Source organism: Aeromicrobium sp. EU05-FHT14F07 (genome assembly GCF_058790455.1).
In genome coordinates this window covers 1-214,720 of sequence record NZ_JBYTCR010000004.1, presented here as the reverse complement: position 1 = coordinate 214,720, position 214,720 = coordinate 1, and the positions used below count along the sequence as shown (strand labels likewise).

Genomic DNA, 214,720 nt, shown 5'->3' with positions numbered 1-214,720 from the left:
GGTACCGACAACTCGGGTACCGACAACTCGGGCACGGACAACTCGGGCACGGACAACTCGGGTACCGACAACTCGGGTACCGACAACTCGGGTACCGACAACTCGGGTACCGACAACTCGGGTACCGACAACTCGGGCACGGACAACTCGGGCACGGACAACTCGGGTACCGACAACTCGGGCACGGACAACTCCGGGACCGACAACTCGGGTACCGACAACTCGGGCACGGACAACTCGGGTACCGACAACTCGGGTACCGACAACTCGGGCACGGACAACTCGGGTACCGACAACTCCGGCACGGACAACGCCGGCAGGGACAACTCGGGCTCGGACAACTCCGGGACCGACAACTCCGGCAGGGACAACTCGGGCGCTGACAGCTCCGGTGCCAGCACGTCGGGCAACGACGACTCGGGCGGCACCTCCGGTGCGGACACGTCGGGAGCCGGCCAGACGGCCGGCAAGGACCAGATCGCCGGTGGTGCCAGCGGCATCGGGTTCAGCACCTCGGCGTCCGGCATCAGCAGCGGCGCCGTGGGCGGACCCCACGGTGCCTACCTCCCGAACACGGGTGGGCCGGTCTCCGTGCCCCTGCTGCTCTGGGGCCTGGCGCTGACCGCCCTCGGTGGGGCCACGCTGCTGGCCGGTCGCCGCGGGCGAGGGGCCCAGGCCTAGCCGCCGGGACGAGCTCCCACCGCCAGCCGAGGCGGGTCGGGGTCGGTGCCGCCGTCCGTGAGGACGCCACCGACCCCGACCTGCCTCCGACCCAGGAGTGCAGATGACCAGCGACAGCGACCCTCAGCAGCCCGCCCGACCGCTCCCGCGCGGCGTCCGGGGCGTCCTGGTGGCCGTGGCCGTCGCAGCCGTGGCCCACACGATGGTCGTCGCGCTGTGGATCCTGCCGGACAACCTCGTGTCCGAGCAGGTCTCCGGACGATGGCTCGACGCCTACATCCAGCCGTTCTTCGAGCAGAGCTGGTCGGTCTTCGCGCCGATCCCGAAGCGCGGCACGATCGACCTCGAGGTGCGGGGGCGCGACGGTGACGACTGGGTGTCCCCGTGGGTGTCGCTCACGGCACCGGAACGCGACCAGATCCGCCTCTCCCTCGCGCCCAGCCGCTCCGCGCTGCTCACCCAGACCCTCGCCGGCTCGCTCAACGGCGCCTTCAACGGACTGTCCGAGGACCAGCGCGAGGTCGTCCCGGAGGAGGACACGCAGCGCACCCTGCGCCGGGCGCTCCTCGCCGCGGACGGCGAGCCCGCCGCGGCCCGTCGCTACCTGCGCACCGACGCGGTGCTGAACCAGCTCGCGTCCGTCGCGGCGCAGACCCTGTGGGACGGCCGCGCGACCCAGGTCGAGCTGCGGACGGTCCGACGTCAGGTCGTCGAGTACGGGACGGCCAAGGACGGCCGGCACACCGTCACCTTCCGGCCGGTCCGCTACGGCTGGCGCGACGCGGTGCCGGTCCCGCAGCCGGACCGGGGCGTGCTCCAGGACCACCTGGCGCGGGTCGGGGTGCGCCCATGAGGTCCGTCGGCCAACGGCGCATCGACCAGCGCCGGGACACGTCGAGGGTGGCCGCGGTCGTCGACCGGCTGTGCACCCACCCCTACGGCCTGCACAGCCTCGCGGCCTGCCGGATCATGCTCGGCACGATGTACGTCGGGGTGCTGCTGTCGAACCTCCGCGACCGACGGCTTCTCTGGGGGCCCGGGTCGTCCTGGATGACCCCGCTGCGGGAGGGCTACGGGTTCGACGGCTGGCTCGTCGGCCTGCAGCACCTGCCGGGCGGGTGGTTCGACGTGTACTACCTCCTCGTCCTGGCGGCCGCCGTCTGCTTCACGCTCGGCCGCCTCACCCGGACGGCGGGGGTGGTGCTCCTGCTCGGCTCAATCCAGCTCGTCGAGTCGGCCCCGTTCCTCGGCGACCAGGGCGACAACATCGCGCGGATCGGCCTCTTCTACCTGCTGTGGACGCGCTGCTCGGTCGTCTGGTCGTGGGACGCGCGCCTGCGGTGGGGTGGGATGGACTCGACCCTGCAGTACCTGGTGTGGACGCGTCTCGGGCTCGCGCGGGTGCTCGACCGCGACGCCGCTCGCGCCGTCGGCACGTTCGTCAGTAACGTGGCGCTCGGGCTGCTCATGGCGCAGATCGTGCTCGTGTACGTGACCGCAGGCCTGTACAAGGCGCGCGGCGGGCCGTGGCAGTTCGGCACGGCGCTCTACTACCCGTTGTCGTTGCCGGAGTTCCGGCCGTTCGGGTTCCTCAACGACCTGCTCGTCGCCCAGCCGGTGATCCTCGCGCTCGCGACCTGGTCGGTCGTGCTGCTGCAGGTCCTGTTCCCGCTGACGCTGGCGTGGGCGCCGGCGCGTCGCGTCGCGCTCGTCGGCATCGCGGGCAGCCACATCGGCATCGCCGTGCTGATGGGACTGCCCTGGTTCTCCCTGTCGATGCTCGCGTTCGACACGCTCTTCGTCAGCCAGCGCACGCTGCTGCGGGTGCAGGCGTTCGCGATCGACCGGTGGGACGACCTCGTCATCGCGGTCCAGAGCCGGGTGCGGAGGACGGCATGACCCGCTCAGCGGCCAGGGTCCTGGTGGGCCTGCTCGTCGCCACGCTGGCCCTCGCGGGCTGCTCGGGCTCCGACAGCAGCGGGTCTCGCGACCAGCGGTCCGAGCCGAGTGCCGACTCCCCGACCGGTACGCCGGACCCGACGGCGTCCGCCAGCCCGACGACGGACCCGCAGGTGGGTGCCGCGCTCGAGAGGCTGCGCGCGGCGTCCCGGGAGGCCAAGGCCGCGGGTGCGACGAGCATGACCGGCAGCAGCCGCACCGCGGGGGAGCGCGGGACGGTGGAGGCGACGGGCGACCTGCGCAGCGGCGCCTGGGAGGCGAGTGTCCGGTCCCCGCAGACCCGGCTCGAGGTGCGCAGCCGCTTCAACACCACCTGGGTCCACGCCGACCGGTCCTTCTGGCTGCGCAGCGGGTACACGCCGGCGTCCGCCCGCGCCGGAGCCCGAGGCTGGGTCCTCATGGAGCCCGCCGCCGGGGACCGGCTCCGCGACCAGCTCGACCCCGGCCGGATCCTCGGCCGGGCCGCTGCCCTGCGCCCCACCGACGTCGCCGAGGTCCGCGCCAACGCGGACACGTTCGAGGTGGTCCTCGACGACACCGCCGGTGCCCGCACGACGTTCGTGGTGTCGCGCCGGGGGACACCCGTCCTGCAGTCCGTGCGGCTGAGGGGCGAGGGGGTCCGCGCGGACTTCGACCTCGAGCTCGTCCGGGAGCCGGTCGTGGTCGCGACGCCCCGCCCCGACGAGGTGGTGCGGCCGTGAGCCGCCACCCCGACACGTGGCTGCCGGGCCGGGCCGCCGGCGCCTTCGCGCTCTTCGTCGCCGCGGTCCTCGTCGCCGCGGTCCTGCTGGCAGGGTGCGGCGGTGACAGCGAGCCCGCTCCGAGGCCCACGGCACGAGCGACCTTCAGCATCGCGCTGACCGACTACTGCGGGACGCTCGAGAGCCTGCGCGACGCGAACGCGCACCCACCGCCCCCGCGCGACGTGGCCCGGACCCTCGGCCCGCGGCTCGAGGTGCTCGAGCGCGCGTACGACCACCTGGAACGACTGGAGACGGACCGCACGGACAAGGCGGCCTACCGCGCCGTCGTGCGCGACCTGGGCACCGCTCGTGGCGCCCTCGAGACCACCGACGGCGATCTCTCGAACGAGGGTGTCCTCCTCGCGCTCGCGCAGATGCGCGACACCCTCGCGCGCTCGTTCGCGACCCTCGACCCGACGCTGCGCCGACGCTGCGGCATGACCGCGGAGGAGCTGGCCGGCACGCCGCTCGACCCGCCGACCACCCCGGGGTCCGGCCGCGCATGACACCCCGTGTCGCGTCTCGGATACCGTGGGTCTCTCAACTGCCGCCTCCCACGCGGCCGAGGCGGAAGGTGGTCACGTGCGCGTCGCCCTGTTGTCGTACCGCAGCAAGCAGCACGTGGGTGGCCAGGGCGTCTACGTCGAGCACCTCAGCCGAGGCCTGGTCGAGGCGGGCCACGACGTCGAGGTGATCTCCGGGCAGCCCTATCCCGTGGGCCTCGACCCGCGCGTCCGGCTCACCCGGCTGCCCAGCCTCGGCATCTACGACGAGCCCGACCCGTTCAAGCCGCCCGCGCCCTGGACGCTGCGCAGCGTCCCCGACGTCGTCGAGTGGGTCCTCAGCGTCACCGGCGCGTTCGGCGAGCCGCTCACGTTCACGCTGCGGGCGGACCGTCACCTGCGCGAGCGCGTGGGCGAGTTCGACGTCGTGCACGACAACCAGAGCCTCGGGTGGGGGCTGCTCGCGCTGCGCCGACGCCTGCCGCTCGTCGCCACGATCCACCACCCCATCAGCCGCGACCGGAAGGTCGAGCTCGAGGCCGCCCGCGGCTGGCGGAAGCTGTCCGTCGCCCGCTGGTACTCCTTCGTCGGCATGCAGGCCCGGGTGGCCCGGCGTCTGCCGTTCGTCGTCGGCGTGTCGACGGTGGCCACCGACGACACCGTCACCGACTTCGGCATCGACCCCGAGCGCATCCGCGTCGTCCCGCTCGGCGTCGACACCGACCTCTTCACTCCGGGCGGCGACCGCGTCCCGGGTCGCATCGTCGCCGTCGCCTCCGCCGACAAGCCGCTCAAGGGGGTGGCGCACCTGCTCGACGCCCTGGCGAAGGTCCGGGTCGAGCACCCCGACGTCGAGCTGCAGCTGGTCTCCTCCGTCGAGCCGGGTGGCGCCACCGACCGCCGCATCGACGCGCTGGGCCTGCGCGACTGCGTGACCACGCACAGCGGTCTGGAGGCCGAGCAGATCGCCGACCTCATGCGCTCGGCCGAGGTCATGTGCGTGCCGTCGCTCTACGAGGGCTTCTCGCTGCCGACCGTCGAGGCGCTCGCCAGCGGCACCGCCGTCGTGGCCAGCCGGGCAGGCGCCATCCCCGAGGTCGTCGGCGACGGCGAGGACGGCGACCCGTGCGCCGTGCTCGTGGAGCCGGGTGACCCCGAGGAGCTCGCGTCGGCCATCTCCGCCCTCCTCGACGACCCCGACCGCCGCACCGCCCTCGGTGCCGCCGGCCGGGCCCGCGCCCTCGAGCGCTACAGCTGGACCTCGGTGGCGCGCGCCACCGCTGACGTGTACGACGAGGCGATCCGCAGGTTCGCCGGCAAGGAGCAGTGACGTGCTGACCGTCGACTTCGACCGCCTCCGGGTGGGCGCCCGCACCCGGTTCATCGACGTGGGGGCCGGTGCCGGTCGCCACAGCTACGAGGCGCTGCGCCGGGGTGCCGACGTGACCGCGTTCGACCTCGACGAGGTCGAGCTCAAGGGCGTCGACGAGATGTTCGAGGCGATGCGCCTCGAGGGCCAGGTGCCGGAGTCCGGCCGGGGGACCGTGCAGGCCGGCACCATCCTCGACATGCCGTACGCCGACGGCAGCTTCGACGTCGTGCTCGCCTCGGAGATCCTCGAGCACGTCCCGGAGGACGTGCAGGCGATCAGCGAGCTCGTGCGCATCCTGGCCCCGGGCGGCACGCTGGCCGTCACGGTGCCGCGGCACTGGCCCGAGAAGGTCTGCTGGATGCTCTCGGACGAGTACCACGCCAACGAGGGCGGCCACATCCGCATCTACAAGGCCAGCGAGCTCGACGCCATGCTGCGCGCCGAGGGACTCGTGCACACGCACACGCACCACGCGCACGGCCTGCACGCGCCGTACTGGTGGATCAAGTGCGCGGTCGGCGTCGAGCGCGACCAGCACCCCGCTGTCCGTGCGTACCACCGGCTGCTGGTGTGGGACATGATGAAGGCGCCCCGCACCACGCGCGTGGCCGAGAAGGCGCTCAACCCGCTGCTCGGCAAGAGCGTCGCGCTGTACTACACCAAGCCGCTCGCCTGACGTGACGCTCCCGACCGCCCGCTGGGGGGACCTCCCGCTCGCGGGGGCCGCGCTCGCGCTGCCAGGCGTGCTCGACGCCGGGCAGGTGCAGGCCACCGCCGACACCATCGTGGCCGTGCAGCGGCCCGACGGGTCGATCCCCTGGTTCGAGGGCCACCACCTCGACCCGTGGGACCACCTGCAGGCGGCGATGGGCCTCGCCGTCGCCGGACGCCGCGAGGAGGCGGAGGCGGCCTACGCGTGGAGCCGCGGCGCGCAGCGGCCCGACGGGTCGTTCGCGACCGAGTACGTCGACGGCGTGGTCACGGTGCCGGCCACCGACGCGAACTTCACCGCCTACGTCGCGACCGCGGTCTGGCACCACTGGCGACTCGCCGGCGACGTCGCGTTCGTCGAGGGCATGTGGCCGACGGTGCGCGCGGCGCTCGACGTCGTGCTCGAGCTGCAGGAGCCCGCCGGGCCCGTGCGCTGGTCGCGCGGGGCCGAGGGCGACGTCGCGGACGAGGCGCTCGTGACCGGCAACGCCAGCATCCACCTCAGCCTGCGCTGCGGGGTCGCGCTGGCCCACGTCGTCGGCGAGCACGTGCCGGCGTGGCGCGACGCCGCCGTGCGGCTGCGTCGCGCGCTCGACCACGAGCCGCACCGCTTCGCCGACAAGGCCCGCTTCTCGATGGACTGGTACTACCCGGTGCTCGGCGGGGCGCTGCCCGCGGCCGTCGCGGCGGCTCGCCTGGACGCCCGCTGGGACGACTTCGTCGTGCCCGGCTTCGGTGCCCGGTGCGTCGACGACAGCCCGTGGGTCACCGGCGGCGAGACCTGCGAGCTGGTCCTCGCGCTCGACGCCGTCGGCCGCGACGTCGACGCCCGTCGCATCCTCGGCGAGATTCAGGTGCTGCGCCGCGACGACGCGACCTACTGGACCGGCTACGTCTACCCGGACGAGACGTACTGGCCGGTCGAGCAGACCACCTGGACCGCCGGCACCGTCCTGCTCGCGGTCGACGCGCTCACCCGCACCACGCCCGCGAACGGCCTGTTCCGTGGTGACGGCCTGCCGCTGCTGACCACCGACGAGGAGCGCCCGTGAGCGAGCCCGACCCCGCGCTCGACCTGCCCGGCGATCTGCGCAGCGTCGCCGACGACGTGCGCGGCTTCCTGCCCGACGACGAGGCCGACGCCCTGCGCGAGGCGGCCGGCGCCCACCTGCGGCCCGGTGGCGTGGCCGTCGAGATCGGCAGCTACTGCGGCAAGTCGGCCGTCCACCTCGGGCACGTCGCCCGGTTGCGGGGTGCGCGGCTGGTGACGATCGACCACCACCGCGGCTCCGAGGAGCAGCAGTCCGGGTGGGAGTACCACGACACGTCCCTCGTCGGCGCCGACGGACGGATGGAGACGTTGCCCTTCCTGCGCGAGACGCTGTCGCGCGCCGGGCTCGAGGACGTGGTCGACGTCGTGGTCGCCCGCTCGCCCGACGTCGCGTCGTGGTGGGGTTGCGAGCTCGACCTGGTGTTCGTCGACGGCGGCCACACCGACGAGCACGCCCAGGGCGACTACGACGGCTGGGCCCGCTGGGTGCGTCCGGGTGGCGCGCTGGTGATCCACGACGTCTTCCCCGACCCGGCCGACGGCGGCCAGGCGCCCTACCGCATCTACCTGCGTGCCCTCGACGACGGCTTCACCGAGGTCGGCCACACCGGCTCCCTCCGGGTCCTGCGCCGCTGGGGGGGGGGGGGGGGGGGGGGGGGGGGGGGGGGGGGGGGGGGGGGGGGGGGGGGGGGGGGGGGGGGGGGGGACGCTTCTCCCCCCCCCCCCCCCCCCCCCCCCCCCCCCCCCCCCCCACTCAGGGGGAGAGGGGGCGCTCGAGGAGGGCGTTGAGGCGGTCGATGAGCTGCTGGAAGCGCTGCCGGGCGTCGGCGTCGACGGTCTCGAGGACCCGCGACCTCTCGCGCAGGAGGTGGGCGGCCGGCTGGAAGCGGTCGAAGCGGTGGCCCAGGACCGTCTCGGCCTGGTGGACGATGCGTCGCCGCGGCGGCGTGCGCAGGAACCGCTTCCCGACCAGCCTGCGGTGCGAGACCACCGGACCGCCCGACTCGGCCAGCAGCCTCAGGTACCACTCGGCGTCGAAGAGGTCCTCCAGGTCGGCGTCGAGCGTGCCCGTGAGGTCGGTGAGGGGCACCAGGTGGTCGGCGGAGATCGCCCCGCGGTTCACGAGCTCCTCCACAGCTCCGCGCGACCCGGCCGGACCGTCCATCAGCACCGTCGCCGACGTCGCCGTCGTGCCGAGCAGGGCGAGGGTCGTCGGCAGCCCGGACGCGCCGCCCATGGGCGTCACCGTCCAGCGCGGGTCGAGTGCGCGGCCGCCCTCGGAGCGGAGCAGGTCGCCCATGACGGTGAGGTAGGTGACGTCCGACGGCGACGACACGAGCAGCTGGTGCGGGCTGCTGACGAGCGTGCGGGCCAGGTCGGCGCCCAGTGCGGCGAGCAGCGGCACCGTCGTCTCCGAGCCGGCGCTCCACAGCTCGGAGCTGACCGTGGTGCCACGGTCGCCGACGTTCTCGAGCACCCGGCACCGGGAGAGGCGCCCGGCGTCGACGAGGTAGGGCGAGTGCGTCGAGTAGACCACCTGGTGGTGGGGCTCGAGCTGCTCCTTCAGGTACCGCAGCAGGTCGCCCTGGGCGTTCGCGTGCAGGTTCATGCCCGGCTCGTCCAGCAGCACGACCCTGCGCTCCTGCCCCGCGAACTCCGAGAAGGCGGCGAGGAAGGAGAAGAACCAGAGGAAGCCGCTCGAGCGCTCGGCGACGTTCAGGCTGACGCCGCGACGCTCGTCGCGCACCCTGACGTGCAGCCACGGCTCCGGCGTGGCCAGGCCCACCGTCTCGAGGGCGAGCTCGACGGACAGGTCGCGGTTCTGGCTCCAGTACGCGAGGAGCTGGTCGGTCAGACGGGTCGCGGCGGCGGCGAGGGCGGCCTGGTGCGCGTCGAGGTCGTCCGCGCCGAACGACGCGTCGGCGACGCCGGCGAGCCGCAGCAGGGCCAGCGCGGTGCGCTCAGACGGGTAGAGGTCCGCCGCGTCGAGCTCCTGCAGACGTCGGATCGAGACGCTCCCCGGCAGCACGTTGTGGTCGTCGAAGTACTGGAAGCCCGGCAGCATCGAGGTGAGGTCGGCGAGCGTCGGGGCCGAGACCTCCAGGGGCGTGCCGTCCTCGTCGACCGCCCAGTGCAGCGTGTCGTCGCCGTAGCGGCGGCTCACGTACAGCGGCGTCGTCGGCAGCAGCTCGCCGGTGCGCTCCAGCCGTTGACGGTCCGCGTAGTCGAGCTCGACCTCGAGCGTCACCGGCCGGACGTCGTCGATCCGGTCGCGGTCCGCCCCGAGGTCGCGGCGGGGGTAGTCGCGGCGGGCGGTGAACGCCGCCGGGTGCCCGCTCGGTAGCGGGTTGGCGCGGTAGAGGGCCTGCAGCATGGCCGTCTTGCCCGACTCGTTCTTGCCGACGAGCGTGGTGAGGCCCTCGTCGAGCGCGAGGCGCCCCGAGTCCTGCACGGACATGACCTTGCGGACCCGTGCAGCGACCAGTCGCATGCCTCGAACCTCCCTGGGTGGTGCCGGCAGGAGACAGGCTACTGGTCCGGACGCCGGTGTCCGCGACCTCGACGCAGTCTCCGTAGCCTGGTCCGGTGGACGACGTGACCGCAGGGGTGCTGCTGTTCCTCGCCGCGGCGGCCTTCGTCGCCGGGTGGGTCGACGCGGTGGTCGGCGGGGGCGGGCTGGTGCAGCTGCCCGCGCTGCTCGTCGCGTTCCCGCAGGCGGCGCCGGTGCAGCTGCTCGCGACGAACAAGGTCGGCTCCATCGCCGGCACCACGACGTCGAGCCTGACCTACCTGCGGCGCGTCCGGCTCGACCTGCGCACGGCCGCCCCGCTCGCCGCGGCGGCGTTCGTCGGCTCGCTGCTGGGGGCGGTCGTGGCGTCGTGGATCCCGCGAGCGGCGTTCAACCCGGTGATCCTGGTGGTGCTGGTCGCCGTCGGCCTGTTCACGGTGCTGCGACCGGAGCTGGGCCAGGTGGCCGCGCTGCGCTTCGACGGGCGCCGTCACTACGCGGCCGCGCTCTGCATCGGGGCCGGTGTCGGCTTCTACGACGGGGCGCTCGGGCCGGGGACGGGCTCGTTCTTCGTGTTCGCGCTGGTGGGGGTGCTGGGCTACGGGTTCCTCGAGGCCAGCGGCAAGGCGAAGCTCGCGAACTTCGCGACGAACCTGGCCGCGCTCGCCGTGTTCGTGCCCCAGGGCGTGGTGATGTGGCAGGTGGCCGCGGTGCTCGCGGTGTGCAACGTGGCGGGCGGCTACCTCGGCGCCCGGCTGGCGGTGGCCCGCGGCAGCCGGTTCGTGCGGGCGGTGTTCGTGGTGGTCGTGTGCGCCTTCACGCTGCGGATCGGGTGGGACACCTGGCAGCAGCTCGTCGGCTGAACCCGGCCGCTGGTTCCCATCATCTGATGGGAACCAGCAGCCCACCTCGGGAGTCCCTCGCTCACCCTGGGAGCGGTCCTCAGGGGAGTGAGGGACTTCCAGGGTGAGTGCGACGGATCAGCCCTGGCGAGCCTTGAGGCGCGGGTTCTGCTTGTTGATGACGTAGGTGCGACCGCGACGGCGCACCACCTGCGAGCCGGGCTGGTTCTTCAGCGAGCGCAGCGAGTTGCGGACCTTCATGGTTCCTCCTGGAGTGGTGCTGGTGGATGGGCGTGCGGCAGGTCAGACGCCGTCGACGAGACCGCGGTGCACGGCCTTGACGAGCCGCCGCGGGACGTGGACGGTGCGGCCGTCGACGGTCACCGGCACGAGGTCGGGCCGGGTGGCCTTCCACTGCGACCGGCGGTGGCGGGTGTTGCTGCGTGAGGTCTTGCGCTTGGGGACTGCCATGGTTCCTCCTGGTCAGGCGGCGCGGCGGACGTCGCCGAGCCAGGGTTCGAGGCCGTCCTCGACGACCTCCCAGTACGGGCCGCGCTCGGCCATCTCGGTGTCGGTGAGCAGGCAGTGCTCGAAGGCGGCCTGCACGTCGTCGGGCGTGCTCGCGAGCGGTCCCGACACCAGTCCGTGCACGACGATGCGGGTCAGCGGGGCGCTGGCACCCCAGGGCGACGCCGTGCCGATGCTCAGCTGGCCGCCGGCTCCGTCCCACACGCACACGTCGGCGGGACGGCTGGGCAGCCAGAACGACCCGCGGGACCGGCGGGGTCCGCCGCCGATGCGCTCGATGCTCTCCAGCAGCCGGTCGGGGTGGAACGGGCGGTCCGAGCGCAGGTCGAGCGTCCAGACGTGCTCGGACGCGTACCGCGGCAGCTCGCCCCGGCGGACGACGTCGACCCAGGCCTCGGTCACGGCGTGCAGGTGCGCACCGTCGACGAGCGGACCGGCGTCGAGGGCCGACGGGTCGCCGACGACGGGCACCTGCGGTCGGGCGAGCGCGCGGAGCAGGTCGCGGGCGTCCGGGGAGGACGTCCCGGCGAGGACGACGGCGTCGGCGTACTCGACGATCGCGGCAGCGGTCTCGGCCACGCCGCGGGTGTCGTCCTCGCTGGTGTGCAGGGACCGTTCGTGGAGCAGGTCGTCGCCCAGCAGGTCGGCCAGCACGGTCTCGCCGTCGAGGGCGGCGACGACGGCGGCCACGTGCACGTGGGGCGCGACGTCGGCGTAGGACTCGATGACCCGGCAGGCCTGGAGCGCCTCGGCGGCGACGGGCAGGTGCGCGACGACGGTGCCCCAGCGGCCGCTGGCGGCGAGCCGCTCGAGGGTCGGCACGACGTCCTCGCGCAGCGCGCAGGCGACGCAGGCGTGCTCGAGCTCGTGCACGTGGCGCTCCACGACACCGGTGAGGTCGCTGACGACGCGCGTGAGCCGCTGGTTCTCCACGTCGAGGGTGTGGCGGACGACGACGGCGGAGGGCAGGTCGAACTGCAGGCCGACGGTGACGGCCTCCATGGCCGCGTCGCCGATGCCGGTCACCAGCACGGCGGGGATGCTGCGCTCGAGGATCCGGCGACGACTGCGACGAGGGGCAGGGCTCATCGTCCGGCCTGCCCGTAGCGCCGCCGGAAGCGCTCGACGCGGCCCTCGGTGTCGACGACGCGTCCGCGGCCGGTCCAGAACGGGTGGCTCGCGCTCGAGATCTCGACGTCGACGACCGGTAGCGTGCGTCCGTCGACCTCGACGGTGGGCTGGTCGGCGGGCAGTCGCTCGGGCAGCGTCGAGCGGGTGACGAGCAGGAGGTCGCCGGAGCGGTCGCGGAAGGCGACCTCCTCGTAGCGGGGGTGCTGGTTCTTCTTCACGAGAGATCTCCGGTAGTCTGTTGCGAACGATTGTCATTCTACACAGGAGGTCGCCGTGTCGCGCACCTGCCAGGTCACGGGGGCCACCCCCGGCTTCGGCCACCACGTCTCGCACTCGCACCGTCGCACCAAGCGACGCTTCGACGTCAACGTCCAGAAGAAGCGGTACTGGGTGCCGAGCCTCGGCCGCCACGTCACGCTCACGCTCAGCGCGCGCGGCATCAAGACGGTCGACGTCCGCGGCATCGACGCCGTGGTCGCCGACATCCTCGCCCGAGGGGAGAGGCTCTGATGGCCAAGAGAGGCAACGAGCTGCGCCCGATCGTGAAGCTGCGCTCGACGGCCGGCACGGGCACGACCTACGTCACGCGCAAGAACCGCCGCAACGACCCCGACCGGCTGGTGCTGCGCAAGTACGACCCGAAGATCCGCAAGCACGTCGAGTTCAAGGAGGAGCGCTGATGGCCAAGCGCAGCAAGATCGTCGCCAACGAGCGGCGCAAGGAGACCGTGGAGCGCTACCGCGAGCGGCGTGACGCCCTGCGCGCCGCGTCGCGCGACGCCAGCCTGTCGATGGCCGAGCGGATGGAGGCCTCGCGGGCCCTCGCCCGGCTGCCGCGCGACTCGTCGCCGTCGCGGGTGCGCAACCGCGACCAGGTCGACGGGCGTCCCCGGGGCCACCTGCGGGTCGCGGGACTGTCGCGGATCCGCTTCCGCGAGGGTGCCCACCGCGGCGAGCTGCCCGGCATCACGAAGTCGAGCTGGTAGTCAGCCGTCGACGCCGGGCGGGGACAGCAGACGCGTCTCGACCCGCTCGGCGACGAGGTCGGGCGTGCCGTCGGCCCGGCGCGTCGGCACCCACCGCTCGTCGACCACGACGTCGCGGTCCTCGAGCACCAGGTCGAACGCCGCCCGCACCTGCAGGGCCATCCGCCCGAGTGCCGTGAGCCCCTGGTGCTGGTGCTCGCGGCGGCCGAGGTCGGCCTGCGCCGTGGCGTCGAGACCGTGCTTGCGCACGGCGTGCAGCAGCATCCCGACGTCGACGCCGTAGCCGCTCACGACGGGCAGGTCGACGAACGCGTCGCGCACGAACGCGCACTCGCCGGCGAGCGGCTGGACGAAGCCGCCGAGCTCGGGCGCGCGTCGGGCGATCTCGGGCCGTGCCACGAGCTCGGTCACCCGACCGCCCCCGCCGTCGTGCGTGGGTCGGTCGTAGAAGGCCTTGACCAGCACCAGTGACGGGTCGCGGAGCAGCGGACCGAGGAGCCGGGCCACGAAGGCCGGGTCGAAGCCGGTCACGTCGGCGTCGAGGAACACGCCGACGTCGCCCTGCATCCGCGCGATGCCGGTGCGCATGGCCGCGCCCTTGCCGCCGTCGAACGCGGGGTCGGGGTCGGCCACGGCGACCACCGTGGCCCCGGCGTCACGCGCGACCTGGGCCGTCGCGTCGCCCGAGCGCGAGTCGACCACGAGCACCTCGTCGACGAGGGGGACGAGGTCGCACAGGGCGGTGCGCACGCGCTGCACGATGGCACCGATCGTCGGGGCCTCGTCGCGCGCGGGGAGGACCACCGTGACGCCACGTCCTGCCTTGGCCTCGACGAGGTCGCCGAGCGGGTGTGACGCGTCGAACGTGCGGGTCTCGAACCAGCGTCGTGCCTCAGACAAGGCCGCGCACCGCCCGAGCGGGTGGCCGGTCGCCGACCAGCGTGGCCGTCATCTCGAGGACGCGGCGGGTGGCGACCACGTCGTGGGTACGGAACATCGCGCACCCGGCCGCCGCGGTGAGCGCGGTGGTGGCCAGCGTCCCCTCCAGGCGGTCCTCAGGAGGCAGCCCCAGGGTCTCCCCGATGAAGTCCTTCCGTGACAGCGCCATGAGGACGGGCCATCCGGTGGCCACCAGTGTGTCCGCCCGTCGGGCGAGCTCGAGGCTGTGGAACGTGTTCTTGCCGAAGTCGTGGGTGGGGTCGACGAGCACGCCCTCGCGCGGCACCCCTGCCGCGACCGCCGCCTCCGCAGCGCGCGTGGTGGTCGTGACGACGTCGGCCACGACGTCGTCGTAGCGCACCCGGTGCGGGCGGGTGCGGGGGAGGGCGCCGCCGGTGTGCGAGCAGACGTACCCGAGACCGTGCTCGGCCGCCACGTGCACGACGTCGGGGTCGTGGCCGGCCCACGTGTCGTTCAGCAGGTCCGCCCCGGCCGCCGCCGCTGCCTGCGCCACGTCGGCGCGCCAGGTGTCGATGCTGATGACGACGTCGGGCTCCGCGTCGCGCACCGCCTCGATGAAGGGCACGGTGCGCCGCACCTCCTCCGCGGGGTCGACGTCGGCGCCCGGGCCGGCCTTCACGCCGCCGATGTCGACGACCTCCGCGCCGTCGGCGACGGCGCGACGCACGGCGTCGAGCGCCGACGTGGGGTCGAAGGTGGCCCCACGGTCGTAGAACGAGTCCGGCGTGCGGTTGATGATCGCCATCACGAGGGCCCGGTCCCGGACGACGCGGCGTCCGCGGAAGGTCAGGTCGGCCACGACGTCATGCTCCCAGACAGTCCCACGCGACGCCGCTCGACCAGGTCGCGCCACTCACGACCCGAGAGGGTGTCGCGCGATGGCCTGCTGCACGGCGTCGACCGCCTCCTGCAGGTCGGCGACGTGGGTGCCGCCCTCGACGCTCCAGCCGGGTCCGCCGAGCAGGACGTCGGTGCGGTCGGCCGCGGCGTCGAGCACCGAGGCGAGGGCGTTGCCGTCGAAGTGCACGATGGACGCCCAGAGGAAGACGGCTGCGGGCTCGAGCCGGATCGTCATGCCGGCGATCGCGCTGAACGGGGTGCGCTGGCCGAGCATGTGGCAGCCCACCTCCAGATCGGCGAGCGCGCACTGCAGCGCGAGCAGCGGCAGCACGTGGTGCTCGTCCTCGGCGCAGGCGAGCAGGACGGGGCGGTGGTCCTGCCCCTTGGTGCGACGCGACGCGAGCCGCGCACGCAGCGCGGTGTGCAGCGCGTCGCTCACGAGGTGCTCGCCGTCGACGCCGACGCTGCCGCGGTACCACTCCTCGCCGACGCGACGCATCGACGGCGCGATGTGGTCGGTCCAGGCGCTGATGGTGCCGAGGTCGTCGAGCTTGCGCACGAACAGCGTGCGCAGGCCCTCGGCGTCGTACGCGCGGGTGGCGGCGATGACGGCGTCGGCGAAGGCGTCGGCGCCCTCGGTGCGCTCCATCGGGTCGCCGCTGATGGCCGCGCGGGCCGCGGCCGCCGGGCCGAGACCGCTGTCGACGAGCAAGTGCATCCGCTGCAGACGCTCGACGTCCGCGGCGTCGTAGCGACGGTGTCCGCCGGCGCTGCGCGCGGACGGACCGAGCTCGTAGCGGCGCTCCCACGTGCGCAACGTGGAGGCGGGGACGCCGAGCTTCTCCGCGACCTCGCCCACGGACAGCAGGGTCGCCTGCTGCGCCTGGGTGGTCGGATCGGTGGAAGCCATGCCGCCATCATAGAACTTGTTCACCCACTTGCCAACCTGAACAAGTTGTCGTTAAGGTCTGAACAACAACGACCTCACCGGCACGAGTCCCCCGAGGCAGCTTCCCGAAGGAGTGCACGATGGCAAACCTCAAGAACCTCCCGCTCCCGCTGCAAGAGGTCTACGAGTGGCAGTACCAGGGCGCGTGCCAGGGCCTGGAGTCCGCCCGGTTCTTCTCGCCCGACGCCGAGCGCGGCTCCCGACGTCGTGACCGCGAGTCCGCGGCCAAGGCGATCTGCGCGACCTGCCCCGTCATCCACGAGTGCCGCGAGCACGCGCTGGCCGCCCGCGAGCCCTACGGCGTGTGGGGTGGTCTGACCGAGCACGAGCGCACGGAGATCCTGGCGCAGTCGCAGCGCGACCTCGCCTCCTGAACCAGCGGGCTCAGTCGGGGTCGAGGGCCGTCCGGCCCTCGGCCAGCAGGTCCGCGGCGTGCTTGTCCTCCGTCGGCGCCTGCGGGTCGACGCTCCGGTCGACCTGCTCGTTGAGGTAGCGGAAGAGCTCGGCCGACGCGGCGGCGACCGGCACGGCGAGGAAGGCTCCGGTCACGCCGAAGAGCGTGCCACCGGCGGTGACGGACATGAGGACCACACCGGCGTGCAGGTTCATCGTCTTGCCCTGGAGCCACGGCGACAGCACGTTCCCCTCGAGCTGCTGGACGCCGATGACGATCAGGGCGGCGATGACCGCCGCCTTGAAGTCGTTGGTCACGAGGGTCACGAGCACGGCGAGGATGCCGCTGGCGAAGGCGCCGATGATCGGGATGAACCCACCGAAGAACGTGATGACGGCCAGCGGGATGGCCAGCGGCACGCCGAGGATCGCCAGGCCGATGCCGATGAGGACGGCGTCGATGAACGCGACGAGGCTCTGGGTGCGGATGAAGCCGCCGATCGTGCCCCAGACACGGCCGAGCAGCTCGCTCAGGTGCGCGCCGGCACGGTGGCCGCCGAGCGTCGTGAGCCACGGCAGGAACCGGTGCCCGTCCTTGATGAAGAAGAACGTCAGCATGAGGATGAGCACCAGGTTGAGCACCGCGTTCGTCGCGGCGCTCAGCGTGGAGAAGATGCCCGAGCTGATGGCGGCGGCGCTGTCCTGGAGCCGGTCCTGGACCGCGGCGATCGCCCGCGTGATCTGGCCGTCCGACAGCGAGAGCGGTCCGTCCGTGAGCCAGTTGCGCACCTCCTGCAGGCCGCCGGAGGCCTGCTTGGCGATCGCCGGCGCCTGACCGGCCACCTGCGGCGTGAGGATCGCGATGGTGGCCACGACGACGCCGAGGAACGTGAGCATGACGATCAGCGCGGCGAGGGTGCTGGGCACCTTGTGCCGGCGCAGCCAGCTGACCGGCGGGGAGAGCACCGTCGCGACGAGCAGCGCGATCGACAGCGGGAAGAACACCATCCAGAGGCTGCCGACCACCCAGCCGAGCACGAAGAGGGCCGCCGCCACCACGACGACGCGCAGGCCCCAGCGCTGCATGGTGGCGAAGGCCTCGTCGATGACGACGGCGCGGTCGCGGACGCGGGGGGTGCTCATGGGGCTCAGCCTAGGCGGAGGGCTCCGCCGCGGGCGGCAGCCGCCAGTCGATCGGCGCGGTGCCCAGCGTCTTCAGGTACCCGTTGACCCGGCTGAACGGTCGCGAGCCGAAGAAGCCCCGCGACGCCGACAGCGGGCTGGGGTGGGGGCTCGCGACCACCGGGACGTCGCCGAGCAGCGGCTGCAGGTCCTGCGCCTGGCGTCCCCACAGCACCGCGACGAGCGGGGCGTCGCGGGCGACGAGCGCGCGGATGGCCTGCTCGGTGACCTTCTCCCACCCCATGCCGCGGTGGCTCGCGGGCGCGCCGACGCCGACGGTGAGGACGCGGTTCAGCAGCAGCACGCCCTGGGCGGCCCAGGCGCTCAGGTCGCCGTGGGCCGATCGCGGCACGCCGAGGTCGGCCTCCAGCTCGGTGAAGAGGTTCGCCAGGCTCCGCGGGACCGGCCGCACGTCGGGCTGCACCGAGAACGACAGCCCCATGGGGTGCCCGGGCGTGGGGTAAGGGTCCTGGCCGACGACGAGCACCTTGACGTCGGCGAACGGCTCGCGGAAGGCGCGCAGGATCGCGCTGCCGGCGGGGAGCCACGGGCGGCCCTCGGCCGTCTCGCGGCGGAGCACGTCGCCGAGGCGGTGGATCTCGTCCTCGACCGGGGCGAGTGCGTCGGCCCACCCGGGCCCGACGACGTCGGGGAGCGGTTGCGGCATGTGCCGCATTCCACCAGACGAGCAGCGTCGCCGCCCGCCCCGGGCGTCCTCCGCGTCGCACGGACGACCGCTGACGACCGACGTCGCGGCCGCGACTAGACTGCTCGGCGCAGTGTCAGCCATCGCCGCGTACCGCACGCTGCTGCGGATCGTCGGGCCCGCCTACGTCGCCGTAGCCTTCCTCGGGCGAGTCCCGCTTGCCATGAGCCAGATGGGCACCCTGCTGCTGGTCAGCGCCGCGACCGGACGGTACGCGCTCGGTGGTGCCGCGGCGGGTGCGCTGGCCGTCGCGAACGCCGTGGGTGCCCCGTTCTTCGGCTCGCTCGCCGACCGGGTCGGCCAGCGGCCGGTCGTGCTCGTGCAGTCGTGGGCCGGAGGTGCCGGACTCGCCGCCATCGTGTGGACCACGCAGGCGGGCGCGCCGCCGGCCGCCATCATCGCCGTCGCCGCCCTCGCCGGTCTCGCGACGCCGCAGATCGGACCGCTCGCCCGCGTGCGCTGGCAGCCCATCACGAAGGACGCGCCCGACCAGCGCCGGCTCGTCGACGCCGCGTTCTCCTACGAGGGAGCCGCCGACGAGGTGTCGTTCGTGCTCGGGCCGGCCACCGTGGGGCTCCTCGCCGTCGTCGTCGCGCCGGGCGACGCGCTGCTCGTGGCGGGCGGGGTGCTGGTGGCCTTCGGATCCTGGTTCGCGCTGCACCCGACCGCCGCGCTGACCCGGCCCGAGGCCGGCGTGCCCCGGTCGACGGCACCGGTGCTCACCGGCGTGCTCGGCGTGCTCGCCCTCGCGCAGCTGTGCATCGGCATGGTCTTCGGTGCCACCCAGACGGGCTCGACGGTGCTCGCCACCGCCCAGGGCGAGCCCGGGCAGGCCGGCCTGATCCACGCGACGCTGGGCGTGGGCAGCGCCATCGCCGGCCTCGCGATCGCCGCGCTGCCGGAACGGATCGGCTACCCGACGCGCATGGTCGCCTCGGCGGCGGCCCTGCTCGTCCTCTCGGCGCCGCTGCTCCTCGTGCAGACGATCGGCCAGCTCGTCGCGGTCATCGCCCTGCTCGGCTTCGCCGTGGCGCCCTACATGATCAGCAACTTCGCCATGGCGGGCGCGGTCGTCGTGCCCGAGCGCGTGGGCACGGCCATGACGCTGCTCGCGGGCGCCACCGGCATCGGGTACGCCCTCGGCTCGACGGTGGCCGGTCGGCTCGCCGACGTCGGGGGCCACACCCCGGCGTTCGCCGTGACGGTCGCCGCGACCGGGCTCGCCCTCGTCGTGTCGACCCTGTTCCGGGCTCGTCAGGGTCGCGGTGGGACGCGACCGGACGTCCGCACGGCCTGAGAGGTCCGGTGGCCGCCCCTGTTGGGCCGCCCGAGTCGGTTGTGGCACGGTCGAGGCGTCGAGGAGAGGAGTCGCCGTGACCTGGGCCGTGCTCGGTGGGCTGGTGCTGCTCGCCCTGGCCGACAGCACGAGTGCCGGCACGCTGCTGGTCCCGCTCTGGATGCTGGTCGCCCCGCGCGTGCGCCCCGGACGGGTGCTGCTCTTCCTCGCCACCGTCGCCGCCTTCTACGCGGCGGTCGGGGTCCTGCTGCTGCTCGGCGTCGACGCCGTCCTCGACGCGGTGTCCGGCGCCGGTGACGCCCTCGCGCGGAACCGTCCGCTGGCCGTCGTGCAGCTGGTGGTCGGTGCGGCGCTGTTCTGGTGGAGCTGGCCGCTGGAGCGGCGCGCCAAGGAGCGCGGCGGTCCGAGCCCACGAGCCCTGCGGTGGCGGGCGACGCTGCAGGGCGAGGGGGTGCCGGCACGCACCACGGTCCTCGTCGCACTCGTGGCGACCGTCGTCGAGCTGGCGACGATGCTGCCCTACCTCGCCGCGATGGGCCTGCTCTCGCGGTCCGGCCTCGACCGACCCTGGCAGCTGCTCGTGCTCGTCGGCTACGTCGCCGTGATGGTGCTGCCGGCCCTGGTGCTGCTCGCGCTCCGCCTGGTGGCCGCGCGCCGGGTCGAGCCGTGGCTCGAGCGCCTCGACGCCTGGATGTCGGCTCGCAGCGGCGTCGCGATGAGCTGGGGCGTCGGCGTGGTCGGCTTCCTCGTCGGTGCCGACGCGCTCTCGCGGCTGACGGCCTGAGCCGAGCCCGTCGTCGTCAGCGGCGGCGCGTGGTCGTCTCGGGGTTGTCGCGCGCCGGCCGCGGCGTCTTGTCGTGGGTGTGGCGCACCGTGCGCAGGTCGTCGAGGAAGCGGTTGGCCCACAGCTCGATGTCGTTCTCGACGACCTGCTTGCGCATCGCCTTCATGCGGCGGGTGCGCTCCTTCTCGGGGGCGCGGATCGCCTCGAGCAGCGCTTCCTTGAGGCCGTTGATGTCGTAGGGGTTCACCCGGTAGGCCTGACGCAGCTCCGCGGCCGCACCGGCGAACTCGCTGAGCACCAGCGCGCCGTCGTCGTCGTAGCGGCACGCCACGTACTCCTTGGCGACCAGGTTCATGCCGTCGCGCAGCGGCGTGACGACCATGACGTCGGCCGCCCGGTACAGCGCCGCCATCTCCTCGCGCGGGTAGGAGGCGTGCAGGTAGGTGATGGGCTGGGCGCCGATGCGCCCGACGTCGCCGTTGATCCGACCGACGAGGCGGTCGATGTCGTCGCGCAGCAGCCGGTACTGCTCCACGCGCTCGCGCGACGGCGTGGCCACCTGCACGAACACGGCGTCCTCGACGTCGACCGCGCCCTCGGTGACGAGCTCGCCGAACGCGCGGAGCCGCTGCCTGAGGCCCTTGGTGTAGTCGAGCCGGTCGATGCCGAGCAGGACGCACCGCGGGTTGCCGAGGCTCTCGCGGATCTCCGCGGCGCGCGCGCCCACGTCGGGCCGGCGCGCCATCTCCTCGAACCCGGCGGAGTCGATGGAGATCGGGTAGGCCCGTGCCGTGACGCTCCGCCCGTCCTCGAGGTAGACGGTGTCGCGGTGGGTCTTGTGCCCCACGCGCTGGCGGACCAGGCGGACGAAGTTCTGCGCCGCCCCGGGGAGCTGGAAGCCGACGAGGTCGGCGCCGAGGAGTCCCTCGAGGATCGAGCGGCGCCACGGCAGCTGCTGGAAGAGCTCGTTCGGCGGGAAGGGGATGTGCAGGAAGAAGCCGATGCGCAGGTCGGGGCGCAGCTCGCGCAGCATCTGGGGGACGAGCTGCAGCTGGTAGTCCTGCACCCAGACGACGGCGTTGCGCCGGGCGATCCGAGCCGCCTTCTTCGCGAACCGGCGGTTGACCTCGACGTAGGACTCCCACCACTCGCGGTGGAACTCCGGCGGCGCGACGACGTCGTGGTACAGCGGCCACAGCGTGGCGTTGGAGAACCCCTCGTAGTACTCCTCGTACTCCTGGCCGGTCAGGTGCACCGGCACGAGGGTGATGCCGTCGTGCTCGAAGGTGCGCAGCTTCTCGTCGGGCGCGCCGTGCCACCCGATCCACGCGCCGCCGTTGCGCCGCATGACGGGCTCGAGCGCCGTCACCAGACCGCCGGGGGAGGTGCGCCAGGTGGTGCTGCCGTCGGGCTGGACCACACGGTCGACGGGAAGCCGGTTGGCGATCACCACGAAGTCAGCCGTTGCCGCCATGCCCCCACCCTAGGGGGTCGCGCCGACGTCGCCCGTCGACATCACGCGCATCGAGGTCGGGTCAGGCGTGCGTCCGGACGCCGACCTGCTCGAGGATCGTGTCCATGAGCTCCTGCAGCTGGACGGTCGCGTCGAGCGGCAGCAGGTCGGACTCGGTGCGTCCCGCGCGCAGGCAGGCGGCGACCTCGACGGCCTCGTGGGCGTAGCCCCGGCCGATGACGGGGACGTCGATCGTCTCGGCCTCGTCGCCGCGCACGAGCGTGAACGACGTCGGGTGGTGAAAGCGCCGCCCGATCTCGATGCGTCCCTCGGTCCCGGCCACGGAGGCGGTGTTGTCGGACTGCGCGAGCTGCGTCCAGGCGAGGCTCGAGACGGGCTCGACCCCGCGCTCGCCGCGCCCCTCGTGCACGAGCGTCGCACCGCCGGCGACGTCGAACCCGCGCTCGTGCAGCGCGCCCGCCGCGGCGACGGTGTGCGGCTGGCCGAGCAGCAGGTGCGCGAACGTGAGCGGGTAGATGCCGATGTCGAGCAGCGCGCTCGCGCCGAGCTCGGGCTCCCACAACCGGGCCACGGCGGGGTCCGCGACGAAGCCCAGCTCGGCGCGCACCTCGCCCAGCTCCCCGAGTGCACCCTCGCCGACGAGCCGCTGGACCTCCCGGATCACGGGGTTGGTGCGCATCCACATCGCCTCAGCGAGGAACAGACCCCGCTCCCGCGCGTGCTCGACCAATCGGCGGCCCGTGGGGGCGTCGAGGGTGAGGGCCTTCTCGCACAGCACCGCCTTGCCCGCATCGAGGCAGAGGGTCGCGTCCTCCAGGTGACGTCCGTGGGGGCTCGCGACGTAGACGACGTCGACCTCGGGGTCGGCGGCGAGCTCCTCGTAGCTGCCGTAGCCGCGGGCGTCGGCGGTGCCGTGCTCGGCGACGAACGCCCGGGCGCGCTCCACGTCGCGCGACCCGGCGGCGACGACCTCGTGGTCGTCCAGCAGCGCGAGGTCGCGCGCGAAGCTGCCCGCGATCTTGCCGGTGGCGAGCACGCCCCAGCGCAGCGGTCGGTCGGCGGGCACGGGTGCGCCGGGGGCAGGTGCGGCGGGGGTCGACGACATGCCCCACGCATACCAGACGATCCCGTCGTCGAAGCGAATGACAGGCGTGTGATTCCTGGGTTACGATCGAGCCATGAGTGCAGCGGAGCAGCCGACCCACGAGACGGCACGCCCCGGCGACACCCTGACCGAGCGCGATCTCGAGATGCTCGCGATGGAGCGGCTGTGGTGGCAGTTCGCGGGGGCCAAGGAGCAGGCCATCCGCGAGAAGTTCGACATGTCCGCCACCCGCTACTACCAGCTGCTCAACGCGCTGATCGACCGCGACGACGCCCTGGCCTTCGACCCGCTGCTGGTCAAGCGCCTGCGTCGGCTGCGGGCCCAGCGCCAGCGCAGCCGGTCGGCGCGACGCCTCGGCATCGACCTCTGAGACGCGGGCGGCTGGTGTCCGACCACCGACGCACGGTGACGCGCCGGGCGTTCGTCCTGCCGTCCTGGGCCCTCGTCGCGTCCACCGTCCTCGTCCTGCTGGGCGCCGCGTGGCTCGGCTGGCTCGTCGTCGACGGCGACGACACCGCGGCGGTGGCCGCCCCCACGTCGAGCCCCTCGACCTCGCCCAGCCCCAGCCCCAGCCCCAGTTCCAGCCCCGGCGCCTCGGCGAGCGCGTCACCGAGCCCCACGCCGACGCCGAGCGCGACGGCGAGTCCCAGCCCGTCGCCCACCCCCACCCGCACGACGCCGCCCGTCGACCGTGCCGCCGTGCCGGTCTCGGTGCTGAACGCCACCCGCACGCCCGGCCTGGCGCGGTCGGTCGGCGCCACCGTCACCGCCCGCGGGTGGACACTCGCCGGTATCGGCAACTGGCGCGGCTACGTACCGGCCAGCACGGTGTACTACCCGGCGGGCCGCGAGGCGCAGGCGCGTCAGCTCGCCGCCGACCTCGGCGTCTCGGCAGTGGCCCCGGCGCCCGCCGGCATCAACCAGCAGCGCCTGACGCTCATCGTCGTGGCGCCCGTCACCTGACCCCAGGTCACGCCCCGTGCGGCCCCGTCGGGGTGTCATGATGCTGGGGTGCCTGCGGCAGATCCCCTGACGACGTCCGACGTCCCGGCCTCCCTGCTCGTCGAGCCCGAGCGCATCCTCCTCGGCCTCGACTTCGACGGCACGCTCTCGCACGTCGTCGACGACCCGACCCAGGCGTTCGCGCACCCCGACGCGGTGTCGGCGGTCGCGCGGCTCGGCCACGTGCTGGGCCAGGTCGCGATCATCACGGGGCGTCCGGTCGAGCAGGCGCTCGCGCTGAGCGGCTTCTCCGGCATGCGCGGGCTGGAGCACCTGGTGGTGTGCGGGCAGTACGGCGCCGAGCGCTGGGACGCCGCCACGGGCACGCACCTGCGACCGGACCGGCCGGCGTCGGTCGCCCGGCTCGCGGAGGTGCTGCCCGGCTGGCTCGCCGCCCACGACGCCGCGCACGTGCGGGTCGAGGACAAGGGGCTCGCCGTCGCCGTGCACACGCGCGGCATCGACGCCGACCTGATCCACGCGCTCGACGCGCCCCTGCGGGCCCTGGCCGGCGAGCTCGACCTCGAGGTCGAGCCGGGTCGTCAGGTGCTCGAGCTGCGCGGGCACGCGACCGACAAGGGCGCGGCGCTGCGTGGTCTGCTCGCGGAGACGGGGCTGCGCCGCGTGGTCTACGCCGGTGACGACCTGGGCGACCTGCCCGCGTACGACGCCGTCGACCAGCTGCGCGCCGACGGCGGCGACGGGGTGCTCGTCGCCTCGGCCTCGGGCGAGCAGGACGCGCTGGTCGGCCGGTCCGACGTCGTGCTCGACGGCCCCGACGCGGTGGCCGCCTGGCTGACCGCGTGGGCGGACGCGCTCGACGCGTGAGCGTCCCCGGCGCTGGTGACGGCTCGCCGGCAGGCCGACGGACGCACACCCGCTGGACGCGGCTGCGCACGGTGGTGAACTGGGCGAACCTCAGCACGCCGGTGGGACTCCTGGCGGCGCGGGCCGGCGGCGCGACCGTGCAGCCGGTCGGTCGCGGGGTGCTGGTCGCCGCGGGATGGCGGTGGCGGCGTGGAGGTGTCGACGCGACGACCGTCGGGTCGGTGGTGCTCACCCCGCGGGACGTCGCCTGGCTTCAGGCGCGTCCGGCGCTGGCGCGCCACGAGGACCGGCACGCCACCCAGTACGCCTGGCTGCTGGGCCCGGTGCTCCTGCCGCTGTACCTGCTCGCCGCCGCGGTCTCGTGGGTGGCCACGGGTGACACCGCCTCGTGGAACCCGTTCGAGCGGCTGGCCGGGCTCGCCGACGGCGGGTACCAGCCCGCGCGCACGCGGTGGTCCCGCCGCCGACGACCGTCCGACGGCTGAACGTCGCGCTCAGCCGGCCGTGGCGCTCCGTGCGTCCCGCTGGGCCCACTGCAGGCTCAGCTGGACGTCGGCCAGTCCGGCGTAGCGCGTCTCGACCCGAGCCACGCAGACCGCGGCGTCCGTCGGGTCGTCGTGCTCCTCGCACTCCGCGGTCGCCTCCGAGAGCGTCGGCGGGTGCTCGACGCTGCCGTCGAGCCGCGTGACCGAGAACCCGTGCCGGGCGTCGCCCTCCACGGCGACGATCGTGCTCCCGGGCCACGGCCCTGCCTCGGTCGGTGCCGGGACGGTGCCGGGGCCGGGCAGGACAGGGCTGGCCAGCAGCGGGGCCACGAGGGCGGCGAGCAGGGCAGGAACGGGGGGAACGGGCACGGTGACCTCCTGGTCGGCGACGCCGGTCCGTCCGGCGCCCACGAGGAGATGGCGGGCCGAGGTGCGCATCGGGCCGCGGCCGGGCACTGCTGTGGACGCGCCGGCGTCCGAGCGCCGTGCGAGGCTCATCCTGTGGACGCCCGCCCTCCGCGTCGTGCCCGACTCGCGGACCGCCGAGTCTCGTCATCCGGACCGAGTGGACACATGATGAGACGCCTGCCTAGGCTGGTCTCGCTCATCCAGAGGGGTTCAGGGATACGGCCCGACGACGCCCCAGCAACCAGCTCCGCACCGTCCAGCACGGACGCGGGAGCCAGGTGCTCATTCCGTCCCGACCACCGTGGTCGGGAAAGATGACCAGGAGGTTCTCGTGAGCATCACCGCCCCCACCCCCACCACACCGGGCGCGCACCGCGCCGCCGACGACGCCGAGGTGGACGTCCGCGGCTCGCTCCGAGACGGTGCGTTCGGCTCCGCGACGGGCCTGGTCTGTCGCGAGTGCGGCGCCACCCGCGAGCTCGGCCCGCACTACGCCTGTCACGACTGCTTCGGCCCGCTCGAGGTCGCCTACGACTTCGGCACCGTCACCCGCGAGCAGATCGAGGCGGGCCCGCGCAACATCTGGCGCTACAAGGCCCTCCTCCCGGTCCCCGACGACATCGAGTCCAGCCCCAACACCGAGCCCGGGTTCACGCGTCTGCTCGAGGCCCGCAACCTCGCCGACGAGCTCGGCATCGCACGGCTGTGGGTCAAGGACGACAGCACGAACCCCACCAACTCCTTCAAGGACCGGGTCGTCGCCTGCGCGCTGAGCGCCGCGACCGAGCTCGGCGCCAAGGTCTTCGCCTGCCCGTCCACCGGCAACCTGGCCAACGCGGTCGCCGCCGCCGGTGCCCGGGCCGGCATCCGCACGGTGGTCTTCATCCCGAGCAACCTCGAGACGCCGAAGCAGGTGAACTCGGCCGTCTTCACCGACAACCTGGTCGCCGTCGAGGGCAACTACGACGACGTCAACAAGCTGGCCAGCGAGATCGCCGGCGAGGAGGACGGCTGGGCGTTCGTCAACGTCAACGTGCGTCCGTTCTACGCCGAGGGGTCCAAGACGCTGGGCTACGAGATCGCCGAGCAGCTCGGCTGGCGCCTGCCCGACCAGATCGTCATCCCCGTGGCGTCGGGCTCGCAGCTCACCAAGGTGCACAAGGCGTTCCAGGAGCTCATCGCCCTCGGGCTCGTGGCGGACAAGCCCTACAAGGTGTTCGGCGCCCAGGCCGAGGGCTGCAACCCGGTGGCCACGGCGTTCGCCGAGGGTCACGACGCGATCCGGCCGGTCAAGCCCGACACCATCGCCAAGTCGCTGGCCATCGGCAACCCGGCCGACGGCATCTACGTCCTTGACGTCACGCGCTCGACCGGCGGTGCCGTCGAGCAGGTCAGCGACGACGAGATCCGCGACGCGATCGTGCTGCTGGCGCGGACCGAGGGCATCTTCACCGAGACGGCCGGCGGCACGACGCTCGCCACGCTCAAGAAGCTCGTCGCCACCGGCGCGCTCGACCCGGACCTGGAGACGGTCTTCATCAACACCGGTCACGGCCTGAAGACCCTCGACGCGGTGTCGGGCTCGGTCGGTCCGGCCGCGACCATCGCCCCGACCTACGACGCGTTCGTGGCCTCCGGCCTCGCCTGACCCGCGTCCGCCCCACCCCCACCGACCTCAGGAGACCACTGTGTCCGTGTCCGTCCGTATCCCCACCATCCTGCGCAGCTACACCGGCGACTCCTCCTCGGTCTCGGCCGAGGGCGCCACGTTGACGGAGGTGCTCGACTCCCTCGAGTCGAACCACCCCGGCATCAAGGCGCGCATCGTCGACGAGGACGGCAAGCTGCGCCGCTTCGTCAACGTCTACGTCGCGGAGGAGGACGTCCGCTTCGCCCAGGGCCTCGACACCCCCGTCAAGGACGGCGCGCAGGTCAGCATCATCCCCGCCGTCGCCGGCGGCTGACCCCGAGTCCCCACCGGACGCATGCGGCGGCGCTGAGCCGTTGCCGAGTGGTCTCGATACGCCGCGCCGTGCTCGCTGGCGCTCGCCGCCGCGGCTACTCGACCAGCGGCTCCGTCGAGCCGCGACGATTCGACCGGAGGGTCGGAGTCGTCAGCTCACGAACCGTGGCGTCAGCGGCGGGTTCCACCAGACGCCGTTGCTGGAGCGGACGGCGCCGATGACGTGCAGCACGACGGCGACGACGATCACCAACGGGTACAGGACGAAGCCGATCAGCACCAGCATCAGCACGGCGGAGATCACGAGGTAGATCAGGGTCGTGATCTGGATGTTCAGGGAGTTGGCGGCCTGACGTCGCGCGAACTCGCCCTTGTCCTTGTACATCAGGTAGATGACGAGCGAGGCGACGAAGCCGAGCGTGCCGGCGCTCACGACGAGGGCGGCTGCCGGGATGGCGTGGACGACGACACCGACGTTGCGCTGGGTCTCGTCCGGGGCCTCGGCGCGACCGGGTGCGGTGCCGTGGCCCTCCTGGTCGTCGGGCCAGCCGGGGTACGCGCTCATGGGTCCTCTCCTCACGACGGGTGGTCTGCGTCCAGCCAAGCACGCCCGCCCCCGTCCCGCGACGCCTCCCGGGGTGGAGTCCGGGTCGCGTCAGGGCGACCGGGGGTCCAACCCTGGGACGCCGGGGGATGTCCGGCGGGTGAACCGCACCCTTCTGCCGTTCGTCGGACGCGTATAGGCTCGGTGCCGGACCGGGCCGGTCCGGTGGTCGATCGCCGTCAGGTGGGAGTGCGTCATGGTGCAGGGCACCGTCAAGTGGTTCAACGCCGCGAAGGGCTACGGCTTCATCGAGGTGGAGGGCCAGGGGGACGTGTTCGTCCACTGGTCGCGGATCAAGTCCGACGGGTACAAGACGCTCGACGACGGCCAGGTGGTCGAGCTCGAGGTCGTCGACGGTCCGAAGGGCCGCGAGGCGCACGAGGTCGTCGGGCACTGATCCGGACGGCGTCGGCGCGGGTCTCGAGCCGACGCCGTCGAGGCCCTCGTGAAGGGCTCTATCCGACACTTGCGGTGTCACATCGCCGCTGACATACTCCCGGAATGTTCCCCGCATCCCTCCGCGCCGCCGAGCCCTCCTCGGTCGGCGGGGCCGCCCTCGACCAGGTGCTCGGCCTCAGCGTCGGCGCCGCCGTCGTCACCGCGGTCCTCGTCTACGTCGCGTGGGCGCACCGCACCCACCGCATCGAGTGGTTCCAGCGTCTCGGCGACGCGCTGCACGCCCGCACCGGCGAGCCCGGCTGGGCGTCGATCCCGGCCCTGTTCGTGGCCAGCTCGCTCGTCGTCGCCCTGCTCGGCTTCCTCTGGGACGTCAGCCTGCACGCCGGGCGAGGGCGCGACGAGGGACCGCTCGCCAACCCCGCCCACTACCTGATCCTGTGCGGGCTGTTCGCCCTCTTCGTCGCCGGCATGAGCGCGGTCGTGTTCCCGCGCGACGGCCAGAAGCCCGGTATCGCCTCCGTGCGGATCACCCGACGCTGGTACGCGCCGGTGGCCGGCATCTTCATCGCCGCCTGCGGCTTCTACGCCCTGATCGGCTTCCCGCTCGACGACGTCTGGCACCGGCTCTTCGGCCAGGACGTCACCCTCTGGGGCCCGACGCACCTCATGCTCATCGGCGGGGCCGGACTGTCCACGGCGGGCATCATCCTGCTGCACCGCGAGGCGGAGTTCTCCGAGGAGTGGAAGCGCTCGGCCGACAACCACAGCGCCCGCATGCTGCACAAGCTGACCCTCTCGATGGCGTTCGGCGGCCTGCTCATCGGCCTCTCGGTGTTCCAGGCCGAGTTCGACTTCGGCATCGCGCAGTTCCGCATGGTGTTCGCCCCGATGATGATCGCCGCGGCCGCGGCGCTCACGCTCGTCGCCGCCCGCCTCTACGCGGGTCCCGGCGCGGCGCTGTTCGCCGCGTTCTTCTTCGTCATCGTGCGCGGTGTGGTCTCGTTCATCGTCGGCGACGTGTTCGGCCAGGCGAACCACGTGTTCCCGCTCTACCTGGGCAGCGCCCTCATCATCGAGCTGCTGGCGCTCAGCAGGCTCAAGGAGAAGCCGCTCGTCTTCGGCGCGGTCGGCGGCCTCCTGATCGGCACGGTCGGGTCGGTGATCGAGAAGTTCTGGAACGACGCCGTCTTCCAGTTCCCGTGGCCCCAGGACATCTGGCTGGAGAGCCTCGTCACCGTCGTGCCCGTCGCCGTCGGGGCGGGACTGTGCGGCGCGCTGTTCGCCGTGGGTCTCGACGGTCGCCTGCCCGTCAACCGCTGGGTCGGCCGCTCGATCGTGGTCGGGTCGATCCTCGTGACGTCCCTGGCCGTCGCGAACGGCCTGAACGCCACGGTCCCGGACGACGCACAGGTGCGGTTCACGGTGCAGCAGGTCGGCACGGAGGACCAGCCCGAGGTCATGGTCCAGGCCACCACCACCGAGGGCCTCGTGGACGCGCACCCGACCTGGGTGCAGATCACCGCCTGGCAGGGCGGCGGTGCCGGTGTGGTGACGCAGCAGCTGCGACGCACCGGCCCCGACTCGTGGGAGACCACGAGCCCGGTCCCGATCGGCGGGACCTGGAAGACGCTCCTGCGCGTCCAGGACGGGCGCATGCTGACCGCCGCCCCGATCTTCCTGCCCGCCGACGAGGCGCTGGGCGCGGAGGAGGTGCCGGCCGAGGCCGAGATGACGCGCGACTTCGTCCCCGAGATCACGATCCTGCAGCGGGAGCGCGAGCTCGACACGTCGCCCTGGCTGTGGGGTGTCGCGAACCTCGTGGTCCTCGTCTGCAGCCTGGCCATCCTGGCCGGCATCAGCGTGGCCGTGGCCCGGGTCTCCGGCGCGATCGCCCGCGAGGGCCGACGGCGCCGCGAGGACCTCGAGGCCGGACCGGGCGGCGGCGACGGCGTCGACGAGGGCAGCGGGGCCGGCCGGGCGTGACTCCCGGGGAGGTGCTGTGGGCGCACCACGCGGCCCTCGTCGCGATCCCGGCCTTCGTGCCGGCCATCGTGGTCGTGGCCGTCGTGCTCCACATCGCCCGGAAGGACCGTCGGGAGGAGGCCGAGGAGCGCGAGCTGCTCGAGCGAGCCTTCCGCCCCGACGACGAGCTGCCCCACGACCCCGACCCCCACGACCCCCAGAACCCCCACGACCCTGACGACAGGAGAGACCGATGAGGACCACGGTGACCGGGTGCGTGCTCGGCATGCTGCTGCTCGCCGGCTGTGGTGCGGGGGAGGACGGACCCGGCGCGTCGGCGACGCCCACCCCCGCGGCGACGTCGTCCGGCACACCCTCGACGAGCGCGACCCCGGACGCCGAGGGCGTGACGGTGCAGGTGCGGCTCACGACCGACGGTCCGCAGCCGCGCGGCAGACGGGTGGAGGTGAAGGTCGGCGAGCCGGTCACCCTGGACGTCACGTCGGAGGTGGCCGACGAGGTGCACGTGCACTCCGACCCCGAGGTCAGCATCGACGTGCAGCCGGGTGACTCGGTGTCGCGCACGTTCACCCTCGACCGTCCGGGTCAGGTGGCGGTCGAGTCGCACGCCACCCACGCGACGATCGTCCAGCTCGTCGTCCGGCCCTGACCGTGCTCGACCTGCTGCCGCAGCACGGGGTGGGCGGCTCGACCGACCTGCCGGTGCCGTTCCTGTACGCCGTCGTCGGGGCGAGCTGGGCCCTGACGATCTCCTTCGCGGTCCTCGCGTTCGCCTGGAAGGAGCCGCGCCTCCAGCCGACGGCGGAGCAGCCCGGCGGGGGTGCCGGGCCGGGGGCGGCAGAACAGCCCGGCGGGGGTGCCGGGCCGGGGGCGGCAGAGCAGCCCGGCGGGGGTGCCGGGCCGGGGGCGGCAGAGGATCGCGAGCCCGCTCGTCGACCGTGGCTGGCGGTCGTCGGCCTGCTGCTGGCCGTCTGGTTCCTGGGGGCGCTGTTCCTCGGCCCCGACGACGCGTCGAACCCGGGCATCGGGGCGTTCTACGTCCTGGTGTGGGTGGGGCTGGTGCCGCTCGCCCTGCTGGCCGGGCACGTGTGGAAGGACTTGTCGCCGTGGCGCTCGGTGCAGTGGCTGGTCGGTCGGCTCGCGGGCCGCCCTGACGGCTTCCTGGTCTACCGCCCGGCCTGGGGCTACTGGCCGGCGGCTGCGGGGCTGTTCGCGTTCGTGTGGCTGGAGCTCGCCTCTCCCGACGCCGGCTCCGTCCACGCGGTGCGCACCTGGGTGGCGGTCTACGTCGTGGTGACGGTCGCGGGCGGTGTCGTGTTCGGGCCGCGCTGGTTCGACCGCGCCGACCCGTTCGACGTGTACAGCGCGGTGGTGGCGCGGCTCGCGCCGCTCGTGCGCGACCGGCGGTTCGCCCCGCACAATCCCCTGCGGTCGCTCCCGCTGCTGCCCGTGGCCCCGGGGATCGTCGCGGCGGTGTCCGTGCTCCTGGGGTCGACGGCGTTCGACAGCTTCTCCGCGTCCGAGGGCTGGCAGTCGGCGGCGCACTCCACGCTCACGACGTCGCTCGTGCTGCTGCTGTTCTGCGTGGTGGTGGCGGTGGCGTTCGTGGTCGCGTCGGTCGCGACGGGCGGTGTCACGTCGGCGCAGCGGCGCGCGTTGCCGGGGCTCATGGCGCACTCGTTGGTGCCGATCGTGGTGGGCTACGTCTTCGCGCACTACCTGACCTACCTGGTCGAGCGCGGTCAGGGCGTGGTGATCGGCCTGCTGCAGGTCCTCGGGACCGGGGACGGGCTCACGGTGTCCTACCTCCTGTCCGAGCACCCCGACCTGCTGGCGGTCTACAAGATCGCGTTCGTCGTCGCCGGGCACGTGGTGGCGGTGGTCGCGGCGCACGACAAGGCCCTGGAGGTGCTGCCGCGGGCGCACCGGCTCACCGGTCAGCTCGCGATGCTCGTGCTCATGGTCGGCTACACGTTCACGGGCATCTACCTGCTGCTCTCGGTCTGAGCCCGTCCTCCGGCCACCGCTCGTAGACTGGCGCGATGGGAACGAGTGTCGCAGTGGTCGGGGAGCTGTCGGCGCACCCCGTGGCCGTGCTGGCCATCCCCGCGTTCATCCCGGTGGTGGGCATCGTCCTCACCGTCCTCTGGATCGCCCGCCAGGACCGGTTGGCCGAGGCGGCGGAGCAGTCCGACGTCGACGAGCCGCCCGCGTCGGCGCTGCTCCCCGAGGCGGAGTCGTCGCGGCCCCGCCGCCCCTGGCGCGACCGGCTGCCTCGGCTCGTCATCGGGGACGACGAGTGACCGCGCCCCAGGACTGGCACTCTCCCCACCCGATTGCCAGTCCTGGGTTAGCACTCCTATAGTGAGAGTGCTAGACATCCGACCGGCCCGGTGAGGGTCGGGACGGCGGCGAGAAGGGATCGCCGCACGTCCTGGCTCGTCCGTCGCGGGCACCGACCGGTCACACCCGAACCACGTCGAACCGGAGAGTTCCACATGGCCAAGTCCATTGCGTTCAACGAGGAGGCCCGCCGCGGCCTCGAGCGCGGCATGAACCAGCTTGCCGACGCCGTCAAGGTGACGCTCGGCCCCAAGGGCCGCAACGTCGTGCTGGAGAAGAAGTGGGGCGCCCCCACGATCACCAACGACGGTGTGTCCATCGCCAAGGAGATCGAGCTCGAGGACCCCTACGAGAAGATCGGTGCCGAGCTCGTCAAGGAGGTCGCCAAGAAGACCGACGACGTCGCCGGCGACGGCACCACGACGGCCACCGTCCTGGCCCAGGCGCTCGTGCGCGAGGGTCTGCGCAACGTGGCCGCCGGCGCCAACCCGATGGGCCTGAAGAAGGGCATCGAGGCCGCCGTCGAGGCCATCAGCAGCCAGCTGCTGGGCATGGCCAAGGACGTCGAGACCAAGGAGCAGATCGCCTCCACCGCGTCCATCTCGGCCGCTGACCCCACGGTCGGCGAGATCATCGCCGAGGCCATGGACAAGGTCGGCAAGGAGGGCGTCATCACGGTCGAGGAGTCGAACACGTTCGGCCTCGACCTCGAGCTCACCGAGGGCATGCGCTTCGACAAGGGTCACCTGTCGGGCTACTTCGTCACCGACCCCGAGCGCATGGAGACGGTCCTCGAGGACCCCTACATCCTCATCGTCAACAGCAAGATCAGCTCGGTCAAGGACTTCGTCCCGGTGCTCGAGAAGGTCATGCAGTCGGGCAAGCCGCTCGCGATCATCGCCGAGGACGTCGAGGGCGAGGCCCTGGCCACGCTGATCGTCAACAAGATGCGCGGCACGTTCAAGTCGGTCGCCATCAAGGCCCCCGGCTTCGGTGACCGCCGCAAGGCCATGCTGGCCGACATCGCCATCCTCACGGGCGGCGAGGTCATCAGCGAGGAGGTCGGTCTCAAGCTCGAGAACGCCGACATCTCGCTGCTCGGCACCGCGCGCAAGGTCGTCACGACCAAGGACGAGACGACCATCGTCGAGGGCGGCGGCTCGCAGGACCAGATCGCCGGCCGGGTCAACCAGATCCGCGCGGAGATCGAGAACAGCGACTCCGACTACGACCGCGAGAAGCTGCAGGAGCGCCTCGCCAAGCTGGCCGGCGGCGTCGCCGTCATCAAGGTCGGCGCGGCCACCGAGGTCGAGCTCAAGGAGCGCAAGCACCGCATCGAGGACGCCGTGCGCAACGCGAAGGCGGCCGTCGAGGAGGGCATCGTCGCCGGTGGTGGCGTGGCGCTCGTCCAGGCCACCGCGGCCGTGTTCGAGAAGCTGCAGCTCGAGGGTGACGAGGCGACGGGCGCGAACATCGTGCGCACCGCTGCGTCGGCCCCGCTGAAGCAGATCGCCGTCAACGCCGGCCTCGAGGGCGGCGTCGTGGCGGAGAAGGTCGCCGGCCTCGAGCCGGGCCACGGCCTCAACGCCGCCACGGGCGAGTACGTCGACCTCATCGCCGCGGGCATCATCGACCCGGCCAAGGTCACGCGCTCCGCGCTGCAGAACGCCGCCTCCATCGCGGCGCTGTTCCTGACGACGGAGGCCGTCGTCGCCGACAAGCCGGAGCCTGCTCCGGCCGGTGGTGGCGCCCCCGACATGGGCGACATGGGCGGCATGGGCTTCTGAGACGTCCTCTGGAAGTCCAGGTCGAGGAGCCGAGGGCTGTCGCGCGAGCTCTGCGCGCGCAGCCGGCGGCGTGTCGAGACCTGAGGCCCGCTCCCTGACGACGAGGGCCCCGACCGGTTCGCCGGTCGGGGCCCTCCGCCGTCCAGGGGAGGTCGTGCCCAGGACGTGACACGGACGTGACCTGGAAGGGTGTGCCAAACATAGGATGGGGTGGTGACGCGCAGCCACCTCGCAGCCGAGCGGCCGACGCCGTCGCATGCCGTCTACAGCGCCACGGCGTTGGTCGCCCCGACCTTGATCGCCACCGTGCTGTGCGCGTTCGACGAGCCCCGCCCGAGCGTCCTGTGGGCGGCCAGCGCAGCCGTGGTCGTCGCGCTCGGCGCGCAGCAGGTGGCCAGCCTCGTGGTCAGCGACGTGTGGCTGCCCGGCCCTCGGACGCCGACGGCGGCGCACCGCGTGCTCGCCTCGCGTCCGGCGTCGTGGGCCGGTGTGGCCGTGGCGACGGCGGTGGCGTGCGCGGAGGCAGCGCGTGGACGCCCCACCGTCGTCTGGGCCCTGCTGCCCGCCGCCGCCCTCGGGGTGGCCACCCTGCGCGAGCTGCGGTGGGACCGGGAGCGACCCGTCCTGTCGACCGCGCTCGGAGCGGTCGTGGCGCTGTCGGCGCTCGCCGCCGCCGGCGCACTGACGCTCGCGGCCTGGTCGGCCGACGGCTCGGGGCTCGACCGCTGGGCGGGCGCATGGGTGCTCCTCGCGGTCACCGCGTGCGTCGTCGTGATCGTCGGCCAGGTGTGGTGGGACCGGGTCGTCGTCGAGCTCACGCGCGCCCGCGACGCCGTCGTCTCGCGGCGGGTCATGGAGGAGCGGCTGCGCTTCGCAGGCGAGCTGCACGACGTGCAGGGCCACGAGCTGCAGCGGATCCTGGTGCAGGCGGACCTCGGTCGGTCGCTGCTGCGGGTACGTGGCGAGGACGCGCTCGAGCAGGTGAGCGACGTGCTCGCCTCCATCGAGACGGCCGCGCGTGACGCCCTCGAGCAGACGCGTGCCGTCGCGCACGGGTACCGGGCGGTCGACGTCGACGACGAGATCGCCAACGCCCGCTCGATCCTCGCCGCCGTCGGTGTCGAGCTCGCGGTCGAGGGGGCCGCCGCCGACCTGCCGTCGGACCTCGCCCGGCTCACCGGCCTGCTGGTGCGGGAGGCGACGACCAACGTGCTGCGTCACTCGCACACCCGGCGCGCCACCGTCCGGCTGGAACGTCGCGACGGCGCGTGGACCGTGTCGGTGCGCGACGACGGTCCGCGGCGGACCTCGGAGCTGGCCCGCGGATCCGGGCTGGACGGGCTCGACGAACGGGCCGCGGCCCTGGGGTACAGCGTGGTGGCCGGCCCGGACGGCCACGGCTGGCAGGTACGGCTCGAGCCGAGGAGGAGCGCATGAGCGAGCACCTGGTCAGGGTGGTGGTGGCCGACGACGACGGGCTGCTGCGCACCTCGCTCGCGGCGCTGCTGGACCTCCAGCCGGGCCTGGAGGTCGTCGGTCAGGCCGCCGACGGGGAGGAGACGGTGCGGGTCGTCCGCGCCACCGACCCGGACATCGCGCTCGTCGACCTCGAGATGCCCGGCGTCGACGGTATCGAGGTCGCACGCCGGCTGGCGGGCGAGCCGGTGAAGGTCGTGGTCGTCACCCGTCACGCGCGGCCGGCCCACCTCGAGCGTGCCCTGGCCGCCGGTGCGGCGGGCTTCGTCCTGAAGAGCACGTCGTCCGACGACTTCGTCCGGGTCATCGGTGCGATCTACGCCGGCCAGCGGTACGTCGACCCGGAGATCGCCACCCTGGCGCTGACCATGCGGGCCTGTCCGCTGAGCGAGCGTGAGCGGGAGGTGCTCGCGCTCGTGCGCGACGGAGCCCGCACGGCCGACGTCGCCGCCGCGCTGCACCTGGCGCCCGGCACCGTCCGCAACTACGTCTCGAGCGCGGTCGGCCGGCTGGGTGTCGGATCCGGCCGGGAGGCTGCGGACGTGGCGTACGCCGAGGGGTGGATCTAGCCGACGGCGACCCTCCCGCTCCCGACGGACGGCCGCCGACGGACGTCAGGGGTCGCGGCGTACGGTCACCAGCACGGAGCAGGCGGCGAGGAGGAGCGTGCTGACGGTCACGACGGCGAGCGCGTGCCCGGTGTCGGCGCGTTCCACGGCGTTGCGGACGGCGGCCAGCGCCTGCCCGGGGAACCAGGTCCAGGTCGACTCGGGCAGCAGTCGGGCGACGAGCGGCTCGACGAGCAGCAGCCACCCGAACAGCAGGCCCACGGCGACCGCACCGTGACGCACGACGAGGCTCACGGCGGTCGCGGCCACACCGAGTGCGACCCCGGCGACGAGAGCACCGCCCAGCGCGAGCACCGCCCGGTCGTCGCCCCACCAGAGTGCCTCGCGACCACCCAGCGCGATGCTCAGCGTGAGCACCTTGGTGACCGAGGCGGCCGCGGCCGCGGTCAGACCGAGCAGCGCGCCGGTGGCGAGGGCGCTGAGCGCGATGACGGCGCGGGAGCGGGCGGCGAGGAAGCTCCACAGGATCGACCCGTCGCCGAAGCCGGACCCCCAGTAGGCGGCCAGCATGGCTGCCACGACGAGCCCGGTGATCGGGTCGATGAGCGTCTCGACCTGGCCGAACGTGGTCGACACGTCGACGGCGGCGTCGGCGCCGCCGGAGGTGGCGACGAGCGATCCGGTGAGGAGGGCCGCGAGGGCCGTGGCCCCGACGACCGTGAAGCGGACCGCCCGGCTCCGCAGGAGGGTCACGAGGTCGGCGCGCAGACAGGTCAGGGTGGTCATGCACGGTCTCCCGTCGTCCGTGCCGTGGAGGCGAAGAAGGCGTCCTCCAGGCTGGCGTGGTGCTGCGTGAATCCCTGCAGCGTGTTCTCCGCGATGATGCTCCCGCGGTGGATGACGACGACGCGGTCGACGAGCCGTTCGGCCTCGTTGAGCAGGTGACTGCTCACGAGCACCGCGCCCCCGGCGTCGGCGTGCTCGCGCACGAGCCCTCGCACCCACCGCACACCGTCGGGGTCCAGCCCGTTGAGCGGCTCGTCGAGCACCAGGGCTCGGGCAGGCACCACGAGCGCGGCGGCGATCCGCAGTCGCTGCATCATGCCGAGGGAGAGCTCGCCGACCCGCATCCGGGGGTCGTCCAGGCCGACCTGTTCCAGGAGCTCTCGCGGTGGCGTGGTGGCGCCGTGGCGTCGGCCGACTGCGTCGAGCGCGTGCTCGATCCGCAGCTCGCGCCGGAAGCCCATGCAGTCGAGCGTCGCCCCCAGGGGACGTGACCCCGGCACGGCGGCGGTGTCGGTCTCCACCACGACCGTGCCCGAGTCGAGGCCGGTGAGCCCGAGGATCCCGCGCATGGTGGTGGTCTTCCCGCTGCCGTTGGGACCGAGGAAGCCCGTGACCTGTCCGGCGGGCACGTCGAAGGTGACGTGGTCGACGACCGTGCGGCCGCGGTAGGACTTGGTGACGTCGTGGCAGCTGATCATGGGATGGCCTCTCGTCTCGTGGGGGTGGGTTCGGGGTCGAGCAGCGGCTCGTGCGAGGCGGTGCCCACGGATCCGGCGGCCGCGAGGTGCCGGCGCAGCCGCCGACCCGCGACCGCGACCCGCCGGGCCCCGGTGCGCCACTCCGTGTCGGTGAGGAGCAGCAGGTCGCACGCGATCATCACGGCCGAGAAGATCGGCAGGCCCATGAGCAGGCCGATCCCGGCGTGCATCCCCGCGAGCAGGACGAACACGACGTGCCGCGCCCGCCGGGTGAGCACCGTGAACGGGAAGGCGAGCTGAGCCAGGAGGGCGGTGTACGTCGCCACCGTCACGATCGTCGCCGACGTGAACAGCAGCCGGGTGACCTCGGGCCAGACGTCGTACTCGGCGACCCGGGTGATGTAGTAGACGGCCGTGCCCTCGAACCACATCTCGCCCTGGGCCTTGTAGAGCGCTGACGCCCCGTACATGATGCAGAGCTGCGCGATGCAGGCTGCGAGAGCCGTGTTGTGGGCGACGGTCCCGAGCACCTCGCGGGCCGCACCGACCTTCCGGGGGGTCGCGCGACGGCGGGCCGCACCCGGTGACAGCCAGGCGTCCAGCCGGGCGAACACGAGGTAGAGCAGGATGATGCGGAGCAGGTTGTCGCCGCCGTTGATCAGGTACGGGTTGCGTTCCTGGAACGTCCACACCAGGACCAGCAGGACCGGTGTCACCCAGGTGGTGCGCCACCCGATCGTGAACGCCACGGCCGCCGCCGCGTAGGCCAGGTAGAGCAGGTCGGTCGTCAGCGCCGAGCCGTCGAGCCGGAACAGGGAGACGCCGACCTGCAGGTCGCGCTCCATCCGGTCGGTCCCGTACCAGCCGTCCGGCCCCCACAGCACGTGTCGCCGGCTGGCGTGGATCAGCAGGTCGGCGAGCACCACGCAGCCGAGGGCCACGCGGACCACGGCGAGGCCGAGCGTCCGGTGGCGTCGCGTCGCCACGAGGGCGACGAGGGCCGACGCCCGAGCCCTGAGCGACGTCGCCGCGGTCATGCCGCGCTCCTCTCGAGCGTCAGCCAGTCGGACGTGTCGTGCCGGATCTCGCCGACTCCGTCGTCGTGGCGCTCCGAGAAGCGTGGGAACGTGTGCTGGACGATGCGCAGCTTCACGGCCCGCACCGACGGGTCGTCGGCAGCGACGTGCCAGGCCGCGGCGTCGCGGACGTCCTCGAGCACCTGCTCGTAGGCCGCACGGACGTCGGGCTCGAGCGCCGCGAGCCGGGCTCGGTCGAGGAACAGGCCGCCACCGCGTGCGTCCTCGGGCAGGGTCGAGACCGCCTCCTGGCGCGCCTCGAGGAAGCGGGTGAGCACGCCGCTCACCAGGTAGCCGTCGCGTGGGGCGAGGACGGAGTGGTGCTTGGCCTCGAGGTACCCGCTGACCACGTCGACGTACTCGCTCTCCCGCCTGTCGTCGGTGCGGGTCTTGACCAGGAGCCCCTGGTCGACGGCGATCGGGTCGGGGGCGAAGAGCTTCCAGTTCTGGGTGAACAGCGGTTCGGTCCAGCGCCGCACGAGCGTCTCGTGCTGCACCGTCACCGGGTTGACGGGTGCGACGTGGAGCGCGGTCATCAGCAGGTGCACGGCGAGCAGCGTCGCGGCACCGAACGTCGCCACCCACGCGAGGCGTGGGAGACGCTCGGCCGGTGCGGAGGCGGGGCCACGGGTCGGCGACATCGGGCTTCTCCTGATCGTCGGGACAGGGGGCGAGGTCCCGGGACGGCCACGCGGGTCCGGTCCGTCCCGGGACGTCGGGAAGGCTCAGTCGAGCTGGGTCATCTCGAGCGTGGCCTCGGGGAGCTCCCACGTGCCGATGATCTTCTGCGCGGCCCATCCGGCCACGACCTTCCCGGCACCGGCTGCGGCGCCGGTGACGAACGCGGTGCCGACGACGGCCGGGATGGCGGCCGGCTCGACCTCCTGGTTCGTCTCCGGCTGCTGCGCCGCCTGCGCGAACGCCGCGCTCGCCGTGTAGGTGCTCTCCCCGGCGGCGTCCCCGGCGGCAGCGTGGGCGGGGACCGTGCCGACCGCCACCAGACCGGTGACGGCGCCGAGCGCGGCGGCTCCCTGGATCATCCTCTTCATGAACATCTCCTCGTGGGTGGTGAGTGGGTGACGTGCCTCAGGCGGCGCGCCCGTCGGCACCCGCTCCGCCGGAGAGGCGGTGGCGGTTCTTGGCGACCCAGGAGTAGATCCACGAGCCGACCTCGCGGCTCGGCTGCTCGAGCAGGAGCCGCCCGAGCAGGCGACGGTCGTAGCGCGGGCTGCGGCGCAGCGCCTCGCCGAGCGCGAGGGCGCCGACGAGGTGCCGTCCGTCGGCCGTGACCAGCACGGCGGCGGCGTCCAGCTCCGCGTCGTCGAGGCCCAGGTCGCGCGCGAGCTCGGGTGTCGCCGGGCGGAAGTCGATGCTCCCGTCGCTGCGCTCGCTGACCCAGTCGGCCACCGTCTGGCCCAGCTCGCACGTCCCGTCGTAGACGAGCACGTCGCCCGTGCTGTGCGGTTGAGGTCCCATCGTGTGCAGCCCCCTCGTGGATCGTTCCGTGGTCGGTGACAGCAGCCTCGCGGCGGGCAGCCGGGTCCGGTAGTGGACGACGGTCACGGATCGGCGTGACACCGTGTCACGAGGTGGTGGCCTGGCGCCGGTCGGCCGAGCGGACGTGCTGGGCCGGGGGCCGATCACGCGGCTGGCAGGATGCACGGGTGGAACGGATCCAGGGCCTGGCACCCGAGCACCGCGAGCGCCTGCGTGCCGCGGGAGCCGACGGCGACGCCGTCGACGCGCAGACCTGGACCCGCGTCGAGGACGGCGTCCCCACGTGGTGGCACGACTGCGGCAACGCGCTCTACCTCGCCGACGGTGCCCTGCTCCCGTCGAAGGTCCTCGAGCAGCTGACCCTGTTCCCCGTGCGCGACGTCGTCGTGGCCGTCGGCTCCGCGCTGCGCAGCATCGCCTCGCTCCTCGTCGGCGGCGACGGCGCCACGGTGTACGTCGACGCCGGGTGCGAGCTGACGGCGGGCGAGCTGTTCTGCGGCGGCGGCTCCAGCATCGTCCTGCACGGGCCGCTCGTCGCGACCCGCTGCGCCGTCGTGGACGCGCGCAACGGCGGCAGCGTGGTCGCCGGACCGGAGCAGCTGTGGGCGGCCGACGTCTACGTGGCCACCGACGACATGCACCGGCTCGAGGACCGCACCACGGGCGAGCGGCTCAACCCCTTCGGCGCGAGCATCCGGCTCGGCCGGCACGTCTGGCTGTGCAAGGACGCCGTGGTCACCGGGCACGCCGACGTCGGCGACGGCGCCGTCGTCGCCATGCGGTCGGTCGTGCGCGGCCAGAAGGTCCCGGCGCACAGCGTGGTCGCCGGCGTGCCCGCACGGGTGGTGCGCGACGACGTCGCGTGGTCCTACGACGACCGACCCTGACCCGGACCGCTACCAGTCGCGGGGGCCCGCGGCGCGCCGTTCTCGCATGCTGGTCACCCGTCCGGACGGTGCAGCGCCCCGCCGTAGCGTGCACGGGTCGCCCCACCCCGGCGGCACGTCCCCCACCCCGTGCGGTCACCCCGCAGGAAGGAGCTCGTCGTGTCCGAGCCCACCCCCGTCATCGAGGCCCCGAAGCGTCGTGGCCGTCTCGTCGCGATCATCATCGCGCTCGCCGTCGTCGTCGCCGCCGCCGTGATCTTCCTCGCCACCCGTGGTGGAGCCGACGAGTCCGCCGACGGCGCCAAGACCTGGCGGATCGGCGTCGTCGGCGCCAGCGACCCCTACTGGGCCGAGTACGAGAAGGCCGCCAAGGAGGCCGGCCTCGACGTCGACATCGTCGACTTCACCGACTACGCCCAGCCGAACCCCGCCGTCGCCGAGGGCGACCTGGACCTCAACCAGTTCCAGCACATCGTCTACCTGGCCGACTACAACGTCTCCAACGACCAGGACCTCGTGCCCGTCGGCGCCACAGCCATCTACCCGCTGGGCCTGTACTCCAAGAAGTACACCGACGTCGCCGACATCCCCGACGGCGCGACCGTGGCGGTGCCGAACGACGCCAGCAACCAGGCCCGCGGCCTGCTCGTGCTGCAGTCCGCCGGACTCATCACGCTCAAGGACGGCGGCACGATCTTCTCCGACCTCGCCGACGTCGACACCAGCGCCTCGCGCGTGAAGGTGACGGCGCTGGACGCCAACGTCACCGCCACGTCGCTCGACGACGTCGCCGCCGCCATCGTCAACAACGACTTCGTCGAGAAGGCCGGCCTGACGTTCTCCGACGCCATCGCCCAGGACGACCCGTCGGACCCGAACGCGCTGCCCTACGTCAACGTCTTCGCCGCCCGTGCGGACGAGGCCGACGACCCGTCGGTGAAGAAGCTCGTCGAGGTCTACCAGGACACGAAGGCCGTGACCGACGGCGTGCAGGAGGTCTCCGGCAACACCGCCGTGCTGCTGAAGACACCCGTGGACGAGCTCGTCGCCGCGCTCAAGAAGACCGAGCAGCAGACCGCCGACCAGAAGTGAGCCACGCACGGGCCCCGCGACGCGACGTCGCGGGGTCCGTCGCCGTGCAGGAGGAGACATGGCTCTCATCGAGATCCGGGACGTCACGAAGACCTATCCGTCGGCCCGCAAGGGTGCCGAGCCGGTGCATGCCGTGCGCGACGTCGACCTGTCCCTCGAGGCGGGTGAGATCGTCGGCATCGTCGGCTACTCCGGCGCCGGGAAGTCGACCCTCGTGCGCCTCGTCAACGCGCTCGAGCCCGCCACGTCCGGCTCCATCCGCGTCGACGGCACCGAGATCGTCGGGCTGTCCGAGCGGAGGCTGCAGCAGGTCCGCCGCGGCATCGGCATGATCTTCCAGCAGTTCAACCTCTTCACCTCGCGCACCGTGTACGGCAACGTCGAGTACCCGCTCGTCGTCGCCGGGGTGCCGCGGCAGGAGCGGCACGAGCGGATCGTCGAGCTGCTGACCTTCGTCGGTCTCGCGGACAAGGCCCACACCCACGTCGAGCAGCTGTCGGGCGGGCAGAAGCAGCGCGTCGGCATCGCCCGCGCACTCGCCACCCGTCCCGCGATCCTGCTGGCTGACGAGGCGACCAGCGCGCTCGACCCGGAGACGACGGTCGACGTGCTCAACCTGCTGCGCCGCGTCAACGCCGACCTCGGCGTCACGATCCTCGTCATCACCCACGAGATGGACGTCGTGCGCTCCATCGCCGACCGGGTGGTCGTGATGGAGGCAGGCCGCGTCGTGGAGGAGGGTGACGCCTTCGGCGTGTTCTCCCGTCCGCAGCACCCGGCCACCCAGCGGTTCGTGCGCACCCTCGTCGAGGACGTGCCCGACGAGCGCACCGTCGAGGCCATCCGCCGACGCCACGACGGCCGCCTCGTGACCGTCTCCTTCCGCGACGAGAGCGTCAGCCAGAGCGCGGTCTTCGCCGAGCTCGTGCGGCGCGACGTCGAGTTCGAGCTCGTCCACGGCGGCGTCGAGCAGGTGCGCGGTCGGGCGTTCGGGCACCTCACGCTGGAGCTGCGCGGCGACCCGGCACGTGTGGACGAGGCGGTGGGCGCGGTCTCCGCGCTCGTCGAGACGCGGGAGGTGGCGTGATGGACCGGGTCGTCGAGCTCCACTCCGAGCTTCTCACCGCACTCTGGGAGACCCTGTACCTGGTCGCGGGAGGCCTGACGCTCGGCGGGCTGCTGGGTCTGGTCATCGGCACGACGCTCTACGTGACCCGCGCCGGGGGGATCGCCCCGAACCGCGTCGTCAACGTGCTCCTCAACGTCGTCGTCAACACGTTCCGCCCGATCCCGTTCATCCTGCTCGCCGTCGGCCTGCAGCCCATCGCCCGCGCGGTGGTCGGCACGGGGATCGGCAACACGATGGCGATCATCGCCGTCGTGTTCGGCGCAGCGTTCGGTATCGGCCGCATCGTGGAGCAGAACCTCGTGAGCGTGCCTCCCGGCGTGCTGGAGGCCGCCCGCGCGATGGGCGCCAGCCGTACGCGCGTGGTGTTCACCGTGCTGCTGCCGGAGGCGTTCGGCCCGCTCATCCTCGGGTACGCGTTCGCGTTCGTCGCGGTCGTCGACATGACGGCGGTCGTCGGGACCGTCGGCGGCGGCGGGCTGGGCAACTTCGCGCTCACCTACGGCTACCGCCAGTTCGACCCGTGGGTCACCTGGACGGCGATCGCCGTCGTCATCGTCCTCGTGCAGCTCGGCCAGTTCGCGGCCAACGCGGCGGCACGCAAGGTGCTGCGACGCTGAGCCGCCCCCGGGATGCTCTGCCGCCCACGGCCCGGCACCCCCGCCGGGTCGTCTGCCGCCCACGGCCCGGCACCCCCGCCGGGCGTGGCCGGTCAGAGGGCGGTGCGGACGTCCTGGAGCTCCGGGAAGAACGTGAGCTCCAGGGCGCGCTGCAGGAACGTCGTGCCGCTGGACCCGCCGGTGCCGCGCTTGTGGCCGATGATGCGCTGCACCGTCTTCAGGTGCCGGAAGCGCCAGAGGTGGAAGCCCTCCTCGACGTCGACCAGCTCCTCGCAGGTCTCGTAGACCTCCCAGTGCGCCTCCGGGTCGGCGTACACGCGACGGAACACCTCCACGACCTCCGTGTGGGGCACGTACGGCTGCGCCAGGTCGCGGTCGAGGACCTCGCGGGGCACGGCGTGGCCGTGGCGGGAGAGGTACGCCAGGAACGCGTCGTACAGGCTCGGGGCGGCGAGGTCGGCGGCGAGCCGGTCGCGCGTGGCGGGCTCGTGGTCGAAGACCCTCACCATCGCCGGGTTCTTGTTGCCCAGGAGGAACTCGACCGTGCGGTACTGCGCCGACTGGAAGCCCGACGCCTTCCCGAGCGCGTCGCGGAACTGCAGGTACTCGACCGGCGTCAGCGTCTCCAGCACGCCCCACTGCTCGAACATCTGCCGCTGCACCGCCTTGACCCGCGCGAGGCGCTTGAGCGCCGGCGCGAGCTGGTCGGCGTCGACCAGCGCGATCGCCGAGCGCAGCTCGTGCACGAGCTGCTTGAGCCACAGCTCGGTCACCTGGTGCTGGACGACGAACAGCATCTCGTCGTGGTGGTCGGTGACCGGCTGCTGCGCCGAGAGCAGGAGGTCGAGCCGCAGGTAGGAGCCGTACGTGGACTCGCCGGCCAGGTCGGTGGCGACCCCGTCCTCGACGGGGCGGTGGGTGGGCCTCATGCTCCGATCGTGCCCCAGGGGTGGATCGGTCAGTGCAGGACGTGCCGCCGGAAGCGCACCGTCTCGCCGGGACGCACCTGCGCGAGCCGGTCGACGCCCGCCGCGGTGACCACGCCGACCACCGGGTAGCCGCCGGTCACGGGGTGGTCGGGTCCGAGGACCACCGGCAGCCCCGCCGACGTCACCTGCACGCTGCCCCGCACCACCGGCTCGCTCGCCAGCTCCCCGTCGACGGCCCGGGGGAGCGCCGGACCGTCGAGCCGCACCCCGATCCGGTCGGAGCGTTCCGACACGGTCCAGCCGGTGCCGAGGAGGGTGGCGACGGCTCCGGGGGTGAACCAGTCGTCGCGCGGCCCGAGGACCACGTCGACGGTCGTGATGCCCGGGGTGAGCAGGTGCGGGACGGGTGGGCCCGTCGGCGGCTCGCCGGACGGGCCCGTGGGCAGGACGTCCCCGTCGGCGAGCGTCGGTGGGCCGAGCCGGGCGAGGACGTCGGCGCTGCGCGAACCCAGCGTCGGCGGGACGGCGAGACCGCCGGCGACCGCCACGTAGCCGCGCAGGCCCGCGGCGAAGGGTCCGACGCGCAGCACCTGGCCGACGCGCAGGCGCAGCGGTCGGCCGTGGTCGACGGGAGTGGCGTCGACGTGCAGCGGCCCGACGGCGCCGGTGACCGCCACGACGTGCGCTGCGTCCGCGCGGACCTCGAGGCCGCCGCCGAGCACCTCCAGCACGGCCGTGGGACGGTCGCCGTCGCCCACGAGGACGCGGGCCTGGCGCAGGGATCGCCGGTCGAACGCACCGGACGGCCCGACGCCCTGCGCCGCGAGCCCGGGCCGGCCGTCGTCCTGGACGAGCGTGAGCGGGCCCGCCGAGACCATCGTCAGGCTCACGACCCCTCCCCGCCCCGCTGACCGTGACGATGTGGCCCCGGATCGGCGTCGTCGGGGGCCAGAACGTCACGGTCAGCGGCGGTGAAGCGCACGGTGTCGCCCGGCGCGAGGAGGGCGGCGGGCGTGCGGTCGAGGTCGAAGAGCGCCACGTCGGTGGTGCCGAGCAGCTGCCAGCCACCCGGCGACGCACGGGGGTAGATGCCGCTGAACTCGCCGGCGAGACCGACCGCGCCCGCCGGGACCGTCGGGCGCGGCGTCGCGCGGCGTGGCACGACGAGCCGGGGGTCGCCGCCGACGAGGTAGGCGAAGCCGGGCGCGAACCCGCCGAACGCGACCGTCCACGACGTGCCCGTGTGGGCGGCGACGACGTCGTCCTCGCCCAGACCGGTGTGCCGGGCGACCTCGGCGAGGTCGGGGCCGTCGTAGCGGACCGGCACCACGTGCTCCCGCGCGTCGCGCGGGGCGACGTCGTCCGACGGCGGGGTGCTCCGGGCGAGGGCGCGCAGGGTCGCGGGGTGGCCGCGCAGCAGCACGGTGCGCGCACCGAGCACGGCCTCGGTCACGTCCGGGTGGCCGACGAGCGACGCGTGGCGTCGGCGGGCGTCGTCGAGGTCGGCGCAGTCGAGCAGGACGGCGTCCTCGCCGCACGCCAGGACCCTCATGTCAGCACCACCGCTCCGGGGCCCTCATGCGAAGGGAGCGACCTCGTGACCGGCCTCGACGAGCGCGGCACGCACGACGCGCGCGAGGTCGAGGGCACCGGGGGAGTCGCCGTGGACGCAGAGCGAGTCGACCTGCGGGGCGAGGCGCAGTGCCTGGCCCGCGACCGCAGCGGCGTCGCCGAGCACGGCACCCGGCTCGGAGCGAGGCACCAGGAGCCCGTCGGGCGTGTAGGCGCGGTCGGCGAAGCCCTCGGTGACGACCTGCAGCCCGTCGGCCGCGGCCAGACGCAGGCTGGCGGCGCCGGGCAGCCCGAGCAGCGGGAGGCCGTACGGTGCGACGGCGTCGACGACTGCCGCCGCCTGCCGCTCGTCGTGCACGACGGTGTTGTAGAGCGCGCCGTGCGGCTTCACGTAGGCGACGCGCGTGCCGACCGCGTCCGCGACCTCGGCGAGCAGGTCGAGCTGCTCGCGCAGGGTCGCGACGAGCTCGTCGTCGGTCGGGTCCTGCGGTCGTCGGCCGAACCCCTCGCGGTCGGGGTAGCCGACCTGCGCACCCACGACCACGCCCCGCTCGACGGCGCGCTCGCACGCGTCGAGCATGAGCTCCTCGCCCCCCGCGTACGCCCCGCAGCACACGTTCGCGCTCGTGACCACGTCGAGCAGGGCGAGGTCGTCCGGCGACTCGGCGACGTCGGCGTTCAGGTCGATGCGCACGCCCCCACCCTAGGCCCGCTCACCCTTTGGGTTGGGCCCCACTCGAAGTCTGACCGCCCAACCCAGTGTTGGGGTGAGACGAATCCTTTGGGTGGGGGTGTCGGCGTATCGAAGGGGCGACGATCCGGGCACGGGCACGGGCACGGGCACGGGCCCGACGCCCGACGCGTGGTTCCGCCATCGCCCCTCCCCGACGGGTGCATCCCAACCCAGCGCTGGAGTGGGGAGTCACCCTTGGGGTGAGGCCCAACCCCAAGGACCAGGTGTCAGCGGGGGAGGGGGTCGACGAGGAGGGCGACGGCCTTGTCGTCCACCCGCGTCAGCACGACCGTGGCGCGCTGCGACCCCTTCAGGCGCAGCCGGCGCACGAGCACCTCGGGGACGACGTCGACCCCGCGCTTCTTCACCGTCAGCGTGCCGACGTCGCGCGCGACCAGCGCCGCCTTCAGCTGCTTCTCGCGGAACGGCAGCTCCGCCACGACGCGGAAGGACCGGGCCAGCGGGTGGCGCACCTCCACGTCGGTCGTCACCCACGCGATCCGCGGGTCGACCAGCTGCCCGTCGATCTCCTCCGCCAGCGCCCCCACCAGGCCGGAGCGGATGACCGCGTCGTCGGGCTCGTGCAGCCAGCCGCCGAGCTCACCCACGTCGCCGGCCGCCCCGTCGCCACTGAGCTCGTGCGGACCCGGCAGCGCCGTCGCCCGACGCGGCACGCGGTCCGGCAGGTCGAGGCCCGCCCCCCACAGGCACGCCTCGACGAGGTCGCCGCCGTCGCTCACCCACTGGGCCTCCACGCCGTCGGACACCAGGTCGTGCGGGATGCCCGGCATCGTCTTCACGACGGCCCGGCCCGCCAGGTGCGCCTCGACCACCGACCACGGCGGACTCATCGCCTCCGGGTCGAACACCCGCCCCCGGTCGTCGCGGCGGGCGGGGTCGAGGAACACCACCTCGTCCGGCGTCGGCTCGACGTCGGCCGCGTCGGCGCACACCACCTCCCCCTCGAGACCGAGCGCGCGCAGGTTGGCCGACGCGATCGCCGCACGCACCGGGTCGCGCTCGACGCCGCGCACCCGCAGCCCGGCACGGGCGAACGCCACGAGGTCGGACCCGATGCCGCAGCCCAGGTCGAGCACCGCCGTCGCGCCCGACGCCGCGAGCCGCCCGGCCCGCAGCGACGCGACCGCACCACGCGTGGCCTGCTGCAACGCGTCGTGCGTGAAGTACATGCCCGCCGCGTCGTCGCCCAGCTTGCTGCGCGCCAGTCCCCGCAGGTGGTTCTGCGTCACCGCTGCCGCCACCAGCTGCGCGTCGTGGACCTTGCGCAGACGCGTGCCCAGCGCCAGGTCCGACTCCCGACCCGCGCGGTCGTGCACCTCGGCCACCAGCGCCCGACCCTCGTCGGTCTGCAACCGCTCGAACGTCGCCAGGTCCACGACGCCATCGTGGCAGGTGGTGCCCTCCGCCGCCCGAGGCGCGGCACCCCCGCGGGGGCCGCGACCGCCCACGGCAGCTTGTCCGCCGAGGGAGAACACCCCTTAGCACTCGGGAGGGGTGAGTGCTAGATTCTGAACTGGCACTCGAACCATGAGACTGCCAACCCGTGCACGGCCCCCGCGACGGCGTGCACACCCATCACGTTCATCCGTCACTCACCACATCGTTGAAGGGGAGGTCGACCAGTGTCGGTCACCATCAAGCCGCTCGAGGATCGTCTCGTCATCAAGGCCGTCGAGGCCGAGCAGACCACCGCATCCGGACTCGTCATCCCGGACACCGCCAAGGAGAAGCCCCAGGAGGGCGAGGTCGTCGCCGTCGGCCCCGGCCGCATCGACGACTCCGGCAACCGCGTCCCGCTCGACGTCAACGTCGGCGACAAGGTCATCTTCAGCAAGTACGGCGGAACCGAGGTCAAGTACTCGGGCGAGGAGTTCCTCATCCTCTCCGCCCGCGATGTCCTCGCCGTCGTCTCCTGACGCACCTGGGCTCCCGGCCGGCGGCGTTGCTGCTCGCTCGGCGACCAAGAACGGGTCGCCGTCGCTCGCGCGCCTTGCCGGTCGGGTCCCATGCGCGTCAGGACCGTGCTGACGCGCCACCTCCGGCTCTCGCCGGACACCACCATTCAGTCGTTTCGTAGGAAGGCATCACCATGCCCAAGATCCTCGAGTTCGACGAGGACGCACGCCGCGCGCTCGAGCGCGGCGTCGACGCCCTCGCGAACACCGTCAAGGTCACCCTCGGCCCCAAGGGCCGCTACGTCGTGCTCGACAAGAAGTGGGGCGCCCCCACGATCACGAACGACGGCGTCACCGTCGCGCGTGAGGTCGAGCTCGACGACCCGTTCGAGAACCTCGGCGCGCAGCTCGCCAAGGAGGTCGCCACCAAGACGAACGACGTCGCCGGTGACGGCACCACCACGGCCACCGTGCTCGCCCAGGCGATGGTCCACGAGGGCCTGCGCGCCGTCGCCGCCGGCGCCAACCCCGTCGGCCTCAAGAAGGGCATCGAGGCCGCCGTCAAGGCCGTCTCCGAGCGCCTGCACGAGGTCGCCCGCGACGTCGACGACATCAAGGACATGACCGACGTCGCCACCGTCTCCTCGCGCGACGCCCACATCGGCGAGCTCATCGCCGAGGCCTTCGACAAGGTCGGCAAGGACGGCGTCATCACCGTCGAGGAGTCCAACTCCCTCGGCACGCAGCTCGACTTCACCGAGGGCATGCAGTTCGACAAGGGCTACCTGTCGCCGTACATGGTCACCGACACCGAGCGCATGGAGTCCGTCCTCGACGACCCCTACGTGCTCGTCAACCAGGGCAAGATCAGCTCGGTCGCCGAGCTGCTCCCGCTGCTGGAGAAGGTCATCGCGGCCAACAAGAGCCTGTTCATCATCGCCGAGGACGTCGAGGGCGAGGCCCTCAGCACCCTCGTCGTGAACAAGATCCGCGGCACGTTCACCTCGGTCGCCGTCAAGGCGCCCGCGTTCGGCGACCGTCGCAAGGCCATGCTGCAGGACATCGCGACCCTCACCGGCGCGACCGTCGTCACCCCCGACGTCGGCCTCAAGCTCGACCAGGTCGGCCTCGAGGTGCTCGGCACCGCCCGTCGCGTCGTCGTCACCAAGGACGACACCACGATCATCGACGGCGGCGGCGACGCTGCCGAGGTCGAGGGCCGGGTCAACCAGATCAAGGCCGAGATCGAGCTCACCGACTCCGACTGGGACCGCGAGAAGCTCCAGGAGCGGCTCGCGAAGCTCGCCGGCGGCGTCTGCGTCATCCAGGTCGGCGCGGCCACCGAGGTCGAGCTGAAGGAGAAGAAGCACCGCATCGAGGACGCCGTCTCGGCGACCCGCGCGGCCATCGAGGAGGGCATCGTCGCCGGCGGCGGCTCCGCCCTCGTCCACGCCGTGTCCGTGCTCGACGACGACCTCGGCCTCACCGGCGACGAGGGTGTCGGCGTGCGCATCGTCCGCATCGGTGCCGACGCCCCGCTGGAGTGGATCGCCCGCAACGGCGGCGTCTCCGGCGAGGTCGTCGTCTCCAAGGTCCGCGAGAGCGGCCAGGGCTACAACGCCGCCACCGGCGAGTACGGTGACCTGCTCGCGCAGGGCATCCTCGACCCGGTCAAGGTCACGCGCTCCGCGCTGGCCAACGCCGCGTCGATCACCGCGATGCTGCTCACGACCGAGACGCTCGTGGCCGACAAGCCGGCCGACGACCAGGGTGACGCCCACGCCGGGCACAGCCACTGAGTCAGCCGCACCGCGACCGAGGCCCGTCGTCCCACCCGGGACGGCGGGCCTCGTCGCGTCGGGGGGGCGACGGAGGGTTGACGGGCCGACCTCCCCGCACGACGCTGGGTCCGTGCCCACCCTCGCCGACGTCGAGCGCCTGTGCACCGCCCTGCCGTCGGTGACCGAGGGCACCACCTTCCGCAACCGTGCGTGGTTCGTCGAGAAGGCGGTCTTCTGCTGGGTCCGCCCCTTCACGCAGGCCGACCTGCGCCGGTTCGGCGACGCGCGCGTGCCCCACGGCGAGATCGTCGGCCTGCGCACCGAGGACCTCGCCGAGCGCGACGCCATCCTCGGCGAGGGCACGCCGGGCCTGTTCACCATCGAGCACCTGGCGAACCACCCCGGATACCTCGTCGAGCTCGAGGCCGTCGACCCGTCGCGGCTGGCCGAGGCCGTCGAGGACGCCTGGCTCGCCCGCGCCTCCGCGCCGCTCGCCCGCACCTACCTCGACGCCCGGTCCTGACGCGGCCCGCGGACTCCCAGGACGACCGGGGAACCGCGGACGAGACGAGCGAACGAACGGACGGTGACGTGGGTCTCTTGCGCTTCCGACACCACGGGCATACCGTGGGTACGGATGCGACACTCCCGATGTCACATCATCGCTGTCGAGTCGAGGAGTCCCACCATGACGATCACCGCACCCAGCCCGGAGCACGACGCCGCAGCCTTCCGCGCCGAGGTCGAGCGCGACGGTGTGCTGGAGCGTCTGCTGTCCTCGTCGGCCCAGCTCTCGTACGACCCCGAGAAGGAGGTCGACTGGGACGCGCCGCTCGACCCGCTGCACGACGGCGTCAACCCGGAGTGGTGCACCCTCTACGGCACCGAGATCTGGGAGCGGATGAGCCCCGAGCAGCGCGCGACCCTGACGCGTCACGAGGCCGCCAGCGTCGCCAGCATCGGCATCTGGTTCGAGATGCTGCTCCAGCAGATGCTCCTCGTCGACATCTACGACAAGGACTACGCGAGCAGCGAGTTCCAGTTCGCGCTCACCGAGATCGCCGACGAGTGCCGTCACTCGATCATGTTCGCCAAGGGCGCCCAGCTGATCGCCGGTCGCTCGTACCTGCCGGCCAAGCCGCTGCACCAGGCCGCCAAGCTGCTCAAGCTCACCGCCCGCAACGAGGTCGCGTACACGTCGATCCTCGTCGCCGAGGAGGTGCTCGACGTCATGCAGCGCGACTGGATGCGCGGTGCGTCCGTCGCCCCGCAGGTCAAGACGATCTGCAAGATCCACGTGGTCGAGGAGTCGCGCCACATGAAGTTCGCGCGCCACGAGACCATCGAGGCGATGCGCGGCATCTCCGAGTTCCGGCGCAAGGCGAGCGCCCTGCAGATCGCCAGCGTCGGCTACTTCATCGTCAAGAGCCTGGTGCAGCCCGACGTCTACGCCGAGGCCGGTCTCGACGTGAAGGAGGCCGTCGAGGCGGCCAAGAACAACGAGCACCACCACGCCCTCATGCGCCTGTCGTGCGTCCACCTCATGGACTTCCTGTCCGAGGCGGGCCTGCTGACGCCTGCGGCCAAGCGGCTGTACCGCCGCGTCCACATGCTCTGATCCGCCCATGCCCTTCGCGATCACCCAGAGCTGCTGCTCCGACGCCTCGTGCGTCGAGGTGTGCCCGGTCGACTGCATCCACCCGACGCCCGGCGAGCCCGACTTCGGCCACACCGACATCCTCTACGTCGACGCGCGCGCCTGCATCGACTGCGGTGCGTGCGCCGACGCCTGTCCTGCCTCGGCGATCAAGCCGATCGAGATCCTCCGCGGTGGCGAGGAGGTGTTCGTCGAGCTGAACGCCGCGTACTACGCCGAGCGTCCCGACCGGGCCGTCGCGAAGGAGCAGACGCACGCGCGGGTGCGTCCTGGCGTGCCCACGGGCCTGCGCGTGGCCGTCGTCGGCACGGGCCCGGCGGCCACCTACGCCGCGCGTGAGATCCTCGCCGCGACCGACGCGGACATCTCCTTCGTCGACCGCCTGCCGGTCCCCGGCGGCCTGCTGCGCGCGGGCGTCGCACCCGACCACGGCGAGACCAAGCGGGTCGGCGACACGTTCTCCTGGACGTACGAGCACCCCCGCACGTCGCTCTTCATGAACGTGGAGGTCGGGCGTCACGTCAGCCACGCCGAGCTGCTCGAGCACCACGACGCGGTCGTCTACGGCATCGGCGCGCCCGAGGACCGTCGGCTCGGCATCGAGGGCGAGGACCTCGACGGCGTCCACGGGTCGACCGAGACCGTCTCCTGGTACAACGGCGACCCGGAGGTCCCCGGCGACGCGATCCGCGTCGACGGGTCCCGCGTGTTCGTCGTCGGCAACGGCAACGTCGCACTCGACGTCGCCCGCATCCTGCTGAGCGACCCGGACCGCCTCGCCGGCACCGAGATCGCCGACCACGCCCTCGAGGCGATCCGCCGGGGCGACGTGCGCGAGGTCGTGCTCCTCGGTCGTCGTGGGCCGGAGGAGGCGGCCTTCACGCGACCCGAGCTGCTCACCCTCCCCGACGGCATCGAGCTCGTGGTCGAGGAGGACGCCGCGACGGCCGCCACGCTCGACGCCGCAGCACCCGGTTCCAAGGCGGCGCTGCTCGCCCACCGTCGCCGGGTGCGCAGCGACTGGTCGAGCGACCCCGAGCCCGGACGTCGGCTCGTGCTCGCCTTCGGTCGACGCGTCGTCGCGGCGCACGGCGACGGGACCCTCGCCTCGGTCACGGTCGCCGGACCCGACGGCGACGTCGAGGCACCCACCCGTCTGCTCGTCAGCTCCATCGGTCGACGTGGGCGCGCGGTGCCGGGCCTGCCGTTCGACGCCGACCGCGGCATCATCCCGAACGCGGACGGTCGCGTCGTCGACCCGGCGACGGGTGATGCCGTCCGCGGGGCCTACGTCGTCGGCTGGGCCAAGCGTGGGTCGACGGGCGGCATCGGCGCGAACCGCATCTGTGCCGGGGAGACGGTCACGACCCTGCTCGCCGACGCCGCGGAGGGTCGGCTCGCGAGCCCTGCGCGGTCGGGTCGTGCCTTCGCGCGTCTGCTGCGCAAGCGCCAGCCCGACCTCGTGCAGGCACCCGGGGTGCGCGCCATCGAGCGTCACGAGGTCGACGCCGGTCGCGCGTCCGGGCGCCCGAGGGTCAAGCTGGTGACGGTCGAGGAGCTCCTGGCCGCGGGACGTCGCTGAGTCGGCCGACGGCCGTCTCGAGGCGGTCGAGGGTCTTCTCGAGCGCCGACGTGGGGACGGCGGGGAAGCCGCCGACCCTCCGGTGGATCGCGGGGTCGTCGACGTCGGACCAGTCGTAGGTGAGCGACACCAGGGTCCCCCCGGCCCTCGCGGAGACGTCCCACCTCCACTCCCAGCCCGGTGGGACGCCGTCGACCGGACCGGTGCGCCACGCCACCTCAGCGTCGTGCCGGAAGCGGGTGACGACGTTGTCCGTGCGGTAGTCGCCGGCGCGCGGGTGGTGCACGTGCATGCGGAACACCTGGCCGACGGCGGTGACCGGCACGGCTCCGTCGTCGGCGCGCACCATGTCCGACCCGTCGATCTCCGCGTGACGCCGCGGGTCGGCGAGCAGGGCGAACACGACCGAGGGCGTGGCGACGATCTCGCGCGAGACGACGACGCTGGTGCGGTCCACGTCCTCATGGTGCGCGCCGCGGCCACCGCTGTCGAGCGTCGAGGCCTGACGGGGTGGTCCACCTCACGCGGGAGACCGGACCATCCCCTGCCGAGGTAAGGCTGGCCTAGGTTAGGCTCCCCTGCATGACCCGACGTACGTTCACGCCCCGACGCCTCGCCGCAGCGGTCGCCGTGGCCCTCGCCCTCCCCCTCGCCGCCTGCGGCTCGTCCTCCGACGACGCCTCGTCCGACCAGGCCTGGACCTACACCGACGACCTCGGCACCAAGCTCGAGCTCGACAAGGCGCCCCAGCGGATCGTCGCGCAGTCCTCGGTCGCGGCGGCACTCACCGACCTCGGCCTCGGCGACAAGATCGTGGGCGTCTTCGGTCCGGTGAAGAACGCCGACGGCGACGTCGACAGCCAGGCTGCCGGCCTCGACGTCGACGCGGTCGAGGACGTGACCGGCGACGGCGAGTACGGCGACATCGACCTCGAGAAGATGGCCGGTCTCAAGCCCGACCTCGTCGTGACCAGCTCCTACGTCGAGCCCGACCTCTGGTACATCAACAAGGACGCGCAGACGAAGCTCGAGAAGCAGTACCAGACGCTCGTCATCAGCTTCGACGGCAAGACCCTGCCGCAGATCATCGAGTCGACCGAGAAGGCCGCGAAGGCGCTCGGCGCGTCCGACGACGCCGGCGACAAGGGCCAGGAGGCGTTCGACGCCGCCAAGCAGCGGCTGACCGACGTCGCCGAGGGCGCGAAGCCCTCCATCCTCGCCGTGTCCTACTCGCCGGACCTGTTCTACGTCTCCAACCCCGATGTCAGCCCCGACCTGAAGTACTACCGCGACGAGATCGGCCTCGACGTCATCACGCCGAAGAACCCCGACGAGGGCGGCTACTTCGAGTCGCTCAGCTGGGAGAAGGCCGACACCTACGACGCGGACATCGCCTACTGGGACGACCGCATCGGCAGCGCCGGTCTCGCCGCGCTGAAGAAGGAGCCGGTCTGGGGCAAGACCACGGCCGCCAAGAACGACGCCTACATCCCGTGGACGTCCGTGGCGCCGCCGTCGGCCCAGGCCTACGCCGACATCTTCGACCGGTTCGCGGACGGCCTCGAGAAGTACACGCGATGAGGCGCCCGCTGCAGGCCGTCCTGGTGGCGGTCGTGATGCTGCTCGGGACGGCCTGTGGCGCGTCCTCCGACGACTCCGGCGCCGACGGCGCCTGGACCTACACCGACGACCTCGGCACCACCCTCGAGCTCGACGAGGCACCGCAGCGGATCGTCGCGCAGTCGTCCGTGGCCGCGGCCCTGACCGACCTCGGGCTCGGCGACCGGGTCGTGGGCGTCTTCGGACCGCTCAAGAACCCCGACGGCGACGCGGACCTGCAGGCCGTCGGGCTGGACGTCGACGACGTCGTGGACGTCACGGGCAAGGGCGAATACGGCGACCTCGACCTCGAGAAGGTCGCGGAGCTGAGGCCCGACGTCGTGCTCACCAGCACCTACGTCGAGCCGACGCTCTGGTACGTGAACGAGGCGACGCAGAAGAAGCTCGAGGGCACTTACCCGATCGGCGTCATCTCCTACGAGGGGAAGACGCAGGAGCAGATCTTCGACAGCGCCGAGAAGCTGGCCCTCGCGCTCGGTGCCGACGAGGCCGACTTCGCCGAGGGGCGCCATGCCTTCGAGCAGGCGTCGACACGGCTGAAGGCCGCCGACGCCGCGCTCGGCCACCCGACGTACGAGGCCGTCTCGCTCACGCCCGAGCTGTTCTACGTGTCCAACCCCGACGCCAACCCCGACCTGCAGTACTACCGGGACGAGCTCGGCCTCGACATCGTCACGCCGAAGAAGCCCGACCTCGACGAGGGCGGCTACTGGCAGTCCCTGAGCTGGGAGAAGGCCGACCTGTACGACGCGGACTACGCCCTCTGGGACGCCCGTGGCGGCTCGGCGACGCTGGAGAAGCTCCGCAGCGAGCCGGTGTGGGGCAAGACGACGGCCGCGAGGAACGACGCGTATGTGCCGTGGAACTCCGTCGGCCCGCCGAGCCCGCAGGGTCGCGCGGCCATCATGGACCTCTTCTCGGCCGAGCTGGAGAAGAAGGCGTCGTGAGGGCACGGTCGCGCTCCGTGCTGCCCGCGGCCGTGCTGCTGGCGGTCGCCGGGTGCGGTGCCGGCTCCGGCGACGACTCCGCTGACGCCTGGACCTTCACGGACGACCTCGGCACGCGGATCTCGCTCGACGCGGCCCCGCAGCGGATCGCGGCCAGCAAGGACGTCGCCGCGGCCCTCGCCGACATGGGGCTCGGGGACCGGGTGGTGGCCGTGTTCGGCAAGCCCGACAACCCGGACCCCGACCTCGGCCTGCAGTCGCCCGACCTCGACCTCTCGACGGTCGACGACGTGACGGGCGCGGCGGAGTCCGGGACCCTGGACGTCGAGGCACTGGCGGCCACCCGCCCCGACCTGGTGGTGACGACCCACTACGTCGGCGACGCGCTCTCGTTCATCGATCCCGACACCGGGGCACGGGTCGAGAAGGCCTACCCGGTGGCTGCCGTGACGTACGAGGGCGAGACGGTCGACGGGATCATCGACAACGCCGAGCGGCTCGCGACGGCACTCGGGGCCGACCCGGCGACCTTCGAGGACGACCACGCCGCGCTCGCCGCGGCGGGGGACCGGCTGCGGGCCGCGGCCCGGGCGGCGGGCGACCCGACCCTGGTCGCGACGTCGACCACGCCCGACCTCCTGTACGTCGCGAACCCCTCGGCCTACGGCGACCTGCGCTACCTGCGCGAGGAGGTCGGCCTCGACGTCGTGGAGCCCGACGAGCGCGACCTCGACGAGGGCGTCTACTGGGACGCCGTGAGCTGGGAGAACGCCGACACCTACGACGTCGACGTCGCGATGTGGGACACCCGCGGGGGCCGACAGCACCTGGAGAGGCTGCAGGACCAGCCGATCTGGGCCCGGACCACCGCAGCGCGCGACGACGCCTACCTGCCCTGGCGGTTCGAGGTCGCGCCGAGCGCGCGCGGCTACGCCGACGTGCTCGACGCCTACGCGGACGACCTGCGCACCCTCGGGAAGGGCTGAGCCGTGGCCCGCACCCCCACGCTGCTCGCCAGCTACGTCGAGTCGCAGGCCCACGACGCCGTGGTCCGCGCCAACGACCTGCTCTCACCCGGGCTGCGTCGTCTCGTCCTGGCCAGCACCGACTTCCACGGTGCGACGATCGAGCCGTGCGACGTCACGGCGTTCCGGGTCGCCCGCAACGCGTTCCGGCACTACACGCCCGCCCGAGTCGTCGGCGACGCGCTCACGATCGTCGTGCAGCGTCACGACCACCCGGGCCCCACGCCCGGGCACGACCTGGTGGAGGGGTGGGTGCCGGGCGACCCCGTCAAGGTGTGCCGCTGGGCGTCGGCGCGGGCGTTCACCTGGGCGCTCAGCGGCGACCGGCCCGTCGTGCTGCTCGGCGACGCGACCGTCATCAGCCTCGCGCTGTGCATGGCCGACCGCGCGGCGAACGAGGGCCGCGAGCTGCTGACCGTGCTGGAGGTGCCCGAGCCCGACGTCGCCGCGACCCAGGCGCTCCTGCCCGACGCCACCGTGCTGCCCGCCCTCGAGGTGCCCGGTGCCGTCGTGGACGCCTGGCTGAGGGCGAACGTCGAGGCGCTGCGTGTGCTCGACGACCCGGTCGCCTACCTGGCGGGCAACGGGCCGGCGATCCAGCGCCAGCGCTCGCTCCTGCGTGACGTCGTCGGTCTCGACCGCAAGGCCGTCCGGACGCAGCCGTACTGGGCCGAGGGCAAGGTCGGCCTGTAGCCGTCGGCGTTTTGTGGAGTTGGCGACGGTTCCGCGCCGGGAAACCGTCACCAGGTCCACAAGACGCAGAGCGCTCGAACTCGGGCGACGTCACGCGTCGGACGTCACCCTCCACACGGTCGGGACCCCTGGCGGACGGTCGTAGGATGGGTGCATGGAGCAGGGCATCCCCGACAAGTTCGCCAGTCTCGGTCTCACGTACGACGACGTCCTGCTGCTGCCGGGCGAGACCGACGTCGTGCCCAGCGAGGTCGACACCACCGCCCGCCTGACGCGCGACCTGACCCTGCGCATCCCGCTGCTCTCGAGCGCGATGGACACCGTCACCGAGTCCCGCATGGCGATCGCCATGGCCCGCGAGGGCGGTATCGGCATCCTGCACCGCAACCTCTCGATCGAGGACCAGAGCTACCAGGTCGACCTGGTGAAGCGCACCCAGACCGGCATCATCCCCAACCCGGTCACCATCGGCCCGAAGGCGACCCTGGAGGAGCTCGACGAGCTCTGCGGCGAGTACCGCGTCTCCGGCCTGCCCGTCGTCGACCCCGACGACCGGCTCATCGGCATCATCACCAACCGCGACCTGCGCTTCACGCCCGTCGCCGAGTGGGCCAGCACGCTGGTCGGCGACGTCATGACGCCCATGCCGCTCGTCACCGGACCGGTCGGCATCAGCCGCGAGGACGCCTCGGCGCTGCTGCGCCAGCACAAGCGCGAGCGGCTCCCGATCGTCGACGACGAGGGCCGGCTCGCCGGACTCATCACCGTCAAGGACTTCGTGAAGTCCGAGCAGTTCCCGCTCGCCAGCAAGGACGGCGAGGGCCGGCTGCTCGTCGGTGCCGCCGTCGGCTTCTTCGGCGACTCCTGGGACCGCGCCAACGCCCTCCGCGAGGCCGGTGTCGACGTCCTCGTCGTCGACACCGCACACGGCCACGCCCGCCTCCTGCTCGACATGATCCGCCGCATCAAGGCCGACAAGAACTTCGCCGACATCCAGGTCGTCGGCGGCAACGTCGCCACCCGCGCCGGGTCGCAGGCGCTCGTCGACGCCGGTGTCGACGCGGTCAAGGTCGGCGTCGGTCCCGGGTCCATCTGCACCACCCGCGTCGTCGCGGGCGTCGGTGTCCCACAGGTCTCGGCCGTGTACGAGGCCTCGCTCGCCGCGAAGCCCGCCGGCATCCCCGTCATCGCCGACGGCGGTCTGCAGTACTCCGGCGACATCGCGAAGGCCCTCGTGGCCGGTGCCGACACCGTCATGGTCGGCTCGCTGCTCGCCGGCTGCGAGGAGAGCCCCGGCGACCTCATCTTCATGAACGGCAAGCAGTACAAGACCTACCGCGGCATGGGCTCCATCGGCGCCATGGCCTCGCGCGGCAAGAAGTCCTACTCCAAGGACCGGTACTTCCAGGCCGACGTCGTCAGCGACGACAAGATCGTGCCCGAGGGCATCGAGGGCCAGGTGGCCTACCGCGGTCCGCTCGGCGCCGTGGCCCACCAGCTCGTCGGTGGTCTGCACCAGTCGATGTTCTACGTCGGGTCGCGCACCATCCCCGAGCTGCAGGACCGCGGCCGCTTCGTGCGGATCACGTCGGCGGGGCTCAAGGAGAGCCACCCCCACGACATCCAGATGACGGTCGAGGCGCCCAACTACGCCGGACGCTGACCGCGGCGGCTCGTCGGCGACGGGTCCGCAGGAGCCCGGGTCTACTCCGGGCGGTCGAAGACGTGGCGGGCGAGGGCCTGCACGTCGCGGTCGAGGTGGTCGAGCCGCTCGTCGACGCGGCGGAACTCCGTGCGCATCTCGGTGCGGAGGCCGTCGATCTCGGCGCGGACGGTGCCGATCTCACCGCGCAGCTCGTGCCGTACCGCCGTCAGCCCCGCCTGCAGCGTGCGGTGGAAGGAGGTCATGACGACACCGAGCACGGCGACCGTCGTGGTCAGGAACCCGATGATCAGCGTCCAGCTCTGCGCGTCGGTCATAGTCGGCACCCCTCCATCGTCGGCGACCTCAGCGATCCTGCCAAGGGCCGCCGACGTCGGTCCAGGTGTGCGTCCGCAGCCGGGCAGGGCGAGGCGGTCGCCGGCGGCACTAGGGTGGACCCATGCCTGAGCTCGACATCGGTGCCGCCAAGCGCGGTCGGCGCGCGTACTCCTTCGACGACATCGCGATCGTGCCCAGCCGGCGCACGCGTGACCCCGAGGAGGTCTCCACCGCCTGGCAGATCGACGCCTACCGCTTCGACCTGCCCGTCATCGCCGCCCCGATGGACAGCGTGATGAGCCCGGAGACGGTCATCGCCCTCGGTCGCCACGGCGGCCTCGGCGTCCTCGACCTCGAGGGACTCTGGACCCGCTACGAGGACCCGACGCCGCTGCTCGCGGAGATCGCCTCGCTCGACGCCGTCGCCGCCACCGCGCGCCTCCAGGACATCTACGCCGAGCCGATCAAGCCGGCGCTCATCAAGGACCGGCTCGCCGAGATCCGCGAGGCCGGAGTCACGGTGGCCGCCGCGCTCTCGCCGCAGCGCACCAAGCAGTTCGCCGACGTCGTGGTCGACGCTGGCGTCGACCTGTTCGTCATCCGCGGCACCACCGTCTCGGCCGAGCACGTGTCGAGCCAGACGGAGCCGTTGAACCTCAAGCAGTTCATCTACGAGCTCGACGTCCCGGTCGTCGTCGGCGGCTGCGCCACCTACCAGGCCGCCCTGCACCTCATGCGCACCGGCGCCGCGGGCGTGCTGGTCGGCTTCGGCGGCGGCGCGGCGCACACCACCCGCTCCGTGCTGGGTCTGGCCGTCCCCATGGCGTCGGCCGTGGCCGACGTGGCCGCCGCGCGTCGGGACTACCTCGACGAGTCCGGCGGACGCTACGTCCACGTCATCGCCGACGGCTCGATCGGGCGCAGCGGCGACATCGCCAAGGCGATCGCCTGCGGCGCCGACGCCGTCATGATCGGCTCGCCGTTCGCGCGGGCCACGGAGGCGCCCGGTCGCGGCTTCCACTGGGGCGCCGAGGCCTGGCACCACGAGCTGCCGCGCGGCAAGCGGGTCGAGATCGGCACGGTCGGGTCGCTGGAGTCGGTGCTGTTCGGTCCGTCGTCCGTTCCCGACGGCACGATGAACCTCATCGGCGCGCTGCGCCGTGCCATGGCCACCACCGGCTACACCGAGCTCAAGGAGTTCCAGCGGGTCGAGGTCGTCGTCGCCTGATGACCGCTCCGCCGCCCGAGCCGTCCGAGGGCTGGCCGTCGAAGACCGGGGAGCCGGAGCAGCGTCCGCCCATGACGTCGGCGCGCTTCGTGGACATCGTGGTGTCGGTGCTGCTGTGGATCGGCCTCACCCTCGGCTCGCTGGTCCTCGGCGCGGTCTCGCCGCTGCTGATCATGGTCGGCGACGGCTGCGTCGGCGAGCCCGACGACCCGCTGGTCTGCGAGGCCGGGGGCTCGCTGCTGCTGTTCGGCGGCATCGGCCTGCTGTGGCTGCTGCTCCTCGCGGGCGTGCTGTTCAGCGCGTTCCGGATGGTGCGGGCGGCCGGGGCGGGTCGGCCCCTGTGGCCGTGGCCGTTCGCCGGGGCGGGCATCGGCGCGCTCGGCGTGGTGCTGCTCGGCGTCGTCCTGGCCGTGGTCGTCAGCTGAGCTACTCGGCCCGGAACGTCGGGCAGGTCGCGGCCGGCGGCGGCAGCGTCGCCAGGGCACGCTCGGCACGGTCCCGACCCAGGTTCCACGACCAGGGCGCCCGGTCGTCGACGTCGCTCGGGGAGGAGTCGTACGCGAGCACGCACGCGGCGACGTCGGGCTCGAGGCGGTCGACGACGGTGGGCACCGCGTCCGGGCCGAGCTCCGCGAGGTAGTCCACGTCGAGGCGGCCGGTGGCCTCGTAGCGGTCGAGGTTGCGCTCCGCCACCAGGGCGGCCGGGTCGACGGCGCCGAGCAGCAGCAGCGCCGAGGCACCGCTGAGCACCACGGCCCGCGGGAGCCAGGCGCCGGAGAGCCGCACCACGGCCGCCAGCGTCATGAGCACGACCAGGCCCAGCCAGAGCTCGAAGCCGTCGACCGCGACGCGCAGCACCGTGTAGCCGTACGCCTCCTGGTACAGGTCCATCCGGTACATCGCCGAGGCGACGACCGCGAGGGTGAGCAGGCAGAGCGCCCCGAGGGCGAGGCGCAGCAGCAGGCGGTCGCGCGGGTCGGTGCGCGGTGCCTTGCGCGCCGCGACGCCGATGACGAGCAGCACGAGGACGGTCACCGCCGTGAGCTGGCCGAACCCCTGGTGCACGTACTCGGCGTACGTCAGCCCGGTGGTGCGCTCGAGGTAGTCGCGCCCGCCCCACATCGCCGCCGACTGGGCCAGGAGGAAGCCGACGAACAGGACCAGGACGGTGCCGAGCGGCACGAGCCACTCCCACCGGTGCTGCACAGGGCGGGCGGCGGGCAGGTCCTCGGCCAGCACCGGCGGCGGGTTGAGGGCCACGTAGCAGCCCGCGAGCGTCACCCCGGCGGCGAAGAACCACACGAAGCCGCGGGCCACGACGGAGTCCCACGCCAGGTCGGGCACCAGGCCGGAGGCCCACGAGCCGAACACGGCGTCGCCGGAGGCGAAGAGGCCGCCGAACAGCACGAGCCCACCGAGGGCCAGGGCTGCCGTGCGCAGGACGGGCCACAGGAGGCGGGAGCGGCTCGTCGCCGACAGCGTGCGGCCGAGCAGGGGCAGGCCACGCAGGGCGGCGGCCACCCAGGCGGTCGACGCCGCGGGGACGCCGAGCGCCGACCGTGCGCCGGTGACGGCGACCGCGAGCGTCGCCCCCGCCACGACGACCCCGAGCAGGCCGAGCCACTCGCTCGCCCGCAGCACGGTCATCAGGGACAGCCCGACGCCCACGGCCACACCCAGCACCGTCCACGGCTCGCGTCGCCGCGGCGACTGCGCGAGCACGACGCCTGCGACGGCCAGGGCCACGAGCAGGAAGCCGACGCCCATCGGCTGGTCGACCAGCAGCACGGCGGCGAGGACGCCGACGAGGCAGGAGGCCAGCAGCGGACGCACCTGGGGCGACAGGTCACGCTCGGGCCAGAGCCGGGCCCACACCTCCTCGACCCGGCCGGCGGTGGGGGCCGCGGCCGGCGGGGGAGGCGTGGTGGTCGGGGTCGCGGCACCGCTGCCGCGGGACGGGGTGGGGTCGGTCATCGGGGTGCTCCTCGTCGGGGTCGATCGGGGGGTCGGTCGGGGGTGGAGGGGGAGGGTGGCGCGCAGGTGGGCGCCCCGCTCCGCAGCGAGGACGGCGAGGGTGCCGCCGTGCAGGTCGCACACCCAGCGGGCGATGGCGAGGCCGAGCCCGGTGCCGCCGCCGGAGTCCGGGCCGGTGCCGAAGCGTTCGAGCACGCGCTCGCGCAGGTCGTCGGGGATGCCGGGACCGTCGTCGGTCACGTCGAGCACCCAGCCGTCCGGCACGGACCAGGCGGACAGGCGGACGGTGCCGCCCGTGGGCGCGTGGCGGACCGCGTTGTCGACCAGGTTGGCCACCAGCTGGGCGAGCCGACGCGGGTCGGCCTCGACCACCAGCGCAGCGGGGTCGACGAGCACGTCGACGTCGACCTCGCGGTCCGCGCCGGCCGCGTCGTCGACGGCGGACCGCAGCAGGTCACCCACCTCGACCTCCTGGAGGCGCAGCGGAGCGACGCCGGCGTCGATGCGGGACAGGTCAAGCAGGTCGGCCACCAGGTCGCTGAGACGTTCGGCCTGGCGGAGGGCGGCCCCGAGGGTGGCGTCGTCGGGCCGGACGACGCCGTCGGCGAGGTTCTCCAGCAGCGCCCGTTGCGCGGTCAGCGGGGTGCGCAGCTCGTGCGCGACCGTCGCGACCAGCTCGCGCCGCTCCCGGTCGATCGCCTCCAGGTCCGAGGCCATCGCGTCGAAGGCTCGCGACAGCCGTCCCACCTCGTCGTCGGTCGTCGCGCCGACGCGCACCGTGTAGTCGCCCGCCGCCATGCGTGCGGCGGCCCCGGTCATCGCGCGCAGCGGCGACGTCATGCCCCGCGCCAGCCACTGCGTCACCAGGACGGCGGACCCCACGGTGACGGGCAACGTCACCCACACCGGGAGCCCGGCGCGGTCGCCGACCTGCGCGAGCAGGGCGGCGACGACGACGCTCGCCCCGACGAGCAGGCCGAGCTTGGCCTTGATCGTGCCGAACGCGGCCAGGGGTCCGGCCCCCCGGGTGCTCATCGAGCCTCCAGGGCGTAGCCGACGCCATGCACCGTCCGGAGCCGGTCGGCGCCGATCTTGGCGCGGAGCGTCTTGACGTGGCTGTCGAGCGTGCGCGTGCCCGACGCGTCGGACCAGCCCCACACGTCGCGCATCAGCGTCTCGCGGTCCACCACGGCGCCGGGCTCCGCCGCGAGGGCGGCGAGCAGGTCGAACTCGAGCGGCGTCAGGTGCACCTCGCCGCCGTCGACCGTGACCCGCCTGGCGGCGCCGTCGACCACGAGCGACCCGAGGGTGCGCGACGGGGAGGCGGTGGCGGCGAGCTCGGCCGCGCGGGCGACGCGACGCAGCAGCGCCTGCACCCGGGCCACCAGCTCGCGCTGGCGGAACGGCTTCGTCACGTAGTCGTCGGCGCCGACGTGCAGGCCGACGAGTACGTCGGTCTCGTCGTCGCGGGCGGTGAGCATCAGCACCGGGACCGGCCGCAGCGCCTGCACCCGCCGGCAGACCTCCAGCCCGTCGAAGCCGGGCAGCATCAGGTCGAGCACCACGAGGTCCGGCTCGTGGGCGACGAAGGCGTCGACCGCCCCCGGGCCGTCGTGCGCCTGCACCACGTCGTGCCCCTCGGCGCGCAGCCGGTCGGTCACCATCTGGTTGATGAGCGGCTCGTCCTCGACGACGAGGATCGTGCGGCGCGGGTCCTGGCGGGTCATGGTTCCGACCCTAGGTTCGCCGTGGGGTGCGGTGTGCGAAGCGGATGTGCAGATCCTGTGAAGGTCCCGGCGGACCTGCGCTCGGCGCACGTCACACCCCGAACCGTTGCCGCGGGGAACCGTCTGCGGTCTAGCATGGTGAGGCTGCCCTCACCCGGGCGCCCTGCACCGAAGGACCCCCATGCGCCGCACCCTCCTCGTCACCGGCCTCGCCGCCGCCTCCCTCTCCCTGCTCGCCGCCTGCGCCGAGAAGCCGTCGGAGGCCGACGGCACGGTCGCCGTGAAGGCCGCCGACTCCTCCTGCAAGGTCTCGGCGACCCAGCTCAAGGCCGGCCCGACCACGTTCGCCGTGACGAACGCCGGCTCCAAGGTCACCGAGTTCTACGTGTACGCCGAGGGCGACCGGATCATGGGCGAGGTCGAGAACATCGGGCCGGGCCTGTCGCGCGACCTCGTCGTCGACCTGCCGAAGGGCGACTACCAGGGCGCGTGCAAGCCCGGCATGGTCGGCGACGGCATCCGCCAGGACCTCACCGTGTCCGGCAAGGCCGCCAAGGAGCTGTCGGACTCCGCCGAGCTGAAGGCCGCCGCCGCCAGCTACCAGCGCTACGTCGAGAGCCAGACCGGTGCGCTCATCGACAAGACCACCGAGTTCGTCGACGCGGTCAAGGCCGGCGAGGTCGACGAGGCCAAGGCGCTCTTCCCGCGGGCCCGCACCTACTGGGAGCGCATCGAGCCCGTCGCGGAGATCTTCGGCGACCTCGACCCGATCACCGACGGCCGCGAGCCCGACGCCAAGGCGGAGGGACGCGACTTCACGGGCTGGCACCGCATCGAGAAGCAGCTCTGGGTCGCGGGCAACACCGACGGCATGGACCCCTACGCCGACCAGCTGCTCGCCAACGTCACGAAGGTGGTCCAGGAGAGCAAGGAGAAGCCCCTCACGGCCCTCCAGCTCGCCCAGGGCTCCAAGGGTCTGCTCGACGAGGTCGCGACCGGCAAGATCACGGGCGAGGAGGACGAGTTCAGCCACACCGACCTCTGGGACTTCAAGGCCAACATCGAGGGCTCGCAGGCCGCGATCGCCGCGCTCCGCCCCGTGCTCGAGAAGGCCGACCCCGACCTCGTGACCCTCATCGACCAGCGCTTCAAGGCGCTCGACACCGAGCTCGACCAGTACCAGGACGCCGACACCGGTGAGTGGGCCGGCTACGACACGCTCAGCAAGGAGCAGGTCAAGCGGCTCTCGGACTCCGTCGCGGCGCTCAGCGAGCCGATCAGCAAGGTGGCGGCCGTGGTCGCGGCCTCGGCGTGAGCGAGCGCTCCCCGCTGTCGCGTCGCGCCCTGCTCGGCGCGGCCGGCGCCGGTGCGGTGGTCGCAGGCGTCGCCGGGGGCTACGCCGTCGGCGCGACCCGCGACGAGCCGGTGCGCGCCGACCCCGAGGCGGTCCCGGTCGCGTTCGAGGGACGGCACCAGGCGGGCATCCTCACGCCCGCGCAGGACCGGCTGCATTTCGTCGTGCTCGACGTGACGACGCAGAGCCGTGACGAGCTCGTCGGGCTGCTGAAGGAGTGGACGCAGGCGGCCCGCAAGCTCACCCAGGGCAACGAGGTGGGCGTCTACGGCGCCGTCGCCGGCGCACCTGAGGCCCCGCCGGAGGACACCGGTGAGGCGCTCGGCCTCCCGGCGTCGGGCCTGACGCTGACCATCGGCTTCGGGCCGAGCCTGTTCGAGCGCGACGGTCGCGCCCGGTTCGGGCTCGGCGACGCGCGCCCCGCCGACCTCACTGACCTGCCGCTGTTCTCCGGCGACCGTCTCGACCCGTCCCTGACGGGCGGCGACGTCGCGATCCAGGCCTGCGCGAACGACCCCCAGGTGGCCGTGCACGCGATCCGCAACCTCGTCCGGATCGCCTTCGGACGCGCGTCGGTGCGCTACTCCCAGCTCGGCTTCGGACGCACGTCGTCGACGTCGGCGGCGCAGGCCACGGCGCGCAACCTCTTCGGCTTCAAGGACGGCACGGCGAACGTGAAGTCCGAGGACCGCGACGTCGACGACGTCGTGTGGGTCCAGGAGGGCGACGGTCCCGACTGGATGGTCGGCGGCTCCTACCTGGTGGCGCGACGCATCGACATGCGCATCGAGACGTGGGACCGGGAGCCGCTCGCCGGCCAGGAGGCGATCATCGGTCGGGCCAAGGGCTCGGGTGGTCCGCTGTCCGGCGGCGACGAGCACGCGGCCATCGACCTGACGAAGCGCGGCTCGGACGGCCAGCCGCTCATCCCCGTCACCTCGCACGTCGCCAAGGCGCACCCCGACAACAACGGCGGGGCCCGGATCCTGCGTCGCGGCTACAACTTCGTCAACGGCACCGACGGCCTCGGACAGCTCGCGGCCGGTCTCTTCTTCATCAGCTACCAGCGCTCGCCCGACCAGTTCGTGCGGATCCAGCGCAACCTCGCCGGTCCGACCAACGACGCCCTCAACGAGTACCTGGTGCACCGCAGCTCCGGCCTGTTCGCCTGCCCGCCCGGCGTCGGGCCGCGCGGGTTCTGGGGCGAGACGCTGCTCGGCTGACCCGCTGACGCGGCGTCCGTCCGACATCGCCACCGGATGTGACACAAGCCCTGTCGCATTCGACATACCGGCGGTATCCTGGAGAGCATGTCACTCGCCGACGTGGTCCCCGCCTCCCGTGTCCAGAGCCTGACGTCGCTGATCCGCAGCACCAGCGGCGAGACCCGCACGACCACCACCCCGCTCACGGGCGAGCCCGTCGCGCAGATCCCCGTGTCGTCGATCGACGACGTCGAGGCGGCGTTCGACGCCGCGCGCGCCGCCCAGCAGCGCTGGGCCCGGACCCCGTTGGAGGCGCGGTCCGCCGCGCTGCTGCGCCTGCACGACCTCGTCCTCGCGCACCAGGACGAGCTGCTCGACCTCATCCAGCTCGAGTCGGGCAAGGCGCGGGCGCACGCGTTCGACGAGGTCGCCCACCTCGCGCTGACCGCGCGGTTCTACGCGCGCCGCCTGAAGAGCCAGCTCAGCCCGACCCGACGCAACGGCGCCCTGCCCGGGCTGACCCGCGTCGAGGTGAACCAGGTGCCCAAGGGCGTCGTGGGCATCATCAGCCCCTGGAACTACCCGCTGACGATGGCCATCTCCGACGGTCTGCCCGCCGTCGCGGCCGGCAACGCCGTCGTGCACAAGCCCGACAGCCAGAGCCCGCTCATCGCGCTCGCCGGCGTCGAGCTCCTGCGCAGGGCCGGCATCCCCACCGACGTGTGGCAGGTCGTCAGCGGCGCGGGCTCGGTCGTCGGCTCGGCGATCATCGAGCGCGCCGACTACATCTGCTTCACCGGCTCCACCGCCACCGGCACCCTCGTCGCGAAGCAGGCGGCCGAGCGTCTCGTCAGCTGCTCGCTCGAGCTCGGCGGCAAGAACCCGATGATCGTGCTGCCCGGTGCCGACGTCGAGCGGGCCGCGGCCGGCGCGGTCACCGCCTGCTTCTCCTCCGCCGGTCAGCTGTGCGTGTCGATCGAGCGTGTCTACGTGCCCGAGGCGCTCTACGACGCCTTCCGCGACGCCTTCGTGCGTCGGGTGCAGGCCCTGAGCCTCGGCGCCTCCCTCGACTGGGACGCCGACATGGGCTCGCTCATCTCCCAGAGCCAGGTCGAGACCGTCGCCAAGCACGTGGACGACGCGGTCGCGAACGGCGCGACCGTGCTCACGGGCGGTCGGGCCCGACCCGACCTCGGGCCGTACTTCTTCGAGCCGACCGTGCTCGAGGGTGTCACCGAGGCTGCCGCCTGCTTCGCCGAGGAGACGTTCGGGCCGCTCGTGTCGCTCTACCCGTACCGCACGGTCGACGAGGCCATCGCGCTCGCGAACGCCGGCGAGTACGGCCTCAACGCCAGCATCTTCGGCCCGGTCCGCGAGGCCCGCCGCATCGCCCCGGCCATCAAGGCCGGCACCGTCAACATCAACGAGGGCTTCGCCGCCACCTTCGGCAGCATCGACGCCCCTATGGGCGGCATGCGCACGTCGGGCGTCGGGCGTCGCCAGGGTGCCGAGGGCATCCTGCGCTACACCGAGCCGCAGGCCGTCGCGGTCCAGCGTGCCGTGCCGATGGGCGGGCCCGCGTTCGTCCCCGCGCGGCGCTACGCCCAGGCCCTCACCCTCGGGCTGAAGGTGCTGCGCCGCACGCCGCGCGCCTGACGCCACCGCACCCCGACGCCCCGCGCGTCTCCCACACCGCAGCACCACCCCGCAGCAGCACCACGAGAGGTTCCCATGGGTTTCGACCACGACGTCATCGTCATCGGCTCCGGATTCGGCGGGAGCGTGTCCGCCCTGCGGCTGACCGAGAAGGGCTACAAGGTCGCCGTCCTGGAGGCGGGCAAGCGCTTCCGCGACGAGGACTTCGCCAAGACGTCGTGGCGGCTGCGCAAGTTCCTGTGGCTGCCCCAGCTGGGCTGCTACGGCATCCAGCGCATCGACAAGCTCAAGGACGTGCTCATCCTGTCCGGCGCGGGCGTCGGCGGCGGGTCGCTCGTGTACGCCAACACGCTCTACGAGCCGCTCGACCCCTTCTACAAGGATCCCGCCTGGGGCCACATCGCCGACTGGAAGAGCGAGCTGGCGCCCTACTACGACCAGGCCAAGCGGATGCTGGGCGTCGCGACCTACCCGTTCGAGACCCCGGCCGACCGGGTCATCAAGAAGGTCGCGCAGGACATGGGCGTGGAGGGCACGTTCCACCACACGCCGGTCGGCGTCCTGTTCGGCGACGAGCCGGGCCAGAAGATCGCCGACCCCTACTTCGGCGGCGCGGGCCCCGACCGCAACGCCTGCACGAACTGCGGCGAGTGCATGACCGGTTGCCGTCACAACGCGAAGAACACGCTCGTCAAGAACTACCTCTACCTCGCCGAGCAGAACGGGGCCGAGATCCACCCGCTGACGACCGCGGTGTCGGTGACGCCGCTGCCGGGAGGTGGCTACGCGGTCGAGACCCGGCGCACGAACAAGCGCTTCCGCAAGCACCGGGTCATGACCGCCGAGCAGGTCATCTTCTCCGCCAGCACCATGGGCACGCAGAAGCTGCTGCACCGGATGAAGGACCAGGGCGTCCTGCCGAACGTCTCGGACCGGCTCGGGCTGCTGACCCGCACCAACTCCGAGGCGCTCCTCGGCTCCATCGCCGACGGCAAGGACGTCGACTACTCCGAGGGCGTGGCCATCACGTCGTCGTTCCACCCCGACGAGTTCACGCACATCGAGCCGTGCCGCTACGGGCGAGGCTCCAACGCGATGTCGCTGATGCAGACCGTCCTCACCGACGGCAGCCTCCCGAGGGCCCGCTGGAAGACGTGGCTCAAGGAGATGTGGCGGCAGAAGCGCAACATGTTCAAGCTCTACGACCTGCGGCACTGGTCGGAGCGCACGGTCATCGCGCTGGTCATGCAGACCCACGACAACTCGATCACGACCTACACCAAGCGCAACCTCCTCGGCAGGAAGGTGCTGACGTCGCGCCAGGGCCACGGTGCCCCGAACCCGGCCTTCATCGAGCCGGGCCACGTCGCCGTCCAGCGGATGGCCGAGCACATGGGAGGCACGCCCGGTGGCACGATCGGCGAGCCGTTCAACGTGCCGCTCACGGCCCACTTCATGGGCGGCGCGTGCATCGGCGACTCCCCGGAGACCGGCGTGATCGACCCGTACCACCGCCTGTACGGTCACGAGGGGCTGCACGTGGTCGACGGCTCGTCGATCAGCGCGAACCTCGGCGTCAACCCGTCGCTGACCATCACGGCCCAGGCCGAGCGCGCGATGGCCTACTGGCCGAACCGTGGCGAGGCCGACCCGCGCCCCGCGGTGGGTGAGGGCTTCCGCTCGCTCGAGCCGATCGCGCCGAAGAACCCCGTGGTCCCCGAGGACGCACCGGCCGCCCTGCGCCTGCCCATCGTCGGCGTCAGCTGACCTGCTGCCTCGCCGCTGCTGGTTCCCATCAATTGATGGGAACCAGCAGCTCACCATGGTTCTCCCTCACTCACCCGTGGATGCATCCCAGGGCAGGTGAGGGAGGACCGTGGTGAGTGCGTCCGTGACGTCCGCACCGCGAGACGCTGCGGCCCCCGCCCGTGACGTCCGGACTCACCATGGTCGTCCCGTGCTCACCGGCGGAATCATCCGCAGGGGGAGTGAGGGATTCCCATGAAGTGATGGGAATCGGCCGACCGCGGAGAGGGTCAGGCGCTGGGGGTCTCCGCCCGGCGCGGGACGGCGGTCTCGGTCTCCTCGGACCGGCCGCGGAGCACCGTGCTGCCCTCGCGGCGCCAGTGGGCGGCCTCCTCGGGGTCGGCCGCGGTGACCGCCTGCAGGTCGGCGAGCACACCACCCTCGACGTCCTTGGCCAGCTCGGTCAGCCGGGAGGCGGCGTTGACGGCGTCGCCGATCACGGTGAACTCGTAGCGGGTCTCGTCGCCGACGTAGCCCGCGACCGCCCGTCCCGTGGCCACGCCGATCCCGGCGCGCACGCCGACCAGCTCCGTCTCGAGCCGCTCCCCGATCCGTCGGGCGGCGGCGAGCGCCTGCCCCGCGTGGTCGTCGAGGTGACGCGGTGCGCCGAAGACGGCGAGCACGGCGTCGCCCATGAACTTGTTGACGAGGCCGCCGTGCGCGTCGACCTCGGCGATGATCACGCCGAAGTAGTCGTTCAGCATGGCCACGACCTCGTCCGGCTCGCGCTCCTGCGCGTACGACGTGGAGCCCACGAGGTCGGTGAACAGCACCGACACCTCGCGTGTCTCGCCGCCCAGCCGCACGTCCTCCAGCGCGGCCTCCGCGACGTCGCGCCCGACGTGGCGACCGAACGCGTCGCGCAACCGCTCCCGCTCCAGCAGGCCCGTGGACATCTGGTTGAAGCCCGACTGCAGCATCCCCAGCTCCGAGCCGTCGAACACCTCGATCGTGGTGCCGAACTCGCCGCGCTCGACCCGACGCATCGCCTCGGTGACACCCGTCATCGGCTGGACGACGGCTCGGGAGGTGAGCCACATGACGAAGAAGCCGAAGAACAGCACGACCGAGCCGATGATCAGCGTCACGACCGCCAGCTCGCTCAGGGTCAGCTGGTCGGTGGTGAGCGCGAGGATGCCGACGACGACCAGGCCCACCACGGGCGCACCGGTGCCGAGCCACCAGAACATCAGGACGCGGGTCGCCGCACCGAGGCCGCGCGGCCGCTTCATGACGGCGCCGCGGAGGGCGCGGGCGGCGATCGGCCGCATCGCGAACTCGGCCAGCAGGTAGGCGATGGTCGTGACGACGATCGACGCGATGCCGACGGTGAGACCGGTCGACAGGGCACGTTCGGGCTGCACGACGACCGACAGCAGCGTGAACAGCACCGTCGCCAGCACCCAGAGCGCCGCCTGCATGACGGTCAGGGACCGGGCGGCGCGCAGGGCGCGGCGACGCTCGCGCGGCGTCGGCTCGCGGTCCTCGAGGGCCCACCGCTGGGCCCGGACCGTCCGCCGCGTCCCCCACGTCGCGCCCACGAGCACGGCGAGGCCGACGTAGATCGGCACGGCGATCGCGAGGGCCACGCCCATGTCCCGCGTGGGGCGGGGGCTCGGGACCACGAAGACCGACAGGGCCACGACGATGCCGGCACCGATGAGGTTGGTGCTGACGAGGAAGAGGGTGAGCAGCAGCTGGATGCGGATGCGCAGCCGGCTGGTGTCCTGCTCGGCCGACCCGAGCAGCACCGAGCCGAACGCGCGCCGGGACCGGGCCGTACGCGCGTCTCGAGAGGCCACGTCATTGCCTTCCAGGGCTGGCGGAGGGGACGTCGGGCAGCGTACCGTCAGCATGCTGCGGGCGTGTCCTCCTTCGCTCCAGGTCGTTGGACCGGCTGCGGCGCCCCTCCACCCCGCGCCGTTCGACCGAGAGGAAGCCATGGCACGCAAGGCAGACCGCGAGACCATCGACGCGCTGACCCGCGTCACCGACTTCGACGCCAAGACCATCGAGAAGCTCGCCGGTGTCGGTCGTCCCGTGAACATCCCCGAGCGCTGGGCCGTGATGATCGAGAACACCCCCGCGGACAAGGCGTACATCATCCTCGACGGCACCGTGGAGATCCGACGTCACCAGGAGTCGATCGCCGAGCTCGGCGCCGGTGACGTCATCGGCGAGATGGCGCTCGTCAACGGCAAGCTGCGCAACGCGACCGTCGTGGCGAAGACGCCGGTCAAGGCGCTGCACCTCACCGACTCCGACGTGGCCGAGCTGCTCGAGCACGACCCGAACTTCGCCGAGAAGCTGCAGAAGAAGGCCACCGAGCGGCTCGACTGACCGTCCTGCTCACGGCTGCTCGGCCCGGTTCCTCCTCGGAGGGGCCGGGCCGACGCACGTCCGGGCTCAGACCTGCCAGTCCAGTGCGTGGACGACCTGGGTGCCCGGGATCCCCTTGAGGTCGACCTCGCGACTCTCGAGCACGGGCACCTGCTCGCCGTCGGACTCGAGGGCCTCGAGGACGGTGTCGCTGACGAGCACCTCGCCACCGTCGGCCTGGGCGGCCACGCGTGCGGCGTAGGCGACGTTCCGCCCGAAGAGGTCGCCGTCGCGGTGCACCGCCGACCCCCGGTGCACCCCGATCCGCACGGCCACGCCCGCCAGGCGCGACCCCGGCCGGGCGCGGGTGATGCGACGCTGCACCTCGGCCGCCGCGGCGACGGCGGCGGTGGCCGACGGGAAGGCCACCATGAAGCCGTCGCCCTGGGACTTCACGACGTGCCCGCCGTGCCGGCCGACCGCACGGGTCACGACGGCGTCGTGCTTGGCGAGCAGCCGCACCCAGCCCCCGTCGCCCAGCTCGTGGTTGAGGGCGGTCGAGCCCTCGATGTCGGAGAACAGGATCGTGACGGTGCCGTCCGGCGTGGCCATGCGGGCGAGGTCGGGCCGCTCGACGTCGGCCCAGCGCGCGAGGTCGTCGATCGAGCTGCGCAGGGTGCCGCCGAAGCCCTTGTCCTTCAGGCTGATCGCCGTGCCCACCACGGTGCGCACGGCGTCCGCGGGTCGCGGCACCGCGAGCCGGGGACGGGGGCGCTCGGCCTGCAACGACCGCTTCAGCTGGGTGATGCGGCGCCGCGCTCCCAGGAGCAGGCCCCACGTGACCACCAGCAGCACGCCCAGCGTGGCGCTGGTGAGGGTGAGGGCGATCTCGAGGCCGGACATCGGGACCAATCTACGGCGAGGTCGGGGGAGTGGTGGGGGCCGCGGCCGGCCGGTCGGGGTGCCGGAACGCACAGGACCCGGCCTGGAGGGAGCTCACGGGCCGGGTCCTGTCATGTGCCACGAGGAGCGGGCACGATGTGGATCTCGCGGGAGGGAGTGTAGCGAGATCCGTCCTGTTCAACGACGCTCCCCAGAGGGGGTTACGAGCCGTCTGAAGAAATTTCTCGACCGATACGATGACGCCGTGACCCCAGACCACGACCTCGTCATCGTCGTCGACTACGGCGCCCAGTACGCCCAGCTGATCGCGCGCCGTGTCCGCGAGGCCCGGGTGTACTCCGAGATCGTCCCGCACACGATGCCGGTCGAGGAGATCCTCGCGCGGGAGCCCGCCGCGATCATCCTGTCGGGCGGTCCGTCGTCGGTCTACGAGCCGGGCGCGCCGCAGCTCGACCCGTCGATGGTCGAGTCCGACGTCCCGGTGTTCGGCATCTGCTACGGCTTCATGGCGATGGCCGCGGCCCTCGGGGGCGACGTCGCGCGGACGGGGCAGCGCGAGTACGGGCGCACGGCCGTCGAGGTGCTCGACCCCGGCACGCTGCTGCAGGGACTGCCGACCAGCCTCACGTCGTGGATGTCGCACGGCGACGAGGTCGTCGGCGCGCCGCAGGGATTCACCGTGAACGCGCGCTCGCCGCGCGCCACCGTCGCCGCGTTCGAGGACACCGGGCGCCGGCTCGCGGGCGTGCAGTGGCACCCGGAGGTGCTGCACTCCGAGCACGGCCAGCAGGTGCTGGAGCGTTTCCTCGTCGAGATCGCGGGCTGCCGCCAGACGTGGACGAGCGTCAACATCGTCGAGGAGCAGGTCGAGAAGATCCGCGCCGAGGTCGGCGACGCCCGGGTGATCTCCGCGCTGTCCGGCGGGGTCGACTCGGCGGTGTCGACGGCGCTCGTGCAGCGCGCGGTCGGTGACCGCCTGACGGCCGTGTTCGTCGATCACGGGCTGCTGCGCGAGGGTGAGGCCGAGCAGGTCGAGCGCGACTACGTCGAGGCGACCGGGGTCGACCTGAAGGTCGTGGACGCGCGCGAGCGGTTCCTCGGGCACCTCGACGGCGTGAGCGACCCCGAGACCAAGCGCAAGATCATCGGCCGCGAGTTCATCCGCGTGTTCGAGGAGGCCGAGCGGGAGGTGCTCGCCACCCCCGGGCCGCCGGTCAAGTTCCTCGTGCAGGGCACGCTCTACCCCGACGTCGTCGAGTCCGGCGGAGGCGAGGGCGCGGCCAACATCAAGAGCCACCACAACGTCGGCGGCCTGCCCGAGGACCTGGAGTTCTCGCTCGTGGAGCCGCTGCGCACGCTGTTCAAGGACGAGGTGCGCGAGGTGGGTCGCCAGCTCGGCATCCCCGAGGCGATCGTCGGCCGCCACCCCTTCCCCGGCCCGGGGCTCGCGATCCGCATCGTCGGCGCGGTCGACGCCGAGCGTCTCGCGATCCTGCGCCGCGCCGACGCGATCGTGCGCGAGGAGACGACGGCCGCCGGCCTCGACGGCGACATCTGGCAGTTCCCGGTGGTGCTGCTCGCCGACGTCCGCTCCGTGGGCGTCCAGGGCGATGGTCGCACCTACGGCCACCCGATCGTGCTGCGGCCGGTGTCGAGCGAGGACGCGATGACGGCCGACTGGAGCCGCCTGCCCTACGAGCTGCTCGAGCGGATCTCCACCCGCATCACCAACGAGGTCGAGGACGTCAACCGCGTCGTCCTCGACATCACCAGCAAGCCCCCGGGCACCATCGAGTGGGAGTAGTCCCCACGATTCGGTACGTCATCGCCCGTTCTCGTCACCAGAACGGGCGATGACGTACCGAAACGTGGGGAGGGAGTGGGCTCAGGGGCGGTAGGCGCGGTTGCGGGAGCGCAGCACCACCACGGCCAACAGCGCCGACGTGAGGGAGCCGACGAGCACGCCGACCTTCACGTGCTCGTCGGCCTCGCTGCCCGGCCCGAACGCGAGCTCGCCGACGAGCAGCGCCACGGTGAAGCCGATGCCGGCGAGCAGGCCGACGCCGAGCAGGTCGGTCCAGGTCAGGTCGTCGTCCAGCTCGGCGCGCGTGAACCGGGCCATCAGCCAGGTCGAGGCGAGCACGCCGACCGGCTTCCCGACCACCAGCCCCGCGACGATGCCGAGGGTCACCGGGTCGCGCAGGGCCTCCACGAACCCCGACGCCCCCTCGACGGCCACGCCGGCGGAGAAGAACGCGAAGACGGGGACGGCGAACAGCGACGACACGGGGCGCACCCGGTGCTCGAGGTGCTCGGCCAGGCCCTGACCCTGCTGCCCGTCGCGGCGCAGCACCGGCACCGTGAACCCGAGCAGGACGCCGGCGACCGTCGCGTGCACGCCGGACTCGTGCACGCAGGCCCAGGCGACGGCCGCGAGCGGGAGGAGGAGCCACGGCGAGCGGATGCGGCGCTGGACGAGCAGCCCGAACAGGCCGATCGGGACGAGCGCGGCCAGCAGCCAGAGCACGTCGAGGTCGGCCGTGTAGAACAGCGCGATGATCGTGATGGCCAGCAGGTCGTCGACGATCGCCAGCGTGAGCAGGAAGAGCCGCAGTGCGGTCGGCAGGAACGAGCCGACGACCGCCAGCACCGCCACGGCGAAGGCGATGTCGGTCGCCGACGGGATCGCCCAGCCGACCATGCGTCCCTCGGGGTGCAGCCCGTTGACCAGCAGGTAGATGCCGGCGGGGACGGCCATTCCGCCGACGGCCGCGACGATCGGCACCGCGGCGCGCGAGGGGTCGCGCAGGTCGCCGGCGACGAGCTCGCGCTTGAGCTCCAGGCCGACGACGAAGAAGAAGACGGCGAGCAGACCGTCGGCCGCCCACGTGCCGAGCGAGAGGTCGAGGTGCAGCGCGGACGGTCCGACGACCGTGTCGCGCAGCTGCCCGTAGGCGTCGGTGGTGTTCGCGGCGACCAGGGCGAGGAGGGCCGCGACGACGAGCAGCGCGCCGCCGAACGTCTCGGCACGGACGAGCTCGCCGATGCGCTGGGTCTCGGACCAGGAGCCGCGGGTCAGCAGGCGGCGACGGGGGGTGCTCACAGGAGATCGTCCTCCAGGGGTCGGCGACAGGACGCCGACCAGACTTCCCGGCACACCGGAACCCACCTTACCGTCGAGTCCCTGCCGTCGAATCGCGCGGAGCCGGTCGGCGCGGCTAGCCTGCGAGGATGCCCGACGTCGCGCTCGCCGCACCCAACGAGGCCGCCGCCGACGCAGGCGCGGAGGTGGCGCGCGCCGGCGGCAACGCCGTCGACGCGGCGCTCGCCGCCGCCCTGGTGACGATGGTCAACGAGGTGGGCCTGGTCTCGCTCAGCTCGGGCGGCTTCGTCACCGTCCAGCCCCAGGACGGGTCGAGCCCCGTCACGGTCGACGGGTGGATGGACATGCCGGGCCGAGGGGCGCAGGCCGCCCGGGGGTCGGGCACGTGGGACGTGACCACCGAGTACGGCGGCGGGGTCACCGTCACGATCGGCGCCGGGTCGGTCGCGACCCACGGCGCGGTGGCGGCGTTCGAGGAGACGCACCGACGGTGGGGGAGCGTGCCGTGGCGCGAGGTCGTGGCCCCGGCGGTCGACGTCGCTCGCGGCGGCTTCCGGCTGGGGTCGGCGTCGCGCTACTACCTCGACTACGTGCACGACGACATCTACGGCTGGGACCAGCAGAGCCGCGCGGCCGTGCACGACGTCGACGGCACGGTGACGCGCGGGCTGGTGGTGGTCGCCGACCTCGCCGCGTCGCTGGAGCTCATCGCCGAGGAGGGCGCCGCGGCGCTGCACACCGGCGACCTCGGGCGCCTCATCAGTGACGACGTGGTGGCACGGGGCGGTCTGCTGACGCGCGACGACCTCGCCGCGTACCGGCCGGTCGTCCGGCCGGCGCTGCGCGTCGAGCTCGGCGACTGGACGCTCGGCACGAACCCGACGCCGGCGATCGGCGGGGTGTGCGTGGCGGCCATGCTGCGCCTGCTCGACGGCGTGCCGCGCGACGTCGCGGACGGCCGGTGGTCGGCCGCCGACGTCGACCGCCTGGTCGAGGTGCAGCGGGCGGTCCTGGGGCACCGGCTCGACGTGCTCGACCACAGCGACGACCTCGTCGCCGACGCGCTCGCCTACCTCGCGTCGGTCGACGACGCGGTGCGCTCGTCGGGCTCCACCGCCCACGTGTCCGCCACGGACGGCGACGGTGGCGCGTGCGCGGTGACCGTCTCCTCCGGCTACGGCTCGGGCATGGTCGCGCGCGGCACCGGCATCTGGCTCAACAACTGCCTCGGCGAGCAGGAGCTGAACCCCCGCGGGCTGCACGGCCTCCCGGCGGGTGCCCGGCTGCTGTCGAACATGGCGCCCACGGTGGCCCACCACCGCGACGGCGCGGCACTGGCGATCGGGTCCCCAGGAGCCGACCGCATCTCGACGGCCGTCGCGCAGGTCGTGGCCGGCTTCGTCCACGGCGGCCTGACCCTGCAGGGAGCCGTCGACCATCCCCGCGTGCACGTGCACCGGGCCGGCCGCCCCGACGAGGTGGTCAAGGTCGAGGACGCCTCGGACCTGACGATGTACTACGGCGGCGTCGCAGCGACCCTGCTGCGACGTGATGCGACGGGTGCGCTGCACCTCGAGGCTGCAGCGGACCCGCGACGTGACGGCGCGGTGCGTCTGGTGCGCAGCAGGTGACATCGTCGCTGTCACGGTCCTACGCTGCGAGCATGAACCTCGTCGGCCTCGCCACCCTGCCCCTGCGCGTGACGATCTCGGCCACCCGCACGACGCTAGCCCTGGGCCAGCTGGCGTCGCCGGACGGCCCGATCCTGCGCGAGGGCGGGTACGGCGCGCGGATCGCGGTGCTGATCGGCGAGGACGGGCTGCTGGAGCAGCTGGGCCGGCTGCTCGCCGACGACCGCGGCATCGTCGCGCTCGGCAACCTGGTCGCCGACATCACGGCCGAGGACCGGCCGATCGGCAAGGCGCTGCAGCGTGACGGTCTCGTCGACCGGATGGCCTCGGAGGAGGGCCCCTTCGTGCGGCTGCTGGAGGCCGGCGGCCCGCTCGACCGTGCACTGGCGGAGGACGGGCCGCTCTACCGCTTCCTCGCTCCGGGCGGGTCGCTCGACCGGCTGCTCGCACCCGACGGACCGCTGGAGCGGCTGACCGCGCCCGACGGCCCGATCGAGCGGATGCTCGCGCCCGGTGGCCCGCTGGAGCGGCTCCTGGAGAACGACGGCACGCTCGAGAACGTCCTGCGTCCCGGCGGCCTGCTGGAGCAGCTGCTGGAGGAGGACGGTGTCCTCGAGAACCTGCTGCGGCCCGGTGGGACCTTGGAGCAGCTGGTGGCGCTCGGGTCGACGATCGACGCGATCGTCCCGCGGCTGGAGGCGCTGGGCAACGCGATCCCGAGCCTCAACCAGGCGGTGTCGGTGCTGAGCGGTGCCGTCGAGCCGCTCGGCACGCTCGCCCAGCGTCTGCCCGGCGGTCGCCGTCGGGTGCTGTCCTCCGGTCCGTCGGGGTCGACCCCCACGAACGAGCTGTACGGCGAGTGAGCGCCCCCGCACGGTCCGACGTCGTCGGCCGCTGGCTCCCCGAGAACGGCCCCGACCGGGCCTTCGTCGAGCTGCGCGACAACGGCGACCTCGCCGGGCACGACGGGTGCAACCGCTTCGGCGGAGAGCACTGGTCGCTCGAGGGCGACGTCGTCACCACGTCGGGCACCCGCGTCTCGACCCTCATGGCCTGCGACGGCGTCGACACCTGGCTGGGTCGGGCGGTGTCGTTCCGCTGGGACGACGGCACGCTGCGAGCGACCGGGCCCGACGGCGCCGAGCTGGGTCTGCTGCTCACCGACCCGGACGTCTCCGCCAGGGGCTGACCTCGTGCCTCGACGACGATGGTCGCGGTGCCTGGTGGGCATGACCGCGGTGAGTGCCGTGCTCGCCCTGGGCGGCTGTGAGGGTCGGTCGGCGGAGCCTGCGTCCGCGTCGCCTTCGTCCTCGACGACGCCGGGTGACGTCACCGCGGCTGACGTGACGGGGCTCTGGTCAGCAGGCCGCTCGAGCTCGCGGCTGCCGGTGGAGGTCGAGCTCGGGGCCGACGGCAGGGTGTCCGGCTCCGACGGGTGCAACTCCTTCAGCGGCCGGCGGTGGTCGCTCGACGGTGACCGGGTGCAGCTGCGAGGCGCCCAGCTGACCTCGTTGGTCGCGTGCCCGAGCTACTCGACCTGGTTGGACCGGGCCGCCTCCTTCCAGCTGCGCGACGGTCGGTTGGTCGCCCTCGACCCCGCTGGCGAGAGGCTCGGGTCACTGCGCCGCGCGGGGGCCTGACGGCCGGTCGTTCGGCTTGCCGACGTCGGGGTCCGTGCGAGGCTCGACGTATGGACATCGTCATCATCGGAGGCGGTCTCGCGGCCGCGAAGGCTGCAGCGGCGCTGCGCGAGAACGGGCACGACGGCGGGCTGACGATCATCGGCGCCGAGGACCGGCTGCCCTACGAGCGTCCGCCGCTGTCGAAGGACGTGCTGCTCGGCGAGGGCACGCTCGACGACGCCGTCGTCCACCCGCAGGAGTGGTACGCCGAGCACGACGTGCGCCTCGTGAGCGGCACGGCGGCCGAGCGGCTCGACGTCGAGGGTCACCGGGTACACCTGGCGGACGGCCAGGTCGTGCCGTACGACAAGGCCGTCATCGCGACCGGTGCCCGTCCCGCCGTCCCCGACGCGATCGCGGGTGGCGCCGACGCCTTCTTCCTGCGCGACGCGGCCGACGTCGAGCGGCTGTCTGCGGCGTTCGCCGACGCGTCGTCCGTCGTCGTGGTGGGCGGCGGCTGGGTCGGGCTGGAGGTGGCGGCCGCGGCGCGTCACCACGACCTCGAGACCACGGTGGTGCTGCGCGGCGACGTGCCGCTGGAGGAGGTCATGGGCGAGCGTATCGGCGGCTACTTCGCCTCCCTGCACGCGACGCACGGCGTGACCCTGCGGACGGGCGAGCGTGTCGACGCGGTGACCGCGCGCACGGTGAGGCTCGGCGGTGGTGAGGTGCTGGAGGCCGACGTCGTCGTGCTCGCGGTGGGTGCGACGCCCAACGTCGAGCTCGCGCAGGAGGCGGGACTGCTCGTCGACGACGGCATCGTCACCGACGAGCACTTCGCCACCAGCCACCCCGACGTCTACGCGATCGGCGACGTGTCGGCGACCCTCCACGTCGGTCGCGGCCACGCCGTGCGGGTCGAGCACTGGGACGACGCGGTGCGCCAGGGCGAGGCCGTCGCCGAGGTGCTGCTCGGCCAGGACGTCGTGTACGACTGGGAGCCGTACTTCTTCACCGACCAGTACGACCTGGGCATGGAGTACGTCGGCCACGGGTCCGGTGACGACGACGTGGTGGTGCGCGGTGAGCTCGACGACGGCAGCGGCGACGGCGAGTTCATCGTGTTCTGGCTGCACGACGGCGTCGTGTCCGCCGCCATGAACGTCAACATCTGGGACGTCCAGGACGACCTGCGGGCCCTGGTGGGCCGCGAGGTCGCCCCCGAGCGCCTCGCCGACCCCTCCGTCGAGCTCTCCGACCTCGCCTGACCTGCGTCCTGAGATTCCCAGGTCGACCTGGGAATCTCGCCCAGGCACGAGAAACTCAGCCAGGCACGGCTTGCTTTCCGTGCTCCGCTGAGAATTCCGTGCTGCGACGCAGATTCCCAGGTCGGCCTGGGAATCTCGCCCTCGGGTCAGACCTCGGCGACGTGCACGACGGCGTCGCCGCTGTTGACGACGGGAGCCTCGGTGCGGCCGATGACGACGCCGGACCGCTCGGCGTGGACGAGGCGGACCCGCTTGCCGAAGGAGTCGAACAGCCCGCCGAGGCGCTGGCCCTCGACGACGTGCTCGCCGAGCCCGACCTCCAGGTGCAGCATGCCGGTGCCGCGGGCCCGGACCCAGCTGCTCCTGAACGACGCCTGGCTCGGGGTCGGCGGATCCTCGTCGAGCGGGTCGGTCATGCCGAGCGCGGCGAGCACCCGACGCACGCCCCGCACGCCGGCCTCGATCGCCCACGCGTCCATGCGCCACGCCTCGCCCGCCTCGTAGAGCAGCACCGTCGCGCCGGCCTCGCGGGCCGCGGCGCGCAGCGACCCGTCGCGGATGCGGGCGTGCAGCATGACGGGTGCGGCGAACGCCTCCGCGAGCTCGCGCGTGCGGGGGTCCTCGAGGTCAGCGCGGATCTGGGGGAGGTTCGTGCGTCGGTCCGACCCGGTGTGCAGGTCGATGCCGACCTCGCACTTCGCGACGACCTCGGTCATCATCAGGTGCGCGATGCGCGACGCGAGCGACCCGCGTGCCGACCCCGGGAACGACCGGTTGAGGTCGCGACGGTCGGGCAGGTACCGGTCGCCGGTCATGAACCCGAGCACGTTGACGATCGGCACGGCGATGAGCGTCCCGCGCATGGTCTTCGGGTCGAGCTCGGCGAGCACCTGGCGGACGACCTCGACGCCGACCGCCTCGTCGCCGTGGATGGCGGCGTCGACCCACACGGTCGGCCCGTCCTCACGACCGTGCACGACGCGCACCGGCAGGTCGACGTCGGCGCCGGTCACGAGTCGGGTGATCGGCAGCGACACCGACTTCACCTGCCCCGGGCGCACCCGGATGGGGCCGATCTCGAAGGAGGGGCGCACCATCACCGTCCCCGGTTCCGACGCCGCACGCGCACGGGCGGGCGGCCGCCGAGGTAGGAGGCGCTGGAGTCGACCAGGAAGCCCTGGGCCAGCGCCTCACGTCCGACGAGCATCCGGAACCCCATCTCGTCGCGCCGCGACAGCGTCACCTCCGCGGGCACCACCCGACCGGCGAGGTGCAGGTCGATGAGCACGACGTAGCGCTCCTCGACGTGGCCGGACGACGACCGCACCTCGCGCAGGTCGAGCACGTCGAGCTCGACCTGCGTCGGGTCCTCGTCGCTGCCCTGCCAGGGGTGGATGCTGAAGCGGACGCGTCGCCCGCCGTCGTCCTCCAGGTCGAACGCGTGGAGGGACGAGGTGCGCGCACCGGTGTCGATCTTGGCCTTGACCCACGGCACGCCCAGGTCGGGCAGGCGCACCCACTCGCGCCAGCCCACCAGCGTCGGCGACGGACGGTCGGCACCGGGCTCGCCAGGAGGAGCGGACTGCGGATCGGAGGTGTAGGAAGGGGGTTGCGTCAACCGTCCGTCCTTCCAGCTCGGGGAGTCCATGAAGCTCGCGATCCTGTCACGTGCGCCTCGGTCGTACAGTACGCAGCGCCTGCGCACCGCAGCGCTCGACCGTGGTCACACCGTCAAGGTGCTGAACACCCTGCGCTTCGCGATCGACCTCTCCGGCGACGAGCCGGACCTGCAGTACCGCGGCAAGCCGCTGTCGCACTACGATGCCGCGCTGCCGCGCATCGGCAACTCCATCACCTACTACGGCACCGCGGTGGTGCGGCAGCTGGAGCAGATGGACGTGTACACGCCGAACACGTCGTGGGGCATCCAGAACTCGCGCGACAAGCTGCGGGCGAGCCAGATCCTCTCGCGCCACGACATCGGCATGCCGGCCACGACGTTCGTGCGCGACCGGGCCGACGTGATCCCGGCGATCGAGCGGGTCGGTGGCGCTCCGGTCGTCATCAAGCTGCTCGAGGGGACGCAGGGGATCGGCGTCATCCTCGCTCCGGAGATCAAGGTCGCCGAGGCGATCATCGAGACCTTGCAGAGCACCCGCCAGAACGTGCTGATCCAGCACTTCGTCGCGGAGAGCAAGGGTCGCGACATCCGTGCGCTCGTGGTCGGGGACCGCGTGGTCGCGGCGATGCGACGCGTGGCGAAGGGCGACGAGTTCCGCTCCAACGTGCACCGCGGCGGCTCCGTCGAGCCGGTCACGCTCGACGCCGAGTACGAGCGGGTGGCGGTGCGCGCGGCGCAGATCATGGGTCTGCGGGTCGCCGGAGTCGACATGCTGGAGGGCGACGAGGGCCCCCTCGTGATGGAGGTCAACTCCTCGCCCGGGCTGGAGGGCATCGAGGCAGCCACCAACCTCGACGTCGCCGGGGCGATCATCGACCACATCGACAACCAGGTCGCCTTCCCCGAGATCGACGTGCGCCAGCGGCTCACCGTCTCGACCGGGTACGGCGTGGCGGAGCTGCTCGTGCAGGCCGCGTCGGACCTGGTCGGCACGCCGCTCGGCGAGAGCGGCCTGCGCGACCGTGACATCTCCGTCCTCACGCTGCAGCGCGGCACCCAGGTGATCCCGAACCCGCGCCGCTCCCACGTGCTCGAGGCCGGCGACCGGCTGCTGTGCTTCGGCAAGCTGGAGGAGATGCGCTCGATGATCCCGAGCCGCCGCAAGCGGATCCGCAAGGTCAAGCGGCTGCCGAAGGACCCGATCCACGAGGGGTGAGGGCTCCCGCTACGTTGGCTCGCGCGGCCTGTCAAGGCCATCCACCTCAACTCTGATGAAGCCTGTCGCACTCCGGCGAGCCCCTCCATCGTGTGGGGACCGGCACCTTCCAGGTGCCGAGATCGGAGGAGACGTGAGCGGGCGCCGGCAGGTCCTCGCCGTCCTGCTCGTCGTGGTGGTCCTGCTCCCGATCGGGCTCGTGGGCCTGGGCGGGAGCGTAGGCTACGGCGCGGTCGAGCTGGTCGTGTGGCTGGTCGTCGTGGTGGCGCTCGTCGTCGCCCTCCTCGCCTGGGGTCGAGGACCACACGACGTACGAGGCACTCGGGGGCAGGACCCGAGGATGAAGGACTAGACATGAGGAGAAGCGCCGAAGGACACCTGCTCGACCGCCAGGTCAGCGAACCCTGAGCCGTCCTGCCGTGCCGGACGGGCCAGGCGGGCGTGGCGACCCGGCGGGGAAGATCCGGACGGTCGAGGACGTTGCACCGCTGACGTGAGTGCTCTTCTCGAATCCGTCACCCTCCGCGGCGTCACCGCCCGCAACCGCGTCTGGCTGGCGCCGATGTGCCAGTACTCGTGCTTCGCGCGCGACGGCGTGCCCACCGACTGGCACCTGGCGCACCTCGTGGCCCGCGCGGCGGGCGGCTTCGGCCTGCTCGTCACCGAGGCGACCGCCGTGGTGCCTGAAGGCCGGATCAGCCCGGAGGACACCGGTCTGTGGGACGACGCCCAGCAGGAGGCGTGGACGCGTGTCGTCGCGGCCGTGCACGAGCAGGGGACGCCGATCGGGGTCCAGCTCGCCCACGCGGGACGCAAGGCCTCGACCTTCGCCCCGTTCGCCGACCCGCGCGCCGCCTCCACCGGCGAGGGCAGCGTGCCGGTCGAGGAGGGCGGCTGGGAGACGGTCGCGCCGTCGGCCGTCGCCTTCCCGGGCTACGCGACGCCCCGGGCGCTGTCGCTCGAGGAGGTCCGCGAGCTCCCGGCCCGCTTTGCCGACGCCGCCCGGCGGGCCGACGCCGCCGGGTTCGACCTGGTGGAGGTGCACGCGGCGCACGGCTACCTGCTGCACCAGTTCCTGTCACCGCTGTCGAACCAGCGCGACGACGAGTACGGCGGCTCCTTCGAGAACCGCACGCGGCTGGTCGTCGAGGTCGTCGACGCGGTCCGTGCGGTCTGGCCCGACGACAAGGCGCTCGTGGTCCGGTTCTCGGGAACCGACTGGCTCGAGGGCGGCTGGACGTCGGCCGAGACCGCGCGACTGTCGCGCGAGCTCGCCGACCACGGCGTGGACCTCGTCGACGTGTCGAGCGGTGGCCTGCTCCCGGCCGACATCCAGGTCGGCCCCGGGTACCAGGTGCCGCTCGCGCGCGAGGTGCGTGACGGCTCCGGCCTGCCCGTCGGCGCGGTGGGCCTGATCACCGAGCCCCAGCAGGCGGAGGACGTGCTGGAGCGGGGTGACGCCGACGTCGTGCTGCTGGCCCGTGCCGCGCTGCGCGAGCCGGGCTGGCCCCAGCGCGCCGCCCACGAGCTCGGTGACCCGCCCGCCGGCCTGTACCCGCCGCAGTACGAGCGAGGCGTCTGGCGCTGACCCCGTCGGAGCCGCCACCATGAGCGGGTGGACGACGCGACCTGGACCTTCGACGCCGAGCTCTGGCGCGACGGTGCCTGGCACTTCGTGACCGTGCCCGACGACGTCTCCGACGAGGTCGAGGAGCGCTTCGGCCCGACGGCGGCCGGCTTCGGCTCCGTGCGGGTCGAGGTGAGGGTCGGTGCGACGACGTGGCGCACGTCGGTGTTCCCGTCGGCACAGCAGCGCGCCTACGTGCTGCCGGTCAAGAAGCCGGTGCGGGCCGCCGAGGGCCTGGACGACGGTGGCAGCGCGTCCTTCACGCTGCGGGTGCTCGCGCACTAGGGTGACGCCGTGGATCCCCGCGACGTCCGACGCTCGGCGGCGTGGGCCGCGTGCGCCGGCATCGCCGGCGCCGGCACGCTGATGCTCGTGCTGGCGGCGCAGCTGCTGCTCATGAGCACGACGCCCGTCGGCGGCGGCCTCGACCTCCCGGCGTCGGCCGCGGACGCGATCTCGTCGTCCGTCCGTCAGAAGGGTCTGCTGCTGGCGGTGGTGAGTGTCGTGCTGGTCGTGGGCGGGGGCCTCGGTGCGCGCCGGCTCAAGCCGGACGGACCCTTCCGCGCCTGGTGGGGCCTCGCCGCGGTCGTGGTGGGTCTGCTGGGCGCGGTCGTCCTGCCACGTCTGGTCCTCGCACTGCCCGGCTGATCCGTCCCGGCCGCCGGGGCGCGTGTCTCCGCCTGGAGTCTCTCTGCCCTGCCTCGGGTGACGCAGGATCCTGCGTCCCCCGCAGCGGGCCCGGTCCCTCACCCACCGCCCGCGGGTGGTCGGGCGGCGCGAGGTCCTGGGACGGGTCCACCGGGCCGACGCGACGGTCTAGTCTCGTGCGCGTGGACGGGACCGACGTGGGGCGCAGCCTCGGCTGGGGCGTGGCGCTCGGGGGTGCCCTGGGCACGACGTTGACGCTCCTGTTCTCGGTGGCCGCCCGCTACCTCCTCGGCACGGACACGCTCGTCCTGCCCGGAGGGGCCCCGGAGGTCTCGATCACCGGGAGCGACCTCGGGCGCTACGTCCTCGTCACCGCCATCGCCAGCGGGGTGGTGCTCGTCGGCTGCCTCGCCGCCCTGTGGGTGCTGCGACCACGCAGCCTGCGCGGCTCCGCGATCGCCCTCGTCGTGGTAGGCGTGCTGATCGGTTTCGCGGCCCTGCCGTGGCTCGTCAACACGGCCGCGGCGCTCGCCCTCGGCGACGTCACGGCCTGACGCGCCGACAGTCCACCGGCACGGACACGCCCGCCGATAGGATTCTCAGGTGACCGACGCCCCGCTGCCCGACAGCCCGCGCCAGCTCGACACCGTCGCCCACGCGAAGGAGACGCCCGAGCGCGAGCTCCCGTGGGCCGAGCTGGGGCTCAAGCCCGACGAGTACGAGCGGATCGTCGAGATCCTCGGCCGTCGCCCCACCGGCGCGGAGCTCGCCATGTACTCGGTCATGTGGAGCGAGCACTGCTCCTACAAGTCCTCCAAGGTGCACCTCAAGAAGTTCGGCGAGCTGCCGCAGGAGACGCCGCTCGGCAAGACGCTCGCCGGCATCGGCGAGAACGCCGGCGTCATCGACATCGGCCAGGGCTACGCCGTGACCTTCAAGGTCGAGTCGCACAACCACCCGTCCTACGTGGAGCCCTACCAGGGCGCCGCCACCGGCGTCGGCGGCATCGTCCGCGACATCCTCGCCATGGGCGCCCGCCCGGTCGCCGTCATGGACCCGCTGCGCTTCGGCCCCCTCGACGCCCCCGACACCTCCCGCGTGCTGCCGGGCATCGTGGCCGGCGTCGGCGGCTACGGCAACTGCATCGGCCTGCCGAACATCGGCGGCGAGGTCGTCTTCGACGACACCTACCTCGGCAACCCGCTCGTCAACGCGCTGTGCGTGGGCGTCCTGCGCCACGAGGACCTCCACCTCGCGTTCGCGTCCGGCGTCGGCAACAAGGTGGTCCTCTACGGCGCCCGCACCGGCGGCGACGGCATCGGCGGCGTGTCGGTGCTCGCCTCTGAGACGTTCGACGCCGATGGCCCCGCCAAGCGGCCCAGCGTCCAGGTCGGCGACCCGTTCATGGAGAAGCTGCTCATCGAGTGCACGCTCGAGCTGTTCGCGGCCAAGGTCGTCAACGGCATCCAGGACCTCGGCGGTGCCGGCCTGTCGTGCGCCACGAGCGAGCTGGCCAGTGCCGGCGACGGCGGCATGCACGTCGAGCTCGACACGGTGCCGCTGCGCGACCCGTCGCTCTCGCCCGAGGAGATCCTCATGAGCGAGAGCCAGGAGCGCATGATGGCGGTCGTCGAGCCCGAGCACCTCGACGCGTTCATGGCCATCTGCGAGAAGTGGGACGTCGAGGCCGTCGTGGTCGGCGAGGTCACCGACGGCGACCACCTGGTCATCGACTGGCACGGCGAGACCATCGTCGACGTGCCGCCGCGGTCCGTCGCGCACGACGGACCCACCTACGAGCGCCCCTACGCGCGCCCGGAGTGGCAGGACGCGCTGCAGGCCGACACGGCCGAGCAGCTGCCGCGGCCCGGCACCGGCGAGGAGCTCGGCCGTCAGGTCGTTCAGGTGGTCACGAGCCCGAACCTCGCCGACAAGTCGTGGGTCACCGACCAGTACGACCGCTACGTGCAGGGCAACACGGTGCTCGCGCAGCCCGAGGACGCCGGCATGGTCCGCGTCGACGAGACCACCCACCTGGGCGTGGCCGTCTCGACCGACTGCAACGGCCGCTTCGCCAAGCTCGACCCGTACGCGGGGGCGCAGCTCGCGCTCGCCGAGTCGTTCCGCAACGTCGCCGTGTCGGGTGCGCTGCCGCTGGCCGTCACCGACTGCCTCAACTTCGGCTCGCCGGAGGACCCGGCGGTCATGTGGCAGTTCGAGCAGGCGACCCACGGCCTGAAGGACGCCTGCGCCGAGCTCGGCATCCCCGTCACCGGCGGCAACGTCAGCTTCTACAACCAGACCGGCGAGACCGCGATCCTCCCGACGCCCGTGGTCGGCGTGCTGGGCGTCATCGAGGACGTCCGCCAGCGCGTGCGCCAGGGGTTCACCCGCGACGGCGACCACCTGCTCGTGCTCGGCGACACCCGCGAGGAGCTCTCGGGCGGCGCGTGGGCGCACACCGTGCACGGACACCTCGGCGGCCTGCCGCCTGCGGTCGATCTCGCCGCGGAGCAGGCCCTGGCCGCCGTGGTGCGAGAGGCCGGGCGTCTCGGCCTGCTCACGTCGGCGCACGACCTGTCCGACGGTGGCCTGGCCATGGCCCTCGCCGAGGGATCCTTCGCGCACGGTGTAGGCGTGCAGCTGCAGCTCGACGACGACCCGTTCGTCCAGCTGTTCAGCGAGTCCGCCGCGCGCGCCCTCCTGGCCGTGCCCGAGCACCACCACGACGAGGTCGTCCAGATCGCGGAGGAGCACGGCGTCACGCTCACCTCGGTGGGTCGCACGGGCGGGTGCTCCTTCGAGGTGGCCGGCCAGTTCACCATCGACGTCGACGACCTGCGCGACGCCTGGCGTCGGACGCTGCCCGCGGCGCTCGGCCCGATCCTGGAGGCCTGAGGCCGGTGGCGCGGCCCACGGTGGGGCTGACGCCCGAGGTGGTCGACGGCCTGCTCGCCCGGCTCGACGACGGCGACGCCTCGCGCGAGGTGCTCAAGCCTCTCGTGAAGCACTACCTCGGCGAGCTGGCGCGCAGGGCGCCGGGACGCAGCGTCGAGGTGCGCGTGCCGCCGTACGCGGCCGTGCAGTGCATCGAGGGCTCCACCCACACGCGAGGCACGCCCCCGGCCGTCGTCGAGATGGACGCGGCCACCTGGATCGCGCTCGCGCGGGGCCAGGTCGCGTGGGCGGAGGCCGCCGCCGACCGGACGCGTGTCCGGGCGTCCGGGCAGCGGTCCGACCTGTCGCCGCACCTCCCTCTCGACGCTCCCGCGGCGGCCGACCGGGACGTCTGACGCCGACGTCCCGGCCGCCCCGACCGGGGCGTTGCGAACTTTCCCGACCGCGCGAGAACCTGTTCATTCTGTGTATGCTGTGGACCACAACGGTCCCGGCCCACACCCCTGGAGGGTCGGGGCCGTTGCTGCGTCCGGGGGCACGACCGGAGGTCAGACCTGGCGGCCGTCCTGCGGCCAGTAGCCCTTGCGCAGGTCGCGCTTGAGGATCTTGCCCGAGGGGTTGCGCGGCAGGGCCTCGACGACGTCCACGGACCGCGGCGCCTTGTAGTGGGCGAGTCGCTCGCGGGCGTAGTCGATGAGCTCCTGCGGGTCCACGTGGTGCTCGGGACGGAAGGCCACCACCGCCTTGACCGACTCGCCCCAGTGGTCGTCCGGGACACCGATCACCGCGGTCTCCAGCACCGCCGGGTGCTCGGCGAGGACCCGCTCCACCTCGGGGGAGTACACGTTCTCGCCGCCGGTGATGATCATGTCCTTCACACGGTCCTCGATGAACACGAACCCGCCGTCGTCGACACGACCGATGTCGCCGGAGCGCAGCCAGCCGCCGTCCTGGAGGAGCTCGGCGGTGGCGTCGGGGCGACCGAGGTACCCGACCGTGTTCTGCTCGGTGCGCCACCAGAGCTCACCGGGCCGGCCGGGCTCGACGTCGCGCAGGGTGGCGACGTCGACCACGCGCAGCTCCACGCCCGGGATCGGCCGGCCCGCCGAGACGAGCCGCTCGGGGTGCGCCTCGTCGCGGTGCGCGGCGTCGTCGAGGATCGTCACGACGCCGCCCATCTCCGTCATGCCGTAGACCTGCATGAACTGCGTGGTGGGCCAGTGCTCGAGCGCGCCGCGCAGGACTGGCAGCGGCATCGGCGCGGCGCCGTAGGAGAACACCTTGAGCCTGCTGAAGAGCTGCATCGCCTGCGGGCCGGCCTGCAGCAGACCCGCCACGACGGCCGGCACGAGGAACGCATGGGTCACGCCTGCCGCCATCGCGCCGGCGAGGAGTGCCGGGTCGACCTCGCGGATGATGTACCCGTGCGTGCCGGTGGCCGGACCGAACTGGGCGTAGGACGAGCCGCCCACGTGGAACATCGGCATGGCGACCAGCATGGTGTCGCCGGGGCCGTACTCCACGTCTCCCGTCGCGTTCCGGGTGTGCTCCACCATGTTGTGCTGCGTCAGCATGACGCCCTTGGGTCGGCCCGTGGTGCCCGAGCTGTACATGACCAGGCAGACGTCCGAGGGCTCCACGCCCGGCTGCCGGTCGACCGGCTCGGCCGATGCGAGGAAGGCGTCGAGCTCGTCGTGGTCGCCGCCCACCACGACGACCCGCTCCACCCCCACGAGTCGGTCGCGGATGAGGTCGATCGTGGGGGCCAGCTCGTGCCCGACGAAGAGGATGCGCGCACCGGCGTCGTTGATGACGTAGTCGAGCTCGTCGCCGGCGAGTCGCCAGTTGACGATCGCGTTGGCCGACCCGAGCAGGCACGACGCCTGCGTCGCCGTGAGGATCGCCGGGTTGTTCTTGTCGAGGAAGGCGATCCGGTCGCCGCGTGTGATGCCCTCGGACTGCAGGGCGCCCGCGAACCGACGGACGTCGTCCCAGGCCTCCTCCCACGTCCACGTGCGGTCGAGGTAGGTCCAGCACGGACCGTCGGGCTCGTGCTCCGCGCGGTACTGGTGGAAGTCGGACAGGTACGTGGCGTCGGGCATCTCGGGCACGGGCGCTCCTCTGTGGCGTAGGTCACGCCAGCCTAGAGGGCGCCCGGTCACCCGGGGAAGAGCCGAACGCCGGTCAGGCCTGCTCGACCGCCTCGGCGAGGCGCTCGAGCGTCCGCTCCATGTTGCGCTTGGTGGTCCGCGGCAGGTTGCCGCGGCGCAGGAAGATCCTCTGCCGGTCGCGGCTGATGTCCCAGGTCTCGCGGACGATCGTGCTGGTGCCCTGGTCGACGAGCTCGTAGCGCCAGGTGCGTCCGCCGATGATCCCGAACAGGCCGGTGGTGCGCCAGGCGATGCGGCGGTTCGGCTCGAACTCCACCACCTCGTTCCGGGTCGTGTAGGGCAGGCCCATCTTCATCGACATGCCGAACGTCGAGCCCATCGAGAGCGGCTCGCTCACGGCCTTGGTGCCCTGCACGGCACCCGATCCGTCGATCAACTGGTGCCGTCCCGCGTCGGCGAGGATCGCGAAGATCCGATCGGCGGGCGCGGCGACGAGCCGCTCGGCGGTGACCTGGTCGGACGTCATGCGTCCATCGTGGCCGAGGTGCCCGGGCGTCGCACGACGAGAGGCGCGGCAGGTCAGCCGAGCACGAACGCGAGCCAGAACCCGAGCGCGGTGGACAGCCCGATCCACCAGCCGCCGTCGCGGTAGGCCTCGGGCAGCAGCGTGTCGGCGAGGACGGCCAGGGTCGCACCGCCGGCGACGGCCTGGGCGACGGCGATCGCCGCAGGGGAGACGACGTCGCCGCCGGCGTGCGCGGCGACCGTGACGAGGGTCAGCAGGACGCCGACGCCGGCCCACAGCAGCAGTCCGCGTCGCGGACCGAGCGCAGGGTCCTCGCGCAGGGAGGCGGCGCTGGCGATCGCCTCAGGGGTGTTGCCGACGGCGATCGCGACCAGCAGCGCGAGCCCGCCCTCCTGCAGGGACACCCCGAGCGCGGTGTTCTCCGGCACCCCGTCGAGGAACGCACCCAGCAGCAGCCCGAGCCCGACCGCCGACGTGCCGAGCCGGGTGTCGAGCAGGTGGCTGAGCACGACGTACGTCGCCGCGCCACCGATCAGCCCGAGCCCCGCGAGCCCCGCCCCCACCTCCGTGAACGCCGGCCCGAAGAGCTCCTCCGACGCCGCCGCGATCATCGTTCCCGCCCCGAACGCCATCAGCGCCGCGAGCACCGGCTTCGGGATCCGCCACCGCAGCCCCACGGCCGCGCCCCCCACGAGCGGCACGGCCGTCGCGGCACCGTAGAGAGCAGCGGTGAGCACCTCCCCACGCTAGGCCCGTCGGCGCGGCGGCGCCTGTCGGCGAGTCTTGCCGCTGCGCCGCCTGCGGTGGTCTCGTCCTGCTGGTGCGTCGCCGGCGGACGCCTGTGCTCGGTGCTGCGCTGGCTGCGGTGGTCGCGGTCTTGCTGGTGCGCTGCCGCAGGAGGTCTGCGCTTGCTGGTGCGCTGCCTCGGCTGGCGCTGGGGGTGGTCTCCGAAAGGGCCTCGACCGGCAGCGGGTCTGGGGTGGCTTCGGGTCTCGGGGTCCGGTCTGGGCTCGTGGGCGACGCAGGATTCTTCCTTTGCGCGTTCTCGGCGCAAGATTCTGCGTTCTCGTGTTCGGGCGGTGGATCTGCCACCTTCTGGGGGCTGTTCAGGTGGCAGATCCACCGCCGGTGGGGGCGAGCGCGGAAGGATTCTTCCTTCTCGTGGACCGTTCCACGAGAAGGGAGAATCGTTCGTCTCCCCAACGCAAAGGGCGCCCAAGATTCTGCCTTCGCGTGAACGAGGGCGAAGACTTCTGCGTTTGCTACGGGATCCCGTAGCAAACGCAGCACCCTTGGCCATTCCGCACACGAACGCAGCATCTTGCGTCCATCCACAGCGCGAGCCGCAGCCCGAGACCCGAAGCCGGCTCCCGCCCAGCTGCCCGGTCGAGGCCCTTTCGGAGACCAGACACAGCGAAGGCCGAGGCAGCGCACCAGCACGACGAGACCCCCTGCGGCAGCGCACCAGCAAGCACGGACCCCCGCAGGCCGCGCAGCAGCAAGCCGAGACCGACCTCAGGCAGCGCAGCAGCAGGACCAGACCCCCGCAGCCAGCGCACCCGCAGGACGCACCCCCCGCCCACGTCACGCCCACGTCATGCCCAGGGCGGTCCCGGGGGCGGGATCGGGCCCCTACACTGGTGCAGTGGCACGCGGAGACGGTCGGCTGACGCACGACATCGATCCTCAGGACGTCGGACCCCAGGACGCCTGTGGCGTGTTCGGGGTGTGGGCTCCCGGTGAGGAGGTCGCGAAGCTCAGCTACTTCGGTCTCTACGCCCTGCAGCACCGGGGCCAGGAGTCGGCGGGCATCGCGGTGAGCAACGGCAAGCAGATCCTCGTCTACAAGGACATGGGGCTGGTGTCCCAGGTCTTCGACGAGTCGACGCTGGAGTCGCTGGTCGGCTCGGTCGCGATCGGTCACTCGCGCTACAGCACCACGGGCGCGAGCGTGTGGCAGAACGCGCAGCCGACGTTCCGGCCCACCGCGCAGGGCTCCGTCGCGCTCGCGCACAACGGCAACCTGACGAACACCGCCGACCTCGTCACGATGCTGCAGGAGCGGACGGCCGAGAACGGGCCTGGACGGCGCGGCAAGGGCGAGACCGCCACCACCGACACGTCGGTCATGGCGAGCCTGCTGGCCGCCTACCCCGACCGGTCGGTCGAGGAGGCCGCGATCGAGGTGCTCCCGAAGCTGCGCGGCGCCTTCTCGCTCGTCTTCATGGACGAGCACACCCTCTACGCCGCGCGCGACCCGCAGGGCATCCGCCCGCTCGTGCTCGGCCGCCTGGAGCGAGGGTGGGTCGTCGCCAGCGAGACCGCCGCGCTCGACATCGTCGGCGCCTCCTTCATCCGCGAGATCGAGCCCGGCGAGTTCATCGCCATCGACGAGAACGGGCTGCGCACCGAGCGGTTCTCGCCCGCGGAGCCCAAGGGCTGCATCTTCGAGTACGTCTACCTCGCCCGGCCCGACACCACGATCTCCGACCAGCGCGTCTTCACGGTGCGGGCGGAGATCGGCCGACGTCTGGCGCGCGAGCACCCGGTCGACGCCGACCTGGTCATCCCCGTGCCGGAGTCGGGCACGCCGGCCGCCATCGGCTACGCCGAGGAGAGCGGCATCCCGTTCGGCCACGGCCTGGTCAAGAACTCCTACGTGGGCCGCACGTTCATCCAGCCCTCGCAGACCATCCGCCAGCTCGGCATCCGGCTCAAGCTCAACCCGCTGCGCGACGTCATCGCCGGCAAGCGGCTCGTCGTCGTCGACGACTCGATCGTGCGCGGCAACACGCAGCGCGCGCTGGTGCGGATGCTGCGCGAGTCGGGTGCGGCGGAGGTGCACGTGCGCATCTCGAGCCCCCCGGTCAAGTGGCCGTGCTTCTACGGCATCGACTTCGCGTCGCGTGCCGAGCTCATCGCCAACGGCATCAGCGTGGAGGAGATCTGCCGCTCGATCGACGCCGACTCCCTCGCCTACGTCGAGCTCGACGAGCTCGTCGAGGCCACGAACGTGCCCAAGGAGAAGCTCTGCCGCGCCTGCTTCGACGGCATCTACCCGGTCCCGCTGCCGGAGGACGACCTGATCGGCAAGCACCTGCTCGAGACCGACGCGAAGCCCCTGAAGGTGATCCAGTGACCAGCACGCAGCAGCCGAGCGCGTACGCCGCCTCCGGCGTGTCCATCGAGGCCGGCGACCGTGCCGTCGAGCTGATGAAGGAGTGGGTCGACAAGGCTCGTCGTCCCGAGGTCGTCGGCGGCATCGGCGGCTTCGCCGGCCTGTTCGACGCCTCGGCGCTCAAGGACTACCGCCGCCCCCTGCTCGCCACGTCGGCCGACGGCGTGGGCACCAAGGTGCAGATCGCGCAGCGCATGGACGTGCACGACACGATCGGCTACGACCTGGTGGGGATGCTCGTCGACGACCTGGTGGTCTGCGGCGCGGAGCCGTTGTTCATGACCGACTACATCGCCTGCGGCAAGGTCGTCCCCGAACGGATCGCGGCGGTCGTCAAGGGCATCGCCCAGGCGTGCGTCGAGGCCGGTACCGCGCTGCTGGGCGGCGAGACCGCCGAGCACCCCGGGCTGCTGCACCCCGACGAGTACGACGTGGCCGGCTCCACGACGGGTGTCGTCGAGGCCGACGCGCTGATCGGCGCCGAGCTCGTCCGCCCCGGCGATGTCGTCGTGGCCATGGCCTCCTCGGGGCTGCACTCCAACGGCTACTCCCTCGCGCGTCACGTGTTCTTCGGCCAGGCGCAGTGGTCGCTCGACCGTCACGTGCCCGAGCTCGGCGCCACGCTCGGCGAGGCGCTGCTCACGCCCACCCGCCTCTACACGCTGCCCAGCCTCGACCTCGTCCGTCGCACCCGCACGCACGCGATGTCCCACGTCACCGGTGGCGGACTGGCGGCCAACCTCGAGCGCGTCGTCCCCGACACCGTGTCCGTCCGGGTCGACCGCAGCACGTGGACGCGGCCTGCGGTCTTCGACCTGGTGTCCGACCTCGGCCAGGTCTCCCAGCGCGACCTCGAGGAGGCGCTGAACATCGGCGTCGGCATGGTGGCCCTCGTCGATCCCGACGACGCCGACGCGGCCGTGCGCCTGCTCGGCGAGCACGGGGTGCAGGCCTGGGTCGCGGGCGAGGTGGCCGACGCGGGCGTGCACGGTGCCGGCGGGTCGGTCACGCTGGACGGTCGACACGCCTGACTCGTGGCCCCGCTGCCAGCGCGTTGGAGATTGTTCGGTAGGGTAGGCACCACGACATACTGACGATTTCTCTGCGAGGGGGTCGGACCCATGGGGCGCGGCCGTGCAAAGGCAAAGCAGACCAAGGTCGCACGCGACCTGAAGTACCGGACCTTCGATCCGGACTTCGACGATCTGCAACAGGAACTCCACCAGGACTCGGGCGACCCGATCCCGGACCAGTACGCCGATCTCGCGAGGAAGTACGGGGACGAAGCGGCCAGCTGAGGCCCTTCCCCGGTCGTCCGTCAGGGCGGCTGTTCGCGTGCGTCCGCACCCGTGCGGACGTGGTCGACGTGACCGCGCGCCGTCGGACGTCCTGACGTCGGTCCGCTCGTGGTCGATGACGTGACGAGCCGGTCCGGGCCTCGGTCCGGACCGGCTCGCACGTGAGCGGAGGCTTTCGCACGCCCTTCTGACGGCAGGAGCTCGTGAGGGCTCAGCGTGGCAGGTGGATGCGACCGAGGCCGCCGACCTCGCGCATGCGCTGCTCGGCCTGGCGGTCGGCCGCCTCCGCCGTGGTGACGTGGTCGCTCGCGGCCCGCTCCAGCACGGCGAGTGTCGTGTCGAAGATGCCGGTGGCGCGCGCCTTGGCCCGCTCGAAGCTGAACCCCTGCGGGTCGAGCTCGTCGGCCACCTGGATCACCCCACCGGCGTTGACGCAGTAGTCGGGCGCGTAGGTGATGCCGCGCTCGGCGAGCAGCTTCGCGGTGCCCTCGTGCGCGAGCTGGTTGTTCGCGCCACCGCAGACGACCCGGGCGCTCAGCACGTCGACGACGTCGTCGGTCAGCGCGCGACCGAGCGCGCAGGGGGCGTAGACGTCGAGCTGCTCCCGCACGAGCTCGTCGGTGGACCCGACGACGCGCACCTGCGGGAAGCGTGCGGTCAGCCGCCCGAGGGCCTCGGCGTCGACGTCGGTGACGACCACCTGGGCGTCCTCCTCGACGAGGTGCTCGACGAGGTGCTTGCCGACCTTGCCCACCCCTGCGACGCCGACCGTGCGGCCGGCGAGGGAGGCGTCGCCCCACACGCGCTGGGCGCTGGCCCGCATGCCCTGGTAGACCCCGAACGCGGTCAGGACCGAGGAGTCGCCGGCGCCGCCGTGCTCGACGGTGCGACCGGTCACGTACGACGTCTCGCGCGCGATGACGTCCATGTCTGGGCTGAACGTGCCGACGTCGCAGGCCGTGAAGTAGCGGCCGTTCAGCGACTCGACCATGCGCCCGTAGGCCCGCAGGAGCGCCTCGGTCTTCTGGGTGCGGGGGTCGCCGATGATCACGGCCTTGCCGCCGCCGAGGTCGAGCCCCGCGAGCGCGTTCTTGTACGCCATGCCCTGGCTGAGGGCCAGGACGTCGGCGAGGGCGTCCGCCTCGCTCGCGTACGGGTGGAACCGCGTGCCGCCGAGACCGGGGCCGAGGGCCGTGGAGTGCAGGCCGATGATGGCGCGCAGTCCGGTCGCCTGGTCGTGGCAGAAGACGACCTGTTCGTGCGGGTGGCTGAAGACGGGGTCGGGCATGGCTGCTCCTTGCAGAGGGCGTCGGTACGGGTGGCCGGCGCGCGGATGGTCGACCTCGGGGGTGGTGAGGTCTGCCGAGGATGCTACTCCCGCGGCCCGGCTGCGCGCAGGGTCCCGTGCGGTCCGACGACGGCTGATGGCGCGGATCAATCCTCGCGGGTGCGTCGCGCGAGTCGGCGGTCCATGCGGCGGATGCCCGGCGTGACGACCTTGGTGAGCACCCCCGGGAGCACGGACATGCCGGCCTCGGTCACCGCCCCGCCGACGCTGGTGACCCGGGTGGGCCGGTGCACGGCCGCCCGGACGAGCCAGCCGCCGGCCTTCTCGGCGGTCATCATCGGCATCGCCGCGTAGATCGAGGTCGCGCCGGACATCGGCGTCCGCACCATCGGGAAGTGCACCACCGTGGTGGTGACGCCGTCGTGGCCGTGCTCGGCGAGCAGGGACCGGGCGAACGACTCGAGCGCCGCCTTGCTGCCGAGGTACGCCGAGAAGAGCGGGATCGGCAGCTGTGTCGACATCGTCGAGGAGAACACGACATGACCCCGGGAGCCGTCGACCCGCTCCTGGTCGAGGAGGCGGGGCAGCAGCGCGAGGGTCAGCCGCACGGCCGCGAGGTAGTTGACCGCCATCGTCCGCTCGTAGTCGTGCACACGGTCGACGGAGTCGCGGATCGGGCGCCGGATGGAGCGGGCGGCGTTGTTGACGAGCACGTCGATCCGGGGGTGCTCGGCCAGCAGGACGTCGACGACGGAGCGGACCTCGGCGTCGTCGGTGAGGTCGACCGGGTGCACGTGGGCCGTGCCGCCGGCCTCGCGGACGCGCTCGGCGACGACGGCGAGCTCGTCGGCGCGGCGGGCGAGGAGGCAGACCGTCCAGCCGCGGCGCCCCAGCTGCACCGCGGCCTCCGCGCCGATGCCGCTGGACGACCCGGTGAGGACCGCGACACCCGGTCGCGTCGTCATCGGGGCGTACCGGCGGCGGCGTCGGTGAACAGCGCGGCGACGAGCCGCGTGACCCGCTCGACCATGTCGGCCGCGCTCTGCTCGGGGTGGGCGACCCACCAGTCCATGAGCGAGTCGACGATGCCGAGCCACGTGGCCGTCATGGCGGAGACGTCGAGGGCGTCCTGGACCCCGGCGAGAGCGAGCAGCTCGCTCACCCCCTCGTGCGCGAGGGCGTGGATGCGTTCGGTGTGGGCCGCGACGACGCTCGCGACCTCCGGCGACGTCGGCGCACTGCGGTCGTGGAGCAGGCGCCACACGTGACGCTGGTCCTCCAGGACGGCGAACATCCCCTCGAGGGTCCGCACACCTCGCTCGAGACCGACGACGTCACCGCGTGCCACGCGCTCGATCTCGTCGCCGAGCAGCTCGCCAGCCCGGTCGAGGCAGGCGGCGTAGAGCCCCTCCTTCGACCCGAAGTAGGCGTAGACGAGCGGTTTGGAGATACCCGCGGCGCGTGCGACGTCGGCGACGTTGGTGCCCGCGAAGCCGTGGGTGCCGAAGGCGACCGAGGCGACGTCGAGGATCTGGCGCTCGCGCTCGGCGCGGGGGACCCCCTTGGTGCCGGCGTTGGGTCGAGCGGCCATGACGCGGACTCTATCCGGGTCTGGCGCTCCGGTATGAACCGGTGGTAACTTACCCGCAAGTCATATGCCTGGGAGGCTCCGTGGAGGACCTGCTCGACCCGCTCAAGAACCCGGTCACCTATGCCGCACCGTTCTTCGTGCTCGCGATCCTCGTGGAGCTGGCGGCACTGCGCTGGCTCGACCACGACGACAACGCGACCGGCTACGCCCTGAAGGACGCCCGCACCTCGATCTCGATGGGTGTGCTGTCGCTGGTGTTCCTCACGGCGTTCAAGGTGCTGACGTTCTTCGGGTTCGTCGCCGTGTACGCCTACGTGGCGCCGTTCCACCTCCCGACGGACACCTGGTGGTACTGGGTGCTCGTCGTCCTCGGCGTCGACCTCGGGTACTACTGGCACCACCGGTTCAGCCACCGGGTGCGCCTCGCCTGGGCGGGACACCAGGCCCACCACTCCAGCGAGTTCATGAACTTCGGGACCGCGCTGCGCCAGAAGTGGAACCCGTGGTTCGAGTTCTTCTTCTGGCTGCCCCTGCCGCTGCTCGGGTTCGCGCCCTGGACCCTGTACGTCGCCTTCGGCCTCAACCTCGTCTACCAGTTCTTCGTCCACACCGAGCTGGTCGGGAGGCTGCCGCGACCCGTCGAGTACGTCATGAACACCCCGTCGCACCACCGCGTGCACCACGGCAGCGACCCCGAGTACCTCGACCGGAACTACGGCGGCATCCTCATCGTCTGGGACCGCCTGTTCGGGTCGTTCGCGCAGGAGCGGCACCGTCCCCGGTACGGGCTGACGAAGCAGGTCGACACCTACAACCTGCTCCGTCTGCAGTACGGCGACTACGTCGAGATCGTCCGCGACATCCGGTCCACGCCGCGGCTGCGCGACAAGCTGGGCTACCTGTTCGGCCCGCCCGGGTGGACGCCCGCCGACCGTGCCGCGCCGACCGACACGGTGCTGCCGCGCCGGTGGGGGTCAGAGGGTGCGCGAGAGCCCGCCGTCGACGGGGAGCATGACGCCGGTCAGGTAGCCCGACGCGGGGGACAGGAGGAACGCGGCGGCCCGGCCGAACTCCTCGGGCCGGCCGTAGCGACGCAGGGGGATGCCGGCGGCGGCGCGCTCGCGTGACCCGTCCGGATCGCCCGACAGGGCGTCCAGCTCGCGTACGCGCTCGGTGTCGACCCGTCCGGGCAGCAGCGCGTTGACCCGCACGTCGCGGGGCCCGAGCTCGTCGGCGAGGTCCTTGGCCGCCATCGCGAGCCCGGGTCGCAGGCCGTTGGAGATGCCGAGGCCCGTGACGGGCGCCTTGGCCGACGTCGAGAGCACCAGCGCGATCGACCCGCCCTGACCTGGCTCGATCGCCTCGGCTACGGTCGTGGCCACCCGCAGGCCGCCGAGGAAGACGCTCTCGAACGCGCCGCGCCACTCGTCGTCGCTGCGGCCGAGGACGGTGCCCGGGGGCGGGCCGCCGACGCTGACGAGGGCGCCGTGCACCGCACCGAACCGCTCCTGCGCGAGCGCCACGAGCGCGGCGGGGGTGGCGGCGTCGGCGTTGTCGGCGGCGAGGCCCGCGACCCCGCCGGGTCCGAGGTCGCCGAGCTCCGCGACGGCAGCGTCGACCGACTCCTGCGAGCGCGACGACAGCACGACGTTCGCGCCCTCCGCGACGAGCACCTCCGCGCTCGCGCGGCCCAGGCCGCGGGAGCCTCCGGTGACGACGTACGTCCTGCCTGTCAGTCCGAGGTCCATGTCGCCAGCCTACGGGGACCAGGCCGCGGTCCGCCGGGAGCGGGCTCCTAGCCTGGAGCGATGACCTACCGCACCTACGTCGCACTCGGGGACTCGTTCACGGAGGGCGTCGGCGACCACGACCCGGCGCTCCCGAACGGGGTGCGGGGCTGGGCCGACCGGGTCGCCGAGGTGCTCGCCGCGCAAGCCGACGCGGCCGGTGCGTCGTTCAGGTACGCCAACCTGGCGATCCGCGGTCGCAAGCTCGGCGCGGTGCTCGACGAGCAGCTCGAGCCGGCGCTCGCAGCGCGACCGGACCTCGTCAGCCTCTACGCCGGCGGCAACGACATCATGCGGCCGAAGGTCGACGTCGACGCGCTCGTGGCGCGCTACGACGACGCGGTCGGCGCGCTCGCCGGCACCGGTGCGACGGTCGTGCTCTTCACCGCGTTCGACCCGGCAGGCTTCCCGATCTTCGCGGCCGGACGCGGCCGGTTCGCGATCTACAACGAGCTCGTCCGCGAGGTGGCCGAACGGCACGGCACGCGCCTCGTCGACTTCTGGCGCATGCGCGAGTACCGCGACCCGCGGATGTGGGACGTCGACCGCCTGCACATGTCGTCGGCGGGCCACCAGCGCATGGCGATGACCGTCCTGGACGCGCTCGGCGTCGCGCACGACCTCGAGCCGGTCGCGCTCGGCGAGACCGTCGTGCGCACCCCGCGCGAGACGCGTGCCGAGAACCTGGCCTGGGCCCGCGCCCACGCGGCGCCGTGGGTCAAGCGCCGGCTCACCGGCACGTCGTCGGGCGACGCGCTGTCCCCGCGCTACCCGCTGACCGACCAGCCCTGAACAGCGGCACGTCAGTCCCCACGTCTGCGGCACGCCGTCGCCCTCGTCCCGCGCAGAGACCGTCGATGTGGTGCCGAGGCGGGGAGGGTCGGGCTTGAGAGGTGGTCAGGAGCGGGGTCGAACCGCTGACCTTCCGCTTTTCAGGCGGACGCTCTACCAACTGAGCTACCTGACCGTCGCCCGTCGTCGTACCGGGCGACGATCACCTTATCGCACGCCGTCCGGCCGGCGTGCAGGCGGTGACCGTCGCCCGGTGACGAGGGGTCCAGCGGCGAGCGGCTCAGACGACCGTGACGGCGTCGTCGAAGGAGATGCGCGGCAGGCGCTCGGCCCACGCGTCGGGCCCGGGGTGGCCGATGTTGATGACGTACTCGGAGCGCCACGAGGTGCCCGCCAGGAACTCGGCGTCGACGCCGGCGCGGTCGAACCCGGCCATCGGGCCGGCGGCGAGACCGGCCGCGCGGATGGCGAGGATGAGGTAGCCCGTCTGGAGCGCGGTGTTCAGGCGTGCGTTGTCGACGCGCAGCTCGGCGTTGTCGTCGAACATCTTGCGCACGCCGGGAGCGTGGGGGAAGTGGTCCTCGAGGCGCTCCTGGAACGCCTCGTCGGCCGCGACGATGACGACGGCGGGCGCAGAGGCGGTCTTCGCCTTGTTGCTGCCGCCCATGTGCTGGACGAGGCGCTCGCGGGCCTCGGGGCTCTGGACGACGACGAGGCGCAGCGGCTGGTTGTTCATCGCCGTCGGGCCGAAGCGGAACAGGTCGTGGATCGCGCGGATGTCGTCGACCGTGACCGGCTCGTCGGTGAACGTGTTGGCGGTGCGCGCCTCACGGAACAGGGTGTCGAGGGCCGCGTCGTCGAGGACGTACGGCGCCGTGCTCGTGGAAGTCATGGAACGTTCAACGAAGGTGCCGGACGGGAGCATTCCCGCTGTGACCCACCAGACACCTCCAGGCGAGTGCCAGGCCGTCTCCCCCACCCCAAGGGTTCTCCCCCACGCAGCGCTGGGTGGGGGAGTCACCGTTTGGGTGGGGCCCCACCCCAAGGGCAGGGGAGCGGTGGGTGCAGCACGAGGAAGGGCCCACGCCTGGCGGCATGGGCCCTTCCTCGTGCTTCTCTGCGACCCCGACGGGACTCGATCCCCCAAGCACTCCGCTGGCGCTCCGTGCAGGGGGTGCCCCCACCGCGACCGCGGGTCCTCGCCCCGTCGGAGCCGCGCCGAAGCACGACGAAGGGGCCCACGCCTGGCGGCATGGGCCCTTCCTCGTGCTTCTCTGCGACCCCGACGGGACTCGAACCCGCGACCTCCGCCGTGACAGGGCGGCGCGCTAACCAACTGCGCCACGGGGCCTTGCAGTGCGGCTCAACCGCGGACGCAACTGTATCCCATGCCCGCGGTCGCCCACACCAGGGCCCCCTGCAGAAGACTCCGGCCCGCGCCGGGGCGACGTGGACCTAGCACGACTCGGGCGGGCGGAGCGCCGCTCCCGCATTCTGGGACGTCGCCCGCGCGAGCGCGGGGAACGGTTCGATCGGACCATGAGCCCACGACGTCGCCGCCACGCCCTGCCCCTCGCGCAGCTCGTGGAGCGGGCGACGTGCGTGGCCGAGCAGGTGCGCGCCGAGCTCCACTCCGTGCACGCCGACCCCGACGAGCGCTGGCACGTGCGCCTGCACCACGACGCCGACGTCGACGTCTGGCTCATCTCCTGGACCGAGGAGCAGGGCACCCAGCTGCACGGGCACGGCGGGTCGAGCGGTGCGTTCACGGTCGTCGCCGGCGAGCTCGACGAGCTCGTGTGGGACCCCGGCGTCCGCGACCTGGAGGAGAGCACCCGTACCCGCGGCGACGTGGTCGCGTTCGGCCCCGGCTACGTGCACGACGTGCGCAACACGCGGGAGGCCACGGCGGTGAGCGTCCACGTGTACTCGCCCCCGCTCGAGCGGATGGACTTCTTCGACGTCGAGCAGGGTCCGGACGGCGCCGACCGCCTGGTGCGCCTGGCCCACGTGTGGAGCGACGACCCCGAGATCGCCGCCCCCGAGGGCGTCCGCAGCCCGGCGGCAGGACGGGTCGCGTCGTGAGCGCGCTGCCTGCCGAGCCGCCCCGGCGTCGCGCCCGGTTCGCCTCGGTCGACGCACTGCTCGCCGACGCCCGACGTCAGCTCGTGCGCGTCACGCCGCACCAGGCCGCGCACCGGGTGCGCGCCGGCGCCGCGCTCGTCGACATCCGCCCGCAGTGGCAGCGCGAGGCCGACGGCGTGGTGCCAGGCGCGCTCCACGTCGACCGCAACCACCTGGAGTGGCGCCTGCACCCCGAGTCGGGCGCGAGCCTCCCGCAGGCGGCGTGGGACGCCGAGTGGATCGTCCTGTGCACCGAGGGCTACACGTCCTCGCTCGCCGCCGCCGCGCTGCGTTCGCTCGGGCTCGATGCCACCGACGTCGTCGGGGGCATCCACGCCTGGCGTGCGGCAGGACTCCCGGTCTCGCCCCTTCCGATTGCCGATGTCAGTGGGGGCGGGGAGACTGTCGTCCCATGATCGAGTACCGGTCCGTCGGGAAGACGTTCCCGGACGGGACCCAGGCCGTCGCCTCCTTCGACCTCACCATCCCCTCGCGCACCACCACCGTCTTCGTCGGCTCCTCCGGCTGCGGCAAGACCACGCTGCTGCGGATGGTCAACCGCATGGTCGACCCCAGCGCGGGGCAGGTGCTCATCGACGACGTCGACGTGGCCACCCAGGACCCCGTCGCGCTGCGGCGCAGCATCGGCTACGTCATGCAGCACGCCGGCCTCCTGCCCCACCGCAAGGTGGTCGACAACGTCGCCACCGTGCTCCGGCTCAACGGCACCGGCAAGGGCGCCGCGCGTGAGCGTGCCCTGGAGGTGCTGAGCACGGTCGGGCTCGACGAGTCGCAGTCGCGCAAGTACCCCGGCCAGCTGTCGGGCGGGCAGCAGCAGCGCGTGGGCGTGGCACGCGGCCTCGCGGCCGACCCCAACATCCTCCTCATGGACGAGCCGTTCGGCGCCGTCGACCCGATCGTCCGGCTCGAGCTGCAGGCCGAGCTGCGCCGGCTCCAGACCCAGCTCGACAAGACGATCGTGTTCGTCACCCACGACATCGACGAGGCGTTCGCGCTCGGCGACCAGGTCGTCATCCTCAAGAAGGGCGGCGAGGTGGCCCAGGTCGGCGCGCCCGCCGACATCCTCGCCCAGCCGGCGGACGACTTCGTCGCCAGCTTCGTCGGCCTCGACAAGGGCGGCCGTTCGTTGCACGTGGAGGAGCGCGAGGGCCGCAAGGTCGTCGTCGACGCGTCCGGGCGCCCCGCCGGCGTGCTGGAGGGCTGACCCGTGGAGTGGGCGTGGCGCAACCGCGACCAGGTGCTCGAGCTGTTCTGGCAGCACACCTGGCTGAGCGTCGTGCCCCTCGTCGTCGGCTTCCTCCTCGCCGTGCCGATCGGCTGGTACGCCAGCCGTCATCCCCGCCTGCGCGGCACCCTGCTGGGGGTCGGCAGCGTCCTGTACACGATCCCGTCGCTCGCGCTGTTCGTCACGCTGCCCGGCATCATCGGCACCGGTTTCCTCGACCCGCTCAACGTGGTCGTGGCGCTCAGCATCTACGCGGTCGCGATCATGGTCCGCACCGCCGCCGACGCGTTCGAGTCGGTCTCGCCCGCCGTGCTCGACTCCGCGACCGCCACCGGCTACTCCTCGCGCCAGCGCGGGTTCGGGGTCGAGCTGCCGCTCGCGGGACCGGTGCTGCTGGCGGGCATCCGGGTGGTCAGTGTCTCCACCGTCAGCCTCGTGAGCGTCGGCGCCCTGATCGGCGTCTCCAGCCTCGGCTCGCTGTTCACCAACGGCTACCGGCGCGACTTCCTCACCGAGATCGTCGTCGGGCTCGTGGGCATCGTCGTCCTGGCGCTCGTCCTCGATGCGCTCCTGGTGCTCGCCGGGCGGGTGCTGATGCCGTGGGATCGCCACCGTGAGCGAGCCAAGGGTCCGTTCTGGCGCCGTTTCGCGGGCGGTCGCGTCGCCGAGAGCGGCACGATGGCACTCGGAGGCGACGCATGAGTGTCGTCTCCGACGCCGTCACGTGGCTCACCGACGGCGCGCACTGGACCGGCGAGACCGGCATCCCGAACCGGGTCCTGGAGCACCTCGGCTACACCAGCCTCACGCTCGTCATGGCCGCGGCGGTCGCGGTGCCGCTCGGCCTCTACATCGGGCACACCGGACGCTTCCGCGGCCTGGCCATCGGCGTCACCGGCGCGCTGCGCGCCCTCCCCACGCTCGGGGTGCTGACGCTTCTCACGCTCCTGCTCGGCATCGGGCTCGAGGCGCCGATCCTGGCGCTCACCGTGCTGGCGGTGCCACCGCTGCTCGCCGGCGTGTACGCGGGCGTGGAGTCCGTGGACCCCCAGACCGTCGACGCCGCCCGCGCGCAGGGCATGACCGAGTGGCAGGTGCTCACGAGGGTCGAGGTGCCGCTGGGCCTGCCCCTCGTCGTCGGCGGCTTCCGTGCGGCCACGCTGCAGGTCGTCGCGACGGCGACGGTCGCGGCGTACGTGTCCCTGGGCGGCCTCGGCCGGTACATCTTCGACGGACAGGCCGTGCGCGACTACCCGCAGATGGTCGGCGGGTCGGTCGTCGTGGTCGTCCTCGCCCTGCTGCTCGACGGGGTGTTCGCCGTCGCGCAGGCCGCCGCCGGACGGCGTGCCCGCCCCGCCCGACCGGCCACCGATCCTTCCTCCAGCACCGATCCGACCCCCACCAGCCAGAGCACGACCACCCCCTAGGAGAGACATGTCCGTGCACAAGATCGGGCTCGGCGCCGCGCTCGCGGCGGCCGCCCTGACCCTCACCGCCTGCGGCGGCGACCCCACCGAGGCCGGCGGCTCCAGCTCCGACTCCGACACGATCGTCATCGGGTCCGCCGACTTCGGCGAGTCCGAGATCATCGCCGAGATCTACGCCCAGGCCCTCGAGGCCAAGGACGTCAAGGTCGAGAAGAAGCTGCGCATCGGCGCCCGGGAGGCGTACATCCCGGCGCTGGAGAACGGCGAGATCGACCTCATCCCCGAGTACACCGGCAACCTGCTGCTCTACTTCGACAAGAACGCCACGGCCACCGAGTCCGGTGCCGTCGACGACGCGCTCGAGGACGCGCTGCCGGACAAGCTAGAGACCTTCGAGCCGGCCGCCGCGGAGGACAAGGACTCCTACAACGTGACGTCCGAGCTGTCGGAGAAGGAGGGCATCACCTCCATCGGCGACCTCAAGAAGCTCGGCACCGTCAAGGTCGGCGGCAACCCCGAGTTCGAGACCCGCTCGTACGGCGTGCCCGGCCTGAAGAAGGTCTACGGCGTCGAGAAGGTCGACTTCACGGCGATCAGCGACTCCGGCGGCCCCGCCACGGTCAAGGCCCTCAAGGACGGCGACGTCGACGTCGCCAACATCTACTCCACGACCCCGTCGATCGCCGCCAACGACCTGGTGACGCTCGAGGACCCGGAGAACCTCATCGCGGCGCAGAACATCGTCCCGCTGATCAACGAGGCGAAGGCCAGCGACACGGTCGAGGACACCCTCGACGCCGTGTCGGAGCAGCTGACCACCGAGGACCTCATCGAGCTGAACGGCCGCGTCGACGGTGACGAAAAGGCCGACCCGGCCACCGTCGCCAAGGAGTGGCTGCAGGAGAAGAACCTCATCTGAGGTCGCCTTCCAGCACGCTGACGCCCCCTCCTGCTGCCCCCTGCGTGGCACCGGGAGGGGGCGTCGTCGCATCCGGGCACGTCGCACCGACCTGTGGCACCCTGTGACTCGTGCCACAGGCGAAGCTGCGCGGGATCTCGTTCCACCACACCGACACCGGGGAGCCCTGGCCCGGTGCGCCGACCCTCGTGATGGGCCACGGGCTGCTGTTCAGCGGGTGGATGTTCCACCCGCAGGTGGCGGCGCTGCGCGACCGGTACCGCTGCATCACCGTCGACTGGCGAGGGCAGGGTGACACGCCCGCGGCCGAGGACGGGACGGCCGACATGGACACCCTGACCGAGGACCTCGTGGCCCTGCTGGACCACCTCGGCCTCGGCGCCGTGCACTACGCCGGTCTGTCGATGGGCGGCTTCGTGGGCATGCGCCTGGCGGCGCGGCACCCCGAGCGGGTCCGCTCGCTCGTGCTCCTGGACACCAGCGCCGGTCCCGAGGACCCGGACAAGGTGGCGCAGTACCGGCTGCTGGCCCGGGTGTACCGCTGGCTGGGCATCGGGCCGGTGCGGGGCAAGGTCGAGCCGCTCATGTTCGGGCCGCACCTCCTCGCGTCGCCACGGCGCGCGGAGGTCGTCGAACCGTGGGTGGCGAAGCTCCGCACCGTCGACCGTCGCGGCATGCGTGCCGCCATCCTCGGGGTCACCGACCGGCTGCCCGTGGTCGACGAGCTGCCCCTGATCACCGCTCCCACGCTCGTCGTGGTCGGCGCCGACGACGTCGCGACCCCCGTCGCGAAGGCGGAGGCCATCGTCGCAGGCATCCCGGGCGCCCGGCTCGAGGTCGTCCCCGACGCGGGGCACTCGAGCACCGTCGAGCAGCCGGAGGCGGTCACGCGGCTGTTGGAGGCGTTCCTCGCCGAGCACTGACGGCCCGGTCCGTCCTGCTCGTCGAGCCCGCTCAGCCGAGGACGGTCCAGGGCCGGCGGGGCACCGTCCCGGCCGCGAAGGACCCCAGCAGGTCCGCGGGGGTGTCGCCGACGAGGCCCAGCGACTCGACGATCATCGACCACGCACGGTCGCGACCCAGGTCGCGCAGGGTCACGGCCCCGTCGCGCTTCGCGAGGCGACGGCCGTCGACGTTGACCGCCAGCGGCACGTGCGCGTAGGTGGGTGCGGGCAGGTCGAGCAGCGACGCGAGGTATGCCTGGCGCGCCGCGGAGGTGAGCAGGTCGTCGGCCCGCACCACCTGGTCGACGTCCTGCGCGGCGTCGTCGACGACGACCGCGAGGTTGTAGGCGGGTGTGCCGTCGTTGCGGCGCAGCACCACGTCGTCCACGACCCCCTCGACGTCGCCGTGCAGGACGTCGTGCACCGTCCACGAGGTCACCGCGGCACGCAGCCGCAGCGCGGCGGGTCGTGCGGTGGCCCGGGCCGCCCGCTGCGCGTCGGTCAGGTCGCGGCAGGTCCCCGGGTAGGCGCCGGGAGGCAGGTGGGGTGCGCTGGGCGCGTCCTGGACCTCGCGGCGGGTGCAGAAGCAGGGGTAGACGAGGTCGGCGTCGGCCAGCACCTCGACCGCCGCGTCGTACGCGGCGCGGCGCTCGCTCTGGCGGACCACCGGTCCGTCCCAGTCGAGGCCGATCTTCGCGAGGTCGTCGAGCTGTCGCTGCTCCGCGCCGGGACGGACACGGTCGAGGTCCTCCACGCGCAGCACGAAGGCTCGCCCGGTCGAGCGCGCGAACAGCCAGGCGAGCAGCGCGGTGCGGAGGTTACCGACGTGCAGGTCGCCGGACGGCGAGGGAGCGAAGCGTCCGGCGGGCATCTTCGGAGTATGTCGGATGGGTCTCGACGTAGCGGACGACCATCGTCACGAGGCGGTGCGCCCCGAGCAGGAAGATGGCGCCGACGAAGAGCGTCAGGATGAGGCTGAGGAAGGTGAGGAAGACGACGACCATGACGCCACTGTAGGTCGCGAACTACACCGTTCCAACTCTGATCTGCGCAGGTCAGACGGGATTCTCGGTGAATCGCCCAAGGTGTGACCAAGATCACTTCGAACGCGGGACGCAGCCTGCGGTGCGATGCGCTCGGGAGCGTCCTCGGCGTGCCCTGACCTGCCCGCGTCACCCCGGCGCGACCGGCTGCCGCGGGTCCGGGGAGCGGCGTCGACGCTCCCGTAGGATCGGCTCTCGTCGGGCAGCGCGCCCGAGACCCGAGGAGGCGTGGTGGTGGCGGAGTCGAACGCGTCGACGATGCGCTCGCTCGACCGCGCCATCGACGTGCTCGAGGTGCTCGAGGCCGCGCCCCAGGGCCTGCGGCTGAGCGAGATCGCCCGCCGCTCGGGTCTGCACGTGGCCACGGCCCAGCGGATCCTGGGTGCGCTCGAGACCCGCGGCCGGGTCGAGCGCGAGGACAACCGCTACCGCGCCGGGGTCGGCCTGCTCTTCGGGGCGCACGCCTTCCTGACCGGCAGTCCGCTGGTGCTGAACGCCCGTCCCGTGCTGCAGGACCTCGCCGCCGAGACCGGGCTCGCCTCGTCGGTCTTCGTGCGCACCGGCACCAGCCGCGCCGTCATCGCCCGCGTCGAGGGGTCCAACCCGCTGCGCTACGAGCTGCCCGTCGGGGAGCGGCTGCCGCTGCACCTGGGCGCGGGCAAGGTGCTCGCCGCCTACCTCCCGGAGTCGTTGCAGCAGCGGGTGGTCGACGAGGCGGTGCCGTTCGTCACCGCCAGCGGCGTCGAGATCGACCTCGCGGCGTGGCGCGAGGCGCTGGTGACGATCCGAGCACGCGGCTACGTGGTCTCCGAGGGGGAGCGCGTCATCGGCGCCCGCTCCGTTGCGGCCGCCGTGCGCCTGGGCGACGACGTCGTGGCCGCCCTCCAGGTGGCGGGTACGACGGAGACCTTCCCGGAGTCGCGGATCGAGGCGTGGTCGGCAGCCGTGCGCAACGCGGCGTCCGCTCTCAGCCGCCGGCTCTGACCCCGATCGGCGCAGCCCCGCTCGCTCAGACCCCTGTCCTCAGCGCAGGGCCGTCGCGTTGGCCGGCGAGCCGACCCCGCCCTCGAGGTGCAGCGGCTTGACGACGACGAGGCAGTGCCAGCGCTGGTCCGCCGCGCACGCCGCGGCGAGGGCGTCGAGACGCCACAGCTCGCCCAGGGGCATCCCGAGGGAGGCGATGAGCTCCTGGTGCATCATCCCCGCGTCGTCGACGGCCGACGCGGCGAACTCGGTGTCGGGGACCACAGGAAGCCGCTCGACCGCGAACGTGTCCGTGGCGAACAGGGCGACCCGGTGGTCCCAGAGCCACCGGGGGAGGGCGCGGCGCTGCCCGAAGCCGGTGGCGCACCGACGGTCGCGGACCTCGATGCGTGCCTCCCGGTCCAGCGCGAGGTACCACGAGGCCCAGCCGGTGTGCACGAGCACGAGATCGCCCGGCCGGACGGCGACGTCCTGACGCCGGGCGGCGGCCTCCAGGTCGTCGACCTCGAGGACCTCGCCTCGTGCGTGGTCCAGCGGCGCCCCGAGGTCGGCCCGGGCGGCCGCGACGTCGAGCAGCACCCCGCGACCCACGACGGGCCGTTCGGCCCAGCGCTGCACCCCGAGGGTGGGACTGCCGACGGCGATCCGCGCGTCGGCGTGCCCGTCGTAGAACCCCCAGTCCTGGGCGCGCCGGTGCCGTAGGCCGTCGACCTGGGAGCTCGCCTGCAGGAAGAAGTCGAGGCTGTCGTCGCGGGACTGCGGGTGCCCGGCGACGATCGTGTGCCGGGGCGCCTGGCGGGCGCGGGCCATCGGCGGGTCGAAGGCGGCGAGGCCGTGGTCGAGGTTCACGACCTCGCCCGTCCGCACCAGCGCCGCCGCCGCGAGCACCTGCTCCGGTCCGGCGAGGTCGGCCATGCCGCGCTCGCTGGTCGGGTCGAACAGTCCCCAGGTGGAGCCTGGAGGGGCGTCACCGCGTCGCAGCAGGTCGTCGTACGACGCGGTGACGTCGAGGGGTCCGTCAGGCATCCTCGTCCCTCGCGCTGGCGGGTCGCAGGTACTCGAGCGCGAACGCGAACAGCCCGCACACGGTGGCGATCGTGAAGGTCGGCGGCCCGAGCCGCTCCCCGATCGCGGCCACCGCGGGACCGTCGCCGGTGACGAGCTCCACGGCCTGCGCCCCGACGAGCACGAACCCGCCGGCCAGGAACACCAGGAGCGTGACGACGAAGCCGAGCCGCAGGAAGGATCGCAGCCGGGCCGTCGCCGGTCTCTCGGACGGTGTCGTGGACGGATCGAGGGTCGTCGGGTGGTCGAGGGGGTTCATACGGGCAGCACTCCAGACGCGATGAGGACGCCGATGCCCAGGATGGGCAGGCAGAAGTAGGTGACGAGGGGGCGGAACATCTTGGCGGGGTCGACCTGGGCGAGTCCTGCGGCGACGTAGATCGGCGCGCCGGACGGGGGCGAGGCGCCCTCGGTCGAGGCGAAGATGAGGACGGCCGTCGCCGCCACGGCCGGCTCGACGCCGACGCCGATGAGCGCGGCCACGGCCACCGGACCGATCGCCGCCATGGTGGCCGACGCGGTGAGCGGGATGGCGATCGCGACCACGACGGCACCGACGATGAGCGCCATCACCGGACGGGGGGCGTCGACGGCCTCCAGCGCGGTGGTCAGCTGCGCCGGCAGTCCGAGCTCGCCGAGGACGTTCGCCGCCGCGAACGCGGCCACGATCGTCACGCCGATGACCCCGAACCGCGGAGCGGCCCCGGCGAGGAGCTCGAACCAGTCGCGGCCCGCGCGGGGCAGGTGTCGCCGGCCGAGGAACCCGACGATCGCGATCATCAGGACGGGGATCCAGACGATGAGGCTGAGCGCCTCACCCGTGTCGACGCCGACGTAGTCGCTGAGCCGCGCGGACGTCCAGCCCATCGTGAGCAGGACCGGCACGACCATCCCGATGAACAGGGTCAGCGAGGTCCACCCCCGGGAGAAGCTGCGCACGAACGGCAGTCGGTCGGCGGGGTCCATCGCGCGCAGGTCGTACTTGCGGACCATGTAGGCGTTCACCACGAGGCGCACACCGAGGCACCAGAGACCGCCGATCGCGAGCGGGATGACCAGCTCGTCCACGGTGAGCGTCCCGGTGGTCGCCAGGGCACCCGTGAGGATGAACATCGTCGAGCTGAACGGGAACGTGACGCCCATGCCGGCGCACCCGGCGACGACGCTGCCCGCGATCTCCGGCCGGACCTGGGCGCGCTTCATCCAGGGGATGGTGATCGAGCCGACCGCTGCCGTCACCGACGCGCCCACGTGGGCGACGGAGCCGAACGCTCCGGCGGCGACGGTGCTCGTGTAGACCGGTCCGCCGCGGACGCGGCCGAGCACCGAGTTCAGGATGTCGATCATCCGGTCCAGCACCGGCGTCTGGCCGAGGACGTAGCTCATGAAGACGAAGGCGAGGCCCGCGAACATGACCTGCTCCTGCGTGGCCTCCCAGAAGGCGTGGGTGAGGACGGTCCAGGCGTCGGCGCCGGCGAACGCCGTGACGACGAGCAGGCCGACCAGCATGGCCTCGCCGATGTTGCGGCCGAGGACGAAGTTCCACACGACGATGGCCGCCATGTAGACGAGCAGGGCGATGATCGCGCTCACGACACCTCCTCCTGGGCCCGACGGTACGCGTCGACGGCCGCCGTGATGCCTTCGCGACGCCGGGCCTCGTCCTCCTGCACGGCGCGGGCGGCGGGGAGGAGCGCGGGCGCCTCGTGCGGCCGGACGAAGGTGACGCCGTCGCCGTCGGCCACCACGAGGTCGCCCTCGAGGCACACGACCCCGCCCACCGACACGGGCTCCCCGTGGTGGAAGGGCCCGTTCTTGTAGGGGCCGGCGGCGTTGCGGGCACGGTGCCAGATGGGGAAGCCCATGTCCTGCAGGTCCTCCGCGTCGCGGATGGCGCCGTCGATGACCATGCCCGCGACCCCCTGGGCGATGAGGCGACCGGCGATGAGCTCGCCGACCAGGGCGCGGCTGGTGTCGGCCTGTCCGTCGACGACGATGACGTCGTGCGGGCGGGCCTCGTCGATGATGCGCTGGATCCCGACGTTGTCGCCACCGGCGACGGTCACGGTACGGGCGCGGCCGACCATGGTCGCGCCGCGCCACGGGGCGTGCAGGTCGCGGGTGATGCCGAGACGACCGCGGGCGTCGCCGATGTTGGCCACCGGCAGGTCCTCCCACGCACGGAGCACCTCGGCGTCGACGATCGTGTGGTTCTCGGCGAGCTGCTGGTGCAGAGCCGCGGTCGCGCGAGCCATGACGGGCACCAGGCCCGCGTCGGCGATCTGCCGGGTCGCGTCGCGCATCTCGTGTGCCCGCCGTGCGGCGTGCTTGTAGGTGCTGTCGTAGAGCCGGTCCATCGCGACAGCGCCGTCGGCGAGCTGCTCGGCGACCTGCTCGCGGGTCCAGTCCTCGAGCCCGGCCGCCCGGCCGGCCTCGAGCGTCTCGACGATGAGCGCCGCGACCCCCTTCATCCAGCTCGAGCGGACCAGCTTGCGGGTGGCGGCGTCGCCGGGCGCACCGCTGATGTCGTCGACGTCGGCACCGAGCGCGGCGAACAACGAGGCGGCGACGGCGCTGCCGGAGCCGCTCACGATCAGCGGGGTGCGGGCGCCGAAGGTCGGGACCGAGCCGATCACGGCGACGTCGGCGAGGAGGACGTCGTGCCCCTCGAGTGCGGCGCGGACGTCGTCCTTCAGGGCCGACGAGCCCGAGTTCATGTCGGCGAGGCAGGAGCCGGGACGCATCGCTGTGGCGGCCTCGGTGGCCACGGCCACGGCGGCCCGAGCCCCGGTGAGGCCGAGCACGACGTCGGCCTCGAGGACTGCGTCGGCGATCGAGGTCGCGCGGACGACGTGGTCGGGCGTGGGGACGTCGCCGGGGTCGTAGCCCGTGACGTCCCAGCCCTGCATCGTGCAGGCCGAGGCGTACAGCGCGCCGGCTTCACCGAGTCCAAGTACCGCTACGTGCATCACATTCTCATTCCGTGAGAGGTTGTATCGAAACGAGTGTGAGGGGCGGCACACTATTCGTCAAGCGCGGCGCGTGACGGGGGCCACGTCCCGCGGGCTGTGGAGGCCGGGGTGGGGCCCTCGCGGCACGGGGTCGGGCGCGACGCAGCACGACGGCGTCACGGCGCGATGGGCGAGGACGCGGCGGTGACGGGTGCAGGAGGGCGGGTCGCCGAGCGACCTGCCGGTGGTACCCCCTACGGGATTCGAACCCGATTCTTGGCCCTTGACAGGATGGGCCTGAGGGGGCGGATTGCTGCAATCACGGCGTTTCGGTGTTGCGTGATGTTGCTGTGTGAACCGGCACGGAGAGGGGTTCTGTGACCGCCGGTCATGGGCGCCAGGACAGCGGTCTCGGTCGGCGCGGCGGTTCGGGATCGACGTCTAGCGTCGCCTGGCGGGCTAGACTGTGGGTGCCGTTGGGGTTCGCCTCATCAGTGCACCGCGGACTGGTTCCTAGGACGTCTGGCCCGCACCCGCCGAACGCCCCGGTTTACCAGCGGGGCGTTCGTGCTTTCAGTCCACCTCCCGCACGTTCCGTTCGCTGACCCAGACGGTGTGCACCGTGACGCGCGGGTCGTCGACGTGGACGTACACGCAGCCGTTGGCTTGCCGGCGGACGATGCCGGGGAGGATGTTCCAGCCGTCGTTCTTGAAGTTGAGACGCACGTGGACGGGGTAGCGCCTGTCGATCGGCAGGTCGCGGATGCCGCAAGCGTGGGGACCGTTCTCGTCGCTCTTAGGCCACGCCTGGTTGAGCACGATCTGCCAGTGCTTCGAGGGCATGGCGTTGCCGACGTTGGTGTGGTGCGGGACGTCGACCATCATGGCTGGCGGACGGAGATGAGCCGCCAGCCGTCGGGGAGCTGCTGCTCGAGCTGGGTGTACGCGGTGTCGTAGTCGTCGGCCTCGGCGGTGAGTTCGTCGAGGGGCATGTCGGTGTCGGTGGTCGCGTCGGGTGCGGGGGTCTGCTGGATGGTGCCGTGGAGGATCACCCGGTCGAGCGTAGGCGGCAGGAACGACGAAACGCCCCCGCCCAGCCGGGGCGGCTGGACGGGGGCGGGTGGGAGCTGGGTGTGCAGTTACGTGGTCAATCCGCGTGTAGTCACGTGGCCGACGAAAGGTGCACGGCGAGGTCAGTCGCGCTCGACGTACCGCTCGAACGCGCGCCGGATGACGTCAGCGACCGTCTCGCCGTTCTCAGCAGCCTTCGCCTGGACCGCCTCGTACAGCCGCTCGGGCGCGCGGTAGGTGTACTGGACCTTCTTCGGCTGCTTCGGAGGCACGGGATCCATGCTCGCAGACGCAGCGGCCATCTCGCGGTGAGCCTCGAGGATCTCGGCTTCCAGCGCCGCGGTCACCGTCGGCCCTTGATCGGCGCGAGGAAGTCGCGACCCGTGGCGCCCGAGTGCCGTGGGCGAGACCGTCACGACGCCTCGCTCCCGTCGGCCCACACGAGCACGTCCATAGGCGTCCCATCGCAACGGGTCGCGCCGATGCGGAAGTCGGCGGTGATGCCGCCCATCTTCGTGATGCGCTCGACCTCCACAGGCGTTGAGCACAGCTCGCCCGCGCAAGTGTGGTCGGTGGTGATCTTGTCGCCAGGGGCGAAGGGAGCCGTGTTCATGCCCTCACAGTACGTGTACACATGTGACTAGTCAAGTGTGTAGTTATGTGGTCGAGTGCTGGGGTTGCGATAGCTGTTGAGCGCAAGAGGCGCGGTTCGGCGTCTGGCTTCCGTTACGATCGGCCAATGCTGGAGAGGGACGAGAACGGGCGCATCCCGATCGGCGGTCTGATCACCGTCGTGATGCTCGCTCTGTGCGCGGCGTGCGTCCTCCTGTGGGAGGTCGAGCCCTGGGGGCCGCTCGACTTCCTCTCACGGATCTTTGCCGGGGGCGCCCTCGTCGGGCTGGCCCTCTGGTCGTGGAGCACACTGGCGCACTGGTACCGCCACCGCGAGGACCCGATGCCGTGAGCCTCCTCATCGCTGCCGTGGGCGCGGCCGTCGGCGCTATCTGGTTCGCCATCGCCCTCCAGTGGTGGGGCGCCCGCCAGCGAGCAGCTCAAAGTCCACGCTCGCTCGACGTTGTTGTCTGGTTCGCCACCGTGACGTCGTGCGCCGGGGTCGCCATCGGTCGCCTCGGGCTGGTGAAGGTCCAGGCCGGGGGGCTGGTGCTTGGCGCGGCTATCCTCGCCGCGGTACTGCTGGCCGCCATCCTGTCGCAGGTCGGAGTGGCCAATCGCAGGTTCGCCATCTGGAACCCGCTCAGCGTTACCGTCGCTGCATTCGCGAGCGTGCAGGTGATCTCTCTGGTCATCAACGGCGGCCCGTACACGGTGCTCACTGCCGGCCAGATTTTTGGCCTGACCTTCCTGCCCGGCATCGTGATCCTGACTCTGCTCAGCGGCGCTGACCTAGCTCACGTCACCCGTCTGGCTGCGCGGGTGAGCAGCACCGTCATCGTGGCGAGCTTGGTGCTACTGCCGACCGTTCCAGTCCTCATCTACGGAGGGCGGACGACCGACTTCCGACGCCTCCCTCTGCCCGGGATCCCGGAGCGGTTCGCTGGCCTCACACCCCACCCGAACCTCATCGGTGCGACGGCCGTCATCTGCGTCCTGACCATCTTCGCCGTCAAGATGCGCTACCGATTCCTGATCGCCCCGGCCTGCCTGGTCACGCTGCTCCTAGCCGAGGCCCGCGTCGCGGCCGTCTCGCTCGTGCTCGCTGGCGCCGTCATGTGGATCGTCGCATCGCGAGTGTGGGTCCTGCGCGCCATCGCCGTCGGGATCGCAGGACTGGCCGCGCTGCCGTCCGTTCTCGGCTTCCTGGCCGACGAGCAGGGACTCACGAGCGACGTGGTCAGCGTCAACGGCCGCACCAGGATCTGGTCGATCGTCGGCGAATACTGGGACGACCGACCCCTGTTCGGATGGGGGCCACTGGCCTTCCAGCCAGAGGCCGGTACGCCGTTCTCGTCCGACCGCTCGACCTTCTTCCACGCCCATCAGCAGGTGCTCGAGGGCCTCGTCGAGGGCGGCATCCTCGGCTTCATCCTGATCATCCTGCTGCTCGTGCTCATCGTCGCTACGGGCGTCAAGCATCGGAAGACCGTCGTCCTGCCGCTGGCGATCTACACGGCCGTGCAGTGCGTGACCGAGGTGTTCCTCTCGCTGCACCTCTACGGCCTGAACTACACGATCGTCCCGGCGTTCCTGGTTCTGGCAGTCATCGCCTCCTCGACTCGGAAGCTCAAGGACTCAGACGAGGACCGGGTTGGCCTGCATGAACGGCTGGACGACACCCCAGATCGCGGCGTGGCCCGCGTCGTTCGGGTGGACTCGGGACCCCGCTGAGTCCGTGCTGGCGTAGTTGCTCGAGACCGTCCGGTCGAACGCGCCGCCGAGGTTGCAGTACCTCACCTTCGCGTCGGTGGCCTCGGAGACGGCCTCGCTCGCTGCCGTGCGCAGGGCCGCGGCGTTCATCTCGGACGTGTTGTTCTCCAGCGGCGTCACCCCGAACACGTGCATAGTCGCGTCGGGGTAGCGCTTCTTCTTCCACGTGATCGCTGCGGCGACGTTTGCCTTGTAGGTCGCCGTTGACACCGACTGGCCGGCGTCGTTGGCCCCCATCGCGTAGACGATGTGGTCGACCTGGGAGTGGTCGTAGTCGCCGTGCGCTCGTCGACGCTCGGCGTTCGTGGAGGTGGTGCCGGACATCGACTGGTTGAGCAGGCGCAGGTCCACGCCGAGGCTCTTGAGGTAGGCGAGGAGGCGCCAGTCCCACTGGTTCGTCTTCGCCGTCGGCCCCGTGCCGGGGCCGGTGATCGAGTCGCCCACGACGAGCACGGTCTTGGCGGCCTCGTAGTTGAGGTCGTCGGTGATGCTCACGCCCGTCAGATTGATACGGATCTGCGCGTTCGTGTAGTCGGTGTCTCCGAGCAGCGCACGGATGACGCCGTTGCCGAGAGCGCCGGAGGAGGCGTACTGCGAGGGTCGGTACAGCTTCCTCATCGGGATGGTGACTGGACCTCCAGGTCCGACCACGACGTCGATCGCGTCGGAGGTCCCCGAGCCCAGCGCTTCGCCGTTGGTCTTGATCTGCACGACGAGGTTCCGGTTCGACGTCACCACGGCCGTCTCGCACCAGAACGCCCGCGTGAGGCCGGGCAGCATGAACTGGCTTCCCCACGTGGCGTTGACCGCCGCGGTGCCCGTGAAGGCTGCGGAGGTGGCGTAGGGCAGTCCCTCCCGGATGACGCGCTCCTCGAAGGGCAGGAGTCGGCGGACGTCGGCGGCCTTCGCGAGGGCGGCGAGGATGGAGTCAGGCATGGGTCAGGCCTTTCCGGTGAGGATGTCGAGGGCGACGCCGTTGCTGTCGGTCTTGAACCAGACGTACTCGGTGCCAACGGGGTACTGGGTCGGAGCAGCGGGGCCGACATGGGTACGTATCTGGGCAGAAAGTGGACCCGCGATGGCGTCCACCAGCTGCTGCGCGCCGATGTCCCCCTGCAGGTTCGCGACCTTGTTCACGCCGCCAGGAGGACCTACCGGCAGCGAGCCGAGATCGGTCTCGGTACCGTCCGTGTGGATCGACCACAGGTGACCCGCCCGGACGTCGAGGCTGGCGATCGTGCTGTTGACGGCTTGCAGCAGGGTCAGCAGAGCGGCGGTGTTCTTACCGCCCCACTGGTCCAGCCCAGGGATGATCTCAGGCAGGTCGAGTTCGATGGGTGGCATCAGCGGATCTCCTGGTCAGTCCGAGCCGTCGGTCCACGGCAGCGGCGGGGTGAGGTGGGGGTAGCGGCGAGCCATGTACTGCTCAGGGGTCTCGCCGCGACGCTGCGGCCGGAACTGCTGCCACAAGCCGCGCAGGACGAGACGCATCGTCAGTCCTGCGCGGTGGAGCGGTTGGAGATCCGCTCGACCCCGAGCGCGGTCAGCAGGCAGGTGACCAGTGCGACGCGCACGTCGGCCGCCGTTGGCACGCCGCCGGTCAGCAGGGTGGGTGCGAGCAGCACGAGGCCCGGCATGACGAACGCGACGATGGCCTTGCGGCGTGCGTTCAGCCAGCGGGCCGCGGCAGCCAGGGCGATGACGATCGAGTGCATGGCTCAGGCCTTCCTCGAGTAGCGGGAATCCGCGCTGACGCGGTTGCCGCGGGTGGTGACGAACCAGTCCGGGCGCTTCTTGTCGCGGCCGACGACGCGGAACTTCGCGCCCTTGGGCAGCACCTTGACGACAGGTCCCTTCGTGCCGCGCGAGGTGCGTACCGGGAGCCCCCTCTCTGCGGTGACCACACGCAGGCCGGGCAGGCTCGGGAGGAGCTTCCAGCGCATCCAGCGCACGCCTGCGGCCCAGGAGCGGTGCGACAGCGGACGATAGTCGGGGTCGGGGGCGCGGTTCGCCAGTCCGTTGAGGCCAGCGTCGACCGCGCGCTCCTGGTCCACCGCGGCGGCGGCACGATGCTTGCAGCCGCGCAGGGTGAGGTGCGCGTGCTCGATGCCGCTGGCGTTGTCCCAGTTCTTGGGGCGGTGCCAGGACGGGTCGGCTCCCGCGATGCGGGCCAGCTTGATCAGCAGAGCGTAGGCCGCGCGGAGCGTTCGGCCCCCGGTGCTCACGATGATCAGGTCGATCGCGCCGCCGCCGGCGTGGGTGCCGCCGCTGGGGCCGTAGTGTCCGGTGAGCTGCGTGGTCCGGGCCGTGATGCCGTAGCGGGTCAGGAGCTTCTCGAAGGTGGGCAGCCACGTGCGCACGCAGGGGCAGGTGGGCATGCCGTAGAGGGTGGTGGTGGCCATGGGGTCTCCTGAGCTGGATGGTCAGATCTCGGGGGCGCCGCCGGCCAGCAGGCCGGGCGGAAACGGAGGCGGTGGTGGCGGCTTGCCGTCGGCGATGTGCTGACGCAGGACGGCGATGTAGTCGTCCCGGACGCGCTCGCGGCGGTAGGAGGCGTCCATGCGGTTCTCGAGGCGCTCGATCTTGGCGTCCTGGGAGGCGGCGTGCTCCTGGTACTGGTCGATCAGCTGGTTCTCTTTGTCGCCCGAGCTCGCGGTCTTGCGCTCCTCGGCGCGGATCTCCATGTGCTTGACGATCACGGAGCCGATCCCGCCTGCACCCATGAGCCCGACGACGATGCTGCCCGCTGCGAGCCAGAGGTTCACCGGATCTCTCCGCCCTGCTCGGCGATGTAGAGCGCCCGGTACACCTGCCCGTGTACGCCGGCCATGAAGTAGCAACCCAGCGCGTAGGAGATGGCCGTGGCGTGCGGCTGCGTCACCGCTCCGATGGCCCAGACGAGCATGGCGAAGCCGGCGAACATGCAGCCGTAGATCTCGAGCTTCGGAGCGACACGACTCCGCCGTTGGCCGGCGAGCACGACGCCCGCGAGCGACGTCAGCGCACCGACAGCCAGGCCGGCGACCCAGAGGTCGGCTGCGCCCCCGGTGATTCCGAGCTGCTCGAGCGATTCAGGGACGGGGCCGAACAGCAGGAAGAGGGAGCAGCCGAGCAGCCATGCGTCGCGCGCGCCGCGGTTGAGCCGGGTCAGTCGCAGGAACCTTCTGTGGTTGGTCACGAGCGCGCCTCCAGAGCCTCGAGTCGGAGAGCGAGCGCCTCGTTGGCGTCGCGCAGTGCTGCGATCTCCTGCGCCTGCTGGTCGACGTGCTGCTCGAGCTCGGCGACGCGGCGCTCGTGGTCCTGCAGCACGACCTGCTGGCCGACGGCGAGGATCTCCTTGCGGATGCCGTCCGGGCGCCCCTGCTCGTCGTAGATGACGAACTCGGTCGTGCCCGCGTCGTGCACCTCTTCGGCGATCAGGCCGGTGTTCCAGGGAGCGTCCTCACCTTGGTTGATGTCCTGCCAGCGCCGCGGCCGCCACTTCAGCACGTCGGCCGGGTGGAGGTCAGCGTCGCGGATGTTGGTTTTGTAGCGACGCGAGGAGGAGTCCAGGGCCATGGTCCACTTGCCGCCGACCTGGTTGTAGCGCAGCAGGTAGCCGCCCGACGTCGTCGGCAGGCCGTAGATCCCCAGCTCGCCGCCGGTGGTGTTCAGGATGATCGAGGCCGCACGCGTCGACGCCAGCCCGTCGACCTCCTGGAGCCAGTCGCCGTCGGTATACAGCCAGGCCATGCCGGTCTGCTCGTCAGTGCGCCCACGCATGGTGAACGACGTGTCGAGCAGCGCCCCGGCCAGGTGCGGCGGGAACAGGCGCATCACGTTCCGGCCAGCACCCTGATCGACCATGATCTGGCCGGCCACGGCGGTGTCACCTTCCTCGCCGCCGACGTCCCAGAAGTACACGCGACCCTTGTAGATGGTGACCCGGCCGTCGGTGCTCGGGTCGTAGTACGAGGCCGCGCCGGAACGCATCTGCGTGATCATCTGGCCGGCCTCGTCCAGCATCGTCAGAGCACCGGAGTCCTTGAGCGTCAGCCCGCCCTTGCCGACCGCCGCGTTCTCCAACGTGCCCATCGACGAGCGGATCTGCGCAACCTGCTGCTGCAGGTCGATCACGAGCCGCTGGATCGTCTCCCACGGGTTCTTCGGATTCATCGACGGCAGGGTCGTCACGCGTCCTCCTCGGGATCCCACATGACCGGCGTCGCCTCGGTGATGACGTGGTCGACCACCGTCGCCCGCCAGCCGATGACCCGGGCTGTCCCATACCAGGACGCCGGATCGTCCTCCGTCGCATCGAGCGACATCTGCACCCGGTCACCGACGTCGAAACCGGACACGATCCGCGGCGCCCGCCCATCGGTCTGCGACAGCGACAGCTCCCACGACCCGGTCCCGTTGCGGTACCGCGCCGCAGCCGCAACAGCGATCCGGTCCAGGCCCGCCTCGTCGTCGATCGAAGGAGCCGGCACCCGCAGCTGCCAGGGCGGCACGCCGGCATCGATCGCGGCCTGGTCAATGACCGGCTTCGACATGGGCCGCGAGTCCCCGACGCCGTCACCGGTAGCCGTCACCCGGATCCCGAGCTTCGACCACGATCGGTTCCGGACACGCTGCGTGAGGTGCCGGTTGCGGAACGCGGTCTCGGTCATGTCGCGGCCGACCCGTGGACCGATCTCGATCGACTTGATGAACCGCCTGTGGGTCTGATCGGCCCATCGCACCCGCGTCACCCACTCCACGCCCTGCTCTTGCGACGCGAGGTCCGACAGCGCAGAAGCGACCGTGCGGTCCTCGTAGTACGAGTACGTGTGGTCGCCGCCCTTGCCGGTCTGAGTGACTGACAGTTCGAAACCACATCCGGTGATGACCTCGGCAAGCAGCCATGCGGCCACGTCGGCCTCGTCGTCGGTCTCGGTGAACGTCCGCTCGGTCTCGTCGCCGTAGTAGGTGCCCTCGACGCAGTAGAACCGCTCCGGGACAGCCTCAAGAGAGACCAGGGTCAGAGCAGTGGTCGGGTCGCCGATGTTCGAACCGGCCTCGACCACGAACCCGCCGAGCGGCGTGTCATCGTCGACCGGGACGATCAACGACCGGACCGGGTCGATGAACTGATCCCAGCCCGGCGGCACGGACGGGTCGTTGATGTCGAGCTCGACGCTGATCGAGGACCGTGCGCCGACCGTGCGCTGCAGGCTGGACGTGCGGAACGGGACACGCTCGACGAAGTCGCCGGTCACGAAATCGGCGACGTACCAAGTCAGCATCAGAGCGAACCGACCCGTCGCACTTCCCACCGGTTCGTTTCGGTGCTGGAGGCGATCGTCTGCGTCGAGCCCGACACCTGACGCAGCATCATCTGCAGGCTGTCGCCCGCGCTGAGCGGGATGTGGCCGGTGAAGTTGATGTGCCCGACGCCGCCGGAGTGCTTGTCCGAGCGGTCGTAGTCGAACGTCGTCTCGCCGTTCAGGGCGACGCCGATCGTCCAGATGATGTTCGAGGCCAGCCGCGGGACGATGAACCGGACGTCCACGTAGTAGAGGCCGTCCTGGGTCACGGTCAGCGTCCCGCCCGACAGGGTGATGCCGGATGCGTTGCCGCCGTCGCCATTGCGCGGGTTGAGCGCCGACGTGATCTTGAGGTTCGTAGCCGTGGCGATGCTGATGTCAGCGCTGCTGTCGCTCGACGGGCCACGGCTCAGCAGGCGACGCGCGTTCGGCACGCCGCCGGGCAAGAAGATGCTCCCGTTGTAGACCTCGAGCTGCTTGCTGGTCGTGTTGTAGAGCGCGAACCCCGCGTACAGTGCGCCAGCCGCCGCGAGCGCGTCACGACGGGCCGTCGACATCGGCACGACGCCGCCAGCAGCAGCCGTGCGGTCAGTCGTCGGCGCGACCGTGATCGCCGTGCCCGACGCAGGGACCGTGAGCGTCGCGAGACGCAGGTACACCGCGCCGTCCGGGATCGCCGGATCGGACGGGCTGCTGCCAGGCAGTCCAGCCCACCGTTCGATGGCGACGTCCCTCCGACCGCTCGGCAGATCCGAGTCGTACAGACGCGCCACGACCCAGTCGATCCGCGACTGCCCCGACCCGGGACGCGAGATCTCACCCGCGACCGTCACCGACTGCGGAATCTCGAACGTCCACACGCCAGCATCGGAGCCCGCATCGACGATCACGCCACCGCCCGCAGTCACCGAAACCTGCTCCGGAGTGCCCGCGACCGACACGACCAGCCCGGCCCCGTTGACCCGCTTGCCCGAAAGCCCCGAGAACGGACCACTGCCACCGGGGGCGACCATGACCGAGTCCAGGCGCCGCTCCTGCGCCCCGTCGTACTGGACGCCGTTCCACCGACGTGCGTAACCGTCAGACACCATCTCGACTACTCCTCACGATCACACCCACGTCGGGCACCACTCAGCAGTCACCAGCGCGCCGGCACCGACCGACGAACCTCCGAACTTCACCTGCGACCCACCCGGCGCGATGTCGAACCAGCGGCCGTAGGTCTGCGACGTGCGCGTGGCGTAGATGTCGCCCTGCGCCCACGCCCGCTCCGTCTCGCTGTCGAGCTCGATGTACTCCCCGGCAGCGAGGCTCAGGGTCGTGCGCAGAGTCCGACCGGTTGCCACGTCGATCAGGTACGGGTCGACGATCGGCCCCTGGATGCGCCACTTCACCGACGCCGGCTCCAGTCCCTCGTTGTCGAGCTCGAGCAGGCCGGACGAGACCTGCGCATCCCACGTCGCGGGCCACTGCGCCGGCCACGACAGGCCGCCGACGGACGCCGCAGGGCCGGTCGACGCGGTCTGCAGGTCGCCTCGGATCAGGGGATCGTCAGCGACCAGCACCAGCGACGCGGTTGCCGTGTTCGGGGAGGTTTCGCTCCACTCGAGGCTTCCGCGGCGGCGGAAGTCAGCCCACCGGCGGCCGAAGTGCGGTTCGTCGACGACCACGCGCACCGGGTTGATGCCGCACACCGCAGCGAGGCGGTGGCGTGCGAGGTGCAGTTCGGTGTGCTCGCCGAAGACCTGCAGGCTGATCTGCCACTCGCGCGACTCGTAGTAGCGGGTCGCGTTCCATGTGCCGTGTGCGCGGACACGCGGTCCGCTGACCTCGCGCGGTGGGGGAGAGTTGCCGAACGGGTCGGAGCCGCGCTGCAGGGACCAGCGGATCCCGCGGACGTCGGTCTGGCCGAGGACGATCCCGTCACCCAGGTCAGCGGTCGCCTCAAGGGGCCCGTCAGCTCCGATCCCGTACAGGCCGATGCCGTAGTGCCCGAGACCGTAGGCCGTCATCCGAGCACCCCCACCTTCTGCTGGCCAGCGTCCAGGTTGTGCTGGACCAGGCGGGCGACCTCGCGAGCCAGGGACGTCTCGTCGAACTTCATCGTGACCGTCTGCTCGAGCTTCGTGACCTGCTGACGCTGCGCAGCCGACAGATTCCCCGACCAGCCTCGGGCAGCCATCCACGCCGGGTCAGTCGTCAACTGGCCGTAGGCGCCAGCCACCCCCTGCAGGGTCGCGACCTGAGCGTTCACACGCCGCAACGCGTTCGCGTCGGACAGGTAGTGCCGGGCCAGCTTGATCGCCGACTTCGACGGACCCGCCGCCTGCAGCTGCTGCAGCAGCCACGGAGCCGCGCCACGATCCTTCAACTGGAACAGCAGACTCGTCAGCGTCGCCATGTCCGCAATCGACCGGTCCAACGCCCGCTCCACCTGCTCAGGCGTGGACAGCCCCTCGATCGACGTGTTGCTGCTGATGAACGAGTCGGTCGCCTGGCGGCGGTCCTCGCGCAGCTGGCGGCGCTGCTCGGCGCGGTTGTCGCGGTACTCGTTGTACTCGTCCGGGCTCATGCCACGGCGGCGGGCATCCCGCGACGCGCGCAGCGTGCCCGCGTACTCGCGGCGGGTCTCGATCAGATCCTGCCGCGCCTCCACCCGATCCAGGCCACGCAGCACGTACCGCGTCTGGCGGGTGTCCTTGCCCTTCGGCTTCTTGCCGTACTTCTCCCGCTCGTTCAACGACCGCTGCAGGTCCCGCATGCGGATCCGCAGACGGGTCAGCTCGAGCGAGGAGACCGCGTCGACCTGTCCACCCGACGCGAACCCGGAGACGTCGCCCAGCAGCTCCGACAGGTTCAGGCCAGCGTTGATCGCGGCCAGCCACTCGTCGTTCTCGCGCGAGGAGCGCTCGTTGATGATCCACTCACCAGAACGCACCATGAGCGTCTTCCCAGCGGGGCCTCGCGCGATGACGTTGTCCAGCATCGGGTTCGACGGGGGCCGCCCGGGCACCACGCCACCGGATGCGTACCCGGCCGGCACCCGGCCGCCCATCCACCGGCCAGCCGGGTCGGTGAGCATGTCGGCGAGCGAGTTCGACGACGGCGCCTGATCGGAGTAGGACCGGCGGATGTTCTGCTCCACCGTGACGGACACGCTCTTGCTCCGCACACCCGCCAGCAGGCCGATGACCCGCTTGAGACCGTCCTCCGCCGATCGGGTCAGCGCGTTGACCGTGGCGCGTGCCTTGCGCCGGTCGATGCGGTCCGCCAGGCCCAGAATGTCCCGCATCTGCTCGGCCGAGAAGTCGGCGCCGGACAAGGAGATGATCGTGCGCACCAGGTCCGGGGTGAGCTCGTACTTGCGGACCAGCGCCTCGACGTCGGCAGCCGAGTCCAACGCGCCAGGCGTCAGGATCCGGGTGATGACCTCCGTCGGGAGCCCCATCAACTCGGTCTTGTAGTCGTCCAGACCGGCCGCGGAGATCAGCCACGCGTTCGCCGACAGCCGCTGCTGCTCGGCGCGCTCGACGGCCTTCTCGCTGGCGGTGTCGAGTTCGTCGGTCAGGTCACGCAGAGCCGACCTGAACTCGTCGATACGGCCGCTCTGCGTCTCCACGAACGGCAGGTCGGAGAACACCGAGGACGCACGGCTGTACTTCTCGTCCAGCCCCGCCAGCACCTCTTGCACGTACTCGCCCTGCGAGCCGCTCTTCTTGAGGCTGGTCGCGAGCTTGTCGAGGTCGATGCCCAACGCGCCAGCGTTCTTCCCGATCCGGCCGTCGGAGAACGCCTTCATCAGCGCGTCGACCGTGCCAGCGGTCGACTTGCCGTCGTCGGTGAACGTCTTGGACAGTTCGTCGCTGCTATCGCGCGCCTGGCTGAGGAACCGGTTGAGGTTGTCGAGCTCGTTCGACGCACCCTGCAGCGCGACGATCCCGATCGTGATGCCCGCGAACCCCTTGAGTGAACCGACGAGCCCGTCGATCTTGCTGACGCTGCCCTTGGCGTCGTTCCCGGCGCTGCGTGCGTTGCCGCCGAACGTCAACAGCCCGCCACCAGCGGCCTCCGACACGCCAGGCAGGACACCCAGGCGCCGGCCGAGCACCTGCGCGCCGCCGGCGAGGATCAGAGCCTGCTGCGCCGACTCGGGCAGCCGGTTGAACGCGTCCACGAACGGGGTGACGACGTCCGCCGCCAGCTCGAGAACGTCCACGACGGTGCCGCCGGCGGTCGCCAGCGCGGGCAGCGCGGACCCGGACAGGTCCCGCAGGCTTGCCGCGAGGGGAGCGAGCTCGTCGAGCAGCTCCACGACAGCCTCGCCCGCGTCCCGGCCGAACGCCTCGAGGTCGCCGCTGCCGGCCACGTCCGAGAGCCGGTCCGCGACCTGAACGATCGCGGGCGCCAGACCCTTGCCGAACTGGATCTTCGCGGTCTCGATCTGCCCGGACAGGTTCTCCAGTGCTCCCGAGGTGCCCGACATCGACGCGTCCGCGAGACGCTGCGCCGCGCCCAGGTCCGACGTCTGCCGAATGTAGTCCTCGAGGCCGTCGGCGCCCTCCTGGATGAGGACGTTCGCCGCGCGGCGGGCGTCAGCACCGAAGATGGTCGTCAACGCGGCCGTCCGCTCCTTCGCGGACATGCCACCGAAGGTGCGCTGTAGCCGCTCGGCGATCTGCGTCGCGGACACGAACTCGCCGTTGCTGTCGGTGAATGTCAGCCCCAGCGCGGCCATCGCCTGAGCCTGTTCCTTCGTCTGCGGCACCAGGCGCGTCAGCATGGTCCGCAGCGACGTGCCCGCGTCCGAACCCTGGATGCCCGCGTTCGAGAACGCCGCCAGGATGCCCGTGGTCTCCTGCACCGACAGGCCCGCCGAGTTGGCCTCGGTGCCGGCCTGCGCGAGCGCCTGCGTGATGTCCGAGACGTCCGCGCTCGAGGCGTTTGCGGCGCCCGCGAGAGCCGACACCGCCTCGTCGGTCTGCGACGCTTCCAACCGGAACGCGCCCATCGTGTTGACGACCGAGTTCGCCGCCACGTCCAGGTCCAGGCTGCCCGCCGCCGCCAGGGTGAGCGAGTTCTTCAACGCGCCAGCCTGGATCTGCGCCGGCGACAGACCACCCTTCGCCAGCTCGAGCATCGCCGACGCGGACTCCTGAGCGGAGAACACGGTGTCGGCGCCGAGCTTCATCGCCAGGTCGTCCAGTTCGGACATCGCAGCTTTGGGCGCCTTCGTCTGCTGCGCGACCTGACGCATGGTCCGCGAGTAGGCGGCTTCCAACTGGACCGAGTCCTTGACGAGCTTCGCGATGCCGACCGTCGCGACAGACCCGGCCGCGACCTGCATCGCGTTGCGGATCTGAAACCCCGAGCGCTGTCCCTGCGACCCGAGCGCGACAGTGTCGCGGGACGCCTGCTGCAAGGCGGTCTTGTACTGCCCAGCATCGAGCGTCAGAACGACCCTGACGGACCGGTCGGCCATGCGGAACCTCCCGGCGTGTCGTCGTTGTGCAGTTCAGGGAGGCCCGCGCGTGGGGCCTGGCGCTAGGCGGGGTCAGGCCGGCGGTTCAGCGGTGACAGGTGTTGGGATCCGCGCCGCGTAGGACAGCGACTCGGGCAGGTCGAACCCGTCCTGTTCGTTCGCGCGACGCTTGCGCAGCAGCGCCGCGGTCACGTGGCAGCGTTCGACGTCGACGGCCACGTTGCCGTCCATGGCCGCTGCACGGCATTGCTCGGTCGGCAGGCCGCACAGTTCGCAGGTCAGCTCTCGGCGCACGTGCGTGAGGGCGAGCATCCAGTCACGTTCGACGTCGTCCCACTCCGGTTCGACCGTGGAGTGGGTGAGGCGCCCGTCGGAGTCGTGATGGTAGGTGGTGGTCGGCTCCCACCCGTTCAGCCGCTTGAGGCTGATGCCGAGTCGTTCGGCTAGCTCGAGCTCTCCTCGGAGTACCGGGTCATCAGCGACGCGTCGCGCGAGAAAGGGGCGCCACCACCGCCACGGTTGATCTCGAACAGCTTGATCGCGAACTTCGAGAACACACCGTCGGTCATCTCGTCGGCCAGCTGCTGCCACTCGCTGGCCGGGTCGAACTCGACCGGCTCGTTGGTGACCTTGTTGGTGACGCCGACGATCGTGGGGGTGTTGCTGTAGACGTCGTCGACGAACGTGGCGACGTGCACACCGAACGCGGTGTCCATCTGGACTTCCTTGTCGGCGGGGTGCTTGGCCTCGAACTCGTTCCACTGCTTGCGGTGCAGGGCCTCGAGCTCGAACACGACGGTCGACTCGGCCATGCTGTCCTCGAGGGCGGTGATCTCGTGGGCCTTGGCGGTCAGGACCGGGTCGCCGAGGCGACGGTCGGGGTGCTGCTTGAGCTGCTGCAGTTCGCTGGTGCGCCGCTCCCACTCGGTCTGCAGGGCCATGTCGGTGCAGAGTTCGATGGTGCCGCGGGTGCGCTTGATGGTGATGGACATGCTGGTGTTCCTCCCGGTGTGCTCCCGGTGTGACGACATGCGTTCCCCCGTGGGAGGGGTCGCGGGACGTGGACGGCACCGGGAAGGCCGCCCACGCCCCGCGAGATCAGGAAGCGATCGCGAGGTCGGTGGTGACGCCGCCGGCGCCGATGAACGCCTTCTGCGCGATCTTCTGCTTCTCGTTGGCGGGCGTGTTCTGCCGGTTCTGCACGCCGGCCGCGAACTGGATGACGTCGACGACGTCACCAGCGACGAACGGCTGGTCGAACGGCTTGCCGTAGCGGACGAGGTAGTAGCGCTTCACGCCACGCTTGAGCGTGTCGTAGAGGATGTAGTCCTCGGCGTTCTGCTGGTCCCAGACGTAGATCGTCTCGAGCGTCTCGCTGTACCGGCCGGGCTCCTCGCCGTCCTGCGTGGTGCAGAGACGCTCGTCGGTGACGGTCGCCTCGTTCACGCCTCGGTTGAAGCCGTCTGCGGTGAACTCGCAGGTCACGTCCTCGGCTGCGTTCGCTGCGGTCGCCGTGAGCGTTCCGCTGAAGGTCGTCAGCAGGGCCACCTTCATCATGCCGTCGCCGACGACGCCAGGGGGCATCACCATGGTCACTCATCTCCTTCGCCGGCGGCGCCGGTCTCGTGGTCGGGGTTGTTCCCGTCGTCCGGCCCCGGGGTGGAGTCGGAAGCGTTGTCGTCGGCGATGAGCGCGGCGATGAGGTCTGCCTTGCGATCGCTGACGGGGTCGACCTGTCGACCGCCGTCGATGCGGACGCTGATTTCGTCCTGCAGCTCGGCGACGGTCTTCTTGTCGTAGGGGGTCCGCTGGACCGGGTTGCCGGCCTTGTCGGTGAACGGCTTGGGGTCGCGGGCGACGCGTCCGATGTGCTCCGGCGCGTCGTCGACGAGGGTGACGCCCGGGCGGAGCGGCTTGCCCTTGGGCCAGTCGAACTCTCCGGTGGCGTCCTGGACGCGGATCCAGGTCGGGAAGACGGGCATGGGTGCTCCTTCAGGTGGTGAGCTGGTAGATGAGCGGGGTCCAGTAGCGGGCGGGAGACTCGTTGTCGTCGCGGCGGCTGGGTCCGGGGTCGTTGAGGAGGTGGAGGCGGCCGACGATGGTGTCGGCGTGGTCGCCGGTGAACGTGGGCCGCCAGTTGTCGAGGCGGGTGGTGATGGCGTCGACGACGGGCTCGAGGGCGTCCGGGGTGCCGGCGACGACAGTCAGCTGCGTGGTCCAGGTGAGGCCGTTGCGGGTGCCGCCGAGACGGACGTCGTCGGTCATGCCTGCACTGGGGTGCTGGACGACGTAGGGGCGGACCCGCTGGTCCTTCTCGCTGATGGTGGGCGGTTCCGGGTCGACTGTGCGGAGGTAGACGGTCAGGTTGGGGATGGTGTCGAGGCGGTCGTTGACGGCGGCGACGAGAAGGCGCCGCGGGATAGTGGCCGTCATGCGGGCGCTCCGTTCAGGCGATGTCGGTGGCGATCTGCGCGGCCGCGGCTTCGATGGCGGGCGCGTTCCGGTCGAACGCGGGGCCCATGTACGGCTGCGGAGCCTGAGTGGAGGTGCCGAGCTCGACGTAGACGCCGTACTCGGCGGTCGGACCGATCTCCGCTCGCACCGAAGAGACCAGCTGGTGCGTTTCGTAGGTGATGGAGGAGCGCAGATTGCCGGTGTCGACCGGCGCGAGCGCCTGCGCGTCCCGCTTGATGTCAGCGGAGCCCTTCTGCAGCACAGCGCGCATGGCCGGAAGCGTTTCGCGGTCCGCGCCAGACATGTCGACGGCCAACCGGTTGAGCTCGGAGAAGTCGAACCCGCTCATGCTGCGGTGCTCCTGCGCGTCTGGTCGTCGACCGCGTACACGTCGCGCTCCATGCGGATCGACCCGCGCGTGACCCGCGCGATCGTCATCCATGACAGCGTCATGTCGCTGCTGTGCGTGACCTCGATCCGGTCGCCGCGGCTGATGTCGCCGGCAGCGTCCAGGTCGAGGACGACGCGGTAGACGGTGACGGTCTGGAACTCATCGCCGAACAGCCGCTGCACTTCGGTGCGTGCGAGTTCCTGCAACCGCATCCCGCCCTCGTACAGGGCGCTGGTGGTACTGGCCGGCGTGTAGGACAGGTCGTCGTTGATCGTCGCTGGGACGGTCGCGGCAGGCCAGACGCGGCCTGTCGCGGTGAACGAGAGGGCGATCGTGTGGGCGTGGTCGCGTTCGAAGTTGACGGGCACGACTCGCGTGCCGGGGCGGCCGTGCGAGCGGTTGGGGCGGGGCACCGTCATCACCAGCCGCTGGGACGCTCGGTGAGCTCGGGCCAACGGCTGGGGGCGTCGACGACCTCGAACCAGCCGTCGTCTTCGTCGGCGACCGCGTTGGCGTGCTGCTCCCGCAGGGCTTGAGCGTGCTTGCGGAGCGCGTCGGCGGCCTTGGCGCCGTCGGTCTGCCAGTCCTGGGAGCGGAGCACCTTGGACGCGAGTACCTCGTTGGAGGCGTTGGTGTCGATGGCTTGCGCGGCGGCGAGCTTGACGTGCCCGCCCTCGAGGGCGAGGAAGTCGTTGATGTCGGCGTCGGTGAAGACCTGTGCGGCTGGGTCGACGTCGTTGAGGAGGAGGCGGACCTGCCGGATGCTGGTCGTGTCGTCTGCCACGGTGTCCTCCCTCGGGCTTGTCTGTGGGGCCGCGCCCTGGCGCAGCAGGAAGGACGGTTGCTGCGCCAGGGGCGGTCTTCCAGGGGTGACGGGCTGCTGAACCCTCGACCCAGGGGGTTCAGTCCCCGTCGACGTCGACCCTGTCCGGGGTCGACGGAGCCTTCTTGCGTGCCGGCTTCTTGACCGGCTGGGGTCGTTCCGAGCCCCGCCGCAGCTCGTCGGCGATCGAGTCCAGTCGATCGGCGATCCGCTGCAGCAGGAGCTCGGACGTAGTGACCGGCTCCGGCATCAGGAGCCGGCGCCGGTGGAGACCGCGGTGGCGATCATGTCGGTGCCCGCGGTGCCGAGCACGTGACGCGTCCGGTACTGGATGTCGTCCAGGTCGAACGAGCCCTCCTCCGGAGCGATCGCGCCGCCGCCGACGCGCGAACCCGTGTCGGCCTTGACGCGCACGTCCGGGGTCTCGTGGCCGCGGAGCTTGCCCAGCCACAGCGCCTTGCGCGCCGACGCCGGGTCGGGCACGAGGTACCAGGTCGTGGGCGACGTGGCCGACGTGTCGAGCACGTCCAGCCACGGGTCGACGACCAGCTGCACCCGTCCGGAGACGTAGTTGTTGCTGACGACCTCCTGGTTGCCGGTGGTCGTGCGGATCTCGCGGGCGTCGAGGATCTTGCGGGCCGTGAACTCGAGCGCGGCGGGCACGACGAGCTTGTAGGCGCGCACGACGATCGGTCGGCCCTCGGGGTCGCGTCGCTGCTGGATGGCGTTGAGCGCGGCCTCGAGGCTGTCGATCGTCAGGACGGGGTTGCCGGCGATCAGGTTCGACGAGCCGCCCGACCAGGTGTCGGTGTCCGGGTCGTAGGTGCGTCCCCAGGCGGTGGCGTTGAACAGGCTGTTGTTCGGGCCGTTGCCGTCGGTCAGGAGCGACGCGGCGGCGCGGGACTCGGTGTCGCGGGCCGCGACGGCGAGGTTCTCCGGCAGGTTGCGGAGCTCGTCGAGGTCGTCGTTGACGATCGCCTCCCACGAGATCGCGAACCGTCCGCCGTACTTGGAGACCTTGAGGCGGTACAGCGCCTTGCTGATGCTGCGCGCGGGGTACTCCGACAGCTCGGGGACGACGTCGAGGCCGGCCTTGCCGCCCATCAGGTCGATGAGGTTCTTCGGCTTGAAGTCCCGGACCGTGGTGGTGGACACGTACTGGCTCCACACGGGGCTGATGTCCTCGTAGCGGTCCATGACCTCGCGGTCGAGGACCTGGAACACGGCCTGCTGGAAGTCGCCCGCGACGAGCGCCTCCTGGAACTCGAGCATGCCGCGGCGCGATCCCTTGAACGCCTTGGCCATCTTGTCCTGGGCCTCGCTGATGGCGGCCTCGGACAGTCGGGCGCGGGGCCCGAACGCGGACTCGTTGGCGACGGCCTCTGCAGCCGTGCCGGTGAGGGTCTGGATGGTCATGTTGGTGGTCTCCTCTCAGACCCGTGCGATGCGCACGACGATGGTGGCCGCTCCGGACGGCTTCGCCTCGAGGGCGTAGCCGAACAGGGTGTTGCCGGATGCGGTTGGCGACAGGCTGCCGCCGCTGGTGATGTAGACGGGTGCGCCGATGGCGAGCGTGCCGCCGGAGCCGACGGGCAGTCGGTGGGCGCCCTTGGTCCAGACGGTGGCGTAGCCCTCGGGGTTGCCTCCGTTGCCCTCGGCGGTCTGGGTGACGCCGACGAGCGCACCGACGATGACGGGCGCGCCGGCCTTGGTGCCGTCGGGGACGGGCAGGGACAGGTGGTCCGCGTCGCGGAAGACCTCGTTGCGAGCCATGATCAGGCCTCCTTCGTGGAACGGCCGAAGATCTCGGCGCGCTGGGTGTCGTTGGCCTCGCGGAGCTTGGCCTCGCTGGTGTCAGCGGTGGACGTGGTTCGACCGAACGCGCGGACGCTGCCGTCGCCCTCGAGGGTCTTCTTCTTCTCGGCGACGGCCTCGCCGACGAGCTTGGTGAACGCGTCGAGGTCGACCTGTCCGTCCTTCTCGACGGCCTGGGTGCGCAGACCCGCGGCCTCGAGCTGGGTGAACTCGACGTCGGCGGCCTCGATGACGCCGTTGAGGGCGTCGGTGCGCTTGGCGTCGGCCTCGGCGTTCTTGTAGGTCGCGAGCTCGGACTCGGCGGTCTCCGCGCGCTGGATGGCGGTGTCGCGCTCTGCCTCGAGCGTCGTCACCCGGCCGGCCTTCTCGCGGAGGCCGGAGAGCTCCGACTCCTCGATCTGGGTGGTTGCCATGGTGTCCTCCTTGGACTCCTGGGTGTTGATCTGCCCAGCCGGGTTGGCGCGGGCGTTCTCCGCCGCCGCGAGGAACGCGGTCGGCTCCTCCCACAGGTCGCGGGAGTAGAGCTGGGGCTGCTCGTTCTCGAGCTGCGTGGCGAACGTCGTGAGGGCCTGGCCGACTGCCGAGGACAGGCTGATGCGCTCTTCGCGGGTCAGGCGCCCGTCGCCGAACATGTCGTCGGCGATGTGGGTGAGTTCGAGGTGCAGGCGCGATTCGATCCAGTGGCCGACGTTGCGTGCCTCGGTGAGGCGTGCGAGCGCGGCTTCGCGGGTGAGGGTGTCCCCGAGCGCGGCCTCGAGGACTTCGGCGATGCGGCCTCCGCGTCCTGCCTTGGTGACGAAGTCGACGCTGTTCGCTTCGACGAGCCGCTCGATGATCTGTCCGCGGCGGCCGTCAGCCTCGCCCTGGCTGACTTCGGCGGTGGCGCGGATGCTGACGCCGATCGACTCGCGCATCTCCGCGAGGGCGGGCGCGTAGGAAGAGAACACGCGGGCGCGGGCGGTGAGCGCGGTGCCGTTCCAGGTGGCGTCTTCGGCGAGGACGGCCGCGAGGTTCATGAGCGACCCCTCGGGGCGGTCCATGTTCTCGACGGCGGTCTGGTGGTCGATGTACATGTGCGTGCCCGCCGGGAAGACGACGTCGGCGGCTGCCTGCTCGAGCACGTCGGCGGCGTAGTAACCCGACGACCCCCATCCCGGGGTGATGAGGTCGATGCGGAACACGCCGGGCTTCTCGGCGACGGCGCGAGCGTTGAACGTCTCAAGCGCCTCGGTCACGTGGATCGTGGGCATGGCGATGCCTCCTGGGCGCGGTAGATTCGACTGGTGGGTCAGGACGACGCGAACGAGGGTGAGCCGGGCGGTTGCCTTGGCCACGTGTTCGCCTATGAGCAGCTGGTGGTCGTGCGCGACCCTGGCCGGCTCATGCCCGGCCTTGGGATGGAGTTGCGGTGTCGGCGTTGCGGTGCGCCGGCCTACGAGGCATCCGCGACTGAACTGAGCTAGGCCGCTGTGGACGCCGAAGCGGGCACCCACGAGTCACGCCAGCCGTCTGTGTGCCGCAGCCGCGCCCACTCGCTGCGGGGAAACTCCCCGGCCTGCCACGCGTCGTAGCGGCCAGGCCCGAGGATCGCCTTCTGCTCGGCGGCGGGCAGGTCGGCGAACAGGGCGTCCGCGTCAGGCAGCAGCGACGGCGGCTCTTCAACATCGAACCCGAGCTCTGCCCACGACTTGGTCTTCGCGACCCGGGTGCAGCGGCAGTTCTGGTGTCCCTCGGGGCCGGGCTGCTCGAGCGGGAACTCCTGCCCGTGCATGCCCCAACAGGCTGGACACGTCCGGTTCGACAGGGTCGCTGTCCACACCCACGCGGACAGGAGGTGAGCGTTGGCGCTGTCCTCCAGCGCGGACGCCGCGCGGTGAGCGTCAAGCATCTCCGTGCGCGCGATCGTCAACGCTCGGCCGAGGCCGCCGTTGAACACACCCTCGGTCTGCTTCACCATCCGCGCGGCCACGGCCCGCGGGTTCGAGCCGACGGCGACGCCGCGAACCAGTTGACGCCGCATGACGGTCGCTGCTTCGTCCGACAAGGGGTAGGACAGCTTCGTGATCTGGTCACCCGCACGTGCGACGATCGCGTCGATCGCGGTCGGGGAGATCCGCGACCACGCTGCCACGTCAGCAACGGCGGAGGCGGGCAGCTGCGAACGGATGATGCTCTGCTGCATGCTGCCCGCGTAGTCGACCGCGTCGCGCAGCTCGTCGATGATCGCGGTCGCGGAAGCATCCACGAGTCCGGCTAGACGCTGCTGGATCACGTCCAGGGCGTTGAGGAGCCGCTGCGACTTGATCACGTCGTTGCGGCGGATCCTGTCGTCGACGGCCGCGAGAGCGAGTTCGTTGAGTGCGGCCTCAAGTTCGGGAGCGACGTCGTCCCAGGCTCGCACCCAGGCCGCTACCTGCGTCCGCGTGTGCCCGTCCAGGACGCGAGCCACATGCGACCGCATCTGCCCGACAAGGACGTCAGTGCTGTATGAGTAGGCCATGACACGTCACAGGAGGCTTGCCGGGTCGCGGCCGTCGCGGAACGCGTCTGCTGCGGCCTGACCTGCTGAGACTTTCGGGTCGACCCAGTTCCCCTCGTCGTCCTTCATCTCGTCGAGCACCTCGTCGATGTCCTTGACACCGAGGGCCATGAGGAACAGGCGAGCGATCGTCAGCGGGGGGACCTTCCCGGAGTCGTCGGCTGCGGCGATGGCCTTGGTGATGACGTCGACGGCGACCTTGTCGAGGGTGGGCCAGTCGATGTCGATGGCGCGAGTCGCTTCGCCGGCGAGCGTGATGACCTCGCGGCCGTACTCGTCGATCTTGACGGTGCCGCGCAGAGGCCCGCGGGGAGCCTTCACCGCTTGGTCGATCACGTAGTCCAGCAGCGCTCGGTCGGCGGCCTCGTGCAGGCTGCGACGCAGCTGCATCTCGTGCTTCATCGGCTCGTCGAGGGTCTCGGCGACGGCACGAGCTCCTGTCTGCCCGGGATCGGACAGCAGCATCGTGACGGGGATGCCGAGCGCGGCGGCGACCATGCCGGCGAGCGGTCGCCCGGACTCGCTGTCGATCGTCGCGCCGGTCTTCGGGACGGCCTCGAGCGTGGACCCGGCGGTCACAGCAGTCGCGCCGGCCTGCGACTCGTTCGGCAGCGCGGACTGCGCCGAGCGTCTGGCTTCACCCGCGGCGCGGGCGGCGCGGCCCTTGGTGGCCGACGTGACGCGCCAGGCGTACCGCGACAGGCTCTTGGTCAGCTTCGACCAGTCCTCGAGGAACTCCTTGTACGCGCGGGCCCAGGAGATCGCCGCGTAGGCGTCGCCGATCCCGAACGACCATCCGTCGATGCGGTTGACGGCGAGGTGCTGGACTGGTGTGTCCCACTGGACAGGGATTCCGTCGATGCTCTTGGGACGCTGACGGGGCCGGAACCCCAACGCGGGGTACAGCACGCGGCGGGTCTCGCGGCGGGTGCGCGTCAGTCCCGTGTAGCCGGCCTCGACAGCCTGGGTCGTGTACTGCCGCAGGTAGAACCAGGGCTCGTCGCGGTCGTCGGGGTTGCTGATGATGTCCTCGACCTCTTCGGGGTCGATCGTGCGGACCTGCACCCGTCCTGTGACGGGGCTGGTGGGCAGCGCCCGGAACACGTCACCGTCGGTGCCGAGGGTCTTTTCGGACTCCTCGCGGGCCTGTGAACCGGAGTAGGAGGCTGCGTTGTCGTCGAGGAACGCCTGGATGACGCCGTTGACGTTGTCGTCGTCTGCTGTGATCTGGACTCCGTCGCCCCACACGTAGCCGGTGCGGACTGCGATGCCGCGTTTGATGAGCGGGTTCTGGATTGCGAGGATCCGGCACAGCCCTGACGCGCGCCGCCGGCCCTCGCGGGTGAACTCCTGCGCAGCCTGAGTGGTGAGCGCCATCCAGCCGCGGTCCTCGAGCGCGAGCTCGAGGTCGGCGAGGGACTCGCGGGTGAACTCCAGCTCGGAGGACGTCGCAGCGAGTTCGATCTCAAGGCGCTCGTGATCGGCGATGGCGACGTGGGGCCACTCCGGCATCAACGTCACCACCTTTGCGGCTAGTAGGGCGAGATCGCGTAGTCGGCGAGGTCAGGGTCGAAGTCGTCTTCGTCGACCAGTTCTCCGTCGATGAACGGTTGCAGCACCAGCCGGTTCAATCCCTGCGTGAGGGCGTCGACCTGGTCGTCGTGCTTGCCTGCGGGGAAGGACGCGGCCTCTTCGATCAGGTCCGTCACCCACGGCGCGATCTTGGCGGACGGCAGCCACACGTTGCCGGCTTCGATGAGCGGCGAGACGGCGGCTGCTCGAGCCTGCTTCGACCCCTGTGGTTCCTCGGGGACGATCCCGGGCACCCTGTTCCGCAGGGACGCGATGACGGCGGGCCCGTTGGCCTTGTCCTCGATGATCTTGAGGGTAGCTTGGGGCCAGCGGGCCGCGAGGGACTGCACTGCGGTGACGGTGGCGGGGAAGTCCATCCGGTCGCGCACCTGGTCGAGGAGGTAGGCGTTGGCGCCGCGTCGCATCCACACCTGACCGACGACGTAGTCGCTGCTGCTGGTGTCCTTGAACGTGAGGTCCCAGGACAGGAGCAGGTCGTCGTAGTCGGTGACGACGCGGGTGCCGTCTGCGCGTTCGATGTGCAGTGGGAGGTCGTACTGCTGCCACCAGTCGCGCTTGAGGATGTCGCCCTCGCCAGGCGACGGCCGCCCCTGGTACAGCGACGCCCACGTGCGCGACCCGGCCGTCTTGCGCCGCAACTCCCACTGCGAGTAGCTGCGTCCACGCGCGGAGACCATGTACTCGCCCGGCTCGCGGCCCAGCGGGTCGGTCTCGCCCTCGGCGGGGTTGTGGTCGGCCTGCGCGGGGATGTTGATGACTCGCCAGCCGGCGTGCGCGTCCTGCTCGATGAGGCGGGCGGCGAGGTCGTCTTCGTGCCAGCGGGTGAGGATGAGGATGACGGGCGCGCCGGGGGAGAGGCGGGCGGACAGGGCGTCGGTCCACCAGTCCCAGCAGGTGTCTCGGATGGTCTGGGAGTCGGCTTCGGCGCGGTCTTTGAGGGGGTCGTCGATGATGAGGACGTCGGCTGCGCGGCCGGTGACGCCTGCTCCGCGGCCGACGGACAGCATCCCGCCGCCGTGGCCGGCGATTTCCCATTCGGATGCGGCGCCGTTGTCGGCGGCGATGGTGAGTCCGAGTTCGGGGTGGGCGGTGATGGTGTTGCGGACAGTGCGGCCGTTGCGGTTGGCGAGGCCTTGGGCGTAGGAGCCGGTGACGATGCGGAGGGTGGGGTTCTGGGTGAGGGCCCAGATGGGGAAGATTTGGCTGGCTCGGGTGGATTTGCCCTCTTGTGGGGGCATGCTGATGATAAGGCGGCCGTCGGGTTGGTCGAGGACGTCGACGAGTGCTTGGTCGATGAGGTCGAGTGCTGGGGTTTGGATGGTGCGGGGGTCGATGGCTTGGGCGAGTTCCCCGGGGGTGTTCCAGCGGCGTTGGGGGGTTTCGAAGGCTCGTGCGGCGAGTTCGAAGGGGTTGAGGGTGACCGACATGCCGGGTCACCTGCCTAGAGCGTCATGTCGGAGGTGAATGCGACTCTTTGGAAGAGACACCCATTACGGAAGGGGATGACCATGTCCAAGGAGGACGAGGCACGCGAGGCTCTGCTGGCGAAGATCGCTCAGCTGGCGCCGAACCAGAACGGGGCGGTCGGCACGCTGCGCTTGGCGGAGGCATACGCCTATGTCGTGGCGCCGAATCAGCCGCACGGGAGCGTGCAGTCGAACTGATGGCCTGAACGACGGAAGCCCCTCGACCTGGCTGGGTCGGGGGGCTTCTGGTTTTGGGGTCGCTGAAGGACCAGGGCTAGTAGACCACAAAGATCATGTGGCCCGCAATGCGTCACGCCGAAGATGACTCAGAAGGACTAAGCGGCTGTTGATCGGTCGAACGAAACGTGGCACGGCACGCACAAGGGGATGTAGTGCGCAGGATCGACCGAATAGCGAAGCTTTCCCTCGATGCGCTCGTCGGGGTCTTGTTGGTCGTACGCCCACTGTTCTGCCTGCCCAGGACAGTGGGCACACGCCTGCTTCGACGCGGGTCCATGCGCGCGATAGATGCGCTTGTGGAGCCCTTGATAGGTGATGGCGGCACCCGACCAGTTCCAGTGGTCTTCGCCGGCGGGCATCTGTTTCTCGCGCGTCACGTCTCCGAACTGAACCTGGCGCTTGTAGTGCAGGTGGCAGAAGCCTAGGCCGTGGCGTGGTCGATCGCAGTCGTCTAGTTCGCAGGTAGCGGCGTGCTCGTACCGGCGGATTGCGGTCTCGGGAACCTTGCCTGTCCGCAGGAACCGCGCGTAGTGGGCGTGGCAGAAGCCCCGTGTCCTGACGGGCCTGTCGCAGTCGGCAACGGCGCACGTAGCATCGGTCATGTTCACTCCTCATCCGAGTGGGCCAGACCCCGGGACGTTGGCGCGTCGCCGGGGTCGCTTCTAGCCCTCATCCTACTGCTGAGGATGGCGCCTCTCCGTCATCCCAGTCCGAGTTCTCGGCACGGATGTGGTCAGCCAGGAGGCCGATCGTCCCGCTGTCCCACCCTTCGCCGCACTCGATGCACATGCCGGTCTGAGCGTCGAGGCGGACCCGCAGGCCGCCCTTGATTCCGCAGAGGGGGCAGGTGTTGTCGGGGCGCCAGGAGGGGGCGTCCCAGCCGGTGACGGTGCGGGCTCGGATCCACCAGGCTCGCAGGTCGCTGGTCATGCGGTCGCCGGCGTTGGCGGCTGCGGACCTGATGAGCTGGCGGAGTTCAAGCTGCAGGCCGGTGTGCTTGTCCTGGATGGGGAGGTGGAGGGTTCGGCACCAGGCGAGTGCTTCGGTTTCGATGGCTTGGAGGACGTCGATGGCGTCGATGCGGGCGGCTGGTTTGGAGGCGAAGGTGTGGGCGCCTCCGGTGATGGCTCCGGTGGTGGCGATGGCGGAGGTGAGTTGTTCGAGGAGGGGGAGGCTGATGGTGCGGTGGGATTCGGTGAGGAGGTAGGTGGTGCCGTCGGGGTTGGTGCGTTGGGTGGTGCGGGGTTGGTGGTGGGTGGTGGGTTCGGTGAGGGCTTGGACGTAGTCGTGGGGTGTGGCGGGTTGGTCGCGGTCGAGGGCGCGGGCGGCTTTGTTGAGGATGGCGTGGGTGAGTGCTGCGGTCATGGTGGGGCTGGTTTGGGTGGCGACGGGGTGAGCGATGCGCATGGGGGTTCTGGGGGTGCCGGGGCGTGGGGTGGGGTCGCAGTGGTGGCATTGGTTGTGGGGGAGGTCGGAGTAGGCGCAGAGGTCGGCGTCGGTGGTCATGCGAGCTCCTCGGGGGTGTGGAATCCGGTTGGGCGGCGCTGTCGTGGTGGGCCGGGTACGTGCGGTCTCGCCTGGTGGTGGCTGCCCACTGCTGGCCGGGTGTCATCGGCGGGTGGTGGTGGCTTGTCGTCTCCGAACGTCAGTCGGAAGTCGATGCGGATCCTCATCGGGTCTCCTGGGGGTAGTGCATCCAGCTGGCGACGGTGCGGGGTTCGGTGGTGTTGACGGTCACTGAGCCGTCGTCGTGGCGGGTCGTGGTGGTGACGGTCTCGATGAGGCGGACGAAGACGGTCGGCTTGACGTCGCACATTCGGCGTTGTTCGTCGATCTCGGTGGTGTAGCCGTGCTCGACCGTGCCCGCGACGATGCCGCTCACGAGTCGAGCCATTCGGTCAGATCCCGGATGGGGTTGACCTCATTGTCGGACTCCCAAACCTTCTGCGCCTGGCGTCCCTCGTGGATCCACACCTCGATGTCGAGGTAGGTCTCGGCGGTCCACTCCGAGCCGCCCTGGCTGGCGCGTTCGATGACGCGGACCTCGACGTCGTCGTCATCAGGGTCATGTTGGAGTCGTCGCAGGATGGCCGTGCGCAGGTGTCCGATGGCTCGAGACTCGGTGTATTCCGCGGGGCCGGGCCATGGCCAGTCGCCGTACTGGTCCTGCTGGAGTCCGTCAGTGTCTTCCCACTGTCGGAGCGTCACGAAGTCGGCTCGGTGGTCAGCCACGACGGTCCTCCTGGCGGTGCTGCTCCCACCAGACCTGCGCTTCCGCGCGTTCGGCGCGGGCGATCAGCCGTAGCTCGCGGCGCTCGGGAGACGGCGGGTAGGTGAAGTCGCGCAGGTGCGCCTCGGCCCTGCGTGCCGAGGCTGCGAGCTTCTTCATGACGCGGCGGAGCGCGTCGCGGTCGATGTTGAGGCGGACGGTGAGGTTGGTCTCGGGCATGGTCAGTTCTCCTGGCTGGTCGGGTGGTGTGCGTTGTGCTCGAGCGCGAGGTAGGCGCCGGTGGCGAGGCTGAGGGCGAGGGCGGCGAGGACGAGCCACTCGCGCCACGGGGGCGTCACGGCTGGTCCTGGGTGCGTCGCGGCGGCAGGGGGCGGTCGAACTCGGTGGCGCAGCTGATGCAGAGCTTCATGACCCATGGCCGGGCGCTCCCGTTGGCGTCGTGGCCGGGGAAGGCGACGGCGCGCACGTAGTCCTGGCCCGCGAGGATGAGAGTCGAGCAGCGGTAGCCGTGGCAGGCGTGCTGCTTACGCGCTCGGATCAGGTGCTCGGTGTAGTCCGCCTCCCGGCCGCTCACGCCTCGCTCCGCCCGGTCACGCCGTCAGCGCGGTCGCGGCAGTTCTCGGCCAGCTCGTCGAGCAACCTCGCCGGATCAACGGTGTAGCCAGGTGGCATGTTCTTGACGGCGCGCACCCGACGAGCAGCGTCCTCGAGAGCGTCCGCCCGCGCCTCCTGCCGCTCGGCCGCGCGGACCGGCTCCAGGGCGGCGAGGGCCTCGCGCATGGCGACCTCGAGATCGGCGCGCTCGGCGCTCGGCTCGGACCCGCCCATGTCGTCCCACGCTCGCGCCGCCCACTCGCGATCGTCGGCGTTGCTGGCGATGTAGAACGCCCGCGCCACCGCCTCGACCTCCCGCGCCTGCTCGTCCGCGTTCCCTTGGTCAACCTCCTCAGGCGGTTCGATCTCTTCGACCGCGTGACACCGGCAGGCGCACCGTGGAGTCCTGCACTCGTCGTGGTCGGCCGGATACCCGGGGCCGCAGACCCCGCGAGGCCATCCCGTGCACGCCGTGCTCACGACGCGGTCCCAGCGCTCGCGGCGAGGCAACGGAGTCACGCTCGCCTGCTCGTCCGCGCTCACCGGTCGGCCGGCCAGTCGGCATCCCGCTGGCACGGGGGGCAGAGGCGGCGATGATCCCGGTCGCCGTTCGGCAGATGAGCGCGCGGGCCGAACTTGATCCCGGAGCAGCAGACGGCGATGTTCAGACGCGGGTGCGAGTACGTGAGCCCACAGCCGCCGCACTGGATGGTCGGCGGATCGAGCGAGATGACGCCCGTGACCTTCCCCGGCAAGGCTTCCTGCGGAAGCATCTGGCCGAACACGCCACCTAGGTACTCCGAGCCGGGCGTGTAGTCAGGTCGCGGGGATGCGATCTGTCGCGCGCTCACGACGCACCCCCATCGGTCAGGGTGACGAGGTCGGTGGGGGCGAGGCATATGGGTGTCCAGTGGCCATCGAGCCAGATCGTCACCGACGTCCCGCCCGCCTCGTGTTCGACGGCAGCGACGTTGGCCCAGTAGCCGTCGATCTCCACGCCCCGCCCCAGGTGCACCCCCGACAGCGTCCGCGCCTCGACCTGCACCTGCTTGCTGCTCACGACGGGCTCCTCTCGATGGTGGTCGCGGCGAGGTCGCCGCATGGTCGGCAGAGGAAGGTGTCATCCGGTGGGGCGCAGAGAGGGCAGTGGGGGTCGGGCGTGAGTCCCAGACAGGTGCATCCGCCTCGAGGCATCCATCGCGGCAGGAGGTGCTTCTCGTCGCCCACGATTTGTAGGTTCGCGAAGGTCTTGACCGCGGAACTACAACTCACGCATAGGTCTGCGCACCCAGCTGCCCGCGCCTCGACCTGCACGCTGTCCCCGCGGGCGGTCATCGGGTGCTCCGTCGCACGAGGAACGCGGTGGCGTCCGGGTCTTCCTCGTGCTCGTGGGCCCACTCCAGGAAGTCGTCGGCGCTCATCCCCTCTTCGTCGTCCCACGTCCACTTCTGGACCTTCGGGGCCATCGCGAGGCACGGCAGGCAGCACTTCCAGGTGTGGAAGCCGTAGTCATCCAGGACCCTGAGGGTGCGATACCGCTGCCCAGCCTCGACCTTGCTGAAGCACCAGTCGCACGTGTGCTGCCTGCGCGCGACGGGCTTCGCCTCGCTCATCAGCCGGCTCATCGGGAGCCGTCCACGATCGACTGGATGTTGCCCGCCCAGTCACACAGGTCGCATGTGCCCTCGGGGTGCTCGTCGTGGTTCTCGTCCAGGTCGGCGTGAAGCGCGGCGATGATCTCCTCCCGCACCGTTCCCTCGTCCCGTGCACGCTGGTCGGCGGCGGGGAGAAGGTGAACCCAGCGGCGGACGTGGCGCTCACTGCCCACGATGAGCGGACTCTTCGACTTCACGAAGTACCAGCCGTTCTCGCCGAGCGCGATGACCGACGGGACAGGCTGCTCACCGAACCATGCGACGAGGACGGCACCCGCCTCGGTCGGCAGCGGGGCCACGACCAGCTCGGCCTGAGCCGTCTCGAACGCCTCGCGGGCTTCCGGGTCGACGAGCACGTCGTCGAGCAGGGCGTTGAAGTTCTCCGCACCGGGGACGTGGTGCGCACGGGCCGTGACAAGGTCGGGGCGGGGGGCGTCCTCGCGGGGGGCGTGGAGTGTGTTGAGGTGGCGGCGGATCATCTCGCGGTCGTGCTCGGCGTAGTGCACGCGCTCGACATGCCACCGGTCGGAGAACGGGCTGGCTGACTCGATGATCTCCGTCAGGCGGCCCTCCTCCGTCACGAGCGCACGAACGACGCCCTCGTGCTCGAACCGGTTCGGCTTCCACCCTCCCTCCGGCACTGCCACGGGTCCGGGCGTGGAGGTGCGCAGCGCGCTCAGCTCAGCGCGGGCCCGGCTCACGCGTCGGCCAGCTTCGCAGCCCTCACAGGGGTCGCCGGTGCAGCGGCCGGACTCCTCGCGGGCTACGCGCTCTGCCTCGTTCAGGACGGCATCCAGTGCGGGCGTGGACTGGGCGCGGGCGGTGGGATCGGTGGTCATCGCGTGTACCCCGCTGCCAGGATCGCGTTGACGATCGGTGGGATGTCGTGCACCTCGTTGAGGGGCTCGTCCCACAGGTCGGTCACGGACTGGATCACACTGGTCAGGTGCTCGCTCGTGGTGGGATCGGTGGTCATCGGGACTCCTCGGTGTCGTCGGCGCAAACCCAAGGCTCGTGCGGGCCCAGGACTTTGCTGCACCAGCACTCATGGACGGGAGACTGGGCGCGGGCGGTGGGATCGGTGGTCATCGCTTCGCCGCCTTGTACTGCTGGATGCCGGACTGGATCGCGTGGCAGCACCAGAGGTAATGGGTGGTCCAGTCCTTGAAGTCCCACTCCCAGACGTCGATGAACTCGTAGCCTTCGGTGCTGAAGTCGGTGAGTGCCTGGTAGGTCGCGGAGGCGTCGGAGGCCGTGGCGCCGAGGACGTCCATGTCGAGGTCGGCCCAGATGGACTGCTGCTGCTCCGGCGTGTAGTCGTCCTTGCGCTCGTTCCAGTCCTCGGTGACCTGTCGGCGGACGCTGTCCTCGTCGTGTCGGTGGGCGCCGTCACGCGACTCGGCGGGGATCTTCTCGGCCCAGTAGCCGGGGTTGATGTAGCCCTCGGAGAAGAACTCGAACATGTCCGCGACACGCGAGAATGTGAAGGTGCCCATGTCCCCTCGGATCGTGAGCACTCCCGGCCATGTGACGATCTCGTACCAGTAGGTCGAGGTGTCCGGAGCGCGGAACCGCAGGTGCCGGTAGAGGTCGTGGTCGTGGACGACCTCCATGACGTGGTCGGTGGTGTCCCTCAGGAAACGGCGGTGCGAGTCCGGGTAGTAGGGATCGAGCTTCGTGTCGGTCGTCGTGCTCATCGGTTGTTCCTTCCGGCGTTCTCGGACAGGGCGGAGGGGTCGTCACGCATCGTGCGCCTCCTTGGCCGCGTAGTAGGTCGACAGTGGGATGGGCTCCCACTGCTCGCCGACGCCAGACACCTCGTCGGACCACAGCGCGTACACGTGGCCTTCGTGCTGCCACAGGGCGGGAGCGAGCATGGCGAATCCTGCGAAGTGCATCTCCGGCATCCCGGGCAGCTTCACGCCCGGCGAGTCGAGGTTGCCGAGGCGCTCGTCGAGAACCTTCCCGGCCTTGCGCCGCCGGTTCGGGGCAACCATCCTTCGGTCGGACTTCTTGACGATCAGCGCACCGCCTTCGCCGATCAGTTCTCCGTCACGGTCCGTGTCGAGACGCTCGAATCCGCTCGCCTCCGTACCGTGCCCGAAGCCGCGGCGGCGCACCATGAGGCGCCGTCCCACCTCCGTTTCGATCGCGCGGCGGGCCTCGTTGTTCCTGTCGGTCGCGTCCTTGAACGCGTCCCATGCGGCGACCACCTCCGGGTCGTTGCTCCGGTACGCGACGTCCTCGTTCGTGCTCATGCGTGGTCCTTCCTGGTGGATCCAGCGGGGGCGGTCACGTGGTTGCGGACGTAGGCCATGAACCCGATCTGGAAGTCGTCGGGCCTGCCGTCCAGGAGATCGTCGTAGTCGACCGCCCAGTCCCGGGGCGTCTCGTGGAAGCCGCGGCTGACCCGGTAGCCGGCGCGGTACTCCTGGCTGACTTTCTTGCCCATATCAGGCGTCCTTCCGATCCGTGTACCGCTCCGACAGGCCGCGTCCGCTGTTGGCGCCGGTGATCCGCGGGCAGTAGTCGGCGATTGCCGGGTCGGCCAGTTCCATCTGGTGCAGCGCCTGGAAGAGCGTCGCGACAGCCAGGCGGCGCACCTTCGGGTCCGGGTGGTCGAGGTCGAGGGCCTCGCGGCGGGCGACGGTGACCGCGTCTCGGTCGATCAGGCGGTCGGTGGGGTGCGGGGTCGCGGGCTCGGTGCTCATGCCATCCACTGTACCGCCAGTCGGTACAGATGTATACCGATATCCGGTACAGTTCACGATGTGACCATGAACCAGCGACGCAGCCTCACCCCCGAGCACGCGGAACACCTCCGCACACTCCGGGACCAACGCGACGCCGCCATCGCCGACTACCGCACCGCAGTAGTCGACGCGCTCAACCACGCCTCCATCCGCGAAGTCATGCGCGAAACCGGCCTGTCCATGTCCGTCATCCAGAAATGGCGAGCAGACCTGCAGGGTTGAGTCGGTCACAACCCACCACCCGCCGCGATCTCCCGAAACGCAGCCGGCACCACCACAGGCACCAACGCCTCCTGCTCCGGCGACAACTGCAACCCAGCCAGAACTACCTGCACCACACGCGCCAACAGCTGCCCCTGCGACTCCGCCAACGCCTGACGCCGCTCCTCAATCCCCGCCTTCGCACACGCAGCAGCAACAGCCACCAGATGCTGACGCTCTCGACGCCACTCAGCCACCCACGCATTCGTCACCGCCTCGAACGTCGACCCCGCGTCCTCCCCGCCTACCTTCAGCCGGGTCCGACCCCACACCACATCGCCCTGCTCCAACCCGGCCACGATCGTCCCCAGCCACGCCACAGCTCCAGCCGTGCGATGCAACTCCTGCAGTAGAGCCGTGTGGTGGTCGATCTCGACCGGCAGGCCGAACGTCTCGACTGCCTGCTCGAGCTCGCGCTGCCGCAGCCGCTCGTCGGCCGCGGCGATGGCCTGCGGCGACTTCCCGCCGTGGAGGTGGCAGACCCGCTGGCCGGGCTGCCGCTTCTGTCCGCAGGGGTTGCCGGCGCGGTTGTGCGCGGCGCAGAGCGCATGGGGTTGGCCGCAGCGGTTGCAGGTCTTGGGGTCGTCAGTCATGCCCGGACCTTCCATGTGGTGAATCGGGGGTCTGGGGTGAAGCTGAGGATGGTGCTCATCGGGTGCTCCTGTGGTGGTGTCGGTTGGCCCCTTCAGTGGGGTGGGACGGGCGCGGGTGGTGGTGTCCCGCCCTCCCCCGAAGGGGGAACAGGTTGGAACAGCGTTTTTGCCTGGAATTGCAGGGGCTGTCTACTGTTCCGGAACAGACCCCCTTGGAACAGCAGTCGGTGTTGGTGTTTCCGCAGGTCAGGGGGTGTTCGGTGGGGTTTCGGAACAGGTTGGAACAGGGGTGGTGTTCCGTGGAATTGGCCTGTGGACGGAACAGTGGATAACTGTGGTGGCGGGGGTTCATCGGGGCTCGTCCGTGGTGTGCTGGTTGCCGTTCCATCCGGTCCAGGCGGAGGCGTAGGGGCCTGCGTTGCCGATGACGGAGGCGACAGTGGTGGTGGGGAGGCCGGTCGCTCTGGAGACGTCGCGGAAGCTCATGGGAGCGCGGTGAGTGAGGCGGGCATTGCGGATCTGGTCCCAGCGGAGGTCAGCGTCGGAGGGGACGGCTGTCCAGGGCCAGGTGCCGCCGCGCTTGAGTTCGGTGGGCCAGGCTCGTTCTTCGCGGGCTCCGCGCCAGTGGCGGATGGTGCCGTCCTTCTCGAGGAAGATGCCGATCTCGGGCCAGCGCATCCAGCCTGACCAGCCGTAGGGCTCGTGGGGGCGTTTCTTGGAACCGGAGGGGGCTTTGGCGGCGTGGGCTTCGAGGATGATCGCGGCGCGGCTGCTGGCGCGGATTCTGTCGAGGGCCATGGCGACGGGCTTGGAGGATTTCTCTTCGGTGGGGTCGCCGTTGGCGAGTTTGTAGATGGGGCCGATGAGGATGAGGTCGGGCGCGACGGCGGCGACGTGGTGTTCAAGCCAGGTGACGTCGGCGGGGGAAGTGAGGTCGAGTCCTTCGACGCGGACTTGGACGCGTAGGAGGTCGGGGTCCATGTGCTGGCCGGCTTGGATGCGTAGGGGCTTGTACTGGCGGATGGATTGCATCTGTGAGTTCTCGACGTCGACGTGGAGCACCTGTTGGGGGGTGATGCTGTCGAGGGTGAAGGGGTGGATGCCGGCGGCGACGCAGGTCGCGATCTGGCGGAGCAGTGTGGACTTTCCTGCGCCTTCTTCGGCGGTGACGATGACGCGTTCTTGGTGTTCGAGGAGTCCGGGGACGACCCAGTCGTAGTCGGTGGTTTCTGAGGCGAGGAGTTCGTCGATGTTGGGGACGCGGATGGTGGCTTGGTGGCGGGGGCCGACGCGTGCGACGACGTCGTCGAGGGTTTGGAGGCTCTCGGCGAGGGCGTGGTCGAGGGTGTCGGGGGTGGCGGTGTTGCCGAGTTGGGTGAGGCGTTGGCCGGTGGTGGTGATGGCGCGTGCGCGGGCGGCGTTGCGGATGATGGTGGCGTGGTATTCGGCGGCTGCGGGGTTGTGGCAGCTGGTGATGAGTTCGTGGAGGTAGGGGGCTCCGCCGATGCGGGTGAGGTCGCCGGTGGTGGTGAGGTGGTCGGCTACGAGTACGGGGTCGGCGGGGATGCCGTGGGTGTCGGCGGCTTCGTGGATGGCGTGCCAGATGGTTTCGTGGCGTGGTTCGTAGAAGTCGTCGGGGTCGATGTGGTCGCGGAGGTGGGGGGCGCGTTCGGGGTCGATGAGGAGGGCGCCGAGGAGTGCGCGTTCGGCGTCGGGGTTGTGTGCGGGGGTGTTGCGGATGGGGGTGACGACACTGTCGTAGTAGGGGTCTTCGGGTGGGGTGTCGTCGTCGTTCACGGTGGGGTTTGCTCCTCGGCTGGTCATGGTCAGAACAGGGCTTCCTGTGTGGCCGGGGGCGGTGGGGGTGGTGTGTTGGTGCAGTGGTGGAGGTGGTGGCCGCGGATGGTGACGTTGGCTTGTTGGCGTGGGGTGAGTTCGGTGCCGTCGGGGAGGTAGCGGCCGAGGCGCGAGCGGTCGGGGTTCAGAAGGCGGGTGCCGGTGTCGATGACGTCGTGGCGGCAGGTAGGGCAGGGGGTGGTGTTCATGGCAACCACCGCGCCAGGGGTCGGACGTCGAGGCCGAGGGTCGTCGCGACGTGCCGCTCGAGCCGTGCGCCCTTCGACCTCTGCCACCACGGCAGCAGTGCGACACCCTCGGCCGAGGCGACGTCGATCAGCGCGGCCCGCATGTAGTCCTGCCAGGTCCAGCCGTCGATGAGGCCGTGGCGGGCGGGGTTGAGCACACGGTGGCCGGCGGCGGCGAGCTGCTCCTCGGCCGCGTTGAACGCTGGGTAGTTGAACTCAGGGAGACCGGTCATGGGGCCGGCGACGTAGACGATCACAGGTCACCACCGAAGTCGAGGCCGACCTGGATCGGCTTGGTAAGCCGGCCGACGATGAGCGGCAGGTAGTCGGCCTCGCGCTCGATCGCGATGCACTGGAAGCCCTCGACGACGCACGCCTCGGCCGTGGTGCCGCTGCCGGCGAACAGGTCGAGGACGACACCGCCGGGTGGCGTGACGAGCCGGACGAGCCAGCGCATGAGGTCGAGCGGCTTGACGGTCGGGTGGGCGGTGCCGTCCTCGCCGCGCGGACGCTCCGACGTGGGCGCCTTCGCCTCGTAGCGGAACGTCGGAAGATCGAAGCTCTTGGCCTCCCATTCGCAGTCCGGGCAGTTGTACCCGTCCTCGACGTCCTCGTGGTCGTGACGACTGAACGTCGGGAAGAACCGCGACGCGCCGCCCGCGTCGCCGTAACCGACGCCGTAGCCTTCGCGAGCTCGCTGCCCGGCGTTCTTACCGGGGTCGAAGCCGTGTACACCGCCCTGCCGAACTGGCGAGCTCGGCGACTTGCTCGTCCCGCTCTGTCGGTCGAGCTCGTCGGCCTGCGAGTCGTCGAGCAGGACGTTTGTCGGCCAGCGGCCCGACGACCCTCCTCCGCGAGGCCCTGGGGTCACGGCCAGGTCAACGGCACCGCGGTGCGCGTAGCGGTTGGTGGCCGACGACTCGCCGTCGCGAGCTCCCTGCGAGTCTGCCCCGTCTCCGACGCGCGTCGCGTCGATGTTCAATGCGCCGGTCCCGTGTGCGAGGACGTTCGCGGCCACCGTGCCTGTGAGTGGCTTGCGGCCGACGACGATGGGCTCGAACGCAGGCTTGAGCGCGGTGCCCCAGCCCTTCCACTGCTCGGCGTCGGGTGTGAGCGCGAGGTCGCGGTCGGCCATGCCGGTGTCGGAGCGTCGGGTCACGCCGTCTCGGTTGCCCTGGACGCCTGACGGCTCGTACTCGTCTCCCATGGTGGCGCGGCGGATCGCGACGCTGTTGCCGCCGTGGCCGAGTTGAGTGCCGGTGATCGCCTTTGCCACGTTCATCGACTTCGGGAAGCCGGACCCGTACAGCCAGGCAATGCTGTCGCGGATCTCGAAGCCCGCGTCCTCGACGGCTGCGGCGAGCCGGTGCCACGTGCGCGACCCGCCGAACGCGACCATGTGGCCGCCCGGCTTGAGGACCCGCAGACACTCGGTCGCCCACTCCTCGCACCACGCCTGGAAGCTCTTGAGCCCCGTCAGGGACAGGTCGTAGTCCCCGGCGATCATGGCGCCGGACCGCTCGGTCGTCTTCTTGTGGTCGCCGATGCCACCAGTCGTCATGTCGACCTTGCGGGTGCGCCCGCGGCGGGTCGACCCATGACGGCCCGGCTGGTCCCACTGCTTCCCCATGAAGCCAATGCCGTAGGGCGGGTCGGTGACGACGCTGTCGACCGAGCAGTCCGGGAGGTCGCGTAGGACGTCGAGGCAGTCGCCGTGGTGCAGCGTGACGGCGTCGTCGGAATAGTAGGGCGTCGTCACGCTGCGGCCTCCGCGTCGAGGTGCTCGATCAGCTGCAGGCCGATGTGCTCGGTGTAGGCCGGCGGGATGCTCTCGAACAGCCCTTTCCAGGTCATGTCGTGCTCGATGCCGAGCAGGCGCTGCACGACGGTCTTCTCGCGAGGGACGTAGCCGCCCTTGCGGACGTACCTGGCCTCGTACTTGTCGCGACGCGCACCCCCGTAGGCGCCGGCCACCCACTCGTGCTGCGAGTGGTCGCACGCGCGCGGCGCCGCGGCGGCGAACGAGGTCTCGAACAGGCGAAGGCGCTGCAGGTGGATGCGCACGCCGTCGGTGTCGGTCGTCGACAGGTCGAACATGCAGCCGCACAGGGCGATCGGGTCGACCATGTGCGGCCCCGCGTCTTTCACGTTCTCGATGACGAACGGCACGCCGACCACCTGCAGCGCGGCGCGAACCTCGGGGATGAGGCGTGGCCAAGCAGTCTCGCGACCGGCGTTCCCGCGGGTGTAGCCCTGGCAGGGCGGCGACGCGTGCACGGCGTCGTACAGGTGGGCGTGCTGTCGGATGAACTCGAGAGCGTCGCCGGCGTAGAAGCGGCCCGGGTAGCGCTTTCCGAAGCGGCGCTCCATGTCGACGCCGTCGACGTCGAGGCCGGCTCGCTGGTAGCCGGCGGCCGCACCGCCCTCGCAGCAGAACAGGTCCAGCAGTCGGTAGGTCATGCTGCAACCTCTTCGGCTTGCTCGTTGGCGTGCCAGCGCCAGACGAGACCCCGGAGCACCCATCTGCCGCCGTCGAGGCGGATGTCGTTGTCGTAGGTGGGTTCGGGTCGGGTGGCTGGTTTGCAGGCGCGGCAGTAGTAGTCGCCTTGGGTTTCGGTGCGGCGTCGGATGCCGCAGCCGTTGCAGGTGGCTTGGCGGGTGGTGCGGCCGCGGCGGGTGCGGTCTGGTCTGGTGGAGGGCATCAGTACGGTGCTCCGTCCTGGGTGTCGGGCCAGGCGACTCTGCTCATCGCCATGGTGTGTGTGAGGGGCATGTCGTCGATGGGTGTGCCGAGGTGGCGGGCGCCCATGGCGGCGAGGATCAGTGCGTCGGCTTCGTCGTTACCTGTGAGGTCGACGTGGGGGAAGCGGCGGGCGACGGCGAGGAGGACGGTGTCCTTGTCGGCGTTGCCCTTGCCTGTGGCGTACTTCTTGACGCTGGCGGGCGGGACCTCGACAACGGTGCAGACCTGCCAGATGGCGTCGAGCGCGAGCCACCAGAGGCCAGCGCGATCGTGTTGACCGGATTGGCGCAGCTGGCCGAAGGAGGGGCCTTCCACGACGACGAGGTCGGCGGCGGAGGCGGCTTCGCTGATCTTCCAGGCGAGCTCGGCAAGGCGTTCGCGTCGGTCGCGGAGGGTGGCGGTTTTGGTGCCCTTGGACTGGATGCGTCCTGTGGTGATGTCGCCGGTGTCGGTGACGGTTGCCCAGCCGGTGGAGGTGAGTGAGAGGTCGAGGCCGGTGACGATCATCGGAGCGGCTCCGTTTTTGTGATGGTCTCTGCGAGAGAGGCGACGAAGGGCCAACCGCACCGAGCGTGTCGGAAGTGCCGTGTTTCGGTTGATGCCAGCGCAGCTTCGAGGCACTGGGCGCAGGCGAGAACGATGCGGGGGTCGCAGCCGCAGGGTGTTGTGCATGTGACGATCCATGCGGCTGCGCCGGTGTGTTGGGCGCGTTGGTGCATCGCGGATTGGCAGGGGATGTCGAACTCGAAGTCGGTGAGGTCGAGCCGCTCGGTCGTGTTCGGGGCGCTCATGCCGGCACCGCCGTCTCGGTGAGTCGCGTGTGCAGAGGCCAGCCGCCGTCGATGTCGCCGTACTGCTCTTCCTTCCCGTTCGACACCACCCATTCCCGGAACCGGCGCTGATCCTCACGCCGCCACGTCGACTGCATTCGGAACAACTCCGCCGGCCCACGGGACGCCAGGTCCAGGTCAGAGTCGACGATCGCGGCCGCCACGAGGCCGGCACCGATCGCATCCGCGTGAGCGTCGTGGGACTCGGCGAAAGGCACCCCGTACCGCTTGCACAGGTCCGGCAGCTTGTAGGTGCGGCCCTTGCGGAACGCCCGGTTGACGGTGTCCAGACCGCGGGCCAGGACCATCGGGTCGACGAGGGTGTGCCAGTCGTCGGGGTTGAGGGTGCTGGTGAGGGTGGGCTGGTTGTGGCGTCGGAGTTCGGCCTCGAGGATGGAGAGGTCGTAGGCGGCGTTCATGGCGACCAGGGGGAGCCGGGCGCGTAGGACGCTGGTGAGGGTGTTGGCGATGGCGCTGAGCGCTTCGGTGGGGTGGACGCCGTGGCGGCGGACGTGGTGGGTGGTGATCCCGTGAACGTTGGTGGCGGCCTCGGGGATCTCGATGCCTGGGTCGATGAGCCAGGATCGGTGGTCGCCGGGGATGCTGGCGGTGATCTTGATGATGGTGGCGGTGACGATGCGGTCGGTGTGGACGTCGATGCCGGTGGTCTCGGTGTCGAACGCGTACCAGGTGCCGGTGGTCCAGCTCATGCGCGTGCCCCGCTTCCGGTTGTGGGCCGCGGGAAGCCGGACCAGCCGACGCCCGGGCCGAGCTGGATCCGAACGGCGGCCAGAGTGGTGATCCAGTCGGGCCACAGGTAGACACCCTGGGTGTCGCCAAGGCGGTGGAACACGTTCTCCGCCTGTCCCACGACGAACACCGGCAGCCCGTTCGCGAGCGCGAACCCGGTCTCGACGTGGCGGCCGCCACTCGCGGCGCCGGGGACGCCGGCCACCTTGGCGGTGATGAGGATGAGGAGGTCGGCGTTGGCGATGTCCTGCAGGTCGGTGGCTGCGTGCCGGGCGACCTCGGTGTCGGACAGGTCGGTCGCGGCGTCGACGGTGCCGGGGGTGATGTCGTGCGTCTCGTCGAGCCATGACGCGGTGACGTCTGCGCCGAGTGCGTGGAGATCTTCGGCGAACCCGTTGAGGCGAGCGCGGGCGGCGTAGGGGCCGGCGAGGTAGACGGCGGTCATCGGCGAAACACCGCCCGCATGCTCGTCGGGTCCGTGGAGTGTCGTGCGGCGACGACGTTGCATTCCTTGCGTGCACGGTCGAGGGCCACGTCGTAGGGCCTGCGGTGGCGAGGGTGGTGGGCTCGCGCGACGTCGTTCGCCAGCAGCGTCTTGGTGTATCGGGATCGGCTGAGCAACATCACGCAGCCTCCCGTCCCTGCAGGTCGGTCAGGTATGCCTGGAGTGCGGCGACGTCGGCGTCGGCCCGCTTGATCCCGGTGAACGTCTTGAAGTCGGCCGCCAGATCCCACAGGTTCATCCCGATCGCGCTGGCAGCCTCGATGCACTGCTGCCACACCTGGACGGCGTCGTCGACGATCTCCCCGTCTACCGCACCATCGTCGTCCGGCTCGACAGGCTCCGGGTCGGTAGCCGCGGCGGGCTTCGCTGCCTGCTCGAGCGAGTCGATGACCTGCACGGCCTCGGCCTTCGTCAACTCGGACGTCGACTCGACCTGACGGCCGATGATCTGGCAGACGCCGGAGATCTTCTGCTCCCGCGTCAGGCCTAGCTCGCCGACGAGCGCGTGCAGCTTCTTCGTCTGCGCGCTGGTGATGCCGGGCTGCTCGGGCTCCGCCTCGTCGTCCGGCGCCTCTTCCGGCTCCGCGGTGGGCTGCGCGATTGCTGCGCGCACGCGGTCCTTCTGCGATGCGGCCGTCGCCTGCTGACGCTGCTGCGGCTGCTCGTCAACCAGCTGCATCTCCTCGACGTTGTACGCCAGGCCGAGCAGCGCGTCCGGGGCGATGCGCCGCGCGACGTCACCCGACGCGCGGGCGTAGAGCATCGCGCGAGGCTCGGACTTGTACTTCGCGTTCTTCGTGTATCCGGCCTGCTGCGCGAGCTCGGTGGTCCAGGTGACCTTCGTGACCTTGTCCGACCCCTTGCGGCGGCCGGCGACGGTCACGAAGCCCTCTCCCTCGTCCTCTGTCCAGATTTCGTGACCGGCGGCCAGGACGATGGCGACCATGGCGCGGGCGTAGAGCGCGGGCTTGCCTCCGATGACGTAGAGCTGCTGGACCGAGGTCATCGGGTCGAACCCGACGGACGCTCCGTAGAGGATGGCGAGGGCGGTATCGGCGGGCTTCTTGGCGAAGTGCTGCGGGACGAACGGGGAGTGGCAGATCGCGGTGGCGAATCGGTGGGCGTCGTCCATCGCGGCGGTGTACTCGCGGATCATGGCCATCCCTGCGCCGGTGAGCGCGGGCGGCGGGATGGCGGGCACGGTGGGCTGGTCGTTGTACTGCTCGATCTCGGTCATGACGGGTCTCCGATGGTCTGGGTGGTCTTGGCGACCTGGTAGAGGGCGATCGCGTCGCCCTTGGCGGGCTGGCGGCGGGCGACGCGCACGTCGCCTGCGTTGGCGTATTGAGCGGCGCCCATGGCGTCGAGGACGGCGGACTGCGCGGCTCGTCTGCGGGCCTCGGCCTCGCGGTAGGCGTTGGACGCGTCGATGAACTCGACGGCCACGCTGTGCTCGAGCTGCACGACGTCGCCCTTGGCGATGTGGGGGTGCAGCGCCTTGAGGACCTGCAGGGTCGCGACGGTGTCGTCGAGCGGCGGCGGGGTGTCGGCCTCGAGGGAGGCGGCGAACTCGGCGCAGCGGGCGATGATGCCGGCGGCGATGTCGGGCTCGTAGTCGACGACGTACTCGGCCATCTCGAACCAAGATCCCCAGACCGGCATGTAGAGCCGAGAGACCCGACCCTTGTCCGCTCCAGCGATGTGCAGCTGGAACATCGCCTGCACGTAGTAGTAGGCGGGGATCTCATCGGTGCCGGGCTCGCCCCACTCGTCGAGCGACCGGGCGGTCTTGGCCTCGACGAGTACTACGCGCTCGTCGCCGAGCAGCGGGAGGTCACCCTCGCCGTCGTGCGTGGCGAGGTCAGGCGTGGCAGCGGCCCAGGGCAGGTCCGGCCGCGTGTACTGCGGCTGATCGATCCACTCGGCGGGGTCGGTGATGCCGTGCTGGTCACGCCACCAGGCGAGGATGGCCGGCTCGGCGTAGTGGCCGCGCCGGTGGTCTTCGGTCTCCTGCTCCAGCGGGACGTTCCCCTTCATCTTGTGCCAGCACGACAGGGGACTGTCGTAGGGAGAGAGGCCGAGGATCGCGGCGACCTTCGAGGCGGTGACCTTGCGTGACCAGGCGGCGGTGCCGGGCACGAGGGGCTGGTCGACGGTCTCTGCAGGCAGAAGTCCCAACTCGCGGCACTGTTTGATCCAGCGGTGAGCCGTGACGCGGTGCATCCCGCAGCGGTCTGCCGTGCGCGTCACCGCGCCTCGAGCCTTGTCAGCAATCTCCTCCAAGTAGATCGTTGCGAACGTCTGCAGCTCTTCGTTCGTCGCAGGGGCTGAACCGCGGCCACGAGCAAGCGAAGGTCGGGTGGTCATCACACGCCTCCTGCGAGCTCGAGCGCACGCTCGTTGACGCATGCCTGGCAGTTGTCGACGCACCCGTCGTGGTGGTCGCCGACGTTGGCGCAGGTGGTGGCGTCGCGGGTGTGGTCGGGGCAGATGTAGTCCCCGCACACGTCGCAGATGTTGAGGTTGGGGCAGCTGGTGGTGGGGCAGCCGGCTTCGATGGCGACGGCTTCGGCGTGGTCGATTTGGGCGTTGGTGATGTACGCCTCGGGCGGGTCGATGAGGGGCATGTCGTAGCGGCTCATCGCGCACGCTCCGAACCAGCGCACTGCGTGCAGTCGCACGTCCCATCGGCGCAGTGCGGGCACATGTAGCCGTGTCCGTTGCAGATGTGGCACGTCATCGCTGCTCACCGCTCTCGTTCGCGACGTTGATCGCGGTGTCGGCGTGACGGTCGAAGCCGTGGATGGCGACCCGTTCGGCCCATCGGGCGACGATCACGAGGATCGGCAGGCCGAGTAGCAGGAGTGCCGCGAGCAGGGTGTACGTCATCATGCGACCGCCTTGCCGGAGGCCGTGGTGAACAGCCCGAGGTAGGCGTCCTGCGCGACGGTGAATCCGTTGAGTGACGCACGCAGGTGCGGGGGGATGTCGAGGCCGGCCTGGACGAGGTGGGTGAGCTGGATCGCGACGGTGACGGCGTGGGTGCGCATCACGAGTGCCTTGTGGTCGAGCTCGTCGAGGAACTCGGCACTGGGCAGGTTGGGGGTGTCGCTGGTGGGGTCGGGCTGGTTCATGGGATCCTGGCTTTCTGACTTGGGGTCGACCTTTGTGCTTGTCCGGCTGGGGGTCGGCCCCGGTTTGTTGTGGACGGTGGTGAGCGGATGGTCAGGAGGCGTTGGCGCGCTGGCGTCGCTTCTGATCGGCCGTCAGGAACTTCGACTGCTCCTCGGTCTCGGCCGGGGTGTTCGTGGCGCGCATGTAGCGGTCGAGGTCGGTGCGGAGGATCCACCAGGAGCGGCCGTGCTTGGCTGCGGGCAGGACGCCGTCGCGGCACCGCTTGCGGATCGTGAATGCGGACTCGCGGGCGATCTGGGCGGCCTCGTCGACGGTCAGACGCTGGGGCCGGTCGGCGGTCATGCCGGCACCTGCGTGTCGTTCTCGGAGTCGGGGATCTTGATGGCGATCTGCTCGACCTCGAGCAGGTCGGCGGCGCGGGCCAGGAGGATGTCGGTCAGCGGCTTACGGCCTGCCTCGATGTTCGAGAGGTAGGAGTAGGAGATGCCGAGTGCCTGGGAGAACTGGTTGACGTCGTAGCCGCGGCGGGTGCGGTGCGTGCGGAGTGTTGCGCCGACGCGCTGCCGCTCGCGCTGTTCGCGGTCGGTGATGGGTGCTGGGGCCATGCATGAAGACTAAGGAACATCAGGGAACACTGTCAATGGGGAAACGGGAACTTCTCGGCACAGTCACGTTGTCGCAGGTCAGAGCACCTGGCAACCGTGTAGTTCTTCCCTTGTATTCCCGCCATTTCTGCCCTGCTGTTCAGGTTCATCGCGTTGATGTTTCCTGGTGTTCCCGAACACTGTTGGACCATGAGGAACAGAAAGGCAGTCGATGCCGAACAACGAAGGGCGCACCAGGGCGCGCCTCGCCGTAGCCGCCGAGTTGGCGCACCGCGAGTGGAGCACCAGCCGCCTGGCACGAGAGTCCGGGGCAGATCCGGGAACGATTGGGGACTTCCTCGGCGGCAAGCGCTGGATCAAACTCCCTACACAGGGCAAAGTCGAGCGCGCACTCGGATGGCGCGCAGGAACCCTCGCAGCCATCGAAGCCGGCCAGGAACCGCCGCAGATCGGCGACTCTGTCGGTGGCGACACCGAAGATCCTGGTATTGCGACGATCAAGGCAAGGAAACCAGCGAACATGAGCGACGAAGACTTCAAGCGGCTGCTGAACGAGTACGAGGAAGAGATCGAGTGGAAGCTCAACCGCGCATCGCGGGAGCACTAGTGACGACCTGGTGGGATCCCTACGCCTACGCCGGCGAACGGCACCCCGACTGGGTCATCCGCTTCGACTATCTCCGCGGGATCCCCGAAGTGATGTGCTGGCGACGCAAGGTCATCCTCATCGACCCCGACTACAACGCCGAGTACTCCGGCAAGCACGGGCGCCGATCCTGTGTCGCGCATGCACTCGGCCACATCGAGCTCATGCACCAGGGCTCAGTCCTAGACCGCAAGGAGGAGCTGGCCGCCTGCAAGTGGGCGGCCGGCATGCTCATCGGCGTCGAGCAGCTCGCAGACGCCGCGACGTGGCGAGGGTGGCAGGTTGGGGAAGACCTGGCGCACGATCTGCGCGTCGACCTCGACACCCTCATCACCCGAATCGGGATGGCACGCTGCCACCCAGCAGAGAAGTCCTACCTAGAGGCGCGCAGAGCGCAGATGGAGCACGTGGCATGAAGCGGACCCTGACCCTGGTCGCCGTGGCCGTCCTGACGTTGACCGGTTGTAGCGGCGGCAGCAAGGACGACGCCGCACGCGATAAGCCGTCCCCGTCGGCCGCGGCGAGCGAAACGACAGACCCGTTCGCCCCCAACCTCGATGACCGCGCGCTCAAGGTCGGCCAGTCCCGTGTCGGGCAGGACGTCACGACTACCCTCGCTGAGGTCAAGAACCCCTACCCGCCCGCCGAGTACCGCGTGCCGCAGGACGGCAACCAGTTCGTCGGTCTCCGCCTTCAGCAGTGCGTAAAGAAGGACGTCGAGGGACAGCCCGAGTCGACGTTCAACGGCGACTGGGCGGCCATCACCCCATCTGGCGACGAGTACACCGGAAACGGCTCCTCCTGGAACGACTGGCCCTCACCGAAGTTCCCCGAGCTCGTCGGCATGATCCCGGGCCGCTGCGTCAAGGGCTGGCTGCAGCTCGAGGTGCCCAAGGGCACCCAGATTGACCGGCTCATCTACCGACCGGGCGGCACCCCCGTCGCGGAGTGGGTGCTCGGCAACTCCTGATCTTGTCGGCACCTACCCCTAGCGTTGAACTCATGAACGCACCCGTCACCATCAGCGACACCGACCGGGCCATGCTCGACCTCGAGCGTCAGTGGTGGCAGTACGCCGGCGCGAAAGAGGCCCGCATCCGCGAGACGTTCAACATGTCCGCCACGCGCTACTACCAGCAGCTCAACAAGCTCATCGACCGCGACGACATCCTCGCGTTCGACCCGCTGCTCGTGCGGCGACTGCGACGCCTGCGCGCCCAGCGGCAGCGCAGCCGCTCCGCGCGACGCCTCGGCATCGTCGACTAGCTGACCACCGACAGGCTGGGGCGCGTCCGCCGGCTCCAGATCGAGCTCATCGCCTCAACCGCCTTGTCCTGCGCGCCCGGCAGCAGGTGCGAATAGAGATCCATCGTCGTCGTGATCGACTCGTGGCCCAGACGCTCCTGCACCACCTTCATGTCGACCCCGGCGCCGATCAACCACGACGCGTGCGTGTGCCGCAGGTCGTGGATCCGGGGACGCGGATCAAGCAGCCCCGCGCGAGTGCACGCCGGCACCCACACGTCCTCCCAGATGACCTTGTGGTTCAACTGGCCGCCGCGAGCCGCACGCACGAGCAGATCGTCACCGTGCCGGTCGTGGGCCATCTGCTCGAAGATCGCGCAGAGGTCGTCGTCCAGGCCGATGGTGCGGCGGGACCTGCGTGTCTTGACCGGGCCGATGACGCGGCCCTTGCCCTTGCCGGCGTACTTCGCAGCGCGGGTGATGCGCAGGGTCTTGCGGTTGGAGTCAAAAGCTCTGACTTGGACTGCCTCGATCTCGCCCCACCGGATGCCGGTCCCGACCAGGACTTGGAGGATCGGGCGGTGATGGGGTGTGGCTGCGTCGTGCAGGGTCCAGAACTCGTCCTCGGTGAGGAAGCGCTTCTCGGTGTCGTCGTGCTCGGTGCGCCGCGGTAGACGGATCTGCGCGCAGGGTGAGGCGTCGATGAGTCGGTCTTGGACTGCGGTGGCCATCATCGCGGAGAGCAGGCCGTGCTGGTTGGCGACGGTCTTGTCGGAGTAGCCGTTTCCGTCCCGGCCGCCGGTGCGGGTGAGGCGTGCGAGGGCGGTGGCGACGGTTTCGCGGTCGATCTGATCGAGGCGCAGGCTGCCGAGGATGGGGGAGAAGGAGTGGGCGTAGCTGGATCGGTAGCCCGCCTTGGTGCCGTCGGAGGCGCCGGTGAGGGATTCGATGTAGCGGTCGGCCCAGGCGTCGAGAGTGGGTAGGCGGTCGGGTTCTGCCGTGGTGGTCTGTTGTTCGCCCTCGAGGAGTTTGAGTGCGCGGTCGGCGCCGAGTGTGTCGACCCAGGTGCAGAAGGTGTGGGCGCCTTCGGGGTCGTAGAAGGTGCGCGAAAGCATGCGGCCGTTGATGCGGAAGCGGACGCGCCAGGTGGTTTCCCCGGTGCTGGAGGTTCGCTGTTGGGGGGTCGGCATGGCGTCCACGATAGGGGTGGGTCCGGACGTTTGTGCGATTCTCGTGTGACCGTGGGTGTGACCACGCCCGGGCGTCCTGCTGCCGAGTGGGCTGTCTGCGCTGGGCTGGCAGCGTTAGTGCTTGGTACCCCCTACGGGATTCGAACCCGCGCTACCGCCTTGAAAGGGCGGCGTCCTGGGCCGCTAGACGAAGGGGGCGCGGCGGACCCAGCATACGGGTGTCCGACCCCGCCGACCTGGACGGCCGGGTCACCACCGGCCCTCGGGCAGGATGGGGGCGTGGTGGAGATGAGCGAGGACCGGTTCGCTGAGCTGGTCGAGGCGGCGTTCGCGCAGGTGCCCGAGGAGATGACCGCGCTGCTCGACAACGTCGTGCTGTTCGTCGAGGACGACGCGCCCGCCGACGACCCCGACCTGCTCGGGCTGTACGACGGTGTCGCCCTCACCGAGCGCGACACCGCCTACGGCGGCGTGCTGCCCGACCGGATCATGATCTTCCGGCGGCCGACGCTGGCCATCTGCGAGACGGAGGCCGAGGTCGTCGAGGAGGTCGGCATCACGGTGGTCCACGAGATCGCCCACCACTTCGGCATCGACGACGACCGGCTGCACGAGCTCGGCTATGCGTAGCGACGTGCGCCGGGCGGGTGAGCGGTACGTGACCGAGGGCGACGGCGTCCGGACCCTGCACTCGTTCTCCTACGGCGTCCACTACGACCCCGCCAACACGGGCTTCGGCGACGTCGTGGCGGTCAACGAGGAGGTCGTGGACCCGGGTCGCGGCTACGCCGAGCACCGGCACAGCGACGTCGAGATCGTGACCTGGGTGCTCGACGGCGAGCTCGCCCACCGCGACACCACGGGGACGCACGGCACCGTGCGGCCCGGCACGGCGCAGCGGCTGAGCGCGGGCGAGGGCGCGCGGCACGAGGAGATGAACGCCTCGGACGTCGAGCCGCTGCGGTTCGTGCAGACGATGCTGCGCTCGCGGCACGCGTCGGCGCCGGAGTACGCGTCGCTCGACGTGCCCCCGGGCCCGGGTCTGCACCCGGGCGTCACGCTGCACGCCGCCGCGGAGCTGCTCGTGGCGCGCCCGTCGGGCGAGGTGTCGGTGACGGTCCCCGCGTCCCCCGCCCTGCTGGTGCAAGTGACGCGGGGCTCGGTCGCCGTGGCGGGGGAGCTGCTCGGTCCGGGCGATGCGCTGCGAGCCGGCGACATCGAGGCCGACGTCGTGATCGAGGGCGACGGCGAGGCGCTCGTGTGGAGGCTCGGCCGGTCGGCGTGAGGGTCCCGAGTGAGAGCTGCAGTGTGAGAGCCGCGCCACAGTAGTTGACGTTTGCAACCTCCGGGTGGCGTCTGGAAAAAGGTCGCACTTAGGCTGAGGGCATGGCTGACGTCATGAAGGGGTGGACCGAGCACCAGCGCGCCGTCGACCGGCTGCTCGCCTCCTACGCGGCGATCCCCACCGGGTCGCCCGTACGGCTGGCGAAGCGGACCAGCAACCTCTTCCGACCGCGCGCCGCGACCGACGCGCCGGGCCTGGACGTCAGCGGGCTCGACGGCGTCGTCGCCCTCGACACCGACGCCCGGACCGCGGACGTGCAGGGCATGTGCACCTACGAGGACCTCGTCGACGCGACGCTGCCCCACGGACTCATCCCCTACGTCGTGCCGCAGCTGCGCACCATCACGCTGGGCGGCGCGGTCACCGGCCTGGGCATCGAGTCGACGTCGTTCCGCAACGGCCTGCCGCACGAGTCGGTGCTGGAGATGGACGTGCTCACCGGCTCCGGCGAGGTGGTCACCTGCCGCCCCGGCGACGACCTCTTCGACGCGTTCCCGAACTCCTACGGCAGCCTCGGCTACGCCACCCGGCTGCGCATCCGGCTCGAGGCGGTCCCGCCGTACGTCGCGCTGCGCCACGTGCGCTTCGACGACGCCAAGCAGGCTGCGCAGGCCCTCGCCGACGTCACCGAGACCCAGCAGTGGCACGGCGAGCCGGTGCACGGGCTGGACGCCACCGCGTTCACCCCCACCGAGGTGTACGTGACGTTGGCACGGTTCACCGACGAGCCGGGTCCCACGTCGGACTACGCCGGCCAGGACGTCTACTACCGCTCGCTGCAGCGTCGCGAGACCGACCGGCTGACGATCTACGACTACCTGTGGCGCTGGGACACGGACTGGTTCTGGTGCTCGGCCGCGTTCGGCGCCCAGCAGCCGCTCGTGCGCCGGCTCTGGCCGCGCCGCTGGCGTCGCTCCGACGTCTACCACCGGCTGGTCTCCCTCGACACGCGCATCGGGCTCAGCAGGCTGCTCGACCGGGTGAAGAAGGTCCCCGGCCGCGAGCGCGTCATCCAGGACGTCGAGGTGCCCGTCGACGCCGTCCCGGCCTTCCTCGAGTGGTTCGACGCCGAGGTGGGCATGCGGCCGGTGTGGCTGTGCCCCCTGCGCACCACCCGCGCCTGGGCCGGCTACCCGCTGGCCCCCGGCGAGACCTACGTGAACCTCGGCTTCTGGGGCACGGTCGTCGTGCCGGCCGGGACGCCCGAGGGTGCCGTGAACCGACGCATCGAGGAGCACGTGCACACCCTCGGCGGCCACAAGTCCCTCTACTCCGAGGCCTTCTACGACGAGGACACCTTCGCCCGGCTCTACGGCACCGCCGCGCTCGACGCGGTCCGGGCCGTCCACGACCCCGAGGGGCGCCTCAGCTCCCTGTACGAGAAAGCGGTGAGGAACTCATGAGCAGCATCCGCGAGAGCGAGACGTTGACGATCGCCGAGGCCGTGTCGCGCCTGATGCGCGACGGCATGCCGTTCCGGCTCGAGGCGTACGACGGCAGCAGCGCGGGGCCGGTGGACGCGCCCTTCACGGCGCGGCTGGTCAACGAGCGCGGTCTGGCCTACCTGATGACCGCCCCCGGCGACCTCGGCTTCGCCCGGGCGTTCGTGTCCGGCGACCTCGAGCTCGACGGCGTCTCGCTCGCCGACCCCTACGAGATGATGGCGCTCGTGCAGAGCCGGCTGCGGCTGCGCATGCCCGGACCGGCCGAGCTGCTGCAGGTCGTGCGCAGCCTCGGCCTGTCGAACCTCAAGCCGCCGCCCCCGCCGCCGGAGGAGCACCAGCCCCGCTGGCGTCGCATGGTCGAGGGGCTGCGGCACAGCAAGGCCCGTGACGCCGAGGCGATCCACCACCACTACGACGTCTCCAACCGCTTCTACGAGATCGTCCTCGGCCCGTCGATGGCGTACACCTGCGCCGTCTTCCCCGACGAGGCCGCGACCCTGGAGCAGGCGCAGTTCGAGAAGTTCGACCTCGTGTGCCGCAAGCTGGGGCTGAAGCCCGGCGACCGGCTGCTCGACGTCGGCTGCGGCTGGGGCGGCATGGTCCGCCACGCCGCCCAGCACTACGGGGTGCAGGCGCTCGGCGTGACGTTGAGCCGTCAGCAGGCGGAGTGGGCCCAGCAGGCCATCAAGGACGAGGGCCTGGACCACCTCGCCGAGGTCCGCTTCGGCGACTACCGCGACGTCGAGGAGGAGGGCTTCGACGCCGTCTCCTCGATCGGCCTGCTCGAGCACATCGGCGTCCGCAACTACCCCGACTACTTCACCTTCCTGCAGGGCAAGCTGCGCGTCGGCGGCCGGATGCTCAACCACTGCATCACGCGCCGCGACGGCTCGCTGTCGACCAAGGCGGGGGCCTTCATCGACCGCTACGTCTTCCCCGACGGCGAGCTGGCGCCGGTCGGCACCATCGTGACCGCCATGCACGACCACGGTCTCGAGGTCCGTCACGTGGAGGACCTGCGCGAGCACTACGCGCTCACGCTGCGCGACTGGTGCCGCAACCTCGAGCAGGGCTGGGACGACGCCCTCGGCGAGGTGAGCCTCGGCGTCGCCAAGGTCTGGGGCCTGTACATGGCCGGCTCGCGGCTCGCGTTCGAGCGCAACGAGATCGGCCTGCACCAGGTGCTCGGCGTCAAGGTCGGCGACGACGGCGACGCCCACATGCCGCTGCGCCCCACCTGGGGCAGCTGAGGCTCAGGCGAGGTCGACCACGACGGGGGCGTGGTCGCTCGCGCCCTTGCCCTTGCGCTCCTCGCGGTCGATGAACGCCCCGTCGACGCGGGCCGCGAGTGCGGGGGACGCGAGCACGAAGTCGATGCGCAGGCCGCGCTTCTTCGGGAACGCGAGCTGCTGGTAATCCCAGTAGGTGTAGGTGCCGGGCCCGGGGGCGTACGGGCGGACGACGTCGCTGAAGCCGGTGTCGACCATCGCGCGGAACGCGGCACGCTCGGGCTCGGACACGTGCGTCTTGCCCTCGAAGACCGTCATGTCCCACACATCGTCGTCCTGCGGGGCGATGTTCCAGTCGCCGGTGAGGGCGATCTGCGCGTCGGGGTCGGCCGCGAGCCAGCCCTCCGCGTCGGCGCGCAGGCGGGCGAGCCACTCCAGCTTGTAGGCGTAGTGCTCGTGCGCGAGGTCGCGCCCGTTCGGCACGTAGAGGCTCCACACGCGCACGCCCCCGCAGGTGGCGCCGACCGCGCGGGGCTCCAGGACGGGCGGGTCGCCGAACGTCGGCTGATCGGCGAACGACGTCGCCACGTCGTCGAGGCCGACCCGCGACAGGAGCGCCACGCCGTTCCACTGGTTCAGCCCGACGTGGACGTACTCGTAGCCCATCGACGAGAGCTCGAGCGCGGGGAACTGGTCCTCGCGGCACTTCGTCTCCTGGATCGCCAGCACGTCGACGTCGTGCCTCTCCAGGAAGGCCGTCACGCGGTCGACGCGGCTACGGATCGAGTTCACGTTCCAGGTCGCGATACGCACCCCCCGAACCTACCTCCCCGCCCGGCAGTCCCCACGATTCGGTACGTCATCGCCCATTCTGGGCGCAGGAATGGGCGATGACGTACCGAATCCTGGGGAGGGAGAGGCGCCTGTGGGCAGCGGGATGAGCGATCGAGACGTCCGCGCCAGGCTTCAGGCGTGGAGGACGTGCCGGAGGAGCTGCGGGACGGACCGTTCACGTCCGCCCAGGCTGCACGGTCCGGAGTGACGTGGAAGGCGCTGCAGTCTCGACGGTTCCGGCGGCTGTTCCCGGACGTCTACGTCTGGTCGGGGCTGGACGTCGACCTGCTCGTCTGGATCCGCGGCGCCCTGCTCAAGCTGCCCCCGGACGCCGTCGTCAGCGGTGTCACCGCGGCCAGGCTGTGGGGCTTCGATCCCATCGGCCACCGCGGGCTGCACTTCGCCACGAGGTCGGACGTACGGACCAGGCTTCCGGTGCGTCTTCACCGGCACCTCCACGAGGTCGCACGGGTTCGGCGGCACGGCGTGCCGACCACGGCGGCACCGCGCACGGTCGTCGACTGCGCTCGGGAGCTCGGCATGGTCCAGCTCGTGCAGCTGATCGACCACCTCGTCCACGTCGGTGCGCTGACCAGGGAGCAGCTCTTCGGGTACTGCTGGAGTCGGCACCTCCACGGCGTGCGACGCGCCCGGCGAGCGCTCGTGCTTGCCGACGACGGGGCCGAGTCGCCACGGGAGACCGCGCTGCGGCTGATGATCGTGCTCGCACGTCTCCCGCGTCCTCGCCCGAACGTGGACGTCCTCGACGCCTCGGGGCGGTTCGTGGCTCGCGTCGACCTGCTCATCGAGGAGTACGCGGTCGTGGTCGAGTACGACGGACGTCAGCACGAGACCGATGCGTGGCAGTGGCAGCGTGACCGCGTGCGACGCGAGGAGCTGGAGGCTCTCGGCTACCGCGTGATCGTCGTGACAGCGGTCGACATGCGACGGCCCGAGCACGTCATCCGGCGGATCCACCGGGCTCTCGCTGACCGCGGCTATGCGGGTCCGCTCGTCACGAACGTCATGTGGCACCGCTGGTTCCCCTCCGCGACGTGAGGATTCGGAACACCATCGCCCGTTCTCGCGCGCGGAACGGGCGATGACGTACCGAATCGGGGGGACTAGACGTCGTCGAGGTCGTTGCGCTCGAGGCGGGAGGTGTCGGCGATGCCGGTGCGGAAGGCGGCCCGCGCGACCATGTGGGCCGACACCGGGGCGGTGATGAGCTGGAACAGCGCCACGAGGGCGATGATCGTCAGGGCGCCGGGGTCGTGGATGCGCAGGGCGAGGCCGGCGAGCACCAGCAGCAGGCCGAGCGTCTGCGGCTTGGTCGCCGCGTGCATGCGGGTCAGCACGTCCGGGAACCGCACCAGGCCGATGGCGGCCACGAGCGCCAGCGCGCTGCCCGTCAGCAGCAGAGCGCCCGACACGACGTCGACGAGCAGGTCGGTCGTCATGCGTCCTCCTGGGGGGCGTCGATGTCGCGGGCGGCGAACCGGGCGATGCTCACCGAGCCCAGGAACCCGACCAGGGCCAGGGCGAGGAGCACGGGCGCGGTGTCGACGTGACCGGCGATCGCCGCCTCGACACCGACGGCGGACAGGCAGGCGGCGACGAAGACGTCGGCCGCGACCGTGCGGTCGAGCATCGTCGGACCACGCACGATCCGTACCAGGCACAGGACGCCCGTGACGGCGAGCATCGACGCGCACGCGACGGCGACGGGGATCATCGGGACACCTCCTGCGGGCGGCGACGGTAGGCGTCGCGCTCGTCCTTCGGCGCCATCGCCTCGACCACGCGCCGCTCCTGCTCGTGGACGCTCGCGATCGCCCGCTCGAGGTGCTCGGGCGACCGGGCGTCGAGCACGTGCAGGTACAGCGCGGGCTGCTCGGGGTCGAGCTCGACCAGCAGCGACCCGGGCACCAGCGACACCAGCTCCGCCGTGACGGTGACGAGCAGCTCGTTGCGCGTCTCCAGCGGCACCCGCACGACCGCGCTCCTCGGCGGTGCGGCGGGTCGGAGGGCCAGCCACGACACCTGCACCGACGCGCGCACGAGGTCGACGACGAAGCGCAGCAGCATCGTGAGGGTCGGCCAGGGGCGCAGCGTCCAGCGCCACGGCGCCTGCGGGAACGGGAACAGCATCAGCACGAGCACCGACGTGAGCACGCCGCCCACGACCAGCGTCGGCGTCACCGCACCCCACAGCAGCAGCCAGATCGCGGTCAGGCCGACGACGATCCGCCAGCGCGGCATCATCGGTCGCCGCCCAGGACGGCCTGCACGTACGGCGTGCGCTGCAGCAGCTCGTCGGCCGCGGCGTCGGTGACGCGGAACAGCGGACCGGCGAACACGGTGAGCGCGACCGAGGCGACGACGAGGGCGAGGGTCGGCAGGCCCATGCCGAGCGGCAGCCTCTGCTCCTCGGCGACCCGTGCCCACGACGACGTCTGCTGCGTGCGGGTGGACACATCGCCACCGCCGTGCAGGGCGCCGTGCGACCAGACGTCGGAGCCGTCGTCGACCACCGACTGCGCGAGGTCGTCGTCGACCGGCTGCCAGAAGGCCCGGTTCCAGACCTTGGCGATGGCGTACAGCGTCAGGAGGCTCACCGCGACGCTGGCGACGACGGCCGTGACGGCCAGCCAGTCACCCGCCTCGATGCCCGCCCGCCCGAGCGCGACCTTGCCGAGGAACCCGGAGAACGGGGGGATGCCGGCCAGGTTCATGGCGGGCACGAAGAACGCGACGGCGAGGATCGGCGCGGACCGGGCGAGTCCGCCGAGCCGGTCGAGGTTCGTCGTGCCGGTGCGGTACTCGACCAGCCCGGCCAGCAGGAACAGAGCCGTCTGCACGGTGATGTGGTGCGCGATGTAGTAGACGGCGCCCGACAGCGCCAGCTCCGTCCCCAGCGCCACCCCGAGCAGCATGTAGCCGATGTGGCTGACGAGGGTGAAGGACAGGATGCGCTTGATGTCGGTCTGCGCGACCGCGCCGAGGATGCCGACGAGCATCGTCAGGATCGCCATGGTGAGCAGCAGCGGCCGCAGGGAGTCGTCGGGGAACAGCAGCGTCTGGGTGCGCACGATCGCGTACACGCCCACCTTGGTGAGTAGGCCCGCGAAGACGGCGGTGACCGGCGCCGGTGCGGTCGGGTAGGAGTCGGGCAGCCAGGCGGACAGCGGGAACACGGCCGCCTTGATGCAGAACACGGTGAGCAGCAGCAGCTGCAGCAGGTGCGCGACCGCGGGGTCGAGGTCGCCGAGGCGCTGCGACAGCTGCGCGAAGTTGACGGTGCCGACGGCGGCGTAGATGCAGGCGATCGCCACCAGGAAGATGATCGACGACAGCAGGCTGACCACGATGTAGACCGTGCCGGCGCGGATCCGCGCCTCCGTGCCACCGAGCGTGATGAGCACGTAGCTGGCGGCCAGCAGCACCTCGAACCCGACGAACAGGTTGAACAGGTCGGCCGACAGGAACGCGTTCGACACCCCGGCGCTCAGCACGAGGTACGTCGGGTGGAACACCGAGAGCGGCGTGTCGCGGCCGTACTCGACGATGCCCTGGCCGAAGGAGTAGAGCAGCACGGCGAGGGTCACGACGGACGAGACGAGCAGCATGAGCGCCGAGAGCCGGTCGGCGACCAGGGTGATGCCGATCTCGGGACCCCAGCCGGCGACGGTCAGCGCCTGCGGGCCCTGCGTGTCGGCGCGGTACAGCAGCACCGAGGCGGTGGCGACGACGGCCGTGAGCACGGCGACGCTGACGATGCGCTGCGCACGTGCGGACCGGCCGAGCACGAGGCACAGGCCCGCGCCGAGCAGCGGGAGGAGCACGGGCAGGACGACGAGCTGGGTCATGCGTCGGCACCTTCCTCGTCGGGGACGTCGGTCTCGGGCTCATCGAAGGAGCTCGACGTCTCGTCGGCCTCCGCGCGTCGACGGATCAGGTCGTCCTCGACGTCGTCCTTCACGTCGTCGTTGCCCGACAGCTGCCACGACCGGTAGGCCAGGGCCAGCCCGAAGGCGCTCACCCCGAGGGTGATGACGATGGCGGTGAGGGCCATGGCCTGGGGGAGCGGGTCGGTGATGCCGCCGCGGCCGACGATCGGGGGTGCGCCGCTGGGGCCGGACGCCACGAGGAACAGCAGGTTGACGCCGTTCCCGACCATGACGAAGCCGACGAGGATCCGGCTGAGGCTGCGCTCGAGCATGAGCGTGGTGCCGCAGCCGACGAGGACGACGATGGCGATCACGAGGGCGAGGTCGACGGTCATGCGGGTGCTCCTCCGCGCGACGGGGCGCTGGTGCACTCCTCGGAGAGGCCGGAGTCGGTGTGCCCCTCCTCGCCGTGCCGGTCGATCCCGCCGCCGAGGCTGCGCAGGACGTCGAGCGCCAGGCCGACGACGACGAGGTAGACGCCGACGTCGAACGCGACCGACGTGACCACGTGCACGTCGCCGAGCAGCGGCACCGGGATGTCGAAGACGCCGCTCTGGAAGGTGTTGGCGCCCACGAGCACCGGCACGATCCCCGACAGCGCCGCGACGGCCAGCCCCGACCCCAGCACGACGCCGGCGTCGACGGGCGCCGCGGCGTCGAGCTCGCGGCGGCCGCCGGCGAGGTAGCGCACGGCGAGCGCGAGACCCGCGACCAGGCCGCCCGCGAAGCCGCCACCGGGCGTGTAGTGCCCCGTGAACATGAGGTAGACCGAGAAGATCATCAGCACGGGGAACACGGCGCGGGCGACCACCTCGAACACGACGGAGCGTCGCACGTCCTCCAGGGAGCCGGAGCCGGGCAGCCAGCCCTGACGCTCGTCGCCGGGTCCCGGCCGGGCCCGCCGGGTCTCGCGGTGGGACTGGGCGCGGTCGGTGATGAGGAAGATGAGGCTCGCGATGCCGGTGGCGGCCACGACGAGCACGGCCAGCTCGCCGAAGGTGTCCCACACACGGATGTCGACGAGGGTGATGTTGACGATGTTCTCGCCGCCGCCGAACTCGTAGGCCGGCCCCTCGAAGGCACGACCGATGGGCGACGCCGTCCGCGCGTTGGCCGCGACGACGGCGTACGCGCCCACCGCGAGCCCGGTGGTCGCTCCGATCGCGATGCGCACCCGTCGGGTGACGGTGAAGGGCCGGTCGGAGAAGAACGGCGTGAAGCGGCGCAGCACCAGCACGAAGGTCACGAGCGCGAAGGTCTCGACCAGCACCTGGGTGAGCGCGAGGTCGGGGGCGCCGTGCAGCACGAACAGCAGGGCCGTGCCGTAGCCCGTCACGCCGAGCAGGAGCACGGCCCGCAGCCGGCGGCGCGAGCGCACGGTCAGCAGCGCGGCTGCGCACACCAGCGCCACGGTGGCCACCCGCAGCGCGTCGTCGGGGCCGAACGTGCTGCCGTCGCCGACCGAGACGTCGGGGGCGCCCCAGGCGCGCACGGCGGCGGTGCCGGGCACGACCACCAGCACGACGAGGACGATGCCCAGGTAGAAGGGGAGGGAGCCGCGCTGCGTGAAGCCGGTGACCTCGATGCTGGCGCGGTCGACCCCGCGCACGATCGCGTGGTAGCTGCGCTCGGCGTCGGGCAGGTGCAGCCGCTCGACGAGGGTCGCCTGCAGCCGCGCCACGGGGCGGCGCAGGAGCCACAGGGCGAGCCCGCCGACCACCACGACGACGGACAGCCAGAGCGCCGGGGTGAAGCCGTGCCAGAGCGTCAGCACGGGTGCGTGCGCGCCCTCGGCGAACACGTCGCCGTAGGAGGCGATGCGCGGGGTGAGCGCACCGCCCGCGAACCCTGCCGCCAGGCCGAGGACGGACAGGACCACCGGCGACACCTGGAACATCACGCCGGGCGGGTTCAGCGTGGGCGCCGCGACCTGCTTGGTGCCGAAGGTGCCCCAGACGAACCGTGCGGTGTAGGCGACGGTCAGCACCGACCCGACCACGAGGCCCGCGAGCGCGAGGGTGCCCCAGCCGCCGATGCCGGCGTCGTCGCCGAGGTCGACGAACGCTGCCAGGGCGGCCTCCTTCGTGGTGAACCCGAGGAGCGGGGGGAGGCCGGCCATCGATGCGGCGGCCAGCACGGTGGCCACGAAGAGGACGGGAAGGGACCGGGCAAGCCCGGTGAGCTCGCGCAGGTCGCGCGTCCCGGTGCTGCGGTCGACCACGCCCACCACGAGGAACAGGGTCGACTTGAACAGTGCGTGGCCGAGGACGAGTGACAGGCCGGCGAACGCCGCCGCGCGGGTCCCGGCACCCGCGACGGCCACCAGGAAGCCGAGCTGGCTCACCGTGCCGTAGGCGAGCAGCAGCTTGATGTCGTGCTGGCGCAGCGCCCGCAGGCCGCCGATGATCATCGTGACGATGCCGAGCGTCAGCAGCGCCGGGCGCCAGCCCGGGGTGTCGGCGAACGCGGGGGCCAGGAGCAGGACGAGGAACACGCCGGCCTTCACCATGGCCGCGGCGTGCAGGTAGGCGCTGACGGGGGTGGGCGCCGCCATGGCGCCCGGGAGCCAGAAGTGGAACGGGACCAGTGCCGACTTGCTGAGCGCGCCGACCAGCAGCAGGGCGACCGCCGCGGTGACGGCCGGGCCGGACGGCGGGTCGGCCACGACCTCGCTCAGGCGCGCGGTGCCGGTCTGCGCATGCAGCACGAAGAGGCCGACGAGCATCGAGAGCCCGCCGAACGTGGTGACGAGGAGCGCGTTCATCGCGGCCCGACGGTTGGCGCGGCGCTCGGGGTTGTGGCCGATGAGCAGGTACGACAGGACGGTCGTCAGCTCCCAGAACACGAACAGCACGTACATGTTGTCCGACAGGACGAGCCCGAGCATCGCGCCGGCGAACGCCGTCAGGACGCCGGAGAAGCGCCAGATCTCCGGGTCGCCGTGGCGGAAGTACCAGCCGCAGTACAGGAGCACGAGCGCACCGACGCCCGTGACGACCAACGACATGATCGCGGTGAGCGGGTCGAGCACGAGGTCGACGTCGACACCGAGGCTGGGGATCCACGACCACCGCTGGACGAGCGGTGCGCCGCCGTCGGTGACGTCGAGCGCCCGGGGGAGCAGCCAGAGGAACGAGGCCGCCGGGACGAGGGCCAGCGCGACGAACGCGCGGCGGTCGAGCAGCCGGGTGAGGGCGGGGGCCCCCGCTGCGGCGATGAGGTGCAGCGCGAGAAGCCCGATCATTGCGATCATCCTATCGGGCGGCCCCGTGTGACGGCACGCCGTACCGTGTCGTCATGAGCGAGCGTCAGCGAGTGAACGACGGGGCCGTCATGCTGCGCGTCTCGTGGGCTGGTCTTTTCTCGACGAGGCTCGCAGCATGATCGACTGGCGCGTCGCGCGGAGCACCGCGACGACCCTCACCCGTCCCGGCCCCGACCTGTCGTCCGCCGAGGCCGACGAGGTGGTGGGCGAGCTGCGCGAGGCGGCGGCGCGCTCGGAGGGTCCGGTGCGTGACTTCTCCGACCTGCACGCACCCGACACCGTGCAGGCGCAGGCGCCGGTCCTCGTCGTCGACCGCCCGCGCTGGATCGAGGCCAACCTGGCCACGTTCGAGGTGCTGATGGACCCCGTGGTGGCGCGGCTCGAGCAGGGTCGCTCGGGCGGTGCCGGACCGGTCGGCGGGCTGACGCGCGCGGTCGGCAGCCGGGTCAGCGGTGCGGAGGTCGGCGGCCTCGTCGCGCTGCTGTCGGGCAAGGTGCTGGGCCAGTTCGACCCGTTCTGGACCGGACCGCGCGGGGAGGGCGGTCGGCTCCTGCTCGTGGCACCCAACATCGTCCAGGTCGAGCGCAGCCTCGACGTCGACCCGCACGACTTCCGGCTCTGGGTCTGCCTGCACGAGGAGACGCACCGCGTGCAGTTCACGGCCGTGCCGTGGATGCGGGACCACCTGCGCACCCTCATCGACGAGCTGACGGAGGCCACCGACCTCGACTCCGAGGCGCTGCAGCGCTTCCTCACCGACGGGCTCCCGGAGCTGGTGAAGGTCGTGCGCGGCACGTCGGAGGCGTCGTTGGCCGAGGTGTTCCAGAACGAGCGGCAGAAGGCGGTCGTCGACCGGATCACGGGCGTCATGTCGCTGCTCGAGGGGCACGCCGACGTCGTCATGGACGGTGTCGGCCCCGACGTCATCCCGACGGTCGCCACCATCCGCCGCCGGTTCGACTCGCGGCGCAAGGGCGGCAACGGCGTCGACCGGCTCCTGCGTCGCCTGCTCGGCCTCGAGGGCAAGATGCGCCAGTACCGCGACGGTGCGGTGTTCGTGCGCCAGGTGACCGACCAGGTGGGGCTCGCCGGGTTCAACGCGGTGTGGGAGAAGCCCGAGAACCTGCCCGACCGCGCCGAGATCGCCGACCCGGACGCCTGGGTCCGGCGCGTCCACGGCTGACGGGTCGGCGGGTGAGGCTGCTCGACGCCGAGGCTCGCGGTCGCGCGGGCGTCCGGGCCGTCCTCGCCGACCTCGACGGCACCGCGCCGGTCGTGCTCGGGGTCTCGGGCGGCGCCGACTCGCTGGCACTCGCTGCCTGCGCTTCCTTCGTGGCCGACCGCGACCGCCGACCCGTGCGCGCCGTCGTGGTCGACCACGGGCTGCAGGACGCGTCGGCCGAGGTGGCCGTCCGTGCCGCCGACCAGGTCCGCGGGCTCGGGCTCCCCGCCGAGGTGGTGCGGGTGGTCGTCGGGTCCGCGGGGGGACCCGAGGGAGCCGCGCGCTCGGCGCGACGTGCCGCCCTCCTCGACGCCGCCGGTCCCGAGGGGGTCGTGCTCCTCGCCCACACCCTCGACGACCAGGCCGAGACGGTGCTGCTCGGGCTCGGCCGGGGCTCCGGTCCGCGCTCGCTGGCCGGCATGGCAGCGGTCGACGGCGCCTGGCGCCGCCCCTTCCTCGGCCTGCGCCGCGCGGACACCGAGTCCGTCTGCGACGCGCACGACCTGCGCTGGTGGGACGACCCGCACAACCGCGACCCGGCCCTACGACGCGTCCGGGTGCGTCACGAGGTGCTGCCGCTGCTCGACGACGTCCTCGGCGGCGGCGTCGCCGAGGCGCTCGCCCGCACCGCCGACCAGCTGCGCGACGACACCGCCCTCCTCGACGCGCTCGCTGCCGACGTCGCCGACCCGGCCGACGTCGCGACGCTGGCCGCGCTGCCTCCCGCGCTGCGCTCACGGGTGCTGCGCCGGCTCGCGCACGAGCTCGGCGCGCGGCCGGGCGAGCTCGCCGCGACGCACCTGGCCGCCCTCGACCGGCTCGTCACCGACTGGCGCGGGCAGGACCGTGTCGAGCTGCCCGGTCACGTCGCCGTCCGCCGCGGCGACGGACGCCTGCACCGGGCCTGACGGGCGCGCCCTCCCGGGTGCCGTGCAGCACGGGTCGGGCACCAGGGGGCTGGCCCCCTCGTCGGCCGGTCCTGTGGCAGGCTGGCGTCGTGGACCTCCAGCACGTCGAGTCCGACCTCGACCTCGACCAGACCCTGTTCACCGAGGACCAGATCATCGAGCGTCTCCAGGAGATCGCTCGGGAGGTCGAGGCCGACTACGAGGGCCGCGACCTGCTGCTGGTCGGCGTCCTCAAGGGCGCGGTCATGGTGATGGCCGACCTCGCCCGCAGCTTCGACCGGCACGTCGAGATGGACTGGATGGCGGTGTCCTCCTACGGGTCCGGCACCACCTCGTCCGGCGTCGTGCGCATCCTCAAGGACCTCGACGCCGACATCTCCGGTCGCCACGTCCTCATCGTCGAGGACATCATCGACACGGGCCTGACCCTGTCGTGGCTCGTCACCAACCTGCGCTCGCGCGGCCCGGCGTCCGTCGAGATCGCCACGCTCCTGCGCAAGCCCGACGCCCTGCAGATGGAGGTCGACGTCAAGTACGTCGGCTTCGACATCCCGAACGCCTTCGTCGTCGGCTACGGCCTCGACTACGCCGAGCGCTACCGCAACCTGCGCAGCATCGGCACGCTCGCGCCGCACGTCTACTCCTGAGCCGCGACGCACCTGCCGCCGGTGACGGCGGGAACGCAGGGGGTGTCCATGACGTTGCAGGAGTGGGAGATCGGCGGGTCGGGATTCCCCCCGGCGTGTACGGTTCCCTGTGTCGGCGGGGGAGACCGCCGACCGAGCACACGAGGAGGAGTGGCCCGTCTGCGGGCCGTGCCATGAACGCCAAGCGCCTGTTCCGCGGTCCCTGGGTGTGGATCGTCCTCATCCTCGTCCTCGTCGTCGTCACCCTCCAGCTGTCCGGCCGCGCCGACGGCTACAAGGAGGTCCGCACGGCCTCGATGGTCAACTACCTCGACGACGGCCGGATCAGCGAGGTCACGTTCGTCCAGGGCGACCAGGACATCCAGGCCACGCTCGACGACGGCACCAAAGTGCGGGCCAAGTTCCTCGACGGCCAGGGCGACCGCCTGGTCGAGAAGGCCGAGGCGCAGGTCGCGGCGAAGAAGCTCAAGACGTTCGACGTCAAGGTCCCCACCACCGGCTTCCTCACCTACCTGGCCAGCTCGATCCTGCCGATCCTGCTGCTCGTCGGCATCTTCCTGTTCTTCATGTCCCGCTTCCAGGGCGGCGGCGGTGGCGTCATGAAGTTCGCCAAGTCGCGCGCGAAGCTGATCACCAAGGACACCCCGCAGACCACGTTCGCCGACGTCGCCGGCTGCGACGAGGCCATCGAGGAGCTCGGCGAGATCAAGGAGTTCCTGCAGGAGCCCGCCAAGTTCCAGGCCGTCGGCGCCAAGATCCCCAAGGGCGTGCTGCTCTACGGCCCGCCCGGCACCGGCAAGACGCTGCTCGCGCGTGCCGTGGCCGGCGAGGCCGGGGTGCCGTTCTACTCGATCTCCGGCTCGGACTTCGTCGAGATGTTCGTCGGCGTCGGCGCCAGCCGCGTCCGCGACCTCTTCGAGCAGGCCAAGGAGAACGCGCCCGCGATCGTCTTCATCGACGAGATCGACGCCGTCGGACGCCACCGCGGCACCGGCATGGGCGGCGGCCACGACGAGCGTGAGCAGACCCTCAACCAGCTCCTCGTCGAGATGGACGGCTTCGACGTGCGCGGCGGCGTCATCCTCATCGCGGCCACGAACCGCCCCGACGTGCTCGACCCGGCGCTGCTGCGTCCCGGTCGCTTCGACCGGCAGATCGGCGTCGAGGCGCCCGACCTCAAGGGTCGCGAGACGATCCTCAAGGTCCACGCGCGCGGCAAGCCGATCGGCCCCGGCGTCGACCTCTCCAGCGTCGCGCGCCGCACCCCGGGCTTCAGCGGCGCCGACCTCGCGAACGTGCTCAACGAGGCCGCCCTGCTCACGGCCCGCAGCAACCAGAAGGTCATCACCGACGCCGCGCTCGACGAGGCCATCGACCGCGTGATGGCCGGACCGCAGAAGCGCACGCGCCTGATGAACGAGCACGAGCGGCTCGTCACGGCCTACCACGAGGGCGGGCACGCGCTCGTCGCCGCGGCGCTGCCGCAGAGCGACCCGGTGCACAAGATCACGATCCTCCCGCGTGGCCGTGCCCTCGGCTACACGATGGTGCTGCCCGACGAGGACAAGTACAGCCAGACGCGTGCCGAGCTCCAGGACAAGCTGGCCTACATGCTCGGCGGCCGCGCGGCCGAGGAGCTGGTCTTCCACAACCCGACCACCGGTGCGGGCAACGACATCGAGAAGGCCACGGGCCTCGCCCGTGCCATGGTGACGCAGTACGGCATGAGCGAGCGCGTCGGTGCCATCAAGCTCGGCAGCGACAACACGCAGCCGTTCCTCGGCGGTGGCATGGGCATGGGGCACTCCCGCGACTACTCCGAGCGGGTCGCCGCGATCGTCGACGAGGAGGTCAGCTCCCTCATCGCGCACGCGCACCAGGAGGCGTTCGACATCCTCGAGGACAACCGCGACGTGCTCGACGCCCTGGTGCTCGAGCTGATGGAGAAGGAGACCCTCGACAAGGCCGAGGTCGCCCGCATCTTCGAGCCGCTGCGCCGTCGCGAGGTGCGTCCGGCCTGGACCGGCTCCGACACCCGCCAGCCCTCGGACCGACCGCCGGTCGAGGCCCCCGAGGCGACGCGGCTGAAGGACGCCGAGCCGGACACCGGGATCGTCGTCGGTCCGGACGCCGGCCCCGACGCGCCCCCGCCGGCCGACCCGGCCCAGCCCTCCGACCCCGGGCCGCAGGGTCCGGTCGGCCCTGGCACCGCCTGAGCGTGCGACGCGACGGGCGCGACGGCATGATCGACGGGCGGGCGCACCGGGCGTCCACCGCACCGGCCCGGCCGGGCCGCGGCACCTCGACAGGAGGACTGGCATGACGGTGGATCTGGCGCGGGCCGAGGCGGCGGTGCGCGAGCTGCTCCTCGCGGTGGGCGAGGACCCCGACCGCGACGGCCTGAAGGAGACGCCGGCGCGCGTCGCCCGGTCGTACGGCGAGCTCCTGGCCGGCCTCGACCAGGACCCGCGCGAGGTCCTGACCGCCACGTTCGACGTCGGCCACGACGAGCTCGTGCTCGTCAAGGACATCGAGCTCTGGTCGATGTGCGAGCACCACCTCGTGCCGTTCACCGGCGTCGCCCACGTCGGCTACATCCCCCGCAGCGACGGGTTCGTGACCGGGCTGTCCAAGCTGGCACGCCTGGTCGACGTCTTCGCGCGGCGCCCGCAGGTCCAGGAACGGCTCACGACCCAGATCGCCGACGCGCTCACCGACGTGCTCGAGCCACGCGGCGTCATCGTCGTCATCGAGGCCGAGCACCTGTGCATGGCCATGCGCGGCGTCCGCAAGGGCGGTGCGCGCACGGTCACGAGCGCCGTCCGCGGCCAGCTGCGCGACCCCGCCACGCGCGCCGAGGCGATGGGCCTGATCACCGCGGGGACGCGCCGGTGACGGAGCCCGTCCCGTGACGCCCCCGACCCCGCACGGCCCCACCCTGGGCGGCCCCGCCGTGCTGGAGCCGATCGGGCGCTGCCGGGTCATGGGCGTCGTCAACGTCACCCCCGACTCCTTCTCCGACGGCGGACGCTGGTTCGACCCCGCCCGCGCCGTGCAGCACGGCCGCGACCTGGTGGCGGCGGGAGCCGACGTCGTCGACGTGGGTGGGGAGTCCACGCGTCCGGGCGCGGTGCGGGTGGACCTGGAGGAGGAGCTGCGACGCGTCGTGCCCGTCGTGCGCGCCCTGGCCGAGGAGGGGCACGCCGTCTCCGTCGACACGATGCGCGCCGCGGTGGCCGAGGCGGCCCTCGACGCCGGCGCCGCGCTGGTCAACGACGTCTCCGGCGGTCGGGCCGACCCGGGCATGGTCCCCCTGGTGGCCGAGCGGGACGCACCCCTCGTGCTGATGCACTGGCGCGGCCACTCCGACCGCATGCAGGACCTCACGCACTACGACGACGTCGTCGCCGACGTCCTGCGGGAGCTGCGCGACCGCGTCGAGGACGCCCTCGCGGCGGGCGTCGACGCGCAGCGGATCGTCGTCGACCCCGGGCTCGGGTTCTCCAAGACCGGCGCCCAGAACTGGACCGTGCTGGGGGACCTCGCCGCGTTCGTGGCGCTGGGGCACCCCGTGCTGGTGGCCGCCAGCCGCAAGCGCTTCCTCGGCGAGCTGCTGGCCGACCCCGACGGGACGCTGCGCCCCACCGAGGGCCGCGAGTCCGCGACCCTCGCGCTCACGACCCTCGCCGCCCTGCAGGGCGCGTGGGCGGTGCGCGTCCACGAGGTGGCCGCGTCGGTCGACGCCGTGCGGGTGGTCGCCCGCGTCGCCCAGGAGCAGGACGGTGCCGACCATGGCCGGTGAGGTGCTCGTGCGGCACCGCGCGTTCTACGACGCGGTCGAGTCCGGCGACGTCGACCTCATGGCGTCGCTCTGGGTCGACTCGCCCAGCGTCACCTGCGTGCACCCCGGCGCCGAGGCGCTGGAGGGCACCGAGACGGTGCTGAGGTCCTGGACGCTCCTCATGGCCAACGTCGAGTACATCCAGTTCTTCCTGACCGACGTCCAGGTCGCGTGGCCGCTCGGACCGGACGCCGACCTCGCCGTGGTCACCTGCACCGAGAACATCCTGTCGGGGGAGGGCACGGAGTCGCCCGAGCAGTTCGCGGGCGGCAAGGCCGTCTGCACGTCCGTGCTCGTGCGGTCCGGCGGCGACTGGAGGTTCTGGTCGCGGCACGCGTCGCCCGTGCTCGACATCGACCCCGAGGCCCCGCAGGAGCCCGGGATGACCGACCCGGCCTGAGGAGGCACCCGATGACCTGTCCGGAGGGACTCGACCGCATCGACCTGACCGGGGTGACCGCGTTCGGCCACCACGGCGTGCTCGAGCACGAGCGCGCGTTCGGCCAGACCTTCGTCGTCGACGTGAGCCTGGGCCTGGACCTCGGCGCGGCGGGCCGAAGCGACGACCTGACGGCCACCGTGAGCTACGCCGACGTCGCCGACCACGTGCTCGCGGTGCTCACGGGGGAGCCGGTGGACCTGATTGAGACGCTTGCGCTCCGTATGGTGGACTGGTGTCTGGCACGCCCGTCCGTCGAGTGGGCGAGCGTGACCGTGCACAAGCCCCAAGCGCCCATCGCGGTGACGTTCTCCGACGTCAGCGTGACGATAGAGCGGAGCCACCAGTGACCGAATCGCCCACGCCGTACGTGCTGGACGCCGACACCATGACGGGCGGGATGCGTCCCATCCGCCAGGCCGTCATCTCGATCGGCTCCAACCTCGGCGATCGTCTGAACCGGCTGCAGGGTGCCGTCTCGGCCCTCGAGGACACGCCCGAGGTGCAGGTCGTCTCCGTCTCCTCCGTCTACGAGACGCAGCCCGTCGGCGCTCCGGAGGGCTCCGGGCCGTTCCTCAACGCCGTCGTCCTCATCGACACGACGCTCACGGTGCACACGCTGCTGGACCGCGCGCACGCGATCGAGGACGCCTTCGGGCGCGAGCGCTCCGAGCCGGGCGCCCCGCGCACCCTCGACGTCGACCTCGTCGTCGTGGGCGACCGGGTCGCGGACGACGAGACCCTCACCCTCCCGCACCCGCGCGCCCACGAGCGCGCGTTCGTGCTGCTGCCGTGGCTCGAGATCGACCCCGAGGGCGAGATCCCGGGCCAGGGCTTCGTGGCCGACCTCGTCGGCGACGTCGACACGACCGGCGTCGTCCGGCGAGAGGATCTCGAGATCCTTCTGTGATGACCGCGGGACGGACGACCGCCGTCCACGTCGCCGCCCTCGTGGCCCTCGGGCTGCTGGTGGGCTCGGCCGTCAGGCCGGTGTCGGTGCGTCTGGGCGCGTCCCCGCCGCGGCCGGGCTGGCTGGTCACCGTCCTGCTGGTCGGGCTGGCCCTCATCGTCGCGCTCGTCGCGTGGAGCACCTGGCAGAGCCTGCACCGGCGCAAGGAGCGCATGACGTCGCAGCACGCCATGACGCTGCTCGCCCTGGCGAAGGCCTGCTGCATCGTCGGCGGGCTGTCGCTCGGTGCCTACGGCGGCGTCGCGCTCTCCTTCGTCCGCGACTGGGACACGATGTTCGGCCAGGACCGTGTCCTGCAGGGCGCGGCCGCCTCGGTCGCCGGTCTGCTGCTCCTCGTCGCCGCGCTCGTCCTGGAGCGCACCCTCCACCTCCCGCAGCCCGACGACGAGGACGACGACGCGCCCCCCGGCGCGGCCGCGTCGGCGTAGCCCTCCCGACGCCCTCCTGGTCGTCGCGTTCTGTGGAGCTGACGACGGAAACTCGACGAACTTTCGTCGACAACTCCACAGAACGCGGGGAGGGCGCGGGCGCTCAGGTCAGGGCGGAGCGGAGGGTGTCGAGGCCGACGGAGCCGAGGCTGAGGGCCTGGCGGTGGAAGGTGCGCAGGTCGGGGCCGTGGGTCGCCACCCACGCGTCGCGGACCTGCTCCCAGATCCGTTGCCCGACCTTGTAGCTCGGGGCCTGGCCGGGCCAGCCGAGGTACCGGTTGACCTCGAACCGCACGAACGGCTCGTTCATGTTCACGTGCTGCGCCATGAAGTCGAAGGCATAGTCGGCGGTCCAGGGACCCCGGCCGTCCGGGCGGGGCAGCTCCAGGTGGACGCCGAGGTCGAGCACCACGCGGGCCGCGCGCATCCGCTGGCCGTCGAGCATCCCGAGCCGGTCGGCCGGGGCGTCGAGGTAGCCGAGGTCGGCCATGAGCCGCTCCGCGTAGAGCGCCCAGCCCTCCCCGTGGCCCGACGTCCACAGCGCCCCGCGGCGCCAGGCGTTCAGCTCGGCCGCGTTCCAGGCGGCGTACCCGCACTGGAGGTGGTGGCCCGGCACCCCCTCGTGGTAGACGGTCGTCAGCTCGCGCCACGTGTCGAACTCGGTGACGCCCTCGGGCACGCTCCACCACATGCGTCCCGGCCGGGCGAAGTCGTCGCTCGGCGGCGTGTAGTAGATCCCGCCCTCCTGCGTGGGGGCGATGCGGCACTCCAGGGTGCGCATCTCCTCGGGGACGTCGAAGTGGGTGCGGCCGAGCTCCTCGACGGCACGGTCGCTGGTCTCCTGCATCCACGCCTGCAGCGCGTCGGTGCCGACCAGCCGGTGCTCCGGCGACGACTCCAGGTGCGCCACCGCCTCCGCGACCGTGGCGCCCGGCAGCACCTCCCGGGCCACGGCCTCCTGCTCGCGCACCATCCGGTCGAGCTCCTCCAGACCCCACGCGTAGGTCTCGTCGAGGTCGACCTCCGCACCCAGGAAGCCGCGCGACGCGAGGGCGTAGCGGTCGCGTCCGCACGCGTCGCGCTCACGGGCCGCCGGCAGCAGCTCCCCGCGCAGGACGTCGGCCAGGTCGGCGTACGCGGCGCGCGCACCGTCCGCACCACGTCGCACGTCGGCCAGCAGGGAGTCCGGCAGCCCGGCCCCCTCCGCCGACGCAGCCAGGTCGTCGAAGAACGCGCCGGCGGCGGCCTGGCGTCGGGCCTGCTCGGCGACCTCGACCACCTGCCGACGTGCGGGGGTGTCGTCCGCGCGCACGCCCTCGCGCAGCGACGCGACGTAGCCGGTCAGCGCGGAGGGCACGCGGGAGAGCCGCGTCGCCACGTGCGACCAGTCGTCGACGCCGTCGCGCGGCATCAGGTCGAACACGTCGCGCACGCCCTGGACCGGCGACGCGATGACGTTCAGGTCGTGTCGCCACGTCCCCGCGTCGTGCTCCTCCAGCGCCAGGTCGAGCACCCGCACCAGCTCCGCGTGCGTCACGGCGTCGACCGCGTCGACGAGCGGCACGTCGTCGAGCCGACGCCGGGCAGCGCGTGCCGCGTCCGCGAATGCGGCGTGCCCGTCGGGGGAGAGGTCGGTGTACTCGCCCTCGCGCCCTGGACGGCCGAGCGACACGTGCCACTCCGGCTGGAGTGCGAGCATCGTGTCGAGCCAGTCCTCGGCGACCGCGTCGACCGCCGACGGCGTCCGCGCGGCCGGGCTCTCGTGCGTGGTGTCGGTCATCGGTCGTCCTCCTCGGGGCGTGCTGTCGGTCAGAGCAGGAAGCGGAACAGCGGGCTCTCGCTCTCGATCCGCTCGATGCGCGGTGGCGCGGCGTCCATGCGCTCCAGCAGGCCCGCGAGGTCCTCGGCGCGGCTCAGCTCCACGCCGACGAGGGCGGGGCCGGTCTCGCGGTTGTGGTGCTTGACGTACTCGAACAGCGTGATGTCGTCGTCGGGGCCGAGCACCTCGTCGAGGAAGCGGCGCAGCGCGCCGGGCTCCTGCGGGAACTCGACGAGGAAGTAGTGCTTGCGGCCCTCGTGGACGAGCGCACGCTCGACGACGTCCGCGTAGCGGCTGACGTCGTTGTTGCCGCCGGACAGGATGCACAGCACCCGCGAGCCCGGCTCCACCGGCAGCACCCCGCCGAGCGACGCGGTCGCCAGCGCGCCCGCGGGCTCGGCGATGATGCCGTCGCTCTGGTACAGGTCGAGCATCTCGCTGCAGATGCGTCCCTCCGGGACCGACAGCATGGTCGGCGCCGACCCGGACACCGTGTCGAACGTGTGCCGACCGACCCGTCGCACCGCCGCACCGTCGACGAACGTGTCGATCGACTCCAGGGTCACGGGCTCGCCCGCCTGCAGTGCCGCCGCCATCGACGTCGCGCCGGCGGGCTCCACCCCGACCACGCGCACGTGCGGGTGCCGCTCGCGCAGCCACGCGACGCTGCCGGCCAGCAGCCCGCCGCCACCGACGGGCACCACGACGACGTCGGGCAGCGGCTCGCCCAGCGCGGCGAGCTGGTCGAACGCCTCCCGCAGCACCGTGCCCTGGCCTGCGATCGTGCGCGGGTCGTCGAACGCGGGCACGAGCGTGGCGCCCTGGAGCGCCTCGTCGGCCGCGGCGGCCGACACGTCGTCGTAGGTCTCGCCGTCGAGGATCATCTCGATGGCGTCGCCGCCGATCGACGCGATCCGGTCGCGCTTCTGACGCGGCGTGGTGCGGGGCAGGTGCACCCGGCCGCGCACCCCGAGGGCCGCGCAGGCGAACGCCACGCCCTGCGCGTGGTTGCCGGCGCTGGCGGTCACCACACCGGCCGCCCTGGCCTCGGCGTCGAGCTGGGCGATGAGGTTGTAGGCGCCACGGGCCTTGTAGGAGCGGACGACCTGGAGGTCCTCGCGCTTCAGCCACACCTCGGCGCCGGTCCGCTCGCTGAGCCGGGCGCTGCGCTCGACCGGGGTGGTGGAGACGACCCCGGCGAGGCGCTCGGCGGCGGCGTCGACGTCGTCGGCCGTCACCCGCGCCGCGGTCCCGCTGGGGCGTGCTGCGTCCGTGCTCATGCAGCCTGTCTACCCGACCGCGTGCCGGGGCACGGCAGCGCCCGTGCGGACGACGGTCGACCGTGTGACCCGCGACACCTCGGTCACGGTGTGCACCCTGCGCGCCCGGTCGTAGACTGACGTCGTCAACAGTCTGGTACCCGCTCGCGGGACTGGAACGAGAGGCACCACCATGACGTACCCCCGTCCGCACGCACCTGCGCGCCCGCGCACCTACGGTGTCGTCGGCGCAGGCCGCGTCGGCTCCGTCGTCGCCGCCCGCCTGCACGCCGCCGGCCGTCCCGTCGTCGGCATCAGCGCGCGGTCGCAGGCGTCGCTGCTGCGGGCCCGCACGCTCGTCCCCGAGGTGCCGGTGCGGTCCGCTGCCGAGGTGGCCGCCGCGTGCGACGTGCTGGTCCTCGCCGTGCCCGACGACGCGCTCGTCGCCGTCACGGAGGAGCTGTCGTCGGTCCTGCGACCCGGGCAGGTCGTCGTGCACACCAGCGGACGGCACGGGCTCGACGCGCTCAGCGCCGCCACGCGCGTCGGCGCCCGCGCCGTCGCCCTGCACCCGGCCATGACGTTCACGGGCTCGGCCGTCGACCTCGGCCGCGAGTGCGCGATGGGGCTGACCGCCGGCGACGCCGAGCGCGAGCTGGCCGAGGACCTCGCCGCCGTGCTCGGCGGCACGCCGGTCTGGATCGACGACGCCGACCGCGTGCGTTACCACGCCGCGCTGAGCCACGGCGCGAACCACCTCGTCACCCTCGTCGCCCAGGCCCGCGACCTGCTGCAGGGCATCGGTGCCGGCGCGGAGGCGGCGACCATCCTGCGTCCGCTGCTCGAGGCCGCCCTCGACAACGCGCTCGACCTTGGCGACGCCGCGCTCACCGGCCCGATCGCGCGCGGCGACGTCACCACGGTCCGAGCCCACGTCGACGCGCTCGCCACGGAGCTGTCGTCGACCCGCGACGCCTACGTGGCCATGGCGCACGCCACCACCGAGCGGGCCGCAGCCGACGGCCGCCTCGACCCGGCCACCGCCGCCGTCCTCGACGCCGCGCTCGACGAGCGGCCCCGCGTGCCCGGGCGCGTGCGATGACCCCCGTCGTCGCCCGTACCCGCGCCGAGCTGCGCGCGGCCCTCGCCGACGCCGGCCGCGTCGCGTTCGTGCCGACGATGGGCGCCCTGCACGACGGACACGCCCGCCTGATGCGGCACGCCCGCCCGCTCGGCGACACGCTGGTCGTCTCGATCTTCGTCAACCCCACGCAGTTCGGACCGGGCGAGGACCTCGACGCCTACCCCCGCACCCTCGACGCCGACCTGCGGGTCTGCGCGCGGGAGGGGGTCGACGTGGTCTTCGCGCCCGACGTCGCCGAGGTGTACCCGGGCGGTACCGACGGTGCCGTCACCGTCGACCCCGGCCCGCTCGGCCGGGTGCTCGAGGGCGCGGCCCGCCCCACCCACTTCCGGGGGGTGCTCACCGTGGTCGCGACGCTGTTCGCGCTGGTGCGTCCCGACGTCGCCGTGTTCGGCGAGAAGGACTTCCAGCAGCTGGCGCTGATCCGCCGGATGGTCCGCGACCTGGCGCTCGACGTCGACGTCGTGGGCCACCCGATCGTGCGCGAGGCCGGCGGCCTGGCCCTCAGCTCACGCAACACGTACCTGTCGGCCGACGAGCATGCCGAGGCCCTCGCGCTCTCCCGGGCGCTGGCCGCCGGCGCCGACCAGGGGGTCGTCGGCCGCGACGCCGTGCTGAAGGCCGCGCGCGAGGTGCTCGACGCCGCTCCCGGCGTCGACGTGGACTACCTGGTGGTGACGGACCCGTTCCTCGGCGACGTCGACGACCGCTTCGAGGGGGAGGCGCGGATCCTGGTGGCAGCCAGGGTCGGCACCACGCGCCTGCTCGACAACCAGCCCGTGGTGCTCAGAAAGGGACCCTGACCATGCTCCGCACGATGATGACGTCGAAGATCCACCGCGCGACGATCACGCAGGCCGACCTGCACTACGTCGGCTCGGTGACCGTCGACGCCGACCTGCTCGACGCCGCCAACCTGCTGCCCGGCGAGCTCGTGCACATCGTCGACATCGACAACGGCGCCCGGCTCGTGACCTACACGATCGCGGGCGAGCGCGGGTCGGGCGTGATCGGCATCAACGGTGCCGCCGCACGGCTCGTGCACCCCGGCGACCTGGTCATCCTCATCGCCTACGGCCAGATGGAGGACGCGGAGGCGCGTGAGTTCCAGCCGAGCGTCGTGTTCGTCGACTCCGAGAACCGGGTGATCGGCACCGGCTCCGACCCTGCCGAGGCGCTGCCGGGGTCCGGTCTCGTCCGCGGTGACGTCGTGGAGAACCCGCTGGTGACGCACGACGGTGGTGCGGGGCCGCGGGCGGCAAGGGCGGCGCAGTGACCCTGCTGGCGCTCGACGTCGGCAACAGCCAGTCCGTCATCGGCGCGTTCGACGGCGACCGTCTCGTCGAGCACTGGACGGTGTCGTCCCAGACGCAGCGGACGGCCGACGAGTGGCACCTGCTGGCCCACGGGTTCGTGCGCGCGGCAGGCCTGGCCGACGTGGAGGCGGTGGCGATGTGCTGCACGGTGCCGTCGATCCAGGTCGAGCTGAAGGCGATGCTCGAGCGCTACTACGCGGGCCTGCCGGTCTCGATCGTCGGCCCCGGTGTGAAGACCGGCATCCCGATCCACACCGACAACCCGCGGGAGGTCGGTGCCGACCGGATCGTCAACGCCCTCGCCGCGGCGGAGGTGTACGGGGGGCCGGCCGTCGTGGTCGACATGAACGGCACCGCGACGATCTTCGACGTCGTCGACGAGCGGAACCGCTACGTGGGGGGTGCCATCGCGCCGGCGGTCGAGCTCTCGCTGGAGGCCCTCGCCCGCCGCGGCGCGCAGCTGCGCGCCGTGGAGCTGGCGGTCCCGCGCGACGTCATCGGGAAGAACACGGTCGAGGCGGTGCAGTCGGGCGCGGTCTACGGATTCGCGGGGCTCGTGGACGGGATGGTCGACCGCATCATCGAGTCGCTGGGGGCCGATCCGGACGACGTCGCCGTCATCGCGACCGGCGCCTACGCGGACGTCGTGCTGGACCACTGCACGAGCATCACCACGCGCGACCCGTGGCTGACCCTCACCGGTCTGCGTCTGGTGCACGAGAAGAACCACTGATCCAGGCGGGCCACCAGGCCGCCCGTCGGCCGGCCCGTCCGCGAGGCCGCCTTCCCGGCGGTCGGGCGTCGTGAGCCGGGTGTGCGCCGAGCTCGACGAGCTGGGCCTCGAGCGCGCTCAGGCCCGCGGCCCGGGCCGCCTCGACCGGCGTGGCCTCGTCCAGCTCGGAGACCAGTGTCGGGTCGGCTCCGTGGGCGAGCAGCTCCTGAGCCACCACGTCCTGACCGGCCAGGATGCTGGTCACCAGTGCGGTCGACTGGAGCTCGGGGTGCACGTAGTCGGGGTCGACGCCCCGCTCCAGGTGGAAGCGGACCAGCTCGACGTCGCCGCGCGCGGCCGCGGCGAACATGTCCTTGAAGTCCCCACCCGACACGGGCGCTCCCTTCGTCGCAGGGAGTCTAGGGCGGCGGTCGGGTCGTCGGCCCCGTCGCCCCGTGGCACGATCCCTCCATGTCCTCCACCTCCCCTCGGCGCGGCACGCTGACGCGCCGCAGGATCGCCGAGGCCGCCCTGGCGCTGATCGACGAGGAGGGCGTGGGGGCCGCGTCGATGCGAGCCATCGGCAAGCGGCTCGGCGTCGAGGCGATGAGCCTCTACAAGCACGTCGGCACGCGCGACGACCTGCTCGACGCCGTCGTCGACCTCGTGGTCGCCGAGCTGGACGCCGACCCCGAGGTGCTGCGGACGGCCGAGCACGGCTGGCGCGACTACCTGGAGCGGCTCGCGCGGGGGGTGCGGCGCTACGCCCTCGCCCATCCGCACGCCTTCCCGGTCGTGGCCACGCGTCCGTCGGAGGCGCCCTGGATCAACCCGCCGCTGCGGTCGCTGGCCTGGATCGAGTCCGTCCTGGGGGCGCTGGAGGCGGAGGGCTTCGACGACGACGAGGTCGTGTTCGCCTACCGCTCGTTCAACAGCTTCCTGCTCGGCTACCTGTTGATGGAGACCGGTGCGCGCACCCTGCGTGACCCCCAGGACGGGGACGGGTCGTTCGCCGCCGGTTCGGACGCGTCCGAACCGGTCCCCGGTGGTCTGACGCCCACGCGGGACGCCGACCAGCAGGAGGCGGTGGCCGACGCGTCCACGCCGGAGCAGGTGATCGACCCGGCCGGCATGGTCGACGAGGAGACGTACCCGACGATCCACCGGCACGCGGCCCGGCTCGCCGCTGACCGCTATGCCGAGGAGTTCGAGCGTGCGTTGGCGGAGATGCTGGACGGCATCGCCTCGCGCCTGGGTGAGTGAGCGCACGCCTGACCGCGCCGCGTCCGCGCCGAGTCCGTGCCGCGTCCGGGGTGACCGGGCTCTCACCATCTGGCCTTGCGTGGCTCGGCTTACGGCGTAAGGTTTACAACGTAAGCCGAACGGTTCGGCTCCTCACCCACCCACTCAGGAGGACGACATGAGCTTCATCGACAAGGCCAAGAACACCGCCGAGAAGGTCGCCGGCGAGGTCAAGGAGGCCGTCGGCAAGGCGACGGACGACAAGGACCTGCAGGCCGAGGGCTCGAAGGACCAGACGAAGGGCTCGCTCAAGAACACGGGCGAGGACGTCAAGGACGCCTTCACCAAGTGAGGTGCGGTCGGGGACTGAGAACTCTCTGAGGAGTTCGGCGACAGCCCGCGCTCGAGTTGCCGCCCCCCGCAGCCGCCGTAGCGTCGTACCTGTCACCCCACCGATCCAAGGAGGATCACCATGAGCTTCATCGACAAGGCGAAGAACACCGCCGAGAAGGTCACCGGCGAGGTCAAGGAGGCCGTGGGCAAGGCCACCGACGACAAGGACCTGCAGGCCGAGGGCAACAAGGACCAGGCCAAGGGCTCGCTCAAGAACGCCGGCGAGGACGTCAAGGACGCCTTCAAGAAGTGACGTCCTTCCCGCAGGTACTGCAGGAAGCCCGGTCGACCGCGTCAGCGGTGACCGGGCTTCTTCGCGTCCGGGGGTCGGCGGGCCTCAGGTGACGGGACGCCGCTCGTCCAGGGCGGCGATGAGGGTCGGCGCGTCCCACTGCCCGTCGTAGCGGTCGGTGCCGATGAAGAACGTCGGGGTCCCCGCGACGTCCATCAGGTCGGCGTCGTCCTCGTCCTCCTGGACCCGGCGCAGCACGTCGTCGGCGTCCAGGTCGGCCTCGAACCGCACCAGGTCGAGCCCGATCTCGTCGGCGTAGCGCAGGAGGTCGAGCCGCTCGAGCTGGTCCTGGTGGGCCCACAGCAGCCTCGCGTACTCGAAGTGCCGGCCCTGCAGGTGAGCCGCCTCGTAGGCGCGGGCCGCGAGCTCGGCGTGCGGGTGGTGCTGGTGGAGCGGCAGGTGCCGCCACACCCAGACGAGGTCGGGGCCGTAGTGCTCGATGAGCTCGTCGACCATGCCGGTGGCCCGGCTGCAGAAGGGGCACTCGAAGTCGCCGTACTCGACCAGGACGAGCGGGGCGTCGGGCCGGCCCTTGTAGTGGTCGCGACGCGGGTCGAAGGGCCGCAGCAGGACGGTGCCCGGCGGCACGACGGGTCGCCGGGCGTCGAGCGCGCGCAGCACGGCCGCGCCGAGCACGAAGGCGAGCACCGACGCGACGAGCACGCCGACCCTCGCCTCGTCCTGCGCGGCGGGGTCGTCGATGGCGATGCCGACGATGAGCAGCGAGATGGTGAAGCCGATGCCCGACAGCGCGGCGCCGCCGGCCACCCGGCCGATCGTCAGGCCGGGGGCGAGGACGCCGAGCCGGAGGCGCTGGGCCAGGAGGGTGGCGCCGGTGATGCCCACGAGCTTCCCGACGACGAGGCCGGCGACCACGCCCCAGAACAGCGACGACGACATCGACCGCCGCAGGGTCTCGGAGTCGAGCACGACCCCGGCGTTGGCCAGGGCGAAGACGGGCAGGATCACGTAGGCCACGTAGGGCGCGAAGGAGCGCTGCAGCCGCTCGTTGATCGAGATCGACTCGCGCAGCTGACGCCCCGCCGCCGCGGCGTAGGCCGGGTTGGGCGACTGCCGGAAGGCGCGCGTGAGCTCGACGACGCGCTCCACGTCGTTCTGGCGCGGCGCGGCGACCGGGATGAGCAGCGCGACCGCCACGCCGGCGAGCGTGGCATGCACGCCTGCCTCGTGCAGCCCGAACCAGACGACCACCGACAGCACCGCGTACAGCGGGCCGCGGCCGGACGGCATCAGCCGGACGAGCGCGATGAGCCCCAGCGCGACCAGCGCCACGAGCAGCGGCACGACGTGCAGCTCGTCGGTGTAGAAGAGGGCGATCGCGGTGAGCGCGCCGATGTCGTCGACGACGGCGAGGGTCAGGAGGAAGACGCGCAGCCGCGAGGGGTGCTGCGGCCGGATGATGGCGAGCGCGCCGACGAGGAAGGCCGTGTCGGTCGAGATGACCACACCCCACGCGTGCGCCTGCCCGGAGTCGCGCGCGATGAGCAGGAACACCAGGGCCGGCACGACCAGACCCGCGAGGGCGGCCGTCGCCGGCACGATCGCCCGGGAGCGGTCGGTCAGCTCGCCGATCGTCAGCTCGCGCTTCACCTCGAGGCCGACCGCGAAGAAGAAGAACGCCATGAGCGCGTCGTTGACCAGGTGGTAGAGGTCGAGCCCCATCGACCACCCACCGACCGCGACGCGTGCGTCGGTGTGCCAGAACACGTCGTAGCCGCTGCCGAGGTTGGCCCACGCGATCGCGGCCACGGTCGCCACGAGCAGCAGCGCCGCCCCGACCTGCTCCGTCTCGGCGTCGGCGAGACCACGCCGCAGCCGGGAGGCGCGGGACTCGGTGAGGGTGTCGGGGTCGCTCACGGGCGACATCCTGGCAGGCCGGTCATGGTGGTGGCCAACCTCGACGCCGACCGATCTGTTCCTCACGCGCGTCCGCCGCGGGTGAACAATCGGTGATCTCCCTGACGCCGTCGGTCGGTCTGCGCGAGGCTCAGCCGGCCTTGACCGCCCCTCACGCCCCGTTGGAGGTCTGATGCGACGACGACGCACCACCATGGTCTCCGCGATCGCCCTTGTCCTGGTGATCGGAGGCTGCAGCGCATCCGGCGAGGAGGTCGCCGCCTTGGACGGACCCGTCGACCTGAGGACGGCGTCGGGGAGCAGCTCCAGCTGGCGGCCTGCGTCCGCCGGACGCGAGTGGATCGCCAACGTCGCATTCGACATCTGTGTCAAGGGTGGCGGAGAGGCGATCGTCCGGACGCTGGAGGTGAACGGATCCCCGGCGCGGTCGGGCGGGCCGGTGACGGGCTACCTGCACGTGAACGACGAGGCCGGGGCCTCCGGGTTCATGGCGCTCACAGGGGACCCGCAACGCCTCTTTCGCGAGTACGGCGGCACGGCGACGCCCATCGACGGGGCGCGCTTGGACCGTCCGTGTCCGCGCACATCGCCCGGCTTCGCCCAGCTCGTGATGAGCATCGCCGTACCGCCGGAAGGGTTCGCGATCCGCACGTACGGGATCACCTACGAGATCGACGGAATGTCGTACAGGGCCACGAACGACGAGTGGACGTACGTCGCGTGCGGTACGGAGCAGCCCCGAGAGATGTGCTCGGGAGTGGCGAAGTGACTCGAGGTGGGACGCGCCCGGGCATCGTCGATGCCCCCAACTAGGCTGTCGTCCCGTGAGCGACTCCCCCCGGACCCCCGACGAGAACGCGGTCGACGACCTGCCCGAGCAGCTGCGGATCCGTCGTGAGAAGCGTCAGCAGCTCATCGACGCGGGCATCGAGCCCTACCCGGTCGACCTGGGGATCACGCACACGATCACGCAGGTGCGCGACGCGTACGACGCGGAGACGCTCGGCCCCGACCACCACTCCGGCGACGTCGTCACGGTCGCCGGACGCGTCATCTTCCGGCGGGGCACCGGCAAGCTGGTGTTCGTGTCCCTGCGCGAGGGTGACGGCACCGCGCTGCAGGCGATGGTGTCGCTCGACGGCGTGGGGGAGGAGTCGCTCGACCGGTTCAAGCAGCTCGTCGACATCGGCGACCACCTCGCGGTGACGGGCGAGGTCATCACCTCCCGCCGTGGCGAGCTGAGCGTGCAGGCGTCCTCGTGGGCGATCGCCGCCAAGACGCTGCGTCCGCTGCCCAACGAGCACAAGCCGCTGTCGGACGAGGCGCGCAGCCGCATGCGTTATGTCGACCTCATCGTCCGTCCCGAGGCCCGCGAGACGGTGCGGGTGAAGGCGAAGGTGCTGCAGTCGCTGCGCCGCACGCTCGACGCGCGCGGCTACGTCGAGGTCGAGACGCCGGTGCTGCAGCACACCAACGGCGGCGCCGCGGCGAGACCCTTCCACACCCACGTCAACGCGTTCGACGAGGACGCGCTGCTGCGCATCGCGCTCGAGCTGCACCTCAAGCGCTCGCTCGTGGGCGGCATCGACCGGGTGTACGAGATCGGCAAGACGTTCCGCAACGAGGGTGTCGACAACACCCACAACCCCGAGTTCATGATGCTGGAGGCGTACGAGGCGTACGGCTCCTACGACACGATGGCCGAGCTGACCCGCGACCTCGTCGTCGACGCCGCGCGGGCGGTGGGGAAGACGGTCGTGCCCGGACGCGACGGCACCGACATCGACCTCGAGGCGCCGTGGCGTCGCGCGACCATCCACGAGCTCGTGGGCGAGGCGGTCGGCGAGACCGTCGACGTCGACACGTCGCAGGAGACGCTGACGGCGCACGCCGCGCGGCTCGACGTCGCCCTGCAGGACCACTGGGGACCCGGCGAGATCGTGCTCGAGCTGTTCGAGAAGCTCGTCGAGCACACGCTGGTCCAGCCGACGTTCGTCTGCGACTACCCGGAGGCCGTGCGACCTCTCGCGAAGAAGCACCGCACGGTGCCGGGCCTGGTGGAGGCGTGGGACCTCATCATCAACGGCGTCGAGCTGGCACCCGCGTACACCGAGCTCAACGACCCGGTGATCCAGCGCGAGCGGCTCGAGGAGCAGGCGCGTCTGGCGGCCGCGGGCGACCCCGAGGCGATGGAGGTCGACGAGGACTTCCTGCGGTCGCTGGAGTTCGGCATGCCCCCGGCGGGCGGCCTGGGTCTCGGCGTCGACCGGCTCGTCATGCTGCTGCAGGGTGTCGGCATCCGCGAGGCGATCCTCTTCCCGCTGTCGCGACGCGAGGTCTGACGCCTCAGGCCGAGTAGGCCGACGCGTCGCCCTGGCGCAGCGTCGACCGCACGCCGTCGGTGCTGACCGGGACGCTCCCGGCGACCGTGATGCGGTGCATGACGCGGTGGTGGTCGTCGTAGTCGGCGACGGCGTAGTGCTGCGTGGCGCGGTTGTCCCAGATCGCGACGTCGCCCGGCTGCCAGCTCCAGCGGGCGGTGTTCTCGAGCCGGGTCACCTCGCGCTGCAGCAGCTCGAAGAGATCCGCGGAGTCGCGGGTGGAGAGGCCGACGAGCCGCTTGACGAACTGGCCGAGGAGCAGCGAGCGCTCGCCGGTCTCGGGGTGCACGTGGACCACGGGGTGCTCGGCCTCGAACAGCCGCGAGCCGAACTCCTCGCGGTAGCTCTCCTCGCGGACGTCGATGCCGCCGATGCGCTGCTCGTCGACGTCGGCGGCGTAGTCGTAGCGGTTGGTGTGCACGGCCCACAGGCGGTCGGCCATCGCCTGGAGCGCCGGGTGCAGGTCGGCGTAGGCGGCGGCGGTGTTGGCCCAGACGGTGGTGCCGCCGTACGGCGGGAGGGTGACCGCGCGCAGCACGCTGATGGCGGGCACGCGGTCGACGAAGGTCACGTCGGTGTGCCACGCGTTGGCCTTGCCGTGCGAGGAGTCGATGGGCAGCACGGCGTTGGCCGCGCCGCGCACCGTCGGGTGCGGCGACGTCGGCGTCCCCAGCAGGGCCGCGAACGCGTGGTGGTCCGCGTCGTCGAGGTGGTGCTGGCCGCGGACGAAGACCACCTTGTGCCGCAGCAGCGCGGCGCGGACGTCGTGCACCTCCTCGGCCGTCAGCTCGCCGCCGAGCCGCACGCCGGACACGACGGCACCGATCCGCGCACCGACGGGCGACACCTCCACGCGCGAGCGGGTGGTGGTCGGGTCGGGCGCGGTGAGGGTCATGGGAGGCTCCGGGGTCGACGGCGGTGTCTCACCCCACCGTGCGCCTCGCCGTCGTCGCGTGGGGACGGTCTCGGAGTGTGGACGCTGCGGTCAGGAGGCGGGAGAGCCTCGTCTCGCCCTCTGGACGCGCGGGCTCACTGACCCTGGTTTCCCCTCGCTCACCTGCGGATGATTCCTGGGGTGAGCGAGGGACAGCCATGGTGGGCTGCTGATTCCCATCAACTGATGGGAACCAGCAGCGGGCGTCAGGCGTCGAGGACGGCGGCCACGGCCTCGCGGGCGGAGGCGGGGTCGGCGGCGGCGAGGGCGACCCGGGCGGCCTCCTGGCACTGGTCGAGGGTCACCGAGGCGAGCCGTGAGCCCACGGGTCGCACTGCCGACGCGGCGCACGACAGCGAGGTGACGCCCAGGCCGACGAGCACGCAGGCGAGCGCAGGATCGGCGGCGGCCTCGCCGCAGACGCCCACGGGCTTGCCGGTGCGCTGGCCGGCGCGGGCCACCGCCTCGACCAGCACGAGCAGACCGGGCTGCCACGGGTCGGTCAGGTCGCCGAGCTCGGCGGACATGCGGTCGGCGGCGAAGGTGTACTGGCTGAGGTCGTTGGTGCCGATCGACACGAAGTCGACGTGCTCCAGGACCCGCTCCGCGAGCAGCGCGGCCGATGGCGTCTCGATCATCACGCCGGGCGTCAGGCCACGGGCGCGACACTCCACGGCGAACTCAGCAGCCTCCGACGGCACCGACACCATCGGCGCCATGACCCAGACGGTCGCCTCCGACCCCTGCGACGCCGCGGCCACCGCGTCGAGCTGGTGGGCGAGCAGGTCCGGCAGCCGGCGGCCGACCCGCAGCCCGCGGACGCCGAGCGCGGGGTTGGCCTCGGTGCCCATGTCGGCGAACGCGAGCGGCTTGTCCGAGCCGGCGTCGAGCGTCCGGACGACGACCTTGCCCGACCCTGCCGCCGCCAGGACCGCGCCGTACACGTCGGTCTGCTCCTGCACGGTCGGCTCGGACGGACGGTCGAGGAAGCTCAGCTCGGTGCGGTAGAGCCCGAAGCCCTCGACGGGCTCCTGCGCGGCACGCTCGGCACCCTTCGCGTCCTGGACGTTCGCGAGCACCTGCACCGGGTGCCCGTCGGCGGTGCGGCCCGGACCCTCCCAGGCGGCGCTCGCGGCGCGCCGCGCGGCGTCGGCCTCGGCACGCGAGGCGGCGCTCGCGGGGTCGGGGGACAGCACGACCTCGCCGGTGCCGCCATCGACGAGAGCGGTGTCGGGGAGGTGTTCGGGCAGCCCGGCGACACCGACGACGCAGGGGATGCCGAGCTGGCGAGCGATGATCGCCGTGTGGCTGGTCGGTCCGCCGAGCCGGACGGCGATGCCGACGACGAGCTCCGGGTCGAGGCCCGCGGTGTCGGCGGGTGCGAGGTCGTCCGCGAGCAGCACCGACGGGCGCGTGGGCACGCCGACGCCCGGCTCGGGCTGGCCGAGGATCTCGGCGATGACGCGGTCGCGCACGTCGCGCAGGTCGGTGACGCGCTCCGCCATGAGCCCGCCGGCCGCCGTGAACATGGTGACGAGCTCCTCCACGGCCTGCGACGTGGCGGTCGCGGGTCCGCTGCCGGCCTTGGCGTGCTTGGCGACGAGGGCCGCGAGGCCGCGGTCCTGCACGAGGGAGGCCGTGGCGTTCAGCACCTCCGACGCCGACCCGCTGGCGAGGCCGGCGCGCTCCAGGAGCCGGGCCGCGACGGTGGTGGCAGCGGCGGCGAACACCTCGGCGGTGTCGTCGCGCGCGGGCTCGTCCAGAGGGACGACCGGACGCTCGCCCGGCACCAGCACGGCACCGTGACCGACGCCGGCGACCACGGGGGTCCCGGTGAGGGTGACCGCCGTCATGGAAATCTGTGGGGATGTGCCCGACATGCTTGACATGGCCTGAGACTATCGCGTAGAACAGCAGACATCAACATCAAATCCACACAAATCCACACGACGCGGTGACGCAGGACACCCTGCACCCCCTGCACCGTGTCGTGGGACGTGGACCGGACCCCCAGGAGCTCCTGTGTACGCCGCCGAACGCCGCGCACTCCTCGTCGCCCGCCTCAGCGAGCACGGTCGAGTGAGCGTCGTCGACGCCGCGGACGAGCTCGGGGTGTCCGGCGAGACGATCCGCCGCGACCTCGACGTGCTGCAGCGGCACGGACTCGCCCGTCGCGTGCACGGTGGAGCGGTCGCCCGCACGGTCGCCCAGGCCGCCGAGCTCGCCGTCACGGACCGCGCGACGCAGCACGCGCCCGAGAAGGAGGCCATCGCGCAGGCCGCCCTCCCGCTGCTGCCCGAGACCGACGGCTGGGTCGCGTTCGACGCCGGCACCAGCACCGCCGCCCTCGTCGACGCCCTACCCGCCGACGCCGCGTTCGACGCCGTCACGCACGGGATCGACGTCGCCGGCCGGCTCGCGCGGCACGAGGGCGTCTCGCTGCTCGTCGTGGGCGGTCGCGTCCGCCCGACGACGGCCGCGGCGGTCGGCGCCGACACCGTGGCCGCCTACGGGCGCATGCGTCCCGACGTCGCCTTCATCGGCGCCAACGGCATCGGGCTCGAGCGCGGCCTCACCACCCCCGACGTCGAGGAGGCGGCGGTGAAGCGGGCGCTCGTGGCCGCGGCTCGTCGCGTGGTCGTGCTGGCCGACTCCTCCAAGATCGACACCGAGTACGCCATGAGCTTCGCCTCGATCGACGAGCTCGACGTCGTCGTCACCGACAAGGGCGTCACGCGCGAGCAGGTCTCGCGGCTCGAGCGCGCCGGCCTCGAGGTCGTGGTCGCATGATCGTCACGCTCACCGCGCACCCCGCGATCGACCGGCTGGTGTGCCTCGACGGACCGCTGGAGCGCGGCGCCGTGCTGCGCACCTCGGCCTCCATCGACCAGCCGGGCGGCAAGGGCATCAACGTCGCCCGCGTGGTGCAGGCGGCGGGTGTCGACGTGCGGGCCGTCGTCCCCGCCGCGCCGGGCGACCCCATCCTCACGTCGCTCGCGCCCACCGGGCTGGCCGTCGTGCAGGTCCCGGTCGCCGGCGCCACGCGGGTCAACCTCACCCTCACCGAGCCCGACGGCACCACCACGAAGCTGAACGCGCCCGGCACGCCGCTCGACGCCCGCGAGCAGGACGCCCTCGTGGCAGCGCTCGTCGACGCCTCCCGGGGTGCGTCGTGGGTCGCGCTGTGCGGCTCGCTGCCCCCGGGCGTGCCCGCCGACCTCTACGCCAGGCTCGTCCCGCGGCTGCGCGCCGTCGGCGCCACGGTCGCGGTCGACACGTCGGGCGCCGCCCTCGCCGCCGCGCTGGCGGACCCGGCGACGGCACCCGACCTGGTCAAGCCCAACGGGCACGAGCTCGTCGAGCTGATCGGCGGCGACGGCGACGCGATCGAGGCCGACCCCGAGCTCGCCGCCCGCGAGGCGCAGCGCCTGCGCGCCGAGCGCGGTCCGGCCGAGGTGCTGCTGACGCTCGGCGCCACCGGTGCCGTGCTGGCCACGGCCCGCGGGACGTGGTTCTGCGCCACGCCCCCGGTCACGCCGCGCAGCACCGTCGGCGCGGGCGACTCCTCGCTCGCCGGGCTGCTGCTGGCCCGGGAGGCCGGCGACGACGACGCGACCGCGCTCGCCACGGCCGTGGCGCACGGGAGTGCCGCCGCCTCCCTCGACGGCTCCACGCCCCCGACCCCCGCCGACGTCGCCGCCCTCGAGCCCGTCCGGGCCCGACGCCTCGACGCCGTGGCCCACCCGACCCCCTGAGCAGCACCACCGCACCACCGCACCGAGCAGCACCGCACCGAGCACCACCGCACCGAGCACCACCGCACCGAGCAGCACCGCAGCACCCGACCCCCGCACCGCCCAGAGAGAAGAACGACCATGTCCCGCTTGATCACCCCCGCCCTGGTGGCGCTCGACGCCGACCTCGGGGCCGACGCGACGTCCGTCGTCGCCGCACTCGCAGGTCGCGTCGCCGACGCCGGGCGTGCGTCGTCCGCCGACGCGCTCGCCGCCGACGTCATGGCCCGCGAGGCCACCTCCGCCACGGGCCTGCCCGGTGGCATCGCCATCCCGCACTGCCGGTCCGAGGCCGTCACGGAGGCCACGCTCGCCTTCGCCCGGCTCGAGCCCCGCGCCGACTTCGGTGCGCCCGACGGTGGCGCCGACCTCGTCTTCCTCATCGCCGCGCCCGCCGGTGGCGACTCCGACCACCTCACGCTGCTCTCGACGCTCGCGCGCGCCCTCGTGCGCAGCGAGTTCACCGACGCGCTGCGCGCGGCGTCGTCCGACGAGGAGGTCGTGGCGCTCGTCGAGGACGTCGTGTCCCCGCAGCCGGTCGCGACCCCTGCGGCGGAAGGAGCGGCGGAGGCCGTCCTCGCCGCCGCGCCCGCCGAGGGCAACCCCGTGCGCATCGTCGCCGTGACCGCCTGCCCCACGGGCATCGCGCACACCTACATGGCCGCCGACTCGCTCGTGCAGGCCGGCGAGCGTGCGGGCGTCGACCTGCAGGTCGAGACGCAGGGCTCCTCGGGCGCCCGTCCGCTGAGCTCGGCCACCATCGCCGGCGCCGACGCGGTCATCTTCGCGACCGACGTGGGCGTCAAGGACGCCTCGCGCTTCGCCGGAAAGCCGGTGATCGTGAGCGGCGTCAAGCGCGCCATCAACGAGCCCGACACGATGGTCTCCGAGGCCGTCGCCGCCGCCTCCGACCCGAGCGCCAAGCGCGTCGACGGCGTCGCCGCGGCGCAGGCCGACGAGTCGTCGTCGCAGCAGGGCCTCGGCCTCAAGCTGCGCCAGTGGCTGCTCACCGGCGTCAGCTACATGATCCCCTTCGTCGCGGCCGGCGGTCTGCTCATCGCCCTCGGCTTCCTGCTCGCGGGCTACGACATCAACGGGACCGGCCAGGACATCGCCAAGGCGAACTCGCTGTGGGACCTGCCGGCCGCCGGTCAGCACGCCCTCTTCGGCAGTGCGCTCATGACCTACCTCGGAGCGCTGCTGTTCGCCCTCGGCGCGTGGGCGTTCGGATTCCTCGTCCCGGCGCTCGCGGGCTACATCGCCTACGCGATCGCCGACCGTCCGGGCATCGCCCCCGGCTTCGTCATGGGCTTCCTCGCCAACGAGATCGGCGCAGGCTTCCTCGGCGGCATCGTGGGCGGTCTGCTCGCGGGCCTGATCGCGCACTGGATCGCCAAGCGGGAGGCACCGCGCTGGCTGGCCGGGCTCATGCCCGTCGTCATCATCCCGCTCGTCACCACGGTCGTCGCGGGGCTGCTGATGCTGCTCGTGCTCGGCAAGCCGATCGCGGACTTCTCCGCAGGCCTCACCGACAAGCTCAACGGCATGACGGGCGGCTCGCTCATCCTGCTCGGCGTGATCCTCGGCGCGATGATGGGCTTCGACCTCGGCGGCCCGGTCAACAAGGCGGCCTACGTCTTCGCCACGACCGGCCTCACCGCCGAGGCGATCGCGTCGGGCGGCGCGGAGGTCAAGATCATGGCCGCGGTCATGATCGCCGGCATGGTCCCGCCGCTCGCCATGGCGCTGTCGACGGCCGTCCGCTCGAGCCTCTACACGGAGGCGGAGAAGGAGAACGGCAAGGCGGCCTGGCTGCTCGGCGCCGCGTTCATCTCCGAGGGCGCCATCCCGTTCGCGGCGGCCGACCCGCTGCGCGTCATCCCGTCGATGATGCTCGGCTCGGCCACGGCCGGTGCGATCTCGATGGGCGCGGGCGTCACGCTCGCCGCGCCACACGGCGGCATCTTCGTCCTCTTCGCGGTCGACCACGTGCTGTGGTTCCTGGTCGCGCTCGTGGCCGGCACGCTCGTCAGCGCCGCGTCTGTCACGCTGCTGAAGTCGCTGCGTGTCGAGAAGGACAGCAGCGAGTTCGAGCACGTCTACACCCGCGTCCCCGTCGACGCCTGACCCATCGCCCACCTGAAGGGACCCACCATGCCCAGCAAGACCGTGACCGTCGGCTCGTCCGTCGGCCTGCACGCCCGACCGGCCGCCACCATCGCGGCCGCCGCCGCCGACCAGTCCTCGCCCGTCACCCTCGCGGTGGTCGGCGGCGACCCGGTCGACGCGGGCTCGGCGCTGCTCATCATGACCCTGGGTGCCGCCCAGGGCACCGAGATCGTCGTGGAGAGCGACGACCAGGCCGCGGTCGACGCCGTCGCCGCCCTGGTCGAGGCCGACCTCGACGCCTGACGGCACCGCCGTCCCGGACCAGGGGCCCGCGTCGCAGCTGCCACTGCGACGCGGGCCCCTGGCACGTCCCTCGAACGACCTGGCGCGAGGCCGGTTACGCCCAGGGTGAACATCGGAACAGGGCACCCCGTGTTCCAGTTGTGTGACGTACGTGGACGTCGCGCAGTGCGGCGAGGCGGCCGCACCTAGACTGAAGAGAACACACCCGATCAAGGGGGCCACATGTTCGAGAGGTTCACCGACCGCGCCCGTCGCGTCGTCGTGCTCGCCCAAGAAGAGGCGCGCATGCTCAGCCACAACTACATCGGCACGGAGCACATCCTCCTCGGCCTCATCCACGAGGGTGAGGGCGTCGCCGCCAAGGCCCTGGAGAGCCTCGACATCTCGCTCGAGGCGGTCCGCGGGCAGGTCGAGGACATCATCGGCCAGGGCCAGCAGGCGCCGAGCGGGCACATCCCGTTCACGCCGCGGGCCAAGAAGGTCCTCGAGCTCAGCCTGCGCGAGGCGCTCCAGCTCGGCCACAACTACATCGGCACCGAGCACATCCTGCTCGGCCTGATCCGCGAGGGCGAGGGCGTCGCCGCCCAGGTCCTCGTGAAGCTCGGCGCCGACCTCAACCGCGTCCGCCAGCAGGTCATCCAGCTGGTCTCCGGCTTCCAGGGCAAGGAGGCCGAGACCTCCGGCGCCCCCGCCGAGGCCGCGCCCAGCACCTCGGCCGTCCTGGACCAGTTCGGTCGCAACCTCACCCAGGCCGCCCGTGAGGGCAAGCTCGACCCGGTGATCGGCCGTGAGAGCCAGATCGAGCGGGTCATGCAGGTCCTGAGCCGTCGCACCAAGAACAACCCGGTGCTCATCGGCGAGCCCGGCGTCGGCAAGACGACGGTCGTCGAGGGCCTGGCCCAGGACATCGTCAAGGGCGACGTCCCGGAGACGCTCAAGGACAAGCAGATCTACACGCTCGACCTCGGCGCCCTGGTCGCCGGCTCGCGCTACCGCGGTGACTTCGAGGAGCGCCTGAAGAAGGTCCTCAAGGAGATCCGCACCCGCGGCGACATCATCCTGTTCATCGACGAGATCCACACGCTCGTCGGTGCGGGTGCCGCGGAGGGCGCGATCGACGCCGCCAGCATCCTCAAGCCGATGCTGGCCCGCGGCGAGCTGCAGACCATCGGTGCGACCACGCTCGACGAGTTCCGCAAGCACTTCGAGAAGGACGCGGCGCTGGAGCGTCGCTTCCAGCCCATCCAGGTGCCCGAGCCGTCGATCGCGCACACGATCGACATGCTGAAGGGTCTGCGCGACCGCTACGAGGCGCACCACCGCGTCACGATCACCGACGACGCGCTCGTCGCGGCCGCCACGCTGGCCGACCGCTACGTCTCCGACCGGTTCCTGCCGGACAAGGCGATCGACCTCATCGACGAGGCGGGCTCGCGGTTGCGGATCCGTCGGATGACGGCTCCGCCGGACCTCAAGGAGTTCGACGAGAAGATCGCCGACGTCCGGCGCCGCAAGGAGGGTGCCATCGACGCGCAGGACTTCGAGGCCGCGGCCTCGCTGCGCGACGAGGAGAAGAAGCTCATCCTTGCCAAGGCCGAGCGCGAGAAGGCGTGGAAGTCCGGCGACATGGACGTCGTGGCCGTGGTCGACGAGGAGCTCGTCGCCGAGGTCCTGGCGCTCGCCACGGGCATCCCGATCGTCAAGCTGACCGAGGAGGAGTCCGGCCGCCTGCTCAACATGGAGGCCGAGCTGCACAAGCGGGTCATCGGCCAGGACGAGGCCATCAAGGCGCTCAGCCGGGCCATCCGACGCACGCGTGCCGGCCTGAAGGACCCGCGCCGTCCCGGCGGGTCGTTCATCTTCGCCGGCCCCTCGGGCGTCGGCAAGACCTGGCTCTCCAAGGCGCTGGCGAACTTCCTGTTCGGCGACGACGACGCGCTGATCCAGCTCGACATGAGCGAGTACAGCGAGAAGCACACGGTGGCGCGACTGTTCGGTGCGCCTCCCGGCTACGTCGGCTACGAGGAGGGCGGCCAGCTCACCGAGAAGGTCCGCCGCAAGCCGTTCAGCGTGGTGCTGTTCGACGAGGTCGAGAAGGCCCACCCGGACATCTTCAACTCGCTGCTGCAGATCCTGGAGGAAGGTCGCCTGACCGACTCCCAGGGTCGGGTCGTCGACTTCAAGAACACCGTGATCATCATGACCACGAACCTGGGGTCGCGTGACATCGGCAAGGGCGTCTCGCTCGGGTTCGCCGACGCCAACAACACGGTCGGCTCGTACGACCGGATGAAGGCGAAGGTCTCCGAGGAGCTCAAGCAGCACTTCCGGCCCGAGTTCCTCAACCGTGTCGACGAGATCGTGGTCTTCCCGCCGCTGACGCAGGACGAGATCATCCAGATGGTCGACATGATGATCGGCAACCTCGAGGACCGTCTGAAGGACAAGGACATGGGCATCGAGCTCACGCCCGCGGCCAAGGACCTCCTCGCCCGCCGTGGCTTCGACCCCGTGCTCGGTGCGCGCCCGCTGCGTCGCACCGTCCAGCGGGAGATCGAGGACACGCTCGCCGAGAAGATGCTGTTCGGTGAGCTGCGCGCCGGCGAGATCGTCCTGGTCGACGTCGAGGGCGAGGGCGCCGAGGCGGTGTTCACCTTCCGGGGCACGCCGAAGGCCGACCTGGAGCTGACCGACGGCCACGACCCGCTGGCGGTCGAGGCGGGCACCTCCGAGTAGCCGGCACCGATCGTCCGCACGTCCGACGAGGCCCACCACCCCAGCCGGGGTGGTGGGCCTCGTCGCGTCGACTGGACGTGATGAGTGAACGAGGACATTCTTCTCGGCATGAGCTCCAAGGCACGCAACCTCCTGGTCGTCGGCGCAGTCCTGATCCTCCTCGGCGTCCTCGCCTTCGTCCTCCAGCCGGGCGAGCCGAAGGCCGTCTGCACCTCGGAGAACGGCCCGACGTCGGGCTTCGTCGACGCCGAGCAGGACTGCCCCATCTCCCAGGAGAGCTGGAACGAGATCGCCGACTACCGCTCCTCCCCGAAGCCCTTCCGCATCGCCGGCCTGGTCCTCGTCGTCGCCGGCGTCGGCACCCTGGTCGCCGCCGGCCTCTCCGCCCGCCGCTCCCGCACGACGGAGTAGTCCCCCCGTTTCGGAACGTCATCGCCCCTTTCCCAGCAGGAAAGGGGCGATGACGTTCCGAAATGCCTGCCAGGCGGTGGCGGTCATCGCGCCGGGAGATTCGTACGAAAGCTCTCGATGATTCCAGGATTCTCCCGCGCGAGGCACGCGCATGCTGAAGGATCTCGTCATCATCGCGAGAGGGAGTGACGATGGTCGGTACTGCAGCGACGTCTCGGAGCGTTCGGCGCATGGTCGTCATTGGCGTTCTGGCGTCTCTCGTGGGTGGGCTTCTCGGCGGCGCCCCGCAGGCCGCTGCGGTCGTCCCCAGCCCGCCCCCGGCAGTCACGCCGGCGCCGTACTACGTCGAGACCGGTGGTCAGGGCCCGACGGCCGTCTCGGGCACGATCTCGAAGGACACCGTGTGGGGGCCGGCGGGTTCCCCTTACCTGCTCGACGGTCAGGTGACCGTCAACGCAGGAGTGTCCCTCACCCTTCTCCCTGGCACGGTCGTGAAGCTCAAGACGACGTCGTCGAAGATCGTCGTCTTCGGACAGATCTTGTCGCTGGGGACGCCAGAGGACCGGGTGCGCATCACGTCCTTCAAGGACGACACCGTCGGTGGTGACGACAACGGAGACGGCACTGCGACGTCGCCCGGCCGAGGGGACTGGCAGTCGATCAGCATCTCCGCCGGTTCGACGCAGCCGACGTCCGTCATCGACTACACGACGCTCCGGTACGGAGGGGCGGGCAGCGGTGTCACCTGCCAGGCCTACGGCACGGTCGAGATCAGCTCAGGTTCGCGCGTCGTCGTCTCCAACTCGCGCATCACGGACTCCCGCTTCATGGGGATCACGTTGGGCGCTCCGGGGAAGCGCGGGTTCACGGGCATCTACGACAACTACTTCGCGAGGTCCCAGTGCGGCGTCTCCGGACTGGGTGGGGCTGGTGGCGAGATCGTCGGAAACGACTTCGACGGTGACTTCTCCGTCGCCGCTCTCTACACGATCGAGCCCAAAGACATGCAGGTGCGGTTCAACCAGCTGGATGACGAGCTCATCGCCGGGGGAACGAGCGTAAGCACCCGTCCCCGTGCCTCCGACATCGATGTCCGGTTCAATGCTTTGCTCGGCGGCATCGGCAACATCGGGTACTCGAACACGGGTCTCCACGAGTTCGGACCCAACTGGTTCGGCCGCGACATCAACCACGAGGTCTTGCCGACGTGCCTCACCAACGACGAGGTGGCCGCGTACCAGCCACCGATCGCCACGGAGCAGGTCCTGTGCCCGGACCGAGGCTATCTCCGCAAGGGAACCGGCTGGATCTACGGGGGCACGGTCCCTGCACTCTCTGCTCCTCCCGCGTCGGCTCTGCCCCGGTCGCTCGCCCGGCCCTACCACTCGACCTTCGGCCCGGTCGACACCTACAGCGGCGTTCTTCGGGTCGCGGCGGACGACTTCGTGGTCCAGGACGCTGGCCAGCAGCTCACCGCCAACCGCGTCTACAGCTCGGGCGAGCCGTCCGCGGACGGGACAGGAGTCGGATGGCGCTCGTCCTACTCGCAGGGACTGTCGAAGGTGGGCGACGTCGCCACGATGACCTTCGGAGACTCGTCGGAGGTGCCCTTCGGGCTCGACCCTGCAGCGGGCTTCTCCCCGTCCAGAGGAGTGGCGGCGCGTTTCGCCGAGGACAGCACCGGGAGCGACGTCAGCACTCCTGACAAGACCGGCTATCGATTCGACCCCTCCGGACAGCTCACCTCGATGACGCTCGGCGACCCTGGGCACAAGATCGACGTGGATCGCGAGGACGGGCGCGTCTCGAAGGTGAAGGGAGTTTCTGGACGGGAGATCCGTTACGTCAGGGGCAGCTCTGGGCGGATCTCGTCAGTGAGTGACAGCCAGGGACGTCAGGTCACCTATGCCCACGACAGCGATGGCCGACTCGTCTCCGTGACCGGGGTCGACGGGAAGGCCACGACGTACGACTACGCAGGGAGCAAGCTGACACGAGTCACCACGCCTCAGGGGGTGGTGGCGCTGGAGGCCGGGTACGACGCCGGAGGCCGCGTCTCGTGGATCAAGCAGAAGGGCAGCGGCCGTGCCGACATCACCTACGCCGGATCCAAGCGGACCGTCACGCTCGCCGACGACACGAAGATCGACCAGGTCGTCGACGAGCACGGACGGCTGGTCGAGGAACGCACGCGCGGAGGTGCCGGCAGACACGTCGTGTATGACGGCGACGGGCGACAGATCGTCGCCGTCGAGGGACTGCCCGACCGAGAGGTCACCGGCTACGCGCCGCAGGTGAGCTCGACCTTCTACGACAGGAACGGGAACCCGGTCCGAGAGGTGGATGCCGGTGGCGGAACCACGAGCACCGTCTTCAACAACCGCAACGATCCGGTCCGACAGACCGCCCCCGATGGCGGCGAGACGACGTACGAGTACGACGCCGACGGTCGGCTCGAGAAGGCGACCGCGCCAGACGGTGGCATCTGGCGCTTCGCGCACAACTCGCGCGGACAAGTGACGAAGATCACGGATCCGGAGAGTCGCGACCGCACCTTCGTCTACGACGCGAACGGAGATCTTCGGAACGAGACCGATGTCCTGGGCGGGATCAACCAGTTCCAGTACGACGCACGCGGCCTGATCACCGAGCACACGGACCCTCGGGGGAAGACGCGAACGATGGCCTACACCGCGTGGGACCAGCTACGGCGAGTCACCACGCCGCGCGGTGGGGTGTACGTCGCCACCTTCGACGACGACCGCAACCTCCTCAGCGTGACTGACCCGCGGGACAAGACCAGCTCGTACGGGTACGACACCCAGGGTCGGGTCAGCCGGACGACGGACGCGGCGGGCGAGACCACCACGTTCTCCTACGACAGTCTCGGGCGACCGAAGACCATGAAGGACCCGCTCGACCGGACCATCGCTCGTGCCTACGACTCGGACGGACGTCCCACGACGACGACCTTCCCGGACCAGAGCACCACGACGGTCATCTATGACCCCGCTGGCCGGCCCATGCGGACTACCAACCAGCTCGGTCACGTCACCCAGACGACGTTCAACCGTCTCGGCAAGCCGACGAAGATCGAGACGCCCGATGGAGCCACTCGGCGCTACGCCTACGACGCCGCCGGACAGCTCACCGCCCACACCGACGCGACCGGCGCCGTCTGGAAGACGAGTTACGATCTCGCGGGCAACACGACGTCGACCACTGATCCGCTGAACAACACCACGACGGCGACGTACGACAAGGTCGGCCGCGTCACCCAGAGCAAGGACGCCACGGGCGCGGTGACCACCTACGCCTACGACGAGGCCGCCAGAAAGACGACCCGCACCGACGCCGTCGGGCTTCTGGACGACACCGTGGTCGACGCCGACGGCAACGTCGTAGAGCGCCGTGACGGTGAGGGCAAGAGCACGACCTTCGCCTACAACGATGACGGTCTGCTGACGTCCCAGACCAACCCTCGAGGGGGAACACGGCAGTACGGCTACGACCTGGTGGGAAACCGCATCCGGCAGACGGACGAGTCCGGGTCGGTGACGACGGCCATCTACGACGACCTCAACCGCATCGTCCGACGTGACTACGCGGATGACAGCCACGAGACGTTCGAGTACGACGCTGTAGGCAACCTCACGGCGCAGACCGATCGGAGAGGCGCGCACTGGGAGCACTCGTTCGACGCACTCAACCGGCCTCGCGCCACGACCGATCCGCTCGGGGGCCAGACGACGACGACCTACGACGACCTCGGACAGGTCGTCAAGACCACGGACCCCGTCGGGGCCGAGACCCGGTACTCGTACGACCCGGGCGGTCGTCCGGCGGTCCTCACCGACCCCGCAGGCAACTCCACCGTCATCACCTACGACGGGGAGGGCCGGCAGCGCACCATCACCAGCCCCAGTGGCGTCCGACAGACCCTGACCTACAACGCAGCCGGACGGCTCACGCAAGACCGGCGTGGTTCCTACAGCACGTACGACACGAACTTCACCTACAACGGGCGGGGACAGCAGATCACCCGCACTCAAGGCAACCAGACCTTGGTCCGCACCTTCGATGCACGTGGTCGCCTGACGTCGCTCAAGGACGGGAGGGGAAAGACGACGACCTACGCGTACGACGGCGCAGACAATCGCACGAGGGAGACGTCTCCGCTCGGACACGCGACCGTCTGGACGTACGACGGTAACGACCTCCTCACCACCGCCACCGATCCGACCGGCAACTCCGCCTCCTACACCCGCAATGCAGCAGGTCAGATCACGAAGATCACGACCCCCGGGGACGACACCTACCAGTACACGTACGACAGCAACGGCAACACCGCCACCAGCACCAATCCGCTCGGCAAGACGACGGCCTACCTGTGGAGCCCGGCGGGCGACCTCACTCGTCTCACGAGACCCGACGGCACGGCTGTCGTCACGGCCTACGACGAGCTTGGACATCCGGTGAGCCGCACGGCAGGCGGCCAGACTCGAGCCTTCGAGTACGACCCGAACGGCAGGCTCACCAAGGCGACCGCGGCGGGAGTCGCGCTCTCCTTCGGCTACGACGTCCGCGGGAACCTGACCTCCAGCACCAGTCCGAATGGGATCACCACCCACACCTACGACAGCGACGGCCGCGTCGCCTCCACGGCACTTCCGGGGACCCAAGCCACCCAGTACACCTACGACACCGCCCTGGGCCAGCTGGAGACCATGCGCGGGTCGACCAACCTGCGCTACTACTACAACGCCCGCGGCAAGGTGAGCGCAATCCAGAACATCGCGCCGACGAACTACGCTGATCAGACCTTCACCCGCGACGCCAACGACAACGTGACCTCGCTCAAGGATGGGAGCAGCGACAGCTTCACGGCGACCTACGACGACGACAACCGCACGACCAGCATCACGACGACGCTCCCAGGGATCGTCCACCCGCTGGAGGGCACGACGAGCTACACCTACGACGATGCCGACCGCCTCACCGGCTGGACTCGGACGCAGGGAGACCAGACGACCGGGGTTGGCGCCTACACCTGGGACAGCGACACTAACCGCACGTCCAGTGGAGACGGGACCACGACGACGTCGAGCTCCTTCGACGCCGCCAATCGCCCCACCGACGTGGGCGACGACGACTACACCTACGACGCCAACGGCAACCTCGCGGCAGTCGACGGTCCACAGAGAAACATCGAGTACCACTACAACGCCTTCAACGAGCTCACGGGAGTCACCAGCAGCGGCCAGACGGTGAGCTACGGCCGTGATGCGCTCGGTCGCATCACCAGCCGAGAGACCACCGGTAGCACCACCACCTACGGGTACGACTCGACCTCGAACCGAGCGACCACGGTGAAGAAAGGGACGGCGACGACCGCGGTCATCCGTGACGACACCGGGGCGGCTCGGTCGACGCTGAAGGGGTCGACGTCGACTCACTTGATCGAGAATTTGCACGGTGACGTCAGCGTGCAGCGGTCGAACTCTGGTGGTCCGCCTGTGAGCGCCACGCTCTACGACCCGTTCGGCACGCCGACCGCCATGGGCGCGCCGACGGTCGACCTCGCCTTCCAGGCGATGGTCACCGACCCGGTCACGGGCCTCACGGACATGGGGGCACGGCAGTACTCAGCCGCCAGCGGCACCTTCACGAGCGAGGACACGGTGGCGGGTGACCTGACTGCTCCGGTCACGCTGAACCGCTACACCTACGCCAACGGCAGCCCGATCGACGTCTTCGACCCGGACGGTCACTTCGGCATCCCGAAGTTCGCGAAGAACATCGCGTCCAACGTCGCCAAGGTCGCTTCGAGGGTCTACCAAGCGGTCAAGGGAGTCGCCGCCTCGGTGGGCAATGCGGTGAGGGCCGTCGGAGGTGCTGCGCGTGCAACGGCCGGATCCACGGTCGGGTCCGTGCGGGCGGCCGCCCGCTCGGTGCAGACGGCGGCGTCCAGCACCTTGGCCGAGGCGCGCGCGGCTGCACCGTCGATGAGGTCGTTCGGCACCGCAGTTGCGGAGCTCGCGAGCCGCGTCGACAGCACGGACGTCCACACCGTCCTCGCCGTCGCCGGACTTGTCCCTGGCATCGGTGAGGCGGCAGACGGAGCGGACGCCGCCCTCTACCTCCTCGAAGGAGACACCAAGAATGCGCTGATCTCCTTCGCGGCGATGGTTCCGGGTATCGGTGTCGGCGCCACTTTGAGGAAGGCGTCGGTCCGGCTGGGGTCGGACACTGCCGAGAACCTAGCTGGGCCCGTTGCTAGACGAGGCCCTCCGACGATTGCCTCGCATCATCCTGAACTCAATACGGGTGGAGCGTTGAAGGAGCGGTCCACCGGGGCCGCTGGCGTCGACATGGATTCATTGCTGGCGAGTGGTGCAACTGTCAGGCACAGCGCGACGGCCACCGCTATCGGCGACGACGTACCCACGCTCGTCAATTTCGGGCGATCACGAGGAGCCGATGGGCTGCACGATGTTGTGGTTCACGGCACGATCTCCGGCCGGCCGATCGTCAATGGGTCAGTCACTCACATTCAGCAAATTGCCGATGCTGTCCTGGAGAACCCCGGCTACCGGCGCGGCTGCTCAATCAGGCTGGTCATGTGTCACGGTGGTCGAGAGTCCGCCGCCGAACTTGCCCGTATCGTGGGTGTCGATGTCGTGGCCACCACGAGGAAAGCCCAACTGAGCCCAGTGACCGGGCGCCTCCTGCAGGGAGCATTCCAATGACCGACGGCGCGTCCGACCTGTTCCTGCGGCCTCTGGGGCTTTTCGCTGAGGAGCCCAGCTCAGAGCGGTGGAGGTCGGAAGCTTTTCTGCAGTCGCCGACGATGGCGCCCACCGTGCGTGAGCGAGTGATTATGTACCTGGACGGCTGTCCTGTGTTCTTGGCGTGGACGGAACATACTCGGGACGAGATCGGTGGTCGTTTTGTTGTGCCGGGCGGCTCGGCGATTGCCTCGGACGGCCAGTACTACTGGCGCCTTGACGCCACGGCATACATTCGTGAGTACGGGATATCGGTGCCAGCGGCGGCCCTGAGAAACTTCGAGGAACGCAACTGGCGGCCGCCTGACTTCGACGAGGCGTCATACCTCCGCATCTACGCGGAGCTGGAGACGAAATTGATTCGTTCCTTCGACTTCTGAGGCCGCCTGCTGCCCCTCTGGCACGCCGTGGAACGTTCTAGGGTCGTCATCGCGCACGTCTCCGCTCAGAACGGCGTGCCGTGTGATCCCGCTGCTGTCGATGCTGATACTTGGTGAGGCCTTTACGGAGGCGCGGAGGACATGTCGGTGCGCGACACCAAGGGATACGTCGATGACGTGCCTCGAAACCGCAGCGTCACCGGCCGAGGAATGATCGGCAGCCTCGGGAGGACCATCGGTACAGACGCGGTCGGAGACCCAGCAACAGGACTCGAGGTCGTCGTCCGCGACGGCATGATCAACCGCCCTTCCCTTGGCTGCGCCGTGATGCTCCCACCACTGCGGGACTTCTTGGACTACGGGGCTGACGCCCTCGCCCGGTCTGAGCTGCTCAGTGCCAGCGGTCAGCTCGAGACCGGGCGGCGCTACTTCACCTACAACACGTTCGACGCGGTGCTCGACGCGCAGACCCAGCTCGCGACCTTGGAGGACGAGCTGGATGTTGGACGTGCTGAGACTGTCGCTGGAGGCGTTCGCGGAGCTTCTTCGAGGCCCGACGTGGATCAACGGCTGGGCGGCCTCGTGGTTGCTCTGCTCGCGGCGTGCGTTGGCCTCGCTGCACCGGGGTAGGCCGAACCGGTTTCCACGGAACTCGGGACTAGATGTAATCGGTCAACACGTTGGTTGCAGTCGGCTGATCGGGGGTTGTCCGCCGAGTGAGGTGTGTCGGCGTTGAGTGTTGTAGTGCTCGAGCCAGGGCGCAAGGGCGGCTGCTCGTTCGTCGTTGGTGGTGAAGACCTGGCGGTAGGCCCACTCGCTCTGCAGGGTGCGGTTGAGTCGCTCGACCTTGCCGTTCTGCCAGGGACAGTGGGGCTTGATGAACTTCTGGACGATGTCGTGGCGGGCGCAGACCTCACGCAACGAGTGCTTGTAGGCCCAGGCGTTGTCGGTGATGAGTCGTTCGATCCGCGTGATGCCGTGCGCGGCGAAGTAGGCGATGGCCCGTTCCAGGAACGCTGAGGTTCCCCCCGGACCGTAGAGGCATCGACAATGAGGATCGAGATGCCAGAGAAGCGGAAGAAGTACGACCGGG

General features: G+C 71.5%; 246 protein-coding genes, 3 tRNA genes, 1 pseudogene and 1 riboswitch. Of the genes and pseudogenes, 121 read left to right on the top strand and 129 right to left on the bottom strand.

The genetic code is table 11. From position 1 onward, the window contains the following. From AC3WRM_RS06315 to AC3WRM_RS06275, 9 genes are all read left to right on the top strand, one after another. The coding region (locus AC3WRM_RS06315; RefSeq protein ID WP_492270916.1) for a hypothetical protein at nt 1–681 on the top strand (681 nt) is incomplete at its 5' end. 103 nt (nt 682–784) lie between these two features. Continuing rightward, nucleotides 785–1,534 (top strand): DUF5819 family protein, encoded by a 750-nt coding sequence (locus tag AC3WRM_RS06310; RefSeq protein ID WP_492248893.1) that lies wholly within the window; start codon nt 785–787, stop codon nt 1,532–1,534. Continuing rightward, nucleotides 1,531–2,580 (top strand): HTTM domain-containing protein, encoded by a 1,050-nt coding sequence (locus AC3WRM_RS06305; RefSeq protein WP_492248892.1) that lies wholly within the window; start codon nt 1,531–1,533, stop codon nt 2,578–2,580. Before AC3WRM_RS06310 ends, AC3WRM_RS06305 begins: the two co-directional genes overlap by 4 nt. Next, nucleotides 2,577–3,341 carry a hypothetical protein gene (locus AC3WRM_RS06300; protein ID WP_492248891.1) on the top strand — a complete coding sequence of 255 codons (765 nt, stop codon included), beginning with the start codon at nt 2,577–2,579 and terminating at the stop codon, nt 3,339–3,341. Before AC3WRM_RS06305 ends, AC3WRM_RS06300 begins: the two co-directional genes overlap by 4 nt. After that, nucleotides 3,338–3,889 carry a hypothetical protein gene (locus tag AC3WRM_RS06295; protein WP_492248890.1) on the top strand — a complete coding sequence of 184 codons (552 nt, stop codon included), beginning with the start codon at nt 3,338–3,340 and terminating at the stop codon, nt 3,887–3,889. The genes AC3WRM_RS06300 and AC3WRM_RS06295 overlap by 4 nt, the downstream gene beginning before the upstream one ends. A 76-nt stretch (nt 3,890–3,965) precedes the next feature. Further along, the gene (locus AC3WRM_RS06290; RefSeq protein WP_492248889.1) at nt 3,966–5,216 is read left to right on the top strand and encodes a glycosyltransferase family 4 protein; all 1,251 of its coding nucleotides are present in this window, start codon (nt 3,966–3,968) and stop codon (nt 5,214–5,216) included. Between the two features lies 1 nt (nt 5,217). Beyond that, the gene (locus AC3WRM_RS06285) at nt 5,218–5,934 is read left to right on the top strand and encodes a class I SAM-dependent methyltransferase (protein ID WP_492248888.1); all 717 of its coding nucleotides are present in this window, start codon (nt 5,218–5,220) and stop codon (nt 5,932–5,934) included. Nucleotide 5,935: 1 nt separating this feature from the next. Then, the gene (locus AC3WRM_RS06280; RefSeq protein ID WP_492248887.1) at nt 5,936–7,021 is read left to right on the top strand and encodes a glucosidase family protein; all 1,086 of its coding nucleotides are present in this window, start codon (nt 5,936–5,938) and stop codon (nt 7,019–7,021) included. Then, nucleotides 7,018–7,809, top strand: coding sequence for a class I SAM-dependent methyltransferase (locus AC3WRM_RS06275; RefSeq protein ID WP_492270915.1), 792 nt, complete (start codon nt 7,018–7,020; stop codon nt 7,807–7,809). The genes AC3WRM_RS06280 and AC3WRM_RS06275 overlap by 4 nt, the downstream gene beginning before the upstream one ends. Here AC3WRM_RS06275 and AC3WRM_RS06270 read toward each other — a convergent pair. Continuing rightward, nucleotides 7,775–9,511: an ATP-dependent nuclease gene (locus tag AC3WRM_RS06270; RefSeq protein ID WP_492248885.1), complete on the bottom strand. Its 1,737-nt coding sequence runs from the start codon at nt 9,509–9,511 to the stop codon at nt 7,775–7,777. The genes AC3WRM_RS06275 and AC3WRM_RS06270 overlap by 35 nt on opposite strands. 95 nt (nt 9,512–9,606) lie before the next feature. On the opposite strand from AC3WRM_RS06270, the gene AC3WRM_RS06265 reads away from it, so the two are divergent. Further along, nucleotides 9,607–10,392: a TSUP family transporter gene (locus AC3WRM_RS06265; RefSeq protein ID WP_492248884.1), complete on the top strand. Its 786-nt coding sequence runs from the start codon at nt 9,607–9,609 to the stop codon at nt 10,390–10,392. Between the two features lie 117 nt (nt 10,393–10,509). On the opposite strand, the gene ykgO is transcribed toward AC3WRM_RS06265, so the two are convergent. The 4 genes from ykgO to AC3WRM_RS06245 are packed head-to-tail and all read right to left on the bottom strand — an operon-like array spanning nt 10,510 to nt 12,248. Beyond that, nucleotides 10,510–10,632, bottom strand: a complete 123-nt coding sequence (gene ykgO, locus AC3WRM_RS06260; RefSeq protein WP_023645249.1) for a type B 50S ribosomal protein L36 — start codon at nt 10,630–10,632, stop codon at nt 10,510–10,512. Nucleotides 10,633–10,674: 42 nt separating this feature from the next. Further along, nucleotides 10,675–10,842: a 50S ribosomal protein L32 gene (gene rpmF / locus AC3WRM_RS06255; protein WP_492248883.1), complete on the bottom strand. Its 168-nt coding sequence runs from the start codon at nt 10,840–10,842 to the stop codon at nt 10,675–10,677. Between the two features lie 12 nt (nt 10,843–10,854). Next, on the bottom strand, nt 10,855–11,988 hold the full coding sequence (locus tag AC3WRM_RS06250; protein WP_492248882.1) for a GTP-binding protein: 1,134 nt from the start codon (nt 11,986–11,988) through the stop codon (nt 10,855–10,857). Continuing rightward, nucleotides 11,985–12,248 carry a type B 50S ribosomal protein L31 gene (locus tag AC3WRM_RS06245; RefSeq protein ID WP_492248881.1) on the bottom strand — a complete coding sequence of 88 codons (264 nt, stop codon included), beginning with the start codon at nt 12,246–12,248 and terminating at the stop codon, nt 11,985–11,987. Before AC3WRM_RS06245 ends, AC3WRM_RS06250 begins: the two co-directional genes overlap by 4 nt. Before the next feature lie 55 nt (nt 12,249–12,303). Between AC3WRM_RS06245 and rpmB the strand changes: the two genes are divergently transcribed. The 3 genes from rpmB to rpsN are packed head-to-tail and all read left to right on the top strand — an operon-like array spanning nt 12,304 to nt 13,015. Continuing rightward, the gene (gene rpmB, locus AC3WRM_RS06240; protein WP_067854070.1) at nt 12,304–12,540 is read left to right on the top strand and encodes a 50S ribosomal protein L28; all 237 of its coding nucleotides are present in this window, start codon (nt 12,304–12,306) and stop codon (nt 12,538–12,540) included. After that, a complete protein-coding gene (rpmG, locus tag AC3WRM_RS06235; RefSeq protein ID WP_067854075.1) occupies nt 12,540–12,710 on the top strand; it encodes a 50S ribosomal protein L33 in 171 nt (56 codons plus the stop codon). The genes rpmB and rpmG overlap by 1 nt, the downstream gene beginning before the upstream one ends. Next, nucleotides 12,710–13,015: a 30S ribosomal protein S14 gene (rpsN, locus tag AC3WRM_RS06230; protein ID WP_492248880.1), complete on the top strand. Its 306-nt coding sequence runs from the start codon at nt 12,710–12,712 to the stop codon at nt 13,013–13,015. The genes rpmG and rpsN overlap by 1 nt, the downstream gene beginning before the upstream one ends. On the opposite strand, the gene AC3WRM_RS06225 is transcribed toward rpsN, so the two are convergent. From AC3WRM_RS06225 to AC3WRM_RS06215, 3 genes are read right to left on the bottom strand one after another with little or no spacing between them, the layout of a single operon-like run. Continuing rightward, on the bottom strand, nt 13,016–13,915 hold the full coding sequence (locus AC3WRM_RS06225; protein WP_492248879.1) for a glucosyl-3-phosphoglycerate synthase: 900 nt from the start codon (nt 13,913–13,915) through the stop codon (nt 13,016–13,018). It abuts the gene before it with no gap. Beyond that, entirely contained in the window at nt 13,908–14,774 is an 867-nt protein-coding gene (gene folP, locus AC3WRM_RS06220; RefSeq protein ID WP_492248878.1) for a dihydropteroate synthase, read from the bottom strand. Before folP (AC3WRM_RS06220) ends, AC3WRM_RS06225 begins: the two co-directional genes overlap by 8 nt. A 54-nt stretch (nt 14,775–14,828) precedes the next feature. Then, complete coding sequence (locus AC3WRM_RS06215) at nt 14,829–15,725, bottom strand: MerR family transcriptional regulator (protein ID WP_492248877.1); 897 nt, start codon at nt 15,723–15,725, stop codon at nt 14,829–14,831. 119 nt (nt 15,726–15,844) lie between these two features. Here AC3WRM_RS06215 and AC3WRM_RS06210 point away from each other — a divergent pair, with 119 nt between their 5' ends. After that, nucleotides 15,845–16,138, top strand: a complete 294-nt coding sequence (locus AC3WRM_RS06210; protein WP_492248876.1) for a WhiB family transcriptional regulator — start codon at nt 15,845–15,847, stop codon at nt 16,136–16,138. A 10-nt stretch (nt 16,139–16,148) separates the two neighbouring features. On the opposite strand, the gene AC3WRM_RS06205 is transcribed toward AC3WRM_RS06210, so the two are convergent. Together AC3WRM_RS06205 and AC3WRM_RS06200 are read right to left on the bottom strand one after the other, a co-directional pair. Continuing rightward, nucleotides 16,149–17,300 carry an AI-2E family transporter gene (locus AC3WRM_RS06205; protein WP_492248875.1) on the bottom strand — a complete coding sequence of 384 codons (1,152 nt, stop codon included), beginning with the start codon at nt 17,298–17,300 and terminating at the stop codon, nt 16,149–16,151. Between the two features lie 10 nt (nt 17,301–17,310). Next, a complete protein-coding gene (locus tag AC3WRM_RS06200) occupies nt 17,311–18,006 on the bottom strand; it encodes a uracil-DNA glycosylase (RefSeq protein ID WP_492248874.1) in 696 nt (231 codons plus the stop codon). Between the two features lie 112 nt (nt 18,007–18,118). Here AC3WRM_RS06200 and AC3WRM_RS06195 point away from each other — a divergent pair, with 112 nt between their 5' ends. Together AC3WRM_RS06195 and AC3WRM_RS06190 are read left to right on the top strand one after the other, a co-directional pair. Beyond that, nucleotides 18,119–19,342, top strand: coding sequence for an MFS transporter (locus AC3WRM_RS06195; RefSeq protein WP_492248873.1), 1,224 nt, complete (start codon nt 18,119–18,121; stop codon nt 19,340–19,342). A gap of 76 nt (nt 19,343–19,418) precedes the next feature. Further along, the gene (locus tag AC3WRM_RS06190) at nt 19,419–20,126 is read left to right on the top strand and encodes a GAP family protein (RefSeq protein WP_492248872.1); all 708 of its coding nucleotides are present in this window, start codon (nt 19,419–19,421) and stop codon (nt 20,124–20,126) included. A gap of 16 nt (nt 20,127–20,142) precedes the next feature. Here the strand turns inward: AC3WRM_RS06190 and AC3WRM_RS06185 are convergent, their stop codons facing one another. Beyond that, the gene (locus AC3WRM_RS06185) at nt 20,143–21,600 is read right to left on the bottom strand and encodes an alpha,alpha-trehalose-phosphate synthase (UDP-forming) (RefSeq protein ID WP_492248871.1); all 1,458 of its coding nucleotides are present in this window, start codon (nt 21,598–21,600) and stop codon (nt 20,143–20,145) included. 61 nt (nt 21,601–21,661) lie between these two features. Beyond that, a complete protein-coding gene (locus AC3WRM_RS06180) occupies nt 21,662–22,705 on the bottom strand; it encodes a Gfo/Idh/MocA family protein (protein WP_492248870.1) in 1,044 nt (347 codons plus the stop codon). Nucleotides 22,706–22,778: 73 nt separating this feature from the next. Here AC3WRM_RS06180 and AC3WRM_RS06175 point away from each other — a divergent pair, with 73 nt between their 5' ends. The 4 genes from AC3WRM_RS06175 to AC3WRM_RS06160 are packed head-to-tail and all read left to right on the top strand — an operon-like array spanning nt 22,779 to nt 25,020. Then, complete coding sequence (locus AC3WRM_RS06175) at nt 22,779–23,075, top strand: DUF3263 domain-containing protein (RefSeq protein WP_067854109.1); 297 nt, start codon at nt 22,779–22,781, stop codon at nt 23,073–23,075. A 14-nt stretch (nt 23,076–23,089) separates the two neighbouring features. Next, nucleotides 23,090–23,668 (top strand): LytR C-terminal domain-containing protein, encoded by a 579-nt coding sequence (locus tag AC3WRM_RS06170; protein WP_492248869.1) that lies wholly within the window; start codon nt 23,090–23,092, stop codon nt 23,666–23,668. A 48-nt stretch (nt 23,669–23,716) separates the two neighbouring features. Further along, nucleotides 23,717–24,535 (top strand): trehalose-phosphatase, encoded by an 819-nt coding sequence (otsB, locus tag AC3WRM_RS06165; protein ID WP_492248868.1) that lies wholly within the window; start codon nt 23,717–23,719, stop codon nt 24,533–24,535. Beyond that, nucleotides 24,532–25,020, top strand: coding sequence for a hypothetical protein (locus tag AC3WRM_RS06160; protein ID WP_492248867.1), 489 nt, complete (start codon nt 24,532–24,534; stop codon nt 25,018–25,020). Before otsB ends, AC3WRM_RS06160 begins: the two co-directional genes overlap by 4 nt. A 9-nt stretch (nt 25,021–25,029) precedes the next feature. Here AC3WRM_RS06160 and AC3WRM_RS06155 read toward each other — a convergent pair whose 3' ends face one another. Next, the gene (locus AC3WRM_RS06155; RefSeq protein WP_492248866.1) at nt 25,030–25,518 is read right to left on the bottom strand and encodes a hypothetical protein; all 489 of its coding nucleotides are present in this window, start codon (nt 25,516–25,518) and stop codon (nt 25,030–25,032) included. A 103-nt stretch (nt 25,519–25,621) separates the two neighbouring features. Next, a riboswitch (SAM riboswitch) is annotated at nt 25,622–25,749 on the top strand. Between the two features lie 73 nt (nt 25,750–25,822). Here AC3WRM_RS06155 and thrC point away from each other — a divergent pair. Then, nucleotides 25,823–27,076, top strand: coding sequence for a threonine synthase (gene thrC / locus AC3WRM_RS06150; protein WP_492248911.1), 1,254 nt, complete (start codon nt 25,823–25,825; stop codon nt 27,074–27,076). 40 nt (nt 27,077–27,116) lie between these two features. Beyond that, on the top strand, nt 27,117–27,392 hold the full coding sequence (locus tag AC3WRM_RS06145) for a ubiquitin-like small modifier protein 1 (RefSeq protein WP_492248865.1): 276 nt from the start codon (nt 27,117–27,119) through the stop codon (nt 27,390–27,392). Between the two features lie 150 nt (nt 27,393–27,542). Here AC3WRM_RS06145 and AC3WRM_RS06140 read toward each other — a convergent pair whose 3' ends face one another. Continuing rightward, the gene (locus AC3WRM_RS06140) at nt 27,543–27,956 is read right to left on the bottom strand and encodes a DUF4870 domain-containing protein (protein WP_492248864.1); all 414 of its coding nucleotides are present in this window, start codon (nt 27,954–27,956) and stop codon (nt 27,543–27,545) included. A gap of 235 nt (nt 27,957–28,191) precedes the next feature. On the opposite strand from AC3WRM_RS06140, the gene AC3WRM_RS06135 reads away from it, so the two are divergent. From AC3WRM_RS06135 to AC3WRM_RS06095, 9 genes are all read left to right on the top strand, one after another. Continuing rightward, nucleotides 28,192–28,392 (top strand): cold shock domain-containing protein, encoded by a 201-nt coding sequence (locus tag AC3WRM_RS06135; RefSeq protein WP_492248863.1) that lies wholly within the window; start codon nt 28,192–28,194, stop codon nt 28,390–28,392. 104 nt (nt 28,393–28,496) lie between these two features. Further along, nucleotides 28,497–30,377, top strand: a complete 1,881-nt coding sequence (locus AC3WRM_RS06130; protein ID WP_492248862.1) for a hypothetical protein — start codon at nt 28,497–28,499, stop codon at nt 30,375–30,377. Next, complete coding sequence (locus tag AC3WRM_RS06125; protein WP_492248861.1) at nt 30,374–30,613, top strand: hypothetical protein; 240 nt, start codon at nt 30,374–30,376, stop codon at nt 30,611–30,613. The genes AC3WRM_RS06130 and AC3WRM_RS06125 overlap by 4 nt, the downstream gene beginning before the upstream one ends. Further along, nucleotides 30,610–31,026: a cupredoxin domain-containing protein gene (locus AC3WRM_RS06120; RefSeq protein ID WP_492248860.1), complete on the top strand. Its 417-nt coding sequence runs from the start codon at nt 30,610–30,612 to the stop codon at nt 31,024–31,026. The genes AC3WRM_RS06125 and AC3WRM_RS06120 overlap by 4 nt, the downstream gene beginning before the upstream one ends. Nucleotides 31,027–31,028: 2 nt before the next feature. Continuing rightward, the gene (locus AC3WRM_RS06115) at nt 31,029–32,384 is read left to right on the top strand and encodes a hypothetical protein (RefSeq protein WP_492248859.1); all 1,356 of its coding nucleotides are present in this window, start codon (nt 31,029–31,031) and stop codon (nt 32,382–32,384) included. A gap of 35 nt (nt 32,385–32,419) precedes the next feature. Then, complete coding sequence (locus AC3WRM_RS06110; protein ID WP_492248858.1) at nt 32,420–32,680, top strand: hypothetical protein; 261 nt, start codon at nt 32,420–32,422, stop codon at nt 32,678–32,680. 195 nt (nt 32,681–32,875) lie between these two features. After that, nucleotides 32,876–34,507 (top strand): chaperonin GroEL, encoded by a 1,632-nt coding sequence (groL, locus tag AC3WRM_RS06105; protein WP_492248857.1) that lies wholly within the window; start codon nt 32,876–32,878, stop codon nt 34,505–34,507. Between the two features lie 213 nt (nt 34,508–34,720). Continuing rightward, on the top strand, nt 34,721–35,944 hold the full coding sequence (locus AC3WRM_RS06100; RefSeq protein WP_492248856.1) for a sensor histidine kinase: 1,224 nt from the start codon (nt 34,721–34,723) through the stop codon (nt 35,942–35,944). Next, nucleotides 35,941–36,552, top strand: a complete 612-nt coding sequence (locus AC3WRM_RS06095) for a response regulator transcription factor (protein WP_492248855.1) — start codon at nt 35,941–35,943, stop codon at nt 36,550–36,552. Before AC3WRM_RS06100 ends, AC3WRM_RS06095 begins: the two co-directional genes overlap by 4 nt. Before the next feature lie 45 nt (nt 36,553–36,597). Here the strand turns inward: AC3WRM_RS06095 and AC3WRM_RS06090 are convergent, their stop codons facing one another. From AC3WRM_RS06090 to AC3WRM_RS06065, 6 genes are all read right to left on the bottom strand, one after another. Next, entirely contained in the window at nt 36,598–37,338 is a 741-nt protein-coding gene (locus tag AC3WRM_RS06090; protein ID WP_492248854.1) for a hypothetical protein, read from the bottom strand. After that, entirely contained in the window at nt 37,335–38,036 is a 702-nt protein-coding gene (locus tag AC3WRM_RS06085) for an ABC transporter ATP-binding protein (RefSeq protein WP_492248853.1), read from the bottom strand. The genes AC3WRM_RS06090 and AC3WRM_RS06085 overlap by 4 nt, the downstream gene beginning before the upstream one ends. Beyond that, nucleotides 38,033–39,073, bottom strand: coding sequence for an HTTM domain-containing protein (locus AC3WRM_RS06080; protein WP_492248852.1), 1,041 nt, complete (start codon nt 39,071–39,073; stop codon nt 38,033–38,035). The genes AC3WRM_RS06085 and AC3WRM_RS06080 overlap by 4 nt, the downstream gene beginning before the upstream one ends. Continuing rightward, nucleotides 39,070–39,753: a DUF5819 family protein gene (locus AC3WRM_RS06075; RefSeq protein ID WP_492248851.1), complete on the bottom strand. Its 684-nt coding sequence runs from the start codon at nt 39,751–39,753 to the stop codon at nt 39,070–39,072. The genes AC3WRM_RS06080 and AC3WRM_RS06075 overlap by 4 nt, the downstream gene beginning before the upstream one ends. A gap of 84 nt (nt 39,754–39,837) precedes the next feature. Beyond that, nucleotides 39,838–40,161, bottom strand: a complete 324-nt coding sequence (locus AC3WRM_RS06070) for a hypothetical protein (protein ID WP_492248850.1) — start codon at nt 40,159–40,161, stop codon at nt 39,838–39,840. Nucleotides 40,162–40,198: 37 nt separating this feature from the next. Continuing rightward, nucleotides 40,199–40,588 carry a DCC1-like thiol-disulfide oxidoreductase family protein gene (locus tag AC3WRM_RS06065; RefSeq protein WP_492248849.1) on the bottom strand — a complete coding sequence of 130 codons (390 nt, stop codon included), beginning with the start codon at nt 40,586–40,588 and terminating at the stop codon, nt 40,199–40,201. Between the two features lie 188 nt (nt 40,589–40,776). Between AC3WRM_RS06065 and AC3WRM_RS06060 the strand changes: the two genes are divergently transcribed. The 4 genes from AC3WRM_RS06060 to AC3WRM_RS06045 all read left to right on the top strand — a co-directional run bounded on the left by AC3WRM_RS06060 (nt 40,777) and on the right by AC3WRM_RS06045 (nt 44,334). After that, on the top strand, nt 40,777–41,496 hold the full coding sequence (locus AC3WRM_RS06060; protein WP_492248848.1) for an acyltransferase: 720 nt from the start codon (nt 40,777–40,779) through the stop codon (nt 41,494–41,496). 159 nt (nt 41,497–41,655) lie between these two features. Next, nucleotides 41,656–42,588: a MetQ/NlpA family ABC transporter substrate-binding protein gene (locus AC3WRM_RS06055; protein WP_492248847.1), complete on the top strand. Its 933-nt coding sequence runs from the start codon at nt 41,656–41,658 to the stop codon at nt 42,586–42,588. Nucleotides 42,589–42,646: 58 nt separating this feature from the next. After that, the gene (locus tag AC3WRM_RS06050; protein WP_492248846.1) at nt 42,647–43,675 is read left to right on the top strand and encodes a methionine ABC transporter ATP-binding protein; all 1,029 of its coding nucleotides are present in this window, start codon (nt 42,647–42,649) and stop codon (nt 43,673–43,675) included. Further along, on the top strand, nt 43,675–44,334 hold the full coding sequence (locus AC3WRM_RS06045) for a methionine ABC transporter permease (RefSeq protein WP_492248845.1): 660 nt from the start codon (nt 43,675–43,677) through the stop codon (nt 44,332–44,334). The genes AC3WRM_RS06050 and AC3WRM_RS06045 overlap by 1 nt, the downstream gene beginning before the upstream one ends. Nucleotides 44,335–44,426: 92 nt before the next feature. Here the strand turns inward: AC3WRM_RS06045 and AC3WRM_RS06040 are convergent, their stop codons facing one another. From AC3WRM_RS06040 to AC3WRM_RS06020, 5 genes are all read right to left on the bottom strand, one after another. Next, on the bottom strand, nt 44,427–45,263 hold the full coding sequence (locus AC3WRM_RS06040; protein ID WP_492248844.1) for a tryptophan 2,3-dioxygenase: 837 nt from the start codon (nt 45,261–45,263) through the stop codon (nt 44,427–44,429). Nucleotides 45,264–45,292: 29 nt separating this feature from the next. Then, nucleotides 45,293–46,153: a 5-oxoprolinase subunit C family protein gene (locus tag AC3WRM_RS06035; RefSeq protein ID WP_492248843.1), complete on the bottom strand. Its 861-nt coding sequence runs from the start codon at nt 46,151–46,153 to the stop codon at nt 45,293–45,295. After that, nucleotides 46,150–46,815, bottom strand: coding sequence for a 5-oxoprolinase subunit B family protein (locus tag AC3WRM_RS06030; RefSeq protein WP_492248842.1), 666 nt, complete (start codon nt 46,813–46,815; stop codon nt 46,150–46,152). The genes AC3WRM_RS06035 and AC3WRM_RS06030 overlap by 4 nt, the downstream gene beginning before the upstream one ends. 24 nt (nt 46,816–46,839) lie before the next feature. Next, the gene (locus AC3WRM_RS06025; protein WP_492248841.1) at nt 46,840–47,529 is read right to left on the bottom strand and encodes a LamB/YcsF family protein; all 690 of its coding nucleotides are present in this window, start codon (nt 47,527–47,529) and stop codon (nt 46,840–46,842) included. A gap of 266 nt (nt 47,530–47,795) precedes the next feature. After that, nucleotides 47,796–48,965, bottom strand: a complete 1,170-nt coding sequence (locus AC3WRM_RS06020; RefSeq protein WP_492248840.1) for a class I SAM-dependent methyltransferase — start codon at nt 48,963–48,965, stop codon at nt 47,796–47,798. A gap of 246 nt (nt 48,966–49,211) precedes the next feature. Here AC3WRM_RS06020 and groES point away from each other — a divergent pair, with 246 nt between their 5' ends. The 5 genes from groES (at nt 49,212) to AC3WRM_RS05995 (ending at nt 54,504) form a co-directional block, all read left to right on the top strand. Next, on the top strand, nt 49,212–49,505 hold the full coding sequence (gene groES / locus AC3WRM_RS06015) for a co-chaperone GroES (protein ID WP_067854175.1): 294 nt from the start codon (nt 49,212–49,214) through the stop codon (nt 49,503–49,505). A gap of 173 nt (nt 49,506–49,678) precedes the next feature. Next, a complete protein-coding gene (gene groL / locus AC3WRM_RS06010; protein ID WP_492248839.1) occupies nt 49,679–51,283 on the top strand; it encodes a chaperonin GroEL in 1,605 nt (534 codons plus the stop codon). A 112-nt stretch (nt 51,284–51,395) separates the two neighbouring features. Next, nucleotides 51,396–51,788 carry a hypothetical protein gene (locus tag AC3WRM_RS06005; RefSeq protein ID WP_492248838.1) on the top strand — a complete coding sequence of 131 codons (393 nt, stop codon included), beginning with the start codon at nt 51,396–51,398 and terminating at the stop codon, nt 51,786–51,788. Between the two features lie 165 nt (nt 51,789–51,953). Continuing rightward, nucleotides 51,954–52,883, top strand: a complete 930-nt coding sequence (locus AC3WRM_RS06000) for an AurF N-oxygenase family protein (protein WP_492248837.1) — start codon at nt 51,954–51,956, stop codon at nt 52,881–52,883. A gap of 7 nt (nt 52,884–52,890) precedes the next feature. Beyond that, the gene (locus AC3WRM_RS05995; RefSeq protein ID WP_492248836.1) at nt 52,891–54,504 is read left to right on the top strand and encodes an FAD-dependent oxidoreductase; all 1,614 of its coding nucleotides are present in this window, start codon (nt 52,891–52,893) and stop codon (nt 54,502–54,504) included. On the opposite strand, the gene AC3WRM_RS05990 is transcribed toward AC3WRM_RS05995, so the two are convergent. Continuing rightward, nucleotides 54,458–54,961: an SRPBCC family protein gene (locus AC3WRM_RS05990; RefSeq protein WP_492248835.1), complete on the bottom strand. Its 504-nt coding sequence runs from the start codon at nt 54,959–54,961 to the stop codon at nt 54,458–54,460. The genes AC3WRM_RS05995 and AC3WRM_RS05990 overlap by 47 nt on opposite strands. A 125-nt stretch (nt 54,962–55,086) precedes the next feature. Between AC3WRM_RS05990 and AC3WRM_RS05985 the strand changes: the two genes are divergently transcribed. The 5 genes from AC3WRM_RS05985 to guaB all read left to right on the top strand — a co-directional run bounded on the left by AC3WRM_RS05985 (nt 55,087) and on the right by guaB (nt 60,452). Beyond that, entirely contained in the window at nt 55,087–56,085 is a 999-nt protein-coding gene (locus tag AC3WRM_RS05985; RefSeq protein WP_492248834.1) for an ABC transporter substrate-binding protein, read from the top strand. Beyond that, nucleotides 56,082–57,071 carry an ABC transporter substrate-binding protein gene (locus AC3WRM_RS05980; RefSeq protein ID WP_492248833.1) on the top strand — a complete coding sequence of 330 codons (990 nt, stop codon included), beginning with the start codon at nt 56,082–56,084 and terminating at the stop codon, nt 57,069–57,071. Before AC3WRM_RS05985 ends, AC3WRM_RS05980 begins: the two co-directional genes overlap by 4 nt. Further along, nucleotides 57,068–58,057 carry an ABC transporter substrate-binding protein gene (locus AC3WRM_RS05975; RefSeq protein ID WP_492248832.1) on the top strand — a complete coding sequence of 330 codons (990 nt, stop codon included), beginning with the start codon at nt 57,068–57,070 and terminating at the stop codon, nt 58,055–58,057. Before AC3WRM_RS05980 ends, AC3WRM_RS05975 begins: the two co-directional genes overlap by 4 nt. Nucleotides 58,058–58,060: 3 nt before the next feature. Beyond that, entirely contained in the window at nt 58,061–58,789 is a 729-nt protein-coding gene (locus AC3WRM_RS05970) for a siderophore-interacting protein (protein WP_492248831.1), read from the top strand. Nucleotides 58,790–58,943: 154 nt separating this feature from the next. Continuing rightward, entirely contained in the window at nt 58,944–60,452 is a 1,509-nt protein-coding gene (guaB, locus tag AC3WRM_RS05965) for an IMP dehydrogenase (RefSeq protein ID WP_067854206.1), read from the top strand. 41 nt (nt 60,453–60,493) lie between these two features. On the opposite strand, the gene AC3WRM_RS05960 is transcribed toward guaB, so the two are convergent. After that, nucleotides 60,494–60,769: a hypothetical protein gene (locus AC3WRM_RS05960; protein WP_492248830.1), complete on the bottom strand. Its 276-nt coding sequence runs from the start codon at nt 60,767–60,769 to the stop codon at nt 60,494–60,496. 122 nt (nt 60,770–60,891) lie between these two features. Here AC3WRM_RS05960 and AC3WRM_RS05955 point away from each other — a divergent pair, with 122 nt between their 5' ends. Then, nucleotides 60,892–61,998, top strand: a complete 1,107-nt coding sequence (locus AC3WRM_RS05955; protein ID WP_492248829.1) for a GuaB3 family IMP dehydrogenase-related protein — start codon at nt 60,892–60,894, stop codon at nt 61,996–61,998. Next, a complete protein-coding gene (locus tag AC3WRM_RS05950; protein WP_492248828.1) occupies nt 61,998–62,423 on the top strand; it encodes a hypothetical protein in 426 nt (141 codons plus the stop codon). The genes AC3WRM_RS05955 and AC3WRM_RS05950 overlap by 1 nt, the downstream gene beginning before the upstream one ends. Nucleotide 62,424: 1 nt before the next feature. On the opposite strand, the gene AC3WRM_RS05945 is transcribed toward AC3WRM_RS05950, so the two are convergent. Together AC3WRM_RS05945 and AC3WRM_RS05940 are read right to left on the bottom strand one after the other, a co-directional pair. Continuing rightward, nucleotides 62,425–65,007 (bottom strand): DUF4153 domain-containing protein, encoded by a 2,583-nt coding sequence (locus tag AC3WRM_RS05945; RefSeq protein ID WP_492248827.1) that lies wholly within the window; start codon nt 65,005–65,007, stop codon nt 62,425–62,427. Then, nucleotides 65,004–65,699, bottom strand: a complete 696-nt coding sequence (locus tag AC3WRM_RS05940) for a response regulator (protein ID WP_492248826.1) — start codon at nt 65,697–65,699, stop codon at nt 65,004–65,006. The genes AC3WRM_RS05945 and AC3WRM_RS05940 overlap by 4 nt, the downstream gene beginning before the upstream one ends. A 181-nt stretch (nt 65,700–65,880) precedes the next feature. On the opposite strand from AC3WRM_RS05940, the gene efeO reads away from it, so the two are divergent. The 4 genes from efeO (at nt 65,881) to AC3WRM_RS05920 (ending at nt 71,681) form a co-directional block, all read left to right on the top strand. After that, nucleotides 65,881–67,014, top strand: a complete 1,134-nt coding sequence (gene efeO / locus AC3WRM_RS05935) for an iron uptake system protein EfeO (protein ID WP_492248825.1) — start codon at nt 65,881–65,883, stop codon at nt 67,012–67,014. Further along, entirely contained in the window at nt 67,011–68,276 is a 1,266-nt protein-coding gene (gene efeB, locus AC3WRM_RS05930; protein ID WP_492248824.1) for an iron uptake transporter deferrochelatase/peroxidase subunit, read from the top strand. The genes efeO and efeB overlap by 4 nt, the downstream gene beginning before the upstream one ends. An 87-nt stretch (nt 68,277–68,363) precedes the next feature. Beyond that, complete coding sequence (locus AC3WRM_RS05925; RefSeq protein ID WP_492248823.1) at nt 68,364–69,914, top strand: succinic semialdehyde dehydrogenase; 1,551 nt, start codon at nt 68,364–68,366, stop codon at nt 69,912–69,914. A 75-nt stretch (nt 69,915–69,989) separates the two neighbouring features. After that, nucleotides 69,990–71,681 carry a GMC oxidoreductase gene (locus AC3WRM_RS05920; RefSeq protein WP_492248822.1) on the top strand — a complete coding sequence of 564 codons (1,692 nt, stop codon included), beginning with the start codon at nt 69,990–69,992 and terminating at the stop codon, nt 71,679–71,681. 269 nt (nt 71,682–71,950) lie between these two features. Here the strand turns inward: AC3WRM_RS05920 and AC3WRM_RS05915 are convergent, their stop codons facing one another. Continuing rightward, on the bottom strand, nt 71,951–73,522 hold the full coding sequence (locus tag AC3WRM_RS05915; protein ID WP_492248821.1) for an adenylate/guanylate cyclase domain-containing protein: 1,572 nt from the start codon (nt 73,520–73,522) through the stop codon (nt 71,951–71,953). A 139-nt stretch (nt 73,523–73,661) separates the two neighbouring features. Here AC3WRM_RS05915 and AC3WRM_RS05910 point away from each other — a divergent pair, with 139 nt between their 5' ends. Further along, nucleotides 73,662–74,060, top strand: a complete 399-nt coding sequence (locus AC3WRM_RS05910) for a cyclic nucleotide-binding domain-containing protein (RefSeq protein WP_492248820.1) — start codon at nt 73,662–73,664, stop codon at nt 74,058–74,060. Between the two features lie 66 nt (nt 74,061–74,126). On the opposite strand, the gene AC3WRM_RS05905 is transcribed toward AC3WRM_RS05910, so the two are convergent. Beyond that, nucleotides 74,127–74,942, bottom strand: coding sequence for an adenylate/guanylate cyclase domain-containing protein (locus AC3WRM_RS05905; RefSeq protein WP_492248819.1), 816 nt, complete (start codon nt 74,940–74,942; stop codon nt 74,127–74,129). Between the two features lie 244 nt (nt 74,943–75,186). On the opposite strand from AC3WRM_RS05905, the gene guaA reads away from it, so the two are divergent. Next, the gene (guaA, locus tag AC3WRM_RS05900; protein WP_492248818.1) at nt 75,187–76,746 is read left to right on the top strand and encodes a glutamine-hydrolyzing GMP synthase; all 1,560 of its coding nucleotides are present in this window, start codon (nt 75,187–75,189) and stop codon (nt 76,744–76,746) included. 81 nt (nt 76,747–76,827) lie between these two features. Here the strand turns inward: guaA and nhaA (AC3WRM_RS05895) are convergent, their stop codons facing one another. Then, nucleotides 76,828–78,045: a Na+/H+ antiporter NhaA gene (gene nhaA, locus AC3WRM_RS05895; protein WP_492248817.1), complete on the bottom strand. Its 1,218-nt coding sequence runs from the start codon at nt 78,043–78,045 to the stop codon at nt 76,828–76,830. A 128-nt stretch (nt 78,046–78,173) separates the two neighbouring features. Here nhaA (AC3WRM_RS05895) and AC3WRM_RS05890 point away from each other — a divergent pair, with 128 nt between their 5' ends. The 5 genes from AC3WRM_RS05890 to AC3WRM_RS05870 are packed head-to-tail and all read left to right on the top strand — an operon-like array spanning nt 78,174 to nt 82,566. Next, nucleotides 78,174–79,676, top strand: coding sequence for a gamma-glutamyltransferase (locus AC3WRM_RS05890; RefSeq protein ID WP_492248816.1), 1,503 nt, complete (start codon nt 78,174–78,176; stop codon nt 79,674–79,676). Nucleotides 79,677–79,708: 32 nt separating this feature from the next. Next, a complete protein-coding gene (locus tag AC3WRM_RS05885) occupies nt 79,709–80,539 on the top strand; it encodes a hypothetical protein (protein ID WP_492248815.1) in 831 nt (276 codons plus the stop codon). Next, nucleotides 80,536–80,865 (top strand): META domain-containing protein, encoded by a 330-nt coding sequence (locus tag AC3WRM_RS05880; RefSeq protein ID WP_492248814.1) that lies wholly within the window; start codon nt 80,536–80,538, stop codon nt 80,863–80,865. Before AC3WRM_RS05885 ends, AC3WRM_RS05880 begins: the two co-directional genes overlap by 4 nt. 4 nt (nt 80,866–80,869) lie before the next feature. After that, nucleotides 80,870–81,316, top strand: a complete 447-nt coding sequence (locus AC3WRM_RS05875; RefSeq protein ID WP_492270914.1) for an META domain-containing protein — start codon at nt 80,870–80,872, stop codon at nt 81,314–81,316. A gap of 50 nt (nt 81,317–81,366) precedes the next feature. Continuing rightward, nucleotides 81,367–82,566 carry an NAD(P)/FAD-dependent oxidoreductase gene (locus tag AC3WRM_RS05870; RefSeq protein ID WP_492248812.1) on the top strand — a complete coding sequence of 400 codons (1,200 nt, stop codon included), beginning with the start codon at nt 81,367–81,369 and terminating at the stop codon, nt 82,564–82,566. A 146-nt stretch (nt 82,567–82,712) separates the two neighbouring features. On the opposite strand, the gene AC3WRM_RS05865 is transcribed toward AC3WRM_RS05870, so the two are convergent. After that, complete coding sequence (locus AC3WRM_RS05865) at nt 82,713–83,663, bottom strand: succinylglutamate desuccinylase/aspartoacylase family protein (protein ID WP_492248811.1); 951 nt, start codon at nt 83,661–83,663, stop codon at nt 82,713–82,715. Beyond that, complete coding sequence (locus AC3WRM_RS05860) at nt 83,663–84,184, bottom strand: ATP-dependent zinc protease family protein (protein ID WP_492248810.1); 522 nt, start codon at nt 84,182–84,184, stop codon at nt 83,663–83,665. The genes AC3WRM_RS05865 and AC3WRM_RS05860 overlap by 1 nt, the downstream gene beginning before the upstream one ends. 28 nt (nt 84,185–84,212) lie before the next feature. Here AC3WRM_RS05860 and AC3WRM_RS05855 point away from each other — a divergent pair, with 28 nt between their 5' ends. From AC3WRM_RS05855 to AC3WRM_RS05820, 8 genes are all read left to right on the top strand, one after another. Next, nucleotides 84,213–85,403 (top strand): RimK family alpha-L-glutamate ligase, encoded by a 1,191-nt coding sequence (locus tag AC3WRM_RS05855; RefSeq protein WP_067854263.1) that lies wholly within the window; start codon nt 84,213–84,215, stop codon nt 85,401–85,403. Between the two features lie 133 nt (nt 85,404–85,536). Continuing rightward, the gene (locus AC3WRM_RS05850; RefSeq protein WP_492248809.1) at nt 85,537–85,755 is read left to right on the top strand and encodes a hypothetical protein; all 219 of its coding nucleotides are present in this window, start codon (nt 85,537–85,539) and stop codon (nt 85,753–85,755) included. Nucleotides 85,756–85,896: 141 nt separating this feature from the next. Continuing rightward, the gene (locus AC3WRM_RS05845; RefSeq protein WP_492248808.1) at nt 85,897–86,991 is read left to right on the top strand and encodes an NADH:flavin oxidoreductase/NADH oxidase; all 1,095 of its coding nucleotides are present in this window, start codon (nt 85,897–85,899) and stop codon (nt 86,989–86,991) included. 27 nt (nt 86,992–87,018) lie between these two features. Further along, entirely contained in the window at nt 87,019–87,315 is a 297-nt protein-coding gene (locus tag AC3WRM_RS05840) for a DUF1905 domain-containing protein (protein WP_492248807.1), read from the top strand. Nucleotides 87,316–87,324: 9 nt separating this feature from the next. After that, nucleotides 87,325–87,678 carry a hypothetical protein gene (locus tag AC3WRM_RS05835; RefSeq protein WP_492248806.1) on the top strand — a complete coding sequence of 118 codons (354 nt, stop codon included), beginning with the start codon at nt 87,325–87,327 and terminating at the stop codon, nt 87,676–87,678. A gap of 182 nt (nt 87,679–87,860) precedes the next feature. Next, nucleotides 87,861–88,232 carry a hypothetical protein gene (locus AC3WRM_RS05830; protein ID WP_492248805.1) on the top strand — a complete coding sequence of 124 codons (372 nt, stop codon included), beginning with the start codon at nt 87,861–87,863 and terminating at the stop codon, nt 88,230–88,232. A gap of 49 nt (nt 88,233–88,281) precedes the next feature. Further along, the gene (purL, locus tag AC3WRM_RS05825) at nt 88,282–90,576 is read left to right on the top strand and encodes a phosphoribosylformylglycinamidine synthase subunit PurL (RefSeq protein ID WP_492248804.1); all 2,295 of its coding nucleotides are present in this window, start codon (nt 88,282–88,284) and stop codon (nt 90,574–90,576) included. Nucleotides 90,577–90,581: 5 nt separating this feature from the next. Beyond that, nucleotides 90,582–90,971, top strand: a complete 390-nt coding sequence (locus AC3WRM_RS05820; RefSeq protein WP_492248803.1) for a sterol carrier family protein — start codon at nt 90,582–90,584, stop codon at nt 90,969–90,971. Nucleotides 90,972–91,124: 153 nt separating this feature from the next. Here the strand turns inward: AC3WRM_RS05820 and AC3WRM_RS05815 are convergent, their stop codons facing one another. From AC3WRM_RS05815 to AC3WRM_RS05805, 3 genes are all read right to left on the bottom strand, one after another. Further along, entirely contained in the window at nt 91,125–92,678 is a 1,554-nt protein-coding gene (locus AC3WRM_RS05815) for a long-chain-fatty-acid--CoA ligase (protein ID WP_492248910.1), read from the bottom strand. Nucleotides 92,679–92,760: 82 nt separating this feature from the next. After that, complete coding sequence (locus AC3WRM_RS05810) at nt 92,761–93,213, bottom strand: SRPBCC family protein (RefSeq protein ID WP_492248802.1); 453 nt, start codon at nt 93,211–93,213, stop codon at nt 92,761–92,763. A gap of 53 nt (nt 93,214–93,266) precedes the next feature. After that, a complete protein-coding gene (locus AC3WRM_RS05805; RefSeq protein ID WP_492248801.1) occupies nt 93,267–93,950 on the bottom strand; it encodes a ZIP family metal transporter in 684 nt (227 codons plus the stop codon). A gap of 908 nt (nt 93,951–94,858) precedes the next feature. Here AC3WRM_RS05805 and purF point away from each other — a divergent pair. The 3 genes from purF (at nt 94,859) to AC3WRM_RS05790 (ending at nt 97,689) form a co-directional block, all read left to right on the top strand. After that, a complete protein-coding gene (gene purF / locus AC3WRM_RS05800; protein WP_492248665.1) occupies nt 94,859–96,352 on the top strand; it encodes an amidophosphoribosyltransferase in 1,494 nt (497 codons plus the stop codon). Continuing rightward, nucleotides 96,349–97,422: a phosphoribosylformylglycinamidine cyclo-ligase gene (gene purM, locus AC3WRM_RS05795; RefSeq protein WP_492248666.1), complete on the top strand. Its 1,074-nt coding sequence runs from the start codon at nt 96,349–96,351 to the stop codon at nt 97,420–97,422. The genes purF and purM overlap by 4 nt, the downstream gene beginning before the upstream one ends. A 90-nt stretch (nt 97,423–97,512) precedes the next feature. Continuing rightward, nucleotides 97,513–97,689, top strand: a complete 177-nt coding sequence (locus tag AC3WRM_RS05790) for a DUF3073 family protein (protein WP_083516201.1) — start codon at nt 97,513–97,515, stop codon at nt 97,687–97,689. A 211-nt stretch (nt 97,690–97,900) separates the two neighbouring features. On the opposite strand, the gene AC3WRM_RS05785 is transcribed toward AC3WRM_RS05790, so the two are convergent. The 3 genes from AC3WRM_RS05785 to AC3WRM_RS05775 form a co-directional block, all read right to left on the bottom strand. Beyond that, a complete protein-coding gene (locus AC3WRM_RS05785) occupies nt 97,901–98,977 on the bottom strand; it encodes a Glu/Leu/Phe/Val dehydrogenase dimerization domain-containing protein (RefSeq protein ID WP_492248667.1) in 1,077 nt (358 codons plus the stop codon). Nucleotides 98,978–99,123: 146 nt separating this feature from the next. Beyond that, nucleotides 99,124–99,942 carry an SDR family NAD(P)-dependent oxidoreductase gene (locus tag AC3WRM_RS05780; RefSeq protein WP_492248668.1) on the bottom strand — a complete coding sequence of 273 codons (819 nt, stop codon included), beginning with the start codon at nt 99,940–99,942 and terminating at the stop codon, nt 99,124–99,126. Beyond that, entirely contained in the window at nt 99,939–100,568 is a 630-nt protein-coding gene (locus AC3WRM_RS05775; protein WP_492248669.1) for a TetR/AcrR family transcriptional regulator, read from the bottom strand. Before AC3WRM_RS05775 ends, AC3WRM_RS05780 begins: the two co-directional genes overlap by 4 nt. Nucleotides 100,569–100,804: 236 nt before the next feature. Here AC3WRM_RS05775 and AC3WRM_RS05770 point away from each other — a divergent pair. After that, a pseudogene (locus AC3WRM_RS05770) lies at nt 100,805–101,311 on the top strand (sterol desaturase family protein); the annotation flags it as partial. A gap of 231 nt (nt 101,312–101,542) precedes the next feature. Here AC3WRM_RS05770 and AC3WRM_RS05765 read toward each other — a convergent pair. Beyond that, complete coding sequence (locus AC3WRM_RS05765) at nt 101,543–102,316, bottom strand: SDR family oxidoreductase (protein WP_492248670.1); 774 nt, start codon at nt 102,314–102,316, stop codon at nt 101,543–101,545. Nucleotides 102,317–102,376: 60 nt separating this feature from the next. Between AC3WRM_RS05765 and AC3WRM_RS05760 the strand changes: the two genes are divergently transcribed. Then, the gene (locus AC3WRM_RS05760) at nt 102,377–103,147 is read left to right on the top strand and encodes an SGNH/GDSL hydrolase family protein (protein WP_492248671.1); all 771 of its coding nucleotides are present in this window, start codon (nt 102,377–102,379) and stop codon (nt 103,145–103,147) included. A gap of 102 nt (nt 103,148–103,249) precedes the next feature. Here AC3WRM_RS05760 and AC3WRM_RS05755 read toward each other — a convergent pair. The 3 genes from AC3WRM_RS05755 to AC3WRM_RS05745 form a co-directional block, all read right to left on the bottom strand. Then, nucleotides 103,250–103,322: transfer RNA gene (locus AC3WRM_RS05755), tRNA-Phe, on the bottom strand. Between the two features lie 105 nt (nt 103,323–103,427). After that, nucleotides 103,428–104,039, bottom strand: coding sequence for a malonic semialdehyde reductase (locus tag AC3WRM_RS05750; RefSeq protein WP_492248672.1), 612 nt, complete (start codon nt 104,037–104,039; stop codon nt 103,428–103,430). A 385-nt stretch (nt 104,040–104,424) separates the two neighbouring features. Continuing rightward, nucleotides 104,425–104,498: transfer RNA gene (locus AC3WRM_RS05745), tRNA-Asp, on the bottom strand. A 188-nt stretch (nt 104,499–104,686) separates the two neighbouring features. Here AC3WRM_RS05745 and AC3WRM_RS05740 point away from each other — a divergent pair. The 7 genes from AC3WRM_RS05740 (at nt 104,687) to AC3WRM_RS05710 (ending at nt 109,786) form a co-directional block, all read left to right on the top strand. Beyond that, on the top strand, nt 104,687–105,232 hold the full coding sequence (locus AC3WRM_RS05740) for a cysteine dioxygenase (protein ID WP_492248673.1): 546 nt from the start codon (nt 104,687–104,689) through the stop codon (nt 105,230–105,232). Continuing rightward, on the top strand, nt 105,229–105,687 hold the full coding sequence (locus AC3WRM_RS05735) for a rhodanese-like domain-containing protein (RefSeq protein WP_492248674.1): 459 nt from the start codon (nt 105,229–105,231) through the stop codon (nt 105,685–105,687). The genes AC3WRM_RS05740 and AC3WRM_RS05735 overlap by 4 nt, the downstream gene beginning before the upstream one ends. Beyond that, the gene (locus AC3WRM_RS05730; RefSeq protein ID WP_492248675.1) at nt 105,684–106,496 is read left to right on the top strand and encodes an ABC transporter ATP-binding protein; all 813 of its coding nucleotides are present in this window, start codon (nt 105,684–105,686) and stop codon (nt 106,494–106,496) included. Before AC3WRM_RS05735 ends, AC3WRM_RS05730 begins: the two co-directional genes overlap by 4 nt. Before the next feature lie 3 nt (nt 106,497–106,499). Next, on the top strand, nt 106,500–107,219 hold the full coding sequence (locus tag AC3WRM_RS05725) for an ABC transporter permease (protein WP_492248676.1): 720 nt from the start codon (nt 106,500–106,502) through the stop codon (nt 107,217–107,219). Further along, nucleotides 107,216–107,944, top strand: a complete 729-nt coding sequence (locus AC3WRM_RS05720; RefSeq protein WP_492248677.1) for an ABC transporter permease — start codon at nt 107,216–107,218, stop codon at nt 107,942–107,944. The genes AC3WRM_RS05725 and AC3WRM_RS05720 overlap by 4 nt, the downstream gene beginning before the upstream one ends. 7 nt (nt 107,945–107,951) lie before the next feature. Beyond that, complete coding sequence (locus AC3WRM_RS05715; protein WP_492248678.1) at nt 107,952–108,863, top strand: ABC transporter substrate-binding protein; 912 nt, start codon at nt 107,952–107,954, stop codon at nt 108,861–108,863. Between the two features lie 110 nt (nt 108,864–108,973). Beyond that, nucleotides 108,974–109,786 carry an alpha/beta fold hydrolase gene (locus AC3WRM_RS05710; RefSeq protein WP_492248679.1) on the top strand — a complete coding sequence of 271 codons (813 nt, stop codon included), beginning with the start codon at nt 108,974–108,976 and terminating at the stop codon, nt 109,784–109,786. Nucleotides 109,787–109,817: 31 nt separating this feature from the next. Here AC3WRM_RS05710 and gluQRS read toward each other — a convergent pair whose 3' ends face one another. Next, nucleotides 109,818–110,678 carry a tRNA glutamyl-Q(34) synthetase GluQRS gene (gene gluQRS, locus AC3WRM_RS05705; RefSeq protein ID WP_492248680.1) on the bottom strand — a complete coding sequence of 287 codons (861 nt, stop codon included), beginning with the start codon at nt 110,676–110,678 and terminating at the stop codon, nt 109,818–109,820. Nucleotides 110,679–110,694: 16 nt separating this feature from the next. Between gluQRS and AC3WRM_RS05700 the strand changes: the two genes are divergently transcribed. After that, on the top strand, nt 110,695–110,898 hold the full coding sequence (locus AC3WRM_RS05700) for a hypothetical protein (RefSeq protein WP_492248681.1): 204 nt from the start codon (nt 110,695–110,697) through the stop codon (nt 110,896–110,898). 186 nt (nt 110,899–111,084) lie between these two features. Then, nucleotides 111,085–111,834, top strand: a complete 750-nt coding sequence (locus tag AC3WRM_RS05695; RefSeq protein ID WP_492248682.1) for an IclR family transcriptional regulator — start codon at nt 111,085–111,087, stop codon at nt 111,832–111,834. 39 nt (nt 111,835–111,873) lie between these two features. On the opposite strand, the gene AC3WRM_RS05690 is transcribed toward AC3WRM_RS05695, so the two are convergent. From AC3WRM_RS05690 to AC3WRM_RS05655, 8 genes are all read right to left on the bottom strand, one after another. Beyond that, entirely contained in the window at nt 111,874–112,860 is a 987-nt protein-coding gene (locus AC3WRM_RS05690) for a cyclase family protein (protein ID WP_492248683.1), read from the bottom strand. Then, the gene (locus AC3WRM_RS05685) at nt 112,853–113,158 is read right to left on the bottom strand and encodes a hypothetical protein (protein ID WP_492248684.1); all 306 of its coding nucleotides are present in this window, start codon (nt 113,156–113,158) and stop codon (nt 112,853–112,855) included. The genes AC3WRM_RS05690 and AC3WRM_RS05685 overlap by 8 nt, the downstream gene beginning before the upstream one ends. After that, complete coding sequence (locus AC3WRM_RS05680) at nt 113,155–114,492, bottom strand: TRAP transporter large permease subunit (RefSeq protein ID WP_492248685.1); 1,338 nt, start codon at nt 114,490–114,492, stop codon at nt 113,155–113,157. Before AC3WRM_RS05680 ends, AC3WRM_RS05685 begins: the two co-directional genes overlap by 4 nt. After that, the gene (locus tag AC3WRM_RS05675; RefSeq protein ID WP_492248686.1) at nt 114,489–115,868 is read right to left on the bottom strand and encodes an RraA family protein; all 1,380 of its coding nucleotides are present in this window, start codon (nt 115,866–115,868) and stop codon (nt 114,489–114,491) included. Before AC3WRM_RS05675 ends, AC3WRM_RS05680 begins: the two co-directional genes overlap by 4 nt. Before the next feature lie 555 nt (nt 115,869–116,423). Further along, on the bottom strand, nt 116,424–116,735 hold the full coding sequence (locus AC3WRM_RS05670) for a hypothetical protein (protein ID WP_492248687.1): 312 nt from the start codon (nt 116,733–116,735) through the stop codon (nt 116,424–116,426). Then, entirely contained in the window at nt 116,732–116,902 is a 171-nt protein-coding gene (locus tag AC3WRM_RS05665) for a hypothetical protein (RefSeq protein ID WP_492248688.1), read from the bottom strand. Before AC3WRM_RS05665 ends, AC3WRM_RS05670 begins: the two co-directional genes overlap by 4 nt. A gap of 141 nt (nt 116,903–117,043) precedes the next feature. Continuing rightward, nucleotides 117,044–117,193, bottom strand: a complete 150-nt coding sequence (locus AC3WRM_RS05660) for a ribbon-helix-helix protein, CopG family (protein ID WP_492248689.1) — start codon at nt 117,191–117,193, stop codon at nt 117,044–117,046. A gap of 140 nt (nt 117,194–117,333) precedes the next feature. After that, complete coding sequence (locus AC3WRM_RS05655; RefSeq protein ID WP_492248690.1) at nt 117,334–117,534, bottom strand: hypothetical protein; 201 nt, start codon at nt 117,532–117,534, stop codon at nt 117,334–117,336. A 126-nt stretch (nt 117,535–117,660) separates the two neighbouring features. Here AC3WRM_RS05655 and AC3WRM_RS05650 point away from each other — a divergent pair, with 126 nt between their 5' ends. After that, entirely contained in the window at nt 117,661–117,885 is a 225-nt protein-coding gene (locus tag AC3WRM_RS05650; protein WP_492248691.1) for a hypothetical protein, read from the top strand. Next, nucleotides 117,882–119,267 carry an O-antigen ligase family protein gene (locus AC3WRM_RS05645; RefSeq protein ID WP_492248692.1) on the top strand — a complete coding sequence of 462 codons (1,386 nt, stop codon included), beginning with the start codon at nt 117,882–117,884 and terminating at the stop codon, nt 119,265–119,267. Before AC3WRM_RS05650 ends, AC3WRM_RS05645 begins: the two co-directional genes overlap by 4 nt. On the opposite strand, the gene AC3WRM_RS05640 is transcribed toward AC3WRM_RS05645, so the two are convergent. The 27 genes from AC3WRM_RS05640 to terL all read right to left on the bottom strand — a co-directional run bounded on the left by AC3WRM_RS05640 (nt 119,172) and on the right by terL (nt 141,115). Continuing rightward, nucleotides 119,172–120,242, bottom strand: coding sequence for an SGNH/GDSL hydrolase family protein (locus AC3WRM_RS05640; protein WP_492248693.1), 1,071 nt, complete (start codon nt 120,240–120,242; stop codon nt 119,172–119,174). The genes AC3WRM_RS05645 and AC3WRM_RS05640 overlap by 96 nt on opposite strands. Nucleotides 120,243–120,245: 3 nt before the next feature. Next, nucleotides 120,246–120,650 carry a hypothetical protein gene (locus tag AC3WRM_RS05635; protein ID WP_492248694.1) on the bottom strand — a complete coding sequence of 135 codons (405 nt, stop codon included), beginning with the start codon at nt 120,648–120,650 and terminating at the stop codon, nt 120,246–120,248. A gap of 15 nt (nt 120,651–120,665) precedes the next feature. After that, nucleotides 120,666–120,797, bottom strand: a complete 132-nt coding sequence (locus tag AC3WRM_RS05630) for a hypothetical protein (protein WP_492248695.1) — start codon at nt 120,795–120,797, stop codon at nt 120,666–120,668. Between the two features lie 2 nt (nt 120,798–120,799). Next, complete coding sequence (locus AC3WRM_RS05625; protein ID WP_492248696.1) at nt 120,800–121,021, bottom strand: hypothetical protein; 222 nt, start codon at nt 121,019–121,021, stop codon at nt 120,800–120,802. Between the two features lie 3 nt (nt 121,022–121,024). Then, nucleotides 121,025–121,708, bottom strand: a complete 684-nt coding sequence (locus tag AC3WRM_RS05620) for an SH3 domain-containing protein (RefSeq protein ID WP_492248697.1) — start codon at nt 121,706–121,708, stop codon at nt 121,025–121,027. Nucleotides 121,709–121,729: 21 nt separating this feature from the next. Then, on the bottom strand, nt 121,730–122,071 hold the full coding sequence (locus AC3WRM_RS05615; protein ID WP_492248698.1) for a hypothetical protein: 342 nt from the start codon (nt 122,069–122,071) through the stop codon (nt 121,730–121,732). Next, complete coding sequence (locus AC3WRM_RS05610; RefSeq protein ID WP_492248699.1) at nt 122,068–122,484, bottom strand: hypothetical protein; 417 nt, start codon at nt 122,482–122,484, stop codon at nt 122,068–122,070. Before AC3WRM_RS05610 ends, AC3WRM_RS05615 begins: the two co-directional genes overlap by 4 nt. Next, entirely contained in the window at nt 122,481–123,479 is a 999-nt protein-coding gene (locus AC3WRM_RS05605) for a tail fiber domain-containing protein (protein WP_492248700.1), read from the bottom strand. The genes AC3WRM_RS05610 and AC3WRM_RS05605 overlap by 4 nt, the downstream gene beginning before the upstream one ends. Then, nucleotides 123,476–124,603, bottom strand: coding sequence for a hypothetical protein (locus tag AC3WRM_RS05600; protein WP_492270913.1), 1,128 nt, complete (start codon nt 124,601–124,603; stop codon nt 123,476–123,478). The genes AC3WRM_RS05605 and AC3WRM_RS05600 overlap by 4 nt, the downstream gene beginning before the upstream one ends. After that, complete coding sequence (locus tag AC3WRM_RS05595; RefSeq protein ID WP_492248702.1) at nt 124,573–125,607, bottom strand: hypothetical protein; 1,035 nt, start codon at nt 125,605–125,607, stop codon at nt 124,573–124,575. The genes AC3WRM_RS05600 and AC3WRM_RS05595 overlap by 31 nt, the downstream gene beginning before the upstream one ends. A gap of 96 nt (nt 125,608–125,703) precedes the next feature. Continuing rightward, nucleotides 125,704–126,606, bottom strand: a complete 903-nt coding sequence (locus AC3WRM_RS05590; RefSeq protein ID WP_492248703.1) for a hypothetical protein — start codon at nt 126,604–126,606, stop codon at nt 125,704–125,706. After that, nucleotides 126,603–130,073 (bottom strand): phage tail tape measure protein, encoded by a 3,471-nt coding sequence (locus tag AC3WRM_RS05585; RefSeq protein WP_492248704.1) that lies wholly within the window; start codon nt 130,071–130,073, stop codon nt 126,603–126,605. Before AC3WRM_RS05585 ends, AC3WRM_RS05590 begins: the two co-directional genes overlap by 4 nt. Nucleotides 130,074–130,145: 72 nt before the next feature. After that, nucleotides 130,146–130,385, bottom strand: a complete 240-nt coding sequence (locus AC3WRM_RS05580; RefSeq protein ID WP_492248705.1) for a hypothetical protein — start codon at nt 130,383–130,385, stop codon at nt 130,146–130,148. 131 nt (nt 130,386–130,516) lie between these two features. Beyond that, complete coding sequence (locus tag AC3WRM_RS05575) at nt 130,517–131,065, bottom strand: hypothetical protein (protein ID WP_492248706.1); 549 nt, start codon at nt 131,063–131,065, stop codon at nt 130,517–130,519. Nucleotides 131,066–131,171: 106 nt separating this feature from the next. Continuing rightward, nucleotides 131,172–131,663, bottom strand: a complete 492-nt coding sequence (locus AC3WRM_RS05570) for a phage tail tube protein (protein WP_492248707.1) — start codon at nt 131,661–131,663, stop codon at nt 131,172–131,174. Between the two features lie 2 nt (nt 131,664–131,665). Then, nucleotides 131,666–132,055: a hypothetical protein gene (locus AC3WRM_RS05565; RefSeq protein WP_492248708.1), complete on the bottom strand. Its 390-nt coding sequence runs from the start codon at nt 132,053–132,055 to the stop codon at nt 131,666–131,668. Nucleotides 132,056–132,065: 10 nt separating this feature from the next. Continuing rightward, complete coding sequence (locus AC3WRM_RS05560) at nt 132,066–132,506, bottom strand: hypothetical protein (RefSeq protein ID WP_492248709.1); 441 nt, start codon at nt 132,504–132,506, stop codon at nt 132,066–132,068. A 13-nt stretch (nt 132,507–132,519) separates the two neighbouring features. Then, nucleotides 132,520–132,876 carry an HK97-gp10 family putative phage morphogenesis protein gene (locus tag AC3WRM_RS05555; RefSeq protein ID WP_492248710.1) on the bottom strand — a complete coding sequence of 119 codons (357 nt, stop codon included), beginning with the start codon at nt 132,874–132,876 and terminating at the stop codon, nt 132,520–132,522. Then, the gene (locus AC3WRM_RS05550; RefSeq protein ID WP_492248711.1) at nt 132,873–133,337 is read right to left on the bottom strand and encodes a DUF6093 family protein; all 465 of its coding nucleotides are present in this window, start codon (nt 133,335–133,337) and stop codon (nt 132,873–132,875) included. The genes AC3WRM_RS05555 and AC3WRM_RS05550 overlap by 4 nt, the downstream gene beginning before the upstream one ends. Further along, nucleotides 133,337–133,702 carry a hypothetical protein gene (locus AC3WRM_RS05545; protein ID WP_492248712.1) on the bottom strand — a complete coding sequence of 122 codons (366 nt, stop codon included), beginning with the start codon at nt 133,700–133,702 and terminating at the stop codon, nt 133,337–133,339. The genes AC3WRM_RS05550 and AC3WRM_RS05545 overlap by 1 nt, the downstream gene beginning before the upstream one ends. A gap of 118 nt (nt 133,703–133,820) precedes the next feature. Next, a complete protein-coding gene (locus AC3WRM_RS05540; protein WP_492248713.1) occupies nt 133,821–133,991 on the bottom strand; it encodes a hypothetical protein in 171 nt (56 codons plus the stop codon). Beyond that, nucleotides 133,991–135,157 (bottom strand): phage major capsid protein, encoded by a 1,167-nt coding sequence (locus AC3WRM_RS05535; RefSeq protein WP_492248714.1) that lies wholly within the window; start codon nt 135,155–135,157, stop codon nt 133,991–133,993. Before AC3WRM_RS05535 ends, AC3WRM_RS05540 begins: the two co-directional genes overlap by 1 nt. A gap of 15 nt (nt 135,158–135,172) precedes the next feature. After that, nucleotides 135,173–135,514, bottom strand: coding sequence for a DUF2190 family protein (locus tag AC3WRM_RS05530; RefSeq protein WP_492248715.1), 342 nt, complete (start codon nt 135,512–135,514; stop codon nt 135,173–135,175). A gap of 2 nt (nt 135,515–135,516) precedes the next feature. Further along, complete coding sequence (locus tag AC3WRM_RS05525; protein WP_492248716.1) at nt 135,517–136,806, bottom strand: hypothetical protein; 1,290 nt, start codon at nt 136,804–136,806, stop codon at nt 135,517–135,519. Between the two features lie 209 nt (nt 136,807–137,015). After that, a complete protein-coding gene (locus AC3WRM_RS05520) occupies nt 137,016–137,957 on the bottom strand; it encodes a phage minor head protein (RefSeq protein ID WP_492248717.1) in 942 nt (313 codons plus the stop codon). A gap of 105 nt (nt 137,958–138,062) precedes the next feature. Then, nucleotides 138,063–139,607: a hypothetical protein gene (locus AC3WRM_RS05515; protein WP_492248718.1), complete on the bottom strand. Its 1,545-nt coding sequence runs from the start codon at nt 139,605–139,607 to the stop codon at nt 138,063–138,065. A gap of 20 nt (nt 139,608–139,627) precedes the next feature. Further along, nucleotides 139,628–141,115 (bottom strand): phage terminase large subunit, encoded by a 1,488-nt coding sequence (gene terL / locus AC3WRM_RS05510; RefSeq protein WP_492248719.1) that lies wholly within the window; start codon nt 141,113–141,115, stop codon nt 139,628–139,630. Nucleotides 141,116–141,196: 81 nt separating this feature from the next. Here terL and AC3WRM_RS05505 point away from each other — a divergent pair, with 81 nt between their 5' ends. Then, entirely contained in the window at nt 141,197–141,352 is a 156-nt protein-coding gene (locus AC3WRM_RS05505; protein WP_492248720.1) for a hypothetical protein, read from the top strand. A gap of 137 nt (nt 141,353–141,489) precedes the next feature. On the opposite strand, the gene AC3WRM_RS05500 is transcribed toward AC3WRM_RS05505, so the two are convergent. The 16 genes from AC3WRM_RS05500 to AC3WRM_RS05425 form a co-directional block, all read right to left on the bottom strand. Continuing rightward, the gene (locus tag AC3WRM_RS05500; RefSeq protein WP_492248721.1) at nt 141,490–141,996 is read right to left on the bottom strand and encodes a hypothetical protein; all 507 of its coding nucleotides are present in this window, start codon (nt 141,994–141,996) and stop codon (nt 141,490–141,492) included. Nucleotides 141,997–142,063: 67 nt separating this feature from the next. Next, nucleotides 142,064–142,900 carry a DUF7341 domain-containing protein gene (locus AC3WRM_RS05495; protein ID WP_492248722.1) on the bottom strand — a complete coding sequence of 279 codons (837 nt, stop codon included), beginning with the start codon at nt 142,898–142,900 and terminating at the stop codon, nt 142,064–142,066. A gap of 163 nt (nt 142,901–143,063) precedes the next feature. Next, complete coding sequence (locus AC3WRM_RS05490) at nt 143,064–143,276, bottom strand: hypothetical protein (protein WP_492248723.1); 213 nt, start codon at nt 143,274–143,276, stop codon at nt 143,064–143,066. Continuing rightward, nucleotides 143,273–143,626: a hypothetical protein gene (locus tag AC3WRM_RS05485; RefSeq protein ID WP_492248724.1), complete on the bottom strand. Its 354-nt coding sequence runs from the start codon at nt 143,624–143,626 to the stop codon at nt 143,273–143,275. The genes AC3WRM_RS05490 and AC3WRM_RS05485 overlap by 4 nt, the downstream gene beginning before the upstream one ends. Continuing rightward, nucleotides 143,619–143,843, bottom strand: coding sequence for a hypothetical protein (locus tag AC3WRM_RS05480; RefSeq protein WP_492248725.1), 225 nt, complete (start codon nt 143,841–143,843; stop codon nt 143,619–143,621). The genes AC3WRM_RS05485 and AC3WRM_RS05480 overlap by 8 nt, the downstream gene beginning before the upstream one ends. 115 nt (nt 143,844–143,958) lie before the next feature. Continuing rightward, nucleotides 143,959–144,198, bottom strand: a complete 240-nt coding sequence (locus tag AC3WRM_RS05475; RefSeq protein WP_492248726.1) for a hypothetical protein — start codon at nt 144,196–144,198, stop codon at nt 143,959–143,961. Further along, complete coding sequence (locus AC3WRM_RS05470; protein ID WP_492248727.1) at nt 144,195–144,521, bottom strand: hypothetical protein; 327 nt, start codon at nt 144,519–144,521, stop codon at nt 144,195–144,197. The genes AC3WRM_RS05475 and AC3WRM_RS05470 overlap by 4 nt, the downstream gene beginning before the upstream one ends. A gap of 236 nt (nt 144,522–144,757) precedes the next feature. Next, entirely contained in the window at nt 144,758–145,003 is a 246-nt protein-coding gene (locus AC3WRM_RS05465; protein ID WP_492248728.1) for a hypothetical protein, read from the bottom strand. A 62-nt stretch (nt 145,004–145,065) separates the two neighbouring features. Further along, the gene (locus AC3WRM_RS05460; RefSeq protein ID WP_492248729.1) at nt 145,066–145,278 is read right to left on the bottom strand and encodes a hypothetical protein; all 213 of its coding nucleotides are present in this window, start codon (nt 145,276–145,278) and stop codon (nt 145,066–145,068) included. Nucleotides 145,279–145,549: 271 nt separating this feature from the next. Further along, nucleotides 145,550–145,831, bottom strand: coding sequence for a hypothetical protein (locus tag AC3WRM_RS05455; RefSeq protein WP_492248730.1), 282 nt, complete (start codon nt 145,829–145,831; stop codon nt 145,550–145,552). An 8-nt stretch (nt 145,832–145,839) separates the two neighbouring features. After that, nucleotides 145,840–146,712 carry a hypothetical protein gene (locus tag AC3WRM_RS05450; RefSeq protein WP_492248731.1) on the bottom strand — a complete coding sequence of 291 codons (873 nt, stop codon included), beginning with the start codon at nt 146,710–146,712 and terminating at the stop codon, nt 145,840–145,842. Beyond that, nucleotides 146,709–146,849 carry a hypothetical protein gene (locus AC3WRM_RS05445; RefSeq protein WP_492248732.1) on the bottom strand — a complete coding sequence of 47 codons (141 nt, stop codon included), beginning with the start codon at nt 146,847–146,849 and terminating at the stop codon, nt 146,709–146,711. The genes AC3WRM_RS05450 and AC3WRM_RS05445 overlap by 4 nt, the downstream gene beginning before the upstream one ends. A 109-nt stretch (nt 146,850–146,958) precedes the next feature. Then, nucleotides 146,959–147,570 (bottom strand): hypothetical protein, encoded by a 612-nt coding sequence (locus AC3WRM_RS05440; RefSeq protein WP_492248733.1) that lies wholly within the window; start codon nt 147,568–147,570, stop codon nt 146,959–146,961. 42 nt (nt 147,571–147,612) lie between these two features. Then, nucleotides 147,613–148,131 (bottom strand): hypothetical protein, encoded by a 519-nt coding sequence (locus AC3WRM_RS05435; RefSeq protein WP_492248734.1) that lies wholly within the window; start codon nt 148,129–148,131, stop codon nt 147,613–147,615. After that, nucleotides 148,128–148,325, bottom strand: a complete 198-nt coding sequence (locus tag AC3WRM_RS05430; RefSeq protein ID WP_492248735.1) for a hypothetical protein — start codon at nt 148,323–148,325, stop codon at nt 148,128–148,130. Before AC3WRM_RS05430 ends, AC3WRM_RS05435 begins: the two co-directional genes overlap by 4 nt. A gap of 1 nt (nt 148,326) precedes the next feature. Next, nucleotides 148,327–148,584: a hypothetical protein gene (locus AC3WRM_RS05425; RefSeq protein WP_492248736.1), complete on the bottom strand. Its 258-nt coding sequence runs from the start codon at nt 148,582–148,584 to the stop codon at nt 148,327–148,329. A 66-nt stretch (nt 148,585–148,650) separates the two neighbouring features. Here AC3WRM_RS05425 and AC3WRM_RS05420 point away from each other — a divergent pair, with 66 nt between their 5' ends. Continuing rightward, nucleotides 148,651–148,848: a hypothetical protein gene (locus tag AC3WRM_RS05420; RefSeq protein WP_492248737.1), complete on the top strand. Its 198-nt coding sequence runs from the start codon at nt 148,651–148,653 to the stop codon at nt 148,846–148,848. 5 nt (nt 148,849–148,853) lie between these two features. Here AC3WRM_RS05420 and AC3WRM_RS05415 read toward each other — a convergent pair whose 3' ends face one another. From AC3WRM_RS05415 to AC3WRM_RS05340, 16 genes are all read right to left on the bottom strand, one after another. Then, nucleotides 148,854–149,480, bottom strand: coding sequence for a hypothetical protein (locus AC3WRM_RS05415; RefSeq protein WP_492248738.1), 627 nt, complete (start codon nt 149,478–149,480; stop codon nt 148,854–148,856). A gap of 348 nt (nt 149,481–149,828) precedes the next feature. Next, a complete protein-coding gene (locus AC3WRM_RS05410) occupies nt 149,829–151,277 on the bottom strand; it encodes a DnaB-like helicase N-terminal domain-containing protein (RefSeq protein WP_492248739.1) in 1,449 nt (482 codons plus the stop codon). Nucleotides 151,278–151,306: 29 nt separating this feature from the next. Continuing rightward, on the bottom strand, nt 151,307–151,525 hold the full coding sequence (locus AC3WRM_RS05405) for a hypothetical protein (RefSeq protein ID WP_492248740.1): 219 nt from the start codon (nt 151,523–151,525) through the stop codon (nt 151,307–151,309). Then, nucleotides 151,522–151,821 carry a DUF4406 domain-containing protein gene (locus AC3WRM_RS05400; RefSeq protein WP_492248741.1) on the bottom strand — a complete coding sequence of 100 codons (300 nt, stop codon included), beginning with the start codon at nt 151,819–151,821 and terminating at the stop codon, nt 151,522–151,524. Before AC3WRM_RS05400 ends, AC3WRM_RS05405 begins: the two co-directional genes overlap by 4 nt. Beyond that, nucleotides 151,818–153,323 (bottom strand): DNA-methyltransferase, encoded by a 1,506-nt coding sequence (locus AC3WRM_RS05395; protein ID WP_492248742.1) that lies wholly within the window; start codon nt 153,321–153,323, stop codon nt 151,818–151,820. Before AC3WRM_RS05395 ends, AC3WRM_RS05400 begins: the two co-directional genes overlap by 4 nt. Continuing rightward, nucleotides 153,320–154,024 (bottom strand): DNA cytosine methyltransferase, encoded by a 705-nt coding sequence (locus AC3WRM_RS05390; protein WP_492248743.1) that lies wholly within the window; start codon nt 154,022–154,024, stop codon nt 153,320–153,322. The genes AC3WRM_RS05395 and AC3WRM_RS05390 overlap by 4 nt, the downstream gene beginning before the upstream one ends. A gap of 241 nt (nt 154,025–154,265) precedes the next feature. Then, nucleotides 154,266–154,814, bottom strand: a complete 549-nt coding sequence (locus tag AC3WRM_RS05385) for a hypothetical protein (protein WP_492248744.1) — start codon at nt 154,812–154,814, stop codon at nt 154,266–154,268. A gap of 280 nt (nt 154,815–155,094) precedes the next feature. Further along, a complete protein-coding gene (locus tag AC3WRM_RS05380; protein ID WP_492248745.1) occupies nt 155,095–155,847 on the bottom strand; it encodes an exonuclease domain-containing protein in 753 nt (250 codons plus the stop codon). Beyond that, nucleotides 155,844–156,332 (bottom strand): hypothetical protein, encoded by a 489-nt coding sequence (locus AC3WRM_RS05375; protein WP_492248746.1) that lies wholly within the window; start codon nt 156,330–156,332, stop codon nt 155,844–155,846. The genes AC3WRM_RS05380 and AC3WRM_RS05375 overlap by 4 nt, the downstream gene beginning before the upstream one ends. A gap of 178 nt (nt 156,333–156,510) precedes the next feature. Further along, nucleotides 156,511–157,629 (bottom strand): hypothetical protein, encoded by a 1,119-nt coding sequence (locus AC3WRM_RS05370; RefSeq protein WP_492248747.1) that lies wholly within the window; start codon nt 157,627–157,629, stop codon nt 156,511–156,513. Beyond that, nucleotides 157,626–158,531, bottom strand: coding sequence for a lambda-exonuclease family protein (locus AC3WRM_RS05365; RefSeq protein WP_492248748.1), 906 nt, complete (start codon nt 158,529–158,531; stop codon nt 157,626–157,628). The genes AC3WRM_RS05370 and AC3WRM_RS05365 overlap by 4 nt, the downstream gene beginning before the upstream one ends. 227 nt (nt 158,532–158,758) lie before the next feature. Further along, nucleotides 158,759–159,034, bottom strand: coding sequence for a hypothetical protein (locus AC3WRM_RS05360; RefSeq protein ID WP_492248749.1), 276 nt, complete (start codon nt 159,032–159,034; stop codon nt 158,759–158,761). A 94-nt stretch (nt 159,035–159,128) separates the two neighbouring features. Beyond that, nucleotides 159,129–159,284, bottom strand: a complete 156-nt coding sequence (locus AC3WRM_RS05355) for a hypothetical protein (RefSeq protein ID WP_492248750.1) — start codon at nt 159,282–159,284, stop codon at nt 159,129–159,131. Next, nucleotides 159,281–159,526: a hypothetical protein gene (locus AC3WRM_RS05350; RefSeq protein WP_492248751.1), complete on the bottom strand. Its 246-nt coding sequence runs from the start codon at nt 159,524–159,526 to the stop codon at nt 159,281–159,283. The genes AC3WRM_RS05355 and AC3WRM_RS05350 overlap by 4 nt, the downstream gene beginning before the upstream one ends. 91 nt (nt 159,527–159,617) lie before the next feature. Then, nucleotides 159,618–159,869 (bottom strand): helix-turn-helix domain-containing protein, encoded by a 252-nt coding sequence (locus tag AC3WRM_RS05345; RefSeq protein ID WP_492248752.1) that lies wholly within the window; start codon nt 159,867–159,869, stop codon nt 159,618–159,620. Beyond that, nucleotides 159,866–160,132: a helix-turn-helix domain-containing protein gene (locus AC3WRM_RS05340; RefSeq protein ID WP_492248753.1), complete on the bottom strand. Its 267-nt coding sequence runs from the start codon at nt 160,130–160,132 to the stop codon at nt 159,866–159,868. The genes AC3WRM_RS05345 and AC3WRM_RS05340 overlap by 4 nt, the downstream gene beginning before the upstream one ends. A gap of 211 nt (nt 160,133–160,343) precedes the next feature. On the opposite strand from AC3WRM_RS05340, the gene AC3WRM_RS05335 reads away from it, so the two are divergent. Genes AC3WRM_RS05335 through AC3WRM_RS05320 form a run of 4 tightly spaced genes read left to right on the top strand, consistent with a single transcriptional unit; the run spans nt 160,344 to nt 162,044 of the window. Then, nucleotides 160,344–160,739 carry a hypothetical protein gene (locus AC3WRM_RS05335; protein WP_492248754.1) on the top strand — a complete coding sequence of 132 codons (396 nt, stop codon included), beginning with the start codon at nt 160,344–160,346 and terminating at the stop codon, nt 160,737–160,739. Next, entirely contained in the window at nt 160,739–161,194 is a 456-nt protein-coding gene (locus tag AC3WRM_RS05330; RefSeq protein WP_492248755.1) for a hypothetical protein, read from the top strand. Before AC3WRM_RS05335 ends, AC3WRM_RS05330 begins: the two co-directional genes overlap by 1 nt. Further along, nucleotides 161,191–161,748, top strand: a complete 558-nt coding sequence (locus AC3WRM_RS05325; protein WP_492248756.1) for a hypothetical protein — start codon at nt 161,191–161,193, stop codon at nt 161,746–161,748. The genes AC3WRM_RS05330 and AC3WRM_RS05325 overlap by 4 nt, the downstream gene beginning before the upstream one ends. A gap of 32 nt (nt 161,749–161,780) precedes the next feature. Continuing rightward, nucleotides 161,781–162,044 (top strand): DUF3263 domain-containing protein, encoded by a 264-nt coding sequence (locus AC3WRM_RS05320; protein ID WP_492248757.1) that lies wholly within the window; start codon nt 161,781–161,783, stop codon nt 162,042–162,044. Here the strand turns inward: AC3WRM_RS05320 and AC3WRM_RS05315 are convergent. Beyond that, nucleotides 162,041–163,213: a tyrosine-type recombinase/integrase gene (locus AC3WRM_RS05315; RefSeq protein ID WP_492248758.1), complete on the bottom strand. Its 1,173-nt coding sequence runs from the start codon at nt 163,211–163,213 to the stop codon at nt 162,041–162,043. The genes AC3WRM_RS05320 and AC3WRM_RS05315 overlap by 4 nt on opposite strands. A 122-nt stretch (nt 163,214–163,335) precedes the next feature. Continuing rightward, nucleotides 163,336–163,411: transfer RNA gene (locus AC3WRM_RS05310), tRNA-Glu, on the bottom strand. A gap of 90 nt (nt 163,412–163,501) precedes the next feature. Here AC3WRM_RS05310 and AC3WRM_RS05305 point away from each other — a divergent pair. From AC3WRM_RS05305 to AC3WRM_RS05290, 4 genes are all read left to right on the top strand, one after another. Continuing rightward, nucleotides 163,502–163,843 (top strand): metallopeptidase family protein, encoded by a 342-nt coding sequence (locus AC3WRM_RS05305; RefSeq protein WP_492248797.1) that lies wholly within the window; start codon nt 163,502–163,504, stop codon nt 163,841–163,843. Next, nucleotides 163,836–164,498 carry a pirin family protein gene (locus AC3WRM_RS05300; RefSeq protein WP_492248759.1) on the top strand — a complete coding sequence of 221 codons (663 nt, stop codon included), beginning with the start codon at nt 163,836–163,838 and terminating at the stop codon, nt 164,496–164,498. The genes AC3WRM_RS05305 and AC3WRM_RS05300 overlap by 8 nt, the downstream gene beginning before the upstream one ends. A 101-nt stretch (nt 164,499–164,599) precedes the next feature. Continuing rightward, complete coding sequence (locus AC3WRM_RS05295) at nt 164,600–165,961, top strand: FAD-binding oxidoreductase (protein ID WP_492248760.1); 1,362 nt, start codon at nt 164,600–164,602, stop codon at nt 165,959–165,961. After that, a complete protein-coding gene (locus AC3WRM_RS05290; RefSeq protein ID WP_492248761.1) occupies nt 165,958–167,253 on the top strand; it encodes a class I SAM-dependent methyltransferase in 1,296 nt (431 codons plus the stop codon). Before AC3WRM_RS05295 ends, AC3WRM_RS05290 begins: the two co-directional genes overlap by 4 nt. A 3-nt stretch (nt 167,254–167,256) precedes the next feature. Here the strand turns inward: AC3WRM_RS05290 and AC3WRM_RS05285 are convergent, their stop codons facing one another. Further along, nucleotides 167,257–168,045 (bottom strand): exodeoxyribonuclease III, encoded by a 789-nt coding sequence (locus AC3WRM_RS05285; RefSeq protein WP_492248762.1) that lies wholly within the window; start codon nt 168,043–168,045, stop codon nt 167,257–167,259. Between the two features lie 159 nt (nt 168,046–168,204). On the opposite strand from AC3WRM_RS05285, the gene AC3WRM_RS05280 reads away from it, so the two are divergent. Continuing rightward, a complete protein-coding gene (locus tag AC3WRM_RS05280) occupies nt 168,205–169,125 on the top strand; it encodes a DUF559 domain-containing protein (RefSeq protein WP_492248763.1) in 921 nt (306 codons plus the stop codon). A 65-nt stretch (nt 169,126–169,190) separates the two neighbouring features. Here the strand turns inward: AC3WRM_RS05280 and mnhG are convergent, their stop codons facing one another. Genes mnhG through AC3WRM_RS05250 form a run of 6 tightly spaced genes read right to left on the bottom strand, consistent with a single transcriptional unit; the run spans nt 169,191 to nt 175,260 of the window. Then, nucleotides 169,191–169,526: a monovalent cation/H(+) antiporter subunit G gene (gene mnhG, locus AC3WRM_RS05275; RefSeq protein WP_492248764.1), complete on the bottom strand. Its 336-nt coding sequence runs from the start codon at nt 169,524–169,526 to the stop codon at nt 169,191–169,193. Next, a complete protein-coding gene (locus AC3WRM_RS05270) occupies nt 169,523–169,801 on the bottom strand; it encodes an MrpF/PhaF family protein (protein ID WP_286689975.1) in 279 nt (92 codons plus the stop codon). Before AC3WRM_RS05270 ends, mnhG begins: the two co-directional genes overlap by 4 nt. Next, complete coding sequence (locus tag AC3WRM_RS05265) at nt 169,798–170,331, bottom strand: Na+/H+ antiporter subunit E (RefSeq protein WP_492248765.1); 534 nt, start codon at nt 170,329–170,331, stop codon at nt 169,798–169,800. Before AC3WRM_RS05265 ends, AC3WRM_RS05270 begins: the two co-directional genes overlap by 4 nt. Beyond that, nucleotides 170,328–171,935, bottom strand: coding sequence for a Na+/H+ antiporter subunit D (locus tag AC3WRM_RS05260; protein ID WP_492248766.1), 1,608 nt, complete (start codon nt 171,933–171,935; stop codon nt 170,328–170,330). Before AC3WRM_RS05260 ends, AC3WRM_RS05265 begins: the two co-directional genes overlap by 4 nt. Next, nucleotides 171,932–172,351, bottom strand: a complete 420-nt coding sequence (locus AC3WRM_RS05255) for a Na(+)/H(+) antiporter subunit C (RefSeq protein ID WP_492248767.1) — start codon at nt 172,349–172,351, stop codon at nt 171,932–171,934. Before AC3WRM_RS05255 ends, AC3WRM_RS05260 begins: the two co-directional genes overlap by 4 nt. Beyond that, nucleotides 172,348–175,260 (bottom strand): Na+/H+ antiporter subunit A, encoded by a 2,913-nt coding sequence (locus AC3WRM_RS05250; RefSeq protein ID WP_492248768.1) that lies wholly within the window; start codon nt 175,258–175,260, stop codon nt 172,348–172,350. The genes AC3WRM_RS05255 and AC3WRM_RS05250 overlap by 4 nt, the downstream gene beginning before the upstream one ends. Nucleotides 175,261–175,396: 136 nt before the next feature. On the opposite strand from AC3WRM_RS05250, the gene AC3WRM_RS05245 reads away from it, so the two are divergent. From AC3WRM_RS05245 to AC3WRM_RS05200, 10 genes are all read left to right on the top strand, one after another. Continuing rightward, complete coding sequence (locus tag AC3WRM_RS05245) at nt 175,397–176,464, top strand: zinc-dependent metalloprotease (protein ID WP_492248769.1); 1,068 nt, start codon at nt 175,397–175,399, stop codon at nt 176,462–176,464. 11 nt (nt 176,465–176,475) lie between these two features. Beyond that, nucleotides 176,476–177,411, top strand: coding sequence for a tRNA lysidine(34) synthetase TilS (gene tilS, locus AC3WRM_RS05240; RefSeq protein ID WP_492248770.1), 936 nt, complete (start codon nt 176,476–176,478; stop codon nt 177,409–177,411). Between the two features lie 89 nt (nt 177,412–177,500). After that, nucleotides 177,501–178,058, top strand: coding sequence for a hypoxanthine phosphoribosyltransferase (hpt, locus tag AC3WRM_RS05235; RefSeq protein WP_067854396.1), 558 nt, complete (start codon nt 177,501–177,503; stop codon nt 178,056–178,058). 173 nt (nt 178,059–178,231) lie between these two features. After that, a complete protein-coding gene (gene ftsH / locus AC3WRM_RS05230; RefSeq protein ID WP_492248771.1) occupies nt 178,232–180,274 on the top strand; it encodes an ATP-dependent zinc metalloprotease FtsH in 2,043 nt (680 codons plus the stop codon). 103 nt (nt 180,275–180,377) lie between these two features. After that, nucleotides 180,378–180,953 carry a GTP cyclohydrolase I FolE gene (gene folE / locus AC3WRM_RS05225; RefSeq protein WP_492248772.1) on the top strand — a complete coding sequence of 192 codons (576 nt, stop codon included), beginning with the start codon at nt 180,378–180,380 and terminating at the stop codon, nt 180,951–180,953. Between the two features lie 88 nt (nt 180,954–181,041). Next, a complete protein-coding gene (gene folP / locus AC3WRM_RS05220; RefSeq protein ID WP_492248798.1) occupies nt 181,042–181,860 on the top strand; it encodes a dihydropteroate synthase in 819 nt (272 codons plus the stop codon). Next, nucleotides 181,850–182,299, top strand: coding sequence for a nuclear transport factor 2 family protein (locus AC3WRM_RS05215; RefSeq protein ID WP_492248799.1), 450 nt, complete (start codon nt 181,850–181,852; stop codon nt 182,297–182,299). The genes folP (AC3WRM_RS05220) and AC3WRM_RS05215 overlap by 11 nt, the downstream gene beginning before the upstream one ends. An 11-nt stretch (nt 182,300–182,310) precedes the next feature. Beyond that, nucleotides 182,311–182,688: a dihydroneopterin aldolase gene (folB, locus tag AC3WRM_RS05210; RefSeq protein ID WP_253027095.1), complete on the top strand. Its 378-nt coding sequence runs from the start codon at nt 182,311–182,313 to the stop codon at nt 182,686–182,688. Further along, nucleotides 182,685–183,248: a 2-amino-4-hydroxy-6-hydroxymethyldihydropteridine diphosphokinase gene (gene folK, locus AC3WRM_RS05205; RefSeq protein WP_067854409.1), complete on the top strand. Its 564-nt coding sequence runs from the start codon at nt 182,685–182,687 to the stop codon at nt 183,246–183,248. Before folB ends, folK begins: the two co-directional genes overlap by 4 nt. Continuing rightward, complete coding sequence (locus tag AC3WRM_RS05200) at nt 183,248–183,736, top strand: DUF3180 domain-containing protein (protein ID WP_492248773.1); 489 nt, start codon at nt 183,248–183,250, stop codon at nt 183,734–183,736. Before folK ends, AC3WRM_RS05200 begins: the two co-directional genes overlap by 1 nt. Before the next feature lie 103 nt (nt 183,737–183,839). Here AC3WRM_RS05200 and AC3WRM_RS05195 read toward each other — a convergent pair whose 3' ends face one another. Continuing rightward, nucleotides 183,840–185,516 carry a DUF885 domain-containing protein gene (locus AC3WRM_RS05195; RefSeq protein ID WP_492248774.1) on the bottom strand — a complete coding sequence of 559 codons (1,677 nt, stop codon included), beginning with the start codon at nt 185,514–185,516 and terminating at the stop codon, nt 183,840–183,842. 29 nt (nt 185,517–185,545) lie between these two features. Further along, on the bottom strand, nt 185,546–186,835 hold the full coding sequence (gene ilvA, locus AC3WRM_RS05190; RefSeq protein ID WP_492248775.1) for a threonine ammonia-lyase IlvA: 1,290 nt from the start codon (nt 186,833–186,835) through the stop codon (nt 185,546–185,548). A 172-nt stretch (nt 186,836–187,007) separates the two neighbouring features. Between ilvA and AC3WRM_RS05185 the strand changes: the two genes are divergently transcribed. Genes AC3WRM_RS05185 through AC3WRM_RS05170 form a run of 4 tightly spaced genes read left to right on the top strand, consistent with a single transcriptional unit; the run spans nt 187,008 to nt 190,007 of the window. Then, nucleotides 187,008–187,916: a Rossmann-like and DUF2520 domain-containing protein gene (locus tag AC3WRM_RS05185; protein ID WP_492248776.1), complete on the top strand. Its 909-nt coding sequence runs from the start codon at nt 187,008–187,010 to the stop codon at nt 187,914–187,916. After that, the gene (gene panC, locus AC3WRM_RS05180; RefSeq protein ID WP_492248777.1) at nt 187,913–188,761 is read left to right on the top strand and encodes a pantoate--beta-alanine ligase; all 849 of its coding nucleotides are present in this window, start codon (nt 187,913–187,915) and stop codon (nt 188,759–188,761) included. Before AC3WRM_RS05185 ends, panC begins: the two co-directional genes overlap by 4 nt. 2 nt (nt 188,762–188,763) lie before the next feature. Beyond that, complete coding sequence (gene panD / locus AC3WRM_RS05175; protein WP_492248778.1) at nt 188,764–189,234, top strand: aspartate 1-decarboxylase; 471 nt, start codon at nt 188,764–188,766, stop codon at nt 189,232–189,234. Next, nucleotides 189,231–190,007, top strand: a complete 777-nt coding sequence (locus AC3WRM_RS05170; RefSeq protein WP_253021696.1) for a type III pantothenate kinase — start codon at nt 189,231–189,233, stop codon at nt 190,005–190,007. The genes panD and AC3WRM_RS05170 overlap by 4 nt, the downstream gene beginning before the upstream one ends. Here AC3WRM_RS05170 and AC3WRM_RS05165 read toward each other — a convergent pair. Next, entirely contained in the window at nt 189,970–190,380 is a 411-nt protein-coding gene (locus AC3WRM_RS05165) for a hypothetical protein (RefSeq protein ID WP_492248779.1), read from the bottom strand. The two genes, AC3WRM_RS05170 and AC3WRM_RS05165, sit on opposite strands and share 38 nt — an antisense overlap. A gap of 77 nt (nt 190,381–190,457) precedes the next feature. Between AC3WRM_RS05165 and AC3WRM_RS05160 the strand changes: the two genes are divergently transcribed. The 3 genes from AC3WRM_RS05160 (at nt 190,458) to AC3WRM_RS05150 (ending at nt 191,874) form a co-directional block, all read left to right on the top strand. Further along, nucleotides 190,458–191,249 carry a TetR/AcrR family transcriptional regulator gene (locus AC3WRM_RS05160; protein ID WP_492248780.1) on the top strand — a complete coding sequence of 264 codons (792 nt, stop codon included), beginning with the start codon at nt 190,458–190,460 and terminating at the stop codon, nt 191,247–191,249. A gap of 157 nt (nt 191,250–191,406) precedes the next feature. After that, nucleotides 191,407–191,580: a CsbD family protein gene (locus tag AC3WRM_RS05155; protein ID WP_492248781.1), complete on the top strand. Its 174-nt coding sequence runs from the start codon at nt 191,407–191,409 to the stop codon at nt 191,578–191,580. Nucleotides 191,581–191,700: 120 nt separating this feature from the next. Beyond that, on the top strand, nt 191,701–191,874 hold the full coding sequence (locus tag AC3WRM_RS05150; RefSeq protein ID WP_492248782.1) for a CsbD family protein: 174 nt from the start codon (nt 191,701–191,703) through the stop codon (nt 191,872–191,874). A gap of 84 nt (nt 191,875–191,958) precedes the next feature. On the opposite strand, the gene nhaA (AC3WRM_RS05145) is transcribed toward AC3WRM_RS05150, so the two are convergent. Continuing rightward, nucleotides 191,959–193,791, bottom strand: coding sequence for a Na+/H+ antiporter NhaA (gene nhaA, locus AC3WRM_RS05145; RefSeq protein ID WP_492248783.1), 1,833 nt, complete (start codon nt 193,789–193,791; stop codon nt 191,959–191,961). A 172-nt stretch (nt 193,792–193,963) separates the two neighbouring features. On the opposite strand from nhaA (AC3WRM_RS05145), the gene AC3WRM_RS05140 reads away from it, so the two are divergent. Beyond that, nucleotides 193,964–194,560, top strand: a complete 597-nt coding sequence (locus AC3WRM_RS05140; protein ID WP_492248784.1) for a hypothetical protein — start codon at nt 193,964–193,966, stop codon at nt 194,558–194,560. 55 nt (nt 194,561–194,615) lie between these two features. After that, entirely contained in the window at nt 194,616–196,133 is a 1,518-nt protein-coding gene (gene lysS, locus AC3WRM_RS05135) for a lysine--tRNA ligase (RefSeq protein WP_492248785.1), read from the top strand. A gap of 4 nt (nt 196,134–196,137) precedes the next feature. On the opposite strand, the gene AC3WRM_RS05130 is transcribed toward lysS, so the two are convergent. Together AC3WRM_RS05130 and AC3WRM_RS05125 are read right to left on the bottom strand one after the other, a co-directional pair. After that, nucleotides 196,138–197,067 carry a TauD/TfdA dioxygenase family protein gene (locus AC3WRM_RS05130; RefSeq protein WP_492248786.1) on the bottom strand — a complete coding sequence of 310 codons (930 nt, stop codon included), beginning with the start codon at nt 197,065–197,067 and terminating at the stop codon, nt 196,138–196,140. A gap of 245 nt (nt 197,068–197,312) precedes the next feature. Further along, complete coding sequence (locus AC3WRM_RS05125) at nt 197,313–198,959, bottom strand: putative PEP-binding protein (RefSeq protein WP_492248787.1); 1,647 nt, start codon at nt 198,957–198,959, stop codon at nt 197,313–197,315. A gap of 169 nt (nt 198,960–199,128) precedes the next feature. On the opposite strand from AC3WRM_RS05125, the gene AC3WRM_RS05120 reads away from it, so the two are divergent. From AC3WRM_RS05120 to AC3WRM_RS05095, 6 genes are all read left to right on the top strand, one after another. Continuing rightward, nucleotides 199,129–199,896 carry a DeoR/GlpR family DNA-binding transcription regulator gene (locus tag AC3WRM_RS05120; RefSeq protein ID WP_492248788.1) on the top strand — a complete coding sequence of 256 codons (768 nt, stop codon included), beginning with the start codon at nt 199,129–199,131 and terminating at the stop codon, nt 199,894–199,896. Then, nucleotides 199,893–200,861 carry a 1-phosphofructokinase family hexose kinase gene (locus AC3WRM_RS05115; RefSeq protein WP_492248789.1) on the top strand — a complete coding sequence of 323 codons (969 nt, stop codon included), beginning with the start codon at nt 199,893–199,895 and terminating at the stop codon, nt 200,859–200,861. Before AC3WRM_RS05120 ends, AC3WRM_RS05115 begins: the two co-directional genes overlap by 4 nt. A 120-nt stretch (nt 200,862–200,981) precedes the next feature. Beyond that, entirely contained in the window at nt 200,982–203,027 is a 2,046-nt protein-coding gene (locus tag AC3WRM_RS05110; RefSeq protein WP_492248790.1) for a PTS fructose transporter subunit IIABC, read from the top strand. A gap of 27 nt (nt 203,028–203,054) precedes the next feature. Beyond that, entirely contained in the window at nt 203,055–203,312 is a 258-nt protein-coding gene (locus tag AC3WRM_RS05105; protein ID WP_492248791.1) for an HPr family phosphocarrier protein, read from the top strand. A 222-nt stretch (nt 203,313–203,534) separates the two neighbouring features. Beyond that, a complete protein-coding gene (locus tag AC3WRM_RS05100) occupies nt 203,535–206,048 on the top strand; it encodes an ATP-dependent Clp protease ATP-binding subunit (protein WP_492248792.1) in 2,514 nt (837 codons plus the stop codon). A gap of 108 nt (nt 206,049–206,156) precedes the next feature. Next, a complete protein-coding gene (locus AC3WRM_RS05095) occupies nt 206,157–206,459 on the top strand; it encodes a hypothetical protein (protein ID WP_492248793.1) in 303 nt (100 codons plus the stop codon). Nucleotides 206,460–206,898: 439 nt separating this feature from the next. Here AC3WRM_RS05095 and AC3WRM_RS05090 read toward each other — a convergent pair whose 3' ends face one another. After that, nucleotides 206,899–207,159, bottom strand: coding sequence for a hypothetical protein (locus AC3WRM_RS05090; RefSeq protein WP_492270918.1), 261 nt, complete (start codon nt 207,157–207,159; stop codon nt 206,899–206,901). A 127-nt stretch (nt 207,160–207,286) separates the two neighbouring features. Here AC3WRM_RS05090 and AC3WRM_RS05085 point away from each other — a divergent pair, with 127 nt between their 5' ends. From AC3WRM_RS05085 to AC3WRM_RS05075, 3 genes are all read left to right on the top strand, one after another. Continuing rightward, nucleotides 207,287–213,208, top strand: coding sequence for an RHS repeat-associated core domain-containing protein (locus tag AC3WRM_RS05085; protein ID WP_492270917.1), 5,922 nt, complete (start codon nt 207,287–207,289; stop codon nt 213,206–213,208). Next, nucleotides 213,205–213,627, top strand: coding sequence for a hypothetical protein (locus AC3WRM_RS05080; protein WP_492248794.1), 423 nt, complete (start codon nt 213,205–213,207; stop codon nt 213,625–213,627). Before AC3WRM_RS05085 ends, AC3WRM_RS05080 begins: the two co-directional genes overlap by 4 nt. A gap of 147 nt (nt 213,628–213,774) precedes the next feature. Continuing rightward, nucleotides 213,775–214,257, top strand: coding sequence for a hypothetical protein (locus AC3WRM_RS05075; protein ID WP_492248795.1), 483 nt, complete (start codon nt 213,775–213,777; stop codon nt 214,255–214,257). 42 nt (nt 214,258–214,299) lie between these two features. On the opposite strand, the gene AC3WRM_RS05070 is transcribed toward AC3WRM_RS05075, so the two are convergent. Continuing rightward, nucleotides 214,300–214,720: integrase core domain-containing protein (locus AC3WRM_RS05070; protein WP_492248796.1), on the bottom strand; the 421-nt coding region annotated here is incomplete at its 5' end.

Excerpts from the sequence above, each read along its gene's own strand:
- AC3WRM_RS06310 (WP_492248893.1), top strand. The coding sequence starts at position 785 with ATGACCAGCGACAGCGACCCTCAGCAGCCCGCCCGACCGCTCCCGCGC.
- AC3WRM_RS06305 (WP_492248892.1), top strand. The coding sequence starts at position 1,531 with ATGAGGTCCGTCGGCCAACGGCGCATCGACCAGCGCCGGGACACGTCG.
- AC3WRM_RS06300 (WP_492248891.1), top strand. The coding sequence starts at position 2,577 with ATGACCCGCTCAGCGGCCAGGGTCCTGGTGGGCCTGCTCGTCGCCACG.
- AC3WRM_RS06270 (WP_492248885.1), bottom strand. The coding sequence starts at position 9,511 with ATGCGACTGGTCGCTGCACGGGTCCGCAAGGTCATGTCCGTGCAGGAC.
- ykgO (WP_023645249.1), bottom strand. The coding sequence starts at position 10,632 with ATGAAGGTCCGCAACTCGCTGCGCTCGCTGAAGAACCAGCCCGGCTCG.
- rpmF (WP_492248883.1), bottom strand. The coding sequence starts at position 10,842 with ATGGCAGTCCCCAAGCGCAAGACCTCACGCAGCAACACCCGCCACCGC.
- AC3WRM_RS06250 (WP_492248882.1), bottom strand. The coding sequence starts at position 11,988 with ATGAGCCCTGCCCCTCGTCGCAGTCGTCGCCGGATCCTCGAGCGCAGC.
- rpmG (WP_067854075.1), top strand. The coding sequence starts at position 12,540 with ATGGCCAAGAGAGGCAACGAGCTGCGCCCGATCGTGAAGCTGCGCTCG.
- rpsN (WP_492248880.1), top strand. The coding sequence starts at position 12,710 with ATGGCCAAGCGCAGCAAGATCGTCGCCAACGAGCGGCGCAAGGAGACC.
- AC3WRM_RS06215 (WP_492248877.1), bottom strand. The coding sequence starts at position 15,725 with ATGGCTTCCACCGATCCGACCACCCAGGCGCAGCAGGCGACCCTGCTG.
- AC3WRM_RS06210 (WP_492248876.1), top strand. The coding sequence starts at position 15,845 with ATGGCAAACCTCAAGAACCTCCCGCTCCCGCTGCAAGAGGTCTACGAG.
- AC3WRM_RS06205 (WP_492248875.1), bottom strand. The coding sequence starts at position 17,300 with ATGAGCACCCCCCGCGTCCGCGACCGCGCCGTCGTCATCGACGAGGCC.
- AC3WRM_RS06200 (WP_492248874.1), bottom strand. The coding sequence starts at position 18,006 with ATGCCGCAACCGCTCCCCGACGTCGTCGGGCCCGGGTGGGCCGACGCA.
- AC3WRM_RS06185 (WP_492248871.1), bottom strand. The coding sequence starts at position 21,600 with ATGGCGGCAACGGCTGACTTCGTGGTGATCGCCAACCGGCTTCCCGTC.
- AC3WRM_RS06180 (WP_492248870.1), bottom strand. The coding sequence starts at position 22,705 with ATGTCGTCGACCCCCGCCGCACCTGCCCCCGGCGCACCCGTGCCCGCC.
- AC3WRM_RS06175 (WP_067854109.1), top strand. The coding sequence starts at position 22,779 with ATGAGTGCAGCGGAGCAGCCGACCCACGAGACGGCACGCCCCGGCGAC.
- AC3WRM_RS06155 (WP_492248866.1), bottom strand. The coding sequence starts at position 25,518 with ATGAGCCTCGCACGGCGCTCGGACGCCGGCGCGTCCACAGCAGTGCCC.
- AC3WRM_RS06140 (WP_492248864.1), bottom strand. The coding sequence starts at position 27,956 with ATGAGCGCGTACCCCGGCTGGCCCGACGACCAGGAGGGCCACGGCACC.
- AC3WRM_RS06135 (WP_492248863.1), top strand. The coding sequence starts at position 28,192 with ATGGTGCAGGGCACCGTCAAGTGGTTCAACGCCGCGAAGGGCTACGGC.
- AC3WRM_RS06130 (WP_492248862.1), top strand. The coding sequence starts at position 28,497 with ATGTTCCCCGCATCCCTCCGCGCCGCCGAGCCCTCCTCGGTCGGCGGG.
- AC3WRM_RS06120 (WP_492248860.1), top strand. The coding sequence starts at position 30,610 with ATGAGGACCACGGTGACCGGGTGCGTGCTCGGCATGCTGCTGCTCGCC.
- AC3WRM_RS06110 (WP_492248858.1), top strand. The coding sequence starts at position 32,420 with ATGGGAACGAGTGTCGCAGTGGTCGGGGAGCTGTCGGCGCACCCCGTG.
- groL (WP_492248857.1), top strand. The coding sequence starts at position 32,876 with ATGGCCAAGTCCATTGCGTTCAACGAGGAGGCCCGCCGCGGCCTCGAG.
- AC3WRM_RS06095 (WP_492248855.1), top strand. The coding sequence starts at position 35,941 with ATGAGCGAGCACCTGGTCAGGGTGGTGGTGGCCGACGACGACGGGCTG.
- AC3WRM_RS06090 (WP_492248854.1), bottom strand. The coding sequence starts at position 37,338 with ATGACCACCCTGACCTGTCTGCGCGCCGACCTCGTGACCCTCCTGCGG.
- AC3WRM_RS06085 (WP_492248853.1), bottom strand. The coding sequence starts at position 38,036 with ATGATCAGCTGCCACGACGTCACCAAGTCCTACCGCGGCCGCACGGTC.
- AC3WRM_RS06080 (WP_492248852.1), bottom strand. The coding sequence starts at position 39,073 with ATGACCGCGGCGACGTCGCTCAGGGCTCGGGCGTCGGCCCTCGTCGCC.
- AC3WRM_RS06075 (WP_492248851.1), bottom strand. The coding sequence starts at position 39,753 with ATGTCGCCGACCCGTGGCCCCGCCTCCGCACCGGCCGAGCGTCTCCCA.
- AC3WRM_RS06070 (WP_492248850.1), bottom strand. The coding sequence starts at position 40,161 with ATGAAGAGGATGATCCAGGGAGCCGCCGCGCTCGGCGCCGTCACCGGT.
- AC3WRM_RS06065 (WP_492248849.1), bottom strand. The coding sequence starts at position 40,588 with ATGGGACCTCAACCGCACAGCACGGGCGACGTGCTCGTCTACGACGGG.
- AC3WRM_RS06050 (WP_492248846.1), top strand. The coding sequence starts at position 42,647 with ATGGCTCTCATCGAGATCCGGGACGTCACGAAGACCTATCCGTCGGCC.
- AC3WRM_RS06045 (WP_492248845.1), top strand. The coding sequence starts at position 43,675 with ATGGACCGGGTCGTCGAGCTCCACTCCGAGCTTCTCACCGCACTCTGG.
- AC3WRM_RS06040 (WP_492248844.1), bottom strand. The coding sequence starts at position 45,263 with ATGAGGCCCACCCACCGCCCCGTCGAGGACGGGGTCGCCACCGACCTG.
- AC3WRM_RS06030 (WP_492248842.1), bottom strand. The coding sequence starts at position 46,815 with ATGAGGGTCCTGGCGTGCGGCGAGGACGCCGTCCTGCTCGACTGCGCC.
- groL (WP_492248839.1), top strand. The coding sequence starts at position 49,679 with ATGCCCAAGATCCTCGAGTTCGACGAGGACGCACGCCGCGCGCTCGAG.
- AC3WRM_RS06000 (WP_492248837.1), top strand. The coding sequence starts at position 51,954 with ATGACGATCACCGCACCCAGCCCGGAGCACGACGCCGCAGCCTTCCGC.
- AC3WRM_RS05995 (WP_492248836.1), top strand. The coding sequence starts at position 52,891 with ATGCCCTTCGCGATCACCCAGAGCTGCTGCTCCGACGCCTCGTGCGTC.
- AC3WRM_RS05985 (WP_492248834.1), top strand. The coding sequence starts at position 55,087 with ATGACCCGACGTACGTTCACGCCCCGACGCCTCGCCGCAGCGGTCGCC.
- AC3WRM_RS05980 (WP_492248833.1), top strand. The coding sequence starts at position 56,082 with ATGAGGCGCCCGCTGCAGGCCGTCCTGGTGGCGGTCGTGATGCTGCTC.
- guaB (WP_067854206.1), top strand. The coding sequence starts at position 58,944 with ATGGAGCAGGGCATCCCCGACAAGTTCGCCAGTCTCGGTCTCACGTAC.
- AC3WRM_RS05960 (WP_492248830.1), bottom strand. The coding sequence starts at position 60,769 with ATGACCGACGCGCAGAGCTGGACGCTGATCATCGGGTTCCTGACCACG.
- AC3WRM_RS05955 (WP_492248829.1), top strand. The coding sequence starts at position 60,892 with ATGCCTGAGCTCGACATCGGTGCCGCCAAGCGCGGTCGGCGCGCGTAC.
- AC3WRM_RS05950 (WP_492248828.1), top strand. The coding sequence starts at position 61,998 with ATGACCGCTCCGCCGCCCGAGCCGTCCGAGGGCTGGCCGTCGAAGACC.
- AC3WRM_RS05945 (WP_492248827.1), bottom strand. The coding sequence starts at position 65,007 with ATGAGCACCCGGGGGGCCGGACCCCTGGCCGCGTTCGGCACGATCAAG.
- AC3WRM_RS05940 (WP_492248826.1), bottom strand. The coding sequence starts at position 65,699 with ATGACCCGCCAGGACCCGCGCCGCACGATCCTCGTCGTCGAGGACGAG.
- efeO (WP_492248825.1), top strand. The coding sequence starts at position 65,881 with ATGCGCCGCACCCTCCTCGTCACCGGCCTCGCCGCCGCCTCCCTCTCC.
- AC3WRM_RS05925 (WP_492248823.1), top strand. The coding sequence starts at position 68,364 with ATGTCACTCGCCGACGTGGTCCCCGCCTCCCGTGTCCAGAGCCTGACG.
- AC3WRM_RS05920 (WP_492248822.1), top strand. The coding sequence starts at position 69,990 with ATGGGTTTCGACCACGACGTCATCGTCATCGGCTCCGGATTCGGCGGG.
- AC3WRM_RS05910 (WP_492248820.1), top strand. The coding sequence starts at position 73,662 with ATGGCACGCAAGGCAGACCGCGAGACCATCGACGCGCTGACCCGCGTC.
- AC3WRM_RS05905 (WP_492248819.1), bottom strand. The coding sequence starts at position 74,942 with ATGTCCGGCCTCGAGATCGCCCTCACCCTCACCAGCGCCACGCTGGGC.
- AC3WRM_RS05890 (WP_492248816.1), top strand. The coding sequence starts at position 78,174 with ATGCCCGACGTCGCGCTCGCCGCACCCAACGAGGCCGCCGCCGACGCA.
- AC3WRM_RS05885 (WP_492248815.1), top strand. The coding sequence starts at position 79,709 with ATGAACCTCGTCGGCCTCGCCACCCTGCCCCTGCGCGTGACGATCTCG.
- AC3WRM_RS05870 (WP_492248812.1), top strand. The coding sequence starts at position 81,367 with ATGGACATCGTCATCATCGGAGGCGGTCTCGCGGCCGCGAAGGCTGCA.
- AC3WRM_RS05865 (WP_492248811.1), bottom strand. The coding sequence starts at position 83,663 with ATGGTGCGCCCCTCCTTCGAGATCGGCCCCATCCGGGTGCGCCCGGGG.
- AC3WRM_RS05855 (WP_067854263.1), top strand. The coding sequence starts at position 84,213 with ATGAAGCTCGCGATCCTGTCACGTGCGCCTCGGTCGTACAGTACGCAG.
- AC3WRM_RS05815 (WP_492248910.1), bottom strand. The coding sequence starts at position 92,678 with ATGCCCGACGCCACGTACCTGTCCGACTTCCACCAGTACCGCGCGGAG.
- AC3WRM_RS05810 (WP_492248802.1), bottom strand. The coding sequence starts at position 93,213 with ATGACGTCCGACCAGGTCACCGCCGAGCGGCTCGTCGCCGCGCCCGCC.
- AC3WRM_RS05790 (WP_083516201.1), top strand. The coding sequence starts at position 97,513 with ATGGGGCGCGGCCGTGCAAAGGCAAAGCAGACCAAGGTCGCACGCGAC.
- AC3WRM_RS05785 (WP_492248667.1), bottom strand. The coding sequence starts at position 98,977 with ATGCCCGACCCCGTCTTCAGCCACCCGCACGAACAGGTCGTCTTCTGC.
- AC3WRM_RS05780 (WP_492248668.1), bottom strand. The coding sequence starts at position 99,942 with ATGACGACGCGACCGGGTGTCGCGGTCCTCACCGGGTCGTCCAGCGGC.
- AC3WRM_RS05775 (WP_492248669.1), bottom strand. The coding sequence starts at position 100,568 with ATGGCCGCTCGACCCAACGCCGGCACCAAGGGGGTCCCCCGCGCCGAG.
- AC3WRM_RS05765 (WP_492248670.1), bottom strand. The coding sequence starts at position 102,316 with ATGGACCTCGGACTGACAGGCAGGACGTACGTCGTCACCGGAGGCTCC.
- AC3WRM_RS05760 (WP_492248671.1), top strand. The coding sequence starts at position 102,377 with ATGACCTACCGCACCTACGTCGCACTCGGGGACTCGTTCACGGAGGGC.
- AC3WRM_RS05750 (WP_492248672.1), bottom strand. The coding sequence starts at position 104,039 with ATGACTTCCACGAGCACGGCGCCGTACGTCCTCGACGACGCGGCCCTC.
- AC3WRM_RS05740 (WP_492248673.1), top strand. The coding sequence starts at position 104,687 with ATGAGCCCACGACGTCGCCGCCACGCCCTGCCCCTCGCGCAGCTCGTG.
- AC3WRM_RS05730 (WP_492248675.1), top strand. The coding sequence starts at position 105,684 with ATGATCGAGTACCGGTCCGTCGGGAAGACGTTCCCGGACGGGACCCAG.
- AC3WRM_RS05720 (WP_492248677.1), top strand. The coding sequence starts at position 107,216 with ATGAGTGTCGTCTCCGACGCCGTCACGTGGCTCACCGACGGCGCGCAC.
- AC3WRM_RS05715 (WP_492248678.1), top strand. The coding sequence starts at position 107,952 with ATGTCCGTGCACAAGATCGGGCTCGGCGCCGCGCTCGCGGCGGCCGCC.
- gluQRS (WP_492248680.1), bottom strand. The coding sequence starts at position 110,678 with ATGCCCGCCGGACGCTTCGCTCCCTCGCCGTCCGGCGACCTGCACGTC.
- AC3WRM_RS05700 (WP_492248681.1), top strand. The coding sequence starts at position 110,695 with ATGGGTCTCGACGTAGCGGACGACCATCGTCACGAGGCGGTGCGCCCC.
- AC3WRM_RS05690 (WP_492248683.1), bottom strand. The coding sequence starts at position 112,860 with ATGCCTGACGGACCCCTCGACGTCACCGCGTCGTACGACGACCTGCTG.
- AC3WRM_RS05685 (WP_492248684.1), bottom strand. The coding sequence starts at position 113,158 with ATGAACCCCCTCGACCACCCGACGACCCTCGATCCGTCCACGACACCG.
- AC3WRM_RS05675 (WP_492248686.1), bottom strand. The coding sequence starts at position 115,868 with ATGCACGTAGCGGTACTTGGACTCGGTGAAGCCGGCGCGCTGTACGCC.
- AC3WRM_RS05670 (WP_492248687.1), bottom strand. The coding sequence starts at position 116,735 with ATGATGGTCGACGTCCCGCACCACACCAACGTCGGCAACGCCATGCCC.
- AC3WRM_RS05655 (WP_492248690.1), bottom strand. The coding sequence starts at position 117,534 with ATGAACACGGCTCCCTTCGCCCCTGGCGACAAGATCACCACCGACCAC.
- AC3WRM_RS05650 (WP_492248691.1), top strand. The coding sequence starts at position 117,661 with ATGCTGGAGAGGGACGAGAACGGGCGCATCCCGATCGGCGGTCTGATC.
- AC3WRM_RS05640 (WP_492248693.1), bottom strand. The coding sequence starts at position 120,242 with ATGCCTGACTCCATCCTCGCCGCCCTCGCGAAGGCCGCCGACGTCCGC.
- AC3WRM_RS05635 (WP_492248694.1), bottom strand. The coding sequence starts at position 120,650 with ATGCCACCCATCGAACTCGACCTGCCTGAGATCATCCCTGGGCTGGAC.
- AC3WRM_RS05630 (WP_492248695.1), bottom strand. The coding sequence starts at position 120,797 with ATGCGTCTCGTCCTGCGCGGCTTGTGGCAGCAGTTCCGGCCGCAGCGT.
- AC3WRM_RS05625 (WP_492248696.1), bottom strand. The coding sequence starts at position 121,021 with ATGCACTCGATCGTCATCGCCCTGGCTGCCGCGGCCCGCTGGCTGAAC.
- AC3WRM_RS05620 (WP_492248697.1), bottom strand. The coding sequence starts at position 121,708 with ATGGCCACCACCACCCTCTACGGCATGCCCACCTGCCCCTGCGTGCGC.
- AC3WRM_RS05595 (WP_492248702.1), bottom strand. The coding sequence starts at position 125,607 with ATGGTCGCCCCCGGTGGCAGTGGTCCGTTCTCGGGGCTTTCGGGCAAG.
- AC3WRM_RS05590 (WP_492248703.1), bottom strand. The coding sequence starts at position 126,606 with ATGACGGCCTACGGTCTCGGGCACTACGGCATCGGCCTGTACGGGATC.
- AC3WRM_RS05585 (WP_492248704.1), bottom strand. The coding sequence starts at position 130,073 with ATGGCCGACCGGTCCGTCAGGGTCGTTCTGACGCTCGATGCTGGGCAG.
- AC3WRM_RS05580 (WP_492248705.1), bottom strand. The coding sequence starts at position 130,385 with ATGCTCGCCCTCACGCACGTGCGCCGAGAGCTGACCTGCGAACTGTGC.
- AC3WRM_RS05575 (WP_492248706.1), bottom strand. The coding sequence starts at position 131,065 with ATGTCCATCACCATCAAGCGCACCCGCGGCACCATCGAACTCTGCACC.
- AC3WRM_RS05570 (WP_492248707.1), bottom strand. The coding sequence starts at position 131,663 with ATGGTGATGCCCCCTGGCGTCGTCGGCGACGGCATGATGAAGGTGGCC.
- AC3WRM_RS05565 (WP_492248708.1), bottom strand. The coding sequence starts at position 132,055 with ATGCCCGTCTTCCCGACCTGGATCCGCGTCCAGGACGCCACCGGAGAG.
- AC3WRM_RS05560 (WP_492248709.1), bottom strand. The coding sequence starts at position 132,506 with ATGACGGCCACTATCCCGCGGCGCCTTCTCGTCGCCGCCGTCAACGAC.
- AC3WRM_RS05555 (WP_492248710.1), bottom strand. The coding sequence starts at position 132,876 with ATGAGCGGGTTCGACTTCTCCGAGCTCAACCGGTTGGCCGTCGACATG.
- AC3WRM_RS05550 (WP_492248711.1), bottom strand. The coding sequence starts at position 133,337 with ATGACGGTGCCCCGCCCCAACCGCTCGCACGGCCGCCCCGGCACGCGA.
- AC3WRM_RS05540 (WP_492248713.1), bottom strand. The coding sequence starts at position 133,991 with ATGCCGGAGCCGGTCACTACGTCCGAGCTCCTGCTGCAGCGGATCGCC.
- AC3WRM_RS05535 (WP_492248714.1), bottom strand. The coding sequence starts at position 135,157 with ATGACCATCCAGACCCTCACCGGCACGGCTGCAGAGGCCGTCGCCAAC.
- AC3WRM_RS05530 (WP_492248715.1), bottom strand. The coding sequence starts at position 135,514 with ATGGCTCGCAACGAGGTCTTCCGCGACGCGGACCACCTGTCCCTGCCC.
- AC3WRM_RS05525 (WP_492248716.1), bottom strand. The coding sequence starts at position 136,806 with ATGCCCACGATCCACGTGACCGAGGCGCTTGAGACGTTCAACGCTCGC.
- AC3WRM_RS05515 (WP_492248718.1), bottom strand. The coding sequence starts at position 139,607 with ATGCCGGAGTGGCCCCACGTCGCCATCGCCGATCACGAGCGCCTTGAG.
- terL (WP_492248719.1), bottom strand. The coding sequence starts at position 141,115 with ATGTCGGTCACCCTCAACCCCTTCGAACTCGCCGCACGAGCCTTCGAA.
- AC3WRM_RS05505 (WP_492248720.1), top strand. The coding sequence starts at position 141,197 with ATGTCCAAGGAGGACGAGGCACGCGAGGCTCTGCTGGCGAAGATCGCT.
- AC3WRM_RS05500 (WP_492248721.1), bottom strand. The coding sequence starts at position 141,996 with ATGACCGATGCTACGTGCGCCGTTGCCGACTGCGACAGGCCCGTCAGG.
- AC3WRM_RS05495 (WP_492248722.1), bottom strand. The coding sequence starts at position 142,900 with ATGACCACCGACGCCGACCTCTGCGCCTACTCCGACCTCCCCCACAAC.
- AC3WRM_RS05480 (WP_492248725.1), bottom strand. The coding sequence starts at position 143,843 with ATGCCCGAGACCAACCTCACCGTCCGCCTCAACATCGACCGCGACGCG.
- AC3WRM_RS05455 (WP_492248730.1), bottom strand. The coding sequence starts at position 145,831 with ATGAGCGAGGCGAAGCCCGTCGCGCGCAGGCAGCACACGTGCGACTGG.
- AC3WRM_RS05450 (WP_492248731.1), bottom strand. The coding sequence starts at position 146,712 with ATGACCACCGATCCCACCGCCCGCGCCCAGTCCACGCCCGCACTGGAT.
- AC3WRM_RS05445 (WP_492248732.1), bottom strand. The coding sequence starts at position 146,849 with ATGACCACCGATCCCACCACGAGCGAGCACCTGACCAGTGTGATCCAG.
- AC3WRM_RS05440 (WP_492248733.1), bottom strand. The coding sequence starts at position 147,570 with ATGAGCACGACGACCGACACGAAGCTCGATCCCTACTACCCGGACTCG.
- AC3WRM_RS05435 (WP_492248734.1), bottom strand. The coding sequence starts at position 148,131 with ATGAGCACGAACGAGGACGTCGCGTACCGGAGCAACGACCCGGAGGTG.
- AC3WRM_RS05430 (WP_492248735.1), bottom strand. The coding sequence starts at position 148,325 with ATGGGCAAGAAAGTCAGCCAGGAGTACCGCGCCGGCTACCGGGTCAGC.
- AC3WRM_RS05425 (WP_492248736.1), bottom strand. The coding sequence starts at position 148,584 with ATGAGCACCGAGCCCGCGACCCCGCACCCCACCGACCGCCTGATCGAC.
- AC3WRM_RS05420 (WP_492248737.1), top strand. The coding sequence starts at position 148,651 with ATGAACCAGCGACGCAGCCTCACCCCCGAGCACGCGGAACACCTCCGC.
- AC3WRM_RS05415 (WP_492248738.1), bottom strand. The coding sequence starts at position 149,480 with ATGACTGACGACCCCAAGACCTGCAACCGCTGCGGCCAACCCCATGCG.
- AC3WRM_RS05405 (WP_492248740.1), bottom strand. The coding sequence starts at position 151,525 with ATGAACACCACCCCCTGCCCTACCTGCCGCCACGACGTCATCGACACC.
- AC3WRM_RS05390 (WP_492248743.1), bottom strand. The coding sequence starts at position 154,024 with ATGACCTACCGACTGCTGGACCTGTTCTGCTGCGAGGGCGGTGCGGCC.
- AC3WRM_RS05385 (WP_492248744.1), bottom strand. The coding sequence starts at position 154,814 with ATGATCGTCACCGGCCTCGACCTCTCACTCACCTCCACCGGCTGGGCA.
- AC3WRM_RS05380 (WP_492248745.1), bottom strand. The coding sequence starts at position 155,847 with ATGAGCTGGACCACCGGCACCTGGTACGCGTTCGACACCGAGACCACC.
- AC3WRM_RS05375 (WP_492248746.1), bottom strand. The coding sequence starts at position 156,332 with ATGACCGCCGTCTACCTCGCCGGCCCCTACGCCGCCCGCGCTCGCCTC.
- AC3WRM_RS05370 (WP_492248747.1), bottom strand. The coding sequence starts at position 157,629 with ATGACCGAGATCGAGCAGTACAACGACCAGCCCACCGTGCCCGCCATC.
- AC3WRM_RS05360 (WP_492248749.1), bottom strand. The coding sequence starts at position 159,034 with ATGAGCCGCTACGACATGCCCCTCATCGACCCGCCCGAGGCGTACATC.
- AC3WRM_RS05355 (WP_492248750.1), bottom strand. The coding sequence starts at position 159,284 with ATGATGACGTACACCCTGCTCGCGGCACTCCTGCTACTCGGCCTGCCG.
- AC3WRM_RS05350 (WP_492248751.1), bottom strand. The coding sequence starts at position 159,526 with ATGAACCAGCCCGACCCCACCAGCGACACCCCCAACCTGCCCAGTGCC.
- AC3WRM_RS05345 (WP_492248752.1), bottom strand. The coding sequence starts at position 159,869 with ATGACCGCCGACCGGCCCCAGCGTCTGACCGTCGACGAGGCCGCCCAG.
- AC3WRM_RS05340 (WP_492248753.1), bottom strand. The coding sequence starts at position 160,132 with ATGGCCCCAGCACCCATCACCGACCGCGAACAGCGCGAGCGGCAGCGC.
- AC3WRM_RS05335 (WP_492248754.1), top strand. The coding sequence starts at position 160,344 with ATGCCGAACAACGAAGGGCGCACCAGGGCGCGCCTCGCCGTAGCCGCC.
- AC3WRM_RS05325 (WP_492248756.1), top strand. The coding sequence starts at position 161,191 with ATGAAGCGGACCCTGACCCTGGTCGCCGTGGCCGTCCTGACGTTGACC.
- AC3WRM_RS05320 (WP_492248757.1), top strand. The coding sequence starts at position 161,781 with ATGAACGCACCCGTCACCATCAGCGACACCGACCGGGCCATGCTCGAC.
- AC3WRM_RS05315 (WP_492248758.1), bottom strand. The coding sequence starts at position 163,213 with ATGCCGACCCCCCAACAGCGAACCTCCAGCACCGGGGAAACCACCTGG.
- AC3WRM_RS05305 (WP_492248797.1), top strand. The coding sequence starts at position 163,502 with ATGAGCGAGGACCGGTTCGCTGAGCTGGTCGAGGCGGCGTTCGCGCAG.
- AC3WRM_RS05300 (WP_492248759.1), top strand. The coding sequence starts at position 163,836 with ATGCGTAGCGACGTGCGCCGGGCGGGTGAGCGGTACGTGACCGAGGGC.
- AC3WRM_RS05295 (WP_492248760.1), top strand. The coding sequence starts at position 164,600 with ATGGCTGACGTCATGAAGGGGTGGACCGAGCACCAGCGCGCCGTCGAC.
- AC3WRM_RS05290 (WP_492248761.1), top strand. The coding sequence starts at position 165,958 with ATGAGCAGCATCCGCGAGAGCGAGACGTTGACGATCGCCGAGGCCGTG.
- mnhG (WP_492248764.1), bottom strand. The coding sequence starts at position 169,526 with ATGACGACCGACCTGCTCGTCGACGTCGTGTCGGGCGCTCTGCTGCTG.
- AC3WRM_RS05270 (WP_286689975.1), bottom strand. The coding sequence starts at position 169,801 with ATGATCCCCGTCGCCGTCGCGTGCGCGTCGATGCTCGCCGTCACGGGC.
- AC3WRM_RS05265 (WP_492248765.1), bottom strand. The coding sequence starts at position 170,331 with ATGATGCCGCGCTGGCGGATCGTCGTCGGCCTGACCGCGATCTGGCTG.
- AC3WRM_RS05260 (WP_492248766.1), bottom strand. The coding sequence starts at position 171,935 with ATGACCCAGCTCGTCGTCCTGCCCGTGCTCCTCCCGCTGCTCGGCGCG.
- AC3WRM_RS05255 (WP_492248767.1), bottom strand. The coding sequence starts at position 172,351 with ATGACCGTCGACCTCGCCCTCGTGATCGCCATCGTCGTCCTCGTCGGC.
- AC3WRM_RS05250 (WP_492248768.1), bottom strand. The coding sequence starts at position 175,260 with ATGATCGGGCTTCTCGCGCTGCACCTCATCGCCGCAGCGGGGGCCCCC.
- AC3WRM_RS05245 (WP_492248769.1), top strand. The coding sequence starts at position 175,397 with ATGATCGACTGGCGCGTCGCGCGGAGCACCGCGACGACCCTCACCCGT.
- ftsH (WP_492248771.1), top strand. The coding sequence starts at position 178,232 with ATGAACGCCAAGCGCCTGTTCCGCGGTCCCTGGGTGTGGATCGTCCTC.
- folE (WP_492248772.1), top strand. The coding sequence starts at position 180,378 with ATGACGGTGGATCTGGCGCGGGCCGAGGCGGCGGTGCGCGAGCTGCTC.
- folP (WP_492248798.1), top strand. The coding sequence starts at position 181,042 with ATGGGCGTCGTCAACGTCACCCCCGACTCCTTCTCCGACGGCGGACGC.
- AC3WRM_RS05215 (WP_492248799.1), top strand. The coding sequence starts at position 181,850 with ATGGCCGGTGAGGTGCTCGTGCGGCACCGCGCGTTCTACGACGCGGTC.
- folB (WP_253027095.1), top strand. The coding sequence starts at position 182,311 with ATGACCTGTCCGGAGGGACTCGACCGCATCGACCTGACCGGGGTGACC.
- AC3WRM_RS05200 (WP_492248773.1), top strand. The coding sequence starts at position 183,248 with ATGACCGCGGGACGGACGACCGCCGTCCACGTCGCCGCCCTCGTGGCC.
- AC3WRM_RS05195 (WP_492248774.1), bottom strand. The coding sequence starts at position 185,516 with ATGACCGACACCACGCACGAGAGCCCGGCCGCGCGGACGCCGTCGGCG.
- ilvA (WP_492248775.1), bottom strand. The coding sequence starts at position 186,835 with ATGAGCACGGACGCAGCACGCCCCAGCGGGACCGCGGCGCGGGTGACG.
- AC3WRM_RS05185 (WP_492248776.1), top strand. The coding sequence starts at position 187,008 with ATGACGTACCCCCGTCCGCACGCACCTGCGCGCCCGCGCACCTACGGT.
- panC (WP_492248777.1), top strand. The coding sequence starts at position 187,913 with ATGACCCCCGTCGTCGCCCGTACCCGCGCCGAGCTGCGCGCGGCCCTC.
- panD (WP_492248778.1), top strand. The coding sequence starts at position 188,764 with ATGCTCCGCACGATGATGACGTCGAAGATCCACCGCGCGACGATCACG.
- AC3WRM_RS05160 (WP_492248780.1), top strand. The coding sequence starts at position 190,458 with ATGTCCTCCACCTCCCCTCGGCGCGGCACGCTGACGCGCCGCAGGATC.
- AC3WRM_RS05155 (WP_492248781.1), top strand. The coding sequence starts at position 191,407 with ATGAGCTTCATCGACAAGGCCAAGAACACCGCCGAGAAGGTCGCCGGC.
- AC3WRM_RS05150 (WP_492248782.1), top strand. The coding sequence starts at position 191,701 with ATGAGCTTCATCGACAAGGCGAAGAACACCGCCGAGAAGGTCACCGGC.
- AC3WRM_RS05140 (WP_492248784.1), top strand. The coding sequence starts at position 193,964 with ATGCGACGACGACGCACCACCATGGTCTCCGCGATCGCCCTTGTCCTG.
- AC3WRM_RS05130 (WP_492248786.1), bottom strand. The coding sequence starts at position 197,067 with ATGACCCTCACCGCGCCCGACCCGACCACCACCCGCTCGCGCGTGGAG.
- AC3WRM_RS05125 (WP_492248787.1), bottom strand. The coding sequence starts at position 198,959 with ATGACGGCGGTCACCCTCACCGGGACCCCCGTGGTCGCCGGCGTCGGT.
- AC3WRM_RS05115 (WP_492248789.1), top strand. The coding sequence starts at position 199,893 with ATGATCGTCACGCTCACCGCGCACCCCGCGATCGACCGGCTGGTGTGC.
- AC3WRM_RS05110 (WP_492248790.1), top strand. The coding sequence starts at position 200,982 with ATGTCCCGCTTGATCACCCCCGCCCTGGTGGCGCTCGACGCCGACCTC.
- AC3WRM_RS05105 (WP_492248791.1), top strand. The coding sequence starts at position 203,055 with ATGCCCAGCAAGACCGTGACCGTCGGCTCGTCCGTCGGCCTGCACGCC.
- AC3WRM_RS05100 (WP_492248792.1), top strand. The coding sequence starts at position 203,535 with ATGTTCGAGAGGTTCACCGACCGCGCCCGTCGCGTCGTCGTGCTCGCC.
- AC3WRM_RS05095 (WP_492248793.1), top strand. The coding sequence starts at position 206,157 with ATGAGCTCCAAGGCACGCAACCTCCTGGTCGTCGGCGCAGTCCTGATC.
- AC3WRM_RS05090 (WP_492270918.1), bottom strand. The coding sequence starts at position 207,159 with ATGACGGACGTCGGCTGCGTCGAACCGGCGGAGATGCTGATCGACTGC.
- AC3WRM_RS05085 (WP_492270917.1), top strand. The coding sequence starts at position 207,287 with ATGGGGATCACGTTGGGCGCTCCGGGGAAGCGCGGGTTCACGGGCATC.
- AC3WRM_RS05080 (WP_492248794.1), top strand. The coding sequence starts at position 213,205 with ATGACCGACGGCGCGTCCGACCTGTTCCTGCGGCCTCTGGGGCTTTTC.